The sequence below is a fragment of the Mycolicibacterium wolinskyi genome, assembly GCF_002101965.1.
Classification (GTDB): domain Bacteria; phylum Actinomycetota; class Actinomycetes; order Mycobacteriales; family Mycobacteriaceae; genus Mycobacterium; species Mycobacterium wolinskyi.
In genome coordinates this window covers 1-227786 of the sequence record NZ_LQQA01000010.1, presented here as the reverse complement: position 1 = coordinate 227786, position 227786 = coordinate 1, and the positions used below count along the sequence as shown (strand labels likewise).

Here is a 227786-nt window from a genome sequence, read left to right as displayed (position 1 = left end):
CCACCCGGGCAGCGCTGATCCGACCGGACGAATCCAGGACCGGCTCGATCACGTCGTGACCGTCCATGATCGTGACGTTGCCGAACGCCGAAACGCGCCGCCTGACGTGTGTCTCCAACAAGGGTCGGCTGGCCAGAACGATCACCACGTCGTCGGATCGGGTGAAGCGCCCGGATCGGCAGGCCACGTGCTCACCGACCCGCAGATAGAACAGTGACGGATCGTCGATGCCGTCCATGACATGCGCACCGGCGGCGGTGAGTTCGTCGAACAAGCCGGGAAACAGGTGTGCCAGACGCGACGACCCGCCGCTCAGCATCATCTGCAGATGTCGGCCGTGGGCAACACCGCGACGCTGGATCGCATTGTCCGGCAAGATATCACGCTCGACAACCGTGACGGATTCGTAGAAGTCGGCCAACACTCGAGCCGCGAGTAATCCGGCCATGCTTGCGCCGCAGACGACGGCGTGCTTGCGGAGATGGTGCACTTCAGTCCCTCCCTGGCTGACTGACCACCCCGCACGGTCAGCCTGACATCGGCCCGCGGCGGTGTCCACCAACGACGGGTCACGAATTCATGAGAAGACCAGACGCCGGAAAAGCGAACGGCCGGAGGTGGTTTCCCACCTCCGGCCGTTGCCGTACTGCTCTGGGTTATGCCGCCGGGCCGTGATTGCTGGCCGGGGCGGTGCCGGGCGCAGGCGGAACCGGGACAACCGTGGTCGTCGGCTGCACGCCGGCGGGCACGAGCGCCGGGTCGGCCGGAGCGGCCGGGACGGTCTCGGTGCCTGCCGGAACCGGTGCGACCTCAGCGGGCGGAACAGCGGTCGCGGCGTTGCCCGCACCCGCGGGCACGGCTGCGGGCGCCGGTGCACCTTCGGCGACGGGGGTGCCGTGCGCGACCGGGGCCGGTGTGGCCTCGGCGCCCGCCGGGGCGGGAGCGGTCTCGGTGCCGACCGGGGTTGCGGCGGTGGCGGCAGGCAGGTCCGTCGCACGGGTGCCCGCGCCGGCCGGGACGGCCTCGGTGCCGGCCGGAACGGGGGTGGCCTCGGCTGCGGCAGGGGCCGGGGTGGCTTCGGTGCCTTCGGCTTCGGCGGCCGCGGCGGGAGCGGCGGTGGCCGGGGTGGCGGCCGAGGTCGCCGGCCGGCTGCCGCTCTGGGCGGGTGCGGGTGCCGGTGCGGCCGGCTTGTCCCACGCGAGCAGATCGCGGCCACCGGCGTTGTAGACGACGGAGGTGGGCTGGGCGCCGGTCACGTCGAAGTAGATCTTGCCGCTGGTCTTCTGGCCCTGCGGGATCGTGGCCGGGTTGACGCCCTGCGGGGTGGCGACCTGGAACAGCGCGCGGTAGTTCTCGCCGCCGGCCCCGCGGAGGTTGAAGTTGGAGACGATCGGGGTCACCGAACCCTGGATGGCCTCGTCGGTAGCGGTGACTTCCCACAGGGTGCCGCGCACGTCGTAAGGAATGGCGTCGGTGCTGGGCTTGAGGTCGGTGACCGTCCAGCCCTGGATCACGTTTCCGTTGTCCAACTTCGCCTGGCTGCCCAGCGTGGCGGTGGTGACGGCGCTGGCGTCACCGAGCGCGACGGGCGCGCTGGCGAGGATTCCGGCTGCGGCGATTGCGGCCGCGGCCAGGGCGGTTCTGGCATTCGCGATCTTCAAGGCATTCACTCCTGAGTAATCCGATAGACGGCAGGCCCCCGACAGTGGGGTTGCCCACTTCATTAGCGAAGTTAGCAGTATTAGAGGAGTCTGTGAAACAGGTGTGGGCAGATTGTGGTGACGCCGCCCGGCGAAAACGTCACGGAGCAGGTTGTTGAGGCAGGTAGCTGACGACGATCCCAGCGATTGCAATCGCCGCGATGATTCCCAGGTACCCGATCACGAGCCGGGTATCGCGCAACACGCATTTGCTGTGCAGGAGGCCGGCCCGACGGGCGCGGATGTAGCCGGCCAGCCCCAGCACGGCGAACGCCGCGACCGCCCACGGGCCCAACAACCACGCCAGCAGCGCGACCGTGGCGTACACACACAGCCGTAGCGGATCGTAGGGCTCGCCGGTCTGTTGGCTCATGGAATCTCGATGAGCGGTAATAGCGGTAATTCGGTGCCTGCGCTCAGCGACAGCCGCTGGCGCCCGAGTGCGGGCCAGGCCTGGACCGCGCAGAACGGCGCGCACTGATCTTGAGACGAGCGCGTGCCGACGTGTACGCAGCACTGCACCAGGCGTTCCTCGATCATCGTCGACATGTCCATGAAGGGTTTGACGGTCAGCCGCACGACCCGCTCGCCGAGCAGCTTGCGAATCTTGCGATGGCGGCCCGGCAGCGCCGAGGACGCCAGCGTCAGCAGCGTCGACATGCCGAGATCGCAGTTCTCGCAGATGTTGCGCCAGACGTCGCCGATCTGCGGATGCGACAACGACGACTGTTCCGACAACAGGCCCAGCAGGGACTCCTGCACGGCCAGGCGTAGTTGGCGCGGAATCTCGGTGTCGGCGATCCGGTTCGCCACCAATCCCAGCTTGTCCTTGAGGCTCTCGGTGCCGATCAACGACACCAACGAGCGCCACTGCCCGCCGTCGTCGCGCACGAGATATCCGACCGAACAGCAGTGCGGGTGTGAGCAGGGCAGTGCGGTGAGATCGCGCCAGGTGACCGCACCGTCGGTCTGTGGCCCGAGCCGTTTGAGCACCCCGGTGTGGGTCAGCCGCTCGAGCGGGTCGATGCGTCCCGAACGACCTGAGCCGAACTGCGGCTGGATCGTCAGCCCGCCGACATAGGGGGTGTCGAGTGCGAGCTGGACCATCGCGCCGATCTCGTCGTCGTTGACGCCCAACGCCGTCGTCATGACCAACGTGGTGAAGATCTCGCGTTCGGAAAGCCTTTGTAATGCTTGGCTTTTCAATCTTCTCAAGTCACCGCCGCGATGGTGGCGGTGAGCCTCGGCGGACAGCCCGTCGTACTGCAGATAGACCTCGACACGTTCGCGGTGTGTGGTCAGCAGGTCGAGCAGCGCGTCATCGGTGGCGATGCGGACACCGTTGCTGTTGACGAGGATTCGCGTGATCGGCCGCGTCACCAGTGCGGCGAGCAGGTCGGGGAGCGCCGGGTGCAGAGTGGGTTCACCGCCACTGAGCATCAGCACGTCGAGGCGGCCGTTCTCGCGGGCCAGCCGCTGGTCGACATTGGCCAGGATGTCGGCGACCGGCACGACATCGCGCAGATCGGGCGAGCTGTCGGTGAAACACGTTGGACAGCGCAGATTACACGTCTCGGCGATGTCTTCCAGGAGGATGCAGGTGTGCTGGGTCTGCATCTCGGGGAGCCCGCGCAGATATGCCGACGGGATGGGGTCGAAGTTGCCCGCGACATCGGGCGTGTGGGCCTTGGTGGGTGCGGTCCATTCCTCGAGATACGACAGGATCTCGGGGTCCTCGTCGTAGAGTGTGCGGACCAAACCATGGGCGGGGCAGCCGCGTTCGAGCCAGATGTGTCCGTCGCGCTCGATCAGCATGCCGCTCAACCGCGCGACGTCGGCCAGGGGCCGTTCGGGTGCCTCGTCGTGGCAGCGTGGGCAGAACGCGGTGACGTAGCGGTGCAGCCGGTCGCCGCGCAATCCCATCCCGGCGGTCATATCGTGTACAGCTGGGGGTTGACGCCAGTGCAGAATCCGGCGGTGAACAGTGAGACCAGGGCCCAGCCGATCATCAGGCCGATGCCGAGCCCTTTGGCGTACCGGCTGCTCTGACGCAGCAGGACGATGCCCCCGCCGAACGCGATGACCGCCAACACCACTGCCGCGGCTGCCAACACGATGTTCGGGTTGCCGCCCTGGCTGTCGTAGGAGCCCGCGGCGAGAAACGCCATGAAGCCCAGTATCAGGTTGATCGTGGCGTAGAGGATCGGGCCGATGAACACCATGCCGATCGAGATGCGGGACTGAGGTGGCGGCGGCGCCCCGTAGGGATAACCCGGTGGCGGTGGCGGGTAGTTCGGGGGGTAGCTCGGGGGCGGTGGCTGGTAGTTCGGCGGCGGAGTGCTGTATTGGTATGCGGGCGGAATGTCCTGCGGCGGAACGTCTTGCGGGGAGTCGCCCGGATTGTCGCCGGGCGGCGTCCCTGGCGGTGGTGTCGTCATACCGGCACTTCCTGGTTGCGGGCTGCTGGGCGATAGTAACCGTGCCGGTGGCCGTACCACAGGCGAATACCGATGATCAGCAAAGACGGCAGCAGAAACCATTGCGGGCGCGTCAGATCCAGCCACACGGTGTCGTTGGCGCGGACGAACTCGACGAGGAAGCGGAATGCCGCGTAGCCGGCGATATAGATGACGAAGAGCTCGCCGGGATGGCCGATGCGGTTGCGCAACCACAGCAGGATGGCGAAAGCAGTGAGCTGGAAGGCGATTTCGTAGAGAAACGAGGGATGCATGGCCTGCCCGGCAACACATCCCGGGCATTCCGGCGTGGTGGCCGGGGCGTGGATGCCCCACGGCAGCGTGGTGGGCCGGCCGGGCGCTTCGGTGAGATGGCAACCGATTCTGCCGATCGCCATGCCCAGTGCGACCGCGGGCGCGAACAGGTCACCGGTCTTACCGCGGTAGCCGCCGAGCCGCTTGGCGACGAGCACCCCGAGGTAGGCGCCGAGCAGGCCGCCGAGAATGCTGCGCGAGCCGAACTGCCAGGCCTGCGCGAGGCTTGGATTGGCGCTGAAATCCAGGTGCTGGGCCCAGCCCGACAGCCGCATCCCGATCGCACCGCCCACGAGCGCACCGGCGACGGCCACGACCGATTGCTCGTTGACCGCGCCGCGCCTGCGCGACTCGGCGATGAACACCAGCATCGCCGCGAAAACCCCGAGCGCGACGAACAGTCCGTGCACCGGGACGGTCACCGGACCGACCTGCCACACGGGTTCCATTTGCCGAACTTAGCGCCCGGCCGGTCAGTCGGCCAGCGAAAGACCGGCGGCCACGGCAAATCCGAGCACCGCCGCCAGTCCGGCGTTCTCGCGGGCCTTTTCCGTCGCCTCCGGGATCATCGAGCCGACCAGCATGACCAGCAGCGCGCCGGCCGCGAATCCGTTGATGCCGCCCTGCAGCGCGCCTCCCGCCACCTTCTGCAGCTGATACCCGCCGACGGTGGCCAGTGCACACACCGCCGCGATCGCAGTCCAGCCACCGACGATTCGCGAAACCGAGTGGCCCGCGGACTTCATGTCACTGGCCGATCCGATCGACTCGGGCAGGTTGGATACGAAGATCGCGACCACCAGGGCAAGGCTCACGCCCGCACCGCCGGCGATACCGATACCGAGGACGGCCTGTTCGGGTATGCCGTCGAGAAGTGCGCCGAGGAGCAGTGGGAGACCGGCGGTTTGGGTTCCGTTGGACGCGCCCATCCGGTCGACGGCGGTGTCGGCGACGTAGAAGACGACCGCTCCGACCGCGAGGCCGACCGCGACCGCGAGCGCGCCGCTGGCGCGAAAACCTTCCTCCGCCAACTCAAACGAGATGCTGGAGATCAACGCCCCGGCGCCGAAGCCCAGAACCAGGCCGACGAATCGGCGGTTCCAGTCGCGGACTACACCGGCGACTGCACCGATGACCAACGACGATGCGGCGACCAAGCCCCAGAGCAGCGCGGTGAGCACAGTTCGGAGCATACGGCCCGCAACGCAAACGAGCCCGATCGATCACCGCGATCGATGGGCTCGGATGTTCAGAACTGAATTGTGGTGGTGACCTGCCGCGGGACGTCCAGGCGGCAGGTCACCCACGCGTCAGCGTCGGACGTTGCAGTTCGGGGGGTTTCCGCAGTGGTGGCCGCCGTCGCAGGCATTGCAGCGACAGGTGCAGTTTCCCTTGGTTGCGATGCGCATCGTTGTTCACTCCTTACTCGCCCGGTCTTACCGGCGGTGGCCAGTAGCAAACGCCCGGGCACGGGCGGATATCAACATATAACGACTTCACAATAGTTCGGGTCATCTCGAAAATAAAGGAATTCCGGGATCATGCGAGCGTCGGCGCGCCTGCATCGGCAGTGATATGGCGCAGCGGTGAACAGCGTGTGAAACTCTTTGCCGGCAACGCTTTCTGAATTCACGCGGTGGTGTCGCGGGCCCCGAGTCGCAAGTGTTCGATGTGGTAGATGGCCTCGTCGAGAAGTTGTGCGACGTGATTGTCGTAAAGCCGGTAGACGATGTTGCGACCGGATCGGTCACCCGACACCAGTCCCAAAGCCCGCAATAGCCGCAGCTGATTGGATACCGCCGGCTGTTCCATGCCGACCGCTGCCGACAATTCGGTCACCGTGCAGGGTGATTCCCGCAGCCGCGTGAGGATCAGCAACCGATTGGGGGATGCGAGGGCCTGCAGGGTCTCGGCGACCTTGGCCGCCGATGCGGCATCGAGGGATGCCGCAGGCGTAGCACGCCCCTCGACTCCGTGTCCCATGTGATCCATTCAAGCATGGCGGGCAAGTAGCCGTTGATACATTTCAATCTCTACATGTATAAAGGTGTGCGTTGTTGCATCTGACAGGAGACGGTTGATGACCACACTGGCCAACGCGCCGGCACCAAGCCGGTCCGCGGCATCGGCTTCGAGCTCGGCAGGCTGGCTGTGGTCGGTGGCCTCGGTCCGATGGGCGGCAGGCGCCCTTGGACTGTTCCTCGCCGGGTTGGCGGCCCAGCTCGCCGGTGCACCCGAACCGTTGTGGTGGGGCCTGTATCTCGCCTGCTACATCACCGGTGGATGGGAGCCCGCGTGGGCGGGCATCCAGGCGTTGAAGAGCCGGACGCTCGACGTCGACCTGCTCATGATCGTCGCGGCCGTCGGCGCAGCCGCGATCGGGCAGGTCTTCGACGGAGCGTTGCTAATCGTCATCTTCGCGACGTCGGGTGCGCTGGAGGATGTCGCGACCACGCGCACCGAACGCTCGGTGCGTGGCCTGCTCGACCTGGCGCCCGACAGCGCGACCATCGTCGACGACGACGGCACCGAGCGCGCGGTCGCAGCCGACGCGCTCCGGCCCGGCGACCGCATCGTGATCCGGCCGGGGGAGCGGATTTCCGCCGACGGCGCCGTCGTCGACGGCTCCTCGGAGGTCGATCAATCCTCGATCACCGGTGAACCGATGCCCGCCGTCAAACGACCCGGCGACGAGGTGTTCGCCGGAACGCTCAACGGATCGGGCGCCCTGCGCGTCGAGGTGACCCGCGATCCGTCGCAGACCGTCGTGGCGCGCATCGTGGCGATGGTCGCCGAGGCGTCCGCCACGAAGGCCAAGACGCAGCTGTTCATCGAAAAGGTCGAGCAGCGTTACTCGATGCTCGTGGTCGTCGCGACGCTCGCGCTGTTCATCGTGCCGTTGATCCTCGGCGAGGATCTGCGCTCAACTCTGCTGCGCGCCATGACCTTCATGATCGTGGCTTCCCCATGCGCGGTGGTGCTGGCGACCATGCCGCCGCTGCTGTCGGCGATCGCCAACGCCAGCCGCCACGGCGTGCTGGTGAAATCCGCGGTGGCGATGGAACGGCTGGCCGATACCGGCGTGGTCGCGCTCGACAAGACCGGGACGCTGACCGCCGGCACTCCGCAGGTGTCAAGCGTGGTGACGTTCGACGGATCCGATGTGCTCCAAAGGGCCGCCGCCGCAGAACAATTCAGTGAACATCCGTTGGGTCGCGCGATCGTCGGCGAGGCCAAGGCGCGCGGCATCAGCGTCCCGGCCGCGGCGGATTTCGCGGCGTTGCCCGGCCGCGGCGTCCGGGCGGTGGTCGGCGGACAGACCGTCGAGGTGCTCAGCCCCGGGGCCTATGACGGCGAGTTCGTCGCGGTGCGTGAGATCGAGGACGCGGGCGGCACGGCGGTGGTGGTCACGGTCGGCGGGGCGGCGGTCGGCGTGCTGGGCCTCGCCGACCGGGTGCGGCCCGACGCCGCGGCCGCCGTCGCGCGACTCCGTACGCTGACCGAGCGTGCGCCGGTGCTGCTGACGGGCGACAACGAGCGGGCGGCCCGGCGGCTGGGGCAGCAGGTTGGAATCGGCGATGTGCACGCCGAACTCCTGCCCGATCACAAAGTCGATGCGGTGCAACGGCTTGAGGCCGACGGTATGCGTGTGCTGGTGGTCGGTGACGGCGTCAATGACGCACCCGCCATGGCCGCCGCGCACACGTCGATGGCAATGGGGGCCTCGGGCGCCGACCTGACCGTGGAGACCGCCGACGTCGTGACCATCCGCGACGAACTCGGCACCGTTCCCACGGTCATCGCGCTGGCCCGCCGGGCCCGGCGCATGGTGATCGCCAACCTGGTGATCGCTGCCACGGCCATCACGGTGCTGGTCGCGTGGGATCTCTTCGGGCACTTGCCGTTACCGCTCGGCGTGGCCGGGCACGAAGGATCGACGATCCTGGTCGCGCTCAACGGTCTGCGGCTGCTCAGTAACCGGGCCTGGCGCCGCGCCTCCCGTTAATTGCGCGAGCAGACGCGCGGGTACCGCAGAACGCGTGTTCTCGGGTACCTGCGCGTCTGCTCGCGGGGAAACTCAGCCGCGCAGGACGTCCTTGAGCGCCTCGAGCACCGACGGATCCTCGATCGTCGACGGCACCGGTTCGTCACGGCCGTCGGCGATACCGCGCATGGTCTTGCGCAGGATCTTGCCGGACCGGGTCTTCGGCAGCGCCGCGACCACGTCGACAGCCTTGAAAACCGCTACCGCCCCGATGTTTTCGCGTACTGCCGCGACGAGTGCGTCGCTCAGCCCTTCCGCCGAAGCACCGGACTTGAGCACCACGAAGCCACGCGGCACCTGACCCTTGATCTCGTCGGCGACACCGATCACCGCGCATTCGGCCACCGCCGGGTGCTCGGCGAGCACGGCCTCGATCGAACCCGTCGAGAGCCGGTGCCCGGCGACGTTGATGACGTCGTCGGTGCGGCCCATCACGAACAGGTAGCCGTCGGAGTCGAGGTAGCCGCCGTCACCGGTGAGGTAGTAGCCGGGGAACGCCGACAGATATGACGAGACGTAGCGCTTGTCGTCGCCCCACAGCGTGGGCAGGGTGCCCGGCGGCAGCGGTAGTTTGATGCAGATCGCGCCCTCCTCGTCGGCCTCGCACACCGAGCCGTCGGGCCGCAAGATCTGGACGTCGTAGCCCGGCATCGGCACGGTCGCCGAGCCCGGCTTGACCGGCATCGGTTCCACGCCCATCGGGTCGGCGGCGATCGCCCAGCCGGTCTCGGTCTGCCACCAGTGGTCGATGACGGGGATGCCCAGCTTGTCGGCGGCCCAGTGGTAGGTGTCGGGGTCGAGCCGCTCGCCGGCCTGGAACAGGTACTTCAGCCTCGAGAGGTCGTACTTGCCGATGTGGGTGCCGTCGGGATCTTCCTTCTTGATGGCGCGGATCGCGGTGGGCGCGGTGAACAGCACCTTGACCTTGTGCTCGGCGGCCACCCGCCAGAACGCCCCGGCGTCGGGTGTGCCGATCGGTTTGCCTTCGTAGAGAACGGTTGTCGCGCCCAGCATGAGCGGCGCGTACACGATGTAGGAATGCCCGACGACCCAGCCGACGTCGGAGGCCGCCCAGTACACATCGCCAGGCTGCACGTCATAGATGTGGCGCATGCTCCACAGCAGCGCCACGGCGTGGCCACCGTTGTCGCGCACGATGCCCTTGGGCTTGCCGGTCGTGCCTGACGTGTACAGCACGTAGAGCGGGTCGGTCGCCGCGACCGGTACCGGGTCGACGGGCTCGGCCGCGGCCACGAGTTCGCGCCAGTCCCGGTCGCGTCCGTCGACGAGTTCGCACGGCCGCTGCTCGCGCTGCAGGATGACGCAGGCCTGGGGCTTGTGCTCGGCCCGTTCGAGCGCGGCATCGAGCATGGGCTTGTATTCGACGATGCGCGTCGGTTCGACGCCGCAGGACGCGCTCACCACGACCGTCGGCCGCGCGTCGTCGATGCGGGCGGCCAGTTCGTGTGCGGCGAACCCGCCGAACACCACGGAGTGCACCGCGCCGAGCCGGGCGCAGGCCAGCATCGCGATGACGGCCTCCGGGATCATCGGCATGTAGATCACGACCAGGTCGCCCTTGCCGACACCGAGTCCGCGCAGGGCCCCGGCGAACTGGGCGGTCGCATCGCGCAGCTCGCGGTAGGAATACGTGCGCTGGGTCCCGGTGACGGGGGAGTCGTAGATGAGTGCGGCCTGGTCACCGCGCTCGTCCACGTGCCGGTCGAGCGCGTTGGCACACGTGTTGAGCTCGGCGTCGGGGAACCAGCGGTAGAACGGCGGGTTCGTGTCGTCCAGGATCCGTTCCGGGCTCTTGGTCCAGTCGACCGCTTTGGCGGCGTCGGCCCAGAACGTGGTCGGATCGTTGATGCTTGCATCGAACAAGGCACGGTAGAGGTCGCGATTGCCGGACATATCGCAAACCGTAATCCGCGTCACATGCAACGTTGGTGCAACCCCGCAAAACACTGCGACACGTTTGAGGTGGGCGCCTCCGGGTAGCCAGCCGTCATGGTGGAAACGCGACCACTGGCGATGGTGACCGGGGCTTCGAGCGGCATCGGATTCGAACTCGCGAAGCTGCTCGCCGACGACGGCTACGACCTCGTCGTGGCAGCCGACGACGGCACGATCGACGCGAGCGCCGAAAAACTCCGGGCGGGCGGCAGCGGCATCCGCGCCGTGCAGGTCGATCTGCGTAACCCCGAAGACGTGCAACGCCTCTACTTCGCCGCGACCGACGACGGGCGGTCCCTTGACGTCGCAGTGCTCAATGCGGGCGTCGGGCGGGCCGGCCCGTTCGTCGAGGGGGACCTCGACTCCGACCTGTCGATCGTCGATCTCAATGTGCGATCGACGGTGCACCTCGCCAAGTTGGTGCTGCGTGACATGGTGGCGCGGGGCTCCGGCAAGGTGTTGTTCACGTCGTCGATCGCGGCCACGATGCCGGGTTCGCTGCAAACGGTCTACAACGCCTCCAAGTCCTTCATCCAGTCGTTCTCCGAAGCCCTCTACGACGAGATGCGCGATACCGGCATCACGGTCACCTCGCTCATGCCCGGGCCGACGGACACGAACTTCTTCCGGCGGGGAAACATGCTCGACACCGTCGTCGGGCGGATGCCGAAGGACGACCCCGCCGAAGTCGCCAAGCAGGGCTACGAGGCGTTGCTGAGCGGGCAGCGCAAGGTCGTCGCGGAGTCGGTCATGACCAAGGCCATGGGCCTGGCCAACCGCGTGCTGCCGGATTCGGTCAAGGCGGTCGCGAGTCGCGTGATTTCCCTTCCCGTAGACCGAATCCGGAACTGAAAGGGATATGAGCATGGAGTCAACACCGGCAGCTGTCGACAGTTCGTTGACGGTCAAACGCGATACCACCGCAACCCGGCAGCAGGTCTGGGACGTGATCGCGAACGGGTGGACGTACTCGCAGTGGGTCGTCGGCAACACCCGCATGCGTGCCGTCGATCCCAGCTGGCCGGCCCCGGGCAGCAAGATCCACCACACGATCGGCATCTGGCCCGTGGTGCTCAACGACGAGACGGTGGTCGAATCGTGTGTCCCGGGCGAGGAATTGGTGCTGCGGGCGAAGGGCCGGCCGTTCGGTGGCGCGCAGATCGCGTTGCGGCTGTACGACACCGAGACCGGTTCGCGGGTCGAGATGGCGGAGGTGCCGGTCGGTGGACCGCTCGACTGGGTGCCCCGCCGGCTCGCCCTGCTTCTGGCCTATCCCCGCAACCGCGAATGCACGGAGCGGTTGGTGGCCCTCGCCGAACGCCGGGCCGAGCCTGAATGAGCCGCGACAGCGCAGATGCGGTGGTGATCGGCGCGGGCCACAACGGATTGGTCGCCGCAGCGATGCTCGCCGACGCGGGCTGGGACGTCCAGGTGCTCGAGGCGCAGCCCCAGCCCGGCGGTGCGGTGAAGAGCGCCGAGCTCTTTCCCGGCTACATCAGCGATCTCTACAGCGCGTTCTATCCGTTGTCGGTCGCGTCGCCGGCCTTGACGGCGTTACAGCTCGAAGACCACGGCCTGCGATGGACGCATGCCCCCGCGGTGGTGGGCCACCCCCGTTCGCCCGGCGACGAGGACGCCGCGGTGATCTACCGTGATATCGACCGCACCGCAGCGGAACTGGACCACCATCACAGCGGCGACGGTGACCGGTGGATTGCGCTGTTCGAGCAGTGGCAGCGCGTCAAGGGCGGTCTCACCTCGTCGTTGTTCGCGCCGTTCCCGCCGGTGCGGGGCCTCGTGCAGTTGTTGCGCGCGCTGGGGACTGCCGACGCGCTCAAGCTTGCTCATCTCCTGCTGCTGCCTGCCGGCGTGATGGCCGAGCAGTTGTTCGACAGCGAGCCGGCCCGATTGTTATTGCTGGGCAATGCAATGCACGCCGATGTGCCGATCGACGCTCCGGGCAGCGGTGTCATGGGTTACCTGCTCATCATGATGGCCCAGGACGGTGGGTGGCCTGTTCCGGTCGGCGGCGCCGGACAATTGACGGCGGCCCTGGTGAACCGGGCCAGTTCGGCGGGCGCCCGCATCGAATGCGGGCGGGACGTCGACGGGATCGAGGTCCGCGGCGGGCGTGCGGTCGCGGTGCGGACGACCGACGGGCAGCGCGTGCGGGTGCGCCGCGCCGTGATCGCCGACACCTCGGCGCCGCGCCTGTTCCGCGACCTCCTGCCTGCCGACGCGGTGCCCGACGCGATGGTGCGCGACATGAGCCGGTTCGTCTGGGACACACCGGTGTTGAAGGTCAACTACGCGCTCGACGCGCCGATACCGTGGCGGTCGAAAAACCTGAACGACGTGGGCACGGTGCATGTCGGCGCCGACCACGACGGTCTCATCCGCTGGATGGCCGACCTCAACACCGCGACCCTTCCCGACAAACCGTTCATGTTGTTCGGCCAGATGACCACGGCCGACCCGAGCCGCTCGCCCGCCGGCACCGAAAGCGCATGGGCCTACACGCATCTGCCGCGCGGGGTGTCCGACGACGCATCCGCGGACCGGCTTGCGGAGCGGGTCGACGAGGTGCTCGAGGAGTACGCGCCGGGCTTCGGTCAGCACATCGCAGGCAGGACGATTCAACGCCCGTCGGACTTGGAGGCCGGTGATGCGAACCTGCACACCGGTGCCGTCAACGGCGGGACGTCGCAGCTGTTCCAGCAGTTGATCTTTCGGCCGGCACCCGGCTTCGGGCGCGCTGAAACACCGGTCGACAACGTCTATCTCGGCAGTGCGGGTGCCACCCCCGGCGGTGGCGTGCACGGTGTGTGCGGCCGCAACGCCGCGAAAGCCGCGCTGGCCGGCGCCGGCGTGCTGGGCTGGCCGCGCCGACGGCTCAATCGCACCGTGCTGTCGCTGATGACGCGATGAGCGGCAGGCGCTCGCTGGAATCCGTTGCTGCCGAAGTCTTTGGGTGGGACACGCTGCGGCCCGACCAGATCGAGGCGATGTCGGCGATCCTCGACAACCGCGACGTTCTCGCGGTCATGCCCACCGGAGCCGGGAAGTCGGCGATCTACCAGGTGCCCGCGGTGCTGCTGTCCGGGCCGGTGCTCGTGATATCGCCGCTGATCGCACTGCAGCACGATCAGATCGCGCAACTCGAACGCGCCGACGCGCCCCGTGCGGTGGCGATCAACTCGCGCCAGAAAGCGGCGGTGCTCCATGACGCGTGGGCCGCAGTCGAGCACGGCGAAGCCCGCTACGTGTTCCTCGGGCCCGAGCAGCTGGTCAAGGACGACGTGTTGGCCCGCCTCGCCGACGCCGGCCCGGCGCTGGTCGTCGTCGACGAGGCGCACTGTATCTCGGCGTGGGGACACGAGTTTCGCCCGGCGTATCTCCGCGTCCGCGATGCGATCGAGCGTCTCGGTCGGCCACCCGTCGCGGCACTCACGGCTACCGCCTCGGCGGTCGTGCGCCGTGAGATCGTCGAGTTGCTGGGGCTGCGTGAGCCCGTCGTCATCGCTGGTGGCTTCGACCGGCCGAACATCGCATTGGAGGTGCGCCACCACACCGAGGATGCGGCCAAGCGCGACGCCGTCGTCGACACGGTCGCAGCGCTCGAGCGCCCCGGGCTGCTGTACTGCGCGACCCGCAAGGACACCGGGTTCTACGCCGACAAGTTACGACAACGCGGTGTCGCCGCCGTCGACTACCACGCGGGCCTCGGCGCGGCCGAGCGCGATGATGTGCACAACCGGTTCCTCGCCGACGACGTGGACGTGGTGGTCGCGACGTCGGCGTTCGGGATGGGAATCGACAAGCCGAATGTCCGGTTCGTCGCGCACGCCTCGATCCCGGATTCGGTTGACGCCTACTACCAGCAGGTGGGGCGGGCGGGGCGCGACGACGACCCGGCGCGGGCGGTGTTGTTCTACCGCGCCGAAGACCTCTCGCTAGGTACCTTCTTCGCCACCCGGCACGTCGACGAGGACCTGCTGCGCCAGGTGTACACGGCACTGGGCGAACGGAAGCCGAAGCGGCTCAAGGACCTTCGTAACGAACTCGAGGTCCGGGGCCGCCCGTTGACGGCTTCCCTCAACCTCCTGGAGCAGGCCGGCGCCGTCGCATCGGGGCGATCGGGGTTCTCGGGCACGGGCCTCGCCGAGGACGAGGCGGTGCGCAAGGCCGTCGAGATGGCCGAGATCGGCGAACGCGTCGACCGCACCCGGGTGGAGATGATGCGGTCCTATGCCGAGACACCGGACTGCCGCCGCCAGTTCCTGTTGGCGTACTTCGGTGACTATTTGCCCGAGCCGTGCGGGAACTGCGACCGTTGCCGCGACGGCGGTGCTGCGCCGACGTCGGAGAAGCCGGCGATCGCGGCGGGCACGCATGTCGAACATCGCGAATGGGGACCCGGCGTCGTGCTGCAGGGCGATGCCGACCGCATCACCGCACTGTTCGACTACTACGGCTACCGCGTGCTGTCGGTCGACGCGATCGGCGACGTGCTGACCGTGCGGTGAACCGGCTATCCGTCGAGCGAATATACGCCCGGTGCCAAGTTCCCGTGCTCGACGAACACCTGCATCGCCACGAGCATCTGCCAGTGCAGTCGCTGCAACCGGGCGGCGAGTTCGGGACTGGGCTCGAACACCGCGGGCCCGTCCAGCGGCGGTGGCGGCAGGACGTCGAGGACGCGCGCCATGTCGACTTCGATGAAGCTGAAGTCGCCGTAGGTTCGTTTCGGGTCTGCCGCGGCTGCCGGATACCGACCGATCGCGAGAAGGTCCTCGCAGTCGTACTCAGAAGGCCAGCGGATGTCGATCGCGCGTAACAACCGCACATGATCGTCGCTGATCGTGACCTGGCCGTCGGCGTCGAGCCCGAGGTCGGCATCGGTCACGTCGGGATAGCCGCGCATCGCGCGGCGCACGTCGTCCGGGCCGATGTTGCCGAGCGGGTATCGGCCGGGCGAGAGCTCGCCGTGTCTCAACGCGCGGGCCAGCACGAAGAACATCTCCACGTGCCGGCGGGCGAGCTCGCGCGCGTCGTCCGACTCGAAAACCTCGCCGAGCTGCGCCAGCAGATCCGTTCGCCCGTACGGCTGTTTCGGGTCGAGCATCGGCGCGCCCCGCTCGGCGCCGTCCCAGCCGAACCTCATCTGCCGCAGCAGGCCGATGTGACGGCTCGTGATCTCGATCGACCCGTCGCCGAACCATGCGCCGTCGGCCAGGGCACACGTCGACTCCGGGTCCCGCCAGATCTCCGCGACCGGCTCCGGAAGCGTCTGGTCTGCCGTCGGCTCATCCCGACCGTCCAGTTTGCGCAGCATCATGTCGCGCGCAGCCGTGTCGAGCGCATCGAAGTGGTCGGCACCGGCGCTGCGCGACCGGCGGTAGGCGCCGGCAAAGCCGACCATGTACTTCACGCGTTCGAACATCGTCCGACTCCCCTGATCTCCGCGAGCAGACGCCAACGTACCCGATATGCCTGACTTCTCGGCACCTCGACGACTGCTCGTCGGAGAAAATTCACTCCTGGAATCGGTAACCCATACCGGCCTCGGTCAACAGATGTACCGGGTGCGACGGATCGTCTTCGAGTTTGCGACGCAGCTGCGCGAGATAGACCCGCAAATAGTGGGTCTCTTTGGCGTATGCCGGGCCCCACACCTCGCGCAGCAGCTCCTCACGGCCGACCAGCTTCCCGCGGTTGCGCACGAGCATCTCCAGCATGCCCCACTCGGTGGGGGTCAGGTGCACCTCGGCGTTGTTCTTGGTGACCTTCTTGGCCGCCAGATCGACTGTGAACGACGAGGTTTCGATGACCGGCTGATCGGATTCCGTCACGGTCGCCCGGCGTACCGCGGCGCGGAGCCGGGCCAGAAACTCGTCCATACCAAAGGGTTTGGTCACATAGTCGTCGGCGCCCGCGTCGAGCGCCTCGACCTTGTCGGAGGAGTCCGTGCGGGCCGACAGCACGATCACCGGGGCCGACAGCCAGCCCCGCAGACCCGCGAGCACGTCGATGCCCGACATGTCGGGCAGCCCGAGGTCGAGCACGATGACATCGGGGCGGTGGTCGGCCGCACTGCGCAGCGCCTCGGCCCCGGTGGCCGCCGTCCTGACCTCATAGCCACGCACCGACAGGTTGATGCGCAGCGCCCGCAGGATCTGCGGTTCGTCGTCGATCACCAGCACCCTCGTCTTGACCGTCATGCCGGCGCCGCCAAATCGATTTCGACGGTGAGCCCGCCGCCCGGGGTGTCGGTGGCCGAGATCGTGCCGCCCATCGCCTCGACGAAGCCCTTGGCCACCGAAAGTCCCAGCCCGACGCCGCTGCTGGTGTCGTGGTCACCGAGCCGCTGAAACGGCGCGAACAACGCGTCCTCGGTGCCCCGCGCGACACCGGGGCCCTCGTCGATCACCGCGATCAGGACGCGGTTTCCGACCCGGCCCGCGGTCACCCGCACCGGCCCGTCCTTGGCGTAGCGCAGCGCGTTGTCGATGAGATTGGCCAAGACCCGCTCCAGCAGGCCACCGTCGGCCATCGCCATCGAGTCACCCACCTCGACCTTGACCCGGTCCAAACCCTCGCGGCCAAAGCCCGTGGCGCCCCTACTGATTCCCAGCAGGGCCCGCTGCACGGTCTCCTCGAGGTACACCGCGCGCAACTCCGGTCGCACGACTCCGGCGGCCAGCCGCGAGGAGTCGAGCAGATTGCCGACCAGTGCGGTCAGCGCATCGACCGACTCCTCGATCGTGGCAAGGAGTTCGGCGGTGTCCTCGGGAGAGAAGTCGACGTCGTCGCTGCGCAGGCTCGACACCGCGGCCTTGGCCGCGGCCAGCGGTGTGCGCAGGTCGTGGCTGACGGCCGAGAGCAGGGAGCGGCGCAGTTCGTCGGCCTTGGCGATCGCGTTGGCCTTGCCGGCTTCCTCGGTGAGTTCGCGTTGCCGGACAAGGCCGGCCGCTTGTTTGGCCACCGCGGTCAACACCCGGCGGTCGCGGGCGGACAACTTGCGGCCCGCCATCAGCAGCCAGAACTCGTCGTCACCCGCCTCGATCGCGGTATCGGCGGTGTCGACCTGCACACACGGATCCTGGCCGACGCAACTGACGATGGCAGGGTGGCCGTCGGTCTCACGCAGCAGGCTCACCGCCCGCTGGCTGTAGGTCTCGCGGACCCGTTCGAGCAGCGCCGCCACGTCGGCTCCCCGCAGCACCGACCCGGCGAACAGCGCAAGCAGTTCGGCCTCCTGCGAAGCACGTCGGGCTTCCCTGGCGCGTTTTGCCGCGCCGTCCACCAAGGCCGCGACGGCCACCGCCACGGCCAGCAGCACGACGATCGTCAGGGCGCTGTCTGGGTCGGAGATCGTGAACGTGTGTCTTGGGGTGATCAGGAAGTAGTTGAGCAGCAGCCCGGACAGCACGGCCGACAGCGCGGCGGGCGCGACACCGCCGAGCAGCGCGACGACGAGCACGCCGACGAAGAACAGCGCGCTTTCGCCGCCGACACCGAGCAGCGGGTCGAGAAGGGCGACCGTCAGGGCGCAGATGGCCGACGGAACCACCAGGGCGGCAAGCCAGGACGCGACGTGCCGCTCGCGCGGTGTGGTCGATGACCACCGGAAGCCACGCTTGGCAGCCTCGTGGGTCACCATGTGGACGTCGATCTTCTCCGACTGCTGCACGACCGTCGAGCCGATGCCCTCGTCGAAGATCCGTGCCCACCGCGAGCGCCGCGACGTGCCGAGCACGAGCTGGGTCGCGTTCATGTCGCGCGCGAAATCCAGCAGCGCGGTTGGCACATCGTCGCCGACGACGGTGTGCAGTGTGGCGCCCAGGCTGGTCGCGAGCTCACGGACGCGGCCCATCTGCGGTGCCGACACCCCCGACAGCCCGTCGCCGCGCACGACGTGCACCACCATGAGTTCGGCACTGGATTTCGAGGCGATGCGGGATGCCCTGCGCACCAACGTCTCCGACTCCGGCCCGCCGGTGACCGCGACGACGACGCGTTCACGGGCCTCCCAGGTGTCGGTGATCTTGTTGTCGGCGCGGTACTTGGCCAGCGCGGCGTCGACCTGGTCGGCCAGCCACAACAACGCCAATTCCCGCAGCGCGGTGAGGTTTCCGCGGCGGAAGTAGTTCGACAGTGCGGCGTCGATACGTTCGGGCGCGTACACGTTGCCGTGGGACAGTCTGCGTCGCAGGGCTTCCGGGGTGATGTCGACGAGCTCGATCTGATCGGCGGCCCGCACCACCTCGTCGGGCACCTTCTCCTGCTGCTCGATACCGGTGATGCCGGTGACGACGTCGTTGAGGCTTTCCAGGTGCTGCACGTTCACGGTCGAGATGACGGTGATGCCCGCGTCGAGGAGTTCCTCGATGTCCTGCCAGCGCTTGGCGTTCTTGCTGCCCGGCGTGTTGGTGTGGGCGAGTTCGTCGACCAGCACGACCTGGGGCTTGCGGGCCAGCACGGCAGGCACGTCGAGTTCGGGGAACCGCCCGCCCCGGTACTCGATGTAGCGGGGCGGGATGACCTCGATGCCGTCGAGGAGTTCGGCGGTCTTCTTGCGGCCGTGCGTTTCCACGACGGCGGCCACCAGATCGGTCCCGCGTTCCAGGCGGCGGTGGGCCTCCCCGAGCATCGCGTACGTCTTGCCGACGCCGGGAGCCGCGCCCAGATAGATGCGCAGCTCCCCGCGTTTTGTGGCCGGCGCCGACGTACTCACCAGCCCATCATCCACCTGCGGACAAAGTGTCGAGCGCGATGTTCAGTTCCAGAACGTTCACCCGCGGCTCGCCGAGGAACCCGAGGGTGCGGCCGTCGGTGTGCTGCGCGACCAGTTGGCGAACCTGCTCGGGCGCCAGGCCGCGGGCCTCGGCGACCCGGTTGACCTGCAGGTCGGCGTAGGCGGGCGAGATGTGCGGATCGAGTCCGCTGCCGCTCGCGGTGACCGCGTCGGCGGGCACCTGCGCATCGGCGCTGCCGTGGATCGGCACGATCTGGCCGGCGCTGTAATCCTCGCCGGCTTGTGCGCATTCGACCCGCACGCCTTCGTAGGTGTTGAGGAACGGCGTCTTCGTCGTATCGCACGGCTCGTTGACGCTGACCACGCGGGTCGGGTGGATCACGTTGCCGCGGGAATCCCGCGGGCCGATCACCGAGAGCACCGCGCCGACACCGTCTCCTGTGCAGAACGGGCGCGCTCCACTGACCCCGTCGAGTTTCCCGACGGCCTGGCTGCGCTGGCACACCAGCGTCAGCAGGCTCGGCTTGTCCGGTTGGTCGACGGTGCTCTCGGGGCCGAGGTTGCTCGCGCTCGTCGCCATCGGGTCGTAGCCGTCCCCGGCCGCGGACGGACGGCCCTGGAAGTACTGCGGCAGGGGATTGCCGTCGGCGTCGGTGAACAACTGGCCGATCAGGCTGCTGCCCACGGGCTTTCCGTCGGCTTCGACGATCGATCCGTCGGCCTTGTGGTTGAGGCCGGGCAGTTGCGCGACCAGCCAGATGAACACCGGATAGGCGACGCCGAGGATCACGGTGAGCACCAACAGTGCGCGCAGCGCGGCCGCATGTTGGCGGATCAGATTGGTGAATTGCATGTCAGGACATCCCAGGAAGGAGTTGGATAACCAGGTCGATCAGTTTGATGCCGATGAACGGCGCGATGATGCCGCCGAGGCCGTAGAGGTAGAGGTTGCGGCTCAGCAGCTTTGACGCGCTGCTCGGCGTGTACCGGACGCCCTTGAGCGCCAAGGGGATCAGCGCCACGATCACGATCGCGTTGAAGATCACCGCCGACAGGATCGCCGACTGCGGGCTGTGCAGCCGCATGATGTTCAGCAGGTCCAGGCCAGGGAACAGGCCGACGAACAACGCCGGGATGATCGCGAAGTACTTCGCGATGTCGTTGGCGATCGAGAACGTCGTCAACGCACCCCGGGTGATCAGCAGCTGCTTTCCGATCTCGACGATCTCGATCAGTTTGGTCGGGTCAGAGTCGAGATCGACCATGTTGCCGGCCTCTTTGGCCGCCGAGGTGCCGGTGTTCATCGCGACTCCCACATCGGCCTGCGCGAGGGCGGGCGCGTCGTTGGTGCCGTCACCGGTCATCGCGACGAGCCGGCCACCGGCCTGCTCCTCCTTGATGAGCGCCAGCTTGTCCTCGGGCGTGGCCTCGGCGAGGAAGTCGTCGACCCCGGCCTCGTCGGCGATCGCCTTGGCGGTCAACGGATTGTCGCCCGTGATCATCACCGTCCGGATGCCCATGCGGCGCATCTCGTCGAACCGCTCGCGCATGCCCTGCTTGACGACGTCTTTGAGGTGGATGACGCCGAGCACTTCGGCCTTGTCGGTCACCTGGCCGACGACCAGGGGAGTGCCGCCCGCCGCCGAGATACCGTCGACGATGTTGCCCAGTTCGGCAGGCACGACACCGCCCTCGGAGCGCACCCAGTCCGCGACCGCGCTCGCCGCGCCCTTGCGCAGCTTGTGCCCGTCCAGGTCCACGCCCGACATGCGGGTGGTGGCGCTGAACTCGATCCACGTGGCGGTGGCGAGCTCGCCGGGGGTGCGGGCCCGCAATCCGTACTCCTGCTTCGCGAACACGACAATCGAACGGCCCTCGGGGGTTTCGTCGGCCAGGCTCGACAGCTGTGCGGCGTCGGCGAGCTGCTCGGCCGACACCCCGGTCAGCGGGACGAATGCCGCGGCCTGCCGGTTACCGAGCGTGATCGTGCCGGTCTTGTCGAGCAGCAGGGTGTTCACATCGCCTGCCGCCTCGACCGCGCGGCCCGACATGGCCAGCACATTGCGTTGCACGAGCCGGTCCATCCCGGCGATGCCGATCGCCGACAGCAGCGCGCCGATGGTCGTCGGGATCAGACAGACCAGCAACGCCACCATCACGATGCCGCTCACGCCGTTTGCGGTGAGCGCGAGACTGTCCGGGACTCCGGGGTTGTTGGCCTTGGAGTAGATCGCCAACGGCTGCAGGGTCGCGACGGCGAACACGAAGATGATCGTCAGCGCCGACAGCAGGATGTTGAGCGCGATCTCGTTGGGCGTCTTCTGCCGGTTGGCGCCTTCGACGAGGGCGATCATCCGGTCGATGAAGCTCTCGCCGGGTTTCTGCGTGATCTTGACGACGATGCGGTCGGACAACACCGTGGTGCCGCCGGTGACGGCCGAGCGGTCACCGCCCGATTCGCGGATGACGGGCGCGGATTCACCGGTGATGGCTGATTCGTCCACCGAGGCAATGCCTTCCACGACGTCGCCGTCGCCAGGGATCGTCTGGCCGGCCTCGACGACGACGATGTCGCCCTGTCTGAGCTGCGGGGCCGGGATGGATTCCTCGGCTCCGGAGTCGCTGATCCGGCGGGCCATGGTGTCGGCCTTGGTTTTTCGCAGCGTCTCGGCCTGGGCCTTGCCGCGGCCCTCGGCGACGGCCTCGGCCAGGTTCGCGAAAATCACCGTGAGCCAGAGCCATACGACGATCAGCCAGCCGAACCACGTCGGGTCGACGACCGCGAGGATCGTGGACCAGACGGCGCCGACCTCGACGATGAACATCACCGGGTTGCGCCACAGCGTGCGCGGATCGAGCTTGCGCAGCGCATCGGGCAGCGAGCGCCATAGCATGGTCGGGTCGAGCAGGCCGCCCTGGACAGCCTTGGCGGGCTTGGATTTGCCTGGCGTGTGGGTCGCTTCGCCCTTGTTTGTCACGCCAGAGTGGCTCGCGAGCCCGGCTGCCACTCCAGCGTGACGCTCGAGGGGCACAGAGGTGCGGGGGTTGGACATGTCAGTGAATTCCTTCGGCGAGGGGCCCGAGTGCCAGCATCGGCAGGAAGGTGAGGGCCACCAGGATGAGAGTGACGCCCACGACCAACCCGACGAACTGCGGCCGGTGGGTGGGCAGGGTGCCGATCGATGCGGGGGTGGTGCCCTGGCCGGCGAGCGATCCGGCCAGTGCCAGCACCAGGATGATGGGCAGGAAGCGGCCGAACACCATCGCCAGACCCAGTGCGGTGTTGTACCACTCGGTGTTGACGCTGATGCCGGCGAACGCCGAACCGTTGTTGTTGGCCGCTGACGTGAACGCGTACAGCACTTCCGACAGGCCGTGTGGCCCGGTGTTGAGCATGCCTGCGCGTTGACCGGGCATGGCCATCGCCACCGCGGTTCCGGTCAGCACGATCAGCGGCGTTACCAGGAAATAGCTTGCGGCGAGCTTGATTTCGCGCGGTGTGATCTTCTTGCCGAGGTACTCCGGGGTTCGCCCGACCATGAGGCCTGCGACGAACACCGTGATGATCGCGAGGATCAACATGCCGTACAGGCCTGAGCCGACACCACCCGGTGCGACCTCGCCGAGCTGCATGTTGAACATCGTCATGAGCCCGCCCAGGCTCGTGTACGAGTCGTGGAACGAGTTGACCGCACCCGTCGACGTCAGGGTCGTCGACGCCGCGAACACCGCCGAATCGGCGACCCCGAAGCGCTGCTCGACGCCCTCCATGGCCGCGCCGACGGCGGTCGGCACCGTGCCGTGGTGTTGCAGCTGGAACAGCATGGTCAGGCTGACGCTCGCGGTGGCGATCACGCCCATCACGGCGGCGATCGCGTAACCCTGCTTCGTGCTGTTGACCATGCGGCCGAACGTGCGCGGCATCGAGAAGGGGATCAGCAGGATGAGAAAGATCTCGAACCAGTTGGTCCATGTCGTCGGGTTCTCGAATGGATGGGCGGAGTTGACGTTGAAGAAGCCGCCGCCGTTGGTGCCCAGTTCCTTGATGACCTCCTGGCTGGCCACCGGGCCGCCCGGGATGGTCTGCTGGGCGCCACTCAGCGTGGTGATCACCTGGTCGTGCAGTGTGAAGTTCTGGATGACGCCGCCGGCGATCAGCACGAGCGCGCCGACGATCGAGATGGGCAGCAGGATGCGGAGGGTGCCGCGCACCAGGTCAACCCAGAAGTTGCCGAGCTCACCGGTGTGGCGGCGCGCGAAGCCGCGCACCAGCGCGACGGCGACGGCCATGCCGACCGCGGCCGAGACGAAGTTCTGCACCGCGAGCCCGGCCATCTGCACCAGGTGGCCCTGGGTGGATTCACCGGAGTAGGCCTGCCAGTTGGTGTTGGTGACGAAGCTGACGGCGGTGTTCCACGCGAGCGCCGGGGTCATCGGGGTGCCCGGATCGTTGAGGTGCAGCGGAAGCCTGCCCTGGATCAGCTGGAAGAAGAACAGAAACAGCAGGCTCACGGCGGAGAACGCGAGCACGCTGCGGGCATAGGATCCCCAGGTCTGCTCGGACTTCGGGTCCGCGCCGATGGCCCGGTAGATGAATCGTTCTGCCCGCGAATCTTTTTGGCTGGTGTAGACGCGGTACATGTAGTCGCCCAGCGGTACGTGCACCAGTGCTATGGCCACGACGAGCGACGCGAGGAACACGATCCCCGCGGTGGTGGTAGTCACTAGAACCTCTCGGGAAACAGCAGTGCGGCGAAGATGAACACGGCGATGAGAATCGCGAGAATCAAGCCGACGACGTTTTCGATCACTGGCGTTCGACCAGCCTCTGCACCAGGCCGAGCAGCGCGAAGACCGCCACCGTCAGCACTGTGTAGATGAGTACAGACATCTCGTCTCCACGTTTACGGGCCTCCGGATTTCGGCGGCCTGAACCAGGATCTGCCCAGTTCAGGAGGGTGGACGGAGTCTTGACGGTTTCTTTACGCCCGGGCGGCGGTCCTTAACGGTCTTCGATCGTGGGTGTGCCTCGTGGGTTGTCAGGGGGTCGTCAAGGTCCGCACAGGGCGCGTCAAGAGTTCGTCAGGACACTGGCCGGTATGGCCCGTCTCGTGGACGGTCGAGTTGTGACATTCTCGGCGGCATTCCTGTCCAAGCATTCCGTCTCATCCCGGCCTGCGGATCCCCCGCAGGACCGGGAAACTTTGCGGCGCTGTGCCATCAGTCGCCGGTCGCTCGGCATGGTGGAGTTGGTGTTACCCGCCATGGCGCTGCGCAATGCGGTGGTGGCGCGGTGGGCGCGGGATCACAGTGTGGCGGTTGATGTTCGGGATGGCCGAGAACTCGCGGTGGCCGTCGGGGCAGGCATCCACCCGATCCGGATGACCGCACACGGCGCCGGTCTGACCGCTGACGAGCTCGTGTTCTGCGCCGCCAACCTCGGGGTCGGTCGGGTCGTCGTCAATGGGCCCGCTCAGATCGATGTGCTGGCGGCGACCGGCCGGCGTGGGCACCGGGTGCTCGTGAGCATGGGCCGTGGCGGCTTGGCTGCACCGGTCGCCGACTGCCGGCGGTTCGAACTCGTGGGCTTGTACGGCGAGATCGGGCCGGACGAACACCATTTCGTGAGCTACCCCGCAGCGATCGGCGACATGCTCCTGGAGATGAGCCAGATCCGTCGTACTCACGGTGTCGTCCTGACGCGCATCGCGCTCGGCGGTTGTGGCCTGACCTTCGGGGCGGGCCCCGGCCATCTGTCCGAGGTGGCGAACGCGATCGACGAAACACTCGACGACGCTTGCGCCACACTGCGTTTCCCGCGGCCGGTGGTTGTCGTCTCGGCTCAGCCGGGCAGTGTGCGGGTGTAGCGCCCGGCTCGTCGAACGTGGGCTTGTGTGCGAACTTTTCGACGAAACTCGCACACAAGCTCACACTCGCGGCGGTGTCAGCGTGGCGACGAGGCGTGCCTTCTGGTCCGGGGATTCGCCGGGCAGGATGCGGGGCTCGGTTATGCGGTACCGCACACCCCGGTGCACCACCCCGGCCGAACCCGCCGCCTTCACATTGCGCACCCAGTCCGACTGCGTGCCGTAGTTCAGCACCACTGAGACGGTGCCGTCGCCGACGAACGCCATGACCGGGGTGCGGAACGACTTGCCCGACTTGCGGCCGGTGTGCTCGATGACCGCCATGTACGGCAGCCGTGGTGCCCACATTCGCTGCAGCGGGTTGGTCACGTACTTGTTGAACCGTGCGATCAACCGCATCAGGCGTGGGCCGAGGAGTGACGCGATCCGTTCGGCAACTACAGCAATGGAATTCGCGATGGTGCTCGGCATTGTCGTTCCCCCCGATTCCTCACCATTCAAACAGGCATTCGCCTGACACGCACTAGGGTGGTCGTATGTCAGAAGGCGGATTTCCCGGCCCCGAGGCTGCAGCGACGGCCTACGACTATTTGGATCTCAACCGTGCGGTCGCGATGTACCGCTACTTCTATCGTTCGGTGTCGGGAGCCGCGATCTTCGACGGCACCGCCGCGGTCGGCGTGCGGCCCAACCACGCATTCGGCTACATGGAGACCCTCCCGCACCATGTCGGGTACACGCTGAACTCCGACACCCCGTACGGCGCGTTGCTGCTGGATCTGCACGCCGGTCCGATGGTCATCGAGCTTCCGCCCGGGCCCTTCATCGGCGCCGCACTCGATCTCCACCAACGCTGGATCTTCGACATGGGCCTGCCGGGTCCCGACGGCGGCCGCGGCGGCAAACACCTGCTGTTGCCTCCGGGCTATGAAGGCGCTGTTCCGGCGGATCATCAAGTGGGGCAGTCTGATTCGTATCGCGTCATCGGGGCGCTGCGCTCACTGCCCGAGCGCGGTGACGTGAAGACGGCCATGGGGCGGATTCGCGAAGTGAAGGTGTACCCGTTGGACGCCGGACCGGACTGGACGGCACCGACGTGGTTCGACATGACGGACATGCCACAGGACACCACGCCGCACGTCTACGAGCAGACGATGAAGTTCTGGGAAGTGCTCCATCGCGTCGTCGACTCCGAGCCGGCACTGGCCGACAGCCGTCCGCACTACGGCGACCTGGCCGCCCTCGGGATCGCCAAGGGGCTGCCGTTCGCGCCCGATGCCCGGATGACGGCGATCTTCGAGCAGGCCGCCCAGATCGGGTTCGCGCAGATGCGGGCGGAGGGATTCGCCGACCGGAAGCCCGAGCGGATCGTGTGGCCGGATCGGCTCTGGGAATGGGTGAGTTTACGGTTCGAAAACGGCACCTTCGACACCGCGGACTACCGCGACACCTACGCGCTCGACAAGTGGTTCTTCCAGGCCATCGCCACCTCACCGGCAATGTTCCGCCGCGACCCGGGTGCGGGCTCGCTGTACTGGCTGGGCCTGCGTGACGGCTCCGGCGCCTACCTGGACGGTTCGAACAGCTACCGGCTGACGGTGCCACTTCCGGTCCCGGCCCACCTGTTCTGGTCGGTGACGGTCTACGACGCCGAGACCCGCAGCCAGGTCCAGACCGACCAGGCCAACGCCGCACTCCGGTCGCTGTTCGAGCTGAAAGACCTGACCGGCGACACGGTCGATCTGTACTTCGGCCCGACCGCCCCCGCAGAACATGCCGACCGGTGGATTCAGACGGTTCCAGGACGGGGCTGGTTCGCGTACTTCCGCATCTATGGGCCCGACAAGCCGGCCTTCGACGGGACCTGGAAGCCGGCTGACTTCAGTCTGATCAACTGACTCGGGCTGGCTTGCGGTTGGCGCGGTCGGCTCATGCCGAACGCGATTCCATCGACGCCGACGTCATGAAATAAGGTCTCATCCGGACGGCCCCCATAGCCCAATTGGCAGAGGCAGCGGACTTAAAATCCGCCAAGTGTCGGTTCGAGTCCGACTGGGGGCACGGTAAAGCGGTATGTCAGGCCCGGTATTCGGCGTCCGTGCAGTGACGCGCCAGGTGCGCTAGTCCGCACACAGTCCGCAGGATCTTCTAGGCTCTGAACCGTGACGACACCCAAGCGCAGTGTCCGGGCAGGCGTAGAGGACCGCTGGCACCGGCCAGTCCGGCGCGGCGAACAGGTCAACTGGCCCGCTGATCAGATGCCCGGCCCGGTCTGGTGTAGCGACCCGAAGCACGGCAAGGGAACGTTCGTGTGCACCGTGCGTCACAGCCAGGGCAAGCGCTGGCTTGCTCGGTGGGTTGACCACAACGGGCAGGAGCGGGCCAAGGCGTTCGACAAGCGCGCCGACGCGCAGCGCCACATTGACGGCACGACGACGGCGCTGAACACCGGCACCTATGCCGATCCGCAGCGGTCCGCTGTCACATTCGGCACTGTCGCCGAGGCGTGGCTAAAGGCCAAGGCGGCTAACCGGGCACCTAAGACGATTGCCGGGTATCGGGGATTGCTTGACGTGGTGATCCTGCCCAAGTGGAAAGACGAGCGGCTCAGAGATATCGACCACGAGCGGCTACAGACGTGGGTGACGTGGCTGTCCACGGATCCGGCTGCACGGCAACCTAAGCGAGGTAAGGACTCGAAGGGCATCCCTACTTTGGATACCCCTAGCGCCGGGCTGTCCGCTGCCCGAGTCATTCACGCTTACCAAGTTATGCGACAGGTGCTCGCATACGCGGTCCGGGCCAAGTACCTAGCCGTCAATCCGGCTGAATACATCGAACTGCCGAGGAAGCCGCAGGGTAAGGAGCTGGCTTTGTCCCATGAGCAGGTGCGGCAGCTTGCAGCCGAGAGTGGCGACATGGCCGCAATGGTCCGATTCCTGGCTTATACGGGTATGAGGTTCGGTGAGTGCATCGCGCTTCGCGTCGGCGACGTGGACATCGCGCACAAGCGAATCACGGTGTCTAAGTCGATAACCCACGTTCAGCGCCACGGATACGTAGAGGGCGACACAAAGACACATCAGCGGCGGTCTGTGCCGATCCTGACGAAGGCGCTTGCCGACGAACTGGCCGCGCTAACCGCCGACCGTGACCCGTCCGATTACCTGTTTCCCGGAGCTGCTGGCGGGGCTATGACGTTGGGCCGATTTCGCTGGCGGTTCGACCAGGCCGTTGCGAAGCTCGGCCTCGAAGGCGTCACGCCGCACACCCTGCGACACACTGCCGGATCGTTGGCGCTGTCTGAGGGCGCGTCAGTGGTAACTGTGCAAAAGTTACTTGGGCACCGGAACGCGACGACGACGCTGAATGTCTACAGCCACAAGCTGCCGGACGACTTCGACAACTTGGCAGCCGCGATGGACGCGGCCACGCAGGCGGTGTAGCCCGTCCGGTTTTCCGGACGGCAGACTGCAGGCAGCGGCCTGTTTTCGAGGGATATCTGTCCGACTTTCCGGACATTTTCCGAGTTCTTGCGAATCGCTGCATACGCTCCTAGTTATGCAAAAGCAGTACGAACTAATGACATTGGCCGAGATGTGCGAACTGCTCGGTATCTCGGAATCGACCGCTTACTACTGGCGACAGATTGGGAAGGGTCCTAAGGGTGCGCGGATCGGTAAAACATTGCGCTATAGACGGGCTGACGTTTTGGTTTGGCTAGACGAGCAGTTCGCCGCTTGAGGCCCATTCCGAGCATAGGAGACTGTCTTGATTAATAGCTCGCTCAGCACCTGCAATCCTATTAAGAAGCATGGAGGGGCACTTACTAGCAGCTTTACGCAGTTGAGTAACGCTTTAGCTCGCGATCCAGACTTGTCGGCCGAGGCTTTTCGGGTGTACGTCCTTCTGCTATCCCACGGCGACGGATATAGAGAATCAGCAGTGAAAATTGCTTCGCGATTCGGTTGGGGCCGGCAGCGCGTCAGGAAGGCGATACGTGAGTTGGCGGAAGCTCGGCTGCTTGTGATCCAGAAGCATACGACTGAGCGCGGAACGCGAGCGTTCGAGACGTACCACATTCACGTAACCAGCCGTTTTACTGCCACCGATGTGGCCCGATTGTCTGAACCACAGAGGCTGCGTAGAACGGACCAAGCTGCTTGGTCCAATCCTGATCGGGCGAGTGGCCTAGACCGAACCATGTGTGTTGGTACAGATCAGCTCAATAAAGAACACCATTCAGAACACAAAGAGAACACAATCTCAGAAGAATATTGTGCAACTGACGGCTGGTCAGCCGACTTAGATGCAGCGATACAAGAATATGCTGAGAACATCAGCTCTCGGCTTGTTGGCGGCGCACAGCACCACGAAGCGCCTTATGTGTCCGAATTGCGAGGGTGAGATATGGATCTACATCCTGGCATAGACAGAGCGTCAAACGTCGCCTGGAGCTACAGCTTCTTATAGAAGTAGTAGGCGGGTGGAATCGCTGAGGGCGAGATCCATGTTCGACCCAAGAACGGCGGCAATGGCTGGCCAGTGTCGAGCACGGTGAAGCCGTGCGATGCGTAAAACTTGCGTAAGCGGTCAACTTCGAGGTCGCTCGTTACGTTTCCGAACCAGACACGTACTCCCTGCGAACGCAGCCGCTTTTCTAGATAGGAGAGCATCTGCGTACCAATTCCCTGGTTTCTCGCTTCGGGCGCGACGCCCATCAGATCAAGTTCACTATGTCTGTCCAGTACAGCGGAGTAGTCGTTGGCTGGTGGCAACTGAGCACCCCTCTTGATCATTAAGGCTGACCCAGCGGCAACCTGCGCCCTGCAACTGAGCGCCGCTCCTACCAACCGCCCACTTGCGTTGTCTCGGTACTGAACAACGAGAGGCCTGTACAGATCGTCGTGCGCAGTCATCGGCACAGCGTTCGAGTCGATGTCGTCGAATATCTTGAGGAAGAAGTCGAGCACTTCTTGCCGCTCCGCATCGTTATTCGCAAGTTGAATCACGCTGGGGAAGCTACCGCGATCAGCGGGTCGCCGCGTCAGCGACACGGAGAGAGACGGCACGCTGGCTGTCCGAGGCGGAGTCGAGTTATCTGAAGGGCCTCCCCCCACCCCCTTCTCGGCAGCAGATATATGTAGCGTCGAGTGGGTGGTGCCATCCGATGAGAACCCCCGAGGATCGAAGCTTGCAGGCCTAGTGCCGCAGAGCTTGGGCTGGCGGCTCGTCGTCGCTGGGTTCGCGCATAGCTTCTTCGACCCATTAGGCGCGAGACGCGGCGCGAATGCTGCATTGATCGGAAAGCCATTCACGGATAAGCCGTTCGAGGGATGGACGGTGAGCGACTTTGTAAACTTCATCCAGAAGAAGGGGGTGCAACCGGGCGACGCGGTCGCGGCTTCTCGGTTGCTGGCAGCGATGGAGCGGGCGGGCCTGCTGATGGCTGCGGGCTGGGATGCGGACTATCCACTGTTAGGCCAGCGCTATGTCTCGCACGGTGTGTTGTCAGCTCAAAAGAAGGGCTACACATGGCTAGCCGAGGCGCTTGGCCCTGAGCTCATCATCGAAGCCTTCAAGCCCGTCACCGTTCAGATCAGTGCAGCCGAAAGTCCGCATTGGGGCACTGGATTGGTTCTGGACAGATCGCACATCATAACCAATAAGCACGTAACCCAAGCCTTGGCAGGGCACCGTTTGCAGATCGCGGTACCAGTGATAGGTCGCGAGCCGGATCCCACCGCTACTTCGGAGAGCCTGGAGGTGTTCCAGCACCCGGAATTAGATGTAGCGATCATCAAAATCAAGGGCCCCGAGGAGGGCCGGCTGCAATCGCTCGAAGGAATGGTCTTTCGCGATCCTGCTTGGGCAGACGAGGTTTACCTCCTTGGGTATCCGCGGGTGTCCTGGATGGTGGATACCGGGATGACGCTTCAGCGGGGTGAAGTTGTACTACCTCTCGGCGAGATGCCACCGATTCGAGAGGTCGACGCCGAACCTTGGGATACACCGGGTCGAACGAAGATGTTCCTGTTCTCAGCTATCGCCCGGCCCGGCAACAGCGGAGGCCCAATCGTCGCGCACGACGGTCGTGTGATCGGCATCGTGTTTCAGGAGTCTTCGCACACTTCGTCTACACAGCCGGAGAGCAATGCGTCCGAAGATGACGGGAACAGTGATGAACTCACAGATGCTGCTCCGTTCTACCGAGGTATCCCCGCTAGCGAGCTGATGCGCGCGCTGGACGATTTCGGTCTGCGACACCTTGTGACGTTTGAGGATCCGCTAAGCCTCTGAAATCAGTAGTACGGCGAAGCCGACATCTCTGCTAAGCCAGGAAGACCGCTCTCAGCGCGACCAGCATCTCCGACGCTGCTGCCATAAGGTTTGAGACGCCTCGAACTGATCCTTCGTCTCCGAGCTCGGCGCGTACAAACGATTCGTAGTCCGAGCCCTTCCGGTGCGCCGCCACCCGGGACCGGAGTCGCTGCACGCGCTGAAGGATCGTGACGATGGCGTCCGGATCGGGATAGCTTTCATGTTCGAGCCATCTTTTTAGCTTTGCGATTCCCTTCTCGCCCTCCACTTTGTCACCCAATAACTCTTGAAGCTTGGATTCGTTCAGCGAGTCAACGAGCACTTTGGCCATGTTCATCACTTGGCCCTCGAACTCGGGCTGGCTGTTATTGAGGGGCACGCGCAGCCGCTTCAGGACGTGCTCGTCGGCAGCAACCGGATCGCGAAAGAGGTCCCATCCGTACCGGGCTTTCCAGTCTCTCCGAAACCTGCTGTACAGCTGTTTCAAGCGAAGGTCAGCAGCTTGGGGATCTACCGGCTGCGACAAAAAAGAGCGCCGATAATTCGTGTCGCTCATTGCGCCGGTTGGACTGATATTGTAACTCCGCCAATAGTCCCGTTCAGCGGATGGTAGGTCCCGTCCAAGATCTCCGAGGAACACCATTACATAATCCGGATGATCGTTGTCAACTCGAACGCCCCACAAATATCCGCAGCTTAAAGAGCCGTCGCCTACCGAGTACTTCTCAGGTTCGTCATAGTACTTGACAAGAACATCGCGACGGAAATAAACAGGCGTCAGGTAATGTGGTGACTCTGGATTCTTTCCAAAATAATTTGCGAGCTTTTCGGGGTCACATGAGTGGCGGATCTCTTCGCCATTGTCGCTTTCTCCGATGATGAACTCGGGATAGTTCTCCCGTTCATTTTCATAGGGCGAGATACCAGCGAACTCTCGCGCAGGCGGCTCTATCACCTTAGTTCCCAGTAGCCTTGAGAATGGACGGTTTAAGCCAGCCGTGCGACCATGTGAGGCATTGAAGTCAACAGCGCAGTCGATTTGTCTTATTTGCTCACTCAACGACTTGTAATCGACGGTTTGCCCCTTTAGGGACGGCACGAATTGAACCGAATCAACAAACGTCAGAAGGTCTAGCTGACGGCCCGCTTGGTATTGCCGAAGTAGCTTGGTCCGGATCCTAACCTCATCCATAGTGATTTCTGCTGCAATGTACTCGGTACCGTCGTCGTCCAATTTGATCAATTGGGCACCATTTGGACTGGGCCAAAGATTATGGTAGAGCCGGAAATGCTCTGCGACTTGAGGTAAAGACTTTGGTTTGCCACCGTGATGTTCTTGCACGATAACAATCGGCTCGATGCCAGATGTGTTGCCGAACTGCAGATATGTCGGTTCCTCTGGGCGGCCTTCCGTGTAGTACTGCGTGAAGCCCGGCATCCCGCCGCCAATCGAAAGGTCCCATTCGGCGTCGCTTATCGCGGTCTCGCGGTACGAGGGAGGGGCGAACGCGGCGAACTCAGCACCGTTGCTTTCGTCGTTATGCCAGTCGCGGTACACGGTCGTCCACGCAGAACCTCCGTTCTCTAGGAACCGCCTGCGCATCTGGAGTTGCAATAGCGTGTCCATCGCAGAAGTCTGATCCTCTTTAGGAAAGTCACTCATGTGCCACCCGCCCCGATCCGTGTAGGAGCCCGAGCTTAGGGGGTTATCCCCTGAGGCCGCCGTAGGCGCGACGCAATGATGTTATAGGCGACGCTGACTGTGGATTCGGGCGCTTTCAAGCGCCGCAGCTAGCCCGCAGCCAGTCCGCATGGTACTCGTCAGCGAATACAGGCACTCGCAATTAACCGTGGGTTAAAAACGTTGCGCGACAGCGGATTTACTCACTCTATAGATAGTATCCGTGAGAGCCCGTCAACGACTGGTGCCTGCCAAGACGTTTAAGCAACGATCTTAAAATCCGCCAAGTGTCGGTTCGAGTCCGACTGGGGGCACAGGCCTTCTGGCAGGTAGATGCGGTATTTCGCGCCGAACACGCGATCGGTTGTTGGGCGTTGAAAGGTTCGTGTCAACACCGCGTCAGCGAGGATTTTCGACCAATACCTAGACTCCGAGAATGCGCGTGCCTCGCCGAATCGCAGAGTTCAACAAGCGAGTCACCAATCCGGCGGCTCGCACGATCGCACCGTGGCTTCCGAACCTCGGGACTCTGGAGCACGTCGGGCGGAAGTCGGGTAAGCGATATCGAACGCCCCTGTTGGTATTCAAGACCCATGATGGCTACGCCATCCTTATCGGCTACGGCCTACAGACGGACTGGTTGAAGAACGTGCTGGCCGGCGGACCGACGGTGCTGCGCAAGCGTGGACGGGCTATCGCGCTCGTCAACCCACGGGTGGTGAGCAAGGCCGAGGCCGCGGCCCTCGTCATACCGCGTTCTCGGCTGTTCTACCGAGCGTTTCCCTACAACGAGGCAGCCGTTCTGCTGACGAGCGCGGGCTCTGCGGGCTGACCTCTGTACGCACCGGACTCAGAGCCGGGAAGCGGCTCAAGCACAGTGTCGGTCCGAGTCCGACTGGGGGCACCGACATCAGGACAGGTTCAGAGCGTGCGGGGCCGTGTCAGTTGATATTGGCGACGAGCACGGCCATGCGCCGGCTTCCTAATCGGGCGATCCATGGCAAGCCTTCAGCGCGACTGCCCATCGGGACCACGCGTGGTTCGGTGATATGTAAGTCGTGGTTTGAGCGGCGCACATCGGCCTCGCCCGCAGCCAAAACGTTTCTGACCCAATCTGTTTGACCGTGGCCGAGCAGGATTGCCAGGACGTTACCTTTTCGGTAAGCCTGAACAACTGTCTCGTAGGGGCGGCCCGACTTGCGACCCCGGTGGTAGATCACCGCGAACGTTGGTAGGAATCGCGCGAACCGCCGTGCCACCGGATTCATGTATTTCATCTGCAGCCGGTCGATCCACGCTGGAAAGAGCATCGGCATGCCAGGAGCGTTGTTGGGGTGATCCTTGACCGGCATCGTGACTCCGTTCGGAAGGCGCGAGTATGCGGTACCGCTGGTACCGATCTGGTACCTCACCGTACCGAAGCTGAAGCGTTGCGACAAGCGCGATCGCGATTAGAGCACCGTATGGGCGCCGGGCTAGGGCCCGGTCACTGAGACGGATTCAAGCCAGCAGGGTCACTCGTCGTCGGAACCACCATCGTCGGCGTCGGTCTTCGGTGACTTCTTGCCGGTGACCTTGCTGACGGCGTCGCTCACCTTTTTCTTGGTCTCGTTGATCCGGCTCTTGAGTGACTTCGGTGCGGACGGTCCCTGGTCGGTGGCCTTCGACGTGCTGTCACTCCGGTCAGCATCCGCCTTGGCGCCTCCGCTGAAGTCGAGGCTGGAGCGGACGAGGCTTCGCTGTTTGTTGCCCTTGACGCCATCGCCGGTGGACTTCGGCACTGACGCTGTGAGCGTTGTCGTCGACGTGCTGTCAGCGGCAAGCTCGTTCGTGACGGTCGGAGGCGGATTGAATGGGGTGTTGATCCGGATGCCCGGTCCGATTTGTTCGACGACCCGATTGACCAACCCGACCGCTCCCGCGATGGACAGGTAGCCGTTGCCGACCGTCACGGTGTTGCCGCATTGCCCGGTGTCGCATTCTTCGGTGATGAAGGGTGGCTGGATATTGAACGCCAGGCTCAGGCTTCCGCCGGATATCCCCACAACGAAATCGCCGACCCGAACGATGCTGTCGCTGCCGTTCGGGAACCCGAAGGGATTGCCCACGGCGATGGCCGCAACGCCAGAGCCGAATGCCTGCACATCGTTACGGTTGCCGAAGAGATTGAGCGCGGCGGAACCGAAATTTTCCTCGCCTTCCAAACCGCCGGCCCACACGCGAAGGTCTTTCGTGGTGCCCTCTACGGCATTGGCGTTTCCGCCGAGGTTGGCCGCAAGGTTGAAGCTGCCGTAACTCGCGTCGACGTTGCTTGTTCCCAACTCTTCGTTTTCTCCGCCGAGCCATGGCTCCACGGCGTTGCCGAAGTTGAAGGCGAAGTTGGCAAAGTCGCTGTTCTGCCTACCTGCGACCGCGGACGCGTTGGTGCCTTGTGCCACAGCCCAATTGAAGAAGCCGTTGGTGTATGACTCCGAACCGGTGCCGCCTGCCCACGCGGCGGTGAGAGTGCCCGCAGACGCGGCAAAAGCGTCTCCGAAGGCAATCGCGCCCGTGATGAACCCACTCGAACTCGCCACCGCGTTCGGCCCTAGGCCGAGTGCGAAGTTGCCCAAGGTGCTCGAGCAGCCCCCACCGATATTGATGCCGCTGATTCCGACGCACCATGCGTGCGCGGGTGCGGTCGCGCCGAACGCTCCGACTGCCATAGCCGAGGCCACCGCACCCACTATTCCCGCCCTCGTCACCTTGTCCATCGAGATACTCATGGCTACCTTCCTCCCCAGGAAATTGACGCGAACGTCGTTTAAGCTATGCCCAGAGATGACGTGTCGAGTGCGATTGCCGAAACCAGCGTCGGGAAATCTTGACGATATTTTCGAAGTGCAGTAACGGCCGATGTTGTGGCGAACGAAATGACGCCAGTTTCGTTCACCGGACTGATTGACCGGCGGCCGGAGTTCAGAGCATTTCCATAACGAACGCTTCACGCCTTCTCAGTCAGCAACGGGACAGTGGGTCTCATGACCACGCCGATCGAATCCTCGCGCCGGGCCGGCGCCCGCTCCGCTTTTGGCATGCGGCGCAGGGAGTGGTGGCGAAGCGCGTTGACCGCCGGATGGGTCATCGCGGGCGCGGTGGTGGCCATCCTGCTCGGCGCCGGCACCAGCGGGGAGTGGGCGGAAGTGCTCGCTTCACTTCTCGGCTTTGCCACCGCCATCACAGTGATCGCTGCCGCGGTGGTCAACTGGGAACACATAGTCGGCGACGCACAGAATGCCGGCCTGATCGTTGACCGCGGCGAGCGTTGAGATTGCGTCCACAGTCGTGATTGCGCAGCGACCACAGCCCTGAGCGCAATCTCGACGTGGCGCCGAAACACGACTGGACAGCCCATTCGGGCACTCGTCATTACCCCTTTGGCGCGCCACGCGTCGTCGCGACCAGCCCGGTGAGCAACTCATACTGTGAGAGGCCCCTGGAAGGAAGTCGTGGCGTGAACCAACGCGTTGCTCGCAGCGAGAAGGTTCAATCAGACGGTCCGGGTGCGGCCCCACGGTCGCCACGCAAGCGGCCGATTCCCAAGCGGCCCATGCCCTCCCAGGACGCAGTGCAAGATCTGCAGCGGCTGGCGGGCAACGCGGCGATTGCGTCGTGGCTGCAAACCACCACCCCGTCAACGTCCGTGCAGAACGGCATCGCCCACGTCCAGCGGCTGGCCAAACCCGGTGACATCGACGCGGCGGTAACCGATCTCCACGAAGCGTTGGTGTTGAAGAACGTCGTGCCCGTCGAGAGCGTGCTGCAGACATTGCTGTTGCAGAAAGGAAAGGGCGTCGAGCTCAAACAGAAGTATGCCGACAGCAAGAAGCGTGACCTGGTCAAGGATCTCGAGAAGCTTGGCGGCAACGATGCCATCCGGGGCCAGGTGTATCTGGAGCACGGTGGATTGCGGGCCGCGGACAAGATCTACTTCACCATCGCCGGATGGGGAGTGGACCTGACCACCATGGAGACGGTCCTGACCCAGCTCCGTGGCTCCTTCAAGGAGGCAGAGACAGACTTCTCGGCGAGCTACTCGTCGAAGTACGGCAACCGCAATGAGAAGCTGCCCGACGGCAATTCGAGCACCATCGCCGGTGCGGTGATCACGCAGATGGAGCGGGCGTCGCTGTCGCTGGAGTGGCACTTCACCAAGGCCAAGGCTCTGCTGGCCTATAGCAGCCTGCGGCCGGCGGACCGGGCTCGCATCGCCGTCGCCGGCAGGTTCATCAATGAATCGCAGATGCTCATCGGCGCGCTTGTGCAGGACCCGAAGGTTGAGACCATCAAGACCCAGTACAAGGCCTCGTACGGTGAGGAACTCGCCGACAACTTGAACCGTGAGATGTCAACGGTTTTCAAGGATCGGGACGTCGCGGCCGCACTGTTGGAGGGCAACCGCTCACCGGCCGAGCGTGCCGTCAAGGTCATCAAGATCTGCACATCGGGCGTCAAGTCTGCACCCGAGATCATCTGGCAGGTCCTCGGCGCGCTCACCGATTTCGGCCCGGTGAAGACGGCCGTGGAGGCCGGTCTCCGCGGCGAGGGCGAGCTGAAGGGCATCAAGGACTTCTTCGGCGGTCTCGGCGAGGAGGACTTGAACAGGCTGAAGGCAATGGTCGGGATCGGTGGCGCCGGCATCCTCGCCGACCCGCTCGTTCAGGAATTACAGAAGTCCGGTGGCACGGGCAGCGGCAGCGTGTTCGACGTCCTCAAGATGTCGACACCGCCACAGTGGGAGCGGTTCAAGAACGGCTACCGAGACGTCAGGTCGCCTTTCAATCAGTTCGTCAGCACGTATTGCGTTGCCGCTGAGAAGGGTTGGCTCGACAGCCAGGTTTTCGCCGACCCCAAGGCGCGCATCGAGTGGACCTTCGCCAACCCGGGTAATACCGACTATCTCGTGCACATCATCAACAACTTCACCGACGGCACGACGCGGCGTGAGCTGTCTCGCGATGCAGCGTTCATGACGAAGGTCCGCGGGCAGGGCACTGCCAACGCGAACAAGGTGCTCATGGCGCTTGCGCCACCGGATATGGCTCCGCTGGAGAAGGCGAAGTGGCTCAATGACGCCGTCGGCCGTGAAACGAGCAGCGGAGTTGGCTCGGTTACCAACGCCGCCGACGCAGTGGCGGACGAAAACCGCGAACTACAGGCGGCGGTCGCTCGGGCGCAAGCCGCGGGTAAGCCACTCGACGAAAAGCAACTCGCCGAGATCGCCAAACTCGCAGCGGCGACCGAAGGTTCGCTGCGTGCGTTCGTTCGCTACCGCGACGAACTGGAAGCCACGGTCGATGCCGTCGTCAGTGCCGCGGTCGGGCTGATCCTCGGACTCGCGACCGGCGGTGCGAGCGTCGAGATGGCGGTGGCGGCGATCGCCCGGGCGGCCGTGGCATCCGCGATGGCGAAGGTGGTGAGCAAGAAGGTGGTGATGGGCGACCGATTCGACGTCATCGGTGACGACGGCGCGGGCGCTTTCGTCTCCGGCGCCGTGGACGGCGCGCTCAACGTGATCGCCGGCGTCGTCACCGCCGGGGTCGCCACCGGTGCGCTGAAGGAGGCCGCGACGGATGCCGCCCGCGCCGCGGCTCCCGCGTCGTTCCGCACGTTCGCTGCCGATACCGGCAAGAAAATGCTCGAAAACGCCGTGACCGGCGCTCTCTCGACGGCCGTGGAGGCGTCGGTGCACAACGAGACGTGGGCGCAGGGCGGTGACCGCGGGCTCGCCCACATCCTCAAGACCAGCATCGTCAACGCGGCCATCGGCGCGGGCATCACCGGAGCGGTGTCCGCCGTCATGGCCGGGCTGAGGCTCACCGAACGCCTGGCAAAGATAAAAACCCTGCCCGAGAACGAACAACGCGCGCTGATCGCCGAGGCGATCGACAAAGAGGGCGTCGGGCCGACCATCCACAAGACCAACCGCCCTGCAGAGGAACTGCGGGACCTGGTCGGCGCCGAAAGCCCCAGTGGACGAAGGATTTCCGAGTACCTTGCGTCGGGGGTCAACACCTTGGACGCGCCCGCGATCCGGGAGCGGCTCATCACGATCGACAAGCAGCCGACCGCGCAGCGCCAACAGCTCGTCCAACAGGCGATCGACGTGCTCGGGCCTGCCGAGACGGTCAAGCGACTGCCATCGTGGGAGATGACCGCGACGATGCTGGGGGAGGGGCCGGCGCTGACGCGGCTCGCGGCTTGGCGTGACAGTGTCGTGGCGCAGGCCCAAAGTTGGGCCAGCCACGCCGACCTCGCCGACCCGGTGTCGGCCACGCGCGACTACCTGGCCAAGGCCGCCGGCTGCGCACCCGCCGTCGCGGAAGCCGCACTGGGCGTGACCGTTTCGTTGGTGATGGAGGGCGGCGGGATGGCACAGGGCGTCGGCGTCGGCATCGGTGGCAGCGCCGCCTCCATCGACCTGGCAAGCGCGTTCAGCGTCGTCGCGGGGAAGAAGCCGGTGGCGCAGAAGATGGTTCAGCGCGAACCGGAACCGCCGATGCCTCCGTTACCGCCGCTTCCGCAGTTGGCGCCCGGCCTGGCGGGCTTCTCCGGCTCCGATTTCGAGCTCGCGGTCGCCGAGGCATTGCAACGCGGCGACTTCGCGGGCAACGGACTGCCGAAGATGCGCGTCGTCCCAGGTATTCACAACGAGTCGGGCAACGGCATCGATCTCCTCGGTGTCTCACGGAACGGCGATCAGGTCACGTTCTGGGTGATCGAGTGCAAGTACGTGCGGGAAGGCAGTTCTTGGCAGATTCAACTCGGGCAGACGGGATCTGGGACTCAGCTGAGCAATACGTGGATCCGCAAGGGTATGGAAGAACTGTTTTTCGGCGAGGGCGAAGCGGAGGTGAACCGGATCGCGCTCGAGAAGGTCCTCAAACAGACCTACGGACGCGATTACCACCCTTCGATGATGAGCGATATCCTCATCGACCACATCGTCAACACGGCCCAGCGCCGCGTCGTCGTGCCGTTCTATGCCGAGCGGTCACGATTGCGGGCCAGTGTTGCGCACGTGAACATGGCCGAGGCCAGGCATGCGGGCAGGGCCGTCATGATCGTGCCGGTCGGAGTACGTCACTGAGACACCATTCCGTTCCGTCTCAACCATGCCTACGCCGGTACTCGGCCGCCGCCCCCGGATGCAGTGCGATGGGGCCGGTTTGGATGAGTGATTGGGCGTCGAGGAATTGGCTTCCGATGGCCTGTGTCGGGACGAGTGATGACGGGTCGTCGAGAAGGAGATCGACGATGGCGGCGACGATGTGGTCGGGGACATCACGGCGGGCCAGCAGCAGATTGGCGACCCCCACGGTGACCACCGCGGGGTGGTGACCGTACACGTCGGGTGGCACCGACACCGGCTCGTAGGTGGTTCCGTGCGTCTGTCGCAGTATGGGGACCACCGCCGCGAGGTCGAGGAGTCGGATGCCGACACTCAACTCGTCGAAGGCTGGGGTGGGCAGGCCTCCGGCCCACATGGCCGCGTCGATGTCGCCTGCGACGAGGGCGGCCGCGGCGTCGCTCATCGTCTGTTGCACTTGGCGAACAGCGACCGGCTCGGCGAGTCCGGCGGCGTCGAGCACGCGCTGCGACAGCGACGTCGCCCCTGAACCAGGTGCACCGACGCTGACGACGCGTCCCCGCAGATCTGCCGGCGAGGTGATGGGGGAGTCGTCGCGCACGGCGACCTGAAAGTAGTTCTCGTAGACGCGGCCGACCGCCGTGAGCACGTCGGCGTCGGGACTGTCCTGCGCGGTGTCAAGCAGACTCATCGCGAGTTCGGCACGTCCCGATCTCAACGCCTCGATGTTGTCGGCTGACCCGTTGGTCTGCAGTGGTTCGATGCGGGCGGTCGCCGATCGGGCGCCTGCCGCGGCGAGGAGACCGGAGAACTCCCAGAAGAAGCCGCCCTGCTCGCCCGCCGCGAGACGTACCGGGGCGTCGTCCCCGGTGCGGCAGGACGCGATCGACAAGCCGGCCGACAGCATCGCGATGCCCCGGAGGACAGACCTTCGGGACATCGACGACACAGTCGGCAAGCCTAGAACGTCACGCGAACGCGCGGCCCTGTTCGCGATCGAGCGCCGTCTCGGACTTGTTCTTCAACACGAACAGGTAGACGAACAGCGACACCGCGATGACGACAGTGACGTAACCGATGAACCACGGAACGTGACCACCGTTCTTGGCCGCCTGGTAGATCAGCGGCGCGGTGCCGCCGAAGGCCGAATTCGCCAGCGCGTAGCCCAGACCCACTCCGAGGGCCCGTACGTGCGACGGGAACAGCTCTGCCTTGACGATGGCGTTGATCGAGGTGTACCCGGTCAGGATCACGTAGCCGACGCACACCAGCGTGAGAGACATTGCCACCGAGGTGGTTTGGGGCAGGACGGTGATGAGGACGTAGGTGTAGACCACCGCTCCGAACCCGAAGAACAGCAGTACGGGCTTGCGGCCCACCTTGTCGCTGATCAATCCGCCGATCGGCTGGATCACCATGAGGAAGGTCAACCCGATGAGATTGATCCACGTCGCCGTCATGCCGTGGTCTTCGTAGGTGGACTTGACGATCGCCGGGGCGTTGACGCTGTAGGTGTAGAACGCGATGGTGCCGCCGATGGTGACGGCGAAGCACGTGAGCAGGGCCCGCCAGTGATGTACCACCAACTCTTTCATCGAGCCCGAGCCGTCGTCCTCGCCGCGCCGTACCGCGTCAAGCTGTTCGCGGGTCAACGACTCGTCCATGCTGCGCCGCAGCCAGAACACCACCACCGCGGCCACACCGCCGATGAAAAAGGCGATGCGCCAACCGAACTCCTGAATCTGTTCCCGATCGAGGAACACCTGCATCACGAGCAGGGTCAGCTGCGCCAGGACATGGCCGCCGACGAGCGTGACGTATTGGAAGGAGGAGAAGAATCCGCGGCGCTCGCGGGTCGCCGCCTCGGACATGTATGTCGCCGACGCTCCGTACTCCCCGCCGGTGGCGAATCCCTGAACCAGGCGGCACAGCACGAGGATGACCGCGGCCCACACGCCGATGCTCTCGCGGCCCGGCGTCAGGGCGATCACCAGTGAGCACGCAGCCATCAGCGACACGCTGAACGTCAACGCCGCACGACGGCCCCGGCGGTCGGCGAAACGGCCGAAGAACCACGAACCGACCGGACGCATCAGGAAGGTGACCGCGAAGATCGCGTAGACGTAGACGGTCGAGTTCTTGTCCGCGGAGTCGAAGAACTGGCTCTCGAAGTAGGTGGCGAACACCGTGTAGACGTACACGTCGTACCACTCGACGAGGTTGCCCGAGGATCCGCGCAACGTGTTGAAAATGGCGCGGCGGGTGGCTGCCGGCGACGACACGGGTGTCGTCGACCCGGCGCCGCCGTCGAGCGGCTCGCGGATGGCCGAACTGGTCATGGCTGCTTTCTCCTTGTCCGTGACGGGGATGTGGCGGAACCGGAGTCGCCGACATCGCCGTCGCAAGGACACTGTGGTAGCAGTCACACGGTCTTAGGAAGGCTCGGGCGCGATTCCTAACACTCCCTTAGGACGAAAGCGGTTCGTCGCGATCGGCAGCCGGTAGCCGCAGGTCGATGCGCAGACCGCCGCTGCGGCCGGGGCCGACGCCGAACACACCGCCCGCACGTTCGGTGAGTGCCCGAGCGATGGACAGGCCCAGGCCGGTGCCCTGGCCGACGGTGTTGGCGGCGCGGTAGAAGCGCGTCGAGATCAACGGAAGATCCTGCTCGGAAACCCCTCGACCGTTGTCCTCGACCCACACCGCGATGTCGTCGCCGATGCGTCGGGCGCCGAGATCGACGTGGGTGCCGGTACCGGCGTATTTCACCGCGTTGCTCAGGGTGATGTCGAGGATCTGGGTGAGGTCGCGGTCGGGGATGGTCGCGTACAGCGGGTCATCTGATTCGTCGGTGACGCCGGCCTCGATGCCGGCTTCGGCCAAGGCGGCCGACCAGAACTCGTGGCGATCGGCGATCGCGGCCCTCACGTCGGCGCTGCGGATCTCGCCGTCGGGGTCGGGACGAGTCTCGGCGGTGGCCAACGCGAGCAGGTCGGCGACGATGCCTTCGAGCCGATCGACTTCCGCCGCTGCCTTGCGGTGCGCGGCAGCCGAGGATTCCGGCAGTGCCATGCCGAGGGTGTCGAGTCGAATCCGTAGCGCGGCCAGTGGGTTTCGGAGGGCATGTGCTGAATCGGCGACCAGCCGACGCTGGGCGGTGGCGGCCGCTTCCACATCACGGGCCATGGCGTCGAAGATGGCCGAAAGCCTGCGGACCTCCTGCGGGCCGGCGTATCTGCCCACGGTGTCGGGGTGTCCGTCGTCATGGGCGCCAGACGCGGGTGCGTGATCGAGTACGCGATGGCCGAGGGAGGATACTCGTGCGGCGAGCTCGGTCAGCGGTCGAATCGTCCACCGCGACAGCGCAAGAGCGATCAACGATGCAACGGCCAGTAGTACGGCCGCGCCGGCGACGATCAGCAGCCACGCCCGGGTCACGTCGCCTTTGGCGGCGGCGGTCGAGGCGGCCAGCACGACGGCGCCGTCGACCTGTGTGCCGGTTCCGACCGGTACGGCGATCAATACCTGTGCGGGAGACCACGGCGTCAGCGTGCCCGGAACACGGCTGCGCTGATTGCGCAGGGCCTCGGAGACGGCGCCCGAGACGTCCGGTGAGTTGGTGCCCGGCCCTGCCGATGCCCGTGGATTGCCACTCCTGTCGACGATGACGACGGGCTCGCCATAGAGCGCGTAGTAGCGGTCCACCGCCTGCTGAAGATCGATGTCCTGGTAGCCATCCCGTCGCGAAGCCAGGTCGGCGAAGTGCGAGGCGGCGGCAAATCTGTTCTCGCCGAACCGTTGGAGCCGTTCTCGGCCGAGTGTCGCTGCCAGTGGAATCGCGAGGCCGAGGACGGCGATCGCGGAGTAGATGACGAGGACCAGCAGAACACGCCGCCACATGTCACGTGCTCCACCGGTAGCCGTATCCGCGGATGGTCGTGATGGCCTCCGGCCGGCCGAGCTTGGCGCGCAGCGACGTCATGTGCACGTCGAGACTGCGGGAGATCGCCACGTAGGCGTCACCCCAGATCGTGTCCATCATTTCCTGTCTGCTGACCGCCTCGCCCCGCCGGGCCACGAGGTAGGCCAACACCTCGAACTCTTTGGGCGCGAGCGAGATTTCCTCGCCGCCGACTTCGACCCGTCGGGCATTGAGGTCGACGACGATGTCGCCGGACTCGACCGTGTCGGGCTCCTCGTCGGCGGCTGCCATCCGCCTGCGCGCGACGACCTCGATGCGGGCGCGCAATTCGCCGAGGCGTGCGGGTTTGACGACGTAGTCGTCGGCGCCACCGCGCAGGGCGCGGACCACCGACCGCTCGTCGTCGCGGGCGGTCAGCACCACTACGGGGATCTGACTCACCGCCCGCAGCTGCCGAAGGACGGTCAGCCCGTCGGCGTCGGGCAGGCCGAGGTCGAGCAGGACGAGGTCGACGTCACGGTGGCCAAGGAGAAGGTCGGCGCCGCGGCGCATCCGGACCGGTGAGTGGCCGACCTCGGCGAGCGCGTCGACCAGCGCCTCACCGACACCGTCGTCGTCTTCCACCACTGCGATCCGCATCGCGTCAAAGGTACGACAGCTGTGCCGGCTATCGGCGCGCCAGCGCAAGCATCCGGCCTAAGTGAGTGATGATACCCATGTGTCTGCTGAGGCAAATGTGACTGGCGTGGAACCCACCATCGAAACGTCGGCTGAGCAACAGGCGGGGCCCGCACCGTCGGATCAGCAGCGCACGTGGTCGATGCCGAAGCCGCCGATCAGCCGCAAGCAGGTCGACGACATCGGCCGCCTCGTGCTCAAGGCCATGGCCGGCGTCGCGGGGTTCGTGGCGGCCGCTGCTCGATATGGCGCGATCGGTGTCGCGAAGATGTGGCGTCGGTTCGAAGCGGTGCCCACAGCGGGCAAGCTGTCCTCGCTTACGCTGCTCGCGTTGCTGCTCGGAATCTCCGGCGCCATCGCGCTCGACAACGCCCTCGGTGTGCTGTGCACGGTCGCGGTGGTGCCGGTGTGCGCAGGCGTTCTCGGCGCGCTCGGGCACCGCTGGTACAGCAGCCTCGGCGAGGAAACGGTCCAGCGCGCCGATGCTCCGGCTGAGCCGGCCGATTCGGAACTGCAGAAGTCGGTTGAGTACGTCGACCGGAAGCTCACGCTGGCTCTCACGTCCTTCGGCACCGAACATCATCAGCAGGCAGTGATCGCGCTCTTCCAGGCCAAGACCGCGGTCGAGCTAACACTGGGCACCGAACAAGACCTCGCAAGCTACGGCGACATTGCGCTCCGCCCAGACGACTACGGCCTGCGGCCACGGATCCGGGGCGGGTCGACCTCGACGCCGCGAGAGGGCAACTCGCTGGCCTCGTGACCTGGCTCAAGCCGGTCCCGTCAACGTGGCGCTCGTACGATCGGTCGGTATGACGATCAAGCCCGCATGGATTTTGGCGCTCGCGGCATTGGCCGCGGTTGCTCCGACCGTTACACCTGCGCCGGCCTCAGCTGCGCCATGCGCCGATGTCGAGGTGGTGTTCGCGCGCGGCACCAACGAGCCGCCCGGCTTGGGGAGTGTCGGTGGTCCGTTCGTCGAGGACCTGCGTGCGCGGGTCGCACCGCGCACGGTCGACGCGGCCGCGGTCGAGTACCCGGCGAGCAATGACTTCAACGTCAGCACGCCGGCCGGTGTCGACGCTGCGCGATCCCTCATCGAGTCCATCGCCGCCGACTGTCCGAACACGAAGATCGTGCTCGGTGGCTACTCGCAGGGGGCGGCGGTCATCGAACTGGCCACCAACGAGGCGTCTCCCCAGGTCGCCGATCGGGTGGCAGCGACGGCGCTGTTCGGTACCCCGCGCACCGGATTCGCCAACATGCTCGCCGGAAGGGCGCTACCGACGCTGGCGCCGCAATTCGCCGGCAACTCCATCGACCAGTGCAACCAGGGCGACCCGATCTGTTGGGAAGGCGGCTGGGACATGGGTGCCCATGTGTCCTATGTGCAGTCCGGAAAGGTCGCGCAGGCAGCCGATTTCACGGCCGGCCGGCTCTAGCGATTCCCGAGACGCTACCTGCCGCAGATGGTCTGAATTGATCCGTCCTTTGCAGCGACCTCTGCGGGGCTGAGCCAGCCGTGACCCTCGAAGTAATAGGTGTCAGCGGGATGCTGCGCGGACTCGGCGATCGGAGTGGCCAATTCGGTGGTCTTGCTCCACACAAGTTGGTTGGCGCGATTGGTTGCCGTATCGGTTTTGATAAGCCGGAAGAGGACCGATTTGGCCGTGCGCCAGTCGAAGTCGTTCGGCAGTGGGCGAGTGACTGTGAACTGTGGAGCCGGCTCGCCGAGATTGAGGTGTTCGAAGTCGGGGTCCAGCTCGGTGTTTTTCAGGGTCGTCTCGACCAGCCCGGGTTGGAAGGTAAGGACCACACCGGAGTCGAACGGACATGGCGTGCCCGTCCAGAATCGGAGCGTCCCATCGGTGACGCGGACCCCGACGGTCGCCGCAACGGCCTCGTCCCTGGCAGGGTCGGGTGTGCAGACGGTCATGAACTCTTTGCCGTCTTTCGCGGCGACCTCGGCGGGGCTGAGCCAGCCGATGTCGGGGAAGTAGTACGTGTCCTCAGGGTGCTCGGCCGAATGCTCGCTGATCTCGGAGGCGATCGGGGCGAAATCGATCCCAATGCCCTGTGAGTGCGGGGGTCCGTAGACGAGCAGATCCAGACGCTGTGCGGTGTGCCAATCGAATCCCTGTGGCAGAGGCTGCTTGACGCTGAAGCCGGGATAGGGCCCGTTGAGGTTTAGGTGCTCGAGCTCGACTCCGGGCATGAGCCCTTCGTCGTAGGACGGCGTGGACAGCTCGAGGGTGGCATCGTCGGTCTGTGGATTCGAGAACTCGAGGGTGACCCCGGTGGTGCCGGGACATGGCGCCCCGGTCCAGAAACGCAACTCACCGTCGGTGACGCGCAGACCAAATTTGGCGGACGGCAGTGAGGTTTCCATCGGATTCTCTTGCCGGAATGGTCCACAACCGGTCGATGAGACGATCGCTGCGGTGATCGCCAGGAAAGCACCGACACGACGGAGCATCAGTGGTACCCGCCGTCGCCGGCGCCGGCGTTGGTCTCGAACGGGTTGTGTTCGGCGCCGGTCGGTGTGAAGTACTCCTGCACAAATTTCAGAAAGCCCTTTTGGGCCCATTGCTGAGAGTGCCGCTCCTCGTGGTGCAGGACTCGGTCGAGGTCGAGATCCACGTTCCGATGGACCTTTCCATCGTCGGACTGCCATGCGGGCGTTCCTGTTTGGATGATTTTGCGCAGCTCCTCAGCGGCGCCACCGGGTGGATGGTCCATGTTGACTGCGAAGACATCGCCGACACATGTGCCGGCTTGTGCGCTGACGGTCTGCTGAATTAACTCGCCGCCGACGCCCATCACCATGCCGTTCGGTGTGGCGGCGAATGTTCCGGTCGCCCGTTCGAGTAAGTCGTAGCTCCAGCTGTTGGCTTCCTGACGGTCCTTGATTCGTTGCACCTCCGCCGCTGAGTAGGGCGTCTCCGCGAAGTCGTTGTTGGCGTTGCCTCGCGAGGACCCGTACCCGGTGCCCGCGTTGAAGATGTAGGTCATCAGCGCCGCCTGACGCGCCTGCTCCGCAGTGACATTCTCGGGCAACATGAAGTAGTCGGTGTCGTCCTTGGGATCGTCATTCTGGTTGTCGTTGGTGACGCGTTCCAAACCTCTGAGCACGTCGAAGCTCGCCGGCGAGATGTTCTGCTGGCGGGCAATCTCGACGATCGTCTCCGGGGGCACGTCGTTGTCGGCGGCGTTCTGAAGCCATTCGCGGTACATGCCCGAGCTCGGGCCGTTGAGCAGACCCGCATTCTGCAGTGCCTGCTCGTACTCGTTGCCCGGGTCGTATCCGGGTTCGCCGGGATCGTCTCCGACTTCGAGTTCGCGTTCCTCAGGTGGATCGAAGTCGATCGATTCGGCGGCCGCGGTGTCGCCTCGTTCGTAGTGGCCGGCGGCGGCGCTCAGCTTGCCGGCGTGCTCGGACACACCGTCGCCGAGTGTCTGCGCATAGGCCAGCATGATGTCACCCACCTCGCCGCAAGCCTTCGTGCTGTCGAGTTCGGTGTCGGCGCTCGTGACACTCTTGAGGATCGGGCCGCCACCGTCGTTGTAGAACCCGCTCGCAATGTCGTTCATCACCCCGGAGGTGGCGCGCAGGTCGTCAATCACCACCGTCATGGTGGTCGGCTGTGTCATGCCAGCTCCCTGCCGATCTGGCGGATCGCGTTGCCCGTGGCGAGGTCCTCGGCCTCGAACTGAGCCAGCAGCAATTTGATGTTGCACTCGATCTCGATCCGCATAGCCTCGATCCTCAATGCCTCCGCGGGGTTGGTGAACACATACCACGCCAACCAGAAGCCGGGCGACACCGAGCCGTCGTCGGCGACATCCCATCTGCCCTCGGCGTCGTTGACGGCGGTGTCCAACTGGGACCGCAATTCGACGAGCTTCGGGCCTCGCTCTGCAAGCACATCCTTGAGCGCCCGCAACTGGTCGCGGTAGGTCTGCTGATAGCCGATGAGCTCGCCGTACTGCTTGCCGGCGGCGTCTGACGCGGTGCCGATCCAGTCCTCGCGCAGCGTGTCCATCTGCTCGCGCCCCTGGGTGATCTGGGCGTCGACCCGCAACGCCGACTGCTCGGCATCCCCAGAGGCAGCGTTCAGCAAGTCTGGTTTCGAATTGCGAACCTTCGACACCGTGTACGCCACACCGCCCCCAATCTGGTGGCTCCATTCTCTCCCGGATCGACGACGCTGGTGCACACCAACTGATCTCGTCGAAACTCGCCCGCAACCCCGGTCGCTTCCGTTAGCGTCGCTAAAGTTCGACACGCAAGGGGGCGGGGGAATGACACGAGTAGCAGCGTGGGTTGGTGCTGGAGTTTTCACGGCGGGGTTGTCGGCGGCGGTGCTCGCCGGGGCGGGAACGGCGAACGCAGATGAGGACGGCGGACCGAAGCAGGACACCAAGGCTTCGGCCACGCAGAACGAGAATCAACGGCCCAACCGCAGCAACACCCGCTCGGTGAAACAGCGGGCAAAATCCGAAGCGGCCGACACCACGACTGCAGACAAGGCCGACGACACCGAACAAAAGAACACCCGGACCGAGAAGTCCGATCGGCCGGCGCGTCAGGTCGGCGAAGCGGTTCGGGCGAAGGTACGCAACGCGATTCAGGATTCCACCCGCGACGTTCGGAACGCGGTACGCGACATCGGTGACGCGGCTCGCGAAGCCGTCGAGGATGCGACCACCACCGTCAAAACGAATGCGCCGCGCAGCGCCGAAGTCCGAGTCCGGCCACCGATCAGCCTTCGGTCGGCGCCTGCTGCGCGATCGGAGGACGTCAATTCGGTGGCGACGCCACCGGAACAGGTTGCCGACCAACGCGATGTCCCGGTCGGCAAGACACTGCGCAACGCCCTGGAGTCGGCGACCCCGACGCCGAACGATCCCGTCGAGACCATCCACGACGTACTCCGCAGTCTCGGGGCGTTGGTGCTCAATCCCGAGCCGCAGAACTATCCGAAGCCCTTGTCGGCGATCGGCGACGTCGTGTTCGACACGCTGGCCACGCTGGAACGCGCCGTCGGCGGCGACCCGGTGGTGCCGCCGGCGTTGCGCGACGACGTCGAGGTCAGCACGTCCACGCTGGTGGTTTCCGAAGGCCATGAAGTCGAATCCAATTGGTATTTCCCGAATACCGCGGAGGGTGAACCAGCGCCGACCCGGCTGATCTATCTGCAGCACGGATTCCTGGCGAACGGGCCGATCTACAGCTATACCGCGTCGTATCTGGCACATCAGACCAACAGCATCGTCGTCACCACGACGTTCACATCGAACCCATTCGAGGCCGACGGCATGTGGCTGGGCGGCGACAACCTGCACGAGGCGGTTGCTCAGCTCTTCCTCGATCCGGAGCGCACGGCCCTCAACGCCAGCATGGGCACCGCGGAATTGAAGGCGGGCCGCACCGGCGACGTCGACGTGCCGACGCAGTTCGTCCTCGTCGGGCACTCGTTGGGCGGCGGCTTCGCGCCCGGGGTTGCCGGGTATTACGCGGAGGGGTTGGTCGCGCGGCGTCAGGCCGGCGAGGACGCGCCGAATGACCTTGCGGGCGCGGTGATTTACGATGCGGTGCCGATGGGCTCCATCGTGCCCGACGCCATGGGGCGGTTGGATGAGCTGGAGACGAACGGAACCCTCGACCCCGGCGACGACGACCCCAACGACTACATCCCGATCTACGAGATCGGCGCGCCGCTGAACTACCTCAACGTGTTCAGCGACGTCAACGATCAGCTGTCGGAGGCCCGGCCGGGGCAGTTCACCGGTGTGGTGCTCGAAGACGGCGTGCACATGGATCCCATGCAAGGCGGCAACCCGCTCATCCAGGTCGCGGCCTACGTCATCGCCGGATTCCCCCAGCCGCAGAACCCGCTGGCCGTCCGCGAGCTGTCCGCCGGATGGATCAACGACATGTTCGACGAGAAGATCGATCCCACCACCGGGGCCTGCGAGAGTGATTGCGCGGGGCAATACGGCGACGGCGGCGACTCGTTCACCATCACCACGCCAGAGGGCGACGCGGTGGCGGTGGTGATCGGCTCCCAACGAGCCAAAGAGCTCACGTCGTTGCGCGCCATCAGCGTCACCGACTTCATCTCCGCCATCCCGGCCGGTGTACTCAACGGCCTACAGACCACCTGCGATCTGTTCACCGGGGGCAACTGCCCGGTGTAGCTCGGCATCGAGCCAGTCGAACATGACCTGATTGGCACGGGACGCCGCACCCATATGGCAGTGCTCGCCGGCACCGTCGGCCTCATAGAGCGTCACCAGGGTGGTCTTCGCGTTGACCATCGCGGCGGCGGCCTGTTCGGGCTGCCCCTTGAAGAACTGGTCGTTCTCGGCGTCGAGCACGAGCGTCGGGGTGGTGATCTTGGCGGCGACGTCGGCGATCGTGTAGGCCTTGAAGGCGCGCGCGAGATCGGGAATTGTATCGATTCCCAAGGCCCACATACCGTTTCGCACCGCCCAGCGCGTTTGGGTGTTCACCGCCATCAACAGTCCGATGACCGCGTCGGCGGCCTCGTCGTTGCCCTGGTCGATCCAGTCGATGAGGAACGGCGGCATCATGCCGGCCAACGCTCCGTAGAAGTCGTAGACGCCGTCGTTGAGGATCACCGCGGCGAGCCTGGTCTCGAAGGCGGCCGCACGGGCCGCGAGGTAACCGCCGAGGCTGTAGCCGAAGAGAGCGATCGCGTCGGGTGCGACCTCGGGGCGGGTGAGCGCGAAGTCGACCACCGGGGTCAGCACGGCCTCCCAGTCCGGCCGGAAGGTCAGGCCCTGCTCGCGTAACGCCGCACCCTGGCCGGGTCCGTCGAACGCCAGCACGTGGTACCCGCGGGCGAGTGCTCCGGCGGCGAGCGCGACGTAGGACTCCTCGAGTGTCGAGTCGTATCCACCGTTGAAGATCACTGTCGGCCGCGCGCGTCCGGAGTCATCGGCGAGATAGAGGTATCCCGGCAGTGTCGTGTCCTGGTAGGGGATGGCGATGCGCTCGAAACCGAAGTCGAACAACGGCATTGCGTCCAAGAAGGTCTCGCGCGAACGCGCGAACAACTCCTTGGCCTCAGGGTCGTGGGCGGGATTCTCGCGGAGATAGAACTCGGCGGTGCGGTAGTAATTCGAAGCCCGCAGCAGCGCCTCACGCGCGCTGACCGCGCGACCGGCGGCCAAGGATTGACGGCCGAGCGCCTCGACGCGCTGCGCGGTTGCCTTCCATTCCCGGTGCCATGCCGCCTCGTCGCCCTCGGGGATGGCGCGAGCGGTCACCAGGATCTCACCCAGATCGGCACCGCCGGCGTTCGCGTAGCCGGCCGCGCGCAGTGTCTCGAACGAGAACGACTCGTCGTCGAACAGGAACTTCATGGCATCTCCTTAACGAAACGGAACTGCATCGTCTCGTTTAGAGTAGGCGTGACTTTAACGGAACGCAACCGTTCCGTCTCGTACAATCGGGCCGTGGCCACACCAGCGCGACGGACGTCGGGCGGTCCCGTCCTCCTCGATGACGTGACCGCAGCGATCGAGTCGGCGTTCTTCGAGGAACTGGCATCCGTCGGCTACGGCAGGCTTTCCGTCGATGCCGTGGCCAAACGTGCCGGCGTCGGCAAGGCCGCGATCTACCGCCGCTGGAAATCGAAGCAGGACTTGGCCGCTGACCTCGTGACCAAGGTCGCGGTCGCGGCGATCGATGTCCCCGACACCGGAAATCTTCGGGATGACATCAGGGCGTATCTCGCCAATGGCCGCGCGGCGCTCACGCATCGGCTGGCTCGCACGATCATCCCGGACCTGCTCGCCGAGGCCGCGCGCGATCCCGAATACGCCGCCACGATCGCCGCCCAGATCCGAGAGCCCAGGCGGCTCAAGGCGGTTCAACTGTTCGAACGAGCCAGGCAGTGTGGCGAGATCGCCGACGATGTCGACCTCGAGGTCGCCCTCGACATGGTCGGGGGAGCGCTCTATTGGCGCCAGTCGGTCATGCAGGTCGACGCCGACGATGGCTATCTCGATCGGCTCACCGAAGCAATCCTCACGCTCGTCAGCCGCTGACGTTCTGCGTTGAGATTGCCGTCAGGGCTGCGCTTCTGCGGGAATCACAGCCCTGACGGCAATCTCAACGTTCACCGGTCGTCGGTGATGTCGGCGTACTCCGGATGTTTGTCGATATATTCGGCCACCATCCAGCACTGCGGCACTACCCGCAGGCCGGCGGCACGCGTGGAACGCAGGGCCTCGGCGATGAGGATCGTCGCAAGTCCGCGGCCCCGGTACTGCGGCAGGACCTCGGTGTGCGGAAAGATCCGGCGGCCGTCTCGGTCGTGGTAGTCGGCGAGTCCCACCGAGCGGCCCTCAACCTGGATCGTGAACCGGTCGGGGTGTTCGGTCACGGTGGTGGCAGCGCCGGTGCGGTCGAGTTGCGTCATATGGCCTCCAATCGCCATTCCCACCATAGCTCCGGCTGCCGGAGCGCCGCTTCAGCGGTAAGAAGTTGTTCTCTCACAACTCATTCCGTGGCCGGGCGCGAGCCGACCTACACTCGTGGGCATGGCAGACAGGCGTCTCGCACTCGCCGGCTTGGCGTTCGGAGTCTTGGCTCTGGTCGCAGGCAGTCTGCAGTTATGGGCGTTCGTCGACACCGATCGCACCCGGCACATGGTGGTCGCGGTGTTCGCGTTGAGCGTCGGGGGATCGGTGGTTGTCACGGCCGCGCGAGCGCTGTGGCGAAAGTGATGAGGTGACAGTGTGTCTGACGCACCAGGCTCACCAGGACGCGGCCTGTTCGCTGGAACCGCTTGGCATTACGCGCAATACCGGCCCGGTTACCCGAAGCGGTTTTTCGACAACATCGTCGACCGGTTCGCCTTGGACGGAACGAGCCGACTCCTCGACTTCGGCTGCGGGACCGGCCAGCTGACACTCCCACTCGCCGAGCATGTCGCGCAAGCAGTCGGCATGGATCCCGAGCCGGAGATGCTCGCCGAAGCGGCCAGGCAAGCCCAGGCGGGCGGCGTCACGAATGTGGCCTGGACACAAGGTAGTTCGAACGATCTTCCCGGCAGCCTCGGGCGATTCAAACTGGTGACCATGGGCCGTTCATTCCATTGGATGAACCGCGAACAGGTCCTCACCGACCTCGACAGAATGGTCGACGACGACGGTGGCCTGGTGATCGCCAACGACGGCTGCCTCGTTCGCCCCACGACCCGATGGCAACAAGCTATCGAGGACCTCCAGAGCCGCTTCCTTCCGCCCGAAACACTCAGGATCCCCGCCGGCGTCCCAGAACCCCATGAGGCGATCCTGGCCCGCTCACCGTTCCGGGCATTCGACCGCACCACCTATGAATACGACCGTCCATGGACCATCGAACAAGCCATCGGATACCTCTACTCGACCTCGCTGCCGCTTCGCCGGCTACTCGGGGAACGGCAAGCTGCCTTCGAGCAGGCGATAACCGACACATTGCTGGCGATCGACCCGAGCGGACTCTTCACAGAACCCGTCACCTTGGAAGTTCTGACTGCCACTAGGGGATAGGGCACGGCACATGCAATGCTCATGCCGCGCATCTGTGGGGATGTGGGTCGACGCCAACTCAGGAGGGCGAAGTTGAGGGTTGTTTTGGGCACGCTCCCGGCGACGGTTCTGGCCGGAGCGGCAGTAGGTTTCGCAAGCCCGGCCGCCGCGGCGGACGATTTCGCCGGTTCTTACCGCTATGACGTGGGCGGGCCATCGACGTGGAGTACCTGGACCGTGACGTCGTGCGGGCCGGGATGCGCCGAAGTGGTCGCAACCGGTGGCGCGGGGTGGGAACGATACGGAGGCCAGGCCCGGTTGGACAGCGGACGGTGGACGATGGTGAGCCCGTGGCCCGATGCGGGGACGTGCGACGGCGTTCCGATGATCGGCACCCGCACCCTCTCATGGGACGCCGCAACATTGGAAGGCAGCGGATTTGCCGATACGGAAGCCAGCGCATGTGGACCCGCGGAACGAAGCGATCCGTGGTCATTCACCTTGACGAAGCTGTCATAGCGCGCGGCCGGCTACGGCCGCTCACGACGCCGTAGCCACGCGAGCACGACGTCCTCGCGAAGGTCGACGTTGGTCTTCTCCTTCACCTGCGCCTTCACCGAGCGCAGACGTGCGTTTTCGTTGCTGGTATCGGGGACTTGGATGGCCGGTCCGACGCGATCGGCCAGAGCGCGCTGACGTTGGGTGTCGAATTCCACGTTTGACCGCATAACCCACCTGCGGCGAGCCCAAAAGTGAATGCCCTCACAGACTCGACGGCGGGCTCCGTTTGAGCATCCACGGTCAGGGCAATCAACGACCATGGCCTCCGACACCAACGTCGATCTCGATGAACTGCAACGCGACATCGACGCGCTGCTCGGCCGCCTCGACGACGCCGAGCGCCAGTGGGCGTCGTGGATCGAACGGACGGTACCCGAGCATCGACGCAGCGCCGTAAACCTCGCGCACTACTGGTCGATCAGGCAATCCGACCTACGGGACCTGCAGGGCCGCCTCGCGGAGTTGGGTCTGTCGTCGCTGGGGCGCAGTGAGGCGCATGTGCAGGCCACGCTGAAACTCGTTTCGGCTGCGCTCAAGTCGATGGCAGGCGCTTCTTATGTGCCGCCTGACGACGTCGTCGTGGGCGTCAGGGAAGGCGCCGAACTTCTCATGCACAATGCGGCCGCACTGTTGGGACCACCGCCCGCGGAGCGCGGTGTCCGCATCATGGTGACGTTGCCGTCCGAGGCGGCCGATGACCCGCAACTCATCGCCGACCTCGTCGACAACGGCATGAACGTCGCCCGCATCAACTGTGCCCATGACGATGCGGCCGCGTGGCGCGAAATGGCTGCCCACGTACGCAAGGCCAGTGACTCGTGCGTGATCGCGATGGATCTCGCCGGACCGAAGCTGCGCACCGGCCCGCTGGAATCCGAGGACGGCGCGCTGCGCCTGCAGTGCGGCGATGTCCTGCGGGTGACGCGCGACTGCTCGCCCGCCCCGGTGGACACCGACGATCCGTGGATCGGCTGCACGCTGCCCGAGGTCTTCGAGCGCGCGGAGAAGGGGCAGCGGGTGCTGTTCGACGACGGCAAGCTCGCCGGCACCATTGCGGACGCCAAGCCTGACGTCCTCGAGGTTCGGATCGACCACCCGGCGCTGAACTCGGCAAAATTAAAGGCCGGCAAAGGAATCAACGTCCCCGACACCGAACTGCCGATCTCGGCGCTGACCGACAAGGACATCGAGGACCTCGGCACGGTTGCCGAAGTGGCTGACGTGGTGGAGTTTTCGTTCGTGCGGACCGCCGACGACATCGACAAGCTGTTCGCCGAACTGGATCGGATCGGCGCCGACCACCTGGGCGTCGTACTCAAGATCGAAACACGACCGGCGTTCGAGAACCTGCCTCAGCTGGTGATGGCGGCAATGGCGCGGCGCAACGTCGGCGTGATGATCGCGCGCGGCGATCTGGCCGTCGAGGTCGGCTACGAACGCATGGCCGAACTGCAGGAGGAGATGCTGTGGCTGTGTGAGGCCGCGCATCTCCCGGTCATCTGGGCGACCCAGGTGTTGGAGCAATTGGCCAAGAAGGGCCAACCGGCGCGCTCGGAGGTCAGCGATGCGTCGATGGGTGTCCGAGCCGAGTGCGTGATGCTCAACAAGGGACCCTACATCGTCGACGCCGTGCAGACGCTGGCCGGCATTCTCGACCGCATGGAAGAGCATCTGTACAAGAAGAACACGCTCCTGCGCACGCTGCGGTCCTGGCGTCCGAACCACGAATAGAAGTGATTCGTCGTTCGCTGGTAAACGCCTGGTGAGGACTGCTGCATGCGGATAGCAAACTACCTGTCTGAGGTATCGCGACCGACTTTTCGCGCGGTATCCCAAATTTGGGCTTGTTGTCCCAAGTGTCCGGTCGGGTGCTGACGAAGCGCGGGCCTCGGTGTTACGTTCGGCAAATGAACGCAAAGCTGATGAAACGCACAGGTGCGGTAGCTGCAGCTTTAGCCATCTCCGGCGCAGCTGCCGTCGCATGCTCGCAAGCAGAAGATGCCACCAAGGACACGCTGTCCAGTGCCTCGAGTGCCGCGTCGTCGGCCGTCGATGCCGGCACGAGCGCAGTGGAATCGGGGGCAAGCTCGGCATCAAGCGCGGTGTCGTCGGCCATCGGCGGCGCGCCCAGCACCATCAACGCACCCGGTGTCGGTGAGGTGACACTCGACGGCCCCACCGCCGAGGCGTACGCGAAGGCCGGCGGCGAGGCCACCCTGGGTCTCCCGACGGCGCAGCCGGAGAAGGTGGGCGATGGCACGGTTCAGGCTTTCGCCAACGGCACTATCTACTCCTCGCCCTCGACCGGCGCTCACGTGGTGCAGGGTGAGATCTTGCGGGTCTACAGCGAAAACGGCGGACCGGCAGGCCAGTTGGGTTTCCCCACCACCGATGAGGCGGAAACAGCAGGCGGGCCGGACGTCGCCAACGGGGGCTGGATCAGCGAGTTCCAGCATGGCACGATCACGTGGTTGAACCACGGTGACGGGACGTTCGCCGAGACCATCACGCCGAAGTAGTCGTGAGCGGCTCCGTCACCGAGCACACGAGAGGTGGCCAAGGTGGCCCAATCGGTGACGACCACAGACGGCCGCAAGCTCACGTACGCCGAAGTCGGCGATCCGCAGGGCCCGCTCGTCATTCACAACCACGGCGGTCCGGGCAGCAGGTACGAGGCGCAGTTCTTCGCGGACGCGGCAACCACGAACCGCCTCCGGCTGATCTGCGTCGACCGGCCGGGTATGGGCGGGTCCACGCCCCAGAAGGCGCGCACGTATGCCGGCTGGGCCGACGACCTGACCAGCATCGCCGACGCGATGGGTTATCGGGAATTCGGCGTGACCGGTTGGTCGGAGGGTGGTCCGTGGGCTCTTGCCGCGGCCGCCTACATCGACCCCACGCGCCTGCGACATGTCACGAGCATCGCGCCCGGCAGTTACGGGGCATTCGGTGACAATTCGGCGGCCCAGTATCTGTCGAAGATCGATGCCTTGGGCGCGACTCTCGCGCTGCGGTTCAAGCCCGGGTTTCGATTGATGTACGCCGGTCTTGGCCTTACCGCCAAGCACTTTGGTGCGAGCTTCGTCAAGCAGACGCGTGCCGCCGTCAACGACTACGACCGGCAGATCCTGCTTCAGCCGGAGAACGAATCCGTGTTCGTCGACGAACTGGCCGAGTGCTTCGCACAGGGCAGTGCGGGGCTGGTACGCGACGCCGAACTGCTGTACCGACGCTGGGCGTTCGACGTGGCGCAGATCGACCGGCCGGTACACATCTGGCAGGGCCTCGACGATCGAATGGTTCCCGATCCAATCAATCGGGCGGTGGCCGACCACATGCCCGGGGCCATCTGGCATCCCGTCGAGGGCGCGGGTCACTTCGTCGCGATCGGCTGCGCTGACGAGATTTTCGGGATTGCGGCCAGAGAACTCGGGTCAGTCTGACGCCGAACGTTGGCTTGTGTGCGAGATTGTGGTGAGAACTCGCACACAAGCCAACGTTGGAGACGCAAGAGATGGTTCGAGTCCTGGCGCTGTTGTCGGTCATCTGGCTCGTCGCCGGCTGCGGCGGAGCCTCCGAGGATGCGTCCGACACCGCACAAGGTGAGCCCGGCGCGGGCACCGTCGTCAAAGAAGCGCCGCTGGACCATCTCGACCAAGCGCTGCGTGATGCGGCCTCGTCGGCCAGGGGTATGACGTATCGGTCGCGCTCCGGAATCGACGATGACAACACCCATGTCACCGGCTCGGTGTTCGTCCCGAAGGGAAACGCACCCGACGGCGGGTTTCCCGTCGTGGCGCTGGCACCTGAGGTCAACGGCACGGCCGCCGATTGCGCTGCATCCCTTTCACCGAACCTGGGCGGCAACTCCGAGACCGTGCAGGAGCTGTTGAAGGCCGGGTTCGTGGTGTTCGTACCCGACTATCAAGGGCTGGGAAAGCCGTCGGACGGCAAGGACATCTATCACCCCTATCTGGATTCCACCACGGCCGGTTACGTCATCATCGACGGTGTGCGGGCGGCTCGGACGATGGTCCCCGAAGCCTCCACATCGTGGGCCGCGCTGGGCAATTACCAAGGGGGACAGGCGGCTTGGGCGGCCAATGAACTCGTGGCGAACTACGGAAGCGGTCTGGAACTGGTGGCCACCGCGAGCCTGTCGCCGATCGCCGACTTCGAAGGGATCGCCGACGCTGCCATGGCGGGCACGTTGACCCCCGACCAGAAGCTCATCTACGTCGCGTTCCTGGCCGCGGTAAAAAACGCGTACCCCTATGACTTCGAACTCGACGACTACCGGCGCGGCGGCGCCGAGCAGCACTGGGATGCGCTGATGTCCTGCAACGCAACCGAACGGATGGGGCTGGCCGCGCAGCTCGGCCCGGATGACCTCAAGCCCGCCTCCCCGGAGGCGCTCGCCGCCCTGCGCGGCTATCTACAGAAAACAACTCTGCCCCAAGGCCCCACGGACGCCCCGATGTATGTCATCTACGGCGGCCGGGATCCGGCGATCCCCGCCGCGTGGACCGACAGCGCGCTGACCCGCGCCTGCCAGATGGGCGACACCGTTCAGATCGCGTTCTGGCCCGATCAAGCCCACCAAGGAACCAGCCCCGTCGCCGCACTGGGCTGGCTCGGCGAACGATTCAAGTCGATACCGTCCGCCAACGACTGCGAAGCGTTCCTCGCGAGCCACACACCATAACGTTCGGCCCGCCAACAGTTTTTCTGCTTCACGCGCGAGCGGCAGCGCAGCAGGCTACAGTTCGCGTGACCTTCAGGAAATTCTCAGGATCGGGGTTGGAGACATGGACGTTTCGCTACGACCGTTGCTCACCACCGGAGTCGCGTTCGTCGGCGCGAGCGCGGTGGCGATGGCCCCGATCACGCCCTCGTGGCCGGCCGAGAATGTGCACGTTGCGACGCCCACGATTTCGACAGAAGTTCAACTCACCGATATCGACATTCCTTACATCCTCACGTTTCCGATAGTGCGACAGGCGCTCTACAACTGGGCTCAAAACTGGGTGGTCTACCTGCGCGGGCTCGCGCAGTCCGGTATCGGGCTGGCCCAATCCGTGGTGGCCATACCCGGCATCGCCGTCGAAATCATTCAGGAGCTGTTCAACCTCGACTTCGTCGGTGCCTTCGACACATTCACGACCGCGGTCCGTGACACCGTCGTCGCAGTGGGACAACCACTGCTGGACTCGGCGATCTGGCGCAATCAGAAGTACCTCGTGGTGCAGGCAGCGCTGTCAGCCGCATGGCCGCAGGCGGTCATCGACGTGGCCAACGGATTCCTCGACGCCGGCGGCGGAGTCGCGAACGCCTTCATCCAGGGCACGCAAGATCTCGTTGCCGCCGTGCTCACGTTCGACCTCGGCACCATCGTCGATGCCGCTATCGACGGCACCCGGAACTTCCTGATCTCCCTCGGCGACGGCGCCCGCTTGATCGTCGATGGCATCGAGGCGGCGCAGCTCGGCATCTCCACCGCACTCGCGACCGAGCCGCCACCGCCGCCCACGTTCGGCACATCTGAAGTGAGCACGCCCGCGGTAGACGCAACGTTCGGTCTCGGCACGCCGGTAAAGACCGTCACACTCGACACCCCCGCAGTGAGCGAGGAGAAGGTCGAGACCGTACCCGAGGCTGAACCGGAAGCGCCGGTCAAAGCGGTTGAAGAATCGGATGTTTCACCGGTGGCCGATGTTCCCGAGACGGAGCCGTCCGCCGATGCGCCGAAGAAGCCGGTACGAGCCACTCCCGTCAAGGACGCGGTGAAGCGCATCGAGGCGTCCGTCAAGAACCTGAGTGACCGAGTGACCGCCGGTATCAAGAAGCATGCCGAGGACAAGAGAGCTTCGAACGCGACGCAGGATGCTGGCGAAGATGCGAAGGCCGCGTCTACTGCGCCTTGATTCAGGGCGGATGCCGCCGTTAAACGCAGCTCACATGTAAAACCTGGATACAAACTGCATCGAAGTTCAGGAAAATTCAGCGGGCCGCCTGCAGAGCTTGGCACCATGGGCGCGTGCCTGTGAGCCGAGCCGAACGCCGTGAGCGATTGCTGCGTGCTGCGCAGACCGCGGTGATGAAGCACGGTGCCGACGTCCAGCTCAAGCAGGTGGCGGCGGAGGCAGGCTTGACGCCGGGGGCGGTGCTCTATCACTTTCCCGACATCCAGACCCTGCTCGTCGAGGCCAATCGGGCCGGCATCGAGCGGTTCTATGACGCGCGGCTGCGTGCGATCGACGGCGTCGCCGAGCCTGATCGAAAGCTCGTGATCACCATCGAATCCGGTCTGCCCACCGATTCTGACGACCCCGACGTCAAACTCATGTGCGCGCTCGGCGGGGCGGCCGCGCGCTACCCCGCATATGCGGTCATGCTCACCGCGCTCTATGACCGCCAGGTGGCGATGTATCAGATCATCCTGGAAACCGGTGCCGCCCAAGGTGTTTTCGCCCTGACATCGTCGTCGCTGACGACCGCGCGCAACATCGTCGCGCTGGAAGATGCGTACGGCTATCGCATGGTGGCGCGGCACCCGAGCCTCGATGCCGCGGCGGCGATCGAACTGATCTGTGACTACGCGCGGGTGGCGACCGGCCATCCGCTTCCCCGTCCCGTCCGAGCATGAAGGGCTGCCCATGACGTCATCCAACACCCGGCCATTGACCATCATGTTCTGGCCCGAATCGGCTTACGGGCCAACGAATCAGTGCATCGGGCTGGCAGCCGTACTGCGTGACCGCGGCCATAGGATCGTGTTCGCGGCCGAGAGCTCGTGGGCGGGCAAGCTCGCTCCGTTCGGCTTCATCGAAGAACTGGTCGATCTGGCCGAGCCTACCGCGGGAGGCGAAGACGACGACGCGGGCAAGTTCTGGACGGACTTCATCGCCGAGACCGCACCGGAATTCCGCAAGCCCACGATCGAGCAACTCGAAACCTTCATCCAGCCCACGTATCAGGCGCTCATCGACGGGGCCAAATACTGTGAGCCCGGGCTGCGGGAGATCATCGCCACGCATCGGCCCGACGTCATCGTCGAGGACAACGTCGTACTCTTCCCGGCTCTTGCCACCGCGGGCGCCCCGTTCGTGCGGATCGTCTCTTGCAGCCCCCTCGAGATCTCCAGCCCCCGCGTGCCTCCGCCGTTTTCGGGTCTGCCGAGTGCGGACTCGTCGCAGTGGGAGGCCTACCGCGCCGAGCTGAATCGGACGCACCGGGAGATGTGGACAGACTTCAACGCGTGGGTACAGGCGCAGGGCGCAGACCCGTTACCCGACCTGGAATTCATGCCTCGCGCGAACGCCGCGAACCTCTATGTGTACCCGGCCGAGGCAGACTATCTGCAAGCCCGCCCGCTCGATGACAGCTGGATCCGGATGGACTCGAGTGTCCGCGAGACCGACGACGAGTACGTCGTTCCCGGGCAGATCGCCGATCGGCCCGGTGACAGTGCGGTCATCTACCTTTCGCTGGGTTCGCTCGGCGGAGCCGACGTGGAACTGATGCAACGTCTCGTCGACGTGCTCGGTAAGACCCGGCACCGCTTCATCGTCAGCAAGGGACCGCAAGCCGATCGAATCACCCTGGCCGACAACATGGTCGGTGAGCAGATGCTGCCGCAGACCAAGGTGATCCCACAGGTCGATCTGGTGATCTCCCACGGCGGTAACAACACCGTCACCGAAACGCTGCATTTCGGCAAGCCGCTCATCGTGTTGCCGCTGTTCTGGGACCAGTACGAAAACGCCCAGCGCATCGATGAACTCGGTTTCGGGATACGGCTCGACACCTACGCGTTCGACGACGCCGAACTCACCGACGCGGTCGACCGTCTGCTGGCCGACACCGAGCTACGCGCCAAGCTGGCCGACATCGGCGCCGCGATCCGGGCGCGTGATGGGCTGCGTGTCGGAGCCGACGCCATCGAGCGTGTCGGCCTGGAACACCAGACGTGATCGAACTCGACCACCTCGATCTCGGACCAGGCCGACGGTTGGTCGTCACGACCAGCCCCGACGGCCTGGCCGCCGTCCCCGCAGTGCGCGATCCAGACGGCGACTGGCGCCGCGCGCGGCCTGGCGACGGTGGCGCCGAAGCCATGCTGGACATGTTGTGCAGCGTGAGAGGTTCAGCGAAAAGCGGTGCCTTCACGGTGATTTCGTGGACCGGGCGCAGCGCTGCGGGGGAGCGGCCCATCACGGTCGATCAGACCAACGAGTCGGTCATCGTCGGCGACGCCGCCGTCGTCAAATGGGCAACCCACCTCCAGAGCGGCCCCCACCCGGCGCCCCACCGCATCAGCGCGTTGCGCGCCGCGGGATTCCGCGGCATGCCCGCTCCGTGGGGTCTGGTGACCTGGCGACCCGCGGACGGGGACGAAACGCTCGTCGCGACCATCGACGAGTATCTGCCCGGTGCCGTCGACGGCTGGACCTGGGCCGTGGATCTCGTGACAGATGCAGCGCGGGCGGGCCGCCCAGAGCGGATCCGGGACGCCGCGGCTGACGTGGGTGCCCTCATCGCCGAACTCCATGCGGCTCTGGCGGGTACCGCATCGGTCGCCGATCAGACCGAGGTGGCCCGATGGCGCGACGCCGCATTCGAGACGCTGGAAACCGCGGTGTCCCTGAGTGCCTCCGTTTGCCGGGCGGTGCTGCGCGACCGGCGCGCGGAGATCGAGCAGATCCTCGACGGGCTCGGCGATCTCGGCGGAACGCCGGTGATAGAAGGGCACGGCGACCTTCATGTCGGCCAGGTGCTGTTGGCGGACGGCCGGTTCGTGATCACCGACTTCGATGGCAATCCCGTGCTCGCGGCCGAGGAACGGATGAAACCGATACCCGCCGCGCTCGACGTCGCAGGCATGGTTCAGTCGTTCGCCCACGTCGCGATCGTCGCCCGCAAGTACACCGAGCTCGATGGAGCCACCCTCGCCGAGGTGAACACGCTCACGCGGAGGACACTCCTGGACAGTTACACCACCCGGCTCACCGAGCTGGGACATGCAGAGAGCTACGATCCCGCTGCGCTGCGGGCGCTTCGCCTGCAGCAGGTGCTGCGTGAAATCATCTACGCAGCACGGCATTTACCGCGCTGGATGTATGTGCCCGACGCGGCGTTGCCCGCATTGCTCGACGAAGGGAGCGCCCCGTGAATCCGGATGCCTTCTACACCGACCTGCAGCGCAAACCGGAAACCCTCACCCGGCTCGCCGACACGCTGACACAAGGCAATCCATGGGCAGACGTCGTGCCGTCGGACGTCGAGCGCGTCGTGCTGCTCGGCATGGGATCGTCGGCCTACGCCGGCGGGGTGGCCGCTGCGCGGATGCGGACACGCGGGATGGTCGCCGTGTCGGAGCTCGCGTCGTCGCAACTGTTGCCGACCTGGGGGAGAGGCACGCTCGTGGTGGCGATCTCGGCCACCGGGGGTTCGGCGGAAACCCTTGATGCGCTTGACCGTATGCAAAGCGTGAACAACGAAGCGGTCTTCGTCGCCCTGACGAACACGCCCGGATCGGTGCTCTCGGAGCGTTGTGGTGCCGTCGTCGACCTGGCGGCCGACAAGGAGGAAGGCGGCGTCGCCTGCCGCAGCTATCAGCACACCCTCGCGCTGCTGCTTGCCCTCGAATACCAGCTCTCAGGCGAGGACAGCCACCCGCTCGTGGCCGCCATCAGTGCGGCGGCCACCGCGAGTGCGCATCTGCTCGACACCGAATCGGACTGGCGGCCAGCGGCTACCGATCTGCTGCTGGGCCCTGCCGGCACGCACCTCGCGGCACCGGCGCACCGGTTCTCCTCCGCCCAACAGGGCGCTCTCATGCTCCGTGAGGGACCCCGGCTCGGTGCGGTGGGCTGTGAGACGGGCGACTGGAGCCACGTCGACGTGTACCTGACGAAGACGACCGACTACCGGCTGCTCGTGTTCGCCGGATCTCCGTGGGAGGCCCAACTTTCCGAGTGGACCACGATGCGGAGCAGCACCGTTGTGGGCGTCGGCGGTGACGTGCCGGGCACGCAGTTGACGCTGCGCTATCCCGGCGACGACGCCGACGATGTTCGGTTGTTGACCGAGACGCTGGTGCCGGAACTGATCGCGGCCCGAGCGTGGCAGGCGCACAGCCAGTGACTCGACCGGCTTGCGCGCCGTAGTGAAATCCACCCGGATCGACCCGCATTCCATGGCAAAGTCGGCAGCAGGCTGCCGTCGGAAGGGGGAACGTGGCGAACCGGGAGAACCACTATTGGCGGCGCGCCTTCTGGGCGTTCGTGGGGGTCGCCGTGCTCGGATTCGGGTCTGCGGTGTTGCGCGTCGCGCAGGTGGGCGTCGACCCTTACACCGCCGCCAACATCGGCATCAGCAACACGATCGGCCTCGACCTGGGCACCTATCAACTCATCAGCAACGCGGTGCTGCTGATCCCGATCCTGTTGTTCGGCCGGATGTACATCGGGATCGGTTCGGTCATCAACATGGTGATGACCGGCTACTTCATCCAGTGGTTCTCAGCGTTGTTGACCCCGCTTGTTCCGGGCGAGCCGACCCGGCTGGAGCAGACCGTGATGTTCCTGATCGGGATCACGCTGTTCGCCGCGGGCGCGTCGATGTACATGACCGCCGCCCTTGGCAACTCCCCATACGACGCGATCGCCCCGATCATCGTCGACCACACGCGCCTGCCCTATCGAGTGGTGCGCGTGGCCCAGGACCTCACGTTCGTGGCGCTGGCCCTGGCGTTCCACGGGCAGGTCGGCATCGGAACCGTCATGACCGCGTTCTTCGCCGGTCCGCTCATCGATTTCTTCACCGAGAAAGTCAACAAACCCTTGATGAAAAAAGACCTCGAAGCTCTGAGCGCGTTCCAGGAACGCGTCGCGACAACCCGCTGGCATTTCTGACAGCGGGACGCCGCCGCGTCACACGCAGTCGACGCAGACTTGCTCGTTGCCGCGCTGCAGGGCGAGGCGGTTGCGATGCTGCACGAGGAAGCAGCTCGAGCACGTGAACTCGTCGGCCTGCTTGGGGATCACCCGGACGGTGAGTTCCTCACCGGTCAGGTCCGCGTCGGGCAGATCGAACGAATCGACGGTCTCGTCCTCGTCGATCACTGCCGTGTCGACGGAAGCCCGTCGCTGGGTGGCCAGTTCCTCGAGTGACTCGTCGCCGACCTCATCAGCTTCTTTGGTGCGAGGCGCGTCGTAGTCGGTAGCCATTGGTGATCCTCCCTCTATAGGCCGGTGCTTGGGCAACGTCGCTGAGGCGTCCGTTGTTCCCCGTGCGGACCGGATGTAAACGTGGATAGCTGTCAGACGATGAATCAGGGCGTCAGGTTCACCATCGCCTTGCCGAATTCGAGGTCTGCAGGCACTGACACGTGGTCGTGCGTGACGAGCCAAACTCCGTCGACACGCGTGAAGCACGCCGTCCACCGAACCCACATGTCGGTCACGCGGCCGCTCACAAGAGTCCCGCTGACGTGATTGAGGCTGTGAACGAACGCGACATCTCCCTGTGTTGTGACGTTCAACTCATGGACGTCATAGGCGATGGGTCCGGCGTAGGCGGCGAAGAATTCGTCCCAGGCGCGTCGCTTGTTGTCGCGGCCGGTGTACCGCAGCGGTGCGCCGAGGTCGAACGACACGACATCCGGCGCATACAGGGACGCGAGCGTGTCGATGTCGCGCGAGCGGACAGCGCCCACCGCGTCGTCGATGCGCTGACGAATGACGGCTTCAGCCATGAGATCCTCCCTTCCGGCCGGCATGCGGCAGAGACACCGTAGGCGATGGCCGAACGACCGCTACAAGCAGGGCATTGACGTCGTCGTCAGTTCGAAACGCGCGGATGACGTTGCCGGACCATTCGGTCCCGCCACTCGTCCGTCTGCGGCCGGCCTCTGCAAGCCCCTGTCCAGCAACGTGTTTGCCGATTCGGCTCGCGGAAACGGGGGGTCTCGGCAACGATGACACCGTACTTCTTGGTTTCGCTGGACTCGCCCCGCAGAGAGATGAGGCTCCCTCGTGCCGTACCAGGATTTCCGGGAGTTCCTCGATGCGCTGCGTGCGCGGGGCGAACTCATCGACGTCGACCGTCCTGTCGCACTCGAACTCGAGGTGGCGAAGGCCATGCGCAAGAGCGCAGCGGTGGCCGGCCCGGCGATCGTGTTCACGAACAACGGCAGCGAGTTTCCGTTGGTCGGCGGGGTGTACAACTCACGGGCCAAGGCCCTGATCGCCTATGGCTGCGACGAGGACACGGTCGTGGAACACATCCTGCACGGACTCGCCCAGCGCATCCCGCCCGTGGTCATCGAGCACGCGCCGGTGCACGAAAACGTCATCCTCGGCGACGACGTCGACCTTGCGACGCTGCCGGTGCCGAGGTACAGCCCCGACGACGGGGGCCCCTACATCACGGCCGGCATCGTGGTCAGCCGTGACCCGGACAGCGGCACACCCGACATCGGCCATTACCGCTTCGAGATCATCGACAAGCACACCATGTCGTTTCTGGCCATGCCGAATCACCGATTCGGAAAGAACCTCGCGAAGGCCGCTGCGCGGGGGCAGAAGAGCTTCCGGGCCGCGCTGGTGATCGGTGTCGACCCGATGCTGGCCTACACCGGCCCCATCCAAGTTCCCGAAGACACCAACGATTTCGAGGTTGCGGGCGGACTGCGCGGTGCGCCGGTCGAGTTGGTGAAGTGCCGCGCGATCGATCTGGAAGTGCCCGCGCACGCCGAGTTCGTCATCGAGTTCGAGGTGGATTTCGACCACACTGTCTTCGAGGGGCCCCTCGGCGAGTACACCGGCTACTACACGCCGGGCTCGATGAAACCGATCGCCCGTCCGCTTGCGCTGACGCATCGGGACAAACCGTATTTCCAGGCGCTGCTCACCGGGAAGCCGACAACCGAGAACCACGTTCTCAAGCAGCTGGCGTTCGAAGCCTCGTTTCTCGACTCGATGCGAAAGACGTTCCCGACGATCGAGCGAGTCGCCATTCCGCCGTCCGGCGGGGTGAATTTCCGGGTCGTGATGGCCATGCGGCCCCGATTCGCCGGCGAGGCGCGCAACGCCATCCTGACGGCGATGGGATCCAACGTGCGGCCAAAGACGGTGATCGTGGTCGACCCGGACATCGATGTACAGAATTCCGGGGAGGTGGAGTGGGCGCTGGCCTTTCGGACGCAGCCCGCGCGCGACGTCATCATCGTCGATGACCTGCCAGGCGGGCCGCTCGATCCGACGCTCGACGACACACTGCCACCGGACCGCCGTACCGGATCGGCACTCGGCATCGACGCGACCTACCCATATGGAACTGCCGTCAAGGTGGCCGGTGAAGCATGCGGTCCCGCACAGGCCGAGCACGGCCGGGAGTTCGTCGAGGTGGCCGACGTTCCCGGATGGCGTGACTATGCATTCCCAGAACTCGACGCGAGGTAGGAGAACAGTGCCCCAAATCGACCACGAGATCAAAGTTTCCGCCCCTCCGGAGCGCGTGTTCGCGGCTCTGGCGACACTCGAGGGCGTCAAGGGCTGGCACACACCGAACGCATCGGGCGACGGATCGGTCGGCAGCGAATGGGTGTTCGCCTTCGCCGACCATCCGGAGTTCAGATGGGAGATCACGCTATCCGACCCGGGTCGGGTGGCCTGGCGATGCACGCGAGGGCCCGGCGATTCAGTCGGCACTACTGCAACCTTCGTCATCACGCCCGTCGCCGACCGCACGCTGCTGGAACTTCAACATGCCGGCTGGCCCGGCACGCACGGAAACTTCCGCAAGTGCAACACGACGTGGGGCGTGCTGTTGCACCACCTGCGCGACTATGCCGAGACCGGCTACGCCGCACCGGCATTCGACTAGGGGGACGGCCGTGCCACAACAGAACCTGAGCGACTTTGTCGACGACATGGAAAAGGCGGGCATGCTCGTCCGCATCACCGAAGAGAAGCGGGTGGACGAACTGCCCGCGGTCATGGAGGCCAACCCGCTCACGGCCGTCCTGGTGGAGAACGTCAAGGACTGCGAGTTCCAGTTCCTGGCCAACGCGTACTCGAACCAGGATCAGACCGCGTGGGCGCTCGGGTGCGACAAGAGCCGCAGCGGGCTCGTCATGAGCGAACTCGCCAAGGGGCGTGTGAAGCCCGAGATCGTCGACACCGCACCGTGTAAGGAGGTCGTCCTGATCGGCGACGAGGTCGACCTGACCCGACTGCCGCTGTTTTTGCATCACGACCGGGACGGTCACGCATTCACCAACGACAACCTGGTGATCAGCAAGCATCCCGACACCGGTGTCTACGACTGGGGCATCTACCGCAGCATGTTCCGGTCGAAGAACGAGAAGATGTTCGACATGACGTGCACGTCGCACCGTCAGCGCCTGAATGCCATTGCCGCGCAGGACAAAGGCGAGAATCTCGAAGTCGCCATCGTGATCGGCGGTCCGATCGTCGACAAGATCGCCTCACTGACGGGGGTACCGCCGGACACCGACGATTTCGAGGTGCTCGGCAGCTTCTACGGACATCCCGCCAAGCTGGTGAAGTGCGAGACCATCGACGTCCTCGTCCCCGCCAACGCCGAGATCGTCCTCGAATGCGAACTGATGGCCAGCGAGGGGCTGACGCACGACGAGGGGCCCTACGGCGAGTTCACCGGAATGTACGGCGGTGGCATCAAGAAGAACTACCGCGCGGTCGTCAAGGCCATGACGTACCGCAAGGGCGGTATCTACCAGCACGCCACGATCGGTGGAACCCACCCTTGGTACACCGACAACATGCTGCAGCTGCCTGCGCTGGAGGCCGACATCTTCGGCGCGCTCAAGTTCGCCGGCATCGACGTCAAGGAGGTGCGCTGCGATCTCGGCGGTTTGTCGAACATCGCCTACGCCAAGATCAAGCCCAACGGGGCGGGCGACGGCAAGCAGGCGCTCGGCATCATGCTGACGTGCTCCAAACTCGCATTGCCGAAGATCGCCATGGTGTTCGACGAAGACATCGACATCTGGGACGACAACGCGGTGAAGTTCGCGATGGCTTTCCGATTCATGCCACATCTCGACACGATCATCATCCCGGGCTGCAACACCATGACCGTCGACCCGATGATCGGATCCGACGTCGCGCCGGGTACGGCGTCGAAGATGGGCATGGACTGCACGATTCCCATGGGGCCGCAGTTTTCTCGCGAGCATTTCGACCGCAGCACGGTCTTCGTGCTCGGTGATCCGCCGCCCGACGTCGTGGCGATGACCGAGGTCGAACTGACGTCTGACATGGAGGCCCTGATCGGCGAGGCGCCCCGCACCTGGAAGGAGATCCTGCAGCACTACAACGGTCAGCCGTACCCGGTCATCTATCGCGCCTTCAGCAATCTGCGCCCGCGGCTCGGCCGCTGCGATGACGCCCCGTGGTACCGCTACACATTCTCCGACAGCGACTTCGCCGCCGAGGTCCCCGATCCCAAGCTCTCGAACTTTGACCCACGGCATCGCATCTGAACAGTGGCCGCCTGTATTCGGCCCACCAGAACCGTTGTTTCTTCGCGCGATTCACAGAATCAGAGCCGATCCATCTCACGCGACATCAGCGAGTGCTCCAGGTAGCCGAGCCGCGAGGGGCGAATCGGCTTGCGTTCGGCGCTGGTCTGCCACCGCGCCCGGGCGGCGGACAGCGCGCGCGACACGATGTCGATGGGCCGGCGCCGCCGTAACGGAGCGGCGGCCGCGGTGCCGAACAGCACTTCCTGTTCGGTGATGAGTACATGCGTCCCGCTCGCGCGTGCGGTGTGTTCTCGGGTCTCGCGTTTCGTGGCGGAGGCCCCAGAAGACACGGAAGACGTTGTCAACTTGGGCATTTCAGATTCCTCTGATCGCAGCGCCGGAATATCTGACGCTTGATGAGTAGAAACCTACGGCGAACGTGGCACCAGTTCACGAGTAGTGCACTACCTCTCTATCTGGCTATCGCCGGTGTCGTCATCAGTGCAGTTGTGAGGCCGGCGAACAGCGGGCGGCAAATATCGTTCGCTGTGCTGGGTCTGCGGTTCCGTGACCGGTGGCGTGTTTTCGCCGAAGCGGCGGCTGGTAGAGGTAGGTACAGTCGTCGGCGTGCATGACGACGCCACCGGGCTGGACGCCGAGATCGCTGATGAAATCGAGTTGGAAGAGTATGAGGCGGAGCTGGACGACCAGGACCTCAACGGCCAGGTGATCTCGATCCGGCGCGCGAATGGCGACGAGATCCTGACGATCGTCGCCGAAGACGACGAGTGGAACGTCGACCTGCAGCCGGGCGGTGCCGTGCAAGCCGCGTTCCTCGGGTCCCGCCGCGATACCCCGGTCTGGGTCAACGCTCTCGACCATCAGATCGAGCGTGACGAAGACGGTACCTACGTCATCCGAATCGACTGAGCACGGGCGATTCCGCATATCGCACGAGTGTGATTCGGCTCCTCATCGAGGAGTCAAATCGCTTCGTATTTCTGCTTTTTCAAGCGGTATGGCCCGTGAAGCGCCGACTTCGGCTCGTCGCGCTGACACGTAGCTGCGCTGACTGCTGTCGGCCGATCGGGGGACAGAAGAGTCATCCGGCTGATCCTCTGATCGCCCGATGTGTCCGAGCGCTCCTGCGCGTCACAGTGTTTCAACGCTGTTGACGAAGGAGCGATCAGATGACCAACCTCACCACCCTGCTGCCAGCGAAGACCACGACGCCGCGTTACGGCGTGCAGTTGACGACAGATCCTGATCTCATCGATGGCGCACAGCGGTTGCGCTACGCGGTGCTTGCCGAGGAAGGCGGCCGCACCGCATCCGGTTTCGGGCTCGATGCCGATCGTTTCGACGAACACTGCGTGCACGTGCTCATCCAGGACAATCGATCTGGCGAACTTGTGGCCTGCTGCCGGATGCTGCCCTCGGGTGGGGCGATCGCGGCAGGGGATCTGTGCACCGCAGCGTCATTCGACATCTCCGCACTCGAACCGCTGCGGCTCTCGATGCTCGAGTTCGGGCGCGCTGTGGTGCGCGCCGATCACCGTAACGGCGCTGTGGTGCTGATGATGTGGTCGGCCGTCGTCGAGTATGCGTACCGCTACGGCTACGACCATGTCCTCGGTTGTGTGACGATGCCGGTTTTCGAGGCGAGCGGCCGCGGCAGAGACATGGTGCGCCACGCATGGAGTCACCTTCGGCGCAATTACCGAGCGCCCGATTGCTACACGGTGCACCCGCACCGGCCGGTCGTGATCGATGCGGTCTGTCTGAGCGATTTGGTGCCGCACCGCCAGCCGGAGCTGCCTGCGCTCATGCGCGGATATTTGCGGGCGGGCGCGAGAATCTGTGGCGAACCGGCCTACGACCCAGAGTTCGGCTTCGCGTGCTTCCCGACGTTGCTCAGCACGACTTGAGACACCTACTGGCCAACGACGGAATCCGACCTTTACACGTGATGTGAAGACGCCAGCGAACTAGACATGTCGCGCGATTTGTACACAGCTCATTGCTGGCCGCTTCGTGTCTGAAGGTGCCACTCTGTAGCTGTCAGTCCAGGACGTGACCGCAGACACGTTGAAGTAGCAAAGTGAGACGACACATAGTCGCGGCTTGTTACCAATCGGTAAGTAGAGCCTGACGTCCAGTTATGTCTTCAGCTCAGTTAATTCCAGGGCGGATGACCCTCATGGCCCGATTCGTTGGCGAATGTTTGCGTGACCGTCAGCTACTTGCCAACAGAAGTAGTTAGCTGAACCGGGGTCGCGCGTCGTCAATAAGCAAACTTCGAATTGGATACAGTTCGAAGCGCGGGAACGCTAGCAATGACAAGCAAGGCAGCTGATCTGCGAATTTTGCTTGCTTTTAACTTACCAAGGGGTAAGTTCTCCGGCTGGGAACGTAAACCAGCAAAAGGAGTACCCATGCAGCTAGCTGTTCGCTCGTACTTGGCTACGGGCGTGGCGGTCGCGGGTGTCGGCGTCTTGGCCGCCAGTCCCGTAGCGCCGCCGATGCCTGACCTCAAGGTGCAGGCAGCGCACTCGTCGGCAGCCGTCGAGCTGTCCGCGTTGGCCAATCCGATCGCGGGCTATGCCGACGCCTTCAGCCTGGCATTCCAGAACGTGGTGGCTTTGGGGCAACGAGTCGCCGACAACCCTGCCCCGATCCTGTCGCAGATCGTGCGGAACCAGCTCACCAGTGCGGCCGCAATCGGCGCCTTCGTCGATGCCTTCGGCGGAAGCCTCAGCGAGGGCTACGCCGAGGTGCCTGCGCACCTGAAGGTCGCGGCGCAACAGTTTGCCGACGGTAACGTGACCGCTGCACTCACCACGGTGCAGAATGCCCTGCTGGGGCCGGTCGTGCAGGCGGTGTTCGACACGCTGTTCCTCAACCCGGAGGTCTGGGAAGGCTTCCAGAACGCGCTGCGTCAGCCCATCGCCAACACGCTCGCGATCGTCGATCTGCTCCAGCCGGCCAACATCATCAACTTGCTCGGGCCGTTGCTCGCACCCGTACAGGTGATCACCGACGTGGTGAACGTCGTCGGCGGTGCCGGTGACAACATCTTCGCCGGCATCAAAGACGGTGACCTGGAGCAGGTGGCGAACGCCGTGCTCAACTTCGGCCCGGAGCTGACCAACGCCATCCTCAACGGCAATTCGATGGGCGGCGGTTTCGCGGCCGGTCTGCTCGGCCCCAACGGCATCGTGGCCGGCCTGATCACCATCGGCGAGATCGTCGCTGACGCGATCACTCCCGCGGCGGCCAAGTCCGCGCTCGCCGGGGCCAGCCTGCTGCAGACCGAAGCCGCCTCGACGACCGTCACGCTGGACGTGGCGCCTCAGGCGATCGAGGCGCCGAAGGCTCAGGAAGGCACTGCAGTCGAACAGGTTTCGTCGACGGAGACCGCCGGCGAGTCGACCACCAAGGAGACTTCCGCAGGGGCCTCCGCGCCGCAAGCGCCGGCCGAGACCCCGGCCGAGACTCCGGCGCAGGAGACCGCGGCCGAGCCGGCCGCCCCTGAAGAAGCGGCCGCCGAGGCGCCTGCCGAGGACGCGGTCAAGGAAAGCCCGAAGGCTGTACCGGGCAAGACCGGCACCGACACCTCGACCAAGAAGGCAAACCCGCTCAAGGATGTCGGCGACGGCATCCGCGGCGCGTTGAAGAACGTGGGCAAGGGGTTCAAGGACGCCGTATCCGGTGCGAGCGGCAAGACCGCCAAGCCGGCGAAGGCCGAGAGCACCAACTCCGGCGGGGCCTCCGGCAGCGCCGGTGGGTCCAGCTCGACCGGTGGATCGGAATCCGGCGGAGCCGAGTAGCAGCTCGATCCAGTGGGCCCCTTTCCTTCGGGAAGGGGCCCACTGTGGTCGAGAGGGCAGCGTAAGGGAGCGATACGGCTAACCGGCCACGTATCCCACCCAGCCGCGGAACGTGAATGCCGCGTAGAACTGGCTGACATCGGTGAAGCCCGCGTCCCGCAACACCTGCTCGTCCTCTTCGGGCGTGAGGATGTGCAGTGTCGTTTCGATCGCCGTGCGCGCGGAGGCCATCGTGGCGGCCTCGACGCCGGATTCCGTTGCGAATGCGCTGTACCGCGACAGCCACAGCTCACGTTCGTCATCGGTGGAATACGGAAAACTGAAGTGTGCGACGACAAACGGTGCACCGGGCCGTAGTCGGCGCCGTACCTGCTCGGCGGTACGCCTGCGCTCGGCCGGGTCGAGGAACTGCAATGTCAGCAGGCTCGTGGCGCCGTCGAACGGGCCGGTCGGTGCGTCGTCGATGTAGCCCTCGTGCAGACGCACCCGCGGCAACAGCGGCCCCAACGTGTCTTCGGCCAGACGCAGCATTTCACGAGCCGGATCGACGCCGTCAAATGTCCAGCCGGTGCGAGCCTGCGCGAACGTCCTCAGTTCGAGGCCACCTCCGGCGCCGAGCACGAGAACGCGGCCGTCGTCGGGCACGTGTTCGGCCAGCAGGACCGTGGCCATCTGCTGCATGGCTGCGTAGCCCGGCACCAGTCGCGGTGGGCGGTCCGCATACGTCGCAACCGTTTTCGGATCGCTGAACGGGTTCATGCCTTCGATGGTGGCTTTTACATCGCCGTCTCGGCAAGGAAGATTGCCAAACTGGCAAACGGCCGCGCGCGGGCGCACCAGGCAGTCGGCGGCTGACCGCGCACGTGAAGCCGCCGTTGCCGAGTCGGCCCGCCGAACGGCGTCCATACTGCTGACATGCGTGGTGTCACGGTGGGAGCGGCGGTTGCACTGGCCGCAGCGCTCCTGTCGGCTGCGGGCTGTGCCTCCGGCCCGGTTTCCGACGTCACCATCGTGGTCGACGGCCGCACGCACACGGTGAGCGCACGCGTGAGCTGCACCAAGTTCCCCGACGGCAAGCTGCTGATCTACGCGGCGCCGTCGAAATTCGACGCCACGAAACGCGTTCGCGTATTGCTCGGGACCGAGCACCGGCTGGTCGTCTACGCCGCGGGTTTCCGGCTGCCCGAGGTTCGTGGTTTCGGCGACGACCCGGGCGAGATGGTGGCGACAAAGGTCGACGACGCCTACAACATCAGCGGTCGGCTGCCGCCAGAAGACGGTCAACTCGAGTGGCGGCAGTTCGAGATCGACGTCACGTGCCCGGGCTATTCGCAACCGGTGCGCGACCAGCATCCGCGGCTGGGAAGTCCCTAGCGGTCAGCCCTCCGACGCACCGGGCATGGGGGTCACGGGCACGCCGGGCGTGCCGAGCTTGCCGGCCAACCACGGCAGCGCTGCCGCGAAACCTTCTCCCGCCGAGGGGAAGTCGTGTGAACCCGAATAACTCGAAACCGAACATTCCACGCCGTGCCCACTGAGCAATGCGCACAACTTGTTGGCGTTCTCGGCATGCTCCTCGGAATACGGATCCCAATCCGCGATCTCTTCGGGTGGTGGCGGCCGATCACCGGCAGGCCGGTAGACGGTGGGCGTGTCGTCGGAGACTCCGAGCCACGCCGCCATGCCGGGGAACTGGCCATGTTCGAGGATCACGGTCTGGGGGTCGAACGCGGCCCACGCCTCGGCATCGCCGCCGTAGAGGCGCGCGATCGTCTGCTGTTTCGTTCCGGTGTTCGGCCCGAGTTGACCGTCGAGATCGACGAACGCACTGAACAACTCCGGATGGGTGACGGCGAGTGTCAGCGCGCAGGTGCCGCCGGACGACCACCCGACGAGGCCCCAGTTCGCGGGGTCGGTGCTGACGCCGAACTTCGAGACCACATAGGGCACAACCTCTTTGGTGAGGTGATCGGCGGCGTTCCCGCGCGGCCCGTTGACACATTCGGTGTCGTTGCTGAACGATCCGGTGGAATCGGGGAACACCATCACGGGGGCGTTGCCGTGGTGTCGCGCCGTGAACTCGTCGAGGGTCTTCAGTGCCCCACCGGACTCGGGCCAATCTTCTGGATGGCTGAACTCGCCGCCCAGTGCCATGACTGCCGGAAGCTGTGGCGGGGGATCGGACGCGAACCAAGCGGGTGGCAGGTACACCAATTCCTGGCGGTGCTTGAAGCCCGAGACATTGTCGGGCGTCGTGATTTTCACGATCGTGCCGCGAGTCGGGCGCTCGCCGTCGCGATGCATCGCGGCCAGCGTCTCTTCGTCGATCCACTGAGGCGACTCGGTCCCGGTGAGGCGCTGCCATGCCGATTGGACCGTCGGGAAGTACCCGGTGGCGGTGTTGAGCGCCGCTGCCGCGCACACCACGCTCAGCGGCACCGCGAGTATCGACAGCGACCGCCGCCACCACGCAGCATCCCGCCACCCGAGGACGGCGATGGCGATCGCGACTCCCGTGATCGCGACCCAGACGACCGTGGCGGTGGAGGCAGCCCGGTCCGACCACCCCTGGAACTTCACGAACAACCGGACGATCACGGCGAACGCCACGCCGGCGCCGATCGCAATCGGCACCCAGCGCGTCCGCCATCGCGGCGTGCGCCAGCCGATCGCGGCGACCAGCACGACCAACGTCGAGATCTGCAGTGTGATCGGCAGCCAGCCGCTGGTCAGGTTCATGTCGGACGCCCCCAGCCCCGGACCATGAGGTGATGGTATCGGGGCAGGCGATCATCTGGCGGTAAGTCAGCGCGAGCAGTCCAGCGACACCGTGATGGTGCGACGGACGACCACCGGAACGAAACGGTCGCGGCCGCCAGGCCCGTCGAACCGCACGATCCTGGTTTGTTCCTGTGGGTTTCGGACGCCCGTGACGATGCACTGGTCCAGTGGTGCACTGCCGATCCGGTCGAGCCGCACATCGAAACCCTGCGCTTCGAGCTGACCGATGGTCAGTGCGGCGGATTCAGCCTGTGCCGGCGCGGCGAGCGCGAGCAACGCGCCGAGTGCTGCCGCACTGCTGCCCACTGCTGCGACGAGGATGTTCTTCATCTGAAACTCCCTGATGGATGAGCCGTTGCGATGCCGGCGTTTCTTGTTATGTCCTCGATGGTGTCGCGGTGGGACACGCGGTGCTTGAAGGTTGTATGGAGATCAGGTGGAGATCACCGGTAGTCGTCGGCAGGAGTACACATGTCCATTCGCCCAGCACTGAACACCGCGTTGCCCGAGGCGTACAAGTCGGTGCTCGCACTCAACGACCAGTGCGAAAAGGCGGCCGCTGACGCCGGCCTCAATCCGCTGACCGTCGAGTTGGTGAGAATCCGCGCATCGCAGCTCAACGGGTGCGCCTTCTGTTTGCGGATGCATGTTCGCGACGCGCTGGAGAAGGGTGAGAGCACGGACCGGATCGCGGTGATCCCGGCCTGGCGTGAAACGTCGTACTTCACCGCGGAGGAAAGCGCCGCACTGGCCATCGCCGAGGAGATCACCCACATCGCCGATCGCGCCACCGCGCAATCGGACGCCGAGCGACTGTCGGCGCTGACCGCTCCGCAGATCGCGGCGTTGCGCTGGGTTGCCATCGTGATCAACGCGTTCAACCGGATCGCGATCAGCAGCCACTACAAGGTCGCTCCTTGACCTGACAGTCGCTTGCCGCGTTTGCGGAGCTAACCGCAACTGGCCCGAAATCTCCCATCCCGCTGCGGGGTGGCGATACGGTGGGCTGTCCTGCACTGCCGTAACGATGGGAGTCGCACCATGCGAGCCGGTTGTCCACAGCACGTTCCCAGTCGACGATCAGGTTCGCGATTATCGGCCCGTGTTCTCGCCCTCTGCGCCGCCGTATTCGTCGGCCTGTTCGGGACGGCGCTGCTCGCTCCCGCGACCGCGTCGGCCGAGGGCGAGACGTACGTCATCGCGACCGACATCACGTTCGCGCCGTTCGAATTCCAAGATGCCAGCGGCAAATTCGTGGGCATCGATATCGATCTCATCAACGAGATCGCGGCCGATCAGAAATTCAACGTCACCATCAAACCGCTGGGCTTCGACGCCGCCCTGCAGGCGGTGCAGGCGAACCAGGCCGACGGTGTCATCGCCGGTATGTCGATCACCGACGAACGCAAGAAGGTGTTCGACTTCTCCGATCCGTACTTCGAGTCCGGTGTCCAGATGGCGGTGCTCGCCACCAACGAGGACATCAAGTCCTACGAAGACCTGCGCGGCAAGCGCGTTGCCGTCAAGAACGGCACCGAAGGCGCCGAGTTCGCCGAGTCGATCAAGGACAAGTACGGGTTCACGACCGTGTACTTCGCGGACTCGGCCTCGATGTTCGACGAAGTCCGTACCGGCAACTCGCAGGCAGTTTTCGAGGACTATCCGGTGCTTCAGTACGGCATCGCGCAGGGCAACGGGTTCAAGACCGTCACGCCCAAGGAGAAAGGCGCGAGCTACGGGTTCGCAGTGAACAAAGGCCAGAACGGCGAACTGCTGCAGAAGTTCAATGCGGGCCTCGCGAGCCTCAAGGATTCCGGCCGCTACGACGAGATTCTCGAGACCTACCTCGGCGAGGACGCGGTCGAAACCGACAACTCATTCTTCGGCCTGCTCAAGAGCACCTTCCCGATCCTGATGGTCGGTCTCAAGATGACCATCATCCTGACGATCGTCTCGATCGCCATCGCCTTGGTGCTCGGCATCATCTTCGGTTTGTTCCGGGTGTCTCGAAACATCGTGCTACGCGCGATCGGCACCACCTACGTCGACATCTTCCGCGGCACACCGCTTCTGGTGCAGGCGTTCTTCATCTACTTCGGCATCCCGTCGGCGCTCGGCTTCCAGATGTCGGCCTTGACCGCAGGCATCATCACGCTGTCGCTCAACGCCGGCGCCTACATGACCGAGATCGTGCGCGGCGGAATCCAATCGGTGGACAAGGGCCAGATGGAGGCATCCCGCAGCCTCGGCATCGGCTACCTGCCCACCATGCGGAAAGTGATTCTGCCGCAGGCGATCCGGACCATGATCCCGTCCTACATCAACCAGTTCGTGATCACGCTCAAGGACACGTCCATCCTGTCGGTGATCGGCATCGCCGAGTTGACGCAGACCGGGCGCATCATCATCGCCCGCAACTTCCAATCCTTCGAGATGTGGTTGATCATCGGCATCATCTATTTCATCGTCATCATGGCGCTCACCAAGCTGTCGGATCGTGTTGAGAAGAGGCTCGTCAAATGACCCAGCTCGTACCGGAAGCCGCCGCATCCGAGCCGGAAGGCACGGTCAAGATTCGAATCGAGGGACTCAAGAAGTCCTTCGGCGACCTGGTGGTGCTCGACGGCATCACCACCACGATCAGCAAGGGTGAGGTCGTCTGCGTCATCGGGCCGTCCGGCTCCGGCAAGTCGACGTTTCTGCGCTGCCTCAACAAGCTTGAGGACATCACCGGCGGCAAGGTGACCGTCGACGAGTTCGACCTCACCGACCGCAAGGTCGACCTCGACAAGGTGCGCCAGCACATCGGCATGGTGTTCCAGCACTTCAACCTGTTCCCGCACATGACTGTGATCGACAACGTCACGCTGGCACCGCTGCTCACCAAGAAGATGGACAAGGCCGCCGCGGAGAAGCGCGCGATGGAACTGCTCACACAGGTGGGCTTGGCCGAGAAAGCACACGTCAAACCCGCGACCCTGTCCGGTGGCCAGAAGCAGCGTGTCGCGATCGCCCGCGCGCTGGCGATGAACCCGTCCATCATGCTGTTCGACGAGGCCACCAGCGCGCTGGATCCGGAGATGGTCGGCGACGTGCTCGAAGTGCTGCGCGAGCTCGCCGAGGGCGGCATGACGATGGTGGTGGTGACCCACGAGATGGGCTTCGCGCGGGAGGTGGCCTCGCGGGTCATCTTCATGGCCGACGGCAACATCGTCGAGGACGACACTCCTGCCGAGGTGTTCGACAACCCGAAACACCCTCGGCTGCAAGAGTTCCTGTCGAAGGTGCTCTAACCCTGCTCGACGCTGTTGTCCTGTCCGGACTTCGAGATCTCGGGTTGCCCGGTGTGATAGGTGACCCGGTTCTCGAACCCTGACACCCCGATGGTGTCGGCAGAGTCGACCGTGATGGTGTTCTGGATGCCGGACACGGCGATATTCGCGCAGTGGCCGGTGATCGTCAGGGTGTTCTCGATTCCGCTGACGATCACCGCGTTGCCATTGCACGCGACCGTCCGGTTCTCGTTGACGCCCGACACGATCACTGTTTCGCCGGGTGCGGTCACGGTCGTGCTGTCCGTGGTGACTCGCGGCGGCGCGATGACGGGGGCTTGCACAGTGGGGTTGGGCGGCGACGCCGTCTCGTCGGCGCTGGTGTCACCGCCGCTGCCGCTGAACATGACATAGGCGGCGATGCCCGCGGCGAACAAGGACACCATGATGAGGCCGAGCACGACCAGGATGCGTGCGCCGGACCCGCTGTGCGGTTGCGGCGGCGGCGGCGCGAACTGATCGGCATATCCGGGCCACGGCGCCGGCGGCCCGGGCGGGGGCGGCGGGAAGGTGTTGCCGTGCGTCCATGGCTGCGTCGGACTGACGTCGTGACCCGTGCCGAGCTCGGATGCGCGCGCGACGTCGGCGAGCGGGCGTTCCAGCTCGCGGATGCGGGCCTCGGGGTCGTCGTCCTGCGGGTCCATGCGCAGATGCTCGCACATCCGGCGGGTCGTGGGGGACAGGTACGACAAGCAATGTATCGCCGCAGGCGTGCGGAGTTTGCGGCGCGGCGTCCTGGCGAACGCCGATCAGCGGCTGACCGGCCCGCCTTCGTGGTGAGTAGAAATATTGACGCGTCACCAGTTTGGGGTGCGGATGGGTGTCGTAGGCGCTGCGTAACATCGAAGTGCCCAAGTGTTTGCTACGACCGAGAGGACTCACCGTGCCGCAGACGGGACCATGGACCGGAGATCCGGTTTGGCTCGCCGATGTACTTCGCGCCGAGGGCGTCGATCTCGTCGAGTATCCCGGCTGGCGGACCCGCGGGCACGGTGACTTCAAGGACATCCGCGGCGTCATGGTGCACCACACCGGATCTGACAACGCGAGCGCGGCCTCGATCGCCGACGGCCGTCCGGATCTCGCCGGCCCGCTGTCGCAGTTGCACATCGCGCGCGACGGAACGGTCACGCTCGTGGCGGTGGGCGTCGCCTGGCATGCCGGGGCTGGTATGTATCCGTGGTTGCCGACGAACATGGGCAACTGGCATCTGATCGGCATCGAATGCGCCAACAGCGGAACCAGCCCGACCGCGCCACACCGCCAGAACTGGCCCGACGCACAGTATTTCGCGATGGTGCGGTGCTGCGCCGCGATCAACCGGCGCCTCGCGCAGAGTTCGGCGCGCACGATCGGACACAAGGAGTACGCGGGCCGCGCCCAGGGGAAGTGGGATCCGGGCGCCATCGACATGGACACCTTGCGCGCCGATATCCAGGCGCAGATCGGCACGATCGCCAACCCCGCTCCGACCCCGCGGCCCCCGGTACCGGTCGGCGAGTACGCCGACGTTCTGCTGTTCCGCCCGATGCAGGGGCCTCAGGTCGCGGAACTGCAACGCCGGCTCAACGCGGTCAACGCCCCATCCGCGCCGGATCTCGCGGTCGACGGAATGTTCGGGCCGCTGACCGAGGCGGCGGTCCGCGCGTTCCAGCGTCGGACCGGCGGTCTGAAGGTGGACGGAATCGTCGGCCCCGCCACCGCGGCGGCGCTCAAACTCAAGGTCGCGCCCGCGGCCGCTTAGCGCCCCTGCCCGATGTGCGGATCCATCCGCGACACGCCGCCTACGCGGTATGGAGCCGCACGCTAGGTGCGAACCCTTGGCGGTGGAGCTGTGACCCGTGAGACGGCTCCGCGCGCGGTGTGAGGGTTATCAACGGATGAACAGCGAACAAAAGGACAACCGCGACTCATCTTTCACAGCTGTAACATGGGTCCAGGCCGATTCTGAATGGCCGCCGCCCTGACGCTGGGGAAAGTTTGCTGGCGTGTCGGGGTGTGATTTACCGCTCATTTTCGACGGGAATGGTAAGAATCCATTCTGGCAACAGCGCCGAGTGAAACCGGAAAACCGGTTGCCGGCCTTGGCGTTGCCCCAGGTAACCCGCATTTAACGTATTGCGACAAAAACATAACAAATGGATAACGAAGAATTTCTTAAGCGCAGTCTGAGAGAATGTCGCCACATGCGACTCATTCGCTGTCGAGCCGTCCTGGGCTGGCTGTTTCCGTCGCTAGACTCGATGCAACCGCGCCACCCCGGCGCAGACTGACCTGGAATCTAGTGCCGGTGAACGCCATGCCGGCGGAGGTGCCGATTGATCATGGCAAAGAACTTTCTGCGTGCGTTGAGCCGCGTCGTACGACATGAGACCGCTGCCGAGGAGCCGTCGGCCGGCAGCGTCACGTTCGACGGTGCGCTCGATGACGTGGACGTGGCAGGCCTGGTGGAAGTGGGCCGCGGGCCGATCGGCGACATCGCCGTCGACGCCGAGCGCGACACCATCGTTGTGACGAACTCCGCGACCGACTGCCTCACCGTGATCAACCCCTACACCCTCGCCGTGGTCGGGTCGGTCCGGCTTGGCGGCGAGCCGTTCGCGGTGACCGCGGCCGATGACCGCGCCTACGTGAGCGTGACGTCCGCCGGACACGACGCGATCGTCGTCGTCGACACCATCACGGGTGCGGTGCTCGCCGAGTATCCGCTGGCCCTCACCGTGACCGCGCTCGCGATGAGCCCGGACGGCAAGCGCGTGTTCGCCGGCCGCAGCGGTGACGACCGTATTGATATCGCCGTCATCGACACCACCGCGCAGCGAGTCGGAACCATCGACATCGCGACGGGCGTGGGCGTCAGCCTCGACGCGCTGCACGTCGATTCCACCGGCAAGCGGCTGTATGCGGCCACATCGGACGCGCGCGGCAGCCGCGTCGTGACCGTCAACACCGAGACCGCCCAGATCGAGTCGACGGTGTGGATCGGCGCGCCGATCCGCGACCTGGCTCTCGGTGCCGACGGCATCGCGTATGTGTTGACATCGGACCGGCAGTACCGCGGCGTCGTACACCTCGTCGACCTCGCGGCCGCCACGGTCGTGGGTGCCGTCCAGATCGGCGGCGCACCTACGCAATTGGTGCTGAGCCCCGATGCCACCCGCGCCTACGTGGTCGATTACGACCGCATCATCGTCCTGTGCACGCTGACCAACGAGGTTCTCGGCAGCGTCGTCTTGCACGCGCAGCCCGCGGCGGTCACCGTGCGTGACGACGGTGCGCGCGTGTACGTCGCCGATTACACCGGCCACGTCAACGCGTTCGACGTCGCCGCCCCGCTGCCCGCGCTGTACTCGCAGCTCGTTGCCACGGAGCCGGCGCCGCTGCCTGAACTGCCCGCACTGGCACCTGCCGGCGCCTGACCTGCTGGCCGAGCTTCGCGAGCGACCACGAATGCACGCCATTTGCGGCGTGTCGAGGTACAAACACGGTCGGTCGCGGGGGATCAGCTCAGCGCCACTGGTAGCGCGTGCGGGGACGGCCAGTTTTGCCGTATTCCGTGTTGCGGGTGACGGTTCCGTCGTCGGCAAGCCGCTCCAGATAACGCCAAGCCGTCACGCGTGATACGCCCACCAGCTTGGCGACCTCTTCGGCGGTGAGTCCGTTTGGTTCGTCGCGAACTGTCCGCGCGATCTCGTCGGTGGTTTGCGGCGCCGCGCCTTTGGGTGCGACCGATTTGTCTGCGGCAATACGTAACTCGGCCAGCGCGCGGTCCACCTCGGCCTGGCTGGCGGCGTCGGTGCCGGCCGGCAGCGCCGTGCGGTAGCGGCGATAGCGCTCAAGCCGATCGCGGAACGCCGCGAACGTGAACGGCTTGAGGAGATAGGCCAGCGCGCCGTGGGCCACTGCCGCACGCACCATCTCCAGATCACGCTCCGAGGTGATCGCGATGATGTCGGGTGCCGGATGCAGCCCCGACAGCCCGGATGCCAACGATATTCCGCTGGCGTCGGGCAGGCCGATGTCGAGCAGCACGAGATCGATCGGCTCGTCGGACGCGGCGGCCTCGGCCGCGGCCCGCATGGCGTCACGTGCCGTGTGCACGACGGCTGCCGCGGAAAACCCTTCCAGCCGACCGAGATAGGCGTGATGGGCCTCGGCGATCAGCGGATCGTCTTCGACGATGAGCACTTTGATGGTCATCGCGGCCTCATGCTCTTCGCGCAAGCGCTCATCGGCGCGGCACCGTCACCGTCACCACCGACCCGTACGTCACGTCGGCGCGCAGCGCGCCACTGTGCTTGTTGACCACCTGCGCCACCAGGGCCAAGCCGAGCCCGTGGTCCGCGCCGTCCCCGCCCTTGGTGGAATAGCCCCGCTGCATGGCCCTTTCGAACGTCGCGGGGTCCATCCCGGCGCCGCTGTCGGCCACTCGGATCAGCAGTTCGGTGTCGTCCTGGCTGACCGTGACCTCCACCCAGGGATCGTCGCGGTCGCACGCGTCCATCGCATTGTCGATGAGATTACCGAGGACAGTGACAATCTCCGGTCCGGTCAGCACGGTCTCGGCCGGTAGCTGGGTGTCCTCGGTGACCGTGAGCGCGATCCCGCGCTCGTCGGCCTGCGCGGTCTTCCCGAGCAGCAGCGCCACCAGTGCGGGCTCGCTGACGGCGTCCGACAGCCGGTCGACCAGACGCTGCGACAGCTCGAGCTCGCTCGTGGCGAAGCGCACCGCATCCTCGGGCCGGCCCATCTCCACCATGGTGATCACCGTGTGCAGCTTATTGGCCGATTCATGGGCCTGGGCCCGTAGCGAGTCGGTCAGCACCTGCAGTGAGCTGAGTTCGCCGAGTGCTCCCTGCAATTCGGTGCGGTCGCGGATCGTGACGACCTCGGAGCGGGAGTCCGCGACGCGGGCCCGGTTCACCACGAGCACCCGTTCGTCGGTCACGTGCACCTCGTCGCGGGCACCGGGATCGTGACTGCGCAGGAACTCCGGAAGGTCGCCCGGCCGAACCGGTCCAGGCGGCAAGCTGAGCAGGCGTCGCGCCTCGTCGTTCACGAGCGCCACGCCGTTGCGGTCCAGCACGACGAGGCCCTCGGACACGGAGTGGAGGATGGCGTCGTGATGGTCGTACATCACGCGCAGCTCGTCAGGCCGCAGACCGTGCGTCTGCCGCAGCAGCCTGCGCCGGATCGCCCACACGCCGACCAGCGAAACCGCGAGGGCGCCAGCCGTTATCGCCGCGATCATCGGGATCTGCGCGCGCCAGCGCTGCGCCAGGGTCTGCTGCGTGATGCCGGCCGAGACCAGCCCGACGATCCGCCCGTCGCGGTCGCGTACGGGTGCGACGGCGCGCACCGAGGGACCGAGTGTGCCGGTGTAGATCTCGCTGAAAGTCTCACCGCGCAAGGCCGGTTCGACCGTGCCCAGATACTTGCCGCCGATCTGGCTGGGGTCGGTGTGGGTGAACCGGGTGCCGTCGGGCGCCATGATCGTGATGAACGCGATGTCGGTGCTCGTCCGGACCGCCTCGGTGACCGGTTGCAGGATTTGCGTCGCCCGCCCGGACCGGATGGCCTCGGCCGTCGACGGCGAGTCGGCCAGTGCGGTCGCGATCCCGATCACCTGCTGCCGCGCGGCGGCGTCACCGTCGCGGCGTGCGTCCAGCAGAGCCAGCGCTGTGCCGGCCAACACGACAACCGCGACCACGATGACCTGCAGGGCGATCGCCTGCCCAGCCAGTGAGCGGGGCCACCAGCGCGCCACAACACCTCCGGTTCTGAACGTAATGAACTAAAACGTGACCTGGCTCACGTCATCGCCGAACCTACTTCCAGACCGCATTCGATGTCGAACTGGAGGTAGTCCCCGATGAGCGTCACCCTGGACCGTCAACCGGAGCCGGCGCCGCCGCGGCGCCGGGACCGCACGCACTGGCTCTACATCGCGGTGATCATCGCGGTGCTGGCCGGTGTGGCGGTCGGGATCTTGGCACCCGAGGTCGGCAAGAGCGTCGGCGTGCTTGGCACGATGTTCGTCGATCTGATCAAGATGATGATCGCGCCGGTGATCTTCTGCACGATCGTGCTCGGCATCGGATCGGTACGTAAAGCTGCGACCGTCGGCAAGGTCGGTGGCCTGGCGTTCGTCTACTTCCTGCTGATGTCGACGTTCGCGCTGGCGATCGGCCTGGTGGTCGGCAATGTTCTGCATCCGGGCACCGGCATGCAGCTGTCGGACAGCGCCGCGGGCAAGGGCGCCGAGCTCGCCGAAACCGCGCATGAGGCAGGCGGTTTGATGGACTTCGTCCGCGGCATCATCCCTGAGACGCTGCTGTCGTCACTGACCGCCGGCAGTGTCCTGCAGGCGCTGTTCGTCGCGCTGCTCGTCGGGTTCGCCCTGCAGGCCATGGGCGATGCGGGTCAGCCGATCCTGCGCGGCATCGAGCAGCTGCAGAAGCTCGTGTTCAAGATACTGGTGATGATCCTGTGGCTCGCACCGATCGGCGCGTTCGGGGCGATCGCCAACGTTGTCGGCCAGACCGGTTGGTCCGCGGTGACGCAGCTCCTGGCCCTGATGCTCGGGTTCTATCTCACGTGCGTGGTGTTTGTGTTCGGTGTGCTCGGGCTGCTCATGAGGACCGTCGCAGGCGTCTCGATCTTCAAGCTGGTCCGCTACCTCGCCCGCGAGTACCTGCTGATCGTGTCCACGTCATCCTCCGAGTCGGCCCTGCCGCGGCTCATCGCCAAGATGGAGCACCTCGGCGTGGATCGCAGCACGGTCGGTGTCGTGGTGCCGACGGGCTACTCGTTCAACCTTGACGGCACGGCGATCTACCTCACGATGGCGTCGCTGTTCATCGCCGGTGCGCTGGGCGACCCGCTCTCGGTGACCGAGCAGATCGGCCTGCTGGTGTTCATGATCGTGGCCTCCAAGGGCGCGGCCGGGGTGACCGGTGCCGGCCTGGCCACGCTGGCCGGCGGTCTGCAGAGCCACCGCCCCGACCTGCTCGACGGCGTCGGTCTGATCGTCGGCATCGATCGGTTCATGTCCGAAGCCCGCGCGCTGACCAACTTCTCGGGCAACGCCGTGGCCACCATCCTGGTCGGTTCATGGACCAAGACGATCGACAAGGACCGCGTCGACTCGGTGCTGCGCGGTGACGATCCCTTCGACGAGCTCACGATGGTCGACGACCACCGCCCGTCGGTTGTCGAGGAACCCGCCCGCGTCTAGCTGAGGACGACAGGCCCGGCCGGTGAACCCGGCCGGGCCTGTCGCCGTTGAACCCTTGCCGTGCCCTGCTCGTAACACAGGTGAACCGATTCACGACAACGTTTACGAGAAGGTAAGGAAGACACGGCCATGCGAGTTTCAATCGTCATGCTGGCCGCGTCGGGGGCGGCAGTGGGAACCATCATGGCACCCGCCGGGCACGCAAGCGCAGAGTCGCCGATCGTGACGATCGGCCAACTCGAGGCGCAAGGGTTTTCCGTCAACATCGACCGGGTGGGCAGTGCGCCGCTGGATCAGTGCATCGTCACGAGCGTCCGCAATCCGCAGACTCAGACCAAGCTCATCCGCGTCGAGCGGATCGGCAAGAACGGCAAGCGCGATTTCGATCTGATCCCGGTCGTCGTGCGCCGCACGATCACGGTGTCGCTGGACTGTTCGCGCTAGGGGCCCGACGGTCAGCGGTGTCCACCGCCAAGCCGTGCGAGTGGTGACGTCGTATCCGAACGGCGAGAAGACCGGGTACTGCTTCAGCATCCATCGCGGGTGGCCTGCGGTGTGCAAGCCTGGGGGACAGCGATCCCAGAAAGGCTGAACATCATGAGTTCCACTGCAGGGCACGACGGGTTTCACCCGGACCTCACCGAAGCCGCGCATGGTCATCGGCCGCAGCGCACCCGAGTACATCATGTGCGGGCAGCGGAACTCAGCTCGTCCACCGCCCAGACGGAAGGTATGCAGCGGTTCGCCGCGATCAGTGGTGGGTCCGTCGGATCGGAGAAGATCTGGATGGGTGAGACTCATGTTTCGCCGGCCACCGCTTCGGACAACCATCACCACGGCGAGTCCGAGACGGCCATATTCGTGCGCAGCGGCAACCCTGAGTTCGTCTTCCATGACGGTGTTCAGGAGGTGCGCATCGCCACCGCGCCAGGCGATTACGTGTTCGTTCCGCCCTATGTGCCGCATCGGGAGGAGAACCCGGATCCCGACAATCCGGCTGTCGTCGTGATCGCACGCAGCACCCAGGAGGCCATCGTCGTCAATCTTCCAGCGCTGTATGCACTCTCAGACGACCCGGCTGGCAGCTAGTCCGCGGTGAGCGCCTGCCGGAACCAGCCGGTGATCGTGGTGGGATGCGTGATCGCGGTCCCGACGACAACCGCGTACGCACCCGTGTCGAGCGCTGCGCGGGCCTGTGCGGGAGTATGCACACGGCCCTCGGCGATGATCGGTACGTCGGGTAGCCGAGACACCAACTGCGCCAGCAGATCCAGATCGGGGCCATCGGTCATCGGCCGGTACTCGGTATATCCGGCCAGCGTCGTGCCGATGACGTCGGCACCGGCGTCGCGTGCGACAAGGGCGTCGTCCAGCGATGCGCAGTCGGCCATCACGACCGTCGGAGCACTGTCTCGCAGCCGCGTGATGGTCGCGGCGAGCGTGCGGCCGTCGGGTCTGGCGCGACGAGTACCGTCCAGTGCGACGATGTCGGCCCCGGCTTCCCGGACTGCCGTGGCGTGGCGGAGCGTCGGTGTGATGAAGACACCGTCGGTGCCCTCTTTCCACAGGCCGATCAGTGGAACTGTGGTGCGGCTCTTGATGGTTGAGATGTCGTCGACGCCCTCGGCGCGGATGCCCACCGCGCCGCCCGCGACGACCGCATCGGCCATCCTGGCCATGGTGTCGGGGTGACGCAACGGCTCGCCGGGATAGGCCTGGCAGGACACGATCAGCCCACCGGCGAGTGCGTCGATCACGTCGGTCATGGGCGTTCGGCGCCCAAGCTGAATGCCGCTGCGCCGAGAATGGCCGCCTGCGTGCCGCGTTGGGCGGGCAGTAGCGGACATTCTGATACGGCGTCGATGTAGTGCGATCGGGCGGCCTCGGTGACCATCGACCACCACAGCGGACCGGACTGGGCCAGCCCACCGGAGATGATGACGGCGTCGGGATCGAGGGTGTTGACCCATCCGCCGACGGCCTCGCCGAGGGCGCGGGCGGCCACGGCCACACAGTCGAGTGCGAGCGGATCACCCGATTCGGCCAATGCGATGAGACTTCGGTTGTCGGGCGCGCTACCACCATGGCGGTGATACATCGCGAGAAGTCCCGTCCCCGAGGCGATCGCCTCGAGGTGGCCGGTGCGGCCGCAGGTGCAGAGCAGCCCGGCCGCCGCGTGTGTCGGAGTGTGGCCGAGGTGACCGGCGGCATGCCGGGCGCCGGCCACGTGGGCGCCGTCGATGAGTAGCGAGCCGCCGATGCCGGTACCAACCGCGACCATCAGCAGCCTCTTGAGGCCTCGGCCCGCACCGTGGCGGGCTTCGCCGATCCCGTGCGCATGGACGTCGTTGACGACGCGCACCGGCAGGCCGGTGCGCGTCGAGATCAGATCCGCCAGCGGCGTTCCGCCCCAATCGGTCAGGTTGTGGGTCGCCGACAACACCGTCCCGTGATCGGAGTCGATCACGCCGGCCGATCCGATGCCGATCGCGGCGGGCGTCGGCAACCCGCTACGTGCGGCTTTGTGGCGGATCTCCGTGACGAGGGCGACGATGTTGTCGATCATCGCCTCGGGCCCTTCGGCGGCTGGAGTCGATGCAGTGCAATGCAATTCGACATCGCCGCCCGGTAGAACCAGCCCGGCGGCCGTCTTGGTGCCGCCGAGATCCACACCGATTGCGACCGCGTCGGTCATCGTCCGCCTGCGGGCAGCGGCTCGCGTGGGCCGACCGCGGCGAGGATCGCGCGTACAGCGTCGACGTCGTCGCCGCTCAGGGCATCGAACGGTTCCGGCACCTGATTGGTCGAGATGATGCCCTGCAGCATGAGCGCGGTCTTGAAGGCGCCGACGCCGGCACCCCAGCCCGTTACGGCCTTGGCGGACAGGCAGATCTCCATCAGAGCCGCCAAACGATCCTGCTCTTGGCGCATGGTCGTCCAGTCGCCGGCCAGGAACGCCCGGTGTAGTCGCACGTAGCCGTCGGGGTCGACGTTGGACAGGCCGGGGACCGAGCCGTGCGCACCACTGAGGTAGGCGCCGTCCACGACGAACTCATGCCCGGTGAGCAATGTCAGCGGTTCGCCTGCTGCCCGGTTCTTGAGGCACAGCCTGCGAAACGAGATGTCGTCTCCCGATGAGTCCTTGACGCCCGCGATCGCGCCCGCGCGGCCGAGGTCGACGAGCATGCCGGGATCGAGTTTGGTGTGCACCGCGACCGGTATGTCGTAGGCGTACACCGGAACCGGCGAGCGATCGCCGAGGATCTCGAAGTGCCGCCTGATCTGTTCGGCGTGCGTGACCGCGTAGAAGGGTGCGGTGGCGACCACCGCGTCGACCCCGGCGGCCGTGGCCGCGGCGACGTGGTCGAGCATCCGTGGTGTCTGGGTGTCGATGACACCGGCGAGCAACGGGACGCGGCCGTCGATGATCCGTGCCGCCTCCTCGATGATCTGTGCCCGTAGGGAATCGGTGCAGAAGGCCACCTCACCGGTGGATCCGAGCACGAACAGGCCGTTCACCCCGGCCGTGATGAGTCGGTTTATCATCCGCTCGAACGACGCGATGTCGAGGCGGCGGTCGTCGGTGAGTGGGGTCACGACCGGGGGGATGACTCCGGTCAGCTTGCCTGCGGTGCTCATGTCGGTGGCTCCTGGAACGTGTTGAAGGTGTTACTTGTCGGCGGGCGCAGCATCGGGCATCGTCTCGGTGCTGTCGGTCGGCCAGACGTGTTTGGGTTTGACCAGCCGTTGGACCCGCAGCGGGGCGTTGATGCCGATCAAGACGATGACAACGGCGGTGAGCCCGAAGGACAGCACGCCCAGAGCGGTGCCGAGTGGCATCTTCGTGGCGAGGCCTGCCCCCAGTACCGGGGCCACCGCACCGCCCAATGCGCCTACGTTGTAGGCGAATCCGAGGCCGGCCGCACGCTTCTCGACCGAGAAGTAACCACCGATCCACTTGGGCAGCAGTCCCGAGATGCCTTGTCCGAACACCTGCTGCAGGAACAACAGCAGGCCGAGAACGAGAAGATTGTGGCCCCCGACGAGGAATACCGGGAAGATCAGCACCTGTGAGATGACGAGACTCATCCAATACGCCCGCCTGGTGCCGAATCGGTCGCCGGTGAAGCCCGCGACGACGCAGCCGACCGCGGCGCCGAAGCCGGAGAAGAACAAGATGTTCGCGACATCCGCCGGGTCGAGTTCGAGATCGGTCTTGAGGTAGGTGGGCAACAACGCCTGAATCGGCCACGAGTACAGGAATGCGGTGAAGATGACCACCATCACGGTCAAACCGGTTGGCCAGCGGGATCCTTCGAACTGCACCATGAACGACACGAACACCGCCGCGGCAAGAAGCGCGAGCGCGGCCACTGCGAACGGGTTGCCGACGGTGTGGGTGAAGATGAGCAACAACGCGCTGAACGCGAGGATGGTTGCCACGACGTTGAACACGGACCGGCGACCCTTGTAGAGCGTGCTGAACATATCGGGTGCCGCGGTGCGGGTGCCGGCGTGGTGTTGCTCCCTGGCGCGCTCCCAGTCGTCGGACTCGGGCAGGGTCCGGCGCAGCCACAGCGCGAGTGCGATGGGGACCAGGCCGATCGCGAACAGTGCGCGCCAGCCCCATTCGGGCACCACGAACCGGTAGGCCTGCGCGGACAGCACGGCGCCGATCGAGAATCCGCTGATCAAGAACCCGGAAGCCTTGTTGCGCATGTGTTTTGGCCAGGACTCGATGACATACGTCGAGCTGGAACCGTATTCGCCCGCCATGCCGAGGCCGATCAACAGCCGCGCGGCGAACAGAACCCAGTAGCCGGGCGCGATCGCACACAGTACGGACCCGAGCGAGAACAACGCGATGCTCACGACCATTGCGTTCTTTCGGCCGAACCGGTCACCGAACGCACCGAGAGCCAAACCGCCGAACCAGCGGGAGATGAACGCCGCCGACACCAGCGTTGCGCCCATCACCGGTGTGAGCTGGAATTCTCGGATCACCTCGGTGAGGACGAGCGTGATGATCACGAAGTCGAACCCGTCGAGCAGATATCCGAGCCACGAGGCGACGAACGCCTTCCACTGCCGTCGCGTGAGTTGCCGATACCAGACAGTGGGTTCTTTGGTGCTGCCGCCGACCGTGCTCACCACATCGCTCTCCCTTGAACATCGGATGTCTGATGTCCTATGTCGTGTAGACGGTAGAGCGCAGTGACGCTCAGCACAAGGCCCGTCTTCAGGCCTGGTAGATAACTCGCGCCACCGCTGCGAAGGACATCTGATGTAGTACCTTCGTTGCCAGGACATGTCTGTTGACCCGAGCGAAACCCGTCGAGCCTGGAAGGACCGGATCCGTCGATGCAGCACGATGTGTCGAGCCTCATCGCTCCCACAGATCTCGGGGGCGGCACCGTGGTGAGCCGCATCAAGGAGTACATCCTCGCCAATCGGCTGTCTCCAGGCGATCCGCTGCCCACCGAGAACGAACTCAGCCAGCAGCTCAACGTCAGCCGGTCCCGCATCCGGGAGGCCATCAAGACGCTGTCCGCGCTCGACATCGTCGAGGTGCGCCACGGCTACGGCACCTACGTCGGGCGGCTGAGCTTTCGCGCCATGGTGGAATCGCTCGCCTTCCGGGGCATGCTGAACGCCGAGGACGGCCTACACGTCTTCGCCGAGCTGGTTGACTTCCGGGAGCTGATCGAAACCAGCCTCGCCGGACAGATCATGGAGCGCCTCACCCCGCAGGCGGCACTGAGCATGCGGCGCCTCACCGAGACGATGGCCGAAAAGGCCGCGCAGGGGCAGGAGTTCGCCGCCGAGGACAGAGAATTCCATCTGCTGCTGATGGAGACCACCGGCGCGCTCGCAGTGGGTATGACAGGTGCGTTCTGGGACGTGCACGCGTTGGCCTCCCGTGCGGTCGGCCCGCCCGACGATCTGCAGGCCACCGTCAACGCGCACGTCGCCATACTCGACGCGATCGAGATGGGTGACGCCGAGCAACTGCGCGCCGCGATCCGCGCGCACTACGTGCCGATCCGGGAGCGCATGACCCGGCAGCGACCGGGGCGCGAGTGACGCGCGGTTCGAACGGTTGTCTCAGCGCTGGCAGTTCAGCGAGACGGACACCGTCTGGCTGGTGACGACCTCGACAAGAGCGCGGTCGTTGTTGAAGCCCGGGCCGATGTAGGGCACCCACTGCTTGACCTGCTGGGGGTTGCGCACGCTGGTGACGACGCACTGGTCCAGCGGCGCGGTTCCGACCCGGTCGATGTTGACCGTGTAACCCTCGGACTGCAGGCGGCTGATCACCTGCTGAGCCGTTTCCTCGGCGGAGGCGAGACCGGCAGGCGCGCCCACCACCCCGATCGCAGCTGCAGCGACTGCAACCAGGGACCACTTCACGCGCATTGACCGCACCTCTCCTCAGTTACTTCACATCTTCCTCTCCATACATCGTTTCGGAAACTCCTTTCGTTCCCGGTTCTGCGGCCGAGTTTGTGTGACTTACACCTTGCCGGACAGCAAAGTGCTCCAGATGTGCGTTCTGCGGTCACCGGGCCGCTGTCGTCGAAGCGGAACACGGTGGCAGTGTGCGGATTTCGTATCTGCGTGATCGAGTGCGTCGATGTTTGCTGACAGGGTTGGCGGTTCATGCGGTAATCCGGTCAAGCGACCTGGATCGATGCTCCCGGCCGGAAACGGAGCCCCCACCGGGCGCGGTGTTTCGTTCTATGTTGCTTGTGATTCGGCGCCGGGGCGGTGGGGAGTGTTGAGTTCCGCCCGGTGCTGAGTTCCGTAGAGGCGAGCTTCCTGTGAGCTTGCTGAATGTTTGCTGTACGACAAAGGAGGGGTGGCCGATGTCGGCGCCAGTGCTGCAGATCGACCGGATCGACAGTTCCGACGAGCGATTCGGACGGGCGAAACGCTGGGAGTACGAGGTCTTCGGGCAGGGGAACGGGTATTCCGGCGCCGACGACGACGCGGCCGGCGAGATGTGTCACTTCCGGCGCTGGGAGCAGTCGTCGGAGTTCTTCGTCGGGCTCGGCGGGGACGAGCAGCCCGTCGGTATCGCGCGGGTGCTGCGGGCGAACCCCGACCTCGGCATCGACAGCTTCAGCACGGCCTACGTCGCCGGGCACGCGAACCTGATCTACCGCGACTGGCAGGCGTTCTTCGCCACCGTCTCGCCGAACCGCGTCGCCGAACTCGCCACGCACGCGGTGGTTGCGTCACATCGCAAAACAGGTGTCTCCGAACAACTTTGGCGCCATCTTGCGCAAACGCTGTCGTCCGGCGGTGTCCGCTTCGTCACGGTCGCGCTGGCCGCGCCGCTGTTCGATCGGTACCGGTCCAGATTCGGCGACGCCATCGAGCAGTTCGCCGACATTCTGCCCGGCTATGTCGGGGTGGACAGCGTTCCCGCGGTCATCGACCTGGAGTTGCTCAAGCCTGGCGCATAGCTGCCGAATCGCCCCGGAGCGGGCGCCGCCGCGGATAGCATCGCGCCCGTGGACAGCACTATGCAGAAGTGGCCATTGACGATTACGGCGATCCTGCGGCATGCCTGCGGCGTCAACGGTGACCGCGCAGTCACCACCGCGACCGGCCAGGGCGGCTACCGCACCACGAGCTACCGCGAGGTCGGCGAGCAGGCCGCCAGGCTGGCGCATGCGCTGCGTGGGCTGGGTATCACGGGCGACGAGCGCGTCGGCACGTTCATGTGGAACAACACCGAGCACCTGACCGCTTACCTCGCGCTGCCCGCGATGGGCGCGGTGTTGCATACGCTGAACATTCGCCTGTCTCCCGAGCAGATCGCCTTCATCGCCAACGAGGCCGAGGACCGCGTGATCATCGCCGACTCGTCGCTGATCCCGTTGCTGGCTCCGGTGCTCCCGCTTGCGGAAACGGTGCACACCGTGCTCGTGGTGGGTGACGGCGACCTGGCGCCGCTGACTGCCGCCGGCAAAACCGTGCTGCGCTACGACGAGGCGCTGGCCGGCCAGTCACCGCAGTTCGACTGGCCGGACATCGACGAGAACTCCGCTGCCGCAATGTGTTATACGAGCGGAACCACGGGCAACCCCAAAGGGGTCGTCTACAGTCACCGGTCGAGCTATCTGCATTCGCTCAATACCTGCACCGCCAACGCACTCGACGTCAGCACCACCGACGTGGTGTTGCCCATCGTGCCGATGTTCCACGCCAACGCGTGGGGCCTGCCGTATGCGGCGCTGATGGCGGGGGCGAACCTGGTCATGCCCGACCGGTTCCTCGACGGGGCGTCGCTGATCGAGCTGATCGAATCCCAGCGCCCGACCGTCGCGGGTGCGGTGCCCACGATCTGGAACGAGGTACTGAACTGCCTGGAAAGGGCTCCGGGCCATGATGTTTCGTCGCTGCGACTGGTCGCCTGCGGTGGCTCGGCGGTGCCGGTGTCGCTCATGCAGAGCTTCCAGGAACGCCATGACGTCTACATCCAACAGGCGTGGGGGATGACCGAGACGTCACCGCTGGCGACGGTCGCAAAGCCGTTGTGCGATGTGTCCGACGAGCGGCACTGGTCGATGCGGGCCACACAGGGCAGGCCCATGTGCGGTGTCGAGATCCGCATCGTCGACGACGAAGGCAATCCGCTGCCGGCCGACGGCAAGACCGCCGGTGAGCTAGAAGTCCGTGGGCCGTGGATCACCGGCAGCTACTACCTGGGGCGCGACGCCGGGAAATTCGATTCCGGCTGGCTGCGCACCGGCGATGTCGGCGCGATCGACGAGCTCGGCTACGTCACGCTCACCGACCGGGCCAAAGACGTCATCAAATCCGGCGGTGAATGGATCTCGTCGGTGGAACTCGAAAACCACCTCATCGCCCACCCTGCGGTGCTCGAGGCCGCCGTCGTCGCAGTGCCCGACGACCGTTGGCAGGAACGTCCCCTCGCGGTCGTCGTACTACACGAGGGCGCTTCCGCGAGCCCGGAGGAACTTCGAGAGTTCTTGGCCGACAAGGTCGTTCGCTGGTGGCTGCCCGAGCGATGGACGTTCATCGACCAAGTTCCACGCACAAGTGTGGGCAAGTACGACAAGAAGACCATCCGCGCCCGCCACGCCGAGGGCACCTACGAGGTGATCACGCTCTAGGAGTTGGGGTGTGGCGGGTGTGCCGGCCCGCGATTGTCACGCCAGAGTGACGCTTGGCTTCTGCAGCCACTCCAGCGTGACAAGCGTGGGGTGTGGCGGGTGTGCTGGCCCGTCATTGTCACGCCAGAGTGACGTTTGGCTTCTGGTGTCACTCTAGTGTGACAAGCGTGGGGTGTGGCGGGGGTGCCGCCCGTCATTGTCACGCCAGAGTGGCGCTTGGCTTCTAGTGCCACTCCAGCGTGACAAACGCCAGCGTGCCACTCCAGTGTGACAAGCGCGGATTCAGCGCTCGGCGCGCTGATAGGCCGTCACCACGGCGGCCCCGCCGAGGCCGATGTTGTGCTGCAGCGCAGCGGTGACACCGTCGACCTGACGTTTGTCGGCGGTGCCACGCAATTGCCAGGTGAGCTCGGCGCACTGCGCCAGGCCGGTCGCGCCGAGCGGGTGGCCCTTGGAGATCAGCCCGCCCGAGGGGTTGACGACCCAGCGACCGCCGTAGGTGGTGTCGTCCTTGTCGATCAGCGCCGGCGCCTCACCCTCGCCGCACAGGCCGAGCGCTTCGTACAGCAGGAGTTCGTTGGCGGAGAAGCAGTCGTGCAGTTCGATGACCTGGAAGTCCTCGGGCCCGAGGCCGGACTGGTCGTAAACCTGTTGTGCGGCTTTGACATTCATGTCGTAGCCGATCAGGTTCTTGGCGGTGCCGTCGAACGTCGAGGCGAAGTCGGTGGTCATCGACTGCCCGACGATCTCGACAGCCTGGCCGGCAAGGCCGTGCTTGTCGACGAACGCCTCGCTGGCCAGGATCGCCGCGCCCGAGCCGTCGGAGGTGGGGGAGCACTGGAGCTTGGTCAGGGGGTCCGAGATCATGCGGGCGCCCAGGATGTCATCGAGGGTGTACTCGTCCTGGAACTGGGCGTAGGGATTGTTGACCGAATGCTTGTGGTTTTTGTAGCCGATCTTCGCGAAATGCTCAGCCGTGGAACCGTACTGCTTCATGTGCTCGCGGCCCGCTGCGCCGAACATCCACGGTGCCACCGGGAAGCCGAACTCGTCGATCTCGGCCATCGCCTTGACGTGGCGGGCCATCGGCGACTCCCGGTCTTCGGCGCCCCCGCCAAGCGATCCGGGCTGCATCTTCTCGAACCCCAGCGCGATCGCGCAATCGGCCAAGCCGCCCCGAATCGACTGGGCGGCAAGGTAAAGCGCGGTCGAGCCGGTCGAACAGTTGTTGTTGACGTTGACGATCGGAATGCCGGTCATGCCGAGCTCGTAGAGCGCGCGCTGGCCCGACGTGGAATCCCCGGCGACATAGCCGACGTAGCCGGCCTGCACCTCGGAGTAGTCGATGCCGGCGTCGGCCAGTGCCTTGGTGCCCGACTCGTTGGCCATCTGCGGGTAGTCCCAGCCCTCGCGGCGACCGGGCTTCTCGAACTTCGTCATCCCCACCCCGACAACGAACACTTTGTTAACCATGTCGAGGAACATACGACGCTAACGATTCGCGGACAAGGACACGTTCTTGAGCCGCAGCTGACGCATGCGGACCGCCAGTCCGGCGACGGCAAGCAGCGAGAAGATGCCCAGCTGCCACCAGTCGGCGGCGTTGCCGCCGTCGCGGTCGACGAAGTGGTTGATCGCATGCAAGGTGTTGGCCACCACGAACCCGGCCAGCACCACCGCGATCACGTCATGCCACCACAGCGCGAACAGCATCGTCGCGCCGATCCCGATCTGAAACGCCCCCGCATCATGCAGAAAATGTTCGTGGTTGGGCCAGTTGGCCCACTGTGCGAAGGATGCCGGGTCGATCCGCATCCACACCCCGGTCACCAGCATGCTCAACGCGGCCACAACGACGACAATCTGGATGAATCTCATTTGCATACTCACCAGACGACGCAGCCCGCCGGGATGTGACAGTCACAGTTGGGCGCGCCATCTCGTCCAACCGGTATGGCCTATCTCGCCGACCATTCGCTGCTGCTCACCGTGCCGGCATTTCTGCCTGCCGTCCTCGTGGCTCTCGTCGTGTCGTACGTGGCGCGACGGGATCGCACTTCTCCTGACGACGACGGTGGTGTAGACCTAAAGTAGAACGCGTTCTAGTTTCACCGAGGAGGTCGCGTGGCGCTCAAGGTCGTGCAATGGGCAACCGGGGGCGTCGGCGTGGCCGCCATCAAGGGCGTTCTCGAACACCCGGACCTCGAACTCGTCGGCTGCTGGGTGCATTCGGAGACCAAGAACGGTCGCGACGTCGGTGACCTCATCGGAACGCAACCACTCGGCGTCATCGCGACCAACAACGTCGACGACATCCTGGCGTTGAACGCCGATGCGGTGATCTATGCGCCGCTGCTGCCCGATGCCGACGAGGTGGCCGCGTTGCTGCGGTCGGGCAAGAACGTGGTGACCCCGGTGGGCTGGATCTATCCCGGCGAGCGCCAAGGCGCGGCGTTACGCGAAGCGGCGCAAGCCGGCAACGCCACGCTGCACGGCACCGGCATCGCGCCCGGCGGCATCAGCGAGAAGTTCCCGCTGCTGTTCTCGGTCATGTCGACCGGCGTGACTTTCGTTCGGGCCGAGGAATTCTCAGATCTGCGCACCTACGATGCGCCCGACGTGGTGCGTCATGTCATGGGGTTCGGCGACACCCCGGACAAGGCGCTCAGCGGGCCGATGCAGAAGCTGCTCGATGGTGGATTCATCCAGGCCGTCAAACTCGTGGTGGATCAAGCCGGGTTCAACGCCGATCCGCGGATACGGGCCTCGCAGGAGATCGCGGTGGCAACGGCGCCGATCGAGTCGCCGATCGGCGTCATCGAGCCCGGGCAGGTCGCTGCCCGTAAGTTCCACTGGGAGGCGCTCGTCGACGGCGAGCCCGTCGTCCGGGTGACCGTCAACTGGTTGATGGGTGAGGAAAATCTCGACCCGGCATGGACTTTCGGGCCCGAGGGGCAGCGCTACGAGATGGAGGTCCGCGGCAATCCCGACTTCACCGTCGCGATCAAGGGATTCCAGGGCGAAGCCGGCGATGACGGCCCAGAGCCTGGCGTGGTGGCCACCGCGGCACACTGCGTGAACTCGATTCCGGCCGTGTGTGCGGCCGAGCCCGGTATCGCGACCTACTTCGATCTGCCGCTCTTCAGCGCGAAGGCCGCGCCTGGATTGCGGTGAGCGCGGTCAGGGCCGCACGAGAATGCGGATCGGATTGCCTTCCTGACGTTCGAGTTTGTCGATTCCGGCCGCGATGTCTTCAAGGGACACGACCTCGCTGATCGAGCGGGACAGATCGAGCCGGCCGAGGGACACCAGTGTCGCGAGCGTCGAAATGTCGACGTTCTGATAACCCAGGTGGCCGAGCACCTGTTTCTGCGTCAGACCGAACATCGACGTCGGGCCTACGGTGGGGGATTCGGCGCTCATCCCGACCGCGACCAGCCGCCCGCCAACGGTCAATTGGCTCAACGCCTGTTCGAACGTCGACCTCAAACCGACCGCGTCGAACGCCACGTCCAGCCCACGGCCGCCGGTCACCTCGGCGATCTCGTCGCCGAGATTCTCGTCGCGCGCGTCGAAGGCGTAGTCGGCGCCCAGCTCAAGCGCACGTTCGAGCACTTCGGGTTTGATGTCGACAGCGACAACGGGCACCGCGCCGACCAACCGTGACAGCTGCACGATGTGGGTGCCGACCCCGCCGAGTCCCCAGACACCGACGGATTCACCGATGCCGACCTTTCCGGTGCGCACGACGGCTCCGTAGGGCGTCGACACCGCGTCGGCCAGAATCGCCGCCTGCTCGAGCGGCACGTTGTCGGGCACCCGGGTGAGTCCAACCGCCTGTGCGACGGTGTATTCGGCCCACGCCCCGTCATAGGCGAAGGCCATCAACTGGATCCGCATGCAGTTGGCGATGTCGCCGCGGCGGCAGTTCGGGCAACTCATACAGGGCCGGCCGGCGGCGACGATCACCCGGTCGCCCTCCGCCCAGCCGGTGACGTCGGGGCCGAGCTTCGCGATGACGCCCGACGCCTCATGCCCCTGCGTCACCACCGGTGCCTGCGCCGGGAAGGTACCGTTGATCAAGCTCAGGTCGGAATGGCAGATCCCGCAGAACGCGACCTTGACGAGAACTTCGCCGGGCCCCGGCTCGGGAATCGGAACATCCTCGACCACAACTGTTTTGGTGTCGGCATAGAAGCGCTCTGCCCGCATGGTGGATGCCATATCGCTCTCCTCGCTCGAGCTACTAACATCAGCGTTCATGTGCCGACTGTTCGGCTTGCATGCCGGGCGCCGTGTGGTGACCGCGACCTTCTGGCTGCTGGATGCACCGGACAACCTCGCCGAGCAAAGCAAGCACAACCCCGACGGTACCGGTCTGGGGGTCTTCGGTGCCGACGGCGCTCCGGTGGTGCGCAAGGAGCCCGTGGCGGCGTGGCAGGACTCCGAGTTCGCCACCGAGGCGCACGATGTATCGGCGACGACTTTCGTCGCACATGTCCGCTACGCGTCGACGGGCGCGCTGGACGTGGTGAACACCCATCCGTTCCTGCAGGACGGACGGATCTTCGCGCACAACGGCGTGGTCGAGGGTATGGACGCGCTCGACGCCCGGCTACGTGAGTTGGGTGTCGACGGGCTCGTGGGGGGCCAGACCGACTCTGAACGCGTCTTCGCACTGATCACCGCGGCCATCCGGGCGCGTCACGGCAACATCGGTGCCGGCATCGTCGACGCGATCGGCTGGTTGGCCGACAACGTCCCCGTCTACGCCGTGAACATCCTGCTCAGCACGGCCACCGACATCTGGGCACTGCGCTACCCCGAAACCCACGAGCTGTACGTGCTCGACCGGCGGCGTGCCGTCGAAAAGCGCCTGCGGTTACACAGTCGTCGCATCCACGCCGAATCCGAGCACCTGACCACAATGCCGTCAGTCGTGTTCGCCAGTGAGCCGATGGACGGCGAGCATTGGCGGCTCATCGCCCCCGGCGAACTCGTGCACGTCGATGCCGATCTGGAAATCCATCGGCAGGTGGAGTTCCCCGAACCGCCGCGTCGTCAACTGCGCCGCGACGAGCTCAGCGCCAAGGCGGCCGCGTCGCAGCACACCTAGCCCTGGCACACTCGGGCCATGTCGAAACGTGCGCTGGTACTCGCGGGTGGCGGTATCGCGGGAATCGCTTGGGAGACCGGAATTCTGCGAGGCATCGCCGACGAATCGCCGAACACGGCACGCGCGCTGCTGGCCAGTGATGTGCTGGTGGGCACCTCGGCGGGCTCGACCGTGGCCGCTCAGCTGGGCAGCGGACTGAGCCTCGACGAGCTTTATGACCGTCAGATCGACGCGGTCTCAGCTGAGCTGAACCCGGGCGTGGGCATCGACGGCATCACCGAGCTGTTCGTCACGGCGATGCTCACCCCGAACACCACCAAACAGCAGAAGTTGCAGCGCATCGGCGAGATCGCGCTCGATGCGCCGACGGTTGACGAGCCGGTACGCCGGGAGGTCATTGCCGCACGGCTGCCCTCGCACGATTGGCCCGACCGCGTGCTGCGGATCTCGGCGATCGACATCGCGACGGGCGAGTTGGTCGGGTTCGACCGCGACTCCGGGGTCGAACTCGTCGACGCGGTCGCGGCCAGCTGCGCCGTGCCGGGCGCGTGGCCGCCGGTGACGATCGACGGCCGCCGCTACATGGACGGCGGGGTCGGCAGCAGCGTCAACATGGAATTGGCCGACGACTGTGACAGCGCGGTCGTGCTCGTGCCGTCGGGCCGCTCGGTGCCGTCACCGTTCGGTGGTGGTGGCACCGCCGCGGAGATCGAGGACTTCGACGGGACGGCGCTCGGCATCTTCGCCGACGACGACGCACTCGAAGCGTTCGGAGCCAACCCGCTCGACCCGGCTTGCCGCGTGCCGTCGGCAAGGGCAGGCCGTGCTCAGGGCAGGCGGGTCGCCGCCGAGATCGCGGCTTTCCTGGCCTGATCAGCCGTCGAGTGCCCGGGCCGTCAAGTCCTGGCCGACGGCGATCACCTCCGCTGCCCGGTTGAACTCGAGGCTGCGGCACACCGTGCGGGGAACTTCGATCATCAGGTCGGGCGGGTAGGCCGCCAGCGTGTGACGCGCGAGCGCGGCCTGCGCGATGTCGATGGTCCGGTACATCACCTCGAAGCTTCCCAACCGCGGAACCCCTACCGCCTCCGGGATCTCGGGCAGGTCGCCGTCCGGCTCGGCTTCGTCACCGGGTTCGGGTACCGACGCCCCGAACCGGCTGAGCACGGCACGTGCCGTCGGCCGGTCGAGCACGTTGCGCACCGACGCGGTGTCGAGCACGGCCGAGGTGCTGCGCATCATGCGGTTGAGCCATTCGGTGGTGGGACGCGGGCCGGGCTCGGTCGCGGGTGTCTCGGGCTCGCTGCCCGAGACGCTCACCGCGATCGTCAGATCCGCGTTGACCGCGGCGATCGGTGCCATGGGAAGTGGGTCCAGGATGCCGCCGTCGCCGAGCAGCCGGCCGTCGAGCACATGCGGCGCGATCACGCCGGGAATGGCGATCGACGCGCGGATCGCGGCGTCGACCGGCCCGCGCTGCAGCCACACCGACTTCCCGGAGATCAGATCCGTCGCGACCGCGGTGTAGGGGATCGGCAGTTCCTCGATGGTCGCCTCGCCGAGGATGTCGCGTACCTTGTCGAGAATCTTTTCGGCCCGCAGGATCCCCGCGGCCGTGATCGACGGATCCAGCAGGCGCAGCACCGCACGCTGTGTCAGAGTGCGTGCCCAATCGGCGAAGTCGTCGAGCTTTCCCGCCGCGTACAGGCCGCCCACCAGTGCGCCCATCGATGAGCCGGATATGCCGACGATGTCGTAACCGCGTTCGCGGAGTTCGTTGATGACGCCGATGTGCGCATAGCCGCGCGCGCCACCGCTGCCGAGGGCCAACGCAACTCGCATGTCTTCATTGTGCGCTGACGACGGCGCTACGGGATCACCGGCACGAGAAGCCGAGCCTGTCGTGCCGGGCCCCAGTGCAGGGTGCAGACGCCTCGCGAACGGCGTTCATACCAGGCCGGGAATTGACCGGTGAGTGGATTGCGGGGCCACAGCCAGCGCCCGGCGACCACCAGGCGCAATTGCTCACCGGCTCGGAACAACGTCGACGATGGCCCGAGCGGAATATCCACGCGCACAACTGCTCCGGGCTGCACCGGCTCGCTGTGAGTGAACGCACGGACCGGTTGGAAGGGGCGGGACTTCGATTCGCCGAGCGCGCGCAGCGACAGCCGCGCCCAGCCGGTGGTCACCCGGTCGCGGCCGAAACCGTAGGAACCCTCGAACGGCACGTAGTCCGGACCACGCCATTTCTCCACGCCGACGAACAGGTCGGCGTCCCCGGCCTCGGTCGAGACGAACAGTCGTAGCGCCATCGGGCCGGTGATCTCGGTGTCGGTCGACATCGTCCAACCGAAACGAACTGCAGCTGAACGCAAGTCGAATTCTCTTGAGCCCGGTGCGCCGGCCGGCTCGGTGACCAGACCCGCCTCGGTGAGATAACGGGGTGTCCACTGCGTGGACTCCAGTGGCCAGGCGGTCTCGGCGCGCACACCCGCGACGCGGTCTCGGCTTTCCCGAACCTCCAGTCGCACGCGCGGAAGTGCGGGGCGGGTGCCGCCGCGCAGGTGCCGGTCCAGGAAATCGAATTGTGCCTGCAGGGCCTCATCGGAATAGAACGCCGCCCACTTGCCGTCCCGGTGCGTGAACAGGTGGCGTTCTGCCGAGCTGATCCGTTCGAAGCCCCGGATCGATCCGCGGCTGTGGAGGTTGTTGTCGGAGAAGCTGCCGCAGATGAGGGCGGGCACCTCGATGCGGTCCAGCGCGGGCACGAGTGAGCGCCACCATTCGTCGTACCGCGGCCGGTTCGTATTCTCCTTGCCGAGTTCATATTTGAGCCGTGCCGCCTTGAGCCCGCGGCCCCACATCTTCACGAAGCCGACTTCTTGGATGCCGCCAGGCCGCAGTAGGTCACGGTAGGGATCGGTCATGCCTTCCCACGGCACGATCGCCTTGAGGTGCGGGGGCTTGAGCGCGGCCGCTTTCCACTGCGAGATCGCCAGATACGACACGCCGATCATGCCGACCGCCCCAGTGCTCCATGGCTGTGCGGCCGCCCACTCGACGAGGTCGTAGACATCCTCGCCCTCTTGGTCGGACAGCAGTGAACCCACCCCGCCCGAGGTGCCCGCACCTCTGAGATCGCAGTTCACCGTGGCGAATCCGCGGGCAGCCCACCATGCCGGGTCCGGAGCCTCCCAACTCGTCAGCGTCGAAAACCGGACCGGGTTGGGCTGCCGAAGCACGCGGTACTGGAACGGCAGTGAATACCCCTTGCCTCGCTTGCGCTTGGTGGGCAGTTTGTCCTTGCCGTACGGGTGCGCGCACAACAGCACCGGAAACCGATCGTCGGAGGCGGGCACGTGAACGTTGACCCTCAGCACGGTGCCGTCGCGGGTGGGCACCTCCACGTCGTGGTGGACCCGGACGGCGCCGGGTGCCGGCTCATAGACCTCGACGGGCGAACGCACGATTCCACGCAGGCGCGTCAGCGCATAACGCGCGGCACCTGGACGTTTCCACGGACGATCCAGTGCGACGGCATCGGGCGGCATAGTGCGTCACGCTACGGCCGCTGGAAATTCAACGCAAGGGGAAATTCGGTCTTCGGTTCCGCCGAGGCGGTCTCGAGTGACTCTGGTCGTCGAGCGCAAGCTGATCGCCCAGTGCCACAGCGCTATTCGCGGTTCCCTGGCACCCGATCACCGTACGATCCGGTGGTTGCGGGCAGCCACCGGGCGAGTATCGCCCGCCGAGCGGCCAACCGTGGCAAGGTTGTTCAGCATGAGCGTGCCAGCAAGGGCAACGGCGGCCGTGCGCAAGCTCGGCAAACCCACGCCTCGCGACGCGATCGCCGGCCTCGTGACCGGATTGTTCTCCATCCCCGAAGGCATGGCGTACGCGAGCATCGGCGGATTCAACCCGGTGGCCGGGTTGTACGCAGGCGTGGTGCCGGGGATCATCGGCTCGCTGTTCGCCCGCACCGTGCTGATGGTGACGACGCTGACCAGCGCGATCGCGCTCACCTCGCGCAGTGTGTTGCACGACGCCGGACTCGATCCCGCCGACCCGGCCAACGTCGCCGCGCTCGCCATCGTCGTCGGCATCGTGATGCTCGTGTTCGGGCTGCTGAAGTTCGGTTCGATCATGAGTTTCGTCTCGAACGCGGTGATGACCGGGTTCTCGACCGGCATCGCGCTGCAGATCATCGCCGGCGTGCTGGGCGACGCCACCGGCTACAAACCGCAGAGCGGCAACACAATCGGCAAGTTCATCGATTCGCTGGCCCACATCGGGCTGTGGTCGGGCGCTGCGGTCGCGGTCGCGCTCGGAACCGTTGCGGTGTGGGCCGTCTTCCACTTCATCAAACCGCTGGAGTCGTTCGCCACTCTGCTTGCGCTGGTGGTTGTCACCGCCGTGGTGGCGATGGCAAAAGTCGATGTGGAAACCGTCGGCGACATCGCCTCGATCATGAATTCGCTTCCACCGGTGACCGTTCCGAACTTCGCGGCCATGCCGGAGTTGCTCATGGGCGGTGTCGCGGTCGCGCTCGTCGCACTCGCCCAGGCCGCGGGTATCTCGGCCGCGGTACCCAACCCCGATGGCAGCCGCACCAACATGAACGGCGACTTCCTCGCACAGGGCGCCGCCAACGCGGTCGGCGGCTTCTTCGGGGCGCTGCCGACCGGTGGGTCATTGTCACGCACCGGGGTCGCCACGTCCGCGGGTGCTCAGACGCGGTGGGCCGGCATCTTCGCCGGCATCTGGCTCGCCCTGCTGGTGCTGATCGCCGGTTCGGCCGCAGAGATCATCCCGATGCCGGTGATCGGCGGACTCATCCTGGTGATCGGCGCCGAACTCGTCGTCGGCCGGTGGAAGGACATCAAGCTGGTGCTGCGGGTCGCTCCGCTGTCCGCGCTGGCCATGCTGATCACATTCGCCGCGACCACGCAGCTGCCGCTGCACACCGCCATCCTGATCGGTGTCATCACCTCGCTGGTGCTCTACTGCGCAAAGGCGGCGAAGTCCGCACAGCTGATGGCGTTGGAGCCCGACAACGGCGGCTGGCGCAGCGTGCCGGTGCCCGAACAGTGCGCAAGCAACGACGTCACGATCCTGCACTACGCCGGTGTCGGGCTGTTCGCCGAAGTGGCCCGCATCGACGAGGATTGGCCGCGTGCCGAGGGGAGCACCAACGCCGTCGTCGTACTGAGCATGCGTGCGCTGCCCGATGTGCCGTCGTCGGTCGCGATCAAGGCACTGCGCCGCTGGGGCGGCGAGCTCAAGGCCAACAACGGGCGACTGATCGTCAGCGGCGTCGATTCGGCGACCGCAGAGGTGCTGCGACGCGGCGACCTCGACGATCTGCTCGGTCCCGATGGCATCGTGCCCGCCACCGATCGCGTGTTCGGGGCGCTGGACACGGCCGTCGCGCAGGGCCACGCCTGGATCGCCGCCCAGCGGGGCGAGCCTGGTGATTTAACGCAACGTGATTCGAACTAGCTGCACAGCTGGTCGGCCGCGGCCTGGACCGCCACGATGACGGCCGCCTGCCGCGCCGGCTCAAGCTCCGCCCATGGCTTGTTGTAGGTGCCCGGACCGGGGGCAGCGTCCGGCGCCTGCAGGCTCGCGAGGTACGGCTCGATCTGGGCTTTGGGATCGCCGCCCTTCTCGTCCATCCACACCTTGGCGGCGTGACAGGCCTGGAAGTACTCCTCTTCCGTGGACTGCGCGTCCGCGCCGACCGCCGTCGTGACCCCACCGGGCGACACCGCGACCTCACCCGGCGCAGCCGTCGGAGTCGGCGACTCGGCCGTGGTGGTCGCTGTCGTCGCCGGTGCCGAGGACTCCTGCGAACGGTCTTTGTCATCCCCCGACGAACATCCGACGAGCAGGCTGAGACCGGCCGCCGCGACGGCTCCGGCGGTCGCCCGCGACACCCACGTGTAACTGCGCATGCCGCCAATCTATGCAACACTGGCGGCCGTGACGGAAAGGACCGGATATCAGGAGTGTTGTCGGGCTCGGTAGAGCACCGACCGACCTCCCTTTCCACCCGTCATTCCTGGAGTCCTTCCATGCTTTCCACCGTTCCTACGGTTGCGCCCAGTTTTGTCCCCGCCGTGTCCGCGCCCACCCGGCTGCGGTTGCCCGATCTGTTGAACACCACCGACCGCGCGGCCGACGACGTGCTGTCCGGTCGTTACGACCGGATGCTGCGCGGGCTGCCCGAGGACGAACGTTGGTACACCCGGCTCGTCGGTAACGACGAGCTCGATGTCTGGCTGATCAGCTGGGTGCCCGACCGGTCCACCGAGTTGCACGATCACGGCGGCTCGCTCGGTGCGTTGACCGTGGTTTCCGGCACATTGACCGAAACCCGCTGGGACGGTGAGGGGTTGAAGCGCAGGCAGTTGTCCGCCGGAAGTCAGGCGGCGTTCCCGCTGGGCTGGGTGCACGACGTCGTGCGGGCACCTGGCCCGGTCAGCGGTCCGACGCTGAGCGTCCACGCCTATTCACCACCGTTGACCGCGATGTCGTACTACGAGGTGACATCGCGAAAGACCCTGCGGCGCAGCCGCACTGAACTCACCGACGCGCCGGAGGGATGACGATGAGCCGTATCGACGCAGTGCTCGAGGCGGCGCGTGCCCGCCTGGACCGCCTGCCCGCGGCAGACGTGCCCGCCGCGCTTGCGGACGGGGCCGTGCTGGTCGACATCCGCCCCGCCGCGCAGCGTGCCCGCGAAGGGGAGGTCGACGGCGCGCTGGTGATCGAACGCAATGTCCTGGAGTGGCGGTGTGATCCGACGTCTGATGCGCGGATCCCGCAGGCGGTCGACGACGATGTGTACTGGGTGATCCTGTGCTCGGAGGGCTACACGTCGAGCCTGGCCGCGGCGTCGCTGTTGGACCTGGGCCTGCACCGGGCCACCGACGTCATCGGCGGATATCACGCGCTGGTCGCCAGCGGTCAGGTGTGACGGGCGGTTTCGCGGTCGCGTGGCGCGCCGGCGGATCTGAGCATGGGTGCCTTCCTGCCCGCCTATGCGCGACTTTGTCGCGGAAATCGCCACACGGGTCCCAGCGATAGCTGGCGCAACACGCCTGGAATCCCAGCGGCCGCAATGAGCGCATTGGCAACTCTGGCAACGGTTTTCGGGCTGCCCGCTTGTCAGCGACTTTGTCGCTGATAGGTGGACAGCCCAAAACCTGTGACGATCGTGGCCAACGTCGTCAGAGGTGCCGGTGTGACTACCGGTCTGGGGCCTACGTGCCTGATGTGGCCCAAGGGGTGCTTTCCGCGACTTTGTCGCTAATAGCCGGGCAGACCGCCAGTGGCCACCCCCGGCCCCGAAACACCGAGCGCTCAAGCATTTTCGTTACTGGTCAGCAACGGCCGCAGCTTTTCGGTTTTCTCCGGCGTCCAGCCGGGCGGCTGCATGATCGCCGCCCACGCGTTGGCGACATCCTTGACGAAGACGTGGCCGTGGCCGTCGGGCACCTCGACCGCAACCGCCATGTCGGCCGACACCTGCAGGAACGTCACCACCGGAATCCACTCCATGCGGGGTGACACGTCATAACCGCGGGGTTCGCGCAGCCAATCCGGTTTGGAGAACAGCAGATCCGGCGTCCACCACGAGATCGGATCGGACGCGTGCTGCAGATACACCACACGCGGGTTGCCCCACGGCTTGTCGGGGCGGTCCAGGTTCTGGGCCTCGGCGCTGAAACGCACGTTCTCGCCGTTGTCGTAGATCGGCAACCACTCGGGTGATCCGGCATCGCGCTCACGGGTGAGGGTGGTCCAGATCGTGTTCTTGAACGTCGGGCCCGAGAACAGGGCACCGTCGGTGCGGGCGATGAGGTTGTTGAGCGCCAGGAACGGGGCCTCGCCACCGAATGAGCCGAGACTCTCGCCGAACACCACGAGCTTGGGTCGGCGGTCCTCGGGCAGTTCACGCACGAGCGCGTCGATCGCCTCGAACAGCGCCTGGCCGGCCTGGCGGGCGTTCTCCTGGTCGACGAGGAACGACAGCCAGCTCGGCAGGAACGAGTACTGCATCGACACGATCGCGGTGTCGCCGTTGTACATGTACTCCAGAGCCGAGGCTTCGGCCTCGTTGATCCAGCCGGTTCCCGTGGTCGTCGCGACCGCGATCACCGCACGATCCAGGCCACCCATACGCTGCAACTCCCGCGCCGCGAGAGCCGCGGTGGCCTGGATGCCGTCAGCGGAATGCAGGCCCGCGTAAGCCCGGATGGGTTCGACGGCGGGAGTTCCGTTGAATCGCGAGATCTGCTCGACGCTGGGACCGCCGGAGACGAAGACACGGCCTTGATGGCCCAGCGATTCCCAGCTCGTGAGCGATTGCGGGCCACCGGACCGCAGCACCGAATTCGGTGCCGCGAAATCCGGGTCGGTCTCGTCGTTGATGGCGGCGAAGGTCTTGTTGATGGTGTCCATCGCGACGCGTACCACCACGCCGTTGAGGAGTGCGATGGACAAGGCGAGCAGCAGTGCCACCACGACCACGGCCGAAACGCGGGGCGGCAGAAAACGATCCAGCTTCTGGTCGAGGAAACGCACGAGCTTGCCGATCAGCTGGCCGATCTCGACCAGCACGAACAACACCACGATCGACAGCACGGCCGTCAGCGGGTGATCCCAGAACCCGAGGCGGGGCACTCCCATGAGGTCGCGGACGTCGTCCTGCCACACGTGGAACCAGATGATCATCAGGATCTGGCCGATCATCCCGACCACGACGAGAGCCACCCACGCCCACCTCGGCGCTTTGGGGCTGGTCTCGGCCGAGCGCATGTACCGCACCAACCACACGCCGAACACGCCGAGCCCGTAGCCGATCGCCCCGGCGCCGCCGCTGACCAGTCCCTGGAACAGCGGACCGCGCGGCAGCAGCGACGGAGTCAACGACAACCAGATGAATACCAAGCCCACCGCGGTGCCGAAGAACGTGTAATGGCGCACCCACCACATCGGCTTTTCGGCAGGTGCGGGTGTCGCCTCGTCCTCGGAGATTTCGGCAGTGTCTGCAGTGCTTTCCCCGGCGGTCACCCGTCGACTTTAGCGATGGGTGAAGTTGGCGGCGCGCTTCTCGGTGAACGCGGCCATGCCTTCTTTCTGATCGGCAGTGGCAAACGCCGAGTGGAACAGCCTGCGCTCGTAGAGCAGGCCCTCGGTAAGGCTCGATTCGAACGCGCGATTGACCGCCTCCTTGGCCATCCGCGAGGCCGAAAGCGACATCCCGGCGATGGTTTCGGCGACGGCGAGCGCCTCATCGATCAGCGAGTCCGCAGGAACCAAGCGTGACACCAGACCGGCGCGCTCGGCTTCGGTGGCGTCGATGGTGCGCCCGGTCAGGATCAAGTCCATGGCCTTGGCCTTGCCGATGGCACGGGTGAGGCGCTGTGAGCCGCCCATGCCGGGCAGGACACCGAGCTTGATCTCGGGCTGGCCGAACTTCGCGGTGTCGGCGGCGATCAGGATGTCGCACATCATCGCGAGCTCGCAGCCGCCACCGAGTGCGTACCCGGCGACCGCGGCGATCGTGGGGGTGCGGGTCGCGGCGAACTTCGACCACAGCTCGAAGAAGTCGGCCGAGTAGACGTCGGCGAAGGACAGCTCGGCCATCTCCTTGATGTCCGCTCCCGCGGCGAAGGCCTTCTCGTTGCCCGTGACGATGATCGCGCCGACGCCCGGATCCTTGTCGAGTTCGGCTGCGGCCGTGGTGACTTCGGTCATCACCTGGCTGTTGAGGGCGTTGAGCGCCTTGGGCCGGTTCAGCGTGATGGTGGCGACCCGGCCGGTGCGGGTGACCAGGATTGTCTCGAAGTCGCTCATTTCTTCTCCTCCTCGAACGTCAGGTCGGGATCTGCCGGAACGAAGTATGCGTCGACATCGGCCTGGGTCACCTCTGCGATCGACGAAGGCGACCACTTCGGATTCCGGTCCTTGTCGACCAATTGGGCGCGAATGCCCTCGACCAGGTCATGGGAACGCAGCGACGCGCACGACGTCCGGTACTCCTGGCGCAGCACATCCTCGAGCGTGTCGAGTTTCGCGGCGCGGCGCACGGCTTCGAGCGTCACGGCGAGAGATACGGGGGAGCGGGTCGCGATCAGGTTGGCCGCGTCATTGGCGGGGTCCGCTTCGTGGTTCTGCAGCGCAGCCACGATGTCACCGACCGTGTCGCCGGAGTAGCAGTCGTCGATCCACTCGCGTTGTGCGAGTAGCGGGCTGGGTGGCGGTTCGACGGCGTAGGCCGCGAGTGCCTTATCGACACCCTCGTCGACGATGGCCTCGGTGAAGTCGGCGAGTTTGTCGTGGGGCACAAAGTGATCGGCGAAGCCCATCGCGATCGCGTCGGCGCCCGAGAACGGCGCACCCGTGAGCGCGGCGTGCAGGCCGAGCGCGCCGGGTGCGCGCGACAGCAGGTACGTGCCGCCGACGTCGGGAATGAACCCGATACCGACCTCGGGCATCGCCATCTTGGTCGTGTCGGTCGCGACGCGCACGCTGCCATGTGCGGCCACGCCGACGCCGCCGCCCATCACGATGCCGTCCATGAGTGCGACATACGGCTTGGGGTATTTCCCGATCCGCGAGTTGAGGAGATATTCGTCGTACCAGAACCGACGTGCGTCGGCGCCGCCCGCCTTCGCGCTGTGGTAGATCGCCACGACGTCGCCGCCGGCGCACAGGCCGCGTTCACCGGCGCCCGTCAGCAGCACGGTGTGCACCGAGTCGTCGTCCTCCCAGGCGTCGAGCGCCTCGGCGATGCCGGCGACCATGACCTCGTTGAGGGAGTTGATCGCCTTGGGACGATTCAGCGTGAGGATGCCGACGCCGTTGCGGACATTTACTAGGATGTCCTCGTTTTCTGTCACGGTTTGCAATCTAGTTCGATGCCCACCGGTCGCGCGCGCCGGGTAGGGTTTGCCTCAAGATCAAACCTGGAAGTTTCCTGAGAGATATCTGGCGTCGACGGGAACCGCTCGGGATCATTGATCGTTGAACCCGTAGTTCTTAACCGAACACGTCTCATAAGAGAGGAACCCGACGGTGCGCGAGACCAGCAACCCGGTATTCCGCAGCCTGCCGAAGACGCAGGGCGGATACGCACAATTCGGTACCGGAGCCGCCGGCTTCGGTGCGCAGCAGGTGCACGCACAGCAGTATGCACCTGAGTACCTCGACCAGCAGCAGACGGGCGTGTCGCGGCCGCTGACCATCGACGACGTCGTCACCAAGACCGGCGTCACGCTGGGCGTGCTGTCGATCGTCGCCGTCGTCTCCTACTTCCTGGTGTCCGGCAACATGGCGCTGGCCGCGCCGTTCACCCTGATCGGTGGCATCGGCGGCCTCGTCCTCGTCCTGATCGCGACCTTCGGCCGCAAGCAGGACAACCCGGCGATCGTGCTGACCTACGCCGCTCTTGAGGGCCTGTTCCTCGGTGCGGTGTCGTTCCTGCTCACCTTCAACATCCAGGGCGCCAGCGCGGGCGGGCTGATCAGCCAGGCCGTCCTCGGCACCTTCGGCGTGTTCTTCGGCATGCTCGTCGTCTACAAGACCGGCGCCATCCGCGTGACGCCTAAGTTCACCCGCATGCTGATCGCCGCCATGATCGGCGTCGTCGTCCTCGCCCTCGGCAACTTCGTGTACGCGCTGTTCACCGATGGCGCGGGCCCGCTGCGCGACGGTGGCCCGATCGCGATCATCTTCTCGCTCGTCTGCATCGGCCTGGCAGCGTTCAGCTTCCTGCTCGACTTCGATGCCGCTGACCAGATGATCCGTGCCGGTGCGCCGGAGAAGGCTGCGTGGGGCATCGCCCTCGGCCTGACCGTCACCCTGGTGTGGCTGTACATCGAGATCCTGCGGCTGCTGTCTTACTTCAACAACGACTAGCAGCCCTACCCCGAGAAAGGCGTCCGCGATTGCGGGCGCCTTTTTCATATGGGTTGAGTGCCGAGACTGCGCACAGATCGCTATTTCCGGCGGATTCGCGATCTCAGCGCAGACTCGGTGCCATCCACAAGCCGTGATTCGTCCACAGCCTTCGTCGCAGTGCTGCTTTCGCTGGGTGGCTTGTCGGCGCGGACCGAGACGCTCGCGGCATGAATCTCGACTGGCCGTTCATCGGCAGCGAAGCCGTGCAGGCCGGCGTCGTGAAGAAACACCAATTGCGCTCGCAGTACAGCGCGGTGTTTCCGAACGTTTACGTTCCGAATGACGTCAGATTGGAGCTCGTCGACCGTGCGCGGGCGGCCTGGCTGTGGTCACGACGGCAAGGGGTGATCGCCGGGCTCAGCGCGTCCGGACTGCACGGTGCGGAGTGGGTCGACGAGTCGTCGCCGATCGAGCTGCTGTGGTCAAATGCTCGCCCGCCGAAGGGATTGCGCACATACGACGTTCTGCTCGCCGACGACGAACGCACGTTGCGCTGTGGTCTGCCGGTCACCTCGGCGGAGCGCACGGCTTTTGACATCGGCCGTCGAGGCCGGCTCGATGACGCGGTGGCCAGGCTCGATGCTCTGGGTAACGCCACGAATTTCAAGCCGGACGAGGTGATCGCCATCGCGCGCAGGTATCCGGGTGCCCGCGGTATTCGGCAGCTGTCGATGGCGCTCGACCTCTATGATGCGGGCGCTCAATCACCAAAGGAAACATGGCTGCGGCTTTTGGTGATTCGAGCCGGATATCCACGTCCGGCAACCCAGATACCGGTGCGTAGCCCGGACCGACGCCGACGGTACTACCTCGACTTGGGCTGGAAAGCGCACAAGCTCGCGGTCGAGTACGACGGTGAGCAACACCGCGTAGACCCGAAACAGTTCGCGTACGACATCATTCGCTCAGAGGACCTCGAAGCCCTCGGCTGGACCCGGGTCCGAGTGACGAAGCGCCACAGCACGGGCGAGGTTCTCCAACGGCTCGCGCGGGCGTGGGCGGCGAGTCTGCGCACAGATCGCAAAATCTCGTGAAAACGCGATCTGTACGCAGACTCGACGAAACGAAAACTAGCTCAAGCGCTCCACAACCATCGCCATACCCTGGCCGCCACCGACACACATGGTCTCGATGCCGAAGGTCTTGTCGTAGGTCTGGAGGTTGTTGAGGAGCGTGGCGGTGATGCGGGCCCCGGTCATGCCGAAGGGGTGGCCGAGGGCGATGGCGCCACCGGACACATTGAGCTTGTCCTCGTCCATGCCGAGTGCGCGGGCCGAGCCGAGCACCTGGACCGCGAACGCCTCGTTGATCTCGTACAGGTCGATGTCGCCAATTGTCATGCCGGCGTTGGCAAGCGCCTTCTTGACGGCTTCGATCGGGCCGAGGCCCATGATCTCGGGGGACAGGCCCGAGACACCGGTCGAGACGATGCGCGCGAGCGGGGTGAGGCCGAGATCGCGGGCCCGCTCGTCGCTCATCACGACGAGCGCGGCGGCGCCGTCGTTGAGCGGGCATGCATTGCCCGCGGTCACTGTGCCGTTGGGCCGGAACACCGGCTTGAGCTGGCTGATCTTCTCGTAGCTCGTGCCGGCACGCGGGCCGTCGTCCTTCGACACGACCGTGCCGTCGGGCAGCGTCACGGGAACGATCTCGCGCTCGAAGAAGCCGTTGTTGATGGCCTCCTCGGCGCGGTTCTGTGACCGCACGCCCCAGTGGTCCTGATCCTCGCGGCTGATGCCGGTGTGCAGGGCGACGTTCTCGGCGGTCTGGCCCATGGCGATGTAGACGTCGGGGATGAGGCCGTCCTCGCGGGGATCGTGCCACTCCTCGGCGCCCGCCGCGGCCTGATCCGAGCGCGCCATGGCGTCGGCGTACACCGGGTTCTTGGTGTCGGGCCAGCCGTCGGCGTTGCCCTTGGCGAATCGCGACACGGTCTCGACGCCGGCCGAGATGAACGCGTGGCCCTCACCGGCCTTGATCGCGTGGAACGCCATGCGGGTGGTCTGCAGCGACGACGAACAGTAACGGTTGACGGTGGTGCCGGGCAGGAAGTCATAGCCCAGCTGCACCGCGACGGCACGGCCGATGTTGAATCCGGACTCGCCGCCGGGCTGACCGCAGCCCATGATGAGGTCGTCGATATCGCGTGGATCCAGCGCGGGCACCTTGTCCAGCACGGCCTTGACCATCTGGGCGGCGAGGTCGTCGGGCCGCATATCGACGAGCGATCCCTTGTTGGCCCGGCCGATCGGCGAGCGGGCAGTGGCGACGATGACGGCTTCAGGCATGACGGGCTCCTAGATCGAGTAGCTAGCTAGAACCTAGCTCGCAGACACCACGACGGGCGCGGGCACCCCGGTCGAGCGCCGCCACAGCCTGCTCATGCTGCCGAGCCGGGTCAGCAACGTGCTGGTATCGGCGGCACCGGTTTCGAGCGCCGCGTCACCGTCCCACTCGCCCAACGCATTACACAACGCAGGCAGCAGCTGTTTGGCCGCCAGGGCATAGCCGGCCGCCGACGGGTGGAACATGTCCTCGGAGAACAGCAGCTCAGGCGCTTTGTAGAACTCGGGCGCCAGCAGGTCGGAGAACGGCACGGGGACGCCGCCGGCGGCGCGCACGGCTCCCGCCTGGGCCCGCGCCAGGCGCAACCCGCGGCCACGCGTGTACCAGCGCAGCGGCTGGGGGATCGCGGTGATCACGCCGAAGTCCGGGCAGGTGCCGACGACGACGACCGCGCCCGCCGACCGTAATCGGCGCACCGCGGCGCCCAGCCTGCGCGCCGACGCGCCGATGCCGTTCGGCCTGGTGATGTCATTGGCGCCGATCATGATGACCGCGGCGTCCGGTGGCGGCCCCGCCACGAACATCGCGTCGATCTGGCCTGACAACCCCTTCGACGTGGCGCCGACAATCGCCTTGGTGCTCAACCGGATTCGCTTGCCGAGCTGTTCGGCGACACCGCGCGCCAGCAGCACGCCGGGCACCTCGTCGGCGACATGGCAGCCGTAGCCGGTGGCGGTCGAGTCACCGAAAATCATCAGGTGCACGTCGAACGGGACACCGCGCTCCCACCGTTCCACGGGACCCCCGCCGGGTGAATACACGCCGTCGGCGCGCGGCGGGATGTCCCAGGACTTCGGGATGACCTGGCGAGCCTTGTCGGCCTGCCCGGACAGCAGGTTGCGCGCCCCGATGTACGCGGAGCCGGTCGACGCGAGCATGGCTGCGGCCGCCAGAGCGACAGTTGACCGACGCACGCGAGGAGCATCACTGCTTGAGCCCACGGGGCCATTTTAGGGGTGAAGGAGAGGGTTCTCCGCGTGGCGAGGTGGCCGGGCGATCACGGTGCGGTATCAACTGCGGTATCAAAACAATCTATTTGATTGTTGAACAGATTAGAGATGTCAAGCTAAGTTACCCGGGTTGTCTGAGTGACTTTGCACACCGAGCACTACAAAGGCGTAGGAAGTGGTGGCGATGACCGCACCGAGTAAGGTATCCAGGTCTCATCATGCTGGCATAAGCCCAGCTAGAGCCTATCGCGGGCGCAAGTATCCGGTCAGTGACTCGGCGCCGGTCGAGGTCGTGGAAGACGGCACGAGCATCGGCGGCCGGCTCGCTTCGCTGGCAGCCATGCTGACAATCCGTCCGACACTGGCAATCGGTAGCCATGTTCCGCATCTGCCGTGGCCGTTCGGAGTCGTCAACTTCGCCGCGCGGCTCCTGCGCCCGGTGCCCGGCACCATCAAGGCCACGATCTCGCTGCCGAACTGCACCGCGCAGCTCGTGCGCGCGGCGGGCGTGCTGCCCGCGGACGGCAAGCGTAGCGTCATCCTGTACCTGCACGGCGGCGCGTTCCTGGTGTGCGGGGCCAACACGCACTCGGGCATCGTGACGTCGCTGTCGGAATACGCCGACAGCCCGGTCCTGGTCGTGGACTACCGGATGGTCCCGAAGCACTCGGTGGGCACGGCTCTCGACGACTGCTACGACGCGTACCGCTGGCTGCGGCTCACCGGCTACGAGCCCGATCAGATCGTGATCGCAGGCGACTCCGCCGGCGGCTATCTCGGTCTGGCGCTGGCCGAACGGCTGCTCGACGAAGGCGAATCGCCGGCAGCTCTGGTCACCATGTCGCCGTTGTTCGAAATCGACAACCGGACCCGCGCGAATCATCCGAACATCCGCCGCGACGCGATGTTCCCGGCCAAGGCGTTCGACGCACTGGTCGAACTCGTCGCAGCCGCGGCCACCCGCAAGGGCGAGGAGATCTACGAGCCGCTCGACCACATCGAGCCGGGACTGCCGCGCACGCTCATCCATGTGTCCGGGTCCGAGGTGCTGATCAGCGATGCGCGCAAAGCCGCGCACCAGCTCGCCGCGGCCGGTGTTGCGGTCGAGGTCCGCGTTTGGCCCGGTCAGATGCATGTCTTCCAGATCGCCGGGCCGATGGTGCCAGAAGCGAAGCGCTCGTTGCGCCAGATCGGTGAGTACATTCGAGAGGCGACCTGGTAGGCCGAACGCGGGCCTGAGACCATGGACATATGCGCATCGCCCGCCACGTCAGTGAGCTCATCGGCAACACCCCTCTGGTCGAGCTGAACTCCGTTGTCCCAGAAGGTGCAGGCCGGGTTGTGGCCAAGATCGAGTACCTCAACCCGGGCGGCAGCGCCAAAGACCGCATCGCGGTCAAGATGATCGACGCCGCCGAAGCCAGCGGTGAACTCAAACCCGGCGGCACGATCGTCGAGCCGACCTCCGGCAACACCGGTGTCGGGCTGGCTCTGGTCGCTCAGCAGCGTGGTTACAAATGCGTCTTCGTCTGCCCCGACAAGGTCAGCGAGGACAAGCGGAATGTGTTGCGCGCGTACGGCGCCGAGGTCGTGGTGTGCCCGACGGCGGTGCCGCCCGACCACCCCGACAGCTACTACAGCGTGTCCAACCGCCTGGTCACCGAGATCGAGGGCGCCTGGAAACCCGACCAGTACTCGAACCCGATGGGGCCCGAGTCGCATTACGAGACGACGGGTCCGGAGATCTGGGCCGATACCGACGGGCAGGTGACGCATTTCGTCGCGGGCGTCGGCACCGGTGGAACGATCACGGGCGCGGGGCGCTATCTCAAGGAGGTGTCCGACGGCAAGGTCCGGATCGTCGGCGCCGACCCGGAGGGTTCGGTGTACTCGGGCGGCACCGGACGCCCCTATCTCGTGGAGGGGGTGGGGGAGGACTTCTGGCCGTCGGCCTACGACCCCGCGGTGCCCGACGAGATCATCGCGGTCTCGGATGCCGACTCGTTCGACATGACCCGCCGGCTCGCCCGCGAAGAGGCCCTGTTGGTGGGCGGCTCGTGCGGCATGGCAGTGGTGGCCGCGGTGGAGGTGGCGAAGAAGGCCGGTCCCGACTCCCTCGTCGTCGTACTTCTGCCGGACGGCGGACGTGGTTATCTCTCAAAGATTTTCAACGACGCATGGATGTCGTCGTACGGATTCCTGCGCAACCGGCTGGACGGTTCGATCCAGCAGCCGACGGTCGGCGACGTGCTGCGCGGCAAGTCGGGCGCCCTGCCTGATCTCGTGCACACCCACCCGTCGGAGACCGTGCGCGACGCGATCGGCATTCTGCGCGAGTACGGCGTCTCCCAGATGCCGGTGGTCGGTGCCGAACCGCCGGTGATGGCCGGCGAAGTCGCGGGCAGCGTGTCCGAACGCGAACTGCTTTCGGCGGTGTTCGAGGGCCGGGCGAAGCTCGCGGACGCGGTATCCGAGCACATGAGCCCGCCGTTGCCGCTGATCGGTGCGGGCGAGCTCGTGAGCACCGCGGCCAAGACACTGCGCGAGTGTGACGCGGTTATGGTGGTCGAGGATGGCAAACCCGTTGGCGTGCTGACTCGGCACGACCTGCTCGGATTCCTCTCCGAGGGCAGCGGCCGCCGGTAACGAACGCCCCGGAAATTGCTAAGGCTGGACTTCCGGGCTGTGAACATCGCGTGGAATCCCGTGCTGTCAGCGGCTTCTCAGGTAAGGTGAGCTGGCTCAAGGCCAGCAAACTCAATACCGGAAGGCATCCATGACCGGTCGATGTCCACCATCCCCGGATACGACGCACTTGTCGAGCACGCATGTGGTCGTGTCAAAAGGGGTCCGCGGTGCGTAATCTGCCTGTTGAGCCGTTCCGCTCGCGCAACATCTAGGTGCTGGCAGCAAGTAGCGGCCGTGTTGCGGTCGCCATCCGAGATGAGGAGAGCTTTCAACGTGACTGATCAACCGCCGCCTCCTGGGAACTACCCCCCGCCGCCCGAGGGTGGGTACCCGCCGCCTCCTCCGCCCGGTGGTTATCCGCCGCCGCCGCAGCAGGGCGGTTACCCGCCTCCTCCGCCCGGCGCCGGCTACCCGCCGCCTCCGCCGCCGCAGCACGGCGGTTACCCACCGCCCCCGCCGCCGGGAGCACCCGGTGCCTATCCGCCTCCGCCGGGCGGCTACGGGCAGCCGGGCGGTTACCCGCCCGCAGGCGGCCCGGGATTCGGTCCCGGTGCGGGTTACAGTGTGGGCGAGGCGTTCTCGTGGGCGTGGAACAAGTTCACCAAGCACCCGGCCGAACTGCTCGTGCCGACGCTCGTCTTCGGGCTGATCTACGGTGCCCTGCAGGGCATCATCCAGCTGATCTCGAGTTCGTTCGCGACGACTGAGACCTCGTCCTACGGTGATTACGGCTACTCGGCCAGCTACTCGATGGGCACCGGCGGCATCGTCGTCTCGATCATCGGTGGCCTGGTGATGCTCGTGGTCATGGCCGTGATCCAATCCGCCTACATCGGCGGCATGCTCGACATCGCCAACGGGGCGCCGGTGACGATCGGGTCGTTCTTCAAGCCGCGCAACGTCGGCAACGTCATCATCGCGTCGGTCGTGTCCGGCATCATCGTCGGCGTCGGCATCCTGCTGTGTGTCATCCCGGGCATCATCGCGATGATCATGTTGATGTTCACCACCGTTGCCGTGCTCGATCGCAACGTGTCGGGCATCGAGGGCATCACGACGAGCTTCAACATCGCCAAGGCCAACTTCGGGCCCGTCGCGCTGACCTGGCTCGTCACGATCGCGATCGCGATCGTCGGTGTGCTGGCCTGCCTCGTCGGCCTGCTGGTCGCCTACCCGCTGATCTCCCTCATCACGGTGTACGCCTTCCGCAAGCTGACCGGCGGTCAGGTGGCTCCGCTCACCCCGTAATACACACTCACGTCACGGCGCCCACGGCGCAGGGCCGAAGCTCTGCACCGTGGGCGCTGTGCTGCGTGACATGATCAGCCCATGACGCAACCGCCGCCGGGCCATGGCTACGGTCCTGAGCCCGGGTACGGCCAGCCGTACTACGGTGCGCCGCAGCAGACTTACCAACCGCAGGCCGGGTACTACCCGCCGGGGCCCAACCCCGAGATGTACACCCCGTGGGCCGACCGAGTACTGGCATTCCTCATCGACCAGTTGCCGGTCGCCCTGATCTTCGGCGTCGGTTATGCCGCCATGCTCGGCAGTTCGTTGGTGGTGCTCGCCTTCCCGGAACAAAACTGTGTCGGCGATGTCTGCCGAGACGAGCCTTCGATGTTCGGGGTCGTCCTCATGATCGCGGTGATGGTCGTCGTCGCGGCGCTGCCGCTCGCCTACATGATCTGGAACTACGGCTATCGGCAGGGCCGCACCGGTCAGAGCATCGGCAAGCAGGTGATGAAGTTCAAGGTGGTCAGCGAAAAGAGCGGCCAACCCATCGGTTTCGGCATGTCGTTGGTGCGCCAGCTCGCCCACGGTATCGACAGCTTGATCTGCTACATCGGCTACCTGTTCCCACTGTGGGATCCCAAGCGCCAGACCATCGCCGACAAGATGGTGTCCACGGTGTGTGTGCGGGTGCCGCCGCAGTATCCGCAATTCCCGCCCTATCCACCTGCCAGCGGGATGCGCTGAAACGTTCCCGATAGGCTCGAACTGTTATGAGTGAACAGCGCAAGTGGCACGGCCTGGCCACAAAAGCCATCCACGCCGGCTACCGGCCCGACCCGGGCACCGGGGCCGTCAACACCCCCATCTACGCCAGCTCGACGTTCGCGCAGGACGGCGTCGGTGGGCTGCGCGGCGGGTTCGAGTACGCCCGCACCGGCAATCCGACGCGCCAGGCGCTGGAAGCCGCCCTCGCCGCGGTCGAGGAGGCCGCCTATGGGCGTGCGTTCGCCTCGGGGATGGCCGCCACGGACTGTGCGTTGCGCGCCGTGCTGCGCCCCGGCGACCACGTGGTGATCCCCAACGACGCCTACGGCGGCACATTCCGGCTCATCGACAAGGTCTTCTCGCAGTGGGGCATCACCCACACGCCGGTACCGCTGTCGGATCTCGACGCGGTGCGCTCGGCACTGACCTCGCGGACCCGCATGATCTGGGTGGAGACGCCGACCAACCCGCTGCTCACCATCGCCGACATCTCGGGCATCGTGCAGATCGCCTCGACATCGGGCGTGAAAGTGTTGGTGGACAACACATTCGCGTCGCCTGCGCTGCAGCAGCCGCTGTTGCACGGTGCCGACATCGTGCTGCATTCGACCACCAAATACCTCGGGGGCCATTCCGATGTGGTGGGTGGCGCACTGCTGACCAATGACGAGGAACTCGACGCGGCGTTCGCGTTCCTGCAGAACGGCGCCGGTGCGGTGCCCGGGCCGTTCGACGCCTACCTGACCATGCGCGGGCTCAAGACGCTCGTGCTGCGGATGCGCCAGCACAGCGAGAACGCCGCGCTGATAGCCGAATTCCTCGAAGGGCACCCGGCAGTCGAGACCGTTCTGTACCCGGGCCTGGCCAGCCACCCCAACCACAACGTGGCGGCCCGGCAGATGACCGGGTTCGGTGGGATGGTCTCGGTGCGGCTGAAAGGCGGCCAGCGCGCCGCCCGCGAATTGTGCTCGCGCACCGAGCTTTTCATCCTCGCCGAATCGCTCGGCGGGGTTGAGTCGTTGATCGAGTACCCGGGCGCGATGACCCATGCGTCGACCGCGGGATCTCAACTCGAGGTACCCGACGACCTGGTGCGTCTCTCGGTCGGTATCGAGCACGCCGCCGATCTACTGGCCGACATCGAGCAGGCGCTGTCCGCGGGTTGACCGCTACATCAGCGCCGGGCGCAGGGTCGATGTCGTCACGGCGAGGTTCATCTCCGGCAGCGCGGCGGCGTTGTCGTCGACCCAACTGCCGGTCGAGATCTCGGTGGCCCGCGCGTGCACCCAGCGCCAGCCCCGCTCGTTGAGGCTGAGCACCGCGCCGAGACCGTCCACCGCGTGCAGCAGGCAGATGATCGCCGCGATGGGCGGCACCGGGGTGTGCCCGTCGAACAGGGCGGCCAACAGGGCCGCGCGTGCTTGGCTGACCCGCTCTCGGTTGGTGAGCGGCCAGCAATACACGCTGCGGCCCGGGAATCCTTTGCCCGGTATGCGGACCCGGCGGATCTGCCCGGCGCGTTCGAGGAACGTCTCAAGGCTGGGCTGGACGTGCTTGCTGAGTTTGCCCAGGGCGGCCTGCGCGGACAGGGGCCGCCGCTGCAGCAGTTGAAACGCCGGGTCGGCGACCGGATCGGCCGGCCAGTTGCCCGCGAGCGCGATCAACAAACCGGGCTCGACGGGCTCACCGGCCATCGCTGGGCGGATCCGGCACGAGTAGGCCAGATCCAGCAGCACTGCGGCGCTCAGGACCCGTTCCCGGCGACGCCGATCCAGCCCTGGCTGTGCGGACGCGTTGTCCAGCAACAGCAAAAACAGATCTTCGGCGATTTGCGCCATTGCCCCGACTGTAGTGCTTGCCCCCCGCGCGCCCAGCGTCAGGCGTGGTACGGCTCGGCGCTCACCAAAGTGACCTTGACCGTGTTGCCGTTGGGCACCGTGTAGGTGCGGGATTCCCCGACCTTGGCGTCGATGAGTGCGCCGCCGAGCGGTGAGTTGGGTGAGTAGACCTCGAGTTTGCCGTCACTGATGCCCTCCTGGCGCGTGGCGATCAGGAAGGTCTCGGTGTCGCTCTTGTCGTCGTCGTAGTACACCTTGACGACCGAGCCGGGCAGCGCCACCCCGGACTGCTTCGGTGCCTCGCCGACCTTGGCGTTGTTGAGCAGTTCCTGCAGCTGCCGGATGCGGGCTTCCTGCTGGCCCTGCTCCTCGCGGGCGGCGTGGTAGCCGCCGTTCTCGCGGAGGTCACCCTCTTCGCGGCGGTCGTTGATCTCGGCGGCGATGACCGGCCGGTTGGCGATCAGCTGATCCAGCTCAGCCTTCAACCGGTCGAATGCCTCCTGGGTGAGCCAGGTGACCTGAGTGTCGGTCATGTCTTCGCGCTCCTGTCATCTATGTCTTGCGGTGCTCTCGCGCCTTCGTACGAAAAGTTCTCAGTTTCGGGCCGGGAGCATGCGCGTGTACTGCTGCGGGCGCAAGCGCTTTTCTGAGCGCTAATGCAGCAATACACGGCCCCAGCGAGGAACCGTGTATCGCACAATCGTACCACCGCGTAGACAGCGGATCTTCATGTATTCGCTGTTCGGCGTTTGTTGCGCCGCGCAGAATCAGGGTGCCACCAGGTACGACGGCACGTCTGTGCCGCAGCCGTAGATGTCGCCGACGACGGGTTTGCGGGTCGATTTCACCTGGGTGGTCACCTGCACCACTCGTTGGTCGGACGGTGCGACCAGAACCTCGCGCCTGCCGGTCTCGCCGCCGTCGATCGAACGGGCCCGCACGATACACACCACGGGCCGGGACGGGTCGGGCCGAGTGACCCCGATCGTCACCTGAACGGTCTCGTCGTCGATCAACTCATAGGCCGTGAGCTCGCCTTTTACGTCGCCACTACCGAACCGCTGGAACGCGATGACCGCGACGACGACGCCTGCCACCACCACGAGCGCGGCGACCGCGACGAGAATCCAGCGACGGGTTCGGCGAGGCAGTTGCCGCGATCCGTAGCGGGCGGCGGGACGTTCGATCATCAGAACTGGAACTATAGGGTCCGACAGCACAGCCACCGGCTTGGGTACAGGAATTAGGTAAGAGGTCACCGTAGTTAGATGGAACGAAATGAGTGAACTGCGGTTGATGGCGGTGCACGCGCACCCGGACGACGAGTCCAGCAAGGGGGCGGCGACCACCGCGCGCTACGCGGCCGAGGGCGCACGCGTCATGGTGGTGACGCTGACCGGCGGCGAGCGCGGAGACATTCTCAATCCGGCGATGGACCTCCCCGAGGTGCACGGCCGGATCCACGAGGTCCGTCGCGACGAGATGGCCAAGGCCGCCGAGATCCTCGGCGTCGAGCACCACTGGCTCGGATTCGTCGACTCCGGGCTGCCCGAGGGTGACCCTCCGCCGCCGTTGCCGGAGGGATGCTTTGCCCTCGTGCCGCTGGCCGAGCCCGTCGAGCGGCTGGTCCGGGTGATCCGGGAATTCCGTCCACACGTCATGACGACCTACGACGAGAACGGCGGCTACCCGCACCCCGACCACATCCGCTGCCACGAGGTGTCAGTCGCCGCGTACGAGGCCGCCGCCGACCACCTGCTGTACCCCGACGCAGGCGAACCGTGGGCCGTGTCGAAGCTCTATTACAACCACGGCTTCCTGCGGCAACGCATGCAGCTGCTGCAGGACGAGTTCGCCAAGCACGGCCAGCAGGGACCCTTCGCCAAGTGGCTGGAACACTGGGACCCGGACCACGACGTGTTCGCCAATCGGGTGACCACCCGGGTGGAATGCTCGCAGTACTTCAGCCAGCGCGACGACGCACTGCGGGCACACGCCACCCAGATCGACCCGAAGGGTGACTTCTTCCACGCGCCGATCGAGTGGCAGCAGCGGTTGTGGCCGACCGAGGAGTTCGAGCTGGCCCGTTCGCGCGTGCCGGTGAGCCTCCCGGAAGACGACCTGTTCACCGGGATTGAGAGATGATCGAGACACTGACGGCCGTGGTCACGCTGATGGCCGAGGAGCCCCGCAACACGGGCCCGGAGTTCGGCAAGGCCGCACCTTTCGGGCTGCTCATCACGGTGCTGTTGTTGGCAGGCACGTTCGCGTTGGTCTGGTCGATGAACCGGCATCTGCGCAAACTCCCGGAATCCTTCGATCGCGAACACCCCGAGCCCGACCAGGCCGCCGACGAGGGCACGGTGGACGCCGAGACCGAGGCCGAGTCCGAGAACGGAACCGCGAAGGGTTCGGGCTGACGCCTACTGTGGACGTGTGGCCAACCGACTGAGCAGGTCCACGAGCCCGTATCTGCGTCAGCACGCCGACAACCCGGTGCATTGGCGCGAATGGTCGGCCGACGCGCTGGCCGAGGCCGCGCAGCGCGATGTCCCGATTCTGCTGTCGATCGGCTACGCCGCCTGCCACTGGTGCCACGTGATGGCGCACGAGTCGTTCGAGGACGCCGCCGTGGCCGCGGCGATGAACGACAGCTTCGTCTGCGTCAAGGTCGACCGGGAAGAACGCCCCGACCTCGATGCGGTGTACATGAACGCCACCGTCGCACTCACGGGTCAGGGCGGCTGGCCCATGACGTGCTTCCTGACGCCGGACGGCCGCCCGTTCTTCTGCGGCACGTACTACCCGAAGCAGAACTTTCTGCAACTGCTGGCGGCGGTCGGCGAGACGTGGCGAGACCGACGCGACGAGGTCGAGCAGGCGTCGGATCAGATCACGACCGAGCTGCGGTCGATGGCGGCCGCGCTGCCCGGAGGTGGCGCACCCGTGGGGCCGGAGTTGTGCGACCACGCGGTGGCGGCGGTCCTGGGCGATGAGGATGCCGTGCACGGCGGCTTCGGCCGGGCGCCGAAGTTCCCGCCGTCGGCATTGTTGGAGGCCCTGCTGCGTCACCATGAGCGCACCGGGTCCGGCGACGCGCTCGGGGCCGTCGAGCGCACCTGTTCGGCGATGGCCCGCGGCGGTGTCTACGATCAGCTGGCCGGTGGATTCGCCCGCTACAGCGTCGATCCCCATTGGGTGGTACCGCATTTCGAGAAGATGCTCTACGACAATGCGTTGCTGCTGCGCGCCTACGCGCATCTGGCTCGCCGCACCGGAAACTCGTTGGCCCGCCGGATAGCTTCCGAGACAGCGGACTTCATGATCCGTGAGCTCGGCGTCGACGGGATGTTGGCGTCTTCGCTGGACGCCGACGCCGCCGGCCGCGAAGGGCTGACATACGTGTGGACCCCCGCCGAGCTGCGAGAGGTCCTCGGTGCGGACGACGGTGATTGGGCGACTTCGCTTTTCGGTGTGACCGCGGCCGGCACGTTCGAACACGGCTCATCGGTTCTGCAGCTTCCCGCCGATCCCGACGACGCGGCCCGGTTCGCGTCCGTGCGCGCCCGGCTGTTGGCGGCCCGTGCCGCACGTCCCCAGCCCGGGCGCGACGACAAGGTGGTGACCGCATGGAACGGGCTGGCGATCACCGCGTTGGCCGAGGCTTCGGTGGCGCTCGACCGACCCGAATTGCTTGATGCCGCAATGGAATGCGCGCGTCGAGTGTGGGATCTGCACATCGTCGACGGACGCTTGCGACGCGCCAGCCTCGGTGGCCAGGTCGGTGAGAGCGCCGCGATCCTGGAGGACCACGCGGCGCTGGCCACCGGCCTGTTGACGCTGTATCAACTGACCGGATCGTGGCTGGCCGAGGCGGTCCACGTCTTGGATGTCGCGCTCGACCACTTCGCCGATGCCGAGCAGCCCGGACGCTGGTTCGACACCGCCGACGACGCCGAGAAACTCATGGTGCGGCCCGCTGACCCCATCGACGGGGCCACCCCGGCCGGGGCGTCGCTGATCGCCGAGGCGCTGCAACTGGCGGCGCACCTGACTTCGTCGGCGAGATATGCCGATGCGGCACAGGCGACTTTGGCCACGGCCACCCCGATCCTCGCGCGGGCCGCGCGCTCGGCCGGGCACTGGCTGGCGGTGGGCGAGGCCGCGGTGCGCGGGCCCATCCAGATTGCCGTCGCCTGCGAACCGTCCTCGCGACTGCTGGCCGCGGCCCGGTCCCTGGCGCCGGGCGGGGCAGTGGTGGTCGGCGGCGCGGTCGACTCGTCGGAATTGCTGATGGGCCGTGACCGCGTCGACGGTGCCGACGCGGCGTACGTGTGCCGGGGCAGAGTGTGCGACCTGCCCGTGACGAGCGTCGAGGATCTCGCTGCCGCACTCGGTGTGGCCGTGTAGCCTCGCGGCCATGAGCCACGACGCGGCAGCCTTGGAAACCTTCGTCAAGCGTTACCTCGACACCTGCGCGAAAGGCGTTGCGGCCGACATCGCGGCGCTGTACGCCGAAGACGCGACTCTCGAAGACCCGGTCGGCAGCGGTGAGGTCCACATCGGGAGGCAGGCCATCGAAGGCTTCTACAAGAACATCGAGGCGGCAGGCGGGATCTCCACCGAACTGCTGAGCTTCCGCCCGGGCGGTACGGAGGCCGCGTTCGTGTTCGCCATCACCATCGGCGGCGCGATGCGCATCGAACCCATCGAGGTCATGACCTTCGACGACGACGGTCAGATCACGTCGATGAAGGCCTACTGGTCACCGGCGGACATCAAGCAGCTCTGACTCGGAAGACGATTCAGAAGACCGCGAACCACATCGCGATGTAGTGGCAGATCGCCGCGACCGCGGTGCAGGCGTGGAAGAACTCGTGATGTCCGAATGTCGTCGGCCACGGGTTCGGCCATTTGAGCGCGTAGAGCACGCCGCCGATGCTGTAGAGCGCACCGCCGACGATCAGCAGCACGACGGCGGCCACCCCGGCGCCGTGCATGATCGGTCCGATGAACCAGGCCGCCACCCAGCCCAGCAGGATGTAGAGCGGCACGCCGAGCCAGCGTGGCGCCGACGGCCAGAACATCTTGAGCAGCACACCCGCGATCGCGCCGCCCCACACGATCCAGAACAGCACCATGCCTTTGGATTCGGGAAGCGCCAGCAGCGCGAAAGGTGTGTAGCTGCCTGCGATGAAGATGAAGATCATCGAGTGGTCGAGCCGCTTCATCCACTTGCGGGCGTTCGCCGAGGTCCAGTTCACCCGGTGATAGGTACCGCTGACCGCGAACATCGCCACGATCGTGAACGTGTAGAGCAACGTGGCCAGCCCGGCCCGCGTCGACTCCACCGACCACGACACCGACACCAGTGCGGCACCGGCGATGAACGCGATGACCGCCGAGTACACATGAATCCAGCCACGCGCTCGCGGCTTGCCGAGAAACTGTGCGACACCCTCTGCCACTGCCTCCGGCAGATCCTCGGCGGGCCGGTTCACCACCGCCGCTGACCGGTAAGGCTTGGCGGCATCGATCGGCGCGGACATGTCACCTCCATCAACAGCCATGGGGTACCCCGACGATCACAGTAGTCTGGATTCTCGTGGACATCATTCCCCCGCGTCTCAAGGAACCGGCCTACCGGCTCTACGAGATGCGGTTGCGCCAGGAGCTGGCGCGGTCCAAATCCGAGCTGCCACGCCATATCGCGGTGCTGTGTGACGGCAACCGCCGATGGGCGCGTGATGCGGGTCACGACGACGTCAGCATCGGGTACCGGATGGGCGCGGCGAAGATCGCCGAGATGCTGCGCTGGTGCCAGGCCGCCGGCATCGAGATGACGACGGTGTATCTGCTGTCGACGGAGAATCTGCAGCGCGACCCCGAGGAACTGTCCGCGCTGATCGAGATCATCACCGATGTCGTCGAAGAGATCTGCGCACCGGCCAACAAGTGGAGCGTGCGCACCGTCGGCGATCTCGAACTGTTGGGGGACGAGCCTGCCCGGCGCCTGCGGGAGGCCACCGAGCGGACGGCGTCGACGGCGTCCGGGACCTTCCACGTCAACGTCGCGGTGGCCTACGGCGGCCGCCAGGAGATCGTCGACGCGGTCCGCTCGCTGCTGTCCAAGGAACTCGCGAACGGCGCGACGGCCGAGCAACTCATCGAAGCCGTGACCGCCGACGGCATCTCGGAGAACCTCTACACGTCCGGGCAGCCCGATCCCGACCTGGTGATCCGCACCTCGGGTGAGCAGCGGTTGTCGGGATTCCTGTTGTGGCAGAGCGCCTATTCGGAGATGTGGTTCACCGAGGCGTACTGGCCCGCGTTCCGCCGGGTCGACTTCCTGCGCGCCCTGCGCGACTACACCGCGAGGCACCGCCGTTTCGGCAAGTGACAGCGCAAGTGACAAACTGAAGAGATGGCTGCGCTGTCGGCAGTGGTCTTCACACTCAGCTGGTGGTTGGGTCTCTATCTGCTGGCCCGCGACCCGCGCAAACCCGTGCTGGTGTTCGCCGCGATCGGGCTGACGAGCTTCGCAGCCGTCGTCGCACTCGACGCCGTTCGCGTCACCTCGGGTTCGGAACTGCTCAGCCGCATCGAGATCTACCTGGTCGCGTTGCCGGGTATCGCGTGGTTCGCGGTGATGGTCGAGCTGGCCCGCCCCCGCGACACCTGGCGGGCACGGGCAGGTGAGATCGCCGCGATCTTCGCCGTCGCCGTCCTGGCGCTGGCCGGGGCCGCCATGGCGGGCAGCGTCGACGGCCCGCTCCGCACCGGGCACTGGGTGATGTTCGCCGTCATATCCCTGTCCGCGCTCGGCGCCATGGTCAAGGCGGTCCTCGGCGGAGCCAAGCCCGGTTCGGTCGTGGGGTTCATCATCGTGGCGACGCTGTTCTTCGCGCTCGGCAACGCCATTCTGGTCATCCCGCTGGGCTTGGTGCCGAGCTGGTTGGCGTTGGCGTCCACCGGTTTCGACGTCGCACTGCTGGGCATCGCGGTCGCGATATGGGACGCGTTCGACGAAGGTCAGGCCCTGCGCGCGGACATGCGCAGGTCCATCATCGGCACGCTCGTGATCGCGGTGCCGTTCGGCGCCCAAGCCCTGATCGGCCTAGCGGTGCTGGACACCGGGGACGGGCGCGTCGCGATGACGGTCCTGCTGTTCACAAGCCTGGCGGTCGCCGTGGCCGTCGAAGTGCTGGCCGGCCCGCTCGCGGGGGTGTTCGACCGTCTGGCGTTCTCGCGCTCACCGGATCTGCGCGCCGATCGCGAAGCGCTGCGACAGACCGAGGCCGCGCTCCCGTTGCGCTCGGGCAGCCCGCTCGACGACATGGACGACGAGGCCTTCGCACGGCTCACCCGGCGCGCCCTCGGCCATTACGGCGATCTGTCCAAACTCGTCGCGAGCCCGTTGACCGCGCTGCCCGCCATCGACGCCCGCCTCGCCGAGCGCGGCGCACCCGATCAACCACTGGAGCGCGCCAACGAACTCAAGGCGTTGCTCGCCGACCGCATCGCAGCGCTCAAACCCCGTGACGGCGGCGATTTCGGCACCACCGAGGAATGGCGCCACTACAACTCGCTGTACTTCCCGTACGTCGTCGGCGTGCGGGCCTACGCACAGAACGCGACCGCCGCCGGGCTGGATCCCGTCGCCCGGCAGGCCTGGCAATGGTTCGTGACCGAGGTGCCGCAGCGCTCGCTGCACAACTGGCAGAACGCCGCGGCCAAAGTGATCGCCGCGGATCTGCGCGGCACCCTGGCCCCGGCGGTGGGCTCCGCCGGTCGATAGACCCGGATCGCGCCCCTGGCGTTGACTTCGACATCCCGGCTGTGGCTGCACCCCGTTTCGGCGCAGTCCACGACCCTCGTGTCGATATGAACGTCAGGCACTCGGAACCGCCCTGACCTGGGGCTGGCAGTGCTTGGCAGTGTCTGGCGTCGATCTGGCAGTGCGTCGTGAGCAGTGTTTGAGGTGTTCGAAGCGTTCGACCATCGCCTCATCGCCGAGGAGCCGACATGACCGCCATCGTCACCCCGCCGCTGTCCGATTCCACTGACTCACTGCTGCGGTTCGCGCTGCGCGCCGACGCCACCCTGTGTGCGGGCGTCGGGCTGCTCGTCGCGATGGCAGCCGATCCGCTCGCCCGGATCTCCGGCCTGTCCGCCACCGCGGGCTGGATCGGGGGCGCGGCGCTCGTCGGCTACGGAGCTCTGCTCTATGTGCTGGCCGCGCTGCCCGACATCCGCAAGGTCGGCGTCGCCGTCGTCATCGGCAATGTCGCCTTCGCGGTCACCACGGTGACCGCGATCGTCGCCGATTGGTTGCCGCTGAGCGAGATCGGCGCCGATCTGGTGTTGAGTTTCGTCGCTGCCACGGCCGCGCTGGCCTGGCTCCAGTACCGCGGAGTGCGCCGTCTGGCGTGACTCCCTCCCGAGCCGGTGCGGGGCACCGCCGCGAGAGGTTACGGCGCCCCCGCACCGTGCTCATTCTTCCGCAGTGAAAACACCACCACCAGAAGGAGAATCATGACCGCCATCACCGCCAGGTCCGCCACCGGCACCGATTCACTGTTGCGCCTTGCCATGCGCGTCGACGCCGTGTTCGTCGGCATCAGCGGCATCGCTTTGCTCGCCGCGGCCGGCTGGTTCTCGGAGCTCACCGGCCTGCCGAAGTCCGTCGAGTACGGCGTCGGGATCTTCTCGGTCGTCTACGGTGTCGTTGTGTTCGCGCTCGCCGCGATCGAGCACGTACGCCCGGCCGGCATCGGCACCGTGATCGCGAACGCGCTGTGCACGGTGATCGCGATCGTCGCCGTCCTCACCATGTCGCTGACCGCCGCGGGCGTCGTGCTCGTCATCGGCACCGGCATCTACACCGCGGTGATGGCGGAATGGCAGTACGTCGGCGTACGGCGCATCAAGGCCTGACCCGCACGGTCGGCGATGCGGCGTCACCCGGGGACACGGGTGACGCCGCTCGCGCAATTCGGGTAGTCGACTACCTAAGACTTTCGCGGCCCGCGCGACAAGACTTGGCGGCAACAGATCGCGAGGAGGTTGCCGTGACCGTTCAAGCAACATCAGCTCCCATCCAGATCGACACGTGCGACGTGTGCATCGTCGGGGCCGGTATCGCCGGGCTCAACGCGTTGTTCGCCGCGAGCCGGTATCTGAGCCGCGACCAGAAGGTGATCCTGATCGACCGCCGCGCCCGTGTCGGGGGAATGTGGAACGACACGTACTCCTATGTGCGCCTGCATCAACCACACCCGATGTTCACGGCGGGCAACATCAAGTGGACGCTCGGCCGGGAACCGTCCTACCTCGCCACGAAGGACGAAGTGCTGGGCCACTTCCAGCACTGCCTTCACGAGATCAAGAAGCGCGTGACGGTCGATGAACGGTACGGGTGGGATCTGCAATCGGAGGTGGAGACCGGTGGCAATGTGCGGATCACTTGCCGCACCCCCGACGGCGGACAGCGGGTCATCGAGGCCAACCGGTTGATCAAGGCGTACGGAATACGGGTGATGCCGAACGACCCGCTTGAGCTGTCGAGCGCGCGTGTCCATTCGGTGTCACCGGACTACTGCGACGTGCGGAGCGGCCCGATGCGCGACAGCGACGCTCCCGTGTGGCTGATCGGTGGCGGCAAGACGGCGATGGACACCGCCCACACGCTCATCACGGCCTACCCGGGTCGCGAGGTCAACCTGGTGGCCGGCTCGGGGACGTTCTTCGCGAGCAGGGAGAAGTTCTTTCCCGTCGGCGCCCGGCGGTGGTGGGGCAGCACGTTGCTCAGCAGCATGGCGATCGACATGTGCCGGGAGTTCGACGGCACCAACGAGAATGAGCTCGCCGACTGGTTTCGCACGAGGTACGGCACGTGGCTGACGCCGCGGACCGGCAACTTCCTGTTGGGTGTGCTGTCCGAGACCGAGAACAAGGCGATCGCGGCCGGTCTCAACGACGTGATCATGGACCACCTCGACGACGTCGTCGACCGGGACGGCTCCACCGAGGCGGTATTCCGCAGCGGCGCAACGAAAACGATCCGGGAGGGCAGCTGGATCGTGAACTGCACCGGCTACCTGACGAAGGGCGACCACCCCTACGAGCCGTACGTCTCCGCCGGCGGCTCGGTGCTGTCGATCCAGCCGCGTTCGGCCACAATGCATCTGACGTCGTACATGGGGTATTTCCTCACCCACGCGATGTTCCTGGACAAGCTCGCCGAGCTGCCCCTGTACGAGGTCGACATGCAAGACCTGTGGGACAAGCACAAATCGGTGCTGCCATACACGCTGTTCGCGCTCGCCCAGTACAACCTCGGGCTCATGGCCGATGCCATGCCCGCCAAGGTGTTCGGTGAATGCGGCCTGGACTACGACCGCTGGTATCCGTGGCCGCGCCGCACCGCGGGCGTGGTGAGATTCATGCGCGTACACGGTCGCGAACGCGAACATCTTCGCCGCAGCCTCGACACCGTGCGGGATCGGTTCGCCGTGCGGTGCGGGCCGCTGAGTTCGGGCGAGGCTACAACTTCCGCAGCCGCAGCCGGTTGATCGCGTGGTCGGCGTCCTTGCGCAGCACCAGGGTCGCGCGCGGCCGGGTCGGCAGGATGTTCTCGATCAGGTTGGGGCGGTTGATGGAATGCCAGATGTCGCGGGCGGCGAATACGGCCTGCTCATCGGTCAGCGTCGCGTAGTGATGGAAGTGTGACGCCGGGTCGGCGAACGCCGTCGACCGCATCGTCAGAAACCGCGAGATGTACCAGTTCTCGATGTCTTCGATCCGGGCGTCGACGTACACCGAGAAGTCGAACAGATCCGACACCATGAGCGCCGGGCCCGTCTGCAGGACGTTGAGGCCTTCCAGGATGAGGATATCGGGGTGGCGCACCACCTGGTGCTCGTCCGGCACGATGTCGTAGAGCAGGTGGGAGTACACCGGTGCGCTGACTTCGTCGGACCCCGACTTCACCGCGGTCACGAACCGCATCAGGCCACGCCGGTCGTAGCTCTCGGGGAACCCTTTGCGGTGCATCAGGTTCCGGCGGTTCAGCTCGCGATTCGGGTAGAGGAAGCCGTCCGTGGTGACCAGGTCGACGCGCGGATGATGCTCCCAGCGGGCCAGCAGCGCTTGCAGCACACGCGCGGTGGTGGATTTCCCGACCGCCACACTGCCCGCGACGCCGATGACGAACGGCACCGGACGGTCCGGATTCTGCTGCGGCTCACCGAGAAACTCCGCGGTCGCGGCGAACAGCCGCTGCCGGGCAGCCACCTGCAGGTGGATCAACCGGGCGAGGGGCAGGTAGACCTCTTCGACCTCGAGTAGGTCGAGCTTCTCACCCATACCGCGCAGGCGCACCAGCTCGTCTTCGGTGAGTTTGAGCGGGGTCGACATGCGCAACGAACGCCATTGACTTCGGTCGAACTCCACATAGGGGCTCGGCTCGCTTGGCCGCGGCATTCGGTCAGTCTTGCATTTACGGTTGAGGGCATGCCTAACGGGATGGACATTCGGGTGAACAGCGCAACCGACTCCGACAGCTTCGTCCGTGAATATCTGCTGCTCGGTTTGCGCTTCGACCGGGTCGAGGAAGGCTACGTCGATTCCTTCACGGGCGATCCCGCGTTGCGTCGCGCCGTCGAGAACGAACCCGCACCCGACCCGGCCGACCTCGCCCGCCAGGCCGACCGGCTGCTCGGCCAGATCCCCGACGACCTGGATCGTGGCCGGGCCGCCTACATCGCCGCGCACCTGCGCGCGCTGAACTGCGCGGGCCGCAAGTTCGCCGGTGAGGACGTCGGGTTCGTCGACGAGGTCGAGGCCTACTTCGACGTGCGGATCGCGAAAGGCGATCCGGACAGGTACCGCGCCGCGCACGCCAAACTCGACGAGGCGCTGGGCGGCAGCGGCCCGCTGGTCGACCGCATCCAGGCCCACCGCACGGGCGACGAGATCCCGCCCGAGCGGCTCGAGGAATGCATCCACGCGTTCTCGTCGGCGCTGCGCGACCGCGTGCGGGCCGAATATCCGCTGCCCGAAACCGAGACCATCACCTACGAGGTCGTCACCGACAAACCGTGGTCGGGGTTCAACTACTACCTCGGCGACTACAAGTCGACCGTCGCCGTCAATGCCGACCTCAAGCAGCAGATGGCCAACCTGCCTCGGCTCGTCGCGCACGAGTCCTATCCCGGCCACCACACCGAACACTGCCGTAAAGAGGCCGGCCTGGTGGCGCGTGACGGCCAGCTCGAACAGACGATCTTTCTCGTCAACACCCCGCAATGCCTGATGGCCGAGGGTCTGGCCGATCTGGCGCTGTATGCCGCGATCGGGCCCGGCTGGGGTGCGTGGGCGGCCGAGATCTACGCCGACCTCGGGCTGCGCTTCGACGGCGAACGCGCCGAAGCGGTGTCGGAGGCCGTGGCCGGGCTGGCCGACGTCCGTCAGGACGCCGCGCTGATGCTGCACGACGAGCGTCGCGACGTCGACGACGTCGTCGCATTTCTCAAGCAATGGCTGCTGGTTAACGACGAGCGCGCCCGGCAGATGCTGCGGTTTCTGTCCTCGCCGCTGTGGCGCGCCTACACGAGCACCTACATCGAGGGCTACCGGCTGCTGCGGGGTTGGCTCGATGCCCGGCCGGCCGACGAATCGCTCACACAGCGGTTCGGCCGGCTGCTCGACGAGCCGCTGATCCCGTCGACGCTGCGCGGATGAGCTCCGACTAGGCTGAATGGCATGGCAGCAGACCCGTCATCCTCCTTGCCCGCGTCCTCGGGCGCCGACTACGCCGAGACCGCAAGCGCCGCCTATCAGGCCGCCCTGCAGGTCATCGAATCCGTCGAGCCCCGGGTCGCCGCTGCCACGCGCAAAGAGCTTGCCGATCAACGTGATTCGCTCAAGCTGATCGCCAGTGAGAACTACGCCTCGCCGGCCGTGCTGCTCACCATGGGCACCTGGTTCTCCGACAAGTACGCCGAGGGCACCGTCGGGCACCGGTTCTACGCGGGCTGCCAGAACGTCGACACGGTCGAGGCGCTTGCCGCCGAGCACGCCCGCGAACTGTTCGGCGCGCCCTACGCCTATGTGCAGCCGCACTCCGGCATCGACGCCAATCTTGTTGCCTTCTGGGCGATTCTGGCCACCCGCGTGGAGGCTCCCGAGCTCGCGAACTTCGGCGCCAAGCACGTCAACGACCTGTCCGAGGCGGACTGGGAGACGCTGCGCAACAAGCTGGGCAACCAGCGGCTGCTCGGCATGTCGCTGGACGCGGGCGGCCACCTCACGCACGGGTTCCGGCCGAACATCTCCGGCAAGATGTTCCATCAGCGCAGCTACGGCACCAATCCGGAGACCGGATTCCTGGACTACGACGCCGTCGCGGCCGCGGCTCGCGAGTTCAAGCCGCTGATTCTCGTCGCCGGCTACTCGGCCTACCCGCGCCGGGTGAACTTCGCCAAGATGCGCGAGATCGCCGACGAGGTCGGCGCGACCCTCATGGTCGACATGGCCCACTTCGCGGGCCTGGTGGCGGGCAAGGTGTTCACCGGTGACGAGGATCCGGTGCCGCACGCCCACGTCACCACCACGACCACGCACAAGTCGCTGCGCGGTCCGCGTGGCGGCATGGTGCTGGCCACCGAGGAGTTCGCGCCCGCGGTGGACAAGGGCTGCCCGATGGTGTTGGGCGGGCCGCTGAGCCACGTCATGGCCGCCAAGGCCGTCGCGCTGGCCGAGGCGCGCCAGCCCGCGTTCCAGACCTACGCGCAGCAGGTCGCCGACAACGCCCAGGCCCTGGCCGACGGATTCGTCAAGCGCGACGCGGGCCTGGTCACCGGCGGCACCGACAACCACATCGTGCTGCTCGACGTGCGTTCGTTCGGGTTGACCGGCCGGCAGGCCGAGTCGGCCCTGCTCGACGCCGGTGTCGTCACCAACCGCAACGCCGTGCCGGCCGACCCCAACGGCGCCTGGTACACGAGCGGTATCCGGCTCGGCACGCCCGCGTTGACGAGCCGCGGCTTCGGTGCCGACGACTTCGACCGGGTCGCCGAGCTCATCGTCGACGTGCTGTCCAACACGGCCGCCGAGGGGACGTCGAAAGCCAAGTACAAACTGGCCGACGGCACCGCGGAACGCGTCCACGCAGCATCGGCCGAGCTGCTCGACGCCAACCCGCTTTACCCGGGGCTCACGCTCTGAGCTTCGCTATCAGCGAATCCACAGCAACCTGACAGGGTAGGCCCCAATACCCCGGCCAGGTATGCCAGACTCGGGCACCGTGACAGCCTCAACGAGCCTCGCCACGTCCGTGATGTCCGCGTCTCTCGCCGAAGTCGACCCCGACATCGCCGAGTTGCTCGACAAGGAGCTCGGTCGCCAGCGCGACACGCTCGAGATGATCGCGTCGGAGAACTTCGCGCCGCGCTCGGTGCTGCAGGCCCAGGGCAGCATCCTGACCAACAAGTACGCCGAGGGCCTGCCCGGGCGGCGGTACTACGGCGGCTGTGAGCACGTCGACGTCATCGAGAACATCGCGCGCGACCGCGCCAAGGCGCTGTTCGACGCCGAATTCGCCAACGTACAGCCGCATTCCGGCGCGCAGGCCAACGCCGCGGTGCTGGCCGCGCTCATGGCGCCGGGGGAGCGGCTGCTCGGTCTGGACCTGGCCAACGGCGGGCATCTGACCCACGGCATGAAGCTCAACTTCTCCGGCAAGGTCTACGAGTCGGGGTTCTACGGCGTCGACGCCGCGACCGGCTTGGTCGACATGGACGCCGTGCGGGCGCGGGCGCTCGAATTCCGGCCCAAGGTGCTCATCGCCGGCTGGTCGGCCTATCCGCGCACGCTGGACTTCGCCGCGTTCCGCTCGATCGCCGACGAGGTCGGCGCGCACCTGTGGGTCGACATGGCGCACTTCGCCGGTCTCGTGGCCGCGCGCATGCATCCGAATCCGGTGCCGCACGCCGACCTGGTGTCGACGACCGTGCACAAGACGCTCGGCGGCGCACGCTCGGGCCTGATCCTGGGCCGCAAGGAGTTCGCCAAGCAGCTGAACTCGGCGATGTTCCCCGGTACACAGGGCGGGCCGGCCATGCAGGTGGTGGCGGGCAAGGCCATCACATTCAAGATCGCGGGCACTGCGGAGTTCGCCGACCGCCAGCAGCGCACACTATCGGGTGCTCGGATCCTGGCCGACCGCTTGCTGGCGACCGACGTCGCGAAGTCCGGCGTCTCGGTCGTCACCGGCGGAACCGACGTGCACCTCGTGCTCGTGGATCTGCGGAACTCGCCGCTGGACGGCAAGGCCGCCGAGGACCTGCTGCACGAGATCGGCATCACGGTCAACCGCAACGCGGTTCCCAACGACCCACGCCCGCCGATGGTGACCTCGGGTGTGCGCATCGGCACGTCCGCGTTGGCCACCCGCGGGTTCGGTGACATCGAGTTCACCGAGGTCGCAGACATCATCGGCACCGCGCTCGGCCAGGGCGCCGCGGCGGACGTCGCTGCGCTGCGCGATCGGGTCACGCGCCTGGCGCGGCAGTTTCCGCTGTACGACGGCCTGGAGGACTGGCAGCTGCACAATCGGTGACACACCCGACCCGATTTCGAGAAACGTGTGAACTCGGGTTACAGTTACTTTCATGGCACAGAAACCTGTCCCTAACGCGCTGACCCTCGAGCTCGAGCCGGTTGTCAACGCCGAACTGCGTCGCCACCTGGACACCGAGGACCTCTGGTACGCACACGATTACGTGCCGTTCGACCAGGGAGAGAACTTCGCCTTCCTCGGTGGCAAGGACTGGGATCCGTCGCAGGTGACGTTGCCGAAGAACGTGACCGACGCCTTGGAGATCCTGCTGATCACCAAGGACAACCTGGCCGGTTACCACCGCGAGCTCGTCGAGCACTTCATTCTCGAAGAGAAGTGGGGCCGCTTCCTCGGCCGGTGGACCGCCGAGGAACACCTGCACGCCGTCGCGCTGCGCAACTACCTCGTCGTCACGCGCGAGATCGACCCGACCGCCAACGAGGACGTGCGCGTCGAGCACGTGATGAAGGGCTACCGGGCCGACACCTACAGCCAGATCGAGACGCTGGTGTTCATGGCCTTCTTCGAGCGGTCGCACGCCGTCTACTGCCGCAACCTCCAGGCGGAGGTCGCCGAGCCGGTGCTGAAGGCGATGATGGGCCGTATCGCCGCGGACGAGGAGCGCCACGAGGAGTTCTTCGCCAACCTGGTGACGCATCTGCTGGGCACACACCGCGACGAGACCGTCGCGGCGATCGCCGCGCGCGCGGCCGAGCTCGACGTGATCGGCGCGGACATCGACGCCTATCGGGACAAGGTCGCGCTCGTGGCCGAGACGGGCATCTTCGACAAGGCCGCGCTGCGCACCGTGATCTCCGATCGCATCGCTGCCTGGGGTCTGGCGGGCGAACCTCAACTCCAGGAGTTCACGAACCCGTAACGCGCCGGGCGCCAAACACCCGGCGCGCCAGCCAGCAACCCCGCCGTGGCGGGAGTAGCGTCGAATCCGATGGCTAGCGACATGCTCTGCTGTCCGGGCGGTACCGATCGTTTCGATCACGAGAGGACCGGCCCCGGTCCTGGTGCCGCAGTGTCCACCGAGAAGCTCGGGTGGGGCCGCGCGAGTTCTAGGAGCGCCACGTGACTGATAACGCTGTCCGTACCTATGTGCTCGACACGTCGGTGTTGCTGTCCGATCCATGGGCATGCACCCGCTTCGCTGAGCATGAAGTGGTGGTCCCGCTGGTCGTCATCAGCGAGCTCGAGGCCAAACGGCATCACCACGAGCTGGGTTGGTTCGCCCGGCAGGCGCTGCGGATGTTCGACGATCTGCGGCTCGAGCACGGACGGCTGGATCAGCCGATTCCGGTTGGGACACAGGGCGGTACGCTGCATGTCGAGCTGAATCACAGCGATCCTTCGGTGCTGCCTGCTGGTTTTCGCACCGAGAGCAACGATTCACGCATCCTGACGTGCGCGGCCAATCTCGCCGCCGAAGGCAAGCACGTCACGCTGGTGAGCAAGGACATCCCGCTGCGCGTCAAAGCGGGCGCGGTGGGCCTGGCCGCCGACGAGTACCACGCGCAGGACGTCATCGTCTCCGGCTGGACCGGGATGGACGAGATGGACGTCGCCGCCGAGGACATCGACACGCTGTTCGCCGATGGCGAGATCGATCTGGCAGACGCACGGGACCTGCCGTGCCACACCGGTATTCGGCTCCTGGGCGGTAACTCACATGCGCTCGGCCGGGTCAACGCCGCCAAGCGGGTGCAGCTGGTCCGGGGTGATCGCGAAGTGTTCGGCCTCCGGGGAAGGTCAGCCGAACAACGCGTCGCCCTCGACCTGCTGCTCGACGAGTCGGTCGGCATCGTGTCACTGGGCGGCAAGGCCGGCACCGGAAAGTCGGCACTGGCGCTGTGCGCGGGCCTGGAGGCGGTGCTGGAGCGGCGCACCCAGCGCAAGGTCGTGGTATTCCGTCCGCTGTACGCCGTCGGTGGCCAGGATCTCGGGTACCTGCCGGGCAGCGAGAGCGAAAAGATGGGGCCGTGGGCGCAAGCCGTCTTCGACACCCTCGAAGGCCTGGCCAGCCCGGCCGTTCTCGAAGAGGTGCTGTCACGCGGCATGCTCGAAGTCCTGCCACTGACCCATATCCGGGGCCGTTCGTTGCACGACTCGTTCGTGATCGTCGACGAGGCCCAGTCCCTGGAGCGCAACGTGCTGCTGACCGTCCTGTCGCGCCTGGGCGCGGGATCACGGGTGGTGCTCACGCACGATGTCGCGCAGCGCGACAACCTGCGGGTCGGCCGGCACGACGGCGTGGCCGCGGTCATCGAAAAGCTCAAGGGCCACCCGCTGTTCGCCCACATCACGTTGCAGCGCAGCGAACGCTCGCCGATCGCGGCGCTCGTGACCGAGATGCTGGAGGAGATCAGCCCCGGCGCCCTGCCGTGAGTGATTTTGTGCACCGCGACCGGCGCCTGCCGCCGGTCGCGGTGCACAAAACGCACGGCCGGTAGGCTGCCGGAGTGGCAGGCACCGCTGACCGGCAGGCGTGGCGATGGACCGTCTTCGGTGTCGTCGTCGCCGTGGCGGTGCTGGTCATCGGCGCTCTCACCGGCCACGTCCGGAAAGCCGGCGCCGACGATGTCGACTGTGCGGTCGAGAAGTGTGTCGCGTTCACGTTCGACGACGGCCCCGGCCCGTACACCGACCGTCTGCTGCAGATCCTGAACGACAACGACGCCAAGGCGACGTTCTTCCTGATCGGCAACAAGGTGGCGGCCAACCCCGACGGTGCCAAGCGCATCGCCGAGGCCGGCATGGAGATCGGCAGCCACACGTGGGAACACCCGAACATGACCACGATTCCGCCTGAGGACATCGCGGCACAGTTCAGCAAGGCCAATGACGCGATCGAGGCCGCGACGGGCAGCCGACCCAAACTCGTCCGCACTGCGGGCGGTCTGATCAACGATCAGGTACTGGCCGAAGCCGGCAAGCAGGGTTTGGCCGACATCAATTGGGATGTCATCCCGTTCGACTGGGCCAACGACGCCAACACCGCCGCCACGCGCTACATGCTGATGACCCAGATCAAGCCCGGCTCGGTGGTGCTGTTCCACGACACCTATTCGTCCACGGTGGATCTGGTGTATCAGTTCATCCCGGTGCTGCGGGCCAACGACTACCACCTCGTGACGGTCAGCCATCTGCTCGGCGAGCGTCAACCCGGCAGTGCCTACGGCAGCCGCGAGAACGGCCCGCCCGTCAACGGGCTCACCGACATCCCACCGGCAGACATCCCGTCGCTGCCCAACACCCCGTCACCGGCGCCCATGCCGAACTTCCCGATCACCGACATCCCCGGGGCCAACTCCGGCGGGCCGAACAACGGTGCCTGAGACGCACATCGCACCGGGTTGAGGACCAAAGACCCTAACCCGCACGGGCGTACGCGACGAGGCTGGTGGCATGCCCGACACCATGATCGACACCGCAACCATCACCGCCGCCGTGCAGTTGGCGTCGCGTGCGCCGTCGTTGCACAACACTCAGCCGTGGCGCTGGGTGGCAGACGACGAGGGTCTGAAACTGTTTCTCGACCCCAATCGGGTGGTGCATTCGACGGACCGCTCGTCGCGTGAGGCCGTTGTCAGCTGTGGGGTGATGCTGGATCATCTGCGCGTCGCGCTGGCGGCGTCCGGCTGGGCGACCTCCGTCGAGCGGTTCCCCAATCCGAACAACCGTGACCATCTGGCGACCGTGCATTTCAGCCCCATGCAGTTCGTGACCGATGCGCATCGCCGGCGCGCCGACGCGATCCTCGCGCGGCGCACCGACCGGCTGCCGATGGCGACGTATGCGGACTGGGATTCGTTCGAGCCGCTGCTGCGTGCCCGGCTCGCCGACGGGCCGGTGCACCTCGACGTGCTCAGCGACGAGGACCGGCCGGAGCTGGCCGAGGCTGCCGCGCTGACGGAATCGCTGCGCCTCTACGACTCGGCGTACCACGCTGAGCTCGCTTGGTGGACAACGCCGTTCGCCACCGAAGACGGTATCCCGCAGAGCTCGCTGGTGTCCGCGGAGGAAAGCGAACGGGTCGGGTTGTCGCGGGCCTTCCCGGTCACCGCACACAGCGAACGCCGCACGGGCGTCAACGAAGACTCCGCGACGATCGTGGTGCTCTCGACCGACGGCTACAGCCGCGAGGATGCGCTCGACGCCGGTGAGGCGCTTTCGACCGCGCTGCTGGAATGCACGCTCGCCGGACTGGGCAGTTGCCCGGTGACCCACGTGACCGAACTGCACGCGAGCCGCGACATCATCGGCAGACTGATAGACCGGGACGCCTGCCCGCAGGTCCTCATCCGGATCGGCATCGCGCCCGCCCTCGAAGACGTGCCGCCGCCCACGCCGCGCCGGCCCGTCGAAGCCATCCTCACCTTCGCCTAGGAGATATTGATGTCGACTGCACATGCGGTGGTTGTCGGAATCGACGGATCGCAAAGCGCGTTGGATGCCGCCATCTGGGCGGTCAAAGAGGCTGTCAGCCGCGACATTCCGTTGCGCCTGATATACGCCATCGACCCGACCGACAACGGCTCCGACCACGAGTGCGCCGCCCGCGCGCTGGCGACAGCCGAACTCGCCATCCGGCAGGCCTACACCGCGGTAGAAGCGACCGAGCAACCCGTCAAGATCGAGCTGGAAGTGGTACAGGACAAGCCGATTGAGGCACTGTTCGAGGCATCGCGGTCCGCCGCGATGCTGTGTGTCGGCGCCACCGGCCGAGACGATGCCGCGCGCGGCCGCATCGGCGCGACGGCGGCGACGGTCGCCAAATCGGCGCACTGCCCGGTGGCCGTGGTCCGCACACCCGCCTCCGGAGCCGGAGGAATCCTGGTCGAGTTCGACGGGCGGCCGTCGAGCACTACCGCGCTGCAGGCCGGTGTCGACGAGGCCCGGCTGCGCGGCGCACCGCTGTGCGTGATGACGACGTGGCAGCACCGCTACAGCGATATGTACGACGCGTCCGCGCTCGAGGATCGCAATCGGCTGGCCCAGGCGCAACTCGACCGCAGGCTCACCCGCTGGCGCCGGCGCTATCCGGAGCTCACTGTGCAGACCGTCGCAGGCGACGGCAGCGCACTGGATTATCTGGCGGCTCACCGCGACTCGGTGCAGCTCGTGGTGGTCGGCCCCGAACACGGCCGGGTCAGTGAGTTGGCCGACTCCGACTGCTCGCTGCTCACTTGCGATCGGCAGCAGCGGTTGTGAGACTCGGGGGATGATCAGGGTCTTTCTCGTCGACGACCACGAGGTGGTGCGGCGTGGTCTGATCGACTTGCTGAGCGCCGATCCCGAACTCGACGTGATCGGGGAAGCCGATTCGGTGGCCCAGGCGCTGGCCCGGGTGCCCGCGCTGAAGCCGGACGTCGCAGTGCTCGACGTCCGGCTCCCCGACGGCAACGGGATCGAGCTGTGCCGGGATCTGTTGTCGCGGATGCCGGATCTGCGGTGCCTGATGTTGACGTCGTACACGTCCGACGAGGCGATGCTCGACGCCATCCTGGCCGGCGCGAGCGGGTATGTGGTCAAGGACATCAAGGGCATGGAGCTCGCCCAGGCGATCAAGGACGTCGGCGCGGGCCGCTCGCTGCTCGACAACCGGGCCGCGGCGGCGCTGATGGCCAAGCTGCGCGGCGACGCCGAGCGTTCCGACCCGCTCTCGGGGCTCACGCAGCAGGAGCGAGTTCTGCTCGACCTGCTCGGTGAAGGGCTGACCAACAAGCAGATCGCGGCGAGGATGTTCCTGGCCGAGAAGACCGTCAAGAACTACGTGTCGCGGTTGCTGGCGAAGCTGGGGATGGAACGTCGCACACAGGCCGCAGTGTTCGCGTCGAAGCTGGACCGCAGGGGACTTTAGTCCCTGCAACCGGGGCTTTTCGCCCGTGGTCGCCGGCTGCCGCGCTCAATAATCTCGAATACATGAGCTATGAAGTCGGCACAGTGGTGAGCCCGGCCAAGCCGGCCGGGGACGATGCGGTCACGATCCTTTCGGAGCGGGAGAGCTGGGAACTGCTCGGCAGTGTCGCGCTGGGGCGGCTTGTCACCACGGTCGACAACGAGGCACACATCTTCCCGGTGAATTTCGCGGTGCAGGGCCGCACGATCCTGTTCCGAACGGCGGAGGGCACCAAGCTGATCAGTGCGGCGATCAACCATCAGGTGCTGTTCGAGGCCGACGAACACAACGTGGCCGAGGGCTGGAGCGTGATCGTGCGCGGTGTCGCGCACACGCTGCGCACCGACGACGAACTCGACGCTGCCGAGCGGGCGCAGTTGCTGCCGTGGACCGCTACCGCGAAGACCCACTGGGTGCGGGTGACGCCGACGCGAATCACCGGACGCCGATTCCGTTTCGGCCCCGAGCCGGGCGCCGTGTGAAGGTTGGTGCTCGACAGGCAGCAATGCCAGCATGGGGGACGTGACTGGGCATGGGCCTGCGCCCGACGACGAGCAGCGGATGGCGCCGTTGCGTGACACGCTCTCGCAGCTGCGGCTGCGCGAACTGCTCAGCGAGGTCCAGGACCGCGTCGAGCAGATCGTCGAGGGGCGCGATCGGCTCGACGGTCTGGTCGAGGCCATGCTCGTGGTGACATCGGGCCTCGAGCTCGACGTCACGCTCAAGACCATCGTGCATACCGCGATCGAACTCGTCGACGCCCGCTACGGCGCACTGGGTGTGCGCGGCGAGGGCCACGAACTCACCGAGTTCATCTACGAGGGCATCGATGAGGAGACCCGGTACAAGATCGGGCCGCTGCCGGAGGGCCGCGGCGTCCTGGGTGTGTTGATCGATGACCCGAAACCCATTCGTCTCGAAGACATTCGGTTACACCCGGCGTCGGTGGGCTTTCCGTCCCACCATCCGCCGATGCGGACGTTTCTCGGGGTGCCCGTGCGCACGAGGGACAAGGTGTTCGGCAACCTGTACCTGACCGACAAGACCAACGGCCAGCCGTTCAGCGAAGACGACGAAGTCCTGGTGCAGGCGCTGGCTGCCGCCGCGGGTATCGCCGTCGACAACGCCCGGCTCTACGAGCAGTCGCAAGCCCGTCAGTCGTGGATCGCCGCCACACGCGACATCGCCACCGAGTTGCTGTCCGGAACGGATCCCGCCACGGTGTTCCGGCTGGTGGCGGTCGAGGCGCTCAAGCTCACCGATGCAGAAGGCACACTCGTGGCCGTTCCGGCGGATCCGGAGGCCTCCGACGTCGACGAGCTCGTGGTCGCCGAGACGGCGGGTGTGGTGCCCGACGGTGCGCTGTTGTCGACGATCGCGGTCGGTGGGACGGCGACCGGACAGGCGTATCTGGATCGCACGCCGCGCCGCGTCGCCGGGTCGGAAATCGGTGTCGCCGGCCTCTCGGGCCCCGCCCTCGTGTTGCCGCTGCGCGCCACCGATGCCGTGGCCGGCGTTCTGGTGGCACTGCGTGGTGAGCACACCCGGCCGTTCACCGCCGAGCAGTTGGAGATGATGGCCGCGTTCGCCGACCAGGCCGCGCTGGCCTGGCAGCTGGCCGGCTCACAGCGGCGGATGCGCGAACTCGACGTCCTCACCGACCGCGACCGCATCGCCCGAGACCTGCACGACCACGTGATCCAGCGACTGTTCGCCGTCGGCCTGTCGCTGCAGGGCACGATCCCGCGGGCCCGGTCCGGCGAAGTGCAGGAGCGGCTCGCCGCGAGCGTCGACGACCTGCAGGCCGTCATACAGGACATCCGCACGGCCATCTTCGATTTGCACGGTTCGCAGTTCGGAAGCACCCGGCTGCGCCAGCGGCTCGACGAGGTCATCGCGCAGTTCTCCGGTGCCGGGCTACACACCACCACGCAGTTCGTCGGACCGCTGTCGGTCGTCGATTCCGCGCTGGCCGATCATGCCGAGGCCGTGCTGCGCGAAGCCGTCAGCAACGCGGTAAGACATTCGGGCGCAACCGAACTCACTGTTCGGGTGAAAGTCGACGACGATCTGAGCATCGAAGTCGCTGACAACGGCCGCGGAATCACCGGGCCGGTCACCGAGAGCGGGCTGGTGAATCTCCGTGAGCGTGCCGCCCAGTCCGGCGGGCAGTTGACGGTCGAAAACCATTCGGGCGGAGGCACTTTGCTGCACTGGGTGGCGCCTTTACCGGCCTAGCGTCTATGCCGGTTGGCGGCGCGGAGTGTCGGGCAGCGCGGCGGCATCATCGAGTGCCCAACCCAGCCGGATGAGCATCTGCGGATGCTCGCGGCCATCGAAGATCTCGTCGCGCAACGCCGCTCGCGCCTGTGCCATCTTGAGGGGCTCGGTGAGCGGGCAGGTAGCCAGCCCGAGTGCGGTCGCGGTGAGCAACACGAGGCTCATCGCCTCCCCGGCGCGCAGCCGTGCCAGATCGTCGTCATCGCGAGTGCCGAGCGCCACCACCACACCGCGGTCGGAGATCTGGCGAGCCACATCCATGATGGGGGTGAGATCGGTGAACGACTCGACGCGACGCAACGTCACCCCGGCTCGCGCGGCCCTCGCGCCCATCAACGCGATGTCGGCGAGGGAGACCTCGCGGTCAAAGTAGAGCCGACGGTCGATGTGGCGACGGCCGATGGCCGCCGCCAGCGTCACGTCGGCGTCGGTGGGGACGCGAGGTCCGGCGGTGAGCGCGGCCAGAAGACCGGGGTCGGCCGGGTCGGGCAACCGGTGCACGGTGGCCTGGTATCCCCGCCCGGCCAGCGCGACGACACAGTGGTGCAGGGTCGCGCCGCAGCTCAGCAGCAGGTCGCGGCCGTCGGTGTCAGGCAGATGGTGCGTACGGTCGGCATACAGGCACAGGCTGTCGGCACCCATCTGCCAGCGCCACGGTTGCGAGTCGTACACCGACGGCGCGCGAACCGCCAGAGACATTGCCGTCCGCACGGTCTCGCCGTCGGGAAAGCCGGTGGTCACCGTTCCACGATGCCGGTGCGGGATGTTCAGCGGTAGAGCAGAAAGTCACTTACGGCGAGCAGTCCCGCTTGCGGGGGACTGCTCGCCGTAAGAAGAGGAAGGGTCAGTCGCCGTCTTTGACCTTGGCCATCGCGAGCACGTCGAGGCGCTTGTCGAGCTCGGCCTCCGACAGCTTGTCGCCGATCAGCCCGCGGTCGATCACGGTCTGGCGGATGGTCTTCTTCTCCTTGAGCGCCTGCTTGGCGACCTTGGCGGCCTCCTCGTAGCCGATCGCCGAGTTCAGCGGCGTCACGATCGACGGCGAGGACTCAGCCAGCTCACGAAGATGCTCCTCGTTGGCGACCAGGCCGTCGATGCAGCGCGCGGCGAACAGCTTCGACACGTTCGACAGCAGCGTGAACGATTCGAGCAGGTTGCGCGCCATCATCGGGATGTACACGTTGAGTTCGAAGGCTCCCGACGCGCCGCCCATCGCGATCGCGGCGTCGTTGCCGACCACCTGGCACGCCACCTGCGTAACCGCTTCCGGCAGAACGGGATTGACCTTGCCCGGCATGATCGAGCTGCCCGGCTGCAGATCGGGGAGCTGGATCTCGGCGAGGCCCGTCAGCGGGCCCGAACCCATCCAGCGCACGTCGTTGGCGATCTTGGTCAGCGACACCGCGATGGTGCGCAGGGCGCCGGACGCCTCGACCAGCCCGTCACGGGCGGCCTGGGCCTCGAATGAGTCCACGGCCGTGCGCAATTCGGCCAGGCCGGTCTGGTTGACCAGCACCTCGACGACCTTGGCGCCGAAGCCGTCGGGCGCGTTGAGCCCGGTGCCGACGGCGGTGCCGCCGATGGCCAGCTCACCCAAGCGCGGCAGGGTCGCCTTGACCCGCTCGATGCCGGCCTCGATCTGGCGGGCGTACCCGCCGAACTCCTGGCCCAGCGTCACCGGGACGGCGTCCATCAGGTGCGTGCGGCCCGACTTCACCACGGTCCGCCACTGCCGGGCCTTGGCGGCCAGCGACTCGTGCAGCACCTCCAGGGCCGGAATCAGGTGGCGCACAGCGGCTTCGGTGGCGGCGATGTGGGTCGCGGTGGGGAACGTGTCGTTGGAGCTCTGCGACATGTTCACGTCGTCGTTGGGATGCACCGTCACGCCGTTGCGGGCCGCGATCGAGGCGATCACCTCGTTGGTGTTCATGTTCGAGCTCGTGCCCGAGCCGGTCTGGAACACGTCGATCGGGAACTGATCGTCATGCTGCCCGTCGGCGATTTCACCGGCTGCGGCGATGATCGCGTCGGCCTTCTCGGGCGCCAGCAGACCGAGATCCTTGTTGACCTGGGCGCAGGCCGCTTTCAGCAGCCCGAGCGCGCGGATCTGGGTGCGCTCAAGACCGCGGAACGAGATCGGGAAGTTCTCCACGGCCCGCTGGGTCTGTGCCCGCCACAGGGCGTTGACCGGAACCCGGACCTCACCCATGGTGTCGTGCTCGATGCGGTACTCGCCTTCACCTGATGCGTCGACGGCTTTGTCGGACATGTGCTCCCTTTGAGATGTGTGGGTTGTCAGGGCAGGGGTTGAATCGCCGACGAGTCCCCGGTGAAGTCGATCGCGGAGTACTCGTTGAGCTTGGACAGCCGGTGGTAGGCCTCGATCATGCGGACCGTGCCGGACTTGGATCGCATCACGATCGACTGCGTGGTGCAGCCGCCGCTCGCGTAACGCACACCCTTGAGCAGGTCACCGTCGGTGACGCCGGTGGCGCAGAAGAAGACGTTCTCGCCGGACACCAGGTGCTCGGTGACCAGGACCTCGTCCAGGTCGTAGCCGCGGTCGACGGCCTTCTGCCGTTCCTCGTCGTCCTTGGGTGCCAACTGGGCCTGGATCGCGCCGCCCATACAGCGGATCGCGGCGGCGGCGATGATGCCTTCCGGCGTGCCACCGATGCCGGCGAGCATGTCGGTGCCGGAGTGCGGACGGCATGCCGAGATCGCACCCGCGACATCGCCGTCGGAGATCAACCGGATCCGGGCGCCGGTGTCACGGACGTCGGCGATCAGCTGCTCGTGACGCGGGCGGTCCAGGATGCAGACGGTCATGTCCGACACCGACAGGCCCTTGGCCTTGGCGACCTGGCGGACGTTCTCGCCGATCGGGGCGGTGATGTCGATGGCGTCGACGGCTTCGGGCCCGACCGCGATCTTGTTCATGTAGAACACCGCCGACGGGTCGAACATCGCGCCGCGCTCGGCGACCGCGAGCACCGAGATCGCGTTCGGCATGCCCTTGCTCATCAGCGTGGTGCCGTCGATGGGGTCGACCGCGAAATCACATTCCGGGCCGTCGCCGTTGCCGACCTCTTCCCCGTTGTAGAGCATCGGGGCGTTGTCCTTCTCGCCCTCGCCGATGACGACGACACCGCGCATCGAAACCGAGTTGACCAGCTCGCGCATGGCGTCGACGGCGGCCCCGTCACCACCTTCTTTGTCGCCGCGGCCGACCCAACGGCCCGCGGCCATGGCTCCCGCCTCGGTTACCCGGACGAGTTCAAGGGCAAGGTTTCGATCCGGGGCTTCGCCGCGCGTGGGACTCATGGCGGTGATTCTCCCAGAACAGGCTCGTCAATTGGGAGGCGGGATGCGAGCGAGCGCGTCAGTTTCATCAGTATCGATCCAGTAGCAGTTTGCGTTTGCAAGATCCTGCGAACCGTGCATTCGTGCAGATCACGCACTGTCACGCAGGCGGATCGTGTAACCGACGTCAAGTTGGCGAGCGAGTGGCCGTTCGCCGCGCTGATGACCCCGGTCGGCGGGCTGGGATACTGGCAATCATGACCACCCAGCCCACCCCGGCGCCCAAGCCGGCGAAGTCACGGCTTCTGCAAGACGGCCGTGACATGTTCTGGTCGATGGCTCCGCTGGTGGTGGCGTGTGTCGTCCTCGCAGGGCTCTTGGGCATGTGCTCATTCCAGGGCAGTGGCCCGGGCCCCGGCCCGGTGCCCGAATTCGACGCCCCCGCCGCACTGCAGGCCGATGCCGATGCGCTCAAGATCCCGATCCGGCTGCCCGCGCTCCCCGAGGGCTGGCAGGCGAACTCCGGCAGCCGCGGCGGCATCGACGGCGGCGTGACGTTGCCGAACGGCCAGCACGGCCGGGCCGTCCTGTCGCGGGTCGGATACCTCGCGCCGAGCGGCATGTACCTCAGCCTCACGCAGAGCAACGCCGACGAGACCGCGCTGGTGTCCTCGATGAAGCCGGACTCGTATGCGTCGGGCACGCAGGACGTCGACGGGGTGACGTGGGTGGTGTACGAGAGCTCCGACCCCGAGTCGGTATGGACGACGCGGCTGAACGGCCCCGGCGGCGCGGCGCAGATCGCGATCACCGGTGCCGGCGGTACGGATGAGTACCGTACGCTTGCGGGTGCGACGCAGAAGCAGTCGCCCTTGCCCGTCAAGCGCTAGGTGCCCAACGTGAAGAAGATCGCGAGAATTCTCGAGAATCTCGCGATCTTCTTCACGTTGGGCCAAGAAGGATGAGTGATGACCGCTCGCAAGCCCGGGGCCGCTCCGGAAGCCGATCTCACCGGTTGGACCGCCGCGCCGTTCACCGCCGCCGGCCAGACCCATGACGTGTACCGCAAGGGCGAGGGCCCGGGTGTGGTGCTCATCCCCGAGATGCCCGGTCTTCATCCCGGCGTGCTGGCACTCGGCAACCATCTCGTCGACAACGGGTTCACCGTCGCCGCGCCGTCGCTGTTCGGCACACCCGGCGCCCCCGCATTGCGGCCCGGCGCGATACCGGTGTTGCTCAAAGGTTGCGTGACAAGAGAATTCGCGGCGTTCGCGACCAACGCCGACCGGCCCGTCGCGCACTACCTGCGCGCGCTCGCACGTGACCTCAACGCGAGCACGCCGGGCAAGGGAGTCGGCGTGATCGGGCAGTGCTTCACCGGTGGGTTCGCGCTCGCGGCGGCCGTCGACGACAGCGTGCTGGCCCCGGTGCTCAGCCAGCCGTCACTTCCGCTTCCGTTGACGCCCAAGCACAAACGAGACCCGGGACTGTCGGAAGCCGAGCTCAAGATCGTCGAGCAGCGGGCCGCCAACGACGGCCTGTGCGCGCTCGGCCTGCGGTTCAGCCAGGACTGGATGGCGCCCGGTGAGCGGTTCACGACGCTCAAGGCCAGGCTCGGCGACGCGTTCGAGGTCATCGAGATCAACTCGATGAAGGGCAACGAGCACGACATCCTGCCGTCAGCTCACTCGGTGCTGACCGACCAGGTACGCGAGGTCGACGGCCACCCCGCCTACGAGGCGCGCAAACGCGTCGTGGAGTTCCTCACGGAACGACTGGTGGGGTAGTCGGTTCGGGCTGGTCCTCGCCATCGGTTTCCGGTTCGCTTTCGGCAGCCGGCTCGGATCTGCGTTTGAAGGGCCACCAGAACTTCTTGCGCGGCTTGTCGGGTTCGGGTGCCTCGAGCTCGACACCCTTGAACACCGCCAGGTAGACGCTGACGGTGGTCACGATGATGATCATCAGCACCGGCCCGATCACGAGGCCGAAGAATCCGAACATCGCGATACCGGCGAACACCGAGAGCAACATGAGCGCGGAGTCCAGCCGCGCGGCCTTCGGCACGAGGATCGGCCGCAGCACGTTGTCGATGTTGGTCACCACCAGCAGGTGCCAGACCACCACGAAGATGCCGCCGATGATGTTGCCGAAGAACATCATTCCGATGCCGAACGGGATCGACAAGATCCCGCCGCCGAGCGGGATGACCGACAGCGCGGTCAGCAGGATCGCGAAGATGAAGAACCCGTCGTGGAAGCCGCCGATGTAGATCGAGACCGCGCCCGCGACGCCCTGACACAACGCGATCACGAACTGGCCCTTGACCGTGCCCTTGACCATGGCGCCGACCTTGGCGAGGTACAGGTCGGTGATCTCCTCGCCGAGCGGGTTGAGCCTGCGGATGAGGGTCGCCACCTCGTCCTTGTTGACCAGCAGCGAGATGAACACGTACAGGAAGATGACCGACGCGGTCAGCGCGCCGACGATGCCGCCGACCGCACCTTGCAGGACACCGAGCAGCCATTCGCCGACGCGCTGCGACACCGTGACGATGGTGCCGCGCAACGATTCCGGCGTGACGTGGATGTCGAGGAACGGCACGCGTGCGGCGAGCGAGTTGATGAGTTGCAGGGTGCGGTCCCCGAGCGTGCTGAGGTCGGTTTCGGCGACCCACGCGCTCACCGCGTTGACCATCTGCGAGATCTGCACGATCGCGAGGAAGACGATCAGCGACACCGGGATGATGACCATGAGCACCGCCGCGAACACGGTCAGCGTGGCCGAGATACCGGTGCCGAATCTGCGCCGAAACCGTTGGTACAGCGGCGAGAACAGGTATGCGCCCACCGCGGCCATCACGATCAGGATGAAGAAGGTGCGCAGGAAGTACGCGCCGAGCAACAGCGCGAGCACGGTGACGACCGCCAGCGCGCGCTTCTGGCTGACGGTGAACTGGCTGTCCATAGGCCCCTTCCCTTGCTGCGCTGACCTTAGCGTCACTCTGGCGTGACACTCGGCATTCAGCGTCACTCTGGCGTGACAGTGGGAACGAGAGGGGAATGTGGCCGAGTTAGACGCGGGCCTGCGCGGCCCGCTGTGACGCGACGAACCGCATCGACAGCCGCTGCATGAGGCCGGGGGCCAGCCGCGCGAACACCCATGACGCGTGTGCGCGACGGGGTTTGACGAGGATCGCCTTGTTGCGATCGATCGCGCGGAGCGTGTCCGCGGCCAGCCGGTCGGCGTCGTAGGCCGTCTTGACGCCCTGGCCCTGCAGGAAGTAGTCACGGCCCACGAAGCCGCCGATCGCGCCCTTGTCGAGGATCGGTGTCTCGACCGCGGCCGGGCACACCGCCAACACGCCGACGCCGTGGGCGGCGGCTTCCGAGCGCAACGCCAACGACAGCCCGACGACGGCGTGTTTGGTCATCACATAGCTCGTCAGCTGGCCCGCCGCCGCCAGGCCTGCCATCGATGCGGTGTTGACGATGTGGCCGTGGCCCTGGCGGATCATGACGGGATAGGCCGCCGCGACACCGTGTACGACGCCGCGCACGTTGACGTCGATGATCGCGTTCCACTGCTCGAGCGTCAGCAACTCGGTGTCGCCGCCCCACACGATGCCCGCGTTGTTGAACATCAGGTCGAGCCGGCCGGCGCGCTCGACCACATCGTCGACGGCGGCCTGCACGGCTGCCGCGTCGGTGACATCGAGGCGAGCGGATCGCGCGCCGAGGGCGTCGCCGGTCCGGGCGGCGGCCTCCCCGTCGATATCGGTGCACAGCACCTGTGCGCCCGCGCCGGAGAGTGCGCGGCACAGCGCCGCGCCGATACCGGACCCGGCGCCGGTGACGATCGCCTGCTTGCCGGCGAAGGGGTTCACTGGGCCAGCTTCATGACGTGTCCGAGCACGTCTGGGTAGCGCTTGAGGTGGGCGCCGCCATTGAGGTCGAGCACCTCGCCGGTCATCCACGACGCCTGCGGTGAGCAGACGAACACCACCGCGGCGGCGATGTCCTCGGGGGTGCCGGCGCGGCCCAGCGCGGTGTTCTCGACGTACTCCTCGACGACACCGGGCACCATCGCGGCAGGCTCGGTCAGCGGCGTGTGCACGAAACCCGGCGCGATCGCGTTGACGCGGATGCCCCGCGGCCCCATCTCCAGGGCAGCCACCTGTGTCAGCATCGACAGCCCGGCCTTCGCGGCGCAGTAGGCGCTCATGCCGGCCGCGGGCTGGCGCCCGTTGAGGGACGAAATCGATACCAGCACACCGCCTTCGGACAGATGGGCACCGGCGTGCTTGGCCACGATGAAACCACCGGTGAGGCATACGTCGATGACCGCGCGGAACTGGTCGGCCGGCATGTCGGTGATGAGCCCGACATTGCTGAACCCCGCGCAGTTCACCACGACATCGACGGCGCCTACCTCGGTGAACAGCCGCTGCACCGAGTTCTCGTCGGTGACGTCGACGTAGTTGCTCGAGTGGGGTGTGCCGAGTTCGACAGCCCGTTCGGCCGCGCCCTCGGTGTTGCGGTCGGCCACGACGACGCGGCAGCCGTCGGCTGCGAGTGCCTGCGCGCTGGCCCAGCCGATTCCGGACGCCGCGCCGATGACCACCGCGACGCGCTGTGTGCTCATGCCGGGCCCCCGTCCGGGCGGTGGTCGCCCCACTTCTTGTCGATGGCGTTCCACACGTCGGCGTACTCGCCGGGGTAGTCCTTGTAGGCCGACTTCGACCGCAGGAACGCGCGGATCAGCGGTGCGGCCAGGCCGATCGGGTAGCGCTTCCATCCCGCGTTGGCCCTGGTGTCGGCCAGCAGTTGCGGCCAGGTGTGGCGCTGGAATCTGAGCACTTCCTGCGAGCGGCTCGTGTCCATCCAATCCGTGGCGAACCACGCGGCGTCGTCGTCCGGGTTGCCGGACCTGCCGATCGGAAGCCCGCCGCTGATTCCCATCGCGGCGGCCGCCTGCGACCCGACCACGGACTGCGTGTGTCGGTGCGTCGCAGAGTCGCCGCCGATCAGCAGCACCTCGCGGGTCGTCTCGACGGTGGTCGCGGCCATGAATGCGGCTGCGACGTCGCGCACGTCGACCGTCTGCAGCCGCCCGTCGGCGGGCAGCACGCTCTCGAACGAGATGAGGTCGACGTCCATGTCGACGCTGAACTGCGAACTCATCACGCCGCCGAGCCGCAGGATCAGCCAATCGAGCTCGGATGTCCGGACCAGCCCCTCGGCCTCGACCTTGTGTGCGCCGTAGATGTCCGCCGGGTTGACCGGGGTGTCGGGCGTCAGCACGTCGCTGATGCGATGCGGGTTGCGGGCGCCGTAGACCGCCACGCTGGACGCCTGGACGAAGCGGGGCGGTTCGGGCTGGGCCGCGGCGGCGCGCAGCAGCGAGGCGGTGGCATCGACGTTGACCTTGCGGGCCAGCCCGCGGCGCATGTAACAGAACGGCGGGATGATCGCCGCCAGGTGGATGATCGCGGCGGGGGAGACCGCGGCGACCAATGCGTCGACCGCGGCCGCGTCGGTCAGATCGGCCCACCGCATTTCGACGCCGGCCGGTAGCTCGGCGGCGGCCTTGCGGTTGGCGGGCACATCGAGGTCGGTAGCGACGACGCGTCGGCCGGCATCGGCGAGCGTCTTGACGACCATCGACCCGACGAGCCCGAAAGCTCCGGTGACCAGTACGGCGTCCGGCTTCGGCGTACTCACTGCCCTCCTCGTTTAGAACGTGTTGCAACACTAGCCAACGACACTGTGGTGTGTGTCACCGTCCGGGCGGTCGAATTCTGTGCCGAATCGGCCATCGGTTCGCCTCAGAAGTTCTCAGCAATCGGTATAGCTCGCTTGTACTGCTACAGCGCGGAGTGGGCGAATCGTGTTGGTGTTGCCTCAAAAGCACTCGCCGATGGCGGCGTCGACGGGGTGAGTGTGACTCGAATCTCATGGCGCCCCCCGCTGTGACGAGTTTGCCTGACGCACATTCATATTCCGATTTGGAAATTTGCCTGAGGCTTATGCATTGTGTGGCTGTTGGAATCAACGAAAACGAGCCGATTGCGGGCGCATGTGGTGTACTCGGTTGCACGCGTCAGCAATTGGGGAGGTGCGAAATGTCAGAAGACGTAACCGTGGGGGTTAACGGTGACGAGTCTGGTGAAGTTGCCGGTGGCATAGCCGTGGATACTCGCGTGGTCGTCTACCCGGGCAGCGATGAGGAATTGCACGGCACGGTGGTCGAGGATTTTGCCGACCTCGCGGGAACCGCGGTCGAGATCGCCGGCGAGCGTATCGTCGGACCGGCGCGGCGGTGGGCCGTCAACGTCGACGACGGTGGCCTGGTGTTCGTCGACGACGACAGCATCGTCCTCGAGGCGCAGCCGGCCTGAGTTCAGCGCACGGTCAGCGGTAGCCGACGCAACCGCCGCACCAGCAGGCTGGGCAGCCACTCGGCAGGCCCGGCCGGTTGAATGTCGGTGCGGAGCGCCAGCAGCCGGGATATGACGATGCGGGCTTTGAGTCGGGCCAGTCCGGCACCGACGCAGAAGTGCGCGCCTTTTCCAAACGCCAAGTGACTCTTGGCATTCACGCGGTCCAGCCGGAACTCGTGCGGATCGTCGAAGGCGGCGGGGTCGCGATTGGCCGCGCCCCACAGCAGTAGTAGATGTGAATCTGCCTGCAGTGCAACGCCTCCCAGCTCGGCATCGACCGAGACGTGCCGGTAATGCCCGCGGAACGGCGACTCGAGCCGCAGCACCTCCTCCAGAAACGCGGGTATCAGGCCGGGCGCGTCACGCAGCTGTTGCGCGAGAGCGGGCCGCGACGCGAGTTCCCGTGCCGCACTACCGATCAACGACGCGGTCGACTCCGCGCCCGCACTCACCAGCTGGATCAGCATGAACACCGCCTTGTCGGCCGCGACCTTCTCCGACGCGCAGTACAAGGCGAAGTCCCCGAGCAGGTTGTCGCCTGGGTCTGCCTTAGCGCGGTCGAACTGCTCGACGAGGTATCCGCCGAGTTCGGTGGCGGCAATACCCGCCGCGGTGAGTTGGTCGGCGTCGACGAGTCCGTCGAGGAGCTGCGTGGCGCCGTACGCCCAACCCACCAAACGGTCGACGTCGGCTGCCGGCAACCCCAGCAACCGCGCGACCACGAGCATCGGCAGCCGATCGGCCATGGTCGTCATCCAGTCGAGTTCACCGATGGTGGCGGTCAGCAGGTTGTCGGTGGTCGAGGTGATGAACGGCTCCAGATCACGTATGCGCTTGGCCGCCAGGCGGGGCAACACGAGTTTGCGGTGCGCGGCGTGCGCCGGATCGTCAGCAGTGGCGAGCACGTGCGTGTGACCGCCAGGGCCGTCCATGGTGAACGTGGTCACCGAGCCGTCCGGGCTGTCGGGTTGATGCCACATGGTCGCGGTGAGATTCGACGAGAAGTGTTGCATCCGCGCGGTCGCCTCGGTCACCGCGTCGAACGACGTCACGACGAAGAACGGCGAATCGCCCACCTGATGCACTGGCGCGTCTTCCCGTAGCCGGTCATACAGGGGGTATGGGTCTTGGAGGTGGGCCGGGGCGAACAAGTCGTGTGCACGGAGCATAAGCCCAGGTTGACGAGCTGTTCGGGGCAGGTCAACGCCGCCAGGCGAAGTCGATACGGCCCGGTGGACGCCGCTTCGCGGGCTCGTCTCAGCCGATGGTTCTGACCAGCGCCGTACGTGAGAATCCATACCGATTTTGTCTCAGCGTGAGATACCGTCAACTCCATGTCTCCACACCGCGAGGACTGGCTGGTCGGCGATCGGCGGGCGGAGGCAGCCGAACGCATCTACTCGGCGGCGGCCGATCTGGCTGCCCGCGAGGGCCTGGATGCGCTTGACATCGACGCCATCGCGGCGCGGGTGCACTGCTCGCGGGCGACGGTGTACCGCCACGCGGGCGGCAAGACGCAGATCCGGGATGCAGTACTTTCCCGGCTCGCGGCGCAGATCGTCGACGAGGTCCGGCGTCAGGTCGACGGCCTGACGGGGTCGCGACGCGTCGTCACAGCGGTCACCGTCGCGCTGCGCCGCATTCGCAGCGATCCGATGTTCGATCTGCTGCTCGGCTCACTGCGCGGTGGAGGTGCGATCGCCGGCCTCGGTCAGTCGCGAGTGCCTGCGGGGTTCGCGACGGAGCTGACCGGGCTGGCCGAGGACGATCCGGTGGCCGCCGCGTGGATCGTGCGGCTTGTGCTGTCGCTGCTCGTCTGGCCCGGCGCCGACGAAGCGGCCGAGCAGGAGATGCTGCGCCGGTTCGTGGCCCCGGCGTTCAGCTCGGCCGTTTGACGCAGCGAAAACCGATGTGGCTCATGCCGGTATCGACCATCTGCGGTCGCCGGGCAGCTGGCCGGTAGCGCATGCAATAGCTGTCGGCGCACAGGAACGATCCACCTTTGATCACTCGGCGGGCAATCTTGAACTGCGGCTGATTGGGATCGTAACTATCTGTCGCACAGCAGGATTCGACGGAATGGTCCCCGGTGTAGAAATCGGTGGTCCACTCCCATACGTTGCCCGCCATGTCGAACAGGCCATAGCCGTTGGCCTCGAAACTGCCAACGGGCTTCGTGGTGCCGTAGCCGGTCTCGGGCAGGTACGGGAATTCGCCGTGCCAGTAGTTGGCCAACCGCTGCCCGGGCTGCTCGGGTTCATCGCCCCAGGTGTATGCCGCGGCAGGCAGCCCGCCGCGCGCGGCGGTTTCCCACTCCGCTTCCGTCGGAAGCTCCAAGCCCGCCCAGCGTGCGTAGGCCTCGGCGTCCTCGTAGGCGATGTGCACCACCGGGTGGTCGTCGCGATCCGTAAGCGAGGACCGCGGCCCACGCGGGTGATTCCAGCACGCACCCGGTGTCCAAGCCCACCACAGGTTGATGTGGCGCAGGTCCACCGGGCCCGCAGTGCGCCGGAACACCATGGAGCCCGGCACGAGATTTTCGGGTGGGGCACCGGGAAAGTCGGCAGGGTCTACCGGGCGTTCGGCGACCGTGACATAGCCTGTCGCCGCGACGAACTCGGCGTAGTCAGCGTTGGTGACCTGATGGCGCTGGATCCAGAACCCGTCGACCGCGACCTCGCGGGCCGGCGCCTCTTCGGGGTAGTGCGCGTCGGACCCCAACACCGAGGTTTGTGCCGGGATCCAGACCAGGTCGTCAGCCGTCATGCGTTGAGTCTGCGGAGAACTCAGGCAAAGACCGTGGTCCAATCGTTGCGGATGCTGACCACCGGCCAGCTCTCGGACTTCGCCAGCGCCAGCGCCTTCTCCGCGCCTGCGGTGTAATCGAATTCGCGTTCGGCGTCGTCGTGGAGCACCAGCATGGACAGGGACGGACCCGCGCCCGCCGCGGCGTACTGCAGCATCTCGATGTCACCGTTCGAGTTGCCTACGACCAAGATCGGTCTGCGTCCGGTCCGGCCCCAGATCCGCACGGGCTTGATCGGGCCGTCATCCATGAACTCCGGTGTAGCAGTCGTTTTGAGGTGACCGTCGACGAAGTCCAGGCCCACCGAGCTGCCGATGACCCGCTCAGGCGGTATGCCGTACATCTGCGGCGTGACCGGGCGCATGAAGTCACGGCCGCCGCCCGAGGCGATGTAGGTGGTGAACCCGTTGTCCTCCAGATAGCGCAGCAGTTCGATCATGGGCTGATAACCGCAGTGCGTGTACGGGCGGCCGAGAGTTGGATGCTTCGCTTCGGCGAAGAACGCCTTGACCCGTTCGGCGTGGTCTTCGACGGGCAGGCCGGCGTATGCCGAAAGAATGCCGGCAGCAAGGATTTTGAGCGCGGAATCATCGCCGTTGTAGTGCTTGGTGACGGCGTCGCCGAACCAGGCGAGATCACCGGCGGCGGCTGCCCGATAGGGCTGACGGGTGGCGAGTTCGGCGTCGGCCGCCGCCTGCTCGGCCAGCCGGCGTACCAGGAAGTCGAGTTGGATGTAGGCCGGCTTCTCGACCCACAGCGTGCCGTCGTTGTCGAACACCGCCACGCGTGCTTCGGGCGCGACGTAATCGGGACCGTCGGTGGTGACGCGCCCCACGAAGTCGGTGATCGCCGCCTTCGTGGGGCCATCGTTCCATGACTGCAGCATCGGCGAATCAGCCGCCCACCGATTGCAGGAAGTCGTTGAGCTTCTCGACCGCGTTGGTGATCGTGAAGGATGCCGGTTCACGCCGCGGCGGGAATTCCTTGAAGGTCTCCAGGAATTCGAGGACGACGGCGTTGGCCATGAAGGCGATGTAGTCGTGGTCGAAGAACCAGTCCCAGTAAGTGTTGGATGTGATGTCGGCCCGCTCATACGGATCGGTGCGTAGGTTGAAGATCTTCGGTGCGCGCAACGGCGTGAACGGCTCGAACCAGACCTTCAGTGTGCCCTCGCAGCGCTGCTCCATGAACACGACTTTCCAGTTGTCGATGCGGATCCCGAGCACATCGCAGTCGTCGGAGAAGTAGATCAGGCCGCGGCGGGGACTCTTGTCGACCTCGCCGGTCAAATAGGGCAACAGGTTATAGCCGTCGATGTGGACGTGATAGGTCTTGTCATCGATCGTGTGACCCTGCTTGAGTTTCTCGACGATGTCGGGCTCACCCGCGGCTGCGAGGAACGTCGGAAGCCAGTCGTGGTGCTGGACAATCTCGTTGGAGATCACGCCGGCGGGGATCTTGCCCGGCCAGCGGATGATCTCGGGTACCCGGAAGGCGCCCTCCCAGTTGGTGTTCTTCTCGCTGCGGAATGGTGTGGTGGCGCCATCCGGCCACGTGTTGGCGTGTGGGCCGTTGTCGGTGGAGTAGATGACGATCGTGTCATCGGCGATGCCGAGTTCATCGAGGGCATCGAGCAAGAGACCTACGTGACCATCGTGATCGATCATCGTGTCGTGGTAGGGCGACTGCCAGCGGCCGGCCTGCCCGACGCTTTCCGGTTTGGTGTGCGTGCGGAAGTGCATATGCGTCGTGTTCATCCACACGAAGAACGGTGTGCCCGCTTCGTTCTGACGTTTGATGAAGTCGATCGCCGCCTCGGTGGTCTCGTCGTCGACCGTCTCCATGCGTTTCTTGGTCAGTGGCCCGGTGTCCTCGACACGTTGCTTGCCCAGTGGGCCGAACCGTTCGTCGACCTCGTCCGAGGCCTCCTCCGTGGCCCACGAACGGATGACACCGCGGGGCAGCAGCCTCTTGCGCAGGCGCGGTGCCTCCTCCTCGGTGGGGTAGTCGGGATGCTCGGGTTCCTCTTCGGCATTGAGATGGTAGAGATTGCCGAAGAACTCATCGAAACCGTGGGCCGTCGGTAGGTACTTGTTGAGGTCGCCCAAGTGGTTCTTCCCGAACTGGCCGGTGGCGTAACCGAGCGGCTTGAGGAGCGTGGCGATCGTCGGGTCGTCGGGTGACATGCCGACGTCGACACCCGGCATGCCGACCTTCGAGAGCCCGGTGCGATAGACGCTCTGGCCGGTGATGAACGACGAGCGCCCCGCGGTGCAACTCTGCTCGCCGTAGGAGTCGGTGAAGATCATGCCTTCTCTGGCGAGCCGGTCGATGTTGGGCGTCTGATAACCCATCAGACCCATGCTGTAGCAGCTGAGATTGCTGATTCCGATGTCGTCTCCCCAAATCACCAGGATGTTGGGTTTTCCGTTCGGCATGTGTTCGCAGCCTCACTTTCATGTTCAACAAAAGGTCCAGTGCGAACGTTATGCGCTCGCACTGGACCAGTGCCGGATAACTGACGTCTCTGGCGAAAATACTCACCGGGCCGGCCAAGGCCGTACTCAATCCTTGGCGAGGAACTCGTGCAGTTTCTCGACCGCGTGGTCGATGCTGAAGCTTGCCGGAGCGTGGCGCGGCTTGAACTCCTCGAACGTTTCGAGGAACTTCGTCGCCATCGCGGTCGCGTAGAAGACGAAATAGTCGTGCCGCAACAGCCACTCGTAGTACGTGTTGGATGTGATGTCGGCGTACTCGTACGGGTCGGTGCGCAGGTTGAACAGCTTCGGGACCCGTAACGGCGTGAACGGCTCGGCCCAGATCCGCAGCGTCCCTTGGCAGCGCTGTTCGGCGAAAACAATCTTCCAGTTCTCGAACCGCATCGCGACGAGATCCCCGTCATCGGAGAAATAGAAGAAGCCGCGACGCGGGCTCTCCTCGACCTCACCGGTGAGGTAGGGCAGCAAGTTGTAACCGTCGATGTGCACCTTGTACTCGGTGTCGCCGATCTTGTAACCCTTCTTCAGCTTTTCGCTGATATCGGGATCGCCGGCCGCGGCCAACAGCGTCGGCAACCAATCGTGGTGCTGGACGATCTCGTTGGAAACCACGCCCGCGGGGATCTTGCCGGGCCAGCGGATCAGCTCTGGCACACGGAAGGCGCCTTCCCAGTTCGTATCCTTCTCGCTGCGGAATGGTGTCGTACCGGCATCCGGCCACGTGTTGCGGTGCGGGCCGTTGTCGGTCGAGTAGATGACGATCGTGTCCTCGGCGATACCGAGTTCGTCGAGCACATCGAGCACGGTGCCCACATTGCGGTCGTGGTCGATCATCGTGTCGTGGTAGGGCGATTGCCACAGCCCCGCTTGGCCACGGCTCTCGGGTTTGGTGTGGGTGTAGAGGTGCATGTGGGTGAAGTTGCACCACACGAAGAACGGATTGCCCTCGGCGTGCTGGCGTTTGATGTAGTCGACCGTGGCGTCGGCGATGTCGTCGTCGATGGTCTCCATACGCTTGGCGGTCAGCGGCCCGGTGTCCTCGATGGTCTGTTTGCCGACCGGGCCGTATTTCGGGTCGTCGGGTTCCGTTGACACCTCATCGGTGGCCTTGCATTTGAGCACGCCGCGGGGTTTGGCCAGTTTGTAGAGTCGCGGGTAACGATCTTCGTGCGGGTAGTCATAACTTTCCGGCTCTTCCTCGGCGTTGAGATGGTAGAGGTTGCCGAAGAACTCGTCGAACCCGTGGACCGTTGGCAGGTACTTGTTGAGATCGCCGAAGTGGTTCTTGCCGAACTGGCCCGTCGCGTAGCCAAGTGGCTTGAGTAGCTCGGCGATGGTGGGATCCTCGGCGGCCCAACCGATATCGGCACCGGGTATCCCCACTTTGCTCATGCCGGTGCGGTACACGCTTTGTCCGCTGATGAAAGCAGCGCGCCCTGCGGTGCAGCTTTGCTCACCGTAGGAGTCGGTGAACCGCATCCCTTCGTTGGCGATGCGGTCGATGTTCGGTGTGCGGTAGCCCATGAGGCCATCGCTGTAGCAACTGAGATTGCTGATCCCGATGTCGTCGCCCCAGATCACCAGGATGTTGGGTTTACCGTTCGGCATGTCGAAGCCCCTCGCTCGATCGGAAAAGCCTGTGCCCGTAGGACCCTATGCCGTTCGACGGTGGCTTCGCAGAGATTCGACAGTGCGCCGCAAGATATTTACGCCGGAGTTCAGCCCCGGCCGGGCAGGGTTGCGTAGGCGAACTCGAATAGATAGTCGTTCAACGCGATCGACGCGGCGTGGGCGGTGTCCGCCTGGCCGTCGGCGATCGCGGAGAGGATGTCGTGGTGTAGCTTGGCGGCCCGGCCCAGGTCTTCGGCTGTGTTGCCGAGATGGCCGAACCAGAATCTGCGTGACAGCCCCTGGAGGGGTGCCATCGCTGCGTCGACGAACTCGTTGTGCGTCGCGGCCACCACGAGCGCGTGGGCACTGCGCAGGAAAACGGAGAAGTCGCCGACGGATTTACTGCCGCTGATGACGTCTTCGGCGAGTTCGCGGGCGGTGCGGCGTTGGGCATCGGTTGCGCGCGACGCGGCCAGTCGTACGGCGAACGGCTCGAGCGTGCGCCGCAACTCGAGCAGCTTCAGTTGGGCTTCGATCGAGGTCGCAGGGACGAGCACACCGCGATTGGGGTGGATTTCGACGAGGCGTTCGCGGGACAGTCGCTGCAGTGCCTCGCGCACCGGTGTCCGGCCAAAGCCGGTCAGCTCCATCAGCTGCTTCTCCGAGACCAGGCTGCCCGGCGCGATGTCGCCGAGCACGATCATCCGCTCGATCTCGATGAACGCCTGATCGGTCTTGTTCTGCGGCTCCCCGCTCATGTCCTCCCTTTCGGTGGGCTAGACAGTATCGCGATCGTAGATGTACGGTCCACATATGACCAATATATCGGTTGCATGGCGGTTGGAGACGGGTATCGATGAGCACCGGCTTCCGGTTGTGGCCGATGTGGACGTCGCCGTCGTCGGCGCCGGGGCGGCCGGTGTCGCGGCGGCGACGGTCGCCGCCGAATCCGGCGCATCGGTCGTCGTCGTGGAGAAGTACGGGTTCGCCGGTGGCGCTGCGGTCGCGGGCATGTCGGGCACCATCTGTGGCATGTACCTGGCCTCCGATGACGGTGCGAGGCCGGAGCAGATCATCCACGGTTTCACCGAACGCTTTTCCGGCGAATTGCGGGTGCGCGGCGGCCTGACCGCGCCGCAGCCCTACGGCAAGACGTTCACCGCGGCACACGATCCGCTGGTCTGGCGCGAGGCCGCCGATCACCTGCTTACGTCCGCCGGCGTCCGAATCCTGTTCCACACCCAAGTCATCGACGTGGTGGCCGAACAGGGCACGTACCGCGGCCTGGTCATCGCATCCAACGCGGGGGTCGGGATCATCCGCGCGGCACGCGTGATCGACGCGTCCGGCGACGGTGCCGTGGTGGCGCGCGGCGGAGGCGCATACCGGTTCGGCGCCGACGGGCGTATCCAGAACCCGACGATGTTCTTCCGGCTCGGCAACGTCGACTGCGCGGCATTCTGGGCCGCCTGGGGTCCCAACACCATTTCACCGCAATGGGTTTCCGACGCCATCGGCCACGCGCGACAAGCCGGCATGGATCTGCCGCGCAACAAGATCTGGATCTTCGACACCACGCGGCGCAGCGAGCTGCTGGTGAACGCGACCCGGCTCACCGCGCCGGACGGACGCATGCTCAACGTGATCGACCCCGAGGATTTCACGATCGCCGAGATCGAGGGACGCCGTCAGGTCCGCGAGTATGCCCGCTTCCTCGCCGAATCCGTGCCGGGCTGCGCGCAGGCCTTCGTCGTCGACACCGGTGTGGAAGCCGGCATCCGCCAGACCCGCACAATCGAGGGCGTAGCGACGCTGAGCGACGACGACGTGGTCAACGGCGTCAAACGCCCCGACAGCATCTGCCGGTCGCCGTGGCCGATCGAGCTGCACGATGGTGAAAAGCCCAAGCTGCATTGGCTTCTGGATGACTACTACGACGTCCCTTACGCCACGCTCGTGCCCGAACGTGGCGAGAACATCATTGTCGCGGGCCGCTGCCTGAGCGCCGAGCATCAGGCCCTGGCGTCGGCGCGCGTGACCGCCCAGTGCTTCGAATACGGCCACGCCGCCGCGGTGGCCACGCTGTTGTCGCTCGACCGCGACACGGCATATCGCGACCTCGCACCGCGCGACATCCAAGCCCGGATGATCGCCAACGGCAGCGCGCTGCAGACCCCGGAAAGGCAGGAAGTCCAGTGACCGACAACTTCGAACGCGCCTCGGTACCAGGCGAATTACGGAGCAACTTCACGCCGGGCAGCACGCGCTGGGCCGTGCGGCGTGCGCAGTGGAGCGCCATGGGCATCGACTGGCAGGATCAGCAGAAGCCCAAGATCGCGATCGTCAACACGTCGTCGAAGCTGTCGGTGTGTTTCGCCCATCTCGACGACGTCGCCGTCCGGGTAGCGGACGCGGTGCGGGAGGCCGGCGGGCTGCCGTTCGAGATCCGTACCACGGCGCCAAGCGATTTCGTCACGAGCGCCGGACGCAAGGCGCGGTACCTGATGCCCACGCGCGATCTGATCGTCAACGATGTGGAGGCCGCCGTCGAAGGTGCGGTGCTCGACGGCATCGTGTTCCTGTCCTCGTGCGACAAGACCACGCCCGCACATCTCATGGCCGCGGCCCGCCTCGACCTCCCCGCCATCATCGTGATCGGCGGCTATCAGCGCGGCGGCACCTGGAGTGGCTGCTCGGTCGACATCGACACGGTCTACGAATCCGTCGGTGCACTTGCCGCGGGCACGATGACCGTCGACGAACTCGGCGACCTCGCCGACAGCGCGATCCAAGGGCCGGGCGTGTGCGCCGGCCTGGCCACCGCCAACACCATGCACTGCCTGGCCGAGGCGCTCGGCATGACGGTGGCGGGTTCGGCTCCGGTGCGGGCGAATTCGGAACGGATGCTGACCAACGCCACGGCGGCCGGGCACCGCATCGTGCGCATGGTCGAACAGAATCTGACTGCGCGGCAGGTCATCACGGCGAAGTCGGTCGAGAACGCGATCGAGGTGGCGCTGGCGCTGGGCGGATCGGTCAACTGCATCCGTCACCTGGCCGCGATCTGTGCCGAGGCCGATCTCGACATCGACGTCGTCGGCCTCTTCGAAAAGCATGGCGGGGACGCCGTGCAACTCGCCGCGATCCGGCCCAACGGCAACCACCAGGTGTGGGACCTCGACGGCATCGGCGGTATCCAGACCGTCATGCGTACCCTGCTGCCCCGGCTGCACGGCGACGCACTGACGGTCGACGGCAGCACCGTCGCGCAGCGGGCCGAGCGCGCACGGCAGGCCGACGGCGAGGTACTGCGCACGCTCGACAATCCCGTCAACGACGAGCCCGGTCTGATCATCCTGCGCGGCTCTTTGGCCCCGGACGGCTCGATCGTCAAGGTGGCCGGCGTCGGTAAGGCGACGCGGCGCCAGTTCTCCGGACCGGCAAAGGTTTTCATCGGCGAGGACGACGCCATCGTCGCGCTGGGCGACGGCCGCATCGAGAAAGGCGACGTCATCGTCCTGCGCGGGATGGGGCCACGCGGCGGGCCGGGCACGGTGTTCGCGGCCAGTTTCGTCGCCGCGCTGAACGGGGCGGGCCTCGGCGGTCATGTCGCCGTGGTCACCGATGGTGAACTCTCCGGACTCAACCACGGCCTGGTGGTCGGCCAGGTTATGCCCGAGGCCGCCGACGGCGGGCCGCTGGCCGGGCTCGAAGACGGCGACATCGTCGCGATCGACCTCGACAGCCGCCGGATCGACAGCAGCCCGGCGCGCATCGGCGAACCGGTGCGCGCAGCAGGCGAATACCCAGAACGCGGCTGGCTCGGCCAATACGCCGCGCTCGTCGGTCCCGTCCAACGCGGCGCGGTACTGCGCCGCCCGAGCAATTGAATATCCGGCAAAGGAGCCACCCCATGACCCGAACCCCCAACCAGGCGCGCAAGGCCGGTATCGCCGCGCTCGTCGGAACCACGCTCGAGTGGTACGACTTCCTCATCTACGGCACCGCCGCAGCGCTCGTGCTCAACTCGCAGTTCTTTCCGAGTGTCAATCCGACGGTCGGAACGTTGGCCGCGTTCGCGTCCTACGCGGTCGGATTCCTTGCCCGTCCGCTCGGCGGCATCGTGCTCGGCAACATGGGGGACCGGGTGGGGCGCAAGCGAATGCTCGTCTTCACCATCGTGCTGATGGGCGTCGCGACCACGCTCATCGGGGTGCTGCCGAACTACGACACGATCGGTGTGCTCGCCCCGATACTGCTGATCGTGCTGAGGTTGCTGCAGGGCTTCGGGGCAGGCGGCGAGTACGCGGGAGCTGTCGTCTTGTCGGTCGAACACGGTGACCAACAGCGGCGCGGCATGGCCGGGGCTTGGGCGCCAACGGGTTTCGCGATCGCCACGCTGCTGTCCACCGGGGTGTTCCAACTCGCGACGCTGTTGCCCGACGCGGCGTTCCACAGCTGGGGCTGGCGCGTGCCGTTCCTGCTCGGCGCGGTGCTGCTGGTGGTCGGCTACTTCATCCGCCGCAACATCGACGAGACCCAGGCCTACGAGAACGCGGTGCAGGCCGAAGCCCGCGGAGCGGCCGAGGAAACGAAGATCCCGGTGCTGGAAGCCATTCGGCGCAATCCCCGCAACTTCCTGGTCGTGGTCGGCTCCCGGCTGGCCGAGAACGGTTTCGCGTATCTGTTCCCGGTGTTCGCGGTGGGCTTCGCCGTCAACACGCTCGGCGTGCCGAGCAGCACGACGCTGCTGGCGGTGGTGATCGCGTCGGCCGTGCAGATCTGCGCCATCCCGGTGTGGGCGCATGTCAGCGATCGCATCGGCCGCAGGCCGGTCTACGCCGCAGGCGCCCTGGCGTCGGTGCTGTGGCTCGTGCCGTTCTTCCTGATGCTCGAAACCCTGAGCCCGGCGCTGCTGATCCTCGGCTTCGTCGTCGGCCTCGGCATCCTCTACCCGGCGATGCTGGCGCCCCAGGCCGCGTACTACGCCGAACTGTTCGACACCCGAACCCGGCTGTCGGGTTTCGCATTCGCCCGCGAGATCGGTTCAGTCCTCGCCGGTGGATTCCTGCCGCTCATCGCGACGGCGCTGATCGCCGCTTTCGGGCACTGGTGGGTCATCATCGTCTACCTCGGGGTGCTGACGGCCATCACGTTGGTGGCCCTGGCCTACGGTCCCGAGACCAACCGCAAGGACATCGAGGAAGTCGGCGGGGCCTCGGAGGTTGTCTCCGACGAGCCCGCGGTGCACCCTTGAAGACGGAAGGTGATCGCCATGTATGACAAAGATCTGACCAACAAATGGCACGTCGACATCGAGTTCTCCGAGGATGACGTCCACACCCACGCATCGGCCCGCGTCCACATGAGCGGAGACGAGTCCTTCGCCACGACAGGGGATGCCTACCGCAACCCGAGAGACCCGAGCCTGCCGATGATCGGTGAGGAGATCGCCGCGGCGCGTGCGCTCATCGCGCTCGGCACCGAACTGCTCCACGCCGCCTCGGCACGGATCGAGCAGGGCACGCACCATCCGGTGCACCTGTACCGCTGACACGTGGCGCTGGCGGTGTGCCTGCTGTTCGACCGGCGTTCGGAGCGTGCGATCCGGGCACTCTGGGACCGTGTCGAGCAGCAGGGTGTGGCGAGCCTGTGCTCGCACACCCATGGCAGGCACGTGCCGCACGTCTCGTATGCGGTGCTGCGCCGCTGGGATCTGGCGGCGGTGTCGGACGCGCTGGCGGGCATCCGGGCCGGCGCCCCGGTGCAGTTGAGCTTCGACGGCGTCGGCTTGTTCCGGCGCGGACGCGTCTGGCTGGTGGCCGGCGTCAGCGCGGATTTCGTTGCGCGCCAGGAAAGTGTGGTCGACGCGGTCACGGCCACCGGCGCCGAACTGCACAAGCATTACCGGCCGGGAGTGTGGCTACCGCATTGTTCGCTCGCGCCGCGGGCCACCTTGGCGCAGGTTCCCCAGGTGGTGGCGACGGTGCTCGACGTGCTGCCGCTGCGTGTGACTCTCGACCACGCTGCCCTGATCAACAGTGCGACAGGGGAACTCAACGCACTGCAGACGCTGCCGTGAACTAGACGGATACCGGCTGTTTCTGCGCGCGCATCTTGTCGAACAACTCGATGTAGTACGGCAGGCAATGGTCGACGGCCTGCTGCGTGGTGTAGAGCGGGCGGTAGCCGAGGTCGCGCTTGGCCTTCGCGATGGAGAAGTAGTTGTTGAGGTAAAGCCGTTCCACCGCAAGCGGTTCCAGGAGCGGCTCGGGGATGCCGAAGCGGAAATGCAGCCGCTGCCAGGCGGTCATCGCCGCATGGACGAGACGCCCCGGCACGCGCACGCGGGGGAGCTTGTGTCCACACGCCTCGATGACGGGACGGGCGAACTCGAACATGTTGACCGGTTCGCCGTCGTTGATGAAGTACGCCTGGCCCGGTGCGGTGCCACCGGGAACGAGATGCTGTGCCGCGAGGATGAAACCGTGAATCAGGTTGTGCACGTAGGAGTTGTCCAGCAGCGTGCTCTTGCGGCCGACCAAGACCTTGACGTGCCCGGCTAGCACGCTCTCGAACACCTTGCGGAACATCGTCTGGTCGCCGCGGCCCCAGATGCCGCTGGGCCGGATCGAGCACGTGAGCATATCGCTCACGCCGTTCTGGCCGAGGACGAACTTCTCGGCCACCACCTTGGTCTCGGTGTAGAGGTCGTTGAACCGGTCGGTGTAGGGCAGGGTCTCGTCGCCGTCGACGATGTGCTGGCCGCCCATCACGACGCTGTTGGATGCGGTGTAGACGAACCGCTTGACCCCGGCCTGCTGTGCGGCGTGCACAAGGTTCTCGGTGCCGCCGACATTGACCGCGAAGCTGCGCTGGCGGTACTCCTCGGTGACCGACGCGCCGCCCATCAGGTCGATGATCGCCGCGGTGTGGAACACCGTGTCGATTCCCTCGACGGCGGCCGCGACGGTGTCCGGGTCGCAGATGTCGCCGGTGATGACCTCGAGACCGGCGTGGTCGGGCAGCGGTGACGGGGCCCGGTCGAACGAGCGGACCGCATGGCCGCGGTCCAGCAGCTCGGTCACCAGGTTGGCGCCGACGAAGCCGGAACCGCCGGTCACCAGCACTCGGCCCAACTCAGTGGTCAGCGATGAGTCACCCATGCCGGGCAGCATAACTGAAACACGTTCCAGTTTCGAGCGTCAATGTCGAATCCGGTCGCTGGCTCAGTCATCGTCCGACTCCCTCGCGGCCAGTGCCTGCTCCACACGCTCGCGCGCACCCGCTAAATGTTCTTCGCAACGTTTGGCCAGCGCTTCGCCTCTTTCCCAGAGCTTCAGCGAAGAATCGAGATCAAGCCCGCCCTGCTCCAGTTGCTGTACGACCTCGATCAGTTCGTCGCGGGCATCTTCATAGCCCAGTTCACTAATAGGCTTCATGCTGAACTCCCTGGAGTGCTTTCCTCTTCGCCTTCGCTGACCGCCGTGACCACACCGTCGGACACCCGGACCCGCAACCGGGTGCCGCTCGGTGCGTCCGTCACCGAGCGCAGCACGGTCGGGGCGCCGTCCTCCGGCACCGACTGCACCACCGCGTAGCCGCGGGCCAGTGTCGCCGCCGGGCCCAGTGTGGTCAGCCGCGCCGACAGGTGACCGATGGTCTCGCTCTCGGCATTGATCAACCGGGTGATGTCGCGCTGCGCGGTGGCGCGGGCGCGATGGATCTCGTCGCTGCGTGCGGTCAGCGTCGCGAGCGGCTGTGCAAGCACCGGCCGGCTGCGCAACTGGTCGAGGTGATGCTTCTCGCGGTGCACCCAGTTGCGCAGCGCACGTGCACTGCGCCGGTGCAGATCGGCGATGAGCGCCTGCTCGGCAGCCGCGTCAGGGACGATGCGCTTGGCGGCGTCGGTCGGTGTCGCGGCCCGCAGGTCGGCGACCAGATCACACACCGGATTGTCGGGTTCGTGGCCGATCGCGCTGACCACCGGGGTGCGGCACGCCGCGATCGCCCGGCACAGCGTCTCGTCCGAGAACGGCAGCAGGTCTTCGACGCTGCCGCCGCCGCGGGCGATGACGATCACGTCGACTTCCGGCATCGCGTCCAACGCTGCCAACGCCTCGACGATCTGCGGGACCGCGTTGGGTCCCTGCACGATCGTGTTGCGGATCGCGAACCGTACGGCGGGCCAACGGGTGGTCGCGACGGTCGTCACGTCCCGCTCGGCGGCCGAGGCCCGGCCGGTGATCAGGCCGACGGTGTTGGGCAGGAACGGGATCGGGCGTTTGAGTCGCTGGTCGAACAACCCTTCGGCATCCAGCAGCCGGCGCAACCGGTCGATGCGGGCGAGCAGCTCGCCGATGCCCACCGCACGAATCTCGTTGACCCGCAAGGAAAACGTGCCACGGCCGGTATAGAACATCGGCTTGCCGCAGATGATCACCTGCGTGCCCTCGGTCAGCTTGACCGGGGCGTTGCGGACCAGATCGCGCGGGCACGTCAGGGTCAGCGACATGTCGGCGGCCGGATCCCGCAGGACCATGAACACGGTCTTGGAGTCCGGGCGGACCTTCAATTCGGTCAGCTGACCTTCGACCCAGACCACGCCGAGCCGGTCGATCCACTTGGCCACGCGCGTCGCGACGGCCCGGACCGGCCAGGGATTCTCCGGCGACTGACCCGGCTCGGTCACTTCGCGGTCGCGCGCGTGATCCTGTTGGCGAGCAACGTCACGAACGGGGCTCGGGCCCGGCCGGCTTCCTCGAACGCCAGCAGCGCCTCCAGGTCGGCGACCCGCAGTGAGCTCAGTCTGGCCCGCAGCTGGGCCAGCGTCAGCGACTCGTATCCGAGTTCTTCGACGATCGCCGGTGCCTCGGCCGGTTGGGCCGGCGTCTCGGGCTCACTGTTGGCGGACTCGGGTTCCCCCGAGCTGTACAACGCGAACCGACCCTCGGTGCGGCGCTCACCCTCGGACGCGTTGCCGGCTGCGGGCTCGTCGTCTTCGAGGTCCTCGTCGAACGTCGCCCACTCCGCCTGCTCGTCTTTGGGCGGGAACAGTTGTTCCAGTGTCTCGTCGCCCTTGATGACCAATTCGGCGAGATTCTGCTGAACATGCATCACGATGTTGGCCGCCTGGCTGGCCACCGTCATCGGGTAGGTCAGGATGGTTTGGGGCAACTTGCGAGTTTCCTCCAATGCGGTCACTGCCGCACCCACGAGCAGCCGGACCCCATACGGTGCAGTTCCCATGGCCAACAGACTACGGCTGGCTGCATTCAGCCGTGGCCCCGTACCCTGGTGACATGCCGTCGACGATCAATATGGGTATTCCGGGTGCCGCCAGCTCGGTCGTGTCCGGCGGCCGGTCCGAAAGCTTGAGCAAGCGGGTCCTGCTGGCCGAGCCGCGTGGTTACTGCGCCGGCGTCGACCGTGCCGTCGAGACAGTGGAACGGGCGCTGGAAAAGCACGGCGCGCCCGTCTACGTCCGGCACGAGATCGTGCACAACCGCCACGTCGTGGAGACCCTCGCCAAGGCCGGGGCGATCTTCGTCGACGAGACCGACGAGGTGCCCGAGGGTGCCATCGTGGTGTTCTCGGCCCACGGTGTGGCGCCGACAGTGCACCAGACGGCTGCCGAGCGCGACCTCAAGGTCATCGATGCGACGTGCCCGCTGGTGACCAAGGTGCACAACGAGGCCAAGCGATTCGCGCGTGACGACTACGACATCCTGCTCATCGGCCATGAGGGCCATGAGGAGGTCATCGGCACGGCAGGGGAGGCGCCGGACCACGTTCAGCTGGTCGACGGTCCCGATGCGGTCGACAACGTGCGGATCCGCGACGAGAACAAGGTGATCTGGTTGTCCCAGACCACGCTGAGCGTCGACGAGACCATGGAGACCGTCCGCCGTCTGCGCGAGAAGTTCCCGACGCTGCAGGACCCGCCGAGCGACGACATCTGCTACGCCACCCAGAACCGTCAGGTCGCGGTCAAGGCGATGGCGCCCGAGTGTGAACTCGTGATCGTGGTGGGTTCACGTAACTCGTCGAACTCGGTGCGGCTGGTCGAGGTGGCGCTGAACGCCGGCTCGGATGCCGCCCATCTGGTCGACTATGCCGAGGACATCGACCCGGCCTGGCTCGACGGCGTCACGACCATCGGCGTCACCTCCGGGGCCTCGGTGCCCGAAATCTTGGTGCGCGGTGTGCTGGAGCGGTTGGCCGACTACGGCTACGACACCGTGCAGCCCGTCACCACGGCCAACGAGACGTTGGTGTTCGCACTGCCGCGCGAGATCCGGCCGCCGCGTTCCTGACGGCGCGTTCTCGCTGATCTAGCTGTCGTACTCCCACGAATGACGGCCGCGCGACGACTGCCGCGGTCGCGTCCGGTATTCGGCGCGGTGATCTTCGTCGTCTGAGCCGCGGTAGCGCACGCGCGACACCGGATGGTGCGTCGAGCGCCCCGGATGGCCGTTCTTCGGCGGCTCAAAGCTCGATTCGAACGGATCCTCGAACGGCTCGTAGTCGTCGAAGCGGCGTCGGCGCTGTGGCCGGTCATGCGATGCGGCGCCCCGCCGCTCGCCGGGCGGCTGCTTGCGCGGCTCGCGCGGCTGGGTGCGGACCCGGCGCCGCGGCTCGGCGGGTGGCACGAGCGGCGGCTCGGTCGCACGTGGGCTTCGGGGCCGTCGTGGACGGTCGGCCGCCACCTCGTCGAGATCGACCTCCGGCGGGCGGGCGGCCCGTGAGCGTGGCGGTGTCGACCGCTTCGTCGGCCTGCGTCCCGCACGCGCGCCTGCATCGGCCGCGCCGGGCTTGCGGCGGCGGTCGGTCGGACGGCGCAGCGGCGGCGGATCCGCGGCCGGATCGTCGTCCTCAGCGGTCCGGGTGGCGGGTTTGCGGAGGATGAGACCGGAGAATTTCGATGTGATGGATGACACAAACCCCGCGGCGGCGGGCGACTGTGTGCCTCCGCGGCTTGTCGCGGTCTCCGTCGGGCGTCGGGTCGTGAGGCCGAAATACCACCGGGCCAACCCGATCAGCAACACCGCGGCCGACGTGAACAACATCAGCGGGAAACGTTCAATGAGCGGATACCCGCAGTTAATCGCCAGGTCTTTCATGCCGCCGAGCTGCCCGCCGTGGAACAAGAAATACGCACCGGGCACAGCAACGAACAAGATCAGCGGAGGCTGGATAACGGCGGTGAACACGCCCACCTGCCGGACCGCGAGGACTGCCGACAGGCAACCCAACGCGTAGCAGACGGCGAACACCGAACTGAGTTCTCGATTACCTGACCCCGCATCGAAAGCAAACCCGATCGCGGTAGCCGTGACGGCCAGCAGCACAGCGCCCCACCACGGCACACCTGCAAAACGGGGGTGTACAGAGCGAAGGTCAGCCGGCACTGCCGACTCGGCGCGCTGTCCTGACACAGGTAGACCGTACCGGCTCTCGCGGGTGGCGTGCTGCCAGCGCGCGCTGGCGTGCCTGTCACACTCTGGCAGACTGTGTTCCCTGTGAGCCTGAACCTGGGAATCGTCGGTTTGCCGAACGTCGGTAAGTCGACCTTGTTCAACGCCTTGACGCGAAACAACGTCCTGGCGGCCAACTACCCGTTCGCGACGATCGAGCCGAACGAGGGTGTCGTGCCGCTGCCGGATCCGCGGCTCGACGAACTCGCAAAGATGTTCGGTTCGGAGAAGATCGTCCCGGCGCCCGTGACGTTCGTCGACATCGCCGGGATCGTGAAGGGCGCGTCGGAGGGCGCGGGGCTGGGGAACAAGTTCCTGGCCAACATCCGCGAATGCGACGCGATTTGCCAGGTGGTCCGGGTGTTCACCGACGACGACGTCACCCATGTCGACGGCCGGGTCGATCCGAAGTCCGACATCGAGGTCATCGAGACCGAGCTCATCCTGGCCGACATGCAGACCCTGGAGAAGGCGTTGCCGCGGCTGGAGAAGGAAGCGCGCACCCACAAGGACCGTCGGCCGGTCTACGACGCCGCGGTCGCCGCGCAGGAGGTCCTGAACTCCGGCAAGACGCTTTTCGGCGCGCGTTTCGACGCCGCTGTCCTGCGCGAGCTCAACCTGCTGACCACCAAGCCGTTCCTGTACGTGTTCAACGCCGACGAGCCCGTGCTGACCGACGAGAAGCGCAAGAGCGAGCTCCGCGAGCTCGTCGCACCGGCCGACGCGGTGTTCCTCGACGCCAAGATCGAGGCCGAGCTTCTCGAGCTCGACGACGAGTCGGCAGCCGAGCTGCTCGAATCGATCGGGCAGACCGAGCGCGGGCTCGACGCCCTCGCGCGCGCGGGCTTCCACACCCTGAAACTCCAGACCTATCTCACCGCTGGGCCCAAAGAGGCACGCGCCTGGACCATCCACCAGGGCGACACCGCACCCAAGGCCGCCGGCGTGATCCACACCGACTTCGAGAAGGGCTTCATCAAGGCCGAGGTGGTCTCATACGACGATCTCGTGGCCGCGGGGTCGATGGCCGCGGCCAAGGCCGCGGGCAAGGTCCGGATGGAAGGCAAGGACTACGTCATGGCCGACGGTGATGTGGTGGAGTTCCGGTTCAACGTGTAGCTGGTGGCCGAGTGTGGGGGATATGCACGCCAAATGCGCCGATTGCGTGCGCAAGGCCCACGCTCGGCTTCTGATAGATGGTGAGATCTGAGGAGGCCACACGATGGGAACTTTGAATTTCACCGCGACGGTGTCCCTTGACGGCTACGTCGCCGATGCCGACGGTGACTTCGACTGGTCTGGCCCGAGTGATGAGGTGTTCGCCGTACATCTCGCGCGGATGGCGGAAGTGTCGACCGAGGTCTTAGGGCGCAAGACATACGCCCTGATGGATTACTGGGAGACCTATCCCGACGACGAAGGCCGTCCGGTCGCCGAGCGCGAGTTCGCGAAGCGTTGGCAGGCCATCGACAAGTTGGTGGTGTCGTCGACGCTGACGGACGACGACCTCGGGTCGGACCGGGCCCGCCTCGTGCCTGACCTGAGTCTGGACGAGTTACAGCGAATCGTGGACAGCGCGTCGGGCCTGGTCGAGATATTCGGGCCCACCACCGCGGCTGCGGCGATTCGTGCCGGCCTGGTCGAGGACTTCCAGTTCTTCGTCGTCCCGAAGATGGTGGGTGGCGGCCTGCGGGCACTTCCCGACGATGTCCACCTCGACCTGCGCCTCGTCGAGCACCGAGTGTTCGACGACGGCATCGTTCACCTGCGTTATTCACGTCGCTGAACCTGGCGGTCGGCGACGTAGCATTCTCTCGTGGGCTTCATCGTCCCGCCCGACGCCTATACGCGTTTCATGGGCCGGTACGCCGCGCCTCTTGCCGAGGTATTCGTGGCGTTCACCGGGGTCGGCGCCGGCGATGATGTCCTCGATGTGGGGTGCGGGCCCGGCGCTCTGACAGCTCATCTGCTCGCGGTCGGGGCCCACGTCGCGGCCATCGATCCTTCGCCGCCGTTCATCGACGGCATCCGCGAGCGGTTCCCGGATATCGACGCACGTCTCGGCACCGCAGAAGAACTGCCATACGACACTGCCTCTTTCGACGCCGCACTCGCGCAGTTGGTGGTGCACTTCATGACGGATCCAGTCGTCGGCGTCAGACAGATGGCACGCGTGACTCGGCATGGCGGCACGGTCGCGGCCTGTGTCTGGGATGGACCGACCGGCGCCCTGGCGCCGTTCTGGGATGCGGTCCACCTGGTCGACCCCGAGGCCGAGGATGAGGCACTGCTCTCCGGGGCGCGTGCCGGGCACCTCACCGAGATCTTCGAAGCGGCGGGGTTACGTGAAGTGAAAGAAGCTCCCATTTCGGTCGACGTCGTGCATCCCACCTTCGAAGAGTGGTGGGAGCCCTACACCTATGGCGTGGGCCCTGCTGGCGACTACGTGCAGAAACTCGACGGCGACGGCCGCGCGCGGCTCGAATCGGCGGCTCGCGATCACTTGGGGAGCGGCCCCTTCACCGTCACCGCCACGGCGTGGGCCGCGCGCGGGACGGTGTGACGGCTGACGGGTGTTCAACGGACACATCGGGGGAACCCTTGGAGAAGTCTCGCGCTTCAGATCAACGGCAAGGGAGCCAATGTGCGTCATGGATCAGACCCCTCGGACATCGACTGGGTCAATCAACAACTCGGTCAGCACTTCGTGGGTCGATCGTTGGCGCAGATGCGCGTCGGATCCGGCATCCACCTCGAACTCGGAGACTCCTACGAGATCAGCATCGAGTCACCGGTGTCGGTGGACCGCACCGAGGAACAGTGGGAGGGCGAGCCGCTCAACGTCGACGCGGCCGGTGCGGTGACACCGCTGCTGCACGCCGAACTCACGTCGGCGACGGTCGGCGCCGACGGCGGTTTACGTCTCGAGTTCGGCGATGCCGTGATCGAAGTGCCCGCCGACGATTCGCATGAGTCGTGGCGATTGCAGGGACCCGGTGATCTGCTGATCGTGTGTGCGCCCGGTGGCAGAGTCGCGAGGCTCCCGGTGGGGGAGGGTTCGTGACGCCTTGTCAGGCGAAGTACTGGACGAGACAGAACTCGTGCCCTTCCGGGTCGAGCATCACCATGACGACGCCTTCGTCGTAGTCGTGACGGATACCCGACCAACTTCCGCCCAACGCTTCCACTTGGCGGCGGCCGGCCGCGATGTCGTCGACCTGTACGTCGAGATGTAGTCGCACCTTCGTGGATTTGGGTTCGGGCACGCGTTGAAACGTGAGCCGCGGAAGCGTACTGGCGCGGGAACCGAGCGTCGCCCAGTTCGGGTCGTCGCCATGCTCGTTCGTCGGTGGGATGTCAAGAAGTTCGCTCCAGAACAACGACAGACGCGAAGGGTCGGCACAGTCGATGGTCACTCCGGACCAGCGGTTGGGCATGGCATCTCCTTCCCACTGCCTGCCGTGTGCGTCAAGCTTCCGGCCGTGAGCGACAACCCATTTCGGACAGGATCAGTCGGAGTCTCTTGAGGGCGTAATGCAGCCGGGATTTGACTGTACCTTCGGCGATGTCGAGGTCTTCTGCGATCTGACCGGTGCTCCAGCCGAGATAGAACGACCGGCTCAGCACGGCTCGATGCGCTTCGGGCAGTTGTGCCATGGCGTCGGCGATCAGCATCCGATCCAAGGCAGAGTTCACCTCGTCGGGGCCCATACGATCCGGCACCTCCGATGTGTCGGGAGAACAAACCTCGTAGCGAAATCGTGCTGATCGGCTTCCGTCGATCACGATGTTGCGGGCAACGGTGAAGAGCCAGGACCGTAACGGCAGGTCTCCGTCGTTCTGTTGCAGGTGACGCCAAGCGCGCAGCAGTGTTTCCTGCACGACGTCCTCGGCTTTGGTGCGATTGCTCGTCAGCCGGAATGCGTAGCGTCGCAACGGTTCGACATGGTTGGCGTAGAGCTCGAGCATCTGATCGGTTGGTTGTTCGACGGTAAGCATCCGACACCTCCGGGACCGGTTGGGTTGCTCAGATCAGCCTTGCCGGTGGAGGCGGTGAATTCCTCACTGCTGGCCACAATCCGCGATACCGGCCAGCAGGTATAAACCGTCACTCAGTCTGCGATGACAGCAATCTCGTCTCCGAGCTGGTAACCGGAAGTGAGTGGTAGCTGATCGCCGCTCCAGAACGAGCCGGGATCGAACCAGTTGTAACGCTTTTCCGTCGTCAACAGGCCCATTTCCTCATAGGTGATGGCCACCGTCTCCGCGCAGTACGCGGTTTCCAGGCCCACCTGGCGTTTGCGGGCCTTCTTGCGTTCGGCGGATTCGCGAACCTTGCTGTGGACAAACGGTATTCCCCGGGTGAAGTCGCTGACGACGGGTAGCCGACCGCGCAGCCAGCGGCCGGTGAGCCGTGCCGTGGTGGGAAACGCCGTGCCGTTCATCCTGGCGATGACCTTGAGCAGGGCGTCCTCCTGCTCATGAGTGGCATATGGGGTGAGTTGACGGAGCCAGCAGCGCTGCCCGTAGTTGTGCATCCACCGTTCGACGGCTTGGCGGGCGTCGTTGAGCTGCACACCGCGGTGGTTGGTGCCCGTCCACATGTCGAGCAGCTTGTCGCCGAGTTCGGCATGCCAGATCAGTGGCGGCAGGTCGTCGATTGCGACGGTCATCCCGACATGGTTGACCGGGCTGTTCGTCAGCGTCTGGATTGCCCGGTCGGGCCCGGAGCCGCCGCGAAACAGCCAGATGTCACCGGTCCGGGTCTCCTCCAGCGCCTTCGTCAGCGGCACCGTGTTCGCATTCACGTCCGCAGCTTAGGCACACTCTGTGCATGCGCAGCATCTGGAAGTGGATCGGGCTTGCCGGTGTCGCCGGCGTCGTGGCGGGTGGCGTGATGGTCGCCCGCGATCAACGCCGCCGCAACGCCTACACCCCGCAGGACATCCGCGAGCGGCTGCATCAGCGGCTGGCCGAGGCGGAAAGTTCGCCGGGCTCGGCAAGCCCGTAGCGCCTCCCTTGCGCGAGCGCGCGTGTTTGTACGGCGACACGCCGTGAATTGGCGGCATTTTGCGGACGCTCGCCGATGTAAAGCCTTCTGCTACAAGGCTTGTCGGTAGTTCGTACTAGTGTTCGATACATGGACCCATCCGCGGCTGACCGGCTCGACGCGTTACGCGCGGCACTTGCCGGTGTGCGCGACCTGCCCTGGGGAGCGTTGTCCGAAGCCGATCTGTTGGATGTATGCGCCGGGGTGCAAGACATCCGCAATGTCCTGCCGGTCGTGGAACATGCGGCGATCAGTGCGCTGTCGGAATGCACGACGCCGGCCGCGATCGGGGCCAAGTCGTGGCCCGAGGCGTTGCGGATCCGGTTGCGGATCTCGGGGACAGAGGCCCGGCGGCGGTGTCGCGATGCGATGAATTTCGGGCCACGCCGGGCGGTGAGCGGCGAGGCGTTGGCGCCGGTCCGGGCGGCCACTGCGGCTGCGCAGGCGGGTGGCTGGTTGACCCCCGATCACCTTGACGAGTTGGAGACGTTCTTCAAAAAGTGCCCCGATTGGGTGGCTGCGGCCCGCCGCGCAGCGTTTGAACGCAAACTCGTGGCGGTGGCGGCGCAGGAGACGCCGGAGACGTTGCGCCACACCATCGCCGAAGCCCTCTACCTGTTGAACCAGGATGGCGAGGAACCCGTCGACGCTGCTGAGCGTAAGCGAGGCATCGTCGTTCATCCGCAGCAACCCGATGGCACCTCGAAGGTGTCGGGATGGCTGAACGCCGAAGGCCGCGCCGTGGTCGAACCCCTGCTGGCCAAATACGCCGCCCCGGGCATGTGCAACCCCGACGACGAATCCCCGTGCGTGACCGGAACACCGTCCGAGGAAGCCATCGAGGCCGATACCCGCACCGCGGCGCAACGCAATCACGACGCGTTAGTCACCATCGGGCGCAACGCGTTGATGTCAGGTGATTTGGGTCAGCACAATGGGTTGCCGGTGTCGTTGATCGTCACCACTACCTTGCAGGAATTGGAGGCCGGCGCGGGGGTCGCGGTCACCGCCGGTGGGTCGAAACTCCCCGTCCCCGATGTGATCCGTCTCGCCGCCCATGCCTGGCATTACCTGGCGGTGTTCGACGATGCGACCCTGGTGCCGTTGTATTTCGGGCGGACCAAACGTATCGCCACCCCGGCCCAGCGGTTGGTGTTGTTCGCCCGTGACCGGGGCTGTACCCGGCCCGGTTGCACCGCCGGCGGCTACCGCTGCGAAGCCCATCATGCCGAGCAGGACTGGACGGTTGGCGGGCAGACCAACATCGATGAACTCGCGTTGAGCTGTGGTCCCGACAATCGGTTGGTGGCGAAGGGTAAATGGACCACCACCATGCGCAACGGCCGCTGCGAATGGACCCCACCAACCCTGCTCGATGCGGGGCAAAACCGCATCAACAACTACCACCACCCCCAGCGCTACCTCACGGAATCCGACGAAGACGATGAAGCCGGATAGCTAGCGGTTACCAACCTTCGGTGAGCACCCGGTCCAATGCGTCGACGTAGAAGTCGGCGGACTCGGTGTCGATGCACAGTGGCGGTTTGGTCTTGAGGATGTTCTGGTGATCGCCGGTGGGCTGGATGATCACGCCGAGCTCGAGCATGCGGTCGCAGATCAGCCCCGTCTCCTCGGTCGCTGGCTCCAAAGTGTCTGGATCGCGGACCATTTCGACACCCAGGTACAGGCCGACACCGTGCACGGTCCCGATGATGGGGTGCTTGGTGGCAAGCGCCTGCAGCCGTGACTTCAGATGAGCGCCGACGCGGGAGGCGTTTTCCTGTAGGCGTTCGTCGTGCAGTACGTCGAGCACCGTCATGCCGATCGCGCACGACAGCGGGCTGCCGCCGGTGGAGGAGAAGAAATACCCCTGGCTGCGGAACGCCTCGGCGATCTCGCGGCTCGTCACCACGGCGCCCAGCGGGTAGCCGTTGCCGGTCGACTTCGCCATCGACACGATGTCGGGCACGACGCCCTGCTGCTGAAATCCCCAGAACCATTCGCCCAGACGGCCATAGCCCACCTGGACCTCGTCGGCGACGGCATATCCGCCGTTGGCACGCACCGCCCCGTAGACCTGTTCGAGGTAACCATCGGGCAGGGCCATGCCTCCGGCATTGCCGTACACGGTCTCGCAGATGAACGCCGCGGGGGCACGGCCGTCGGCCGTAAGTTGTTCGATCTGGGCGACTGCCTCGACGGCGTAGCGTCCGACCTCGGCGCCCCGGTACTTGCCGCGGAAGCTGTTGGGTGATTCCACGGTGTGCACCCAATCCGGCCGGGTGGCAAGGGCGTTCGGGTTGTCGGCGGTCGAAGTGGACACGGCGTCGGTGCCGTAGGTCCAGCCGTGGTAGGCCTCGCGCATCGCCACGACATCGGGGCGGCCCGCGGCCGCGATGGCCAACCGCAGCGCGAGGTCACTGGCCTCGGAGCCGGAGTTCACCAGGAACACCGTGTCGAGCGGGTCGGGCAGCAGCCCGGCGAGCCGTTCACTGAACTCGACGACGGCGGCGTAGTTGAACCGCGAGTTCGTGTTCAGCTTCCGCAATTGCCGTGCGGCCGTGTCGGCGATACGAGGATGAGCGTGCCCCAGCACCGTCACGTTGTTGACCATGTCGAGGTAGCAGCGACCACTCGTCGACATCAGGAAATGCCGCCAGCCGCGTTCGATGCGCGGTGGCTGCCGGTAGTAGTGCTCCTGGACCGGCGCGAAAGCCCGGTCGCGGCGCGCCACCAGATCGGCGTCGGCCGATTCGCTTGCCAGCGTGGGCAATCCGAGCAGCGGTCGCGGGTCCACGCTCAACGCCAGCCAGCCCGGAGCCAAACTGGGAGTGCTCAGCAGGGGAGCCGCCGGTGACCCGACCCGGCGAACGGCTAGCTCGATGCGCCGCCCGGGTTCGACGATGCCGAGCGCGCCGCCTTCCGCAGCGGCAACACCCGTCACCGTCAGCTCGTAGTCGCGGCCGCGGAACGTCACCGCATCGGCCGACCGGTCGACCACTTCGCCTTCGAAGGGGGCGACCAACTCGACGGGTTCGGCGGTCCAGACGCTGATGCCGGTCGGCACCACCGCGGGCTCGTCCTGGCTCAACGCAGGCGCACAGGCCGGTCGCGGCTGACCGAACTGCGTCACCACCACGCGCGCCCCGTCAGAGATTGCGGCCCTGGCCAATTCATTCTCGACATCGGCCCGTACCCAACCGCCGGGCTGGAATGCCGAATCCAAGATGTCCGAGGTCGCAGACAGATCAAGCGTCACCGCGGATTCGGCGGTGAGCCCGGTGATCATCGGCGTGGTGACCTCGACGCGCGCCGGCGCGGGATTCATGCCGAGCTCGGCCTTGATGAGGGCCGTCATCACCTCGACGGGAACCGACGTAGCCTGTTCGAACATGCGCCACTCGCCGTCGGATTGTTCGGTGACGTAGTCGTTGTCCGGATCGAGGTTCGCCTGCTGCGCTCCGCTGACGATCAACACCGCGGTTCGCAGTACGAGCAACGGCCAAAAGACTTCCACCTCAGCGATACTGAGCGGCCGGATGTCATGGAATGCCCGGATGCCGGGAAGCACCGAGGTGGGATCGCTGCCGGGGTGCTGCAATACCGACGACAGCGTGATCGCCAATTCGGCGACGGCCCAGCTGTCGGTCAGATCGCCGAAGTCGATGATCCCGTCGGGATGTACGACGCCGCCGGTCGCCGGCGACACGACGACGTTCGCGTCGGTGAGATCCATGTGGATCGCCTGCCGGGGCAACGCGTCGGCCAGCGGTTCGATGCGCGCCCATGCCTCGCGGGCCGCGGTCTCGAGTCGTTCGCGATGCGTCGCGTCGGCGACGTGCGAAACCAGCGTCGTGACCACATCGGCCCCGTACCGCAGGTCCCACTGCAGAATTCGGTCAAGGCCGGGATGGCTGAACTCGGCCAGCGCGCGGGTGACCCGGCCGGCGAGCGCACCCAGTTCGGCGACGACAGCCGGCCGCAGATATCCGGATTCCAGCAACGCGCCGCCTGGCAGGTAACGCAGCAGCCGCACATAGGCGGTCCCGTCGACCAAACCCGTTACCGCCGTGCGGTTGTCGCCATTGCTGTTCGGCAGGGAAACGGCGATCCGCAAGGTTGGCTCGGCTTGCGCGATCAGCTCGGCCGCCAGGTCCTGGGCCTCAAGCTCGGTTTCGTTGAACGCCGGGTTGGCGATCTTGAGCACGCCGAGAATCTCGTCGTCCTGGCAGACCAGGAAGTTCTTATCCTGTTGGCTGCCCAGCGATTTCACCTGTGCGCGAATGCCGTAATGCGTGGCGAGGATGTCCTCGGCCTGCGATTCGGTGACGTGCGGCGCCGGTAGTTCCGGTTCGGCCAGGAAGTTGAAGCCGACAGTGCGGCGATCGGTGGTCATCGGCCCACGAATTCGACGACGACTGCGGAGAATGCGTCGTTGTCGTCGCCGGCGGCGGTGTGCCCGGCATCGGACAGTTCGACGAACTCTGCTGCGGGAACCTTCTCCAGGAAGTCCTGAACACCTTCGGCGCTGACCACATCGGACAGTTTGCCTCGGATCAGCAGGATCGGGATAGTCAAATTCATCGCCGCCTGCTCCAGTTTCTCCACGCGGACGAACGGATCGTCTTCTGGCTTCGTCAGGAACGCCGGATCCCAATGCCAGTACCAGCGGCCGTCGCGCAAGCGCAGATTCTTCTTCAGCCCCTCGGGGCTGCGTGGCTTTGTGCGGTGCGGCAGGTAGGCCGCGACAGCTTCGGCGGCCTCCTCCAACGAATCGAATCCGTGCACGTGGTTGAACATGAAATCGCGGATGCGCGCACTGCCGGACTTCTCGAATCTCGGCACAACGTCGACGAGCACCAACTTCGTCACCAACTCCGGCCCGGCTTCGTGCGCCGCGAGAATCCCGGTCAATCCGCCCATGCTCGCGCCGATCAGCACCACCGGACGGCCGACCTGATAGAGCACCTGCAGGATGTCCCCGCACAGCGCTTCCACCGAGTAGTTGGCGCTGGGGGAGCGGTCACTATCTCCGTGCCCGCGAGAGTCGAGCGCGATCACATGTAGCCCGCGGTCGGCCAGGATCTGCCCGGTGTTCTTCCACGAGTGCCGGTTCTGCCCGCCACCGTGCAGCAACAACACGGTGGGCCGGTCGGCGGCCGACTCAGCACCCTTGTTCCACTCGTCGCCGACCAGGTTCAGGTCATCGACACCGCGGAACGTGACGGTCTGCGATTGGCTGTTAGCAGTGCTCACGAACTTCCTCTCGGCGCGCCCCCGCAGTCACGTTACTAAGGGCAAGCGGTGCCGAGAACGTGGGCAGGGGGACTTCTGAGGGAGGCTCGGGTGCCGCCGATGACGATGTGACGGACGCCACGTACTTTGGATCGCACGCGTGTTTACAGCAGGCGTGTGTTTCGTAGTGCACCGAGGAGCAGATCTATGGCAGACGAGAGCCCCGACGACGAGTCGGTCGAGTCGCCCGAAGACGAGGACACGGCGGTTGAAACGGCTGATGACGAAGCCGAGCCTGAGCCCGAGGCCAGGCCGATGTCGCGGATCAGGCTGGGTGCGCTGGTCGGTTCTGCCGTGGTCGTGGTGTTGGCCGGGCTGGCGGGCTGGCTCGGGTATCTCGCGTACCAGTCACAGAGTGCTGAGCGGCACCGCGACATGATGCTGGAGGCCGGCAGGCAGGCTGCGTTCAGTCTGACGAACGTCGGCTGGGAAACCGCCGACGCCGATGTCCAGCGGGTGCTCGACTCGGCCGGCGGCAAGTTCTACGACGACTTCGAGAAGCGCGCCGAGTCCTACCGCGAGGTCGTCAAACAGGTGAAGTCGAAATCCGAGGGCACGATCACCGGTTCCGCTCTGGAATCGATCTCCGACGACCAGGCCAAGGTGCTCGTGTCGGTGACCGTGAAGTCGAGCAACGCGGGCGTGCCCGAACAGGCGCCGCAGTACTGGCGAATGGTGTTGACGGTCCAGGAGAACGAAGGCAAGGCAAAGGTTTCCGAATTGGAGTTCGTGGAGTGAGCGGAAGGCACAGCCTCAAGGCGTTCGACAAGGCCGGTGCGAAGCCCATCGAGGACCCGGTCGAGGAAACCGCGGAGGACGCGGCCGAGGAAACCGCGGAGGATGCATCCGAAGCCGAGGGCGTAGACACCGAGCCCGAACCACCGGCCGAACCCGCGCGGCGGACGGCGTGGTCGCGGATCGTCGTCTTCGCGGTGCTGCCCGCGCTCGCACTCGTGCTGGCGGCGGGATCCGCCTTCCTGAAATGGCAGATCGTGTCGGAGCGGGAAAGTGCCACCGCGCGAACCGAATCGGTCGAGGCGGCCAAGGACATCACGGTCCAGATGCTGTCGTATGAACCGGACACGGTCGAACAGCACCTCAATTCGGTGCTCGACCGGTTGACCGGTGAATTCCTCGGCACGTACACCACGATGATCCGCACGACCATCATCCCCGGGGCGACCGCGCAACGTGTCACCGCGCACGCCGAGGTGCCCGCGATAGGCTCGGTGACGGCGAGCCCGGATCGCGCCGAGGTGATGCTCTACCTCAACCAGTTCGTCACCGTGGGCGACCAGCCGCCGCAGAAGACCCCGTCGACCGTACGGGTCACGATGGTGCGTGAGGATGGACGTTGGCTGATGTCTCAGTTCGAGCCGGTGAAGCCGTGACGGAGCCGCGTTGGCTCGACGTCACCGCGCCTGCGGTGCAGTTGCGGGCGCTGGTATGGGGACCCGACGACGGACCGGTTGCCTTGTGTCTGCACGGTTTTCCCGATACTGCGTACGGTTGGCGCAAGGTCGCCCCGGTACTTGCCGACGCGGGCTGGAAGGTGGTCGCACCGTTCCTGCGTGGGTACGTGCCGTCGTCGATCCCGACCGACGGCAGCTATCACGTCGGCGCGCTCATGGACGATGCGCTGCGCGTGCTGGAAGCATCCGGGCGCACCGGACGCGATGTGCTCATCGGGCATGACTGGGGTGCCATCGCCGCGTCGGGGCTCGCCGCCATGTCCGACAGCCCGTTCGACAAGAGCGTGATCATGTCCGTGCCGCCTGCCGCGTCGTTTCGGCCGCTGGGCCGGGTGGCCGACAGCGGCAAGCTCGCCAAGCAGTTGCCCCGCCAGCTGCTGCGCAGTTGGTACATGATGTATTTCCAATTGCCCTGGCTGCCAGAGCGTTCCGCGTCGTGGATCGTGCCCCGGTTGTGGCGGCAGTGGTCGCCGGGGTTCAACGCCGCAGAGGACATCCGCCACGTCGACGCCGCCATCGGCGCACCGGAGCGGTGGCGGGCCGCCATCGGTTATTACCGGGCCATGCTGCGCTGGACGACCCCGCCTGCCGAGTACGCAAAACTGCACCAGCAGTGGTTGTCGCCACCGGTATTGCCGACGTTGTATTTACACGGCACCGACGATGGCTGCGCCGCACCCGATTACGCGCGCTGGGTACAAGACGTCCTGCCCGGCGGCAGCGCGGTGAACATCGTCGAACGGGCCGGCCATTTCATGCAACTCGACCAGCCGGACGTGGTCGCGGGCCGAATCCTCGACTTCATCGGCAAGCCCAAGGAGCAGTGACGCGTGCGCCGACTGGCGGCAGTCGACGCTCAGACCTGGTGGATGTCGGCGAAACTTCCCAGTGACCAGTTCCTGCTCTACGGCTTCGCCGGCTCGCCGGCCGATCTCGGCCGCGCGCTCACCGAGTCGCGCAACCGTGCCGAGGCGTGCCCGGAAATGGCGCTGCGGGTCCGCGATGAATCCCGGCTGACCTACCCCGCCTGGGTGCCCCGTCGGGTCGGTGACGACCAGTTCGTCGTGCACGATCTCGATGACCTGAGCTGGAACGACTGCCTCGACGCGGTCGCCGGGCTGGCCGATCACCAGCTCGACGCGACGAGCGCAACGTGGCGACTGCATGTATTCCCCAGTGTGCGTGGGATTCCCGGCGCTGACGCGGCAGGAACCGTGGCCGTGCTGCAGGTCGCACACGCCCTCGGCGACGGCATCCGGTCATCGGCGCTTGCCGCCTGGCTGTTCGGGCGTCCCGAACCGGTCCCGGCCGTGCCTGCGCAGCCGTTCGTCGGCGCCACGCTGCCGTGGCGGGCCGCTCAAGCCGCGCGCACGCACCGGCAACTGGTCGCCGACGAGAAATCCGGCGCGGTACCTCCGCAGGCCCCGTCGAGGCCCGCACGGCGCAGCAACTCCCGGCCCGCTGGAGCGCGTTGGGTGCGCACCATCGTGCGCCCGCGCGCGCGGATACCGGGACCGACGGTGACGGTGGCGGTGCTGGCCGCGGTGTCCGTTGCGCTCGCCGATCATCTGCGGGCACTGGGGGAGGACGTGGTTGATCTCGGCGCCGAAGTGCCGATGGCCAAATCCGGGGTTCGGCACGCGCACAACCACTTCGGCAATGTCGGCATCGGGCTGTATTCCGAACTCGACCATGCCGACCGCGTCGCCCGCATCGCCCAGGACCTCGCGCACCGGCGCACCCGTGCCCGGCATCCGGCGATGGCGGCCGCCAGTCGCGCGTTCGCGGCCACCCCGGCGCCGCTGCTGCGCTGGGGCGTTGCGCAATTCGATCCGACGCTGCGCTCCCCGGTGGTCACCGGCAATACCGTGGTCTCGAGCGTCAACCGCGGTGCGGCGGATCTGCGCTTCGGTGCTGCGCCGGTGGTGGTGACGGCGGGCTACCCGGCGTTGTCACCGATGATGGGCCTGACCCATGGCGTGCACGGCATCGGCGACACTCTCGCGATCAGTGTGCACGCGGCCGAGTCGGCGGTCGGTGACATCGATTCCTACGTCGAGCGATTGGCGCAGGCGCTCGGCTAGCCGGTGAGGTCATCCGATCGTCCGGCCGCCAGCCGCGACCACTGCGGTATCGGTCTGCCGTCGATCCGCGTGTTGCTGCCGTCGACCGGCCACGTCTGCGGCCAACCAGGCGGGGAGTCCTCCCACGGTTCCTGGCGTCCGTACACGGTGAGGTCCATGAGCGCATAGCTGTAGTCCATGGCCTCGACGCCACGGAGTGTGGTCCAGTACGTCTCGAAGACTCGGTCGCCGTCACGCAGGTAGCAGACGATGTGCATCATTCCGGCGTGGCGGCCGACGAGGAGTGCGTCGAGCGACGGCAGCGCGGAGTACCACGGCACCTCCCAGCCCATGAACTCGCGGTATCGCGCGCTCTCGGGGTAGGGCCCTTGGGCGAAAACGGCGTAGGTGATGTCGCGGGAATGCAGGTAGGAGAGTTCCGTTACTTGTGTGGTCACCCACGTGCAGCCCTCGCACTGCTCCGGTGCGGGATGCCCGGCGTGCCACATGAAGTAGTACGCCAGGAGTTGACGTCTGTCTTCGAACGCATTCAGCAGCGTGGTGGGCCCGTCGGGTCCGGTCAGCTCCAGTGTCGCGTCCACTTCGACCATGGGTAGCCGTCTGCGCGCGGCGGCTATGGCGTCGCCCTCCCGGACGTGCGCCTTCTCCCGAACGCGCAGCGCGGTGATGCCGGCTTCGAACGCCGCGCGGTCGACGATCGGTGGCTGACTTGATGATTCGGCGTTCACGTGTCCTCCCACCCGGCGCGCCGGCCGATTCTTCAACAGTTTTGTTGAATGTTCGTTCGCTCAGCACACCATGCCATCACTCCCATAGTCAACATATTGGTTGAAGATTGAACGAACCGTCAGGATTTCCGTAGATTTCCGATACCGGTATCGAGCGCCGCCTCCAAGTAGCTCAGGTCGCCCGTGGCCAGCATGATTCCGACGCCGCCCTGGATGCCGGCCAGCAACGCGGCGCCCACCCGGTCTGCGTCCACATCGCCGGCTACCTTGCCTTGTGCCTGCATCGACTGGATGCCTGCGGTGATCTCGTCATGCCATTGGCGCAGTAGGGCTTTGGTGACCGCTTGGGCGCCCGGCGTGGTGCGGCCGATCTCCGACATCAGCATGCTGAGCGGGCAACTCTGGCCTTGCCGCCGGTAGCGGTCGACCACCGCGTCACGCCAGCGCTGCCACGCCGCCCACGACGTCAGCTCACCCAGGTAGGGCTGTTGATCTTCGAGCACCATCTTCGCCTCGTGCTGGGCCACCGCGAGCAGAAGCTCGTCCTTGCCGTCTGGGAAGTAGTGGAACAGCTGGCTTTTGGAGGTCTGCGTGCGGGCCCGGATGTCGTCGAGCGTGGTCTCGGCCACGCCCCGGCTGCGAATCTCGGCCGCCGCGCCCTCGATGATGCGCCGCCGGGTGGCCTCGCCTTTGGCGGTGAATTTCTGGACTTGCAGGTCCATTTTCATCGCATTACACCTGGACTCATGAGTCCAAACATTACGCGGCTTGCGGGCCGCACCGCATTGATCACCGGGTCCACCGGAGGCCTTGGCGTCGCTGTCGCGGCGGCGTTGGCGGCCGAGGGTGCGTTCGTCGTCGTCAGTGGCCGTGACAAGGAGCGGGGCGACGCCGTCGTCGCCGATATTCGCGCCGCGGGCGGCCGGGCCGAATTTGTCGCCGCCGACCTCGGTGCCGGGGAGCCCGAGGTGCGCCGGCTGGCCGAGCAGGCCGTCGCGGCCGCGGGCGGGCAGCTCGACATCCTGGTCAACAACGCCGCGTTGTGGGCGATGCCGGAGCCGTCCGAGGAGATCTCCGAGCAGACCCTGCTGGCGTCCTACCGAACCAACGTCATCGCACCGTTCCTGCTCACCGGTGCGCTGGCGCCGGCGATGGCCGAGCGCGGCCACGGTGCCGTCGTCAACATCGGCTCGATCACCGGCCTCATCGGCGGTGACAAGTCGGCTCTGTACAACTCGACGAAGGCGGCCGTGCACTCGCTGACGAAGTCGTGGGCGGCCGAGTACGGCCCACGGGGTGTGCGGGTCAACGCGGTGGCTCCCGGCCCGATCGCCACCGAACGTGCCGCCGACGTGGTCGACGAGGTCGCCCCGGTGCTGGCTCGCATCCCGTCGCGGCGGATGAGCACGCCCGAGGAGGTCGCCGCTGCCGTGGTGTTTCTGGCCGGCGACGACGCCGCGAACATCCACGGCGTGATCCTCAGTGTGGACGGGGGCTGGGCAGCGACTTAACACATGGCCTAAATTCTGTTACATGGCTGCTGATGCTGCGATCCTGATTCTGCGGGTGGTCCTGGGGCTGACCATGGCCGCACACGGCTACAACAAGTTCTTCGGCGGTGGGCGGATCCCCGGCACCGCAGGCTGGTTCGAGAGCATCGGCATGAAGCCGGGCATGTTCCATGCCCGGGTGGCCGCCACCACCGAGATCACGGCTGGTCTGGGCCTGGCGCTCGGCCTGCTGACGCCCGTGCCCGCGGCGGGGTTCGTCGCGCTCATGCTGGTGGCGGCGTGGACCGTGCACCGGGCCAACGGCTTCTTCATCGTCAAGGAAGGCTGGGAGTACAACCTGATCCTGGCGGTCGCCGCGGTCGCGATCGCGGGCACCGGTGCGGGGCGCTACAGCCTGGATTACGTGTTGTTCTCGGGCACCGGCTTCTACGACTATCTGCAGGGCTGGTGGGGCCTGGCGATCGCGGTGGTGCTGGGCCTGGCCGGCGGCATCGGCCAGTTGGCGATCTTCTTCCGCCCGCCGGTCAAGTCCTGACGCTCGGGTTCGCCGAGACTGCGGTTTCTGACGAATTACGGGCGGTTTCCGTCATAAACCGTAGTCTCGCCGGCTAGTGAAGTGCGGTGGCCGCGAGCAAGACATGCGTGGCCGGCCAGTCCAGCCGGTTGCCGTCGTCGTCGCACAGTGCGGCGGCCGGATCGAAGACGTTTTGCACGAGCCAGTCGTTGCGCCACGCACCCGAGCGCGGGTCGACATGCAATCCCACCTCGCCGGCCAACGCCACCCAGTCCGCCCACGACAGTGCGCAGAACTGCTCGTGGGTCTCCGACAGCCAGTTGTCGACGTAGGAGAACCGCGTCAGGAACTCCATCGCATCGGCGAGGCGCAGCGCCACGGTGCGGTCGTCGATGACGTCGTAGTCGAACGGCACACCGGCGTTGCGCCGGAAGTCATTGGCGAACTGCTCGAATCGGGCGGCCGGTGACAGCGGGGTCAGATAACCGGGCACATCGTCGAACGTTGTCAGATCGACCGCGGCGTGATCGAGGCCGGGTTCGTGAAAGACCAAGCGCACCGGTCGATCCGGATCGTCCGGACCGCACACGTCGGAGTTGATCCACACCCCGCCGGGGGCGGTGTGCTTGGCGATGGTCTCGGCGAATGTGCGCAGCGACGCCATCCCGTCGCCGTAGCTGTAGATCTCGTGCGTCAGCGCGAACGTGAGCGTGGTGTCGATGCTGGCGTCGCCGAAGACCGGGCCGGCCAAGATATTGCGTTGGTAGAAAAAGGTGTTCGGATTGGCGAAGACGCCCTGAGATTTGCGGTGCTGGCACTCCTCGAACAGGTGCCGCGCGACCTCGATGCCGTACAGATCGGATTCGCGTAACTCGGCGTCGGCCGCGATGAGTTCGAGCATGCCGCCTGCCGCGCAGCCGATGTCGACGATCCGGCCCGCCCGCACGTAGGGCCGGGCCTGCGCCCACTTGCGTTCGGCCGCCGCGTCGAATGCCGCGCTGTAGGAACGGTAGTCGCGGGTCTCGGTCAGCGAGCCCTCTGAACTGACGATCGGGTCCGCACTGATCGCGGCGATGTGGTCGGCCAGGCCATAACGGTCGAACACGTCCAACGTGGCGGGATGGGCCTCGTCGCGCCACGCGCCGCCGGTCGCGACCCGCTCCAGAAGCTGCCACGGATACGGCGGGCTGTCGGGATGATCGCGCTCCACCGGAGCGATCGGAAAGCCCAGCCGCGCATACAGATCGGCGACCGCCGGCGTGGAGCAGGCCACCACGGTGTCGGTCGGGTCGGGTTCGATCCCGGTCGCGTGGGCGATGGCCTTGAGCGTGATCTCGGCGAACCGGTCGTCGGGCGCGACGTCGACGATCGGTACGACGAGCGAGCGGATGCCCTCGATGTGGGAGAACAGTTCGATCGCGGCTTCGCGGCGGTTCGCCGGCACCGGATTGCGGCGGGTGTTCTGGTGATTGGCACTGGTGACGGCCCAGATCACGGTCGCGTCTGGCGCGAGCTCGGCCAGGTACCGAGCCTGGAACCGGGTCAGGACATGATGACGGCCGGGGAACACGACGTAGCGCACCGGCCCATCGTGCCTTGTGACGATCAGGAGTGCACGAGCCGCAGCCGCTGCTCGGCCACGCGCACCGAAACCCGTTGGCCCCACGACAGCGTGAGCGTGTCGGATTCGATTCCGTCTCCGAACGCCACCAACCGGTCCGATTCCACGTCGACCGTCAGTTCGGCGGCGATGAGTTCGCCTTCGACCAGCCCCGTGCCCGTCGCCGGAGAGGGCCAGGCCTCGCGGACGAACCACGCCAGCCGGGGCTCGGCGGGCTGCGGCAGGACGACGTCGCTGCGCCTGGCCTGCCACACCGAGCGGCACCACCCGGTGGCGCCGGTGCCCGTGGAGACGATCAGCCCCGACGACGCCTGTCGCTCGGCCCGGCCGTCGGGCAACCCGAGCCGGTAGCGCGCGGTCTGATGGCTCGCGTGGCCGACGAAGATCTCGTTGACCGCGAGCAGACGCTGACCGTCGTCGGTGGCGGCTTGCACCATGGTGCGCAGTTCGACGTTCGCGCCCTCGTGCACCGCGGCCCGCATCAGCGGGCCGGCGGACTCCGGCGTGTGCGGCACCAGAACCCCGGCGTTGCGGTCCGGCTCGGGGTTGACGCCGATGACGGGCTGGCCGTCGAGGTACTTCGCGACGTTGGCCACCAGGCCGTCCTGCCCGACGACGACCACGATGTCGCCGGGCTCGAACAGGAACCGCGAGAGATCCGCGCGCTCGACCCGGCCACGTCGCCAGTCCGCCGGGATGGCGGCGGCGACGGTGGCCAGAGCCGATTGATTGCGGCTGTGCCGTGTTTCGAGTTCGTCGATGCTGCGGCCGCGGGTGGACAGGAAGAACGCGGCCTGGCCGTGCGTTCCGTGCCGGGCGAGGGCATCGTCGAGTTCGGTGCGGCGGTGCACGAGCACCACGCGCGGCGGCAGCGTCATGACGCACCGAGCCGGGTCAGAACCGGTGCCAGCAGATCCGGCGTCAGCACCAGGTGCTCGATCTTGGGCAGATTGGCGGCCAGTTCTTTGACCGCCAGACCCAGCATCGTGGCATCGCTGAGATCGCGGTACGCCGCGAGCCGGGCCGTCTCCGCCGCCGCTTCCGCCTCGCCCACCAGCCGGGCGGCTTGTGCCTTGGCTTCGGCCAGGGCCACCTCGCGCTTGGCTTTCGCCTCGGTGGCGATCGCGTCGGAGGCCCACGCCTCCTGCGTCTTGAGCCGGTCGTTGGCGCCGTTCTGCGCGACGAGTTCCTCCTCGCGGCGGGCCAGCTCGATCTTGGTCTGCAGCTCGTTCTCGCCGATGGCGCGTTCTCGTTCCACCGCCAGCGCGCGCCGCTCGAACGTGGCCTTGTCGGCCTCTTGCTGCACCTGCTCCCGCGTCGGGGTCTGGAGCGCGCGTTCGACCTCGGGCTCCGGGCGGATCGCCACGACCCGAACCCCGATCACCGTGATACCGGTCTCGGCGAGCCGGGTGTCGGCGGCCAGCCCGTCGACCATGCGCTTGCGCACCGCGCTGATGCCGTCGACCAGCGCCGAAGTCAGCGTCGTCCGGGCCAGCAGATCCAGGCCGTGCTGCTGCGCGGATTCCGTCAGCAACCCGGCCACCTGTTCCAGCGGAGCCGCTCGCCAGGCACCCGTCTCGGTGTCGATCGAGAAGTCGATGCGCTGGGCGGCCAGCGTGGGATCGACGATGCGGTAGGTGACGGTCGCCTGTACCGCGACATCTTGGAAATCGGCAGTCCTGGCATGGAACAGCACGGGCAATTCCCGGTCGTCCATAGGGATTTCGGACATCGCCGCGGTGAGCGGGCGGAACCAGAACGCCAGGCCCGGCCCGTCCTGCACGAGCTTGCCGCGCCGCAGTGCCCGAATGTGGGCGGTCGGTTCCACGCGCAGGTGACGTACGAGCGGATAGCGGGTGATTACGGCCATTGTGGCCACCTCCTTATTTTCGTCAGATTGACGATAAGCCTGTGTCTGGCTTTTCGTCAACATGACGATTAGCGTGGCTGTGTGTCGTACGACCCGGGGAGCTATCCGTCCGTCGCCGTCACCGTCGACCTGGTGGCGCTGACGATCCGCGATGACGAGTTGTGTGCGCTCGTCATCCGGCGAGGGGAGGCGCCCTACGCGGGCCGATGGGCATTGCCGGGCGGGTTCGTCCGGCCGGACGAAGATCTGGACCAGGCCGCGACGCGCGAACTCGTCGAGGAGACCGGCCTGGCCGCCGAGCGCCTGCATCTCGAGCAACTGGCGAGCTACGGTGCACCGCAACGCGATCCACGTATGCGGGTGATCACGGTGGCCTATCTCGGGCTTGCGCCCGACCTGCCGCTGCCCACCGCGGGTGGTGACGCCGCCGGTGCGCGGTGGGCGCCGGTGGCCGAACTGTCGCCCGGGCGGCTGGCGTTCGACCACGATCGAATCCTGGCCGACGGCATCGAGCGGGCCCGCGCCAAGATCGAATACACGCCGCTGGCGACGACCTTCTGCCCCGACGAATTCACCGTCGCCGAACTACGCCGCGTCTACGAGATCGTCTGGGGCACAACACTGGACAGCCGGAACTTTCACCGCAAGGTCACCGGGGCCGACGGATTCCTGGTGCCGACCGGCCACACCACCACCCGCGACGGCGGCCGCCCGGCCCAGCTCTACCGGCGTGGCGGCCTGCGATTGCTGCATCCGCCGATGATGCGCGCGGCCGACATGCCAGAACGACTTCCCCGAGACTAGAACACGTTCTAATCTGGCCGGCATGGGGTTTCTCAAGCAGGACGCGCCCGTCGTCGATTTCGAGGAGTGGAGCAAGGGCACGCGCGCCGAGAAGATCCGTCCGATGGCCCGACACTGGGCCGAGGTCGGCTTCGGCACACCCGTGGTGCTGCACCTGTTCTATGTCGTCAAGATCCTGGGCTACATCCTCGCGGCGTGGCTCGTGGTCCTGACGACGGACGGCATCGACGGATTCACCGACGTCGCGCAGTGGTACACCGAGCCGATCGTCTTCCAGAAGGTCGTGCTGTTCACGATGCTCTTCGAGGTCGTCGGGCTGGGCTGTGGCTTCGGGCCGCTCAACAACCGCTTCTTCCCGCCGATGGGCTCGATCCTGTACTGGCTGCGACCGGGAACCATCCGGCTGCCGCCGTGGCCCGACCGGGTTCCGCTGACCAAGGGAGATACGCGCACCCCGTTCGACGCCGCGCTGTACGCGGCGCTGCTGGTGGTTTTGGTGATCGCCATCTTCTCCGACGGCACCGGCCCCATCCCCGAACTCGGCTCCGAAGTCGGCGTGCTGCCGATGTGGCAGATCTGGGCGGTGCTCGGCCTGCTCGCCGTGCTCGGTCTGCGGGACAAGGTGATCTTCCTGGCGGCCCGCGGTGAGGTGTACGGGTCGTTCACCGTGGCGTTCCTGTTCGCGGGCGTGGACATGATCATCGCCGCCAAGCTCGTGTGCCTGGTCATCTGGATCGGTGCGGCGACCTCCAAGCTCAACAAGCACTTCCCGTTCGTCATCTCGACGATGATGAGCAACAACCCGGTGTTCCGGCCCCGCTGGATCAAGCGGAAGTTCTTCGAGCACTTCCCCGACGACCTGCGGCCGGGGCGGGCATCGCGGTTCCTGGCGCACTTCTCGACCGTGATCGAAGGGCTCGTGCCGCTCGTCCTGTTCTTCTCCCACGGCGGCTGGGCGACCGCGATCGCCGCGTTTGTCATGCTGTGCTTCCACTTCGGGATCCTGTCGTCGATCCCGATGGGTGTGCCGCTGGAGTGGAACGTCTTCATGATGTTCTCGGTGCTGACGTTGTTCGTCGGCCACGCCGGCACCGGGCTCGGCGACCTGCAGAGCCCCTGGCCCATCGTCTTGTTCGTGGTGGTCGCGGGCACCGTGGCGATCGGAAACCTGTTCCCGCGCAAGGTTTCCTTCCTGCCTGGGATGCGGTACTACGCCGGCAACTGGGACACCTCACTGTGGTGCGTCAAGCCGTCGGCCGCCGAGAAGATCGAGAACGGGATCGTCGCGATCGCCAGCATGCCGGCGGCCCAGATGGAGCGGTACTACGGCAGCCCGGAGACCGCGCAGATGTACCTGTACATGGGATATGCGTTCCGCTCCTTCAACACTCACGGCCGCGCCCTGTTCACCCTCGCGCACCGGGCAATGGCGGGCCAGAACGAGGACGACTACACGCTCACGGACGGCGAACGCATCGTGTCCACCGCGATCGGCTGGAATTTCGGCGACGGCCACATGAGCAACGAGCAACTCGTGGCGGCGCTACAGAAGCGGTGCGGATTCGAGCCGGGGGAGGTGCGGATCGTGATGCTCGACGCCCAGCCGATCCATCGCCAGACCCAGCAGTACCGGCTCGTCGACGCCGCGACCGGCGAATTCGAGCGCGGCTACGTCAACGTCGCCGATATGGTCACGCGGCAGCCCTGGGACGACACTGTGCCCGTGCACGTCGAACGAGATGACCACGCCACCACCTGACCCGGTCGCGGTGTGGATCGACGAGTCCGGGCGGCTGACAAGCGATCTGGGCAGTGTCGACACCCGTTGCACGGCCACCATCCGCGCGGGCCACTGCCCGCAACGGCGGCAGTGCGTGCTCCTCCATCGCGCGCCAGGGCCTCGGCTGCTGTTCGGTGAGCTGATGTCCGACCTCGACGACGAGGCCGGAATCTACCTGGAAACACACGCCAAACACCTTGCGGCCGACCTTGTCTCGATCACCGTCGATCACGTCGGTCCGGACGGGCCGCCGGGCAGCTGGCGCTACCGGCTACTGCCGATGCGCTGGAAGACCGCCGACGGCTGGCGCGACACCGACGCACGGCTCGCGGTGTGGCCGGACTAACCCATCTGGTCGGGGCTGATCCGCAAGCTACTCAGCCCATCTGGTCGGGGCTGATCCGCAAGCTACTCAGCCCATCACATCCCGCACCTTCACCGTCTCAATCCCCTGCAACAGCAGATCGCGAGCGGTGTCGAGGTGCTTGCGCCAATGCGCTTCGGCGGCGTCGCCGTCGCCGGAGCGCACGATCTGGATGAGCTTGCGGTAGGACCGCATGAGCTTCTCGTAGTCCGCCTTGGACACCGGGCGTCGTTCCTTGAACAGAAACGCGGTGTGACGCACGGTGATCTCGTACAGCATGCCGGCGATGATGCCGAGGGTGGCGTTGCCCGACAATTCGACGACGCGGCGGTGAAAATCGCCGGTGGTCTCGGCCAGCCGATCGGACTGCCAGTCGGCCGGGATGTGTTCCTCCAACATCCGGTCGAGCTCGGCGAACGCCTCTTCGGTGCCGTTCTCGGCCAGCAGCCGGGCGGCCATCGGCTCGATCGCCGCGCGGGCCACCATGAGGTCGGCGATGTCGGCGCCCGACAGCTCGAGCAGCAAGCCGGCCGGGCGGGCGACGATCTCCGGGCCGGGTACCCGAACGCGGGCGCCCGTGCGCGAGCCGCGTCGGACCTCGACCAGACGCTCGGACTCGAGCACGCGCACGGCCTCACGCAGGGTCGGGCGGCTCACGCCGAAGTGGCTCATCAGCTCGGCTTCGTTCGGCAGGAAGTCGCCGTCCTTGAGCTGTCCTTCGACGACCATGCGCCGTAAGGTGCCCGCGACGAGTTCGGCGGTCTTGGGTGACCGGACGGCGGCCCGGGACGCGACAGCGTCCGGCCCGATCATGGGGGCCAAGGGTGTACTGCGAGCCACTGCACCTCCTTGTCGGTCGTCTTCGCTGCAGCTCAGCTGTGCAACTCAGTAAACCATGTGCGGCGGGTGCGGCTGGATGGAACGGTATGGCCGGGCGGAAACCGGCAGGCGCTCGAGGCGTTGCCGGCGGCGGCCACCCTTGCTGGCCACAGTACGTTGCTGGGCTGCAGCGGCGCGTGCGTAACAGCAACGCCAACGGCGGAGAAACTACTCCGCAAATTCGCTCACGTCGCATGTGGGCATGGCAGGGTGTCGGCCATGCCACAGGAGTTGACCCCCGAAGAGGCCGCCATGCGGCTGGAGTCCACCGACACGCTGGGCATACCGCTCGGCCCCGGTCAACCGCCCGCCTTCCTGCGCGCGCTCGGAGCGCGCACGGATTGGACGGACTTGCGGGTCTACGGCGCGTTGCTGACGGTGGGCACAGAGCTGTTCTCGCGCAAGGGTGTTCACTATCTGTCCGGTTTCTATGGCCCGCTGGAGCGGGCACTGTGCGACAGCGGTGCCGACATCGAGTTCACCCCAGCGGATTTCCGTCGTTTCGGTCCGTTGTTGCAGCGGCGGTCGCCGCGGGTCATGACGACGGTGGCCACGCCGCCCGATGCCGACGGGTGGTGCTCGTTGTCGCTGCACGCCGGCGGCACGGTCGACGAATTGCGCCGTGCCGGAGCCGATCCCGAGCGGATGCTGGTCGTCGAGGTGTCCGACGGCTACCCGAGGACTTACGGATTCGGTGAGCAGTACCGCCATGCGCTGCACGTCGACGAGATCGACGTCTTGGTGTGCTCGACCGACGCGCCGCTGGCCCTGCCCGGACCCCCGCCGACCGATGACGACAAGGCCATCGCGCGCCACGCCGTCGGGTTCATCCACTCCGGTGCCACCCTGCAGACGGGTATCGGCTCGATTCCGAGCCAGATCGCCACGCTTCTGGCCGAAGGCGACGGCGGCGACTACGGGCTGCACAGCGAGATGTTCACCGACGGATGCATGCAGCTGCACCGCGCGGGCAAGGTCAGCAACTCCGCGAAGGGGCAGTACGACGGCGTGAGCGTCACGACCTTCGCGTTGGGTTCGCCGGAGCTCTACGAATGGCTCGACGGCAACAAGTCCGTCGCGTTTCTGCCCGTGGAGATCGTGAACTCTCCGGAGGTGATCGGCGCCAACCACAACATGATGTCGATCAACGGTGCGCTCGCGGTGGACATCCAGGGCCAGGTGGTGGCGGACACGATCGACGGCAAGCAGTTCAGCGGTATCGGTGGCGCCGAGGACTTCGTCGCGGGCACCGGACTCGAGCTGTCGGATCGGTCGCTGATCTGCCTGCCGTCGACGTTCTCCAAGGACGGCGCCCTGCGCTCGCGGATCGTGCCGCAGTTCGGGCCGGGGGCGGTCATCACGACGCCTCGCCACCACGTCGACGTCATCGTCACCGAGTACGGCGCCGCCGAGCTGGAAGGCCTGTCGGTGCGGGAGCGCGGACATGCGCTGGCGGCAATCGCGCATCCCGATTTCCGCGACGAACTCGCCGCGGCGGCGGACGGCGAGTAGGCGCACATTCCGCGAGCTCAAGCTCTACCAACCAGTAGGTTGACCTAGTAAACCATGTTCGTTTACGTTGGGCGTGAAGCCGATCCAATGAAGGAGAAGTCATGGCTGAAGCTGTCATCGTCGAGGCCGTCCGATCACCCGTTGGCAAGCGCAATGGCGGCTTGTCGGGTGTCCACCCCGCCGAGCTCTCCGCGCAGGTGCTCAATGGTCTGGTGAGCCGAGCCGGGGTCGATCCGGCGCTCGTCGACGACGTCATCTGGGGTTGCGTGATGCAGGCCGGCGAGCAGGCGCTCGACATCGGCCGCACCGCGGTGCTGACCGCCGGGTGGCCCGAGTCCGTCCCCGGCGTGACCGTCGACCGCCAGTGCGGATCGAGCCAGCAGTCGGTGCACTTCGCCGCGGCAGGTGTGGTCGCGGGCCACTACGACATCGTGGTCGCCGGTGGCGTCGAGTCGATGTCGCGCACCCCGATGGGCGCGTCGCTCGCCAACGGCGGGCATCCCTACCCCGAAGCGTTCCAGGGCCGCTACAGCCAGACCCCGAACCAGGGCATCGGTGCCGAGATGATCGCCGAGCAGTGGGGCTTCGACCGTGCCACGCTCGACCAGTTCTCCCTCGACTCGCACGAAAAGGCCGCCGCGGCACAGGATTCCGGCGCATTCGATGACCAGATCGTGGCGATCAAGGACCAGGACGGCAATCCCGTGCTGAAGGACGAGGGCATCCGCCGCGGCACGACGCTGGAGAAGATGGGCCAGCTCAAGCCGGCGTTCAAGGAGGACGGCGTGATTCACGCCGGTAACTCCAGCCAGATCTCCGACGGCTCGGCCGCGCTGCTGTTCATGTCGGCCGAGAAGGCCAAGGAACTCGGCCTCAAGCCGCTGGCCCGCGTGCACACCGCGGTCCTGGCAGGCGCCGACCCGGTGATCATGCTGACCGCGCCGATCCCGGCGACGCAGAAGGCACTCAAGAAGTCGGGGCTGAGCATCGATCAAATCGGCGCCTTCGAGGTCAACGAGGCGTTCGCGCCCGTTCCGATGGCCTGGCTCAAGGACATCGGTGCCGACGAGAAGAAGCTCAACCCCAACGGCGGTGCGATCGCCCTGGGCCACCCGCTCGGCGGATCCGGTGCGCGCATCATGACCACGCTGCTGTACCACATGCGCGACAACGGAATTCAGTACGGCCTGCAGACCATGTGTGAGGGTGGCGGCCAGGCCAACGCGACCATCCTGGAGTTGTTGTGACCGAATCTCAGCCCGGCGCCATCGTCGAGCGCAATGGCAACGTCCTCATCATCACGATCAACCGGCCCGAGGCACGCAACGCCGTCAATTCGTCGGTGAGCATCGCCGTCGGCGACGCGCTGGCGGACGCTCAGAACGATCCCGAGGTGCGCGCGGTGATCCTCACCGGTGCGGGCGACAAGTCGTTCTGCGCGGGTGCCGATCTCAAGGCCATTTCCCGTGGTGAGAACCTCTTCCACCCCGACCACCCGGAGTACGGATTCGCCGGCTACGTCAGCCATTTCATCGACAAACCGACGATTGCCGCGGTGAACGGCACCGCACTGGGCGGTGGCACCGAGCTGGCCCTGGCCAGCGACCTCGTGGTGGCCGAGGAACGCGCGAAATTCGGCCTGCCGGAGGTCAAACGGGGATTGATCGCGGGTGCGGGCGGGGTGTTCCGCATCGCCGAACAACTGCCCCGCAAGGTCGCGATGGAGTTGCTGTTCACCGGTGAGCCGATCACCGCTGCCGACGCATTGCGGTGGGGCCTGATCAACCAGGTGGTGCCCGACGGCACCGTACTGGACGCGGCACTCAAACTGGCCGAACGGATCACGGGCAACGCACCGCTGGCCGTCCAGGCCAGCAAGCGCGTCGCATACGGCGCCGAAGACGGCGGCGTGCCCGGCGATCAGCCCGGCTGGAAGCGCACCAACCGCGAGTTCGCGACCCTGCTGCAGACCGAAGATGCCAAAGAAGGACCGTTGGCGTTCGCCGAGAAGCGTCAGCCTGTTTGGAAGGCGAAGTGACACCGTGAAGCGACAGATCTACACCGCCGAACACGAGGCGTTCCGCGAGACCGTCAAGGAATACATCGAGCGCGAGCTCGTCCCGCACTCCGAGAAGTGGGAAGCCGAGCGCATCGTCGACCGGTCCGCCTACACCGCCGCAGGCAAGTACGGCGTGATCGGTTTCAACATGCCCGAGGAGTTCGGCGGCGGCGGCTCGGATGACTTCCGCTTCAACGCGATCATCGACGAGGAGATGGCGAAATCGGGCGTGCACGGCCCGGCGCTGAGCCTGCACAACGACGTCGTCGGCCCGTACTTCAAAGAACTGGCCAACGACGAGCAGAAGAAGCGGTGGCTGCCCGGCATCGCCAGCGGCGAGCTGATCATCGCGATCGCGATGACCGAGCCGGGCGCGGGCAGTGACCTGGCGGGCATCCGGACCTCGGCGGTGCGCGACGGTGACGACTGGATTGTCAACGGCTCCAAGACATTCATCTCCTCGGGCATCAACTGCGATCTGTGCGTCGTCGTCGCCCGCACCGATCCGGAAGCCGGGCACAAGGGATTCACGCTGCTGGTCGTCGAGCGCGGTATGGAGGGCTTCAGCCGCGGACGCAAGCTCGACAAGATGGGCCTGCACAGCCAGGACACCTCCGAGTTGCACTTCGAGAACGTGCGCGTGCCGAACGCCAACGTGCTCGGCAAGGAGGGCCGCGGCTTCTACCACCTGATGACCAACCTGCCCTCCGAGCGGCTCTCGATCGCCATCTCGGCCATCGCGGGCGCGCGGGCGGTATGGCAGGAGACGCTGCAATATGCCAAGGACCGCAAGGCTTTTGGTCAGCCGATCGGCAGCTTCCAGCACAACCGGTTCCTACTCGCCGAGATGGAGACCGAGCTTGAGGTCACCGAGACCTACATCGACCGCTGCCTGCAGGCCGTCGTCGACGGCGAGCTGACCGCGGTCGAGGCGGCCAAGGCCAAGTGGTGGGCGACCGAGGTGGCCAAGAAGGTCGTCGACAACTGCGTGCAGTTGCACGGCGGATACGGCTACATGATGGAGTACCGCGTCGCGCGGGCCTACGTCGACGGGCGCATCCAGACGATCTTCGGTGGCACCACCGAGATCATGAAGGAGATCATCGGCCGCGACCTGGGTTTATAGCCGGCTCGCCGGCGTGGCCTATAGCCGGCCCGCCGGCGCGGTCTTTAGCCGGCCCCAAACGCCCGAAAGCCCCCGAAACAGCGCGGTTTCGGGGGCTTTTCGCGTGCGAGAACTCAGCCGATGGGTGCGTCGGCCGCAGGCGTCGGCGCAGGCTCAGTCGTGGTGGTCGTGGTGGTCGTCGTCGTGCTGCTCGTGGTCGAGACACCCGGGGTGATCGGGGCGGGCGGGGAGTTGGGATCCAGCACCGTGTCGATCAGGTAGATGCGGGCGTTCTGGGCCTGGATGGGACCGCACACCAGCTTGGCGACGTCGTTGATCTTGATGTCGCCGCCCTTGCCGGTGACCTTGACCTCGGCACCCTGCTGTGTGGGCCGCTGACCCTTGACGTCGTCGGCGCCGAGCAGGCCGAGGAACGCGTGGTAGTAGTCGAGGCTCGTCAGCGCGGCGGGATCGGCCTTCAGCGCGTCGAGCTTGCCCGGCTCCATCGCCGCGAACGCCTCATTGGTGGGCGCGAAGATCACGTACGGGCCATTGTCGAGCACCGGCACGATGTTTACTGCCGGGTTCAACCCGCCGGAGATCGCGGCGTTGAACGTGCTGATCTCAGGGAGGCTGGCCAAGACCTGGCCGGCAGGCTGCTCCGACAGGTTCTTCCACTCGGGGTGTGCCGTCTTGAAGGCGTCACAACCCGAACCGTGCGGATCGGGAATCTCGACCACGGGTGCCGCCGTCGTGGTGGTGGGCTCCGCCGGTTCGGCGTAAGCGGTGATCGCCAAGGGCAGCGAAGTGGCAATCGCGGCGATCGCCGCGGCTACCCCCAAGGTCTTGGTGCGAGTGTTCATTGCTGGGTTCCTCCCGCTCATGCCGGCCTGTGTACGTCGGCTGCCGGTGACGCGCCATTTAGCCGGAACGCGAGCACCTGCAAGCACAAAATGCCTCGGCGTTCCCCGCGGCGCCGCATCGGATGTTAAAGGCAACGTTACGGTTACGGCAAAGCAGAGCTGTCGGCAGATACCGGTTCTGTGGCCTTGACCTGGGCTTTCCCAATACTGGCAGAGAATGCGGCTGCGACGAAGCACAGCCCCGCAGCCAAATAGAAGGCCATGTCGTAATTGCCGTTCAAATCGCGCAGCCAGCCGGCTCCGGCGGCGGCGATGGCGGCGCCGATCTGATGGGAGGCGAACACCCAGCCGAACACCACGGGTGTGCGGTCGCCGAAGTAGTGCCGGCACAGCACGATCGTCGGCGGCACGGTCGCGACCCAGTCCAGGCCGTAGAAGATCACGAACACCCACGTGCTCGGTTCGGCTTGGGGTGAGAGCAGCGACGGCAACAGCAGCAGCGACACACCCCGGCCCGCGTAATAGATGAGCAGCAGGAGCCTGGGGTCGACCCGGTCGGTCAGCCACCCCGAGAACACCGTTCCGACGACGTCGAGGATGCCGATCGTGGCCAGCAGGCCCGCGGCGACGGTGGTCGGCATGCCGTGGTCGTTGGCGGCCGGGATGAAATGGGTGGCGATCAGACCGTTGGTGGTCATGCCGCAGATCGCGAAGCTGGCCGCCAGAAGCCAGAACGCCGGCACCCTGGCGCCGATCCGCAGCCCGTCGAAGGCGGCCTTGAAACTGCTCGCCGGAACGGCCGGTGGTGGTCCGATCGCAGCTGAACCGTAGGGGGCGAGGCCTTTGTCGCTCGGATAGTTGCGCATGAACACCGCCACGAGCGGCACGACGGCCAGCGCGGCGGCCGCCACGATCAACGAGGCCCACCGCCAGCCGTGGCTCGTGGTCACCGCCGCGACGATCGGCAGGAAGATCAGCTGCCCCGTCGCGCTTGCCGCGGTGAGCACGCCGGTGACCAGGCCGCGGCGCTGTTCGAACCAGCGCGTCGCGATGGTCGCGACGAACCCCATCGAGATCGACCCGGTGCCGACGCCGACCAGCACGCCCCACAACACCACGAGTTGCCAGCTGGCGGTCATCGTGATGCTCAAGGCCGAGCCCGTCGCGATCATGAGCAACGACGCCGTCAGCACCGGCCGCACGCCGAAGCGGTCCATCAGCGCAGCCGCGAACGGCGCCGTCAGCCCGTACAACATCATGTTGACCGACATCGCGAGCCCGACCGTGCCGTGCGTCCAGCCGAACTCGTGGTGCAGCGGATTCATCATCACGCCGGGGATCGACCGGAAGCCGGCCGCTCCGAGGATCGCCACGAAACTCACCGTGGCCACGACCCACGCCCAGTGAATGCGGTTCAACGTCAGACTCACCCGATCACTGTCGCCGACCGCAGGCGGGTCCGGCCAGTGGCATAAATGACATCAATCGTCAAAAACATGCCAGAATGCGGGTGTGCATCGCGTCGTCGTCCTCCTGCTCGAACCGGTGATCGGTTTCGACGCGACCATCGCGCCGACGCTGTTCTCCAACGCCACCGATACCGACGGCGCACCGCTCTACGAAGTGGTGACGTGCGGGCTGGCGCCAGGCCCGGTCGCGACGACGAGCGGCTTCGCCATGGTCCCGGCTGCCGGCCCGGAGGCGTTGGCCACCGCCGACACCGTGGTGATCCCGGGCACGCGCTATCCGCGGGCCCGGTTCGAGGGGGTGCTCGGCGAGGACGTGGCGGCCGCGCTGAACACGATCCGGCCCGGTACGCGGCTGGTATCGATCTGCACCGGGGCCTTCGTGTTGGCCGCGGCCGGATGGCTCGACGGCAGGCCGGCCACCACCCACTGGCAGCACGCCGAAACCCTGCGCTCGATGCATCCGAAGGTGAGGCTCGACGAGAACGTGTTGTTCGTCGACGATGGCGACCTGCTGACGTCGGCGGGTCTGGCCGCCGGAATCGACTTGTGCCTGCACATCATTCGGTCTGACCACGGCGCCCAGGTCGCGAACACCGTTGCCCGCTATTGCGTGGTGCCGCCGTGGCGCGAGGGCGGTCAGGCTCAGTTCATCGACCGCCGGATGCCGGTCACCGATCAGGCGTCGACCGCGGCGACCCGGGAGTGGGCGCTGAACCATCTGCACGAGGACCTCACCGTGCAGCGGCTGGCCCGCCACGCGCACATGAGCGCCAGGACGTTCAGCCGCCGCTTTCAAGAGGAGACCGGCCAGGCGCCCGGGGCATGGATCCGCAACCGCCGCCTCGATCGGGCCAGGGAGTTGCTGGAATCCCACGACCTCGCGGTCGAGGAGGTGGCCCGGCTGTCCGGTCTTGGTACCGCGGGCAACCTGCGCCACCACCTGCGGCGCGGGCTCGGCATGTCACCGTCGAGCTACCGCAAGGTCTACCAGGGGGCGTGACCGCGCCATCCGGCTGTTTACGATGGCCCGCATGCCTGAGCCGCTGATCGTCACCGTCCTTGGCCACACGCCGCACCTGGATTCCGACTCCTGGGTGGCGCCGAACGCCACTGTGATCGGGCAGGTTTCGCTGGCCGCGGGGGCCAGTGTCTGGTACGGCGCGACGCTGCGGGCCGAGTCCGAGCCCATCGAGGTCGGCGCGAACAGCAATATCCAGGACGGTGTCACCGTCCACGTCGATCCCGGATTTCCGTGCCGCATCGGTGCGGGGGTGACAGTGGGACACAACGTGGTGCTGCACGGCTGCACCGTCGAGGACGACAGCCTGGTCGGGATGGGTGCGGTCGTGCTCAACGGCGCGGTCATCGGTGCCGGATCCCTGGTCGCGGCCGGTGCCGTGGTGCCACAGGGCATGGTGGTCCCGCCGCGATCATTGGTGGCCGGCGTGCCCGCCAAGGTGCGCCGCGAGCTGACCGACGACGAGGTCGGCCACAACCAGTTCAACGCGAAGGCCTACACCCACCTCACCGATTTGCACCGATCGGCGGGTTGAGCCGCGCGAACCCCTCCTGCCGGAAGTAGGGAAAGTACGGGTAGGGCGCCTCTCGGCGGCTCGCCGCATCGAGCCGCGCGATCTGGTCGGCATCGAGCCGCCACCCGACCGCTCCGAGGTTGTCGCGGAGCTGGCGCTCGTCCCGCGCTCCCACAATGACGGATGACACAGTCGGCCGGCGCAGCAGCCAGTTCAGCGCGACCTGGGGGATGGTCTTGCCGGTTTCGGCGGCGATTGCGGCCAGTACGTCGACGACGTCGTAGAGCAGTTCGTCGTCGACCGGTGGCCCGGCGTCCGCGGTGGCGTGCAGGCGGCTGTGCTGTGGCAGCGGCTCGCCGCGACGGATCTTCCCGGTCAGCCGGCCCCAGCCCAGCGGGCTCCACACGAGCGCGCCGACGCCTTCGGACATGCCGAGCGGCATGAGCTCCCACTCGTAGTCGCGACCGATCAGCGAGTAGTACACCTGGTGCGCGACATACCTTGGGCGATGGTGCTTTTCGGCCAGGTCGAGAGATTTCATCAGTTGCCAGCCCGAGAAGTTGGACACGCCGGTGTAGCGCACCTTGCCCTGTTCGACGAGCATGTCCAGCGTCTGCAGCACTTCGTCGATCGGGGTGAACGCGTCGTAGGCGTGCAGCTGAAACAGGTCGATGCGGTCGGTCTGCAAGCGTTGCAGCGCATCGTCCACCGCGCGCAGCAGCCGCGACCGCGACGTGCCCCAGTCTTCCGGACCGGTCGGCAGGGCGGCCTTGGTGGAGATCAGGACGCTGTTGCGGCGCCCGCGCAAGGCCGCGCCGAGCACCTCCTCTGACGCCCCGTCCGAATACACGTCCGCGGTGTCGAACATCGTGATGCCGGACTCCAGGCACAAGTCCACCATCGCGCGAGCCTGCTCGACGCCCGTATCGCCCCAAGCTCCGAAGAACTCTCCGCGACCACCGAAAGTTGCTGCACCGAAACTCAATTCGGACACCGTCAGGCCCGAGTTGCCCACCCTGCGATATTCCATGCCGACTCCTTAATGGAACAATTTTCCCGTTAGCAGACTGTAGCACTAATGGGAACGAGGTCCTATTAAGATGGTGGCGATGGCTGGCGAACGACCGGGCGGACGTACCGCGGCAGTGCGTGAGGCGGTGCTCCGCGCGGCCGCCGACCTGCTGATCGAGACGGGCCTGGAGGGCCTCGAGCTCACCGCGGTGGCCGAACGCGCCGAGGTCGGCAAGTCGACCGTCTACCGCCGCTGGGGATCGGTGCCGGCACTCGTCGCCGACCTGCTGGCCGACATGGCCGACCAATCATCGCCACGCGCCGACAGCGGATCGCTGCGCACCGACCTGCGGGCCAACGCCACGCTGGTGCGGCGGACCTTGACCGACCCGCGTCAGGGCCCGCTGTTCAAGGCCATCATCGCGGCCGCGACCTGTGACCCGCGCACCGCCGACGCGCTGCAGGTCTTCTACGACCGGCGCATCGCGGAGTGGGCCGGCTGCGTCGTCGATGCCATCGACCGAGGTGAGGCGCCTCCCGGAACCGATGCGGCCGCCGCCATCCGGCAGGTTTCCGCCCCGCTGTACTACCAATTCCTCACCAGCACAAGACCGCTCACCGCCGCCGACGCCGAGCGCGCGGTCGACGCGACGATTGCGGCGATCGCGGCCGGGGTATACGTCGCGCCGACATGAGCTCGAAGACAAGGCGGGATATGCGGATACTCGTGGCCGGTGCGACCGGTTATGTGGGCTCGCGGCTGGTCCCGGCGCTGCTCGCGGAGAACCACGACGTCGTGGTGGGCAGCCGTAGCCCGGCCCGGTTGACGGACTTCGGGTGGTATCCCGACGTGACCGCGGTGGCGCTCGACGCCGATGACGCGGACTCGGTCGCGTGTGCCTTCGCACAGGCCGGTCCGATCGACGTCGTCTACTACCTCGTGCACGGCATCGGGCAGCCCGGGTTCCGTGAAGCCGACAACCAGGCCGCGGCCAACTTCGCGACTGCCGCGCGCGACGCGAGGGTGAGCCGCATCGTCTATCTCGGCGGTTTCGTGCCGGACGACGATGCGCTCTCCGAACATCTCGCCGGCCGTGCCGAGGTGGCACACGCGCTCACCGTTGACGGCGGGCCGGAGGTGGTGTGGCTGGGCGCGGCGATGATTATCGGTGCGGGTTCGACGTCGTTCGAGATCCTGCGCTATGTGGGGGACCGGTTCCCGGTGATGCCGATGCCGCGCTGGATGGCCAACCCGATGGACCCGATCTCGATTCGCGACGTGCTGTATTACCTCGTGGCTGCCGGGGACGCCGAGCGACTACCCGCCGGCGCGTACGACATCTACGGGCCGCAACGCACGACGTATCGCGACTTGTTGGCCACCTACGCCCGCTTGGCCGGCAAGCGGCGGATCGGGATCCCGGTGTTCGGCGTGGCGACCGGTTTGGCGTCGCGCGTGTCGGCGATCGCCCTGCCGGTTCCCGACGGCTTGGCGGCCGATCTGACTGCGTCCCTTGATCATCCGATGACGGCCGCCGGTGACGGCATTCGTGCCTTCGTGCCCGATCCGCCAGGCGGCCTGCTCGGCGTCGACGACGCGCTGGCGTCGGCGCTCGCGAGCCGGCAGCGCCGCCCGGTCAACGAGCTGGCCGACCCGCACCACTTGGCCGACACGGACCCGGACTGGGCCGGCGGCGACCGGTCGCGGATCCGACAGTTCACGCCGCCGTTTGTGCGCCCCGCGCTCAGCCTGCTCCCGCCGATGCCCGGTCCGGTGGCGGCCGTACTGCGCTCGGGACTCGATGTCGTGTTCAGCCTGGTGGTGAAACGGGTATGACGGTGGCGATGGCCGACCAGGAAACGCGCACCGTGGTGCTGCGCAGGCGGATCGTGGTCGGCGTCGTGTTGGTCGCCGGTGCCATGCTGCAGGCGTATTCATTGGGACGTGAGCCCGGCGACACCTCGTTCTACTGGCTGACTTTGGCGATGGCCGCGGTGTGGACCGTCGGCGCGATCGTGTCCGGGCCGCTGCAGCTCGGCCGTGACCGGCGCCCGATAGTGCTCGGCACGGTCGTCGGACTCGGGCTCGGCGCGATGTTCGCCGTCGGCGGCCTGATCGCGAGGCTGATCCCGGGCCTGCGCGAATATGTCACTGCCGTACTCGAATTCGCCAATCATGGGCCCCTGCTGGTCATCGTGTTCATCACGGTGATCAACGGGGTGGCCGAGGAGTTGTTCTTCCGCGGCGCGCTCTACACCGCTCTGGGCAACCACTATCCGGCGGTCATCTCGACGGTGATCTACGTCGCCGCGGTCATGGCGGCGGGCAACCCGATGCTCGGCTTCGCGGGCATCCTGCTCGGCGCGGTATGCGCCTATGAGCGCCGAATGACCGGTGGCGTGCTCGCCCCAATGCTGACCCACTTCTTCTGGGGCCTGATCATGGTGCTCGTCCTGCCACCGATCTTCGGCGTCTAACGCAGCGGGTGCGCCAACTCGTCGCGGGGCATGCGGGCGGCCGTGAGCGCGACAAGCGCCAGCAGTGCCGGTGCGATGCCCGATACGAGGAAGATCGTCTCCATCGAGATGACTTTCGACAGCGGGCCCACGATCGCGAACGACAACGGCATGAACGCCAGCGAGACGAAGAAGTCCAGGCTCGACACTCGGCCCAACATCTCTCGCGGCACCCGGCGCTGCAGCAGCGTTCCCCAGATCACCATGCCCGCACCGTCGGTCACGCCGACGACGAACGTCGCCAACGCCATCAACGGGAACGACGAGGTGTAGCCCACGACCACCAGCGGTGCCGAACCGAGGCCCCACATCACCATCATCGTCGTGAGATACCGGCGCGGCATCCGGCGTGACGACACCGTCAATGCGCCGAGCGCGCTGCCGAAGCCGAAGAACGCCAGGATGAATCCGTAAGCCCGGGCTCCGTCGGCGAATCGGTCCTGCGCGATGAACGGCAGGAGCACCTCGATCGGTCCCAGCACGACGAGCACGAACATGCTCGCGAACAGCAGTGTCCACAGCAGCCATCGGGTGCGCAGCATGAACATGAACCCGTCACGGAGATCACGGAGGACATGAGGCTGTTCGGTAACCGGCTGTGCGGCATGCGAATCCGCCTCCGGCCGGGTCGCCACCAGCAGGGCCAGCCCAAGGCCGAACAGCACCGCGACCACGATCGCGCCCACGTACGGGATCGTCGCCCCGATCACCATGCCCGCGACGGCCGGGCCGACCGAGCGCTGGAAAACCGGGCGCACCACACCTTCCACGCCGTTGGCGGCCAACAGCTGTTCGGGCGGAAGGATGCGGGGCAGGATCGCGCTGTACGCCGGAAAGAAGAACGCCGCGGCGATGCCGAGAATGGCTGCAGCGACCGCCATATGCCAGATCTTCAGCGCGCCCAGCAATCCCAGCACGGCGATGATCGACACGGTGACGAAGTTGACCGCCTCGACGGCGATGATGATCGTGCGCTGATTGATCCGGTCCGCGGCGATACCGCCCACGAGTACGAACGCGACCAGGCCCGCGCCCAGGCACGTCGCGACCAACGACAGCGACGCCGGATCGTTGTCGATCGCGATGACCTGCAACGCCATCACGACCGACCACATGCCCTCGGCGAAGATCGACAGCGTCACCGCGGCGATGAGCAGCCGGTACTCGCGGATCCGGAAGGGGGCGAGCACACGCCACCCGCCGGTGTCGCGCACCGGCCGCTCGATGTCGTGTTGCATGCTCACAACACTCGATGGTGCCCACCCGGCACCGGTTCAGTCCAACGATTTTCGGCCGCGAGCAGACGCTGCGGTACCCGTAATTGCGCATTTTGGGGTACCCGCGCGTCTGCTCGCGGGAGAAACGTCAGGAGTCGGTGAACTCCGGCCGCCGGTTCTGCTGGAAGGCCTTGGTGCCCTCACGGAAATCGTTTGACACCAAGAGCTGCAGCTGGCCTTCGCGCTCCCGGGCGAACGCGCCGTCGAGTTCGGTCAGCGTGGCCGCGTTCACGGCCTGCTTGGTCTTGCGCAACGCCACCGCGGGCCCGGACCGAAGCTTCGAGATCACCTTGTCGACCGCGGTGTCGAACTCGGCCGCCGGATACACCCCGCTGATCAGACCCCAGTCGTAGGCGTCGGCGGCGGTGAGCCGGTCGGCGAGCAACGCCAGACGCATGGCCCGGATGCGGCCGATGTTCGCCGCGACCAACGCCGAGGCACCGCCATCGGGCATCAGCCCGATCTTGGTGAAGGCCAACAGGAAGAACGCCTGATCGGAGGCCAGCACGATGTCGCAGGCCAGCGCCAGCGACACCCCGACGCCGGCGGCAGGTCCCTGCACCACGGCGACAACGGGTTTCGGCAGCGCCACGATGGACGCGACGGCACGGTTGGCGGCGTCGAGCACGCCCGCGGCGTCGTGGCTCTTGGCGTTCTGATCCTCCTCGCTGATGCCCGCGCCCGAGCTGAACCCACGGCCGGCGCCGCCGAGCCGCACGACGCGCACCTGCGGGTCGGTCGCGGCGAACTCCATCGCCTCGGCGATCGCCGTCAACATGTCCTGCGTCAGCGAGTTCAGGCTGTCGGGCCGGTTGAGGGTCACCGACAGCACGCCGTCGGCGAGCGACACCGAGACGGCGTCGATGCGGGGATAGGAGGCGGTGCCGGAGTCCCTGGAGTCAACAGTGGTCATTGCTGCACCCTAAATCCGGCGACAAGGTTATACAAGTAAGCTATGTCGCGGTCAACTGAGGCCTAACACGCGAAGGGGCGGTAGAGCATGACAGGACCATTGCACGGTTTGCGCGTCGTCGAGTTGGCCGGCATCGGCCCCGGCCCACACGCGGCGATGATTCTCGGCGATCTCGGCGCCGACGTGGTGCGCATCGAGCGCCCGAACAGGGGTGGGGGAGTGCCCGCGGGTGACCGCGATTCGATGCTGCGCAACCGTCGTTCGGTCGCGGCCGACCTCAAGAGCGACGAGGGCCGCGAGCTTGTGCTGCGGCTGATCTCGAAGGCCGACGTGCTGATCGAGGGCTACCGGCCCGGCGTCACCGAACGCCTCGGCCTCGGCCCCGACGACTGCGCCAAGGTCAACGACAAGCTCATCTACGCCCGCATGACGGGCTGGGGCCAGGAGGGTCCGCGCGCCCTGCAGGCCGGCCATGACATCAACTACATCTCGCTCAACGGCCTGCTGCATGCGGTCGGGCGCAAGGGTGAGCGACCGGTGCCTCCGCTGAACCTGGCCGGTGACTTCGGCGGCGGGTCGATGTTCCTGCTCGTCGGGATCTTGGCGGCGCTGTTCGAGCGTCAGACGTCGGGCAAGGGTCAGGTGATCGATGCCGCGATGGTCGACGGTTCGTCGGTGCTGATGCAGATGATGTGGGGCTTTCGCGCCAACGGCATGTGGTCCGACGAACGCGGAACCAACATGCTCGACACCGGCGCGCCGTACTACGACACCTATGAGACCGCGGACGGCAAGTACATGGCGGTCGGCGCGATCGAGCCGCAGTTCTACGCCGAGCTGCTCAAGGGGCTGGGGCTGGACGCCGCCGATCTGCCGGGTCAGAACGACATCGCCCGCTGGCCCGAGTTGCGCGAGGCGTTCACGAAGGCGTTCGCCGCCCACGACCGCGACCACTGGGCCGAGGTGTTCAACGGCACCGACGCGTGCGCGACGCCGGTGCTGAGCTTCGCCGAGGTGCTCACCGAACCGCACATCGCCGAACGCGACACGTTCTATGACGACGCGGGCAACCTTCAGCCGATGCCCGCCCCGCGCTTCTCCCGCAGCACCCTGGCTCAGCCCACCCCGCCGGGCGAACGCGGAGCGGACACCGACGCCGTGCTGCGCGACTGGGTATAAAGTCCCAACCAACCAGTAGGTCGGCACAAGGCCGGCCGGAAAGGAATGCGGTAAGTGGAGATCAAAGACGCGGTAGCCGTCGTCACCGGGGGCGCATCCGGCCTGGGCCTGGCCACGACCAAGCGGCTGCTCGATGCGGGCGCGCAGGTTGTGGTCATCGACCTCAAAGGTGAAGAGGTGGTGGCCGAACTGGGCGATCGGGCCAAGTTCGTGAGCACCGATGTCACCGATGAGGGAGGGGTGAGCGAGGCGCTCGATGTGGCCGAGTCGCTGGGCCCGGTGCGCATCAATGTCAACTGCGCCGGCATCGGCAACGCCATCAAGACCCTGAGCAAGAACGGCGCGTTTCCGCTCGACGGCTTCCGCAAGGTGGTCGAGGTCAACCTGATCGGCACGTTCAACGTGCTGCGGTTGGCGGCCGAGCGGATCGCCAAGACCGAGCCGCTCGGTGAGGAGCGCGGCGTCATCATCAACACCGCCTCGGTCGCGGCGTTCGACGGCCAGATCGGCCAGGCCGCCTACTCTGCGTCCAAGGGCGGCGTGGTCGGCATGACGCTGCCGATCGCGCGGGACCTGTCGCGTGAGCTGATCCGGGTGTGCACGATCGCGCCGGGTCTGTTCAAGACTCCGCTGCTGGGTTCGCTGCCCGAGGAGGCCCAGAAGTCGCTGGGGCAGCAGGTGCCGCATCCGGCCCGGCTCGGTGATCCCGACGAGTACGGCGCGCTGGCCGTGCACATCGTCGAGAACCCGATGCTCAACGGCGAGGTCATCCGCCTCGACGGCGCGATCCGGATGGCACCGAGGTAGACCATGGCACTCAACACGAAATTCACCGAGACGTTCGGGGTCGAGCATCCCATCGTGCAGGGTGGCATGCAGTGGGTCGGCCGCGCGGAACTCGTTGCCGCCGTGGCTAATTCAGGTGCACTGGGCTTCATCACGGCGCTCACCCAGCCCACGCCCGCCGATCTGGCCAAAGAGATCGAGCGGTGCCGCGAACTGACCGACAAGCCGTTCGGCGTCAACCTGACGATCCTGCCGACGATCAACCCGCCGCCGTACGACGAGTACCGCCAGGTCATCGTCGACTCAGGCGTCAAGATTGTCGAGACCGCGGGCTCCAACCCGGCTCCGCACCTGCCGATGTTCCACGACAACGGCATCAAGGTGCTGCACAAGTGCACGTCGGTGCGGCATGCGGTCAAGGCGCAGAGCCTTGGTGTGGACGGCATCAGCATCGACGGGTTCGAGTGCGCGGGGCATCCGGGCGAGGACGACATTCCCGGGCTGGTGCTGATCCCGGCCGCGGCCGCCAAGATCGAGATCCCGATGATCGCCTCGGGCGGTTTCGCCGATGCGCGCGGTCTGGTGGCGGCGCTGGCGCTGGGGGCCGACGGCATCAACATGGGCTCGCGGTTCATGTGCACGGTCGAATCGGCGATTCATCAAAAGGTCAAGGAAGCGATCGTGGCGGGCACCGAGCTCGACACCGAGCTGATCTTCCGGCCGCTGCGCAACACCGCCCGTGTCGCGAGCAACGCAGTGTCGCGTGAGGTGGTGCAGATTCTCAACAACGGTGGCCAGTTCGAGGACGTCAAGGATCTGGTCGCAGGCCAGCGCGGCGTCAAGGTCTACGAGATCGGCGACCTCGACGCGGGCATCTGGTCGGTCGGCACGTCCATGGGGCTGATCAACGACATTCCCACGGTCGGCGAGCTGGTATCGCGGATGGTGGCGGAGGCCGAGATCCTCATCAGTGGGCGCTTGCTCAACATGATCGGCGCCGACGAGGACGACCTGAAGAAAGAAATAGTCCTCGCGTAACGCGAGGACTGGGGCCGGGCTCGGCCAACTCACCGGCAAACTGCATACGGAAAACGCGCGCCGCGAGGCGCGCGTTTTCTCATACTGCCGTCGGAAGGGACTGGTAGTCGTCAAACTGCTCCGACGTGTCACCCTCGACCAGGACATCGCCGTGGTAGAGAGCGTCGAAGTCGACCTTGATGACATCTGCACTGGTGTCGTCGATCCACATGACACTGAGCGTATGGGTCACCATTAAGGAATCTTTGAGTCACGATTCGGAAAATGGTGGCAATACTACTTTTGGGTAGGTTTCCGGCGAGTAGCTCGAGTCGGGGTGCCACGAGCGTGGGCAGTGTGCCCGGCTTCGGCGCAAAAACCGTGCATACGGCCCACGCTGGACGTCAGCTCGGCGGCGCCGTGAAGTGAATCGGATTGACGCCGTTGAGTGCGATCCAGGTCACGACGGCGGCGATCACGCCCACGGCCAGCAGGCCGATGGCCAGCGGCATCGAGACGCGGGAGCGGCCGAACACGCGGTGGTCCACCGACAGCGTCCCCGCGCCGGTGAACAGCAGGGCCGCCGCGGCGAAGGCCACGAGGAACGGCACGTTGAACGGCTGTGACCAGAAGGCGTCCGCCGACACATTGACGGCCCAGGCGTCGACCATCGCGCCGATCACCGCGCAGGCCGCGAGCGGCGTGAGGATGCCGAACAGCAGGCCGATACCGCCGAGGGTCTCGGCCGCGGTCACCATGAAGGCCGCGAACTTCGGCAGGTGCCAGCCGCTGGATTCCATGAACCCGGCGGCGGTGGAGAAGTCGAAGGCTTTGATGAGTCCGGCCTGCAGCATGGTCGCGCCGGTGGCCACGCGCAGGATGAGCAGGCCCGTGTCGGTCATCGTCGACGCCGGCGTCGTGTGGGTGAGCTCGGTGGTGTTGGTCGTCATGAGCAGCTAGACCCTTCGTCGCAACAGAACTCATCGCGCGTGATGCGGAATCCAGTGTGAACATTTCGCCGCCGCAGATCGTGCCTATCGGTGAGGTCGGCGTTGACGTCATCAGATTATCGCTGTTAAGTTAACGTTGATATTGTTCGGTCGCGGAAGGACACCGACGTGCTGCACCGAATCGCCCTGCTGGCCATCGCCGCGCCGCGGCGCATCCTCGTCATCGCCGCGCTCGTCATGGCCGCCGCGGGCATCTTCGGTGTCCCGGTGGCAAAGAGCCTGTCCGCAGGCGGCTTTCAGGACCCCACCGCGGAATCGGCGAAGGCCACCCAGTTGCTGGCCGAGAAGTTCAACCGTGGCGACATGCAGCTCGTCATCAGCGTCACCGGGGACCGGGCCGACAGCCCGGCAGCACAGGCCACCGGCACCGAGATCGCCAGGAAACTGGAGGCTTCGCCCTACGTCACCGAAGTGACCTCCGCCTGGACCGTGCCGCCGCCCGCGTCGTCGGCCCTCATCAGTGAGGACGGCAAGACCGGCCTCATCGTCGCAGGCATCACCGGCGGGGAGAGCGGCGCGCAGAAGCACGCCAAGGAACTGACCGACGAACTCGTGCACGACCGCGACGGCGTGACCGTGCGGGCCGGCGGCGAGGCGATGATCTACGTCCAGATCAACGGGCAGAGCGAAAAAGATCTGCTGATGATGGAGTCGATCGCGATCCCGTTGAGCTTCCTGGTTCTGGTGTGGGTGTTCGGCGGACTCATGGCCGCGGCGTTGCCGCTCGCGGTCGGCGGGTTCGCGATCCTCGGATCGCTGGCCGTCCTGCGCTTGTTCACCATGGTCACCGACGTGTCGATTTTCGCGCTCAACCTCACTGTCGCAATGGGTTTGGCGCTCGCGATCGACTACACGCTGCTGATCATCAGCCGGTTCCGCGACGAACTGGCCGAGGGCATGGACCGCGACCAGGCCTTGATCCGCACCATGGTGACGGCCGGGCGCACGGTGCTGTTCTCGGCGATGACGGTGGCGCTGTCGATGGTCGCGATGGTGCTGTTCCCGATGTACTTCCTGAAGTCCTTTGCGTACGCCGGGATCGCGGTGGTGGCGCTTGCCGCGCTCGCCGCGATCGTGGTGGCGCCCGCGGCGATCGTGCTGCTCGGGGATCGGCTCGACGCCTACGACGTCCGCCGGTTCGCCAGGCGGGTCCTCGGCAGGCCCGAGCCGGTGCGCAAACCGATCGAGGAGACGTTCTGGTACCGCATGACCAAGCGCGTCATGCGCCGGTCGATCCCGGTCGGCGTCGCGATCATCGCGTTGCTGCTGATGCTCGGTGCGCCGTTCCTCGGTATCAAGTGGGGCTTCCCCGATGACCGCGTGCTGCCGCAATCGGCGTCGGCTCGCCAGGTCGGTGACCAGATGCGCGACGACTTCGCGGTCGACTCGGCGACCAACGTCACGGTCGTCTTGCCCGACGTCACCAAAGTCGCGCCGAACGAGCTCGAGCAATACGCGAGCATGCTGTCGGACGTGGCCGACGTGTCGTCGGTGTCGGCACCGGGTGGCACCTACGTCGACGGTCGCCGCGTCGGTCCACCCTCGGCCGCGACCGGGATGGCCGAGGGCAGCGCCTATCTGACGGTCGGCAGCGATGCCCCGTTGTTCAGCGACGCGTCCGAGGCGCAACTCGATGCGCTCCACGCGGTTCCCGCACCCGCCGACGTACAGCTGGCCGGGGTGGCGCAGATCAACCGGGACAGCTCACAGGCGATCACCTCGCGGCTGCCGTTGGTGCTCGGAGTGATCGCCGCGATCACGTTCGTGCTGCTGTTCCTGCTCACCGGCAGTGTGGTGCTGCCGCTGAAGGCGTTGGTGCTCAACGTGTTATCGCTGTCGGCGGCCTTCGGAGCCCTGGTATGGATCTTCCAGGACGGCCACCTGGGCGCGCTGGGCACCACCCCGACCGGAACCCTCGTGGCGAACCTGCCGGTGTTGTTGTTCTGCATCGCATTCGGCCTGTCGATGGACTACGAGGTGTTCCTCGTGTCGCGGATCCGGGAGTACTGGCTGCAGTCGGATCGGACGCGCGCCGCGAACGACGAAAGCGTCGCACTCGGGCTTGCCCGTACCGGGCGGGTCGTGACCGCGGCCGCGCTGCTCATGTCGATATCGTTCGCAGCGCTGATCGCCGCGCAGGTGGCCTTCATGCGGATGTTCGGCCTCGGCTTGACCCTCGCGGTCCTCGTCGACGCGACCCTGGTCCGGATGCTGCTGGTGCCTGCGTTCATGCACGTGATGGGCCGGTGGAACTGGTGGGCGCCCGCGCCGCTGGCCCGGTTGCACGAGCGGATCGGTATCAGTGAGTCCGGTGAGAAGCCCGCGGAGGCGCCGCGGGCCACGGCGGGCGTGACGGAAACTGGTTAGCGTGTCGATCCCACCCCTCAAGCCGCTCAAACGCCGCCGTGCCCCACGTGGGTCGGGGGAGCTGTTGCGCGAGCAGATTCTCGATGCCGCGACCGAGCTGTTGCTGGAAACCGGTCACGCCAAAGCGGTTTCGATCCGATCGGTCGCGCAGCGGGTCGGTGTCACGCCGCCGTCGATCTATCTGCACTTCGCCGACAAGGACGCACTGCTCGATGCGGTGTGTGCGCGGTATTTCGAGAAGCTCGACGAAGAGATGCAGCGCGTGGCCAAGGATCAACCCTCGACGATCGACGTGTTGCGCGCGCAGGGACTGGCCTACGTGAGCTTCGCCCGCCAGACGCCCGAGCTCTATCGCCTGGCCACGATGGGCGAGGGCAGGCCGGGCAGCGATGTCGACGTCACGCTCAACAGCTCGGCGTTCGTCCACATGCGCACGTCCGTGGAAACACTGATCTCCGAAGGCATCTACCCGCCCGGCGACCCCACGTCGCTGGCGCTCGAACTGTGGACGGCGGCACACGGTGTCGCGGCGATGCTGATCGCCAAGCCATACCTGCCCTGGGGCGACGCCGAGGAATTCACCGACCGGGTGCTGCGAGCAGTGTGTACCGGCCACATCGTTTCGGGAATGATCGGAACCGACCTCTCCCCGCAGGAGGCCGTCGCCCGGCTGAAGGGATTCGCCCATGAGTAACGCCGACAAGCTGGTGGACAACCCGTTGTTCGCGCGGTTGTGGAAAACCCTGTCGAACTACGAACCCGAATCGGTGCGCCGCCTGCGGATCGAGAATCTCGCGGGTTTGTCGGGCCGCGTGCTCGAGGTGGGCGCGGGAACCGGCACGAACTTCGAGTATTACCCGTCGACGGTCGACGAGGTGGTCGCGATCGAGCCCGAACGCCGGCTCGCCGAGGTGGCCCGCCGAGCCGCCGCCAACGCGCCCGTGCCGGTCACGGTCACCGGTGACACCGCTGAACGGTTCGCCAGCTCTCAACCGTTCGACGCGGTGGTGTGCTCACTGGTGCTGTGCTCCATCGAAGAGCCCAACAGCGTTCTACGGCAACTCTTTTCGCTACTCCGCCCGGGCGGTGAGCTGCGTTACCTCGAACACGTCGCAGGCACCGGATATCGGGCTCGGCTGCAGCGGCTGGCCGACGCGACCATCTGGCCGCGGCTGCTCGGCAACTGTCACACGCACCGCGACACCGAGCAGACCATCGTCGACACCGGGTTCCAGGTACGCGACAACCGCCGCGAGTGGGCCATGCCGCCGTGGGTGCCGATGCCGGTTTCGGAGTTCGCGATCGGGAAAGCGGTGCGGCCTGCTTAGCCCAGCAGTACCGGAAGGCGTTGCAGCAGGCCCGGTAGCGCCGTCGCCGCGGTCTCGCGCAGCGACACCGTCGCGCTGTCGGAAAGCGGAGTGCGCTCGGGGTTGATCTCGATGACCGGCTTGCCCGCGGAGAGCGCGGCCTCGGGAAGACCGGCGGCCGGATAGACGATCGAGCTCGTGCCCACCACGATCACCACGTCCGAACCGCTCACCGCGAGCACCGAACGCTGCCATGCCGCATCGGGCAGAGCCTCACCGAACCAGACCACGTTGGGCCGGATCAGCCCGCCGCACGGGCACACCGGCGGTTCGACGGTCTCGACCGGTTCCGGCATGTCGGGCAGATCGCCTTCGAACCGTGAACCGCAAGCGTCGCAACGGAACTCGAAAAGGCTGCCGTGCAGGTGGTAGACGTTGGTGCTGCCGGCCCGCTCGTGCAGGTTGTCGACGTTCTGGGTGACGACGTGGACGTCGGCGTAGTCCTGCCAGGCGGCAACGGCGCGGTGACCGTCATTCGGCTCCACCCCGGCCATCATGTAGTGGCGCCACAGATACCACGCCCACACCTTCTCCGGGTGACGCTGCCAGCCGTCCGTGCTGGAGATCTCGTAAGGGTCGACCTTGGCCCACAGGCCCGTCTCGACGTCGCGAAAAGTGGGCACACCGCTCTCCGCCGAGATCCCGGCACCGCTGAGCACAGTCACTTGCACAGCACCAACGTAGCGGCTTTGGGTGATACTGGGCACGTGGCCGAATTGGGGGATTGGGTTCATATCGATCCGGATGCCGAGAAACCGTTGTTTGACCAACTCCGGGTTCAGATCATCGACGGCATAAGGGACGGGCGGTTGTCGCCGGGCACGAGGTTGCCGACGGTTCGCGAACTCGCAGGTCAGATCGGTCTGGCAGTCAACACCGTGGCCCGGTCGTACCGGGAGCTGGAGTCGGCCGGGGTGCTGGAGACGCGCGGGCGGTACGGCACGTTCGTCGCCCGCGCCGATCCGGCCGACGCGGCGATGGCCGCCGCCGCGAACTCGTTCGCCGAAGCGGCGCGGGCGCTGGGGATCGGGAAATCCGACGCCCTGCGCTACCTGGACGGCGCGTTCGACTGATCGCGGGCGTCGGGCTGGCCGTGCCAGCGCAACACGTCGAGCGCGATGGCCGCGTTGACGGTGCAGTCGGCCAGTGGGCGGGGTAGTAGCTCGTCCGCGCGGGCCAGCCGCCGCAACAGGGTGTTGCGGTGCAGGTAGAGCCGTGCCGCGGCGCGCGAGGCGTTGCACTGCTCGGCGACGAATATCCTTACGGTCTCCTGCAATTCAGTGCCCGCCGTCTCAAGGTCGCCGAGTGTGCGCTTGACGAAGCCGGCCGCGCGGTCCGGGTCGGCGGTGATCAGCGCGACCAACTCGATCTCGGCGAACCGGGCGATCTGCTGCGGTGAATGCAGGCGCGCCATCATCTGCTGGGTCGTGATCGCGTCGAAGTGGCTGCGCCGGAAGCCGTCCACGCCGTCGTCGGTGGGCCCGATGGCGATGCGGACATCGCCGGTGTCATCGATCGCGTGCTGCAGGGCCGCGGCATCGACAGGTCCCGGTGCCCACACCCACCGGGTGGCGGTACTCGCCAGCACACTGAGTGGCCGAGCGCCGCCGCACGCCTGGCCGAACGCATCGGCGGCGCGGTCCAACTGGGAAAGATCACCGTCGGGCCGGTCACTCCAGATGACGGCGGCGGTGTGCGGTCCGGTGAGTGCGTAGCCGAGCCGCGCCTCGGCACGCTGGCGGGGGATCGGGGCGCCGTCGAGGAGCAGCGCCACGGTCTCGCGTCGTTCGGCATGCGAACCTCGGGTGAGTTCGTCGCGCTCCAGTTCGATCTGGGTCGTGATGCCGGCCAAGGTGGCGTCGACGAACGCGCTGATGGAGCGCGAGCAGACGTCCAGCAGCTCGTGCAGTTCGGTCGAGTCGGAGGTCAGTTCGAACGCGATCTCCATGAGGCGGCGCCAGGCGACGCCCTCACCGACCCGGTAGGCGTCGAGCGGGAACGCGTTGACCCCGCGGCGCACCAGTTCACGGGCGATGTTCAGGGGTTCGGGCCCGGTGTTCGGCGGCACCGGCGCGCCCGGGTCCCGCACATTGGCGGTGCCCCAGAAATACAGATTCGCCCGGTTGCTGCGGCTCACGGCCGCGGCGAGCTCGGGGTCTGCCGCGATCACCGGGTTCGCGGCCGCCAGTACGGCGCGATCGAGTTCGTCGAGCCATTCCGGGCGAGCGTTGACCACGATCTGCGCACACTGCCGGATCAACTCCCTGACCCGAGGTGACGGCGGGTTCCAGGCCATGCGCACACGGTAGAGCAGCGGTGCAGAGTGCACCATTGTCGCAGCGGAAATGAGACGTTCTGACCTTGGGCGACGGGACCGTGGCGGCGACGATCGATCGCAACAACTTCGCGAGTATTCCGGCCACCGACAGGAGTCACGGACATGGCTGACACCGAACACGTCGACGTTCTGATCATCGGCGCCGGTATTTCCGGGATCGGCGCTGCCTATTACCTGCAGCGCGAACACCCGGGCCGCAGCTACGCGATCCTGGAGGCCCGCGGCGCGACGGGCGGCACCTGGGACCTGTTCCGCTATCCGGGGATTCGTTCGGATTCCGATCTGCACACGTTCGGTTACGAGTTCAAGCCGTGGCGCGACGAGCACGCCATCGCCACCGCGGACAAGATCCTGGCCTATCTGCGGGAAACGGTGTCGGAGAACGGCATCGACGGCAACATCCGCTTCCACCACCGGGTGCTCGGGGCGGATTGGGACAGCGCCGAGGCCCGCTGGATCGTCGACGTCGAGCGCGCCGACAGCGGTGGCGGCGACGCCGAACTGATTCAGCTCAGCGCCAACTGGCTGTTCTGCGGGGGCGGTTACTACCGATACGACGAGGGCTACTCGCCGCGCTTCGAGGGCAGTGAGCGATTCACCGGCCGGATCGTGCATCCGCAGCACTGGCCCGAGGATCTCGACTACAGCGGCAAGAAGGTCGTCGTGATCGGCAGCGGGGCGACCGCGGTGACGCTCGTGCCCGCGATGGCGCCGACCGCCGGGCACGTGACGATGCTGCAGCGGTCACCGACGTACGTGATGCCGGTTCCGGCCAAGGATTCGTTCGCCAATCTCGCCAAGCGGGTGCTCGGCGACGAGCGTGGCTACGCTTTGACCCGGCGCAAGAACATCCTCAAACAGCGTGCCGTCTATACCTTCTGCCAGAAGTACCCGACCGTCGCGCGCAGGCTCATCCGTCGCATCAACGCAAGCCAGCTCCCGGCCGGCTACCCCGTCGACGAGCACTTCAGTCCCCGCTACAACCCATGGGATCAACGGCTGTGCGCCGTCCCGGACGGCGACCTGTTCGCGGCCATCGGCGACGGAAGCGCATCGGTGGTCACCGATCGCATCGCCACGTTCACCGCGAACGGTATCCGGCTGGAATCGGGGCGCGAGCTCGAGGCCGACATCATCGTCACCGCGACCGGATTGAACATCCAGCTGTTCGGCGGCATGTCGCTGACCGTCGACGGTGAGCCGGTGAACTTTGCCGAGACCGTGGCCTACAAGGGCATGATGCTGTCCGGCGTGCCGAACTTCGTCTTCGCCTTCGGGTACACGAACTCGTCGTGGACACTCAAAGTCGGCCTGCTGTGCGAACACTTCTGCCGGCTGCTGACGCACCTCGATCAGAACGGCTACGACGTGGCGCGGCCCGTGCTCACCGAGCCCGGCATGAAAACCCTTCCGCTACTGGACTTCGCGGCCGGCTATGTGCAGCGGTCGGTGGACGAACTGCCGCGCCAGGGCGTCGACGGACCGTGGGTGATGTCGATGAACTACACCTACGACGCGGAGATGCTGCGCGACGGTCCCGTCGAAGACCCTCATCTGGAATTCGGGAAGGCGCTCAGCCGAACTCGAGCAGCGTCATCACCGGCCGGACCGGATCCAGCAGCGGAACCCGCTGAGCTGCCCATATCAGCGCGTTGAGCACCTTGCCGCGGCCGGCGGGCAACGGCAGGTCGCGCACGACCCGCACGCCGGGCACGGTGTTGACCAGATCTGCCACCTGCGCCGGGGTCAGGCTGAACGGCATGGGCGGCACCCGGTAGCGCCGGGAGGTCCGCATGCCCCGGCGCGCCCACGCCGCGAACCAGGCCGGTGGCAGGTCGAAGATCATCTGCCCACCGGGAAAGCGCTGTGCGCATTCGCGGATCAGGCTCATGGCCTCGTCGGGCTGCAGATACATCAGCAGGCCTTCGGCGGTGATGAACACGCCGTCACTCGGGTCGACCTGATCCATCCAGCTGAAGTCGAGCGCGGACTGGGCACAGGCCCGCACCCGCTCCGACGGCGGCAGCAGCTTGTTGCGCAGCTCCACCATCGGCGGCAGATCGACTGTCAGCCAGTGGAATTCATGGCCGACGCCGGCGTTGTCGAGCCGGTAGAAGCTCGTCTGGAAGCCCTCGGCCAGGGCCACCACCGTGGCCTTCGGATGGTCGTGCAGGTAGTGACGCGTGGCGCGGTCGAAGATCTTTGCCCGCAGTGCCATGTCCTGGCGGCGCGTGTAACCGAACTTGGCGAAGTCGAAGTCGATCGAGTCGACCAGTTGCACGGCCATCGGATCGTCGATGATCCCGTCCGGGCGGCGCGCCTCGTGTGCGCGCACCTGCAGGGTCAGCAGGGCGGTCTCAGAAACCCCGGTGAGCGAGACCTTGGTGCGCGGCGCCGCTGGCGGATTCGTCGGCGAGTTCGTCGTCATTGGCCCGAATGTACCGAACCTGTGTCAACGCAAGACTTTCTCCAGCGTGCGCAGGTTTCTGGTGGTGGTCGACGACTTGTACCGCTTCTTGCCCATGGTCTTGCCGATCGTGCTGCCCAGCGTGGCGTTTCGCGCGATCTGCCAGTAGAGCACGCCGTCACCCCGCTCGATCTTCTCGTCAGGCGCCGCGGGCAGGCCCGCCAGCTCGTCGAGCACATCGGGGTCGCTCACGAACGTCACATACGAATGGTGGCCCTCGACCTCACGCTCGAACGGGTAACCGGCCGAGATCGCCGCCACCGTCTCGAGGTCGTACACCAAAACCCACGCCTCGTACCCGAAGGCGTCGCGCAGCGCCTTCTCCGCGGTGCTGCGAACCTTCTTCGCCGGAGAACTGCTGTCCAGCAAGACATTTCCGCTGGCCAGAATCGTTCGGACGTCGGTGAAGCCGGCGTCCTCGAGCGCTTCGGCCACCTCGGCCATCTTGAGATTGACTCCGCCGACGTTGACGCCCCGGAGGAATGCGGCGTAACGCGTCATGACTGATCAGCGTAGCTCCGACAAACCGGGCCCGGCCGATGCTCAGCCGAATTCCAGGACGGTGTTGCCGTCAATCACAGTCATCGAGTCGATGGTGAAGACGTACGCTCGGGATATGGGGCGCCAGGTCTTCGACGACAAGCTATTGGCTTTGATCAGCGGCAACTCGATGGGGGTGCTCGCGACCATCAAGCAGGACGGCCGTCCGCAGCTGTCGAATGTGTCGTACTACTTCGATCCGCGGGCGGTCACCATCCAGGTGTCGATCACCGAGCCCCGCGCGAAAACCCGCAACCTGCGCCGCGACCCGAGAGCGTCGATCCACGTCAGCTCCGACGACGGCTGGGCATACGCGGTTGCCGAAGGCGACGCGATTCTCACCCCGCCCGCGGCCAACCCACACGACGACACCGTCGAGGGCTTGATCGCGTTGTATCGCAACATCGCCGGTGAGCATCCGGATTGGGACGACTACCGGCGCGCCATGGTCGACGATCGGCGGGTGTTGCTGACCCTGCCGATCTCACATCTGTACGGGATGCCGCCGGGGCTGCGATAAATCCTGGTGACGCTGAAGCCGGAACCGCGCTACGCTGCGGCTTATGGCTGAGACACCGGAAGACGACAACAAGCGTAAGTTCCGGGAGGCGCTGGAGCGCAAGAAGGCGAAGTCGGCGGGCGGAGCCGACCACAAGGACGGTGGGCGCGCGCAACCACGCGCCCACGGCCCGGTGGAAAACCGTCGGGAGTTCCGTCGCAAGAGCGGTTAGATCGCGGTTCGCAGTCAATGCCGAGGATCCCTGTCAGCATGTGGCATGTGGTGTCTCGGGACATCGCTGACACTTTTGTCTCGGGACATCGCTGACACTCATTGTGCCGGTTTGGGTTGGTGT

The 227786-nt window shown here is 66.3% G+C and carries 225 protein-coding genes and 1 tRNA gene (1 of these 226 running past the window's edge); 126 read left to right on the top strand and 100 right to left on the bottom strand.

The genetic code is table 11. The features are described 5' to 3' along the window. From AWC31_RS09845 to AWC31_RS09810, 8 genes are all read right to left on the bottom strand, one after another. Positions 1-490, bottom strand: the beginning of a protein-coding gene (locus AWC31_RS09845; RefSeq protein WP_085144111.1) for an FAD-dependent oxidoreductase. Its footprint begins 866 nt before the window's first position; 490 of the gene's 1356 nt are visible here — the first part of the coding sequence; its start codon is at positions 488-490; its stop codon lies off the left edge, out of view. A gap of 166 nt (positions 491-656) precedes the next feature. After that, the gene (locus AWC31_RS09840; RefSeq protein WP_420087073.1) at positions 657-1661 is read right to left on the bottom strand and encodes an MPT63 family protein; all 1005 of its coding nucleotides are present in this window, start codon (positions 1659-1661) and stop codon (positions 657-659) included. A gap of 139 nt (positions 1662-1800) precedes the next feature. Beyond that, positions 1801-2073: a hypothetical protein gene (locus AWC31_RS09835; protein WP_067844438.1), complete on the bottom strand. Its 273-nt coding sequence runs from the start codon at positions 2071-2073 to the stop codon at positions 1801-1803. After that, positions 2070-3635, bottom strand: a complete 1566-nt coding sequence (locus tag AWC31_RS09830; RefSeq protein ID WP_085144109.1) for a radical SAM protein — start codon at positions 3633-3635, stop codon at positions 2070-2072. Before AWC31_RS09830 ends, AWC31_RS09835 begins: the two co-directional genes overlap by 4 nt. Further along, positions 3632-4138, bottom strand: coding sequence for a hypothetical protein (locus AWC31_RS37810; protein ID WP_234816787.1), 507 nt, complete (start codon positions 4136-4138; stop codon positions 3632-3634). The genes AWC31_RS09830 and AWC31_RS37810 overlap by 4 nt, the downstream gene beginning before the upstream one ends. Further along, on the bottom strand, positions 4135-4920 hold the full coding sequence (locus AWC31_RS09820) for a prolipoprotein diacylglyceryl transferase (protein WP_085144108.1): 786 nt from the start codon (positions 4918-4920) through the stop codon (positions 4135-4137). Before AWC31_RS09820 ends, AWC31_RS37810 begins: the two co-directional genes overlap by 4 nt. Positions 4921-4944: 24 nt before the next feature. After that, positions 4945-5652, bottom strand: a complete 708-nt coding sequence (locus AWC31_RS09815; RefSeq protein WP_085144306.1) for a ZIP family metal transporter — start codon at positions 5650-5652, stop codon at positions 4945-4947. A gap of 448 nt (positions 5653-6100) precedes the next feature. After that, complete coding sequence (locus AWC31_RS09810; protein ID WP_067844906.1) at positions 6101-6454, bottom strand: ArsR/SmtB family transcription factor; 354 nt, start codon at positions 6452-6454, stop codon at positions 6101-6103. Between the two features lie 97 nt (positions 6455-6551). Between AWC31_RS09810 and AWC31_RS09805 the strand changes: the two genes are divergently transcribed. After that, a complete protein-coding gene (locus AWC31_RS09805) occupies positions 6552-8477 on the top strand; it encodes a heavy metal translocating P-type ATPase (RefSeq protein ID WP_085144107.1) in 1926 nt (641 codons plus the stop codon). A gap of 72 nt (positions 8478-8549) precedes the next feature. On the opposite strand, the gene AWC31_RS09800 is transcribed toward AWC31_RS09805, so the two are convergent. Continuing rightward, positions 8550-10430, bottom strand: a complete 1881-nt coding sequence (locus AWC31_RS09800; RefSeq protein WP_085144106.1) for a propionyl-CoA synthetase — start codon at positions 10428-10430, stop codon at positions 8550-8552. A gap of 96 nt (positions 10431-10526) precedes the next feature. On the opposite strand from AWC31_RS09800, the gene AWC31_RS09795 reads away from it, so the two are divergent. Genes AWC31_RS09795 through AWC31_RS09780 form a run of 4 tightly spaced genes read left to right on the top strand, consistent with a single transcriptional unit; the run spans position 10527 to position 14998 of the window. Then, entirely contained in the window at positions 10527-11324 is a 798-nt protein-coding gene (locus tag AWC31_RS09795) for an SDR family NAD(P)-dependent oxidoreductase (protein WP_085144105.1), read from the top strand. 13 nt (positions 11325-11337) lie between these two features. Then, the gene (locus AWC31_RS09790; protein WP_067844907.1) at positions 11338-11811 is read left to right on the top strand and encodes an SRPBCC family protein; all 474 of its coding nucleotides are present in this window, start codon (positions 11338-11340) and stop codon (positions 11809-11811) included. Next, on the top strand, positions 11808-13400 hold the full coding sequence (locus tag AWC31_RS09785) for a phytoene desaturase family protein (RefSeq protein ID WP_085144104.1): 1593 nt from the start codon (positions 11808-11810) through the stop codon (positions 13398-13400). The genes AWC31_RS09790 and AWC31_RS09785 overlap by 4 nt, the downstream gene beginning before the upstream one ends. Continuing rightward, a complete protein-coding gene (locus AWC31_RS09780) occupies positions 13397-14998 on the top strand; it encodes a RecQ family ATP-dependent DNA helicase (protein ID WP_085144103.1) in 1602 nt (533 codons plus the stop codon). The genes AWC31_RS09785 and AWC31_RS09780 overlap by 4 nt, the downstream gene beginning before the upstream one ends. Positions 14999-15003: 5 nt before the next feature. On the opposite strand, the gene AWC31_RS09775 is transcribed toward AWC31_RS09780, so the two are convergent. The 6 genes from AWC31_RS09775 to kdpA all read right to left on the bottom strand — a co-directional run bounded on the left by AWC31_RS09775 (position 15004) and on the right by kdpA (position 23955). Next, positions 15004-15915, bottom strand: a complete 912-nt coding sequence (locus AWC31_RS09775; protein WP_085144102.1) for a hypothetical protein — start codon at positions 15913-15915, stop codon at positions 15004-15006. 91 nt (positions 15916-16006) lie between these two features. Further along, complete coding sequence (locus tag AWC31_RS09770; RefSeq protein ID WP_067844458.1) at positions 16007-16693, bottom strand: response regulator; 687 nt, start codon at positions 16691-16693, stop codon at positions 16007-16009. Beyond that, a complete protein-coding gene (locus AWC31_RS09765; RefSeq protein ID WP_085144101.1) occupies positions 16690-19224 on the bottom strand; it encodes a DUF4118 domain-containing protein in 2535 nt (844 codons plus the stop codon). Before AWC31_RS09765 ends, AWC31_RS09770 begins: the two co-directional genes overlap by 4 nt. After that, a complete protein-coding gene (locus tag AWC31_RS09760; protein WP_085144100.1) occupies positions 19217-20083 on the bottom strand; it encodes a potassium-transporting ATPase subunit C in 867 nt (288 codons plus the stop codon). Before AWC31_RS09760 ends, AWC31_RS09765 begins: the two co-directional genes overlap by 8 nt. A 1-nt stretch (position 20084) precedes the next feature. Further along, complete coding sequence (kdpB, locus tag AWC31_RS09755) at positions 20085-22283, bottom strand: potassium-transporting ATPase subunit KdpB (RefSeq protein ID WP_374214031.1); 2199 nt, start codon at positions 22281-22283, stop codon at positions 20085-20087. Position 22284: 1 nt separating this feature from the next. Next, a complete protein-coding gene (gene kdpA / locus AWC31_RS09750) occupies positions 22285-23955 on the bottom strand; it encodes a potassium-transporting ATPase subunit KdpA (RefSeq protein ID WP_085144098.1) in 1671 nt (556 codons plus the stop codon). Between the two features lie 374 nt (positions 23956-24329). Between kdpA and AWC31_RS09740 the strand changes: the two genes are divergently transcribed. Beyond that, positions 24330-25097 (top strand): type III PLP-dependent enzyme domain-containing protein, encoded by a 768-nt coding sequence (locus tag AWC31_RS09740; RefSeq protein ID WP_085144097.1) that lies wholly within the window; start codon positions 24330-24332, stop codon positions 25095-25097. Between the two features lie 60 nt (positions 25098-25157). Here the strand turns inward: AWC31_RS09740 and AWC31_RS09735 are convergent, their stop codons facing one another. Next, positions 25158-25568, bottom strand: coding sequence for a nitroreductase family deazaflavin-dependent oxidoreductase (locus tag AWC31_RS09735; protein WP_085144096.1), 411 nt, complete (start codon positions 25566-25568; stop codon positions 25158-25160). A 65-nt stretch (positions 25569-25633) separates the two neighbouring features. On the opposite strand from AWC31_RS09735, the gene AWC31_RS09730 reads away from it, so the two are divergent. The 4 genes from AWC31_RS09730 (at position 25634) to AWC31_RS38210 (ending at position 28841) form a co-directional block, all read left to right on the top strand. Beyond that, entirely contained in the window at positions 25634-26995 is a 1362-nt protein-coding gene (locus tag AWC31_RS09730) for a DUF1254 domain-containing protein (protein WP_085144095.1), read from the top strand. Between the two features lie 89 nt (positions 26996-27084). After that, positions 27085-27158: transfer RNA gene (locus tag AWC31_RS09725), tRNA-Leu, on the top strand. A gap of 197 nt (positions 27159-27355) precedes the next feature. Beyond that, positions 27356-28543, top strand: coding sequence for a tyrosine-type recombinase/integrase (locus AWC31_RS09720; RefSeq protein ID WP_234816786.1), 1188 nt, complete (start codon positions 27356-27358; stop codon positions 28541-28543). Continuing rightward, positions 28467-28841, top strand: coding sequence for a helix-turn-helix transcriptional regulator (locus AWC31_RS38210; RefSeq protein WP_337360653.1), 375 nt, complete (start codon positions 28467-28469; stop codon positions 28839-28841). Before AWC31_RS09720 ends, AWC31_RS38210 begins: the two co-directional genes overlap by 77 nt. Positions 28842-29554: 713 nt before the next feature. On the opposite strand, the gene AWC31_RS37355 is transcribed toward AWC31_RS38210, so the two are convergent. Then, positions 29555-30109, bottom strand: a complete 555-nt coding sequence (locus tag AWC31_RS37355) for a GNAT family N-acetyltransferase (protein WP_119615480.1) — start codon at positions 30107-30109, stop codon at positions 29555-29557. 145 nt (positions 30110-30254) lie between these two features. Between AWC31_RS37355 and AWC31_RS09705 the strand changes: the two genes are divergently transcribed. Further along, a complete protein-coding gene (locus AWC31_RS09705) occupies positions 30255-31397 on the top strand; it encodes a S1 family peptidase (protein WP_165765935.1) in 1143 nt (380 codons plus the stop codon). A gap of 31 nt (positions 31398-31428) precedes the next feature. On the opposite strand, the gene AWC31_RS09700 is transcribed toward AWC31_RS09705, so the two are convergent. Then, entirely contained in the window at positions 31429-33045 is a 1617-nt protein-coding gene (locus tag AWC31_RS09700) for a hypothetical protein (RefSeq protein WP_133060134.1), read from the bottom strand. 490 nt (positions 33046-33535) lie between these two features. Here AWC31_RS09700 and AWC31_RS09695 point away from each other — a divergent pair, with 490 nt between their 5' ends. Beyond that, a complete protein-coding gene (locus AWC31_RS09695; protein ID WP_085144089.1) occupies positions 33536-33931 on the top strand; it encodes a nitroreductase family deazaflavin-dependent oxidoreductase in 396 nt (131 codons plus the stop codon). A 109-nt stretch (positions 33932-34040) separates the two neighbouring features. On the opposite strand, the gene AWC31_RS09690 is transcribed toward AWC31_RS09695, so the two are convergent. Continuing rightward, positions 34041-34451: a nitroreductase family deazaflavin-dependent oxidoreductase gene (locus tag AWC31_RS09690; protein ID WP_085144088.1), complete on the bottom strand. Its 411-nt coding sequence runs from the start codon at positions 34449-34451 to the stop codon at positions 34041-34043. A gap of 162 nt (positions 34452-34613) precedes the next feature. Continuing rightward, positions 34614-36086 carry a hypothetical protein gene (locus tag AWC31_RS09685; RefSeq protein WP_133060133.1) on the bottom strand — a complete coding sequence of 491 codons (1473 nt, stop codon included), beginning with the start codon at positions 36084-36086 and terminating at the stop codon, positions 34614-34616. A gap of 33 nt (positions 36087-36119) precedes the next feature. On the opposite strand from AWC31_RS09685, the gene AWC31_RS09680 reads away from it, so the two are divergent. Further along, positions 36120-36407, top strand: a complete 288-nt coding sequence (locus AWC31_RS09680; protein WP_085144305.1) for a hypothetical protein — start codon at positions 36120-36122, stop codon at positions 36405-36407. A 281-nt stretch (positions 36408-36688) separates the two neighbouring features. Then, positions 36689-40228 carry a hypothetical protein gene (locus AWC31_RS09675; RefSeq protein WP_133060132.1) on the top strand — a complete coding sequence of 1180 codons (3540 nt, stop codon included), beginning with the start codon at positions 36689-36691 and terminating at the stop codon, positions 40226-40228. A gap of 19 nt (positions 40229-40247) precedes the next feature. Here the strand turns inward: AWC31_RS09675 and AWC31_RS09670 are convergent, their stop codons facing one another. From AWC31_RS09670 to AWC31_RS09655, 4 genes are all read right to left on the bottom strand, one after another. After that, positions 40248-41168, bottom strand: a complete 921-nt coding sequence (locus AWC31_RS09670; protein ID WP_085144085.1) for a TAXI family TRAP transporter solute-binding subunit — start codon at positions 41166-41168, stop codon at positions 40248-40250. A 28-nt stretch (positions 41169-41196) separates the two neighbouring features. Then, positions 41197-42567: an MFS transporter gene (locus tag AWC31_RS09665; protein ID WP_085144084.1), complete on the bottom strand. Its 1371-nt coding sequence runs from the start codon at positions 42565-42567 to the stop codon at positions 41197-41199. A gap of 127 nt (positions 42568-42694) precedes the next feature. Beyond that, positions 42695-44128 (bottom strand): sensor histidine kinase, encoded by a 1434-nt coding sequence (locus AWC31_RS09660; RefSeq protein ID WP_085144083.1) that lies wholly within the window; start codon positions 44126-44128, stop codon positions 42695-42697. Between the two features lies 1 nt (position 44129). Continuing rightward, a complete protein-coding gene (locus tag AWC31_RS09655; protein WP_085144082.1) occupies positions 44130-44789 on the bottom strand; it encodes a response regulator transcription factor in 660 nt (219 codons plus the stop codon). Positions 44790-44895: 106 nt separating this feature from the next. Between AWC31_RS09655 and AWC31_RS09650 the strand changes: the two genes are divergently transcribed. Both AWC31_RS09650 and AWC31_RS09645 read left to right on the top strand, forming a co-directional pair. Next, positions 44896-45591 (top strand): hypothetical protein, encoded by a 696-nt coding sequence (locus tag AWC31_RS09650; RefSeq protein WP_234816785.1) that lies wholly within the window; start codon positions 44896-44898, stop codon positions 45589-45591. A gap of 49 nt (positions 45592-45640) precedes the next feature. Beyond that, entirely contained in the window at positions 45641-46270 is a 630-nt protein-coding gene (locus AWC31_RS09645; protein WP_085144080.1) for a cutinase family protein, read from the top strand. Between the two features lie 14 nt (positions 46271-46284). On the opposite strand, the gene AWC31_RS09640 is transcribed toward AWC31_RS09645, so the two are convergent. The 3 genes from AWC31_RS09640 to AWC31_RS09630 all read right to left on the bottom strand — a co-directional run bounded on the left by AWC31_RS09640 (position 46285) and on the right by AWC31_RS09630 (position 48949). After that, a complete protein-coding gene (locus tag AWC31_RS09640) occupies positions 46285-47217 on the bottom strand; it encodes a hypothetical protein (protein WP_133060131.1) in 933 nt (310 codons plus the stop codon). A gap of 86 nt (positions 47218-47303) precedes the next feature. After that, positions 47304-48479, bottom strand: coding sequence for an ESX-1 secretion-associated protein (locus tag AWC31_RS09635; RefSeq protein WP_085144078.1), 1176 nt, complete (start codon positions 48477-48479; stop codon positions 47304-47306). Beyond that, a complete protein-coding gene (locus tag AWC31_RS09630) occupies positions 48476-48949 on the bottom strand; it encodes a WXG100 family type VII secretion target (RefSeq protein WP_234816784.1) in 474 nt (157 codons plus the stop codon). Before AWC31_RS09630 ends, AWC31_RS09635 begins: the two co-directional genes overlap by 4 nt. Positions 48950-49130: 181 nt before the next feature. Between AWC31_RS09630 and AWC31_RS09625 the strand changes: the two genes are divergently transcribed. Next, positions 49131-51029, top strand: coding sequence for a hypothetical protein (locus AWC31_RS09625; protein ID WP_133060130.1), 1899 nt, complete (start codon positions 49131-49133; stop codon positions 51027-51029). Here AWC31_RS09625 and AWC31_RS09620 read toward each other — a convergent pair. Then, on the bottom strand, positions 50982-52220 hold the full coding sequence (locus tag AWC31_RS09620; protein ID WP_085144075.1) for an alpha/beta hydrolase family protein: 1239 nt from the start codon (positions 52218-52220) through the stop codon (positions 50982-50984). The genes AWC31_RS09625 and AWC31_RS09620 overlap by 48 nt on opposite strands. 93 nt (positions 52221-52313) lie before the next feature. Between AWC31_RS09620 and AWC31_RS09615 the strand changes: the two genes are divergently transcribed. Continuing rightward, positions 52314-52907, top strand: coding sequence for a TetR/AcrR family transcriptional regulator (locus AWC31_RS09615; RefSeq protein ID WP_085144074.1), 594 nt, complete (start codon positions 52314-52316; stop codon positions 52905-52907). A 71-nt stretch (positions 52908-52978) separates the two neighbouring features. Here AWC31_RS09615 and AWC31_RS09610 read toward each other — a convergent pair whose 3' ends face one another. Next, positions 52979-53281, bottom strand: a complete 303-nt coding sequence (locus AWC31_RS09610) for a GNAT family N-acetyltransferase (RefSeq protein ID WP_085144073.1) — start codon at positions 53279-53281, stop codon at positions 52979-52981. A 121-nt stretch (positions 53282-53402) separates the two neighbouring features. Here AWC31_RS09610 and AWC31_RS09605 point away from each other — a divergent pair, with 121 nt between their 5' ends. The 3 genes from AWC31_RS09605 to AWC31_RS09595 all read left to right on the top strand — a co-directional run bounded on the left by AWC31_RS09605 (position 53403) and on the right by AWC31_RS09595 (position 54893). Continuing rightward, complete coding sequence (locus AWC31_RS09605; protein ID WP_085144072.1) at positions 53403-53588, top strand: hypothetical protein; 186 nt, start codon at positions 53403-53405, stop codon at positions 53586-53588. Positions 53589-53600: 12 nt separating this feature from the next. Next, positions 53601-54395: a class I SAM-dependent methyltransferase gene (locus tag AWC31_RS09600; RefSeq protein ID WP_207626331.1), complete on the top strand. Its 795-nt coding sequence runs from the start codon at positions 53601-53603 to the stop codon at positions 54393-54395. 72 nt (positions 54396-54467) lie between these two features. Beyond that, positions 54468-54893 carry a hypothetical protein gene (locus tag AWC31_RS09595; protein WP_133060129.1) on the top strand — a complete coding sequence of 142 codons (426 nt, stop codon included), beginning with the start codon at positions 54468-54470 and terminating at the stop codon, positions 54891-54893. Between the two features lie 11 nt (positions 54894-54904). On the opposite strand, the gene AWC31_RS09590 is transcribed toward AWC31_RS09595, so the two are convergent. Beyond that, the gene (locus AWC31_RS09590) at positions 54905-55102 is read right to left on the bottom strand and encodes a hypothetical protein (protein WP_133060128.1); all 198 of its coding nucleotides are present in this window, start codon (positions 55100-55102) and stop codon (positions 54905-54907) included. A 91-nt stretch (positions 55103-55193) separates the two neighbouring features. Between AWC31_RS09590 and AWC31_RS09585 the strand changes: the two genes are divergently transcribed. The 10 genes from AWC31_RS09585 to AWC31_RS09540 all read left to right on the top strand — a co-directional run bounded on the left by AWC31_RS09585 (position 55194) and on the right by AWC31_RS09540 (position 65851). After that, positions 55194-56666, top strand: coding sequence for a pyruvate kinase (locus AWC31_RS09585; protein WP_085144069.1), 1473 nt, complete (start codon positions 55194-55196; stop codon positions 56664-56666). Positions 56667-56842: 176 nt separating this feature from the next. Further along, entirely contained in the window at positions 56843-57454 is a 612-nt protein-coding gene (locus tag AWC31_RS09580; protein ID WP_085144068.1) for an LGFP repeat-containing protein, read from the top strand. A gap of 54 nt (positions 57455-57508) precedes the next feature. Continuing rightward, entirely contained in the window at positions 57509-58378 is an 870-nt protein-coding gene (locus AWC31_RS09575; RefSeq protein WP_234816783.1) for an alpha/beta fold hydrolase, read from the top strand. A 71-nt stretch (positions 58379-58449) separates the two neighbouring features. Continuing rightward, entirely contained in the window at positions 58450-59640 is a 1191-nt protein-coding gene (locus AWC31_RS09570; RefSeq protein WP_085144067.1) for a lipase family protein, read from the top strand. A 103-nt stretch (positions 59641-59743) separates the two neighbouring features. After that, complete coding sequence (locus tag AWC31_RS09565; RefSeq protein ID WP_085144066.1) at positions 59744-60859, top strand: hypothetical protein; 1116 nt, start codon at positions 59744-59746, stop codon at positions 60857-60859. A 113-nt stretch (positions 60860-60972) separates the two neighbouring features. Continuing rightward, positions 60973-61581: a TetR/AcrR family transcriptional regulator gene (locus tag AWC31_RS09560; protein ID WP_085144065.1), complete on the top strand. Its 609-nt coding sequence runs from the start codon at positions 60973-60975 to the stop codon at positions 61579-61581. A gap of 10 nt (positions 61582-61591) precedes the next feature. Then, a complete protein-coding gene (locus AWC31_RS09555; protein WP_085144064.1) occupies positions 61592-62908 on the top strand; it encodes a glycosyltransferase in 1317 nt (438 codons plus the stop codon). Then, on the top strand, positions 62905-64107 hold the full coding sequence (locus tag AWC31_RS09550; RefSeq protein ID WP_085144063.1) for a glucosamine kinase: 1203 nt from the start codon (positions 62905-62907) through the stop codon (positions 64105-64107). Before AWC31_RS09555 ends, AWC31_RS09550 begins: the two co-directional genes overlap by 4 nt. Next, on the top strand, positions 64104-65081 hold the full coding sequence (locus AWC31_RS09545) for an SIS domain-containing protein (protein WP_085144062.1): 978 nt from the start codon (positions 64104-64106) through the stop codon (positions 65079-65081). Before AWC31_RS09550 ends, AWC31_RS09545 begins: the two co-directional genes overlap by 4 nt. A gap of 92 nt (positions 65082-65173) precedes the next feature. Next, complete coding sequence (locus AWC31_RS09540) at positions 65174-65851, top strand: YczE/YyaS/YitT family protein (RefSeq protein WP_085144061.1); 678 nt, start codon at positions 65174-65176, stop codon at positions 65849-65851. Positions 65852-65869: 18 nt separating this feature from the next. Here the strand turns inward: AWC31_RS09540 and AWC31_RS09535 are convergent, their stop codons facing one another. Both AWC31_RS09535 and AWC31_RS09530 read right to left on the bottom strand, forming a co-directional pair. Continuing rightward, positions 65870-66166, bottom strand: a complete 297-nt coding sequence (locus AWC31_RS09535; protein WP_067844532.1) for a DUF4193 domain-containing protein — start codon at positions 66164-66166, stop codon at positions 65870-65872. A gap of 104 nt (positions 66167-66270) precedes the next feature. Beyond that, positions 66271-66693, bottom strand: coding sequence for a YybH family protein (locus AWC31_RS09530; protein WP_085144302.1), 423 nt, complete (start codon positions 66691-66693; stop codon positions 66271-66273). A 280-nt stretch (positions 66694-66973) separates the two neighbouring features. Between AWC31_RS09530 and AWC31_RS09525 the strand changes: the two genes are divergently transcribed. The 3 genes from AWC31_RS09525 to AWC31_RS09515 are packed head-to-tail and all read left to right on the top strand — an operon-like array spanning position 66974 to position 70467. After that, positions 66974-68401: a UbiD family decarboxylase gene (locus AWC31_RS09525; RefSeq protein WP_085144060.1), complete on the top strand. Its 1428-nt coding sequence runs from the start codon at positions 66974-66976 to the stop codon at positions 68399-68401. A gap of 7 nt (positions 68402-68408) precedes the next feature. After that, positions 68409-68825 carry an SRPBCC family protein gene (locus AWC31_RS09520; RefSeq protein ID WP_085144059.1) on the top strand — a complete coding sequence of 139 codons (417 nt, stop codon included), beginning with the start codon at positions 68409-68411 and terminating at the stop codon, positions 68823-68825. Positions 68826-68835: 10 nt separating this feature from the next. Further along, a complete protein-coding gene (locus tag AWC31_RS09515) occupies positions 68836-70467 on the top strand; it encodes a UbiD family decarboxylase (protein WP_085144058.1) in 1632 nt (543 codons plus the stop codon). A gap of 59 nt (positions 70468-70526) precedes the next feature. On the opposite strand, the gene AWC31_RS09510 is transcribed toward AWC31_RS09515, so the two are convergent. Then, entirely contained in the window at positions 70527-70823 is a 297-nt protein-coding gene (locus AWC31_RS09510) for a hypothetical protein (protein ID WP_133060127.1), read from the bottom strand. 193 nt (positions 70824-71016) lie between these two features. Here AWC31_RS09510 and AWC31_RS09505 point away from each other — a divergent pair, with 193 nt between their 5' ends. From AWC31_RS09505 to AWC31_RS09495, 3 genes are all read left to right on the top strand, one after another. Next, entirely contained in the window at positions 71017-71379 is a 363-nt protein-coding gene (locus AWC31_RS09505; RefSeq protein ID WP_234816782.1) for a hypothetical protein, read from the top strand. Between the two features lie 260 nt (positions 71380-71639). Beyond that, positions 71640-72377, top strand: a complete 738-nt coding sequence (locus AWC31_RS09500; RefSeq protein WP_085144056.1) for a GNAT family N-acetyltransferase — start codon at positions 71640-71642, stop codon at positions 72375-72377. 507 nt (positions 72378-72884) lie between these two features. After that, positions 72885-74279, top strand: a complete 1395-nt coding sequence (locus AWC31_RS09495; protein WP_085144055.1) for a hypothetical protein — start codon at positions 72885-72887, stop codon at positions 74277-74279. A gap of 78 nt (positions 74280-74357) precedes the next feature. On the opposite strand, the gene AWC31_RS09490 is transcribed toward AWC31_RS09495, so the two are convergent. Then, positions 74358-75038, bottom strand: a complete 681-nt coding sequence (locus tag AWC31_RS09490; RefSeq protein ID WP_085144054.1) for a class I SAM-dependent methyltransferase — start codon at positions 75036-75038, stop codon at positions 74358-74360. Positions 75039-75194: 156 nt separating this feature from the next. Between AWC31_RS09490 and AWC31_RS09485 the strand changes: the two genes are divergently transcribed. Further along, on the top strand, positions 75195-75653 hold the full coding sequence (locus AWC31_RS09485; RefSeq protein WP_085144053.1) for a lipoprotein LpqH: 459 nt from the start codon (positions 75195-75197) through the stop codon (positions 75651-75653). Between the two features lie 3 nt (positions 75654-75656). Here the strand turns inward: AWC31_RS09485 and AWC31_RS09480 are convergent, their stop codons facing one another. Both AWC31_RS09480 and AWC31_RS09475 read right to left on the bottom strand, forming a co-directional pair. After that, positions 75657-77018 carry an alpha/beta hydrolase gene (locus tag AWC31_RS09480; protein WP_085144052.1) on the bottom strand — a complete coding sequence of 454 codons (1362 nt, stop codon included), beginning with the start codon at positions 77016-77018 and terminating at the stop codon, positions 75657-75659. A gap of 66 nt (positions 77019-77084) precedes the next feature. Beyond that, positions 77085-77390, bottom strand: coding sequence for a hypothetical protein (locus AWC31_RS09475; protein ID WP_067844554.1), 306 nt, complete (start codon positions 77388-77390; stop codon positions 77085-77087). A gap of 141 nt (positions 77391-77531) precedes the next feature. Between AWC31_RS09475 and AWC31_RS09470 the strand changes: the two genes are divergently transcribed. The 3 genes from AWC31_RS09470 to AWC31_RS09460 all read left to right on the top strand — a co-directional run bounded on the left by AWC31_RS09470 (position 77532) and on the right by AWC31_RS09460 (position 80353). Next, positions 77532-77981 (top strand): carboxymuconolactone decarboxylase family protein, encoded by a 450-nt coding sequence (locus AWC31_RS09470; protein WP_085144051.1) that lies wholly within the window; start codon positions 77532-77534, stop codon positions 77979-77981. 120 nt (positions 77982-78101) lie between these two features. Further along, positions 78102-79583, top strand: coding sequence for an amino acid ABC transporter substrate-binding protein/permease (locus tag AWC31_RS09465; protein WP_234816781.1), 1482 nt, complete (start codon positions 78102-78104; stop codon positions 79581-79583). After that, positions 79580-80353: an amino acid ABC transporter ATP-binding protein gene (locus AWC31_RS09460; RefSeq protein WP_067844560.1), complete on the top strand. Its 774-nt coding sequence runs from the start codon at positions 79580-79582 to the stop codon at positions 80351-80353. The genes AWC31_RS09465 and AWC31_RS09460 overlap by 4 nt, the downstream gene beginning before the upstream one ends. Here the strand turns inward: AWC31_RS09460 and AWC31_RS09455 are convergent. Then, a complete protein-coding gene (locus tag AWC31_RS09455) occupies positions 80350-81036 on the bottom strand; it encodes a DUF3060 domain-containing protein (RefSeq protein WP_207626330.1) in 687 nt (228 codons plus the stop codon). The genes AWC31_RS09460 and AWC31_RS09455 overlap by 4 nt on opposite strands. A 239-nt stretch (positions 81037-81275) precedes the next feature. Here AWC31_RS09455 and AWC31_RS09450 point away from each other — a divergent pair, with 239 nt between their 5' ends. Next, the gene (locus AWC31_RS09450; protein ID WP_085144049.1) at positions 81276-82136 is read left to right on the top strand and encodes a peptidoglycan recognition protein family protein; all 861 of its coding nucleotides are present in this window, start codon (positions 81276-81278) and stop codon (positions 82134-82136) included. Between the two features lie 580 nt (positions 82137-82716). After that, a complete protein-coding gene (locus AWC31_RS09445) occupies positions 82717-83811 on the top strand; it encodes an MmpL3/TtfA transport complex stabilizer (RefSeq protein WP_085144048.1) in 1095 nt (364 codons plus the stop codon). A gap of 88 nt (positions 83812-83899) precedes the next feature. On the opposite strand, the gene AWC31_RS09440 is transcribed toward AWC31_RS09445, so the two are convergent. Both AWC31_RS09440 and AWC31_RS09435 read right to left on the bottom strand, forming a co-directional pair. Further along, entirely contained in the window at positions 83900-84592 is a 693-nt protein-coding gene (locus AWC31_RS09440; RefSeq protein WP_085144047.1) for a response regulator, read from the bottom strand. A gap of 28 nt (positions 84593-84620) precedes the next feature. After that, positions 84621-86159 carry a sensor histidine kinase gene (locus AWC31_RS09435; RefSeq protein WP_085144046.1) on the bottom strand — a complete coding sequence of 513 codons (1539 nt, stop codon included), beginning with the start codon at positions 86157-86159 and terminating at the stop codon, positions 84621-84623. Between the two features lie 105 nt (positions 86160-86264). On the opposite strand from AWC31_RS09435, the gene AWC31_RS09430 reads away from it, so the two are divergent. The 3 genes from AWC31_RS09430 (at position 86265) to AWC31_RS09420 (ending at position 88718) form a co-directional block, all read left to right on the top strand. Then, positions 86265-87629, top strand: coding sequence for a cation:dicarboxylate symporter family transporter (locus AWC31_RS09430; protein WP_085144045.1), 1365 nt, complete (start codon positions 86265-86267; stop codon positions 87627-87629). Between the two features lie 129 nt (positions 87630-87758). Next, a complete protein-coding gene (locus tag AWC31_RS09425; RefSeq protein WP_085144044.1) occupies positions 87759-88073 on the top strand; it encodes a hypothetical protein in 315 nt (104 codons plus the stop codon). 153 nt (positions 88074-88226) lie between these two features. After that, positions 88227-88718: a cupin domain-containing protein gene (locus tag AWC31_RS09420; RefSeq protein WP_085144043.1), complete on the top strand. Its 492-nt coding sequence runs from the start codon at positions 88227-88229 to the stop codon at positions 88716-88718. On the opposite strand, the gene AWC31_RS09415 is transcribed toward AWC31_RS09420, so the two are convergent. Genes AWC31_RS09415 through AWC31_RS09400 form a run of 4 tightly spaced genes read right to left on the bottom strand, consistent with a single transcriptional unit; the run spans position 88715 to position 92780 of the window. Then, entirely contained in the window at positions 88715-89395 is a 681-nt protein-coding gene (locus tag AWC31_RS09415; protein ID WP_085144042.1) for an N-acetylmannosamine-6-phosphate 2-epimerase, read from the bottom strand. The genes AWC31_RS09420 and AWC31_RS09415 overlap by 4 nt on opposite strands. After that, the gene (locus tag AWC31_RS09410) at positions 89392-90324 is read right to left on the bottom strand and encodes an ROK family protein (protein WP_085144041.1); all 933 of its coding nucleotides are present in this window, start codon (positions 90322-90324) and stop codon (positions 89392-89394) included. Before AWC31_RS09410 ends, AWC31_RS09415 begins: the two co-directional genes overlap by 4 nt. Continuing rightward, complete coding sequence (locus tag AWC31_RS09405; RefSeq protein ID WP_085144040.1) at positions 90321-91268, bottom strand: dihydrodipicolinate synthase family protein; 948 nt, start codon at positions 91266-91268, stop codon at positions 90321-90323. Before AWC31_RS09405 ends, AWC31_RS09410 begins: the two co-directional genes overlap by 4 nt. A 30-nt stretch (positions 91269-91298) precedes the next feature. Then, on the bottom strand, positions 91299-92780 hold the full coding sequence (locus AWC31_RS09400) for an MFS transporter (RefSeq protein ID WP_272937909.1): 1482 nt from the start codon (positions 92778-92780) through the stop codon (positions 91299-91301). Positions 92781-92990: 210 nt separating this feature from the next. Here AWC31_RS09400 and AWC31_RS09395 point away from each other — a divergent pair, with 210 nt between their 5' ends. Next, the gene (locus AWC31_RS09395; RefSeq protein WP_067844586.1) at positions 92991-93713 is read left to right on the top strand and encodes a FadR/GntR family transcriptional regulator; all 723 of its coding nucleotides are present in this window, start codon (positions 92991-92993) and stop codon (positions 93711-93713) included. A gap of 21 nt (positions 93714-93734) precedes the next feature. Here the strand turns inward: AWC31_RS09395 and AWC31_RS09390 are convergent, their stop codons facing one another. After that, entirely contained in the window at positions 93735-94046 is a 312-nt protein-coding gene (locus AWC31_RS09390) for a hypothetical protein (RefSeq protein WP_085144038.1), read from the bottom strand. 449 nt (positions 94047-94495) lie between these two features. Here AWC31_RS09390 and AWC31_RS09385 point away from each other — a divergent pair, with 449 nt between their 5' ends. Together AWC31_RS09385 and AWC31_RS09380 are read left to right on the top strand one after the other, a co-directional pair. After that, positions 94496-95098: a hypothetical protein gene (locus AWC31_RS09385; RefSeq protein WP_085144037.1), complete on the top strand. Its 603-nt coding sequence runs from the start codon at positions 94496-94498 to the stop codon at positions 95096-95098. Positions 95099-95146: 48 nt separating this feature from the next. After that, positions 95147-96775, top strand: a complete 1629-nt coding sequence (locus AWC31_RS09380; RefSeq protein WP_165765934.1) for a fatty acid--CoA ligase — start codon at positions 95147-95149, stop codon at positions 96773-96775. A 282-nt stretch (positions 96776-97057) separates the two neighbouring features. On the opposite strand, the gene AWC31_RS09375 is transcribed toward AWC31_RS09380, so the two are convergent. Together AWC31_RS09375 and AWC31_RS09370 are read right to left on the bottom strand one after the other, a co-directional pair. Then, entirely contained in the window at positions 97058-98248 is a 1191-nt protein-coding gene (locus tag AWC31_RS09375) for a lipid-transfer protein (RefSeq protein WP_085144299.1), read from the bottom strand. A gap of 18 nt (positions 98249-98266) precedes the next feature. After that, entirely contained in the window at positions 98267-98653 is a 387-nt protein-coding gene (locus AWC31_RS09370) for a hypothetical protein (protein WP_234816780.1), read from the bottom strand. Positions 98654-98899: 246 nt separating this feature from the next. On the opposite strand from AWC31_RS09370, the gene AWC31_RS09365 reads away from it, so the two are divergent. Continuing rightward, positions 98900-99949 carry an NAD(P)H-dependent amine dehydrogenase family protein gene (locus tag AWC31_RS09365; RefSeq protein ID WP_085144034.1) on the top strand — a complete coding sequence of 350 codons (1050 nt, stop codon included), beginning with the start codon at positions 98900-98902 and terminating at the stop codon, positions 99947-99949. 6 nt (positions 99950-99955) lie between these two features. Here AWC31_RS09365 and AWC31_RS09360 read toward each other — a convergent pair whose 3' ends face one another. Next, the gene (locus tag AWC31_RS09360) at positions 99956-100999 is read right to left on the bottom strand and encodes a zinc-binding dehydrogenase (protein WP_085144033.1); all 1044 of its coding nucleotides are present in this window, start codon (positions 100997-100999) and stop codon (positions 99956-99958) included. A gap of 37 nt (positions 101000-101036) precedes the next feature. Between AWC31_RS09360 and AWC31_RS09355 the strand changes: the two genes are divergently transcribed. Together AWC31_RS09355 and AWC31_RS09350 are read left to right on the top strand one after the other, a co-directional pair. Further along, positions 101037-101891 (top strand): class II glutamine amidotransferase, encoded by an 855-nt coding sequence (locus tag AWC31_RS09355; protein WP_085144032.1) that lies wholly within the window; start codon positions 101037-101039, stop codon positions 101889-101891. An 18-nt stretch (positions 101892-101909) separates the two neighbouring features. Further along, complete coding sequence (locus AWC31_RS09350; protein ID WP_085144031.1) at positions 101910-102764, top strand: patatin-like phospholipase family protein; 855 nt, start codon at positions 101910-101912, stop codon at positions 102762-102764. On the opposite strand, the gene AWC31_RS09345 is transcribed toward AWC31_RS09350, so the two are convergent. Both AWC31_RS09345 and AWC31_RS09340 read right to left on the bottom strand, forming a co-directional pair. Continuing rightward, positions 102765-103733 (bottom strand): patatin-like phospholipase family protein, encoded by a 969-nt coding sequence (locus tag AWC31_RS09345; RefSeq protein ID WP_085144030.1) that lies wholly within the window; start codon positions 103731-103733, stop codon positions 102765-102767. A gap of 26 nt (positions 103734-103759) precedes the next feature. Beyond that, on the bottom strand, positions 103760-105445 hold the full coding sequence (locus AWC31_RS09340; RefSeq protein WP_085144029.1) for a CocE/NonD family hydrolase: 1686 nt from the start codon (positions 105443-105445) through the stop codon (positions 103760-103762). Between the two features lie 229 nt (positions 105446-105674). Here AWC31_RS09340 and AWC31_RS09335 point away from each other — a divergent pair, with 229 nt between their 5' ends. Beyond that, the gene (locus AWC31_RS09335; RefSeq protein WP_085144298.1) at positions 105675-107393 is read left to right on the top strand and encodes a SulP family inorganic anion transporter; all 1719 of its coding nucleotides are present in this window, start codon (positions 105675-105677) and stop codon (positions 107391-107393) included. Here AWC31_RS09335 and lpqV read toward each other — a convergent pair. Beyond that, positions 107390-107848, bottom strand: a complete 459-nt coding sequence (gene lpqV, locus AWC31_RS09330; protein ID WP_085144028.1) for a lipoprotein LpqV — start codon at positions 107846-107848, stop codon at positions 107390-107392. The genes AWC31_RS09335 and lpqV overlap by 4 nt on opposite strands. 120 nt (positions 107849-107968) lie before the next feature. Here lpqV and AWC31_RS09325 point away from each other — a divergent pair, with 120 nt between their 5' ends. Both AWC31_RS09325 and AWC31_RS09320 read left to right on the top strand, forming a co-directional pair. After that, positions 107969-108502, top strand: a complete 534-nt coding sequence (locus AWC31_RS09325; RefSeq protein WP_085144027.1) for a cysteine dioxygenase — start codon at positions 107969-107971, stop codon at positions 108500-108502. Positions 108503-108504: 2 nt separating this feature from the next. Beyond that, a complete protein-coding gene (locus tag AWC31_RS09320; protein WP_110774995.1) occupies positions 108505-108873 on the top strand; it encodes a rhodanese-like domain-containing protein in 369 nt (122 codons plus the stop codon). A gap of 386 nt (positions 108874-109259) precedes the next feature. Here AWC31_RS09320 and AWC31_RS09315 read toward each other — a convergent pair whose 3' ends face one another. The 3 genes from AWC31_RS09315 to AWC31_RS09305 form a co-directional block, all read right to left on the bottom strand. Then, positions 109260-110894, bottom strand: coding sequence for an alpha/beta hydrolase (locus tag AWC31_RS09315; protein ID WP_085144297.1), 1635 nt, complete (start codon positions 110892-110894; stop codon positions 109260-109262). An 87-nt stretch (positions 110895-110981) separates the two neighbouring features. Further along, positions 110982-111758 (bottom strand): enoyl-CoA hydratase, encoded by a 777-nt coding sequence (locus AWC31_RS09310; RefSeq protein ID WP_085144023.1) that lies wholly within the window; start codon positions 111756-111758, stop codon positions 110982-110984. Continuing rightward, the gene (locus AWC31_RS09305) at positions 111755-112804 is read right to left on the bottom strand and encodes an enoyl-CoA hydratase/isomerase family protein (protein WP_085144021.1); all 1050 of its coding nucleotides are present in this window, start codon (positions 112802-112804) and stop codon (positions 111755-111757) included. The genes AWC31_RS09310 and AWC31_RS09305 overlap by 4 nt, the downstream gene beginning before the upstream one ends. A 175-nt stretch (positions 112805-112979) precedes the next feature. Between AWC31_RS09305 and AWC31_RS09300 the strand changes: the two genes are divergently transcribed. Further along, positions 112980-113822 carry a Bax inhibitor-1/YccA family protein gene (locus tag AWC31_RS09300; protein WP_067844616.1) on the top strand — a complete coding sequence of 281 codons (843 nt, stop codon included), beginning with the start codon at positions 112980-112982 and terminating at the stop codon, positions 113820-113822. 209 nt (positions 113823-114031) lie between these two features. Next, a complete protein-coding gene (locus AWC31_RS09295; protein ID WP_085144020.1) occupies positions 114032-114898 on the top strand; it encodes a DUF559 domain-containing protein in 867 nt (288 codons plus the stop codon). A gap of 36 nt (positions 114899-114934) precedes the next feature. Here the strand turns inward: AWC31_RS09295 and AWC31_RS09290 are convergent, their stop codons facing one another. Beyond that, positions 114935-116152, bottom strand: a complete 1218-nt coding sequence (locus AWC31_RS09290) for an acetyl-CoA C-acetyltransferase (protein WP_085144018.1) — start codon at positions 116150-116152, stop codon at positions 114935-114937. Positions 116153-116185: 33 nt separating this feature from the next. Continuing rightward, entirely contained in the window at positions 116186-117088 is a 903-nt protein-coding gene (locus tag AWC31_RS09285; protein ID WP_085144016.1) for an SGNH/GDSL hydrolase family protein, read from the bottom strand. A gap of 256 nt (positions 117089-117344) precedes the next feature. Here AWC31_RS09285 and AWC31_RS09280 point away from each other — a divergent pair, with 256 nt between their 5' ends. From AWC31_RS09280 to AWC31_RS09260, 5 genes are all read left to right on the top strand, one after another. Continuing rightward, positions 117345-118382, top strand: coding sequence for an alpha/beta hydrolase (locus tag AWC31_RS09280; protein WP_085144296.1), 1038 nt, complete (start codon positions 117345-117347; stop codon positions 118380-118382). A gap of 29 nt (positions 118383-118411) precedes the next feature. After that, entirely contained in the window at positions 118412-119806 is a 1395-nt protein-coding gene (locus tag AWC31_RS09275; RefSeq protein ID WP_085144014.1) for a cystathionine beta-synthase, read from the top strand. A gap of 315 nt (positions 119807-120121) precedes the next feature. Then, positions 120122-121096 (top strand): DUF2189 domain-containing protein, encoded by a 975-nt coding sequence (locus tag AWC31_RS09270; RefSeq protein WP_110774994.1) that lies wholly within the window; start codon positions 120122-120124, stop codon positions 121094-121096. 81 nt (positions 121097-121177) lie between these two features. After that, a complete protein-coding gene (locus tag AWC31_RS09265; RefSeq protein WP_085144011.1) occupies positions 121178-121828 on the top strand; it encodes an Rv1078 family RDD domain-containing protein in 651 nt (216 codons plus the stop codon). Between the two features lie 26 nt (positions 121829-121854). Further along, positions 121855-123015 (top strand): cystathionine gamma-synthase, encoded by a 1161-nt coding sequence (locus AWC31_RS09260; RefSeq protein ID WP_067844629.1) that lies wholly within the window; start codon positions 121855-121857, stop codon positions 123013-123015. Positions 123016-123018: 3 nt separating this feature from the next. Here AWC31_RS09260 and AWC31_RS09255 read toward each other — a convergent pair whose 3' ends face one another. From AWC31_RS09255 to AWC31_RS09245, 3 genes are all read right to left on the bottom strand, one after another. Further along, positions 123019-123687 carry a GOLPH3/VPS74 family protein gene (locus AWC31_RS09255; RefSeq protein ID WP_085144009.1) on the bottom strand — a complete coding sequence of 223 codons (669 nt, stop codon included), beginning with the start codon at positions 123685-123687 and terminating at the stop codon, positions 123019-123021. Between the two features lie 38 nt (positions 123688-123725). Beyond that, positions 123726-124220, bottom strand: a complete 495-nt coding sequence (greA, locus tag AWC31_RS09250) for a transcription elongation factor GreA (protein WP_067844633.1) — start codon at positions 124218-124220, stop codon at positions 123726-123728. A 234-nt stretch (positions 124221-124454) separates the two neighbouring features. After that, on the bottom strand, positions 124455-124877 hold the full coding sequence (locus tag AWC31_RS09245; protein ID WP_085144007.1) for a DUF4307 domain-containing protein: 423 nt from the start codon (positions 124875-124877) through the stop codon (positions 124455-124457). Positions 124878-124965: 88 nt separating this feature from the next. Here AWC31_RS09245 and mca point away from each other — a divergent pair, with 88 nt between their 5' ends. Genes mca through AWC31_RS09225 form a run of 4 tightly spaced genes read left to right on the top strand, consistent with a single transcriptional unit; the run spans position 124966 to position 128479 of the window. Next, a complete protein-coding gene (gene mca / locus AWC31_RS09240; protein WP_085144006.1) occupies positions 124966-125832 on the top strand; it encodes a mycothiol conjugate amidase Mca in 867 nt (288 codons plus the stop codon). Further along, positions 125829-126107, top strand: a complete 279-nt coding sequence (locus tag AWC31_RS09235; protein WP_067844638.1) for a hypothetical protein — start codon at positions 125829-125831, stop codon at positions 126105-126107. The genes mca and AWC31_RS09235 overlap by 4 nt, the downstream gene beginning before the upstream one ends. Positions 126108-126123: 16 nt before the next feature. After that, a complete protein-coding gene (locus AWC31_RS09230; protein ID WP_085144004.1) occupies positions 126124-128097 on the top strand; it encodes a thioredoxin domain-containing protein in 1974 nt (657 codons plus the stop codon). 10 nt (positions 128098-128107) lie between these two features. Beyond that, a complete protein-coding gene (locus AWC31_RS09225) occupies positions 128108-128479 on the top strand; it encodes a nuclear transport factor 2 family protein (protein ID WP_067844643.1) in 372 nt (123 codons plus the stop codon). Positions 128480-128492: 13 nt separating this feature from the next. On the opposite strand, the gene trhA is transcribed toward AWC31_RS09225, so the two are convergent. Continuing rightward, entirely contained in the window at positions 128493-129236 is a 744-nt protein-coding gene (gene trhA, locus AWC31_RS09220; RefSeq protein WP_085144002.1) for a PAQR family membrane homeostasis protein TrhA, read from the bottom strand. Between the two features lie 56 nt (positions 129237-129292). Here trhA and AWC31_RS09215 point away from each other — a divergent pair, with 56 nt between their 5' ends. The 5 genes from AWC31_RS09215 to AWC31_RS09195 all read left to right on the top strand — a co-directional run bounded on the left by AWC31_RS09215 (position 129293) and on the right by AWC31_RS09195 (position 134261). Further along, entirely contained in the window at positions 129293-130087 is a 795-nt protein-coding gene (locus AWC31_RS09215; RefSeq protein WP_067844646.1) for a (2Z,6E)-farnesyl diphosphate synthase, read from the top strand. A 24-nt stretch (positions 130088-130111) separates the two neighbouring features. Beyond that, positions 130112-131485: a hypothetical protein gene (locus AWC31_RS09210; protein ID WP_085144001.1), complete on the top strand. Its 1374-nt coding sequence runs from the start codon at positions 130112-130114 to the stop codon at positions 131483-131485. Between the two features lie 227 nt (positions 131486-131712). Further along, positions 131713-132120, top strand: coding sequence for a hypothetical protein (locus AWC31_RS09205; protein ID WP_085143999.1), 408 nt, complete (start codon positions 131713-131715; stop codon positions 132118-132120). A 102-nt stretch (positions 132121-132222) separates the two neighbouring features. Further along, positions 132223-132624, top strand: coding sequence for a hypothetical protein (locus AWC31_RS09200; RefSeq protein WP_085143998.1), 402 nt, complete (start codon positions 132223-132225; stop codon positions 132622-132624). A gap of 134 nt (positions 132625-132758) precedes the next feature. After that, a complete protein-coding gene (locus AWC31_RS09195; protein ID WP_085144295.1) occupies positions 132759-134261 on the top strand; it encodes an FAD-dependent oxidoreductase in 1503 nt (500 codons plus the stop codon). Here AWC31_RS09195 and coaA read toward each other — a convergent pair. After that, positions 134233-135171 (bottom strand): type I pantothenate kinase, encoded by a 939-nt coding sequence (gene coaA, locus AWC31_RS09190; protein ID WP_067844656.1) that lies wholly within the window; start codon positions 135169-135171, stop codon positions 134233-134235. The two genes, AWC31_RS09195 and coaA, sit on opposite strands and share 29 nt — an antisense overlap. 30 nt (positions 135172-135201) lie before the next feature. On the opposite strand from coaA, the gene AWC31_RS09185 reads away from it, so the two are divergent. The 11 genes from AWC31_RS09185 (at position 135202) to AWC31_RS09135 (ending at position 147455) form a co-directional block, all read left to right on the top strand. Beyond that, the gene (locus AWC31_RS09185; protein ID WP_085143996.1) at positions 135202-136431 is read left to right on the top strand and encodes a DUF885 domain-containing protein; all 1230 of its coding nucleotides are present in this window, start codon (positions 135202-135204) and stop codon (positions 136429-136431) included. Positions 136432-136452: 21 nt separating this feature from the next. After that, positions 136453-137916, top strand: coding sequence for a glycine hydroxymethyltransferase (locus AWC31_RS09180; RefSeq protein ID WP_085143995.1), 1464 nt, complete (start codon positions 136453-136455; stop codon positions 137914-137916). Between the two features lie 112 nt (positions 137917-138028). After that, the gene (gene glyA, locus AWC31_RS09175) at positions 138029-139309 is read left to right on the top strand and encodes a serine hydroxymethyltransferase (protein WP_085143993.1); all 1281 of its coding nucleotides are present in this window, start codon (positions 138029-138031) and stop codon (positions 139307-139309) included. Between the two features lie 52 nt (positions 139310-139361). After that, positions 139362-140189 (top strand): acyl-ACP desaturase, encoded by an 828-nt coding sequence (locus AWC31_RS09170; RefSeq protein WP_085143991.1) that lies wholly within the window; start codon positions 139362-139364, stop codon positions 140187-140189. 200 nt (positions 140190-140389) lie between these two features. Continuing rightward, positions 140390-141703, top strand: a complete 1314-nt coding sequence (locus AWC31_RS09165; protein ID WP_067844666.1) for an RNA 5'-3' helicase PhoH2 — start codon at positions 140390-140392, stop codon at positions 141701-141703. A gap of 74 nt (positions 141704-141777) precedes the next feature. After that, positions 141778-142653, top strand: a complete 876-nt coding sequence (locus AWC31_RS09160) for a polysaccharide deacetylase family protein (protein ID WP_085143990.1) — start codon at positions 141778-141780, stop codon at positions 142651-142653. Positions 142654-142723: 70 nt separating this feature from the next. Continuing rightward, complete coding sequence (locus AWC31_RS09155; protein WP_085143988.1) at positions 142724-143704, top strand: Acg family FMN-binding oxidoreductase; 981 nt, start codon at positions 142724-142726, stop codon at positions 143702-143704. Between the two features lie 9 nt (positions 143705-143713). Further along, the gene (locus AWC31_RS09150) at positions 143714-144529 is read left to right on the top strand and encodes a universal stress protein (RefSeq protein ID WP_085143986.1); all 816 of its coding nucleotides are present in this window, start codon (positions 143714-143716) and stop codon (positions 144527-144529) included. A 10-nt stretch (positions 144530-144539) separates the two neighbouring features. Continuing rightward, entirely contained in the window at positions 144540-145178 is a 639-nt protein-coding gene (gene dosR / locus AWC31_RS09145) for a hypoxia response regulator transcription factor DosR/DevR (protein WP_085143984.1), read from the top strand. 62 nt (positions 145179-145240) lie between these two features. Then, positions 145241-145699 carry a pyridoxamine 5'-phosphate oxidase family protein gene (locus AWC31_RS09140; protein WP_085143982.1) on the top strand — a complete coding sequence of 153 codons (459 nt, stop codon included), beginning with the start codon at positions 145241-145243 and terminating at the stop codon, positions 145697-145699. A gap of 31 nt (positions 145700-145730) precedes the next feature. After that, on the top strand, positions 145731-147455 hold the full coding sequence (locus tag AWC31_RS09135) for a GAF domain-containing sensor histidine kinase (RefSeq protein WP_085143981.1): 1725 nt from the start codon (positions 145731-145733) through the stop codon (positions 147453-147455). Between the two features lie 3 nt (positions 147456-147458). Here AWC31_RS09135 and AWC31_RS09130 read toward each other — a convergent pair whose 3' ends face one another. From AWC31_RS09130 to glpX, 3 genes are all read right to left on the bottom strand, one after another. Next, positions 147459-148238, bottom strand: a complete 780-nt coding sequence (locus AWC31_RS09130; RefSeq protein ID WP_085143979.1) for a nitroreductase family protein — start codon at positions 148236-148238, stop codon at positions 147459-147461. Between the two features lie 103 nt (positions 148239-148341). After that, positions 148342-149766: a class II fumarate hydratase gene (locus AWC31_RS09125; protein ID WP_067844682.1), complete on the bottom strand. Its 1425-nt coding sequence runs from the start codon at positions 149764-149766 to the stop codon at positions 148342-148344. A 26-nt stretch (positions 149767-149792) separates the two neighbouring features. Further along, positions 149793-150821, bottom strand: a complete 1029-nt coding sequence (glpX, locus tag AWC31_RS09120; RefSeq protein WP_067844684.1) for a class II fructose-bisphosphatase — start codon at positions 150819-150821, stop codon at positions 149793-149795. Positions 150822-151057: 236 nt separating this feature from the next. Between glpX and AWC31_RS09115 the strand changes: the two genes are divergently transcribed. Continuing rightward, positions 151058-151690, top strand: coding sequence for a DUF4245 domain-containing protein (locus AWC31_RS09115; RefSeq protein ID WP_067844715.1), 633 nt, complete (start codon positions 151058-151060; stop codon positions 151688-151690). A gap of 78 nt (positions 151691-151768) precedes the next feature. Further along, positions 151769-152587, top strand: coding sequence for a dienelactone hydrolase family protein (locus tag AWC31_RS09110; protein WP_085143978.1), 819 nt, complete (start codon positions 151769-151771; stop codon positions 152585-152587). On the opposite strand, the gene AWC31_RS09105 is transcribed toward AWC31_RS09110, so the two are convergent. The 4 genes from AWC31_RS09105 to AWC31_RS09090 form a co-directional block, all read right to left on the bottom strand. Further along, a complete protein-coding gene (locus tag AWC31_RS09105; protein ID WP_085143976.1) occupies positions 152565-153764 on the bottom strand; it encodes an AI-2E family transporter in 1200 nt (399 codons plus the stop codon). The two genes, AWC31_RS09110 and AWC31_RS09105, sit on opposite strands and share 23 nt — an antisense overlap. 106 nt (positions 153765-153870) lie before the next feature. Continuing rightward, positions 153871-154683 (bottom strand): SDR family NAD(P)-dependent oxidoreductase, encoded by an 813-nt coding sequence (locus AWC31_RS09100; RefSeq protein WP_085143975.1) that lies wholly within the window; start codon positions 154681-154683, stop codon positions 153871-153873. Next, entirely contained in the window at positions 154680-155441 is a 762-nt protein-coding gene (locus AWC31_RS09095; protein WP_085144294.1) for an SDR family NAD(P)-dependent oxidoreductase, read from the bottom strand. The genes AWC31_RS09100 and AWC31_RS09095 overlap by 4 nt, the downstream gene beginning before the upstream one ends. Continuing rightward, positions 155438-156520: a cholesterol dehydrogenase/isomerase gene (locus AWC31_RS09090; protein WP_264051974.1), complete on the bottom strand. Its 1083-nt coding sequence runs from the start codon at positions 156518-156520 to the stop codon at positions 155438-155440. Before AWC31_RS09090 ends, AWC31_RS09095 begins: the two co-directional genes overlap by 4 nt. A gap of 401 nt (positions 156521-156921) precedes the next feature. On the opposite strand from AWC31_RS09090, the gene AWC31_RS09085 reads away from it, so the two are divergent. After that, on the top strand, positions 156922-157197 hold the full coding sequence (locus tag AWC31_RS09085) for a hypothetical protein (RefSeq protein WP_234790742.1): 276 nt from the start codon (positions 156922-156924) through the stop codon (positions 157195-157197). Between the two features lie 2 nt (positions 157198-157199). Here AWC31_RS09085 and AWC31_RS09080 read toward each other — a convergent pair whose 3' ends face one another. Next, entirely contained in the window at positions 157200-158408 is a 1209-nt protein-coding gene (locus AWC31_RS09080; protein ID WP_085143971.1) for a cytochrome P450, read from the bottom strand. 165 nt (positions 158409-158573) lie between these two features. Here AWC31_RS09080 and AWC31_RS09075 point away from each other — a divergent pair, with 165 nt between their 5' ends. Beyond that, a complete protein-coding gene (locus AWC31_RS09075) occupies positions 158574-159134 on the top strand; it encodes a TetR/AcrR family transcriptional regulator (RefSeq protein WP_067844727.1) in 561 nt (186 codons plus the stop codon). Here the strand turns inward: AWC31_RS09075 and AWC31_RS09070 are convergent. The 5 genes from AWC31_RS09070 to AWC31_RS09050 all read right to left on the bottom strand — a co-directional run bounded on the left by AWC31_RS09070 (position 159118) and on the right by AWC31_RS09050 (position 164912). Then, positions 159118-160005 carry a formylglycine-generating enzyme family protein gene (locus tag AWC31_RS09070; RefSeq protein WP_085143970.1) on the bottom strand — a complete coding sequence of 296 codons (888 nt, stop codon included), beginning with the start codon at positions 160003-160005 and terminating at the stop codon, positions 159118-159120. The genes AWC31_RS09075 and AWC31_RS09070 overlap by 17 nt on opposite strands. 20 nt (positions 160006-160025) lie before the next feature. After that, the gene (locus tag AWC31_RS09065; protein ID WP_085143968.1) at positions 160026-160931 is read right to left on the bottom strand and encodes an HAD family hydrolase; all 906 of its coding nucleotides are present in this window, start codon (positions 160929-160931) and stop codon (positions 160026-160028) included. Between the two features lie 7 nt (positions 160932-160938). After that, complete coding sequence (locus tag AWC31_RS09060) at positions 160939-162483, bottom strand: arylsulfatase (protein ID WP_085143967.1); 1545 nt, start codon at positions 162481-162483, stop codon at positions 160939-160941. Between the two features lie 126 nt (positions 162484-162609). After that, positions 162610-164151: an arylsulfatase gene (locus AWC31_RS09055; RefSeq protein WP_085143965.1), complete on the bottom strand. Its 1542-nt coding sequence runs from the start codon at positions 164149-164151 to the stop codon at positions 162610-162612. A 110-nt stretch (positions 164152-164261) separates the two neighbouring features. Beyond that, a complete protein-coding gene (locus AWC31_RS09050) occupies positions 164262-164912 on the bottom strand; it encodes a GntR family transcriptional regulator (RefSeq protein ID WP_085143964.1) in 651 nt (216 codons plus the stop codon). Positions 164913-164967: 55 nt separating this feature from the next. Here AWC31_RS09050 and AWC31_RS09045 point away from each other — a divergent pair, with 55 nt between their 5' ends. From AWC31_RS09045 to AWC31_RS09025, 5 genes are read left to right on the top strand one after another with little or no spacing between them, the layout of a single operon-like run. Then, a complete protein-coding gene (locus AWC31_RS09045) occupies positions 164968-166353 on the top strand; it encodes an FAD-dependent oxidoreductase (protein ID WP_234816779.1) in 1386 nt (461 codons plus the stop codon). Continuing rightward, complete coding sequence (gene ilvD / locus AWC31_RS09040; protein WP_085143960.1) at positions 166350-168044, top strand: dihydroxy-acid dehydratase; 1695 nt, start codon at positions 166350-166352, stop codon at positions 168042-168044. The genes AWC31_RS09045 and ilvD overlap by 4 nt, the downstream gene beginning before the upstream one ends. A gap of 23 nt (positions 168045-168067) precedes the next feature. Beyond that, complete coding sequence (locus tag AWC31_RS09035; protein ID WP_085143958.1) at positions 168068-169411, top strand: MFS transporter; 1344 nt, start codon at positions 168068-168070, stop codon at positions 169409-169411. 18 nt (positions 169412-169429) lie between these two features. Continuing rightward, on the top strand, positions 169430-169708 hold the full coding sequence (locus AWC31_RS09030) for a dsRBD fold-containing protein (RefSeq protein WP_067844947.1): 279 nt from the start codon (positions 169430-169432) through the stop codon (positions 169706-169708). Positions 169709-169711: 3 nt separating this feature from the next. Next, on the top strand, positions 169712-170236 hold the full coding sequence (locus tag AWC31_RS09025) for a 2'-5' RNA ligase family protein (protein ID WP_085143956.1): 525 nt from the start codon (positions 169712-169714) through the stop codon (positions 170234-170236). 1 nt (position 170237) lies between these two features. Here AWC31_RS09025 and AWC31_RS09020 read toward each other — a convergent pair whose 3' ends face one another. The 4 genes from AWC31_RS09020 to AWC31_RS09005 all read right to left on the bottom strand — a co-directional run bounded on the left by AWC31_RS09020 (position 170238) and on the right by AWC31_RS09005 (position 173403). After that, positions 170238-171320, bottom strand: a complete 1083-nt coding sequence (locus AWC31_RS09020; RefSeq protein ID WP_085144292.1) for a 3-beta-hydroxysteroid dehydrogenase — start codon at positions 171318-171320, stop codon at positions 170238-170240. A gap of 63 nt (positions 171321-171383) precedes the next feature. After that, positions 171384-171596, bottom strand: coding sequence for an exodeoxyribonuclease VII small subunit (locus AWC31_RS09015; RefSeq protein WP_085143955.1), 213 nt, complete (start codon positions 171594-171596; stop codon positions 171384-171386). Then, entirely contained in the window at positions 171593-172846 is a 1254-nt protein-coding gene (xseA, locus tag AWC31_RS09010) for an exodeoxyribonuclease VII large subunit (RefSeq protein ID WP_067844751.1), read from the bottom strand. The genes AWC31_RS09015 and xseA overlap by 4 nt, the downstream gene beginning before the upstream one ends. Continuing rightward, on the bottom strand, positions 172843-173403 hold the full coding sequence (locus AWC31_RS09005) for a lipid droplet-associated protein (protein WP_085143953.1): 561 nt from the start codon (positions 173401-173403) through the stop codon (positions 172843-172845). The genes xseA and AWC31_RS09005 overlap by 4 nt, the downstream gene beginning before the upstream one ends. Positions 173404-173456: 53 nt before the next feature. Here AWC31_RS09005 and AWC31_RS09000 point away from each other — a divergent pair, with 53 nt between their 5' ends. Next, on the top strand, positions 173457-174470 hold the full coding sequence (locus AWC31_RS09000; RefSeq protein ID WP_085143952.1) for a 4-hydroxy-3-methylbut-2-enyl diphosphate reductase: 1014 nt from the start codon (positions 173457-173459) through the stop codon (positions 174468-174470). Positions 174471-174488: 18 nt separating this feature from the next. Here the strand turns inward: AWC31_RS09000 and AWC31_RS08995 are convergent, their stop codons facing one another. Continuing rightward, on the bottom strand, positions 174489-175592 hold the full coding sequence (locus AWC31_RS08995; protein ID WP_085143950.1) for a DUF6542 domain-containing protein: 1104 nt from the start codon (positions 175590-175592) through the stop codon (positions 174489-174491). Positions 175593-175676: 84 nt separating this feature from the next. On the opposite strand from AWC31_RS08995, the gene ychF reads away from it, so the two are divergent. The 4 genes from ychF to AWC31_RS08975 all read left to right on the top strand — a co-directional run bounded on the left by ychF (position 175677) and on the right by AWC31_RS08975 (position 178695). Beyond that, positions 175677-176750 carry a redox-regulated ATPase YchF gene (gene ychF / locus AWC31_RS08990; RefSeq protein ID WP_085143948.1) on the top strand — a complete coding sequence of 358 codons (1074 nt, stop codon included), beginning with the start codon at positions 175677-175679 and terminating at the stop codon, positions 176748-176750. A gap of 103 nt (positions 176751-176853) precedes the next feature. Then, positions 176854-177417: a dihydrofolate reductase family protein gene (locus AWC31_RS08985; protein ID WP_085143947.1), complete on the top strand. Its 564-nt coding sequence runs from the start codon at positions 176854-176856 to the stop codon at positions 177415-177417. Positions 177418-177447: 30 nt separating this feature from the next. Further along, complete coding sequence (locus tag AWC31_RS08980) at positions 177448-178194, top strand: class I SAM-dependent methyltransferase (protein WP_085143946.1); 747 nt, start codon at positions 177448-177450, stop codon at positions 178192-178194. Positions 178195-178275: 81 nt separating this feature from the next. Further along, complete coding sequence (locus AWC31_RS08975; protein ID WP_085143944.1) at positions 178276-178695, top strand: DUF6188 family protein; 420 nt, start codon at positions 178276-178278, stop codon at positions 178693-178695. A gap of 7 nt (positions 178696-178702) precedes the next feature. Here the strand turns inward: AWC31_RS08975 and AWC31_RS08970 are convergent, their stop codons facing one another. From AWC31_RS08970 to AWC31_RS08960, 3 genes are all read right to left on the bottom strand, one after another. Next, the gene (locus tag AWC31_RS08970) at positions 178703-179068 is read right to left on the bottom strand and encodes a VOC family protein (RefSeq protein ID WP_085143942.1); all 366 of its coding nucleotides are present in this window, start codon (positions 179066-179068) and stop codon (positions 178703-178705) included. A 31-nt stretch (positions 179069-179099) separates the two neighbouring features. Continuing rightward, positions 179100-179630: a sigma-70 family RNA polymerase sigma factor gene (locus AWC31_RS08965; RefSeq protein ID WP_067844801.1), complete on the bottom strand. Its 531-nt coding sequence runs from the start codon at positions 179628-179630 to the stop codon at positions 179100-179102. Positions 179631-179743: 113 nt separating this feature from the next. Further along, positions 179744-180439, bottom strand: a complete 696-nt coding sequence (locus AWC31_RS08960) for a guanylate cyclase (RefSeq protein ID WP_085143940.1) — start codon at positions 180437-180439, stop codon at positions 179744-179746. A gap of 26 nt (positions 180440-180465) precedes the next feature. On the opposite strand from AWC31_RS08960, the gene AWC31_RS36775 reads away from it, so the two are divergent. Together AWC31_RS36775 and AWC31_RS08955 are read left to right on the top strand one after the other, a co-directional pair. Continuing rightward, positions 180466-180642, top strand: a complete 177-nt coding sequence (locus AWC31_RS36775) for a hypothetical protein (RefSeq protein ID WP_110774990.1) — start codon at positions 180466-180468, stop codon at positions 180640-180642. Positions 180643-180771: 129 nt separating this feature from the next. After that, positions 180772-182139: an HNH endonuclease signature motif containing protein gene (locus tag AWC31_RS08955; protein WP_085143939.1), complete on the top strand. Its 1368-nt coding sequence runs from the start codon at positions 180772-180774 to the stop codon at positions 182137-182139. A 7-nt stretch (positions 182140-182146) separates the two neighbouring features. Here AWC31_RS08955 and AWC31_RS08950 read toward each other — a convergent pair whose 3' ends face one another. Both AWC31_RS08950 and AWC31_RS08945 read right to left on the bottom strand, forming a co-directional pair. Continuing rightward, positions 182147-185077 carry an aminotransferase gene (locus tag AWC31_RS08950; protein ID WP_085143937.1) on the bottom strand — a complete coding sequence of 977 codons (2931 nt, stop codon included), beginning with the start codon at positions 185075-185077 and terminating at the stop codon, positions 182147-182149. Continuing rightward, entirely contained in the window at positions 185074-185937 is an 864-nt protein-coding gene (locus tag AWC31_RS08945) for an alpha/beta fold hydrolase (RefSeq protein WP_085143935.1), read from the bottom strand. The genes AWC31_RS08950 and AWC31_RS08945 overlap by 4 nt, the downstream gene beginning before the upstream one ends. A gap of 186 nt (positions 185938-186123) precedes the next feature. Between AWC31_RS08945 and AWC31_RS08940 the strand changes: the two genes are divergently transcribed. The 4 genes from AWC31_RS08940 to AWC31_RS08925 are packed head-to-tail and all read left to right on the top strand — an operon-like array spanning position 186124 to position 189532. Beyond that, positions 186124-186714, top strand: coding sequence for an Rv1363c family protein (locus tag AWC31_RS08940; protein WP_085143934.1), 591 nt, complete (start codon positions 186124-186126; stop codon positions 186712-186714). After that, entirely contained in the window at positions 186711-187367 is a 657-nt protein-coding gene (locus tag AWC31_RS08935) for a hypothetical protein (RefSeq protein WP_085143932.1), read from the top strand. Before AWC31_RS08940 ends, AWC31_RS08935 begins: the two co-directional genes overlap by 4 nt. Next, positions 187364-188275 carry an alpha/beta fold hydrolase gene (locus tag AWC31_RS08930; RefSeq protein ID WP_085143930.1) on the top strand — a complete coding sequence of 304 codons (912 nt, stop codon included), beginning with the start codon at positions 187364-187366 and terminating at the stop codon, positions 188273-188275. Before AWC31_RS08935 ends, AWC31_RS08930 begins: the two co-directional genes overlap by 4 nt. 3 nt (positions 188276-188278) lie before the next feature. After that, complete coding sequence (locus tag AWC31_RS08925) at positions 188279-189532, top strand: WS/DGAT domain-containing protein (RefSeq protein WP_085143928.1); 1254 nt, start codon at positions 188279-188281, stop codon at positions 189530-189532. Here the strand turns inward: AWC31_RS08925 and AWC31_RS08920 are convergent. Next, the gene (locus AWC31_RS08920; RefSeq protein WP_085143927.1) at positions 189529-190260 is read right to left on the bottom strand and encodes a DUF899 family protein; all 732 of its coding nucleotides are present in this window, start codon (positions 190258-190260) and stop codon (positions 189529-189531) included. The genes AWC31_RS08925 and AWC31_RS08920 overlap by 4 nt on opposite strands. 119 nt (positions 190261-190379) lie before the next feature. Then, entirely contained in the window at positions 190380-190982 is a 603-nt protein-coding gene (locus AWC31_RS08915) for a TetR/AcrR family transcriptional regulator (protein ID WP_085143925.1), read from the bottom strand. Positions 190983-191006: 24 nt separating this feature from the next. Between AWC31_RS08915 and AWC31_RS08910 the strand changes: the two genes are divergently transcribed. Together AWC31_RS08910 and AWC31_RS08905 are read left to right on the top strand one after the other, a co-directional pair. Next, positions 191007-191771, top strand: a complete 765-nt coding sequence (locus AWC31_RS08910) for an SDR family NAD(P)-dependent oxidoreductase (protein ID WP_085143924.1) — start codon at positions 191007-191009, stop codon at positions 191769-191771. Between the two features lie 22 nt (positions 191772-191793). Further along, entirely contained in the window at positions 191794-192306 is a 513-nt protein-coding gene (locus tag AWC31_RS08905) for a DoxX family protein (protein WP_085143922.1), read from the top strand. 73 nt (positions 192307-192379) lie between these two features. Here the strand turns inward: AWC31_RS08905 and AWC31_RS08900 are convergent, their stop codons facing one another. The 3 genes from AWC31_RS08900 to AWC31_RS08890 are packed head-to-tail and all read right to left on the bottom strand — an operon-like array spanning position 192380 to position 195776. Continuing rightward, positions 192380-193867, bottom strand: a complete 1488-nt coding sequence (locus AWC31_RS08900) for a class I SAM-dependent methyltransferase (RefSeq protein ID WP_207626328.1) — start codon at positions 193865-193867, stop codon at positions 192380-192382. Between the two features lie 23 nt (positions 193868-193890). Beyond that, positions 193891-194784: an NAD(+)/NADH kinase gene (locus AWC31_RS08895; RefSeq protein ID WP_067850588.1), complete on the bottom strand. Its 894-nt coding sequence runs from the start codon at positions 194782-194784 to the stop codon at positions 193891-193893. After that, on the bottom strand, positions 194781-195776 hold the full coding sequence (locus tag AWC31_RS08890; RefSeq protein WP_085143920.1) for an SPFH domain-containing protein: 996 nt from the start codon (positions 195774-195776) through the stop codon (positions 194781-194783). The genes AWC31_RS08895 and AWC31_RS08890 overlap by 4 nt, the downstream gene beginning before the upstream one ends. A gap of 81 nt (positions 195777-195857) precedes the next feature. Here AWC31_RS08890 and AWC31_RS08885 point away from each other — a divergent pair, with 81 nt between their 5' ends. Genes AWC31_RS08885 through AWC31_RS08875 form a run of 3 tightly spaced genes read left to right on the top strand, consistent with a single transcriptional unit; the run spans position 195858 to position 198706 of the window. Then, a complete protein-coding gene (locus AWC31_RS08885; protein WP_085143918.1) occupies positions 195858-196580 on the top strand; it encodes an NUDIX hydrolase in 723 nt (240 codons plus the stop codon). Between the two features lie 22 nt (positions 196581-196602). After that, positions 196603-198339: a DUF3556 domain-containing protein gene (locus tag AWC31_RS08880; RefSeq protein WP_085143916.1), complete on the top strand. Its 1737-nt coding sequence runs from the start codon at positions 196603-196605 to the stop codon at positions 198337-198339. Beyond that, positions 198320-198706, top strand: a complete 387-nt coding sequence (locus AWC31_RS08875) for a hypothetical protein (RefSeq protein ID WP_085143915.1) — start codon at positions 198320-198322, stop codon at positions 198704-198706. Before AWC31_RS08880 ends, AWC31_RS08875 begins: the two co-directional genes overlap by 20 nt. A gap of 66 nt (positions 198707-198772) precedes the next feature. Here AWC31_RS08875 and AWC31_RS08870 read toward each other — a convergent pair whose 3' ends face one another. Next, complete coding sequence (locus AWC31_RS08870) at positions 198773-199564, bottom strand: FadR/GntR family transcriptional regulator (protein ID WP_067850598.1); 792 nt, start codon at positions 199562-199564, stop codon at positions 198773-198775. Positions 199565-199822: 258 nt separating this feature from the next. On the opposite strand from AWC31_RS08870, the gene AWC31_RS08865 reads away from it, so the two are divergent. From AWC31_RS08865 to AWC31_RS08850, 4 genes are all read left to right on the top strand, one after another. Further along, positions 199823-201115 carry an acetyl-CoA hydrolase/transferase family protein gene (locus tag AWC31_RS08865; protein WP_085144290.1) on the top strand — a complete coding sequence of 431 codons (1293 nt, stop codon included), beginning with the start codon at positions 199823-199825 and terminating at the stop codon, positions 201113-201115. A 101-nt stretch (positions 201116-201216) separates the two neighbouring features. After that, positions 201217-202362 (top strand): thiolase family protein, encoded by a 1146-nt coding sequence (locus AWC31_RS08860; RefSeq protein WP_067850603.1) that lies wholly within the window; start codon positions 201217-201219, stop codon positions 202360-202362. Beyond that, positions 202359-203153, top strand: a complete 795-nt coding sequence (locus AWC31_RS08855; protein ID WP_085143913.1) for a crotonase/enoyl-CoA hydratase family protein — start codon at positions 202359-202361, stop codon at positions 203151-203153. The genes AWC31_RS08860 and AWC31_RS08855 overlap by 4 nt, the downstream gene beginning before the upstream one ends. A gap of 4 nt (positions 203154-203157) precedes the next feature. Continuing rightward, positions 203158-204300 (top strand): acyl-CoA dehydrogenase family protein, encoded by a 1143-nt coding sequence (locus tag AWC31_RS08850; protein WP_085143911.1) that lies wholly within the window; start codon positions 203158-203160, stop codon positions 204298-204300. 113 nt (positions 204301-204413) lie between these two features. Here the strand turns inward: AWC31_RS08850 and AWC31_RS08845 are convergent, their stop codons facing one another. Together AWC31_RS08845 and AWC31_RS08840 are read right to left on the bottom strand one after the other, a co-directional pair. Continuing rightward, complete coding sequence (locus AWC31_RS08845; RefSeq protein ID WP_067850608.1) at positions 204414-205142, bottom strand: fasciclin domain-containing protein; 729 nt, start codon at positions 205140-205142, stop codon at positions 204414-204416. Positions 205143-205285: 143 nt separating this feature from the next. Next, the gene (locus AWC31_RS08840) at positions 205286-206572 is read right to left on the bottom strand and encodes an MFS transporter (RefSeq protein ID WP_067850611.1); all 1287 of its coding nucleotides are present in this window, start codon (positions 206570-206572) and stop codon (positions 205286-205288) included. An 82-nt stretch (positions 206573-206654) separates the two neighbouring features. Here AWC31_RS08840 and AWC31_RS08835 point away from each other — a divergent pair, with 82 nt between their 5' ends. Together AWC31_RS08835 and AWC31_RS08830 are read left to right on the top strand one after the other, a co-directional pair. After that, positions 206655-207611 (top strand): GlxA family transcriptional regulator, encoded by a 957-nt coding sequence (locus AWC31_RS08835; RefSeq protein ID WP_085143909.1) that lies wholly within the window; start codon positions 206655-206657, stop codon positions 207609-207611. A 31-nt stretch (positions 207612-207642) separates the two neighbouring features. Further along, entirely contained in the window at positions 207643-208164 is a 522-nt protein-coding gene (locus tag AWC31_RS08830) for a gamma carbonic anhydrase family protein (protein WP_085143907.1), read from the top strand. Here AWC31_RS08830 and AWC31_RS08825 read toward each other — a convergent pair. Then, the gene (locus AWC31_RS08825; RefSeq protein ID WP_085143905.1) at positions 208136-209173 is read right to left on the bottom strand and encodes an aldo/keto reductase; all 1038 of its coding nucleotides are present in this window, start codon (positions 209171-209173) and stop codon (positions 208136-208138) included. The genes AWC31_RS08830 and AWC31_RS08825 overlap by 29 nt on opposite strands. A gap of 79 nt (positions 209174-209252) precedes the next feature. Between AWC31_RS08825 and AWC31_RS08820 the strand changes: the two genes are divergently transcribed. From AWC31_RS08820 to AWC31_RS08810, 3 genes are read left to right on the top strand one after another with little or no spacing between them, the layout of a single operon-like run. Then, positions 209253-209849, top strand: a complete 597-nt coding sequence (locus AWC31_RS08820) for a TetR/AcrR family transcriptional regulator (RefSeq protein WP_085144289.1) — start codon at positions 209253-209255, stop codon at positions 209847-209849. A 20-nt stretch (positions 209850-209869) separates the two neighbouring features. Continuing rightward, positions 209870-210991, top strand: a complete 1122-nt coding sequence (locus tag AWC31_RS08815; protein ID WP_085143903.1) for an NAD(P)H-binding protein — start codon at positions 209870-209872, stop codon at positions 210989-210991. Continuing rightward, complete coding sequence (locus AWC31_RS08810) at positions 210988-211632, top strand: CPBP family intramembrane glutamic endopeptidase (protein WP_067850619.1); 645 nt, start codon at positions 210988-210990, stop codon at positions 211630-211632. The genes AWC31_RS08815 and AWC31_RS08810 overlap by 4 nt, the downstream gene beginning before the upstream one ends. Here AWC31_RS08810 and tet(V) read toward each other — a convergent pair. Continuing rightward, entirely contained in the window at positions 211629-212909 is a 1281-nt protein-coding gene (gene tet(V) / locus AWC31_RS08805; protein ID WP_085144288.1) for a tetracycline efflux MFS transporter Tet(V), read from the bottom strand. The two genes, AWC31_RS08810 and tet(V), sit on opposite strands and share 4 nt — an antisense overlap. 127 nt (positions 212910-213036) lie before the next feature. Continuing rightward, positions 213037-213861, bottom strand: a complete 825-nt coding sequence (locus tag AWC31_RS08800) for an enoyl-CoA hydratase (RefSeq protein ID WP_085143901.1) — start codon at positions 213859-213861, stop codon at positions 213037-213039. An 87-nt stretch (positions 213862-213948) separates the two neighbouring features. Between AWC31_RS08800 and AWC31_RS08795 the strand changes: the two genes are divergently transcribed. Genes AWC31_RS08795 through AWC31_RS08785 form a run of 3 tightly spaced genes read left to right on the top strand, consistent with a single transcriptional unit; the run spans position 213949 to position 216864 of the window. Beyond that, positions 213949-215040: a CaiB/BaiF CoA transferase family protein gene (locus AWC31_RS08795; protein ID WP_085143900.1), complete on the top strand. Its 1092-nt coding sequence runs from the start codon at positions 213949-213951 to the stop codon at positions 215038-215040. A 54-nt stretch (positions 215041-215094) separates the two neighbouring features. Beyond that, positions 215095-215847 (top strand): 3-hydroxyacyl-CoA dehydrogenase, encoded by a 753-nt coding sequence (locus AWC31_RS08790; protein ID WP_085143898.1) that lies wholly within the window; start codon positions 215095-215097, stop codon positions 215845-215847. Positions 215848-215850: 3 nt separating this feature from the next. After that, positions 215851-216864, top strand: coding sequence for an NAD(P)H-dependent flavin oxidoreductase (locus AWC31_RS08785; RefSeq protein WP_085143897.1), 1014 nt, complete (start codon positions 215851-215853; stop codon positions 216862-216864). 79 nt (positions 216865-216943) lie between these two features. On the opposite strand, the gene AWC31_RS38140 is transcribed toward AWC31_RS08785, so the two are convergent. After that, positions 216944-217075, bottom strand: a complete 132-nt coding sequence (locus AWC31_RS38140; RefSeq protein ID WP_110775021.1) for a hypothetical protein — start codon at positions 217073-217075, stop codon at positions 216944-216946. A 172-nt stretch (positions 217076-217247) separates the two neighbouring features. Next, positions 217248-217793 (bottom strand): DoxX family protein, encoded by a 546-nt coding sequence (locus AWC31_RS08780; protein ID WP_085143895.1) that lies wholly within the window; start codon positions 217791-217793, stop codon positions 217248-217250. Between the two features lie 168 nt (positions 217794-217961). Here AWC31_RS08780 and AWC31_RS08775 point away from each other — a divergent pair, with 168 nt between their 5' ends. From AWC31_RS08775 to AWC31_RS08765, 3 genes are read left to right on the top strand one after another with little or no spacing between them, the layout of a single operon-like run. Continuing rightward, the gene (locus AWC31_RS08775) at positions 217962-220220 is read left to right on the top strand and encodes an MMPL family transporter (RefSeq protein ID WP_085143893.1); all 2259 of its coding nucleotides are present in this window, start codon (positions 217962-217964) and stop codon (positions 220218-220220) included. Between the two features lies 1 nt (position 220221). Continuing rightward, complete coding sequence (locus AWC31_RS08770) at positions 220222-220914, top strand: TetR/AcrR family transcriptional regulator (RefSeq protein ID WP_234790874.1); 693 nt, start codon at positions 220222-220224, stop codon at positions 220912-220914. Then, a complete protein-coding gene (locus AWC31_RS08765) occupies positions 220907-221548 on the top strand; it encodes a class I SAM-dependent methyltransferase (RefSeq protein WP_085143891.1) in 642 nt (213 codons plus the stop codon). Before AWC31_RS08770 ends, AWC31_RS08765 begins: the two co-directional genes overlap by 8 nt. Here AWC31_RS08765 and AWC31_RS08760 read toward each other — a convergent pair. Then, positions 221545-222258: an NAD-dependent deacylase gene (locus AWC31_RS08760; RefSeq protein WP_067850997.1), complete on the bottom strand. Its 714-nt coding sequence runs from the start codon at positions 222256-222258 to the stop codon at positions 221545-221547. The genes AWC31_RS08765 and AWC31_RS08760 overlap by 4 nt on opposite strands. A 36-nt stretch (positions 222259-222294) precedes the next feature. On the opposite strand from AWC31_RS08760, the gene AWC31_RS08755 reads away from it, so the two are divergent. Then, entirely contained in the window at positions 222295-222660 is a 366-nt protein-coding gene (locus AWC31_RS08755; protein ID WP_067850637.1) for an Rv1152 family transcriptional regulator, read from the top strand. Here AWC31_RS08755 and AWC31_RS08750 read toward each other — a convergent pair. Next, positions 222636-223883, bottom strand: coding sequence for an Rv1453 family transcriptional regulator (locus AWC31_RS08750; protein WP_085144287.1), 1248 nt, complete (start codon positions 223881-223883; stop codon positions 222636-222638). The genes AWC31_RS08755 and AWC31_RS08750 overlap by 25 nt on opposite strands. A 144-nt stretch (positions 223884-224027) precedes the next feature. Between AWC31_RS08750 and AWC31_RS08745 the strand changes: the two genes are divergently transcribed. After that, positions 224028-225581: a flavin-containing monooxygenase gene (locus tag AWC31_RS08745; RefSeq protein ID WP_085143890.1), complete on the top strand. Its 1554-nt coding sequence runs from the start codon at positions 224028-224030 to the stop codon at positions 225579-225581. On the opposite strand, the gene AWC31_RS08740 is transcribed toward AWC31_RS08745, so the two are convergent. Then, positions 225499-226353: a class I SAM-dependent methyltransferase gene (locus tag AWC31_RS08740; RefSeq protein WP_085143888.1), complete on the bottom strand. Its 855-nt coding sequence runs from the start codon at positions 226351-226353 to the stop codon at positions 225499-225501. The genes AWC31_RS08745 and AWC31_RS08740 overlap by 83 nt on opposite strands. Positions 226354-226377: 24 nt before the next feature. Continuing rightward, on the bottom strand, positions 226378-226893 hold the full coding sequence (locus AWC31_RS08735; RefSeq protein WP_085143886.1) for a DUF1697 domain-containing protein: 516 nt from the start codon (positions 226891-226893) through the stop codon (positions 226378-226380). 115 nt (positions 226894-227008) lie between these two features. Here AWC31_RS08735 and AWC31_RS08730 point away from each other — a divergent pair, with 115 nt between their 5' ends. Together AWC31_RS08730 and AWC31_RS36765 are read left to right on the top strand one after the other, a co-directional pair. Beyond that, positions 227009-227452 carry a PPOX class F420-dependent oxidoreductase gene (locus tag AWC31_RS08730; RefSeq protein WP_067851001.1) on the top strand — a complete coding sequence of 148 codons (444 nt, stop codon included), beginning with the start codon at positions 227009-227011 and terminating at the stop codon, positions 227450-227452. A 43-nt stretch (positions 227453-227495) separates the two neighbouring features. Next, entirely contained in the window at positions 227496-227663 is a 168-nt protein-coding gene (locus tag AWC31_RS36765) for a DUF5302 domain-containing protein (RefSeq protein ID WP_110774989.1), read from the top strand. Positions 227664-227786: the final 123 nt, after the last annotated feature.

Coding starts and splice junctions, on each gene's coding strand:
- AWC31_RS09490 (WP_085144054.1), bottom strand. CDS start 75,038: ATGAACCCGTTCAGCGATCCGAAAACGGTTGCGACGTATGCGGACCGC.
- AWC31_RS09260 (WP_067844629.1), top strand. CDS start 121,855: ATGAGTGAACAGCGCAAGTGGCACGGCCTGGCCACAAAAGCCATCCAC.
- AWC31_RS08985 (WP_085143947.1), top strand. CDS start 176,854: ATGGGAACTTTGAATTTCACCGCGACGGTGTCCCTTGACGGCTACGTC.
- AWC31_RS09320 (WP_110774995.1), top strand. CDS start 108,505: ATGAGCCGTATCGACGCAGTGCTCGAGGCGGCGCGTGCCCGCCTGGAC.
- AWC31_RS09340 (WP_085144029.1), bottom strand. CDS start 105,445: ATGCCGCCCGATGCCGTCGCACTGGATCGTCCGTGGAAACGTCCAGGT.
- glyA (WP_085143993.1), top strand. CDS start 138,029: ATGTCCGCGTCTCTCGCCGAAGTCGACCCCGACATCGCCGAGTTGCTC.
- AWC31_RS09470 (WP_085144051.1), top strand. CDS start 77,532: ATGTCCATTCGCCCAGCACTGAACACCGCGTTGCCCGAGGCGTACAAG.
- AWC31_RS09640 (WP_133060131.1), bottom strand. CDS start 47,217: ATGGAAACCTCACTGCCGTCCGCCAAATTTGGTCTGCGCGTCACCGAC.
- AWC31_RS09830 (WP_085144109.1), bottom strand. CDS start 3,635: ATGACCGCCGGGATGGGATTGCGCGGCGACCGGCTGCACCGCTACGTC.
- AWC31_RS09020 (WP_085144292.1), bottom strand. CDS start 171,320: ATGGGTGACTCATCGCTGACCACTGAGTTGGGCCGAGTGCTGGTGACC.
- AWC31_RS09695 (WP_085144089.1), top strand. CDS start 33,536: ATGCGCGTGCCTCGCCGAATCGCAGAGTTCAACAAGCGAGTCACCAAT.
- AWC31_RS09375 (WP_085144299.1), bottom strand. CDS start 98,248: ATGGTTAACAAAGTGTTCGTTGTCGGGGTGGGGATGACGAAGTTCGAG.
- AWC31_RS09740 (WP_085144097.1), top strand. CDS start 24,330: ATGGCCCGTCTCGTGGACGGTCGAGTTGTGACATTCTCGGCGGCATTC.
- AWC31_RS09665 (WP_085144084.1), bottom strand. CDS start 42,567: ATGACCAGTTCGGCCATCCGCGAGCCGCTCGACGGCGGCGCCGGGTCG.
- AWC31_RS09000 (WP_085143952.1), top strand. CDS start 173,457: ATGCCGTCGACGATCAATATGGGTATTCCGGGTGCCGCCAGCTCGGTC.
- AWC31_RS08915 (WP_085143925.1), bottom strand. CDS start 190,982: ATGGACCTGCAAGTCCAGAAATTCACCGCCAAAGGCGAGGCCACCCGG.
- AWC31_RS09780 (WP_085144103.1), top strand. CDS start 13,397: ATGAGCGGCAGGCGCTCGCTGGAATCCGTTGCTGCCGAAGTCTTTGGG.
- AWC31_RS08955 (WP_085143939.1), top strand. CDS start 180,772: ATGGACCCATCCGCGGCTGACCGGCTCGACGCGTTACGCGCGGCACTT.
- AWC31_RS09760 (WP_085144100.1), bottom strand. CDS start 20,083: ATGCAATTCACCAATCTGATCCGCCAACATGCGGCCGCGCTGCGCGCA.
- AWC31_RS08765 (WP_085143891.1), top strand. CDS start 220,907: ATGAGTAACGCCGACAAGCTGGTGGACAACCCGTTGTTCGCGCGGTTG.
- AWC31_RS08825 (WP_085143905.1), bottom strand. CDS start 209,173: ATGGAATATCGCAGGGTGGGCAACTCGGGCCTGACGGTGTCCGAATTG.
- AWC31_RS08875 (WP_085143915.1), top strand. CDS start 198,320: ATGACCACGCCACCACCTGACCCGGTCGCGGTGTGGATCGACGAGTCC.
- AWC31_RS09050 (WP_085143964.1), bottom strand. CDS start 164,912: ATGAGCGGGGAGCCGCAGAACAAGACCGATCAGGCGTTCATCGAGATC.
- AWC31_RS37810 (WP_234816787.1), bottom strand. CDS start 4,138: ATGACGACACCACCGCCAGGGACGCCGCCCGGCGACAATCCGGGCGAC.
- AWC31_RS09225 (WP_067844643.1), top strand. CDS start 128,108: ATGAGCCACGACGCGGCAGCCTTGGAAACCTTCGTCAAGCGTTACCTC.
- greA (WP_067844633.1), bottom strand. CDS start 124,220: ATGACCGACACTCAGGTCACCTGGCTCACCCAGGAGGCATTCGACCGG.
- AWC31_RS09415 (WP_085144042.1), bottom strand. CDS start 89,395: ATGACCGACGTGATCGACGCACTCGCCGGTGGGCTGATCGTGTCCTGC.
- AWC31_RS08860 (WP_067850603.1), top strand. CDS start 201,217: ATGGCTGAAGCTGTCATCGTCGAGGCCGTCCGATCACCCGTTGGCAAG.
- AWC31_RS09205 (WP_085143999.1), top strand. CDS start 131,713: ATGACCGCCATCGTCACCCCGCCGCTGTCCGATTCCACTGACTCACTG.
- AWC31_RS08865 (WP_085144290.1), top strand. CDS start 199,823: ATGCCACAGGAGTTGACCCCCGAAGAGGCCGCCATGCGGCTGGAGTCC.
- AWC31_RS09095 (WP_085144294.1), bottom strand. CDS start 155,441: ATGAGCACACAGCGCGTCGCGGTGGTCATCGGCGCGGCGTCCGGAATC.
- AWC31_RS09385 (WP_085144037.1), top strand. CDS start 94,496: ATGTCGGCGCCAGTGCTGCAGATCGACCGGATCGACAGTTCCGACGAG.
- AWC31_RS09045 (WP_234816779.1), top strand. CDS start 164,968: ATGACCAATATATCGGTTGCATGGCGGTTGGAGACGGGTATCGATGAG.
- AWC31_RS09645 (WP_085144080.1), top strand. CDS start 45,641: ATGACGATCAAGCCCGCATGGATTTTGGCGCTCGCGGCATTGGCCGCG.
- AWC31_RS09110 (WP_085143978.1), top strand. CDS start 151,769: ATGACCGCTCGCAAGCCCGGGGCCGCTCCGGAAGCCGATCTCACCGGT.
- AWC31_RS08890 (WP_085143920.1), bottom strand. CDS start 195,776: ATGGCCGTAATCACCCGCTATCCGCTCGTACGTCACCTGCGCGTGGAA.
- AWC31_RS09390 (WP_085144038.1), bottom strand. CDS start 94,046: ATGCGCGTGAAGTGGTCCCTGGTTGCAGTCGCTGCAGCTGCGATCGGG.
- AWC31_RS09280 (WP_085144296.1), top strand. CDS start 117,345: ATGACCGCACCGAGTAAGGTATCCAGGTCTCATCATGCTGGCATAAGC.
- AWC31_RS09835 (WP_067844438.1), bottom strand. CDS start 2,073: ATGAGCCAACAGACCGGCGAGCCCTACGATCCGCTACGGCTGTGTGTG.
- AWC31_RS09465 (WP_234816781.1), top strand. CDS start 78,102: ATGCGAGCCGGTTGTCCACAGCACGTTCCCAGTCGACGATCAGGTTCG.
- AWC31_RS08750 (WP_085144287.1), bottom strand. CDS start 223,883: ATGGCCTGGAACCCGCCGTCACCTCGGGTCAGGGAGTTGATCCGGCAG.
- AWC31_RS09185 (WP_085143996.1), top strand. CDS start 135,202: ATGCCTAACGGGATGGACATTCGGGTGAACAGCGCAACCGACTCCGAC.
- AWC31_RS09635 (WP_085144078.1), bottom strand. CDS start 48,479: ATGACACAGCCGACCACCATGACGGTGGTGATTGACGACCTGCGCGCC.
- AWC31_RS09210 (WP_085144001.1), top strand. CDS start 130,112: ATGGCTGCGCTGTCGGCAGTGGTCTTCACACTCAGCTGGTGGTTGGGT.
- AWC31_RS09565 (WP_085144066.1), top strand. CDS start 59,744: ATGGACGTTTCGCTACGACCGTTGCTCACCACCGGAGTCGCGTTCGTC.
- AWC31_RS09255 (WP_085144009.1), bottom strand. CDS start 123,687: ATGGCGCAAATCGCCGAAGATCTGTTTTTGCTGTTGCTGGACAACGCG.
- AWC31_RS09585 (WP_085144069.1), top strand. CDS start 55,194: ATGGCCTCCGACACCAACGTCGATCTCGATGAACTGCAACGCGACATC.
- AWC31_RS09690 (WP_085144088.1), bottom strand. CDS start 34,451: ATGCCGGTCAAGGATCACCCCAACAACGCTCCTGGCATGCCGATGCTC.
- AWC31_RS09105 (WP_085143976.1), bottom strand. CDS start 153,764: ATGGACAGCCAGTTCACCGTCAGCCAGAAGCGCGCGCTGGCGGTCGTC.
- AWC31_RS09395 (WP_067844586.1), top strand. CDS start 92,991: ATGCAGCACGATGTGTCGAGCCTCATCGCTCCCACAGATCTCGGGGGC.
- AWC31_RS09495 (WP_085144055.1), top strand. CDS start 72,885: ATGCAGCTAGCTGTTCGCTCGTACTTGGCTACGGGCGTGGCGGTCGCG.
- AWC31_RS09265 (WP_085144011.1), top strand. CDS start 121,178: ATGACGCAACCGCCGCCGGGCCATGGCTACGGTCCTGAGCCCGGGTAC.
- AWC31_RS09420 (WP_085144043.1), top strand. CDS start 88,227: ATGAGTTCCACTGCAGGGCACGACGGGTTTCACCCGGACCTCACCGAA.
- AWC31_RS09075 (WP_067844727.1), top strand. CDS start 158,574: ATGTCTCCACACCGCGAGGACTGGCTGGTCGGCGATCGGCGGGCGGAG.
- AWC31_RS09510 (WP_133060127.1), bottom strand. CDS start 70,823: ATGCCCAAGTTGACAACGTCTTCCGTGTCTTCTGGGGCCTCCGCCACG.
- AWC31_RS09085 (WP_234790742.1), top strand. CDS start 156,922: ATGTCAGAAGACGTAACCGTGGGGGTTAACGGTGACGAGTCTGGTGAA.
- AWC31_RS09590 (WP_133060128.1), bottom strand. CDS start 55,102: ATGCGGTCAAACGTGGAATTCGACACCCAACGTCAGCGCGCTCTGGCC.
- AWC31_RS08895 (WP_067850588.1), bottom strand. CDS start 194,784: ATGACGCTGCCGCCGCGCGTGGTGCTCGTGCACCGCCGCACCGAACTC.
- AWC31_RS09060 (WP_085143967.1), bottom strand. CDS start 162,483: ATGCCGAACGGAAAACCCAACATCCTGGTGATTTGGGGAGACGACATC.
- AWC31_RS08745 (WP_085143890.1), top strand. CDS start 224,028: ATGGCTGACACCGAACACGTCGACGTTCTGATCATCGGCGCCGGTATT.
- AWC31_RS09810 (WP_067844906.1), bottom strand. CDS start 6,454: ATGGGACACGGAGTCGAGGGGCGTGCTACGCCTGCGGCATCCCTCGAT.
- glpX (WP_067844684.1), bottom strand. CDS start 150,821: ATGAGTCCCACGCGCGGCGAAGCCCCGGATCGAAACCTTGCCCTTGAA.
- AWC31_RS08800 (WP_085143901.1), bottom strand. CDS start 213,861: ATGACCACTGTTGACTCCAGGGACTCCGGCACCGCCTCCTATCCCCGC.
- AWC31_RS08785 (WP_085143897.1), top strand. CDS start 215,851: ATGGCACTCAACACGAAATTCACCGAGACGTTCGGGGTCGAGCATCCC.
- AWC31_RS09785 (WP_085144104.1), top strand. CDS start 11,808: ATGAGCCGCGACAGCGCAGATGCGGTGGTGATCGGCGCGGGCCACAAC.
- AWC31_RS09655 (WP_085144082.1), bottom strand. CDS start 44,789: ATGCGGATCGCAGTGGTGGAAGACGACGACGGTGTCGGTGAGGCGCTG.
- AWC31_RS09790 (WP_067844907.1), top strand. CDS start 11,338: ATGGAGTCAACACCGGCAGCTGTCGACAGTTCGTTGACGGTCAAACGC.
- coaA (WP_067844656.1), bottom strand. CDS start 135,171: ATGCCGCGGCCAAGCGAGCCGAGCCCCTATGTGGAGTTCGACCGAAGT.
- AWC31_RS09035 (WP_085143958.1), top strand. CDS start 168,068: ATGACCCGAACCCCCAACCAGGCGCGCAAGGCCGGTATCGCCGCGCTC.
- AWC31_RS09140 (WP_085143982.1), top strand. CDS start 145,241: ATGAGCTATGAAGTCGGCACAGTGGTGAGCCCGGCCAAGCCGGCCGGG.
- AWC31_RS09625 (WP_133060130.1), top strand. CDS start 49,131: ATGACACGAGTAGCAGCGTGGGTTGGTGCTGGAGTTTTCACGGCGGGG.
- AWC31_RS09700 (WP_133060134.1), bottom strand. CDS start 33,045: ATGGACACGCTATTGCAACTCCAGATGCGCAGGCGGTTCCTAGAGAAC.
- AWC31_RS09245 (WP_085144007.1), bottom strand. CDS start 124,877: ATGATCGAACGTCCCGCCGCCCGCTACGGATCGCGGCAACTGCCTCGC.
- AWC31_RS08905 (WP_085143922.1), top strand. CDS start 191,794: ATGGCTGCTGATGCTGCGATCCTGATTCTGCGGGTGGTCCTGGGGCTG.
- AWC31_RS09150 (WP_085143986.1), top strand. CDS start 143,714: ATGTCGACTGCACATGCGGTGGTTGTCGGAATCGACGGATCGCAAAGC.
- AWC31_RS08820 (WP_085144289.1), top strand. CDS start 209,253: ATGGCTGGCGAACGACCGGGCGGACGTACCGCGGCAGTGCGTGAGGCG.
- AWC31_RS09155 (WP_085143988.1), top strand. CDS start 142,724: ATGCCCGACACCATGATCGACACCGCAACCATCACCGCCGCCGTGCAG.
- AWC31_RS09670 (WP_085144085.1), bottom strand. CDS start 41,168: ATGTCCCGAAGGTCTGTCCTCCGGGGCATCGCGATGCTGTCGGCCGGC.
- AWC31_RS09345 (WP_085144030.1), bottom strand. CDS start 103,733: ATGCGAGTTGCGTTGGCCCTCGGCAGCGGTGGCGCGCGCGGCTATGCG.
- AWC31_RS09275 (WP_085144014.1), top strand. CDS start 118,412: ATGCGCATCGCCCGCCACGTCAGTGAGCTCATCGGCAACACCCCTCTG.
- AWC31_RS08735 (WP_085143886.1), bottom strand. CDS start 226,893: ATGACGCGTTACGCCGCATTCCTCCGGGGCGTCAACGTCGGCGGAGTC.
- AWC31_RS09335 (WP_085144298.1), top strand. CDS start 105,675: ATGAGCGTGCCAGCAAGGGCAACGGCGGCCGTGCGCAAGCTCGGCAAA.
- AWC31_RS09535 (WP_067844532.1), bottom strand. CDS start 66,166: ATGGCTACCGACTACGACGCGCCTCGCACCAAAGAAGCTGATGAGGTC.
- AWC31_RS09580 (WP_085144068.1), top strand. CDS start 56,843: ATGAACGCAAAGCTGATGAAACGCACAGGTGCGGTAGCTGCAGCTTTA.
- AWC31_RS09370 (WP_234816780.1), bottom strand. CDS start 98,653: ATGAGATTCATCCAGATTGTCGTCGTTGTGGCCGCGTTGAGCATGCTG.
- AWC31_RS09070 (WP_085143970.1), bottom strand. CDS start 160,005: ATGACGGCTGACGACCTGGTCTGGATCCCGGCACAAACCTCGGTGTTG.
- AWC31_RS08940 (WP_085143934.1), top strand. CDS start 186,124: ATGGCAGACGAGAGCCCCGACGACGAGTCGGTCGAGTCGCCCGAAGAC.
- AWC31_RS09135 (WP_085143981.1), top strand. CDS start 145,731: ATGGGGGACGTGACTGGGCATGGGCCTGCGCCCGACGACGAGCAGCGG.
- AWC31_RS08795 (WP_085143900.1), top strand. CDS start 213,949: ATGACAGGACCATTGCACGGTTTGCGCGTCGTCGAGTTGGCCGGCATC.
- AWC31_RS09735 (WP_085144096.1), bottom strand. CDS start 25,568: ATGCCGAGCACCATCGCGAATTCCATTGCTGTAGTTGCCGAACGGATC.
- AWC31_RS09310 (WP_085144023.1), bottom strand. CDS start 111,758: ATGAGCGACTTCGAGACAATCCTGGTCACCCGCACCGGCCGGGTCGCC.
- AWC31_RS09680 (WP_085144305.1), top strand. CDS start 36,120: ATGACCACGCCGATCGAATCCTCGCGCCGGGCCGGCGCCCGCTCCGCT.
- AWC31_RS09115 (WP_067844715.1), top strand. CDS start 151,058: ATGACCACCCAGCCCACCCCGGCGCCCAAGCCGGCGAAGTCACGGCTT.
- AWC31_RS08950 (WP_085143937.1), bottom strand. CDS start 185,077: ATGACCACCGATCGCCGCACTGTCGGCTTCAACTTCCTGGCCGAACCG.
- AWC31_RS09285 (WP_085144016.1), bottom strand. CDS start 117,088: ATGCTCGCGTCGACCGGCTCCGCGTACATCGGGGCGCGCAACCTGCTG.
- AWC31_RS09170 (WP_085143991.1), top strand. CDS start 139,362: ATGGCACAGAAACCTGTCCCTAACGCGCTGACCCTCGAGCTCGAGCCG.
- AWC31_RS09005 (WP_085143953.1), bottom strand. CDS start 173,403: ATGGGAACTGCACCGTATGGGGTCCGGCTGCTCGTGGGTGCGGCAGTG.
- AWC31_RS08810 (WP_067850619.1), top strand. CDS start 210,988: ATGACGGTGGCGATGGCCGACCAGGAAACGCGCACCGTGGTGCTGCGC.
- AWC31_RS09405 (WP_085144040.1), bottom strand. CDS start 91,268: ATGAGCACCGCAGGCAAGCTGACCGGAGTCATCCCCCCGGTCGTGACC.
- AWC31_RS08965 (WP_067844801.1), bottom strand. CDS start 179,630: ATGCTTACCGTCGAACAACCAACCGATCAGATGCTCGAGCTCTACGCC.
- AWC31_RS09180 (WP_085143995.1), top strand. CDS start 136,453: ATGGCAGCAGACCCGTCATCCTCCTTGCCCGCGTCCTCGGGCGCCGAC.
- AWC31_RS09605 (WP_085144072.1), top strand. CDS start 53,403: ATGGCAGACAGGCGTCTCGCACTCGCCGGCTTGGCGTTCGGAGTCTTG.
- AWC31_RS09620 (WP_085144075.1), bottom strand. CDS start 52,220: ATGAAGTTCCTGTTCGACGACGAGTCGTTCTCGTTCGAGACACTGCGC.
- AWC31_RS09200 (WP_085143998.1), top strand. CDS start 132,223: ATGACCGCCATCACCGCCAGGTCCGCCACCGGCACCGATTCACTGTTG.
- AWC31_RS09065 (WP_085143968.1), bottom strand. CDS start 160,931: ATGCTGCAGTCATGGAACGATGGCCCCACGAAGGCGGCGATCACCGAC.
- AWC31_RS08730 (WP_067851001.1), top strand. CDS start 227,009: ATGGGGCGCCAGGTCTTCGACGACAAGCTATTGGCTTTGATCAGCGGC.
- AWC31_RS09440 (WP_085144047.1), bottom strand. CDS start 84,592: ATGACCATCAAAGTGCTCATCGTCGAAGACGATCCGCTGATCGCCGAG.
- AWC31_RS09360 (WP_085144033.1), bottom strand. CDS start 100,999: ATGGCATCCACCATGCGGGCAGAGCGCTTCTATGCCGACACCAAAACA.
- AWC31_RS09295 (WP_085144020.1), top strand. CDS start 114,032: ATGAATCTCGACTGGCCGTTCATCGGCAGCGAAGCCGTGCAGGCCGGC.
- AWC31_RS09355 (WP_085144032.1), top strand. CDS start 101,037: ATGTGCCGACTGTTCGGCTTGCATGCCGGGCGCCGTGTGGTGACCGCG.
- AWC31_RS08740 (WP_085143888.1), bottom strand. CDS start 226,353: ATGACGACGAACTCGCCGACGAATCCGCCAGCGGCGCCGCGCACCAAG.
- lpqV (WP_085144028.1), bottom strand. CDS start 107,848: ATGCGCAGTTACACGTGGGTGTCGCGGGCGACCGCCGGAGCCGTCGCG.
- AWC31_RS38210 (WP_337360653.1), top strand. CDS start 28,467: ATGTCTACAGCCACAAGCTGCCGGACGACTTCGACAACTTGGCAGCCG.
- AWC31_RS09315 (WP_085144297.1), bottom strand. CDS start 110,894: ATGTGGTGGGTGCGCCATTACACGTTCTTCGGCACCGCGGTGGGCTTG.
- AWC31_RS09235 (WP_067844638.1), top strand. CDS start 125,829: ATGATCGAGACACTGACGGCCGTGGTCACGCTGATGGCCGAGGAGCCC.
- AWC31_RS09455 (WP_207626330.1), bottom strand. CDS start 81,036: ATGGACCCGCAGGACGACGACCCCGAGGCCCGCATCCGCGAGCTGGAA.
- trhA (WP_085144002.1), bottom strand. CDS start 129,236: ATGTCCGCGCCGATCGATGCCGCCAAGCCTTACCGGTCAGCGGCGGTG.
- AWC31_RS09500 (WP_085144056.1), top strand. CDS start 71,640: ATGACCAACCTCACCACCCTGCTGCCAGCGAAGACCACGACGCCGCGT.
- AWC31_RS08910 (WP_085143924.1), top strand. CDS start 191,007: ATGAGTCCAAACATTACGCGGCTTGCGGGCCGCACCGCATTGATCACC.
- AWC31_RS09480 (WP_085144052.1), bottom strand. CDS start 77,018: ATGAACCTGACCAGCGGCTGGCTGCCGATCACACTGCAGATCTCGACG.
- AWC31_RS36775 (WP_110774990.1), top strand. CDS start 180,466: ATGCGCAGCATCTGGAAGTGGATCGGGCTTGCCGGTGTCGCCGGCGTC.
- AWC31_RS09530 (WP_085144302.1), bottom strand. CDS start 66,693: ATGGCTGAAGCCGTCATTCGTCAGCGCATCGACGACGCGGTGGGCGCT.
- AWC31_RS09775 (WP_085144102.1), bottom strand. CDS start 15,915: ATGTTCGAACGCGTGAAGTACATGGTCGGCTTTGCCGGCGCCTACCGC.
- AWC31_RS09410 (WP_085144041.1), bottom strand. CDS start 90,324: ATGACCGACGCGGTCGCAATCGGTGTGGATCTCGGCGGCACCAAGACG.
- AWC31_RS09430 (WP_085144045.1), top strand. CDS start 86,265: ATGAGCGTCACCCTGGACCGTCAACCGGAGCCGGCGCCGCCGCGGCGC.
- AWC31_RS09290 (WP_085144018.1), bottom strand. CDS start 116,152: ATGCCTGAAGCCGTCATCGTCGCCACTGCCCGCTCGCCGATCGGCCGG.
- AWC31_RS09660 (WP_085144083.1), bottom strand. CDS start 44,128: ATGTGGCGGCGTGTTCTGCTGGTCCTCGTCATCTACTCCGCGATCGCC.
- AWC31_RS09795 (WP_085144105.1), top strand. CDS start 10,527: ATGGTGGAAACGCGACCACTGGCGATGGTGACCGGGGCTTCGAGCGGC.
- AWC31_RS09325 (WP_085144027.1), top strand. CDS start 107,969: ATGCTTTCCACCGTTCCTACGGTTGCGCCCAGTTTTGTCCCCGCCGTG.
- AWC31_RS09720 (WP_234816786.1), top strand. CDS start 27,356: ATGCCCGGCCCGGTCTGGTGTAGCGACCCGAAGCACGGCAAGGGAACG.
- AWC31_RS08880 (WP_085143916.1), top strand. CDS start 196,603: ATGGGGTTTCTCAAGCAGGACGCGCCCGTCGTCGATTTCGAGGAGTGG.
- AWC31_RS08815 (WP_085143903.1), top strand. CDS start 209,870: ATGCGGATACTCGTGGCCGGTGCGACCGGTTATGTGGGCTCGCGGCTG.
- AWC31_RS09485 (WP_085144053.1), top strand. CDS start 75,195: ATGCGTGGTGTCACGGTGGGAGCGGCGGTTGCACTGGCCGCAGCGCTC.
- AWC31_RS08830 (WP_085143907.1), top strand. CDS start 207,643: ATGCCTGAGCCGCTGATCGTCACCGTCCTTGGCCACACGCCGCACCTG.
- AWC31_RS09730 (WP_085144095.1), top strand. CDS start 25,634: ATGTCAGAAGGCGGATTTCCCGGCCCCGAGGCTGCAGCGACGGCCTAC.
- AWC31_RS09800 (WP_085144106.1), bottom strand. CDS start 10,430: ATGTCCGGCAATCGCGACCTCTACCGTGCCTTGTTCGATGCAAGCATC.
- AWC31_RS09030 (WP_067844947.1), top strand. CDS start 169,430: ATGTATGACAAAGATCTGACCAACAAATGGCACGTCGACATCGAGTTC.
- AWC31_RS09425 (WP_085144044.1), top strand. CDS start 87,759: ATGCGAGTTTCAATCGTCATGCTGGCCGCGTCGGGGGCGGCAGTGGGA.
- AWC31_RS38140 (WP_110775021.1), bottom strand. CDS start 217,075: ATGTGGATCGACGACACCAGTGCAGATGTCATCAAGGTCGACTTCGAC.
- AWC31_RS09080 (WP_085143971.1), bottom strand. CDS start 158,408: ATGCTCCGTGCACACGACTTGTTCGCCCCGGCCCACCTCCAAGACCCA.
- kdpB (WP_374214031.1), bottom strand. CDS start 22,283: ATGTCCAACCCCCGCACCTCTGTGCCCCTCGAGCGTCACGCTGGAGTG.
- dosR (WP_085143984.1), top strand. CDS start 144,540: ATGATCAGGGTCTTTCTCGTCGACGACCACGAGGTGGTGCGGCGTGGT.
- AWC31_RS09125 (WP_067844682.1), bottom strand. CDS start 149,766: ATGTCCGACAAAGCCGTCGACGCATCAGGTGAAGGCGAGTACCGCATC.
- AWC31_RS09675 (WP_133060132.1), top strand. CDS start 36,689: ATGCCCTCCCAGGACGCAGTGCAAGATCTGCAGCGGCTGGCGGGCAAC.
- AWC31_RS08970 (WP_085143942.1), bottom strand. CDS start 179,068: ATGCCCAACCGCTGGTCCGGAGTGACCATCGACTGTGCCGACCCTTCG.
- mca (WP_085144006.1), top strand. CDS start 124,966: ATGAGTGAACTGCGGTTGATGGCGGTGCACGCGCACCCGGACGACGAG.
- AWC31_RS09770 (WP_067844458.1), bottom strand. CDS start 16,693: ATGACGGTCAAGACGAGGGTGCTGGTGATCGACGACGAACCGCAGATC.
- AWC31_RS09555 (WP_085144064.1), top strand. CDS start 61,592: ATGACGTCATCCAACACCCGGCCATTGACCATCATGTTCTGGCCCGAA.
- AWC31_RS09610 (WP_085144073.1), bottom strand. CDS start 53,281: ATGACGCAACTCGACCGCACCGGCGCTGCCACCACCGTGACCGAACAC.
- AWC31_RS09055 (WP_085143965.1), bottom strand. CDS start 164,151: ATGCCGAACGGTAAACCCAACATCCTGGTGATCTGGGGCGACGACATC.
- AWC31_RS09570 (WP_085144067.1), top strand. CDS start 58,450: ATGGTTCGAGTCCTGGCGCTGTTGTCGGTCATCTGGCTCGTCGCCGGC.
- AWC31_RS09805 (WP_085144107.1), top strand. CDS start 6,552: ATGACCACACTGGCCAACGCGCCGGCACCAAGCCGGTCCGCGGCATCG.
- AWC31_RS08845 (WP_067850608.1), bottom strand. CDS start 205,142: ATGAACACTCGCACCAAGACCTTGGGGGTAGCCGCGGCGATCGCCGCG.
- AWC31_RS09820 (WP_085144108.1), bottom strand. CDS start 4,920: ATGGAACCCGTGTGGCAGGTCGGTCCGGTGACCGTCCCGGTGCACGGA.
- AWC31_RS09445 (WP_085144048.1), top strand. CDS start 82,717: ATGGCAAAGAACTTTCTGCGTGCGTTGAGCCGCGTCGTACGACATGAG.
- AWC31_RS08780 (WP_085143895.1), bottom strand. CDS start 217,793: ATGACGACCAACACCACCGAGCTCACCCACACGACGCCGGCGTCGACG.
- AWC31_RS36765 (WP_110774989.1), top strand. CDS start 227,496: ATGGCTGAGACACCGGAAGACGACAACAAGCGTAAGTTCCGGGAGGCG.
- AWC31_RS09475 (WP_067844554.1), bottom strand. CDS start 77,390: ATGAAGAACATCCTCGTCGCAGCAGTGGGCAGCAGTGCGGCAGCACTC.
- AWC31_RS09015 (WP_085143955.1), bottom strand. CDS start 171,596: ATGAAGCCTATTAGTGAACTGGGCTATGAAGATGCCCGCGACGAACTG.
- AWC31_RS09460 (WP_067844560.1), top strand. CDS start 79,580: ATGACCCAGCTCGTACCGGAAGCCGCCGCATCCGAGCCGGAAGGCACG.
- AWC31_RS09350 (WP_085144031.1), top strand. CDS start 101,910: ATGTCGAAACGTGCGCTGGTACTCGCGGGTGGCGGTATCGCGGGAATC.